General features: G+C 71.7%; 196 protein-coding genes, 5 pseudogenes and 1 riboswitch (1 of these 202 only partly in view). Of the genes and pseudogenes, 111 read left to right on the top strand and 90 right to left on the bottom strand.

Annotated elements, in window-relative coordinates; translation table 11 throughout:
- Together OHT01_RS35645 and OHT01_RS35650 are read left to right on the top strand one after the other, a co-directional pair.
- Positions 1–95: the end of an acyl-CoA synthetase gene (locus OHT01_RS35645; RefSeq protein ID WP_328557235.1), read on the top strand. Its footprint begins 1456 nt before the window's first position; the window shows 95 of its 1551 coding nt (coding positions 1457–1551); its start codon lies beyond the left edge, outside the window; it ends in the stop codon at positions 93–95.
- A gap of 78 nt (positions 96–173) precedes the next feature.
- Positions 174–1673: an acyl-CoA synthetase gene (locus tag OHT01_RS35650; RefSeq protein WP_328557236.1), complete on the top strand. Its 1500-nt coding sequence runs from the start codon at positions 174–176 to the stop codon at positions 1671–1673.
- Between the two features lie 53 nt (positions 1674–1726).
- Here the strand turns inward: OHT01_RS35650 and paaK are convergent, their stop codons facing one another.
- The 5 genes from paaK to OHT01_RS35675 all read right to left on the bottom strand — a co-directional run bounded on the left by paaK (position 1727) and on the right by OHT01_RS35675 (position 9884).
- A complete protein-coding gene (gene paaK, locus OHT01_RS35655) occupies positions 1727–3058 on the bottom strand; it encodes a phenylacetate--CoA ligase PaaK (protein WP_328557237.1) in 1332 nt (443 codons plus the stop codon).
- A 113-nt stretch (positions 3059–3171) separates the two neighbouring features.
- The gene (locus OHT01_RS35660; RefSeq protein WP_328558379.1) at positions 3172–4503 is read right to left on the bottom strand and encodes an enolase C-terminal domain-like protein; all 1332 of its coding nucleotides are present in this window, start codon (positions 4501–4503) and stop codon (positions 3172–3174) included.
- A 115-nt stretch (positions 4504–4618) separates the two neighbouring features.
- Positions 4619–5578 carry a 5-dehydro-4-deoxyglucarate dehydratase gene (locus OHT01_RS35665; protein ID WP_328557238.1) on the bottom strand — a complete coding sequence of 320 codons (960 nt, stop codon included), beginning with the start codon at positions 5576–5578 and terminating at the stop codon, positions 4619–4621.
- Between the two features lie 243 nt (positions 5579–5821).
- Positions 5822–8083: a sulfatase gene (locus OHT01_RS35670; RefSeq protein WP_443043488.1), complete on the bottom strand. Its 2262-nt coding sequence runs from the start codon at positions 8081–8083 to the stop codon at positions 5822–5824.
- A 151-nt stretch (positions 8084–8234) separates the two neighbouring features.
- Positions 8235–9884, bottom strand: coding sequence for an acyl-CoA synthetase (locus OHT01_RS35675; RefSeq protein ID WP_328557239.1), 1650 nt, complete (start codon positions 9882–9884; stop codon positions 8235–8237).
- Between the two features lie 203 nt (positions 9885–10087).
- Here OHT01_RS35675 and OHT01_RS35680 point away from each other — a divergent pair, with 203 nt between their 5' ends.
- The 7 genes from OHT01_RS35680 to OHT01_RS35710 all read left to right on the top strand — a co-directional run bounded on the left by OHT01_RS35680 (position 10088) and on the right by OHT01_RS35710 (position 18166).
- Positions 10088–10888, top strand: coding sequence for a crotonase/enoyl-CoA hydratase family protein (locus OHT01_RS35680; protein WP_328557240.1), 801 nt, complete (start codon positions 10088–10090; stop codon positions 10886–10888).
- 78 nt (positions 10889–10966) lie between these two features.
- The gene (locus tag OHT01_RS35685) at positions 10967–11911 is read left to right on the top strand and encodes a Zn-ribbon domain-containing OB-fold protein (RefSeq protein ID WP_328557241.1); all 945 of its coding nucleotides are present in this window, start codon (positions 10967–10969) and stop codon (positions 11909–11911) included.
- On the top strand, positions 11912–12967 hold the full coding sequence (locus OHT01_RS35690) for a thiolase domain-containing protein (protein ID WP_328557242.1): 1056 nt from the start codon (positions 11912–11914) through the stop codon (positions 12965–12967).
- Positions 12964–14130 (top strand): thiolase domain-containing protein, encoded by a 1167-nt coding sequence (locus tag OHT01_RS35695; protein WP_328557243.1) that lies wholly within the window; start codon positions 12964–12966, stop codon positions 14128–14130. The genes OHT01_RS35690 and OHT01_RS35695 overlap by 4 nt, the downstream gene beginning before the upstream one ends.
- An 83-nt stretch (positions 14131–14213) precedes the next feature.
- A complete protein-coding gene (locus tag OHT01_RS35700; protein ID WP_328557244.1) occupies positions 14214–14456 on the top strand; it encodes a DUF397 domain-containing protein in 243 nt (80 codons plus the stop codon).
- 240 nt (positions 14457–14696) lie between these two features.
- Positions 14697–17588 (top strand): helix-turn-helix transcriptional regulator, encoded by a 2892-nt coding sequence (locus OHT01_RS35705; RefSeq protein WP_328557245.1) that lies wholly within the window; start codon positions 14697–14699, stop codon positions 17586–17588.
- 80 nt (positions 17589–17668) lie between these two features.
- Positions 17669–18166, top strand: coding sequence for a hypothetical protein (locus OHT01_RS35710; protein ID WP_261706991.1), 498 nt, complete (start codon positions 17669–17671; stop codon positions 18164–18166).
- A 21-nt stretch (positions 18167–18187) separates the two neighbouring features.
- Here the strand turns inward: OHT01_RS35710 and OHT01_RS35715 are convergent, their stop codons facing one another.
- The 3 genes from OHT01_RS35715 to OHT01_RS35725 form a co-directional block, all read right to left on the bottom strand.
- Positions 18188–20452 carry a SpoIIE family protein phosphatase gene (locus OHT01_RS35715; protein WP_328558381.1) on the bottom strand — a complete coding sequence of 755 codons (2265 nt, stop codon included), beginning with the start codon at positions 20450–20452 and terminating at the stop codon, positions 18188–18190.
- 263 nt (positions 20453–20715) lie between these two features.
- Positions 20716–22683: an N-acetylmuramoyl-L-alanine amidase gene (locus tag OHT01_RS35720; protein WP_328557246.1), complete on the bottom strand. Its 1968-nt coding sequence runs from the start codon at positions 22681–22683 to the stop codon at positions 20716–20718.
- Between the two features lie 264 nt (positions 22684–22947).
- Entirely contained in the window at positions 22948–24087 is a 1140-nt protein-coding gene (locus tag OHT01_RS35725; RefSeq protein WP_328557247.1) for an aminoglycoside phosphotransferase family protein, read from the bottom strand.
- A gap of 230 nt (positions 24088–24317) precedes the next feature.
- On the opposite strand from OHT01_RS35725, the gene OHT01_RS35730 reads away from it, so the two are divergent.
- Positions 24318–25820: a DNA-binding protein NsdB gene (locus OHT01_RS35730; RefSeq protein WP_328557248.1), complete on the top strand. Its 1503-nt coding sequence runs from the start codon at positions 24318–24320 to the stop codon at positions 25818–25820.
- A gap of 238 nt (positions 25821–26058) precedes the next feature.
- Here OHT01_RS35730 and OHT01_RS35735 read toward each other — a convergent pair whose 3' ends face one another.
- Both OHT01_RS35735 and OHT01_RS35740 read right to left on the bottom strand, forming a co-directional pair.
- Positions 26059–27525 carry a PP2C family protein-serine/threonine phosphatase gene (locus tag OHT01_RS35735; RefSeq protein WP_328557249.1) on the bottom strand — a complete coding sequence of 489 codons (1467 nt, stop codon included), beginning with the start codon at positions 27523–27525 and terminating at the stop codon, positions 26059–26061.
- A 333-nt stretch (positions 27526–27858) separates the two neighbouring features.
- A complete protein-coding gene (locus tag OHT01_RS35740; protein WP_328557250.1) occupies positions 27859–28539 on the bottom strand; it encodes a TetR/AcrR family transcriptional regulator in 681 nt (226 codons plus the stop codon).
- Positions 28540–28879: 340 nt separating this feature from the next.
- Here OHT01_RS35740 and OHT01_RS35745 point away from each other — a divergent pair, with 340 nt between their 5' ends.
- Positions 28880–29686 carry a hypothetical protein gene (locus OHT01_RS35745; RefSeq protein WP_328557251.1) on the top strand — a complete coding sequence of 269 codons (807 nt, stop codon included), beginning with the start codon at positions 28880–28882 and terminating at the stop codon, positions 29684–29686.
- A 72-nt stretch (positions 29687–29758) separates the two neighbouring features.
- Here OHT01_RS35745 and OHT01_RS35750 read toward each other — a convergent pair whose 3' ends face one another.
- The 3 genes from OHT01_RS35750 to OHT01_RS35760 form a co-directional block, all read right to left on the bottom strand.
- The gene (locus tag OHT01_RS35750) at positions 29759–30772 is read right to left on the bottom strand and encodes a Gfo/Idh/MocA family protein (RefSeq protein ID WP_328557252.1); all 1014 of its coding nucleotides are present in this window, start codon (positions 30770–30772) and stop codon (positions 29759–29761) included.
- 227 nt (positions 30773–30999) lie between these two features.
- A complete protein-coding gene (locus OHT01_RS35755; RefSeq protein ID WP_328557253.1) occupies positions 31000–32568 on the bottom strand; it encodes an FMN-binding glutamate synthase family protein in 1569 nt (522 codons plus the stop codon).
- A 222-nt stretch (positions 32569–32790) separates the two neighbouring features.
- A complete protein-coding gene (locus tag OHT01_RS35760) occupies positions 32791–34395 on the bottom strand; it encodes an alpha/beta hydrolase (protein ID WP_328557254.1) in 1605 nt (534 codons plus the stop codon).
- A 268-nt stretch (positions 34396–34663) separates the two neighbouring features.
- Here OHT01_RS35760 and OHT01_RS35765 point away from each other — a divergent pair, with 268 nt between their 5' ends.
- Positions 34664–35401 carry a chaplin gene (locus OHT01_RS35765; RefSeq protein WP_328557255.1) on the top strand — a complete coding sequence of 246 codons (738 nt, stop codon included), beginning with the start codon at positions 34664–34666 and terminating at the stop codon, positions 35399–35401.
- A 134-nt stretch (positions 35402–35535) separates the two neighbouring features.
- Here OHT01_RS35765 and OHT01_RS35770 read toward each other — a convergent pair whose 3' ends face one another.
- Positions 35536–37095: a glycoside hydrolase family 76 protein gene (locus OHT01_RS35770; RefSeq protein ID WP_443043489.1), complete on the bottom strand. Its 1560-nt coding sequence runs from the start codon at positions 37093–37095 to the stop codon at positions 35536–35538.
- 478 nt (positions 37096–37573) lie between these two features.
- Here OHT01_RS35770 and OHT01_RS35775 point away from each other — a divergent pair, with 478 nt between their 5' ends.
- Positions 37574–38431 carry a GNAT family N-acetyltransferase gene (locus OHT01_RS35775; RefSeq protein WP_328557256.1) on the top strand — a complete coding sequence of 286 codons (858 nt, stop codon included), beginning with the start codon at positions 37574–37576 and terminating at the stop codon, positions 38429–38431.
- 58 nt (positions 38432–38489) lie between these two features.
- Here OHT01_RS35775 and OHT01_RS35780 read toward each other — a convergent pair whose 3' ends face one another.
- Positions 38490–39242, bottom strand: coding sequence for an MBL fold metallo-hydrolase (locus OHT01_RS35780; RefSeq protein ID WP_328557257.1), 753 nt, complete (start codon positions 39240–39242; stop codon positions 38490–38492).
- A 335-nt stretch (positions 39243–39577) separates the two neighbouring features.
- Here OHT01_RS35780 and OHT01_RS35785 point away from each other — a divergent pair, with 335 nt between their 5' ends.
- Positions 39578–41584 carry an RICIN domain-containing protein gene (locus OHT01_RS35785; protein WP_328557258.1) on the top strand — a complete coding sequence of 669 codons (2007 nt, stop codon included), beginning with the start codon at positions 39578–39580 and terminating at the stop codon, positions 41582–41584.
- A 394-nt stretch (positions 41585–41978) separates the two neighbouring features.
- Entirely contained in the window at positions 41979–44081 is a 2103-nt protein-coding gene (gene fusA, locus OHT01_RS35790; RefSeq protein WP_328557259.1) for an elongation factor G, read from the top strand.
- Between the two features lie 56 nt (positions 44082–44137).
- Here the strand turns inward: fusA and OHT01_RS35795 are convergent, their stop codons facing one another.
- Complete coding sequence (locus OHT01_RS35795; protein WP_328557260.1) at positions 44138–44563, bottom strand: cupin domain-containing protein; 426 nt, start codon at positions 44561–44563, stop codon at positions 44138–44140.
- 339 nt (positions 44564–44902) lie between these two features.
- Here OHT01_RS35795 and OHT01_RS35800 point away from each other — a divergent pair, with 339 nt between their 5' ends.
- From OHT01_RS35800 to OHT01_RS35835, 8 genes are all read left to right on the top strand, one after another.
- On the top strand, positions 44903–45553 hold the full coding sequence (locus OHT01_RS35800; protein ID WP_328557261.1) for a GntR family transcriptional regulator: 651 nt from the start codon (positions 44903–44905) through the stop codon (positions 45551–45553).
- A gap of 75 nt (positions 45554–45628) precedes the next feature.
- Positions 45629–46417, top strand: a complete 789-nt coding sequence (locus OHT01_RS35805) for a PIG-L deacetylase family protein (RefSeq protein WP_328557262.1) — start codon at positions 45629–45631, stop codon at positions 46415–46417.
- A complete protein-coding gene (locus OHT01_RS35810) occupies positions 46414–47124 on the top strand; it encodes a 4-carboxy-4-hydroxy-2-oxoadipate aldolase/oxaloacetate decarboxylase (RefSeq protein WP_328557263.1) in 711 nt (236 codons plus the stop codon). Before OHT01_RS35805 ends, OHT01_RS35810 begins: the two co-directional genes overlap by 4 nt.
- 23 nt (positions 47125–47147) lie before the next feature.
- Positions 47148–48206: a 4-oxalomesaconate tautomerase gene (locus OHT01_RS35815; protein ID WP_443043563.1), complete on the top strand. Its 1059-nt coding sequence runs from the start codon at positions 47148–47150 to the stop codon at positions 48204–48206.
- A gap of 9 nt (positions 48207–48215) precedes the next feature.
- Positions 48216–49166 carry a catechol 2,3-dioxygenase gene (locus tag OHT01_RS35820; RefSeq protein WP_328557265.1) on the top strand — a complete coding sequence of 317 codons (951 nt, stop codon included), beginning with the start codon at positions 48216–48218 and terminating at the stop codon, positions 49164–49166.
- Between the two features lie 300 nt (positions 49167–49466).
- Positions 49467–50795, top strand: coding sequence for an MFS transporter (locus tag OHT01_RS35825; RefSeq protein ID WP_328557266.1), 1329 nt, complete (start codon positions 49467–49469; stop codon positions 50793–50795).
- Between the two features lie 223 nt (positions 50796–51018).
- On the top strand, positions 51019–51795 hold the full coding sequence (locus OHT01_RS35830; RefSeq protein WP_328557267.1) for a GNAT family N-acetyltransferase: 777 nt from the start codon (positions 51019–51021) through the stop codon (positions 51793–51795).
- A gap of 70 nt (positions 51796–51865) precedes the next feature.
- Positions 51866–52777, top strand: a complete 912-nt coding sequence (locus OHT01_RS35835) for an NAD-dependent epimerase/dehydratase family protein (RefSeq protein WP_328557268.1) — start codon at positions 51866–51868, stop codon at positions 52775–52777.
- Here OHT01_RS35835 and OHT01_RS35840 read toward each other — a convergent pair.
- Both OHT01_RS35840 and OHT01_RS35845 read right to left on the bottom strand, forming a co-directional pair.
- A complete protein-coding gene (locus OHT01_RS35840) occupies positions 52761–53681 on the bottom strand; it encodes a GNAT family N-acetyltransferase (RefSeq protein WP_328557269.1) in 921 nt (306 codons plus the stop codon). The genes OHT01_RS35835 and OHT01_RS35840 overlap by 17 nt on opposite strands.
- Positions 53682–54155: 474 nt before the next feature.
- A complete protein-coding gene (locus tag OHT01_RS35845) occupies positions 54156–54419 on the bottom strand; it encodes a GlsB/YeaQ/YmgE family stress response membrane protein (protein ID WP_328557270.1) in 264 nt (87 codons plus the stop codon).
- A 229-nt stretch (positions 54420–54648) separates the two neighbouring features.
- Between OHT01_RS35845 and OHT01_RS35850 the strand changes: the two genes are divergently transcribed.
- The gene (locus tag OHT01_RS35850) at positions 54649–56097 is read left to right on the top strand and encodes a hydrolase (protein WP_328557271.1); all 1449 of its coding nucleotides are present in this window, start codon (positions 54649–54651) and stop codon (positions 56095–56097) included.
- A 70-nt stretch (positions 56098–56167) separates the two neighbouring features.
- On the opposite strand, the gene OHT01_RS35855 is transcribed toward OHT01_RS35850, so the two are convergent.
- Complete coding sequence (locus OHT01_RS35855) at positions 56168–58894, bottom strand: glycoside hydrolase family 2 protein (protein WP_328557272.1); 2727 nt, start codon at positions 58892–58894, stop codon at positions 56168–56170.
- 197 nt (positions 58895–59091) lie between these two features.
- Positions 59092–60273, bottom strand: a complete 1182-nt coding sequence (locus tag OHT01_RS35860; RefSeq protein WP_328557273.1) for an ROK family transcriptional regulator — start codon at positions 60271–60273, stop codon at positions 59092–59094.
- Between the two features lie 201 nt (positions 60274–60474).
- On the opposite strand from OHT01_RS35860, the gene OHT01_RS35865 reads away from it, so the two are divergent.
- A complete protein-coding gene (locus OHT01_RS35865) occupies positions 60475–61929 on the top strand; it encodes an APC family permease (RefSeq protein ID WP_328557274.1) in 1455 nt (484 codons plus the stop codon).
- 130 nt (positions 61930–62059) lie between these two features.
- On the opposite strand, the gene OHT01_RS35870 is transcribed toward OHT01_RS35865, so the two are convergent.
- Entirely contained in the window at positions 62060–62626 is a 567-nt protein-coding gene (locus OHT01_RS35870; RefSeq protein ID WP_328557275.1) for a GNAT family N-acetyltransferase, read from the bottom strand.
- Positions 62627–62784: 158 nt separating this feature from the next.
- Between OHT01_RS35870 and OHT01_RS35875 the strand changes: the two genes are divergently transcribed.
- The gene (locus OHT01_RS35875; protein ID WP_328557276.1) at positions 62785–64320 is read left to right on the top strand and encodes an AMP-binding protein; all 1536 of its coding nucleotides are present in this window, start codon (positions 62785–62787) and stop codon (positions 64318–64320) included.
- 171 nt (positions 64321–64491) lie between these two features.
- Here OHT01_RS35875 and OHT01_RS35880 read toward each other — a convergent pair whose 3' ends face one another.
- Positions 64492–64932: an SPW repeat protein gene (locus tag OHT01_RS35880; protein WP_328557277.1), complete on the bottom strand. Its 441-nt coding sequence runs from the start codon at positions 64930–64932 to the stop codon at positions 64492–64494.
- Between the two features lie 184 nt (positions 64933–65116).
- Positions 65117–65719, bottom strand: a complete 603-nt coding sequence (locus OHT01_RS35885) for a TetR/AcrR family transcriptional regulator (RefSeq protein ID WP_328557278.1) — start codon at positions 65717–65719, stop codon at positions 65117–65119.
- A 120-nt stretch (positions 65720–65839) separates the two neighbouring features.
- On the opposite strand from OHT01_RS35885, the gene OHT01_RS35890 reads away from it, so the two are divergent.
- The 5 genes from OHT01_RS35890 to OHT01_RS35910 all read left to right on the top strand — a co-directional run bounded on the left by OHT01_RS35890 (position 65840) and on the right by OHT01_RS35910 (position 70965).
- Positions 65840–66676: an MBL fold metallo-hydrolase gene (locus tag OHT01_RS35890; protein WP_328557279.1), complete on the top strand. Its 837-nt coding sequence runs from the start codon at positions 65840–65842 to the stop codon at positions 66674–66676.
- A 167-nt stretch (positions 66677–66843) separates the two neighbouring features.
- Complete coding sequence (locus tag OHT01_RS35895; protein ID WP_328557280.1) at positions 66844–68169, top strand: NAD(P)/FAD-dependent oxidoreductase; 1326 nt, start codon at positions 66844–66846, stop codon at positions 68167–68169.
- On the top strand, positions 68166–68897 hold the full coding sequence (locus OHT01_RS35900; RefSeq protein ID WP_328557281.1) for a DUF1365 domain-containing protein: 732 nt from the start codon (positions 68166–68168) through the stop codon (positions 68895–68897). Before OHT01_RS35895 ends, OHT01_RS35900 begins: the two co-directional genes overlap by 4 nt.
- Complete coding sequence (locus tag OHT01_RS35905; protein ID WP_328557282.1) at positions 68894–70162, top strand: cyclopropane-fatty-acyl-phospholipid synthase family protein; 1269 nt, start codon at positions 68894–68896, stop codon at positions 70160–70162. Before OHT01_RS35900 ends, OHT01_RS35905 begins: the two co-directional genes overlap by 4 nt.
- Positions 70159–70965, top strand: coding sequence for a DUF1295 domain-containing protein (locus tag OHT01_RS35910; RefSeq protein ID WP_328557283.1), 807 nt, complete (start codon positions 70159–70161; stop codon positions 70963–70965). Before OHT01_RS35905 ends, OHT01_RS35910 begins: the two co-directional genes overlap by 4 nt.
- A gap of 128 nt (positions 70966–71093) precedes the next feature.
- On the opposite strand, the gene OHT01_RS35915 is transcribed toward OHT01_RS35910, so the two are convergent.
- The 3 genes from OHT01_RS35915 to OHT01_RS35925 form a co-directional block, all read right to left on the bottom strand.
- A complete protein-coding gene (locus tag OHT01_RS35915; RefSeq protein ID WP_328557284.1) occupies positions 71094–71846 on the bottom strand; it encodes an anti-sigma factor in 753 nt (250 codons plus the stop codon).
- A complete protein-coding gene (locus OHT01_RS35920) occupies positions 71843–72427 on the bottom strand; it encodes a sigma-70 family RNA polymerase sigma factor (protein ID WP_328557285.1) in 585 nt (194 codons plus the stop codon). The genes OHT01_RS35915 and OHT01_RS35920 overlap by 4 nt, the downstream gene beginning before the upstream one ends.
- A gap of 156 nt (positions 72428–72583) precedes the next feature.
- The gene (locus OHT01_RS35925) at positions 72584–73279 is read right to left on the bottom strand and encodes a sigma-70 family RNA polymerase sigma factor (protein ID WP_328557286.1); all 696 of its coding nucleotides are present in this window, start codon (positions 73277–73279) and stop codon (positions 72584–72586) included.
- A 112-nt stretch (positions 73280–73391) separates the two neighbouring features.
- On the opposite strand from OHT01_RS35925, the gene OHT01_RS35930 reads away from it, so the two are divergent.
- Positions 73392–74390 (top strand): MerR family transcriptional regulator, encoded by a 999-nt coding sequence (locus OHT01_RS35930; protein WP_328557287.1) that lies wholly within the window; start codon positions 73392–73394, stop codon positions 74388–74390.
- Between the two features lie 19 nt (positions 74391–74409).
- Here the strand turns inward: OHT01_RS35930 and OHT01_RS35935 are convergent, their stop codons facing one another.
- The 3 genes from OHT01_RS35935 to OHT01_RS35945 form a co-directional block, all read right to left on the bottom strand.
- Positions 74410–75168 (bottom strand): DUF4142 domain-containing protein, encoded by a 759-nt coding sequence (locus OHT01_RS35935; RefSeq protein ID WP_328557288.1) that lies wholly within the window; start codon positions 75166–75168, stop codon positions 74410–74412.
- A 268-nt stretch (positions 75169–75436) separates the two neighbouring features.
- Complete coding sequence (locus tag OHT01_RS35940; RefSeq protein WP_328557289.1) at positions 75437–76810, bottom strand: cryptochrome/photolyase family protein; 1374 nt, start codon at positions 76808–76810, stop codon at positions 75437–75439.
- A 90-nt stretch (positions 76811–76900) separates the two neighbouring features.
- Positions 76901–78427, bottom strand: a complete 1527-nt coding sequence (locus tag OHT01_RS35945) for an SDR family oxidoreductase (RefSeq protein ID WP_328557290.1) — start codon at positions 78425–78427, stop codon at positions 76901–76903.
- A gap of 209 nt (positions 78428–78636) precedes the next feature.
- Between OHT01_RS35945 and OHT01_RS35950 the strand changes: the two genes are divergently transcribed.
- The 6 genes from OHT01_RS35950 to OHT01_RS35970 all read left to right on the top strand — a co-directional run bounded on the left by OHT01_RS35950 (position 78637) and on the right by OHT01_RS35970 (position 84505).
- Positions 78637–79158 carry a MarR family winged helix-turn-helix transcriptional regulator gene (locus OHT01_RS35950; RefSeq protein WP_328557291.1) on the top strand — a complete coding sequence of 174 codons (522 nt, stop codon included), beginning with the start codon at positions 78637–78639 and terminating at the stop codon, positions 79156–79158.
- Positions 79159–79359: 201 nt separating this feature from the next.
- On the top strand, positions 79360–81627 hold the full coding sequence (locus tag OHT01_RS35955; RefSeq protein WP_328557292.1) for an MMPL family transporter: 2268 nt from the start codon (positions 79360–79362) through the stop codon (positions 81625–81627).
- 162 nt (positions 81628–81789) lie between these two features.
- Entirely contained in the window at positions 81790–81963 is a 174-nt protein-coding gene (locus tag OHT01_RS35960; protein ID WP_328557293.1) for a hypothetical protein, read from the top strand.
- Positions 81964–82202: 239 nt separating this feature from the next.
- Positions 82203–82280 carry a putative leader peptide gene (locus OHT01_RS40265; RefSeq protein ID WP_365876167.1) on the top strand — a complete coding sequence of 26 codons (78 nt, stop codon included), beginning with the start codon at positions 82203–82205 and terminating at the stop codon, positions 82278–82280.
- A 420-nt stretch (positions 82281–82700) separates the two neighbouring features.
- On the top strand, positions 82701–83255 hold the full coding sequence (gene ssuE / locus OHT01_RS35965) for an NADPH-dependent FMN reductase (RefSeq protein ID WP_328557294.1): 555 nt from the start codon (positions 82701–82703) through the stop codon (positions 83253–83255).
- A 107-nt stretch (positions 83256–83362) separates the two neighbouring features.
- Positions 83363–84505, top strand: a complete 1143-nt coding sequence (locus OHT01_RS35970; protein WP_328557295.1) for an LLM class flavin-dependent oxidoreductase — start codon at positions 83363–83365, stop codon at positions 84503–84505.
- A gap of 177 nt (positions 84506–84682) precedes the next feature.
- Here OHT01_RS35970 and OHT01_RS35975 read toward each other — a convergent pair whose 3' ends face one another.
- Positions 84683–85741 (bottom strand): acyl-CoA dehydrogenase family protein, encoded by a 1059-nt coding sequence (locus tag OHT01_RS35975; protein WP_328557296.1) that lies wholly within the window; start codon positions 85739–85741, stop codon positions 84683–84685.
- A gap of 102 nt (positions 85742–85843) precedes the next feature.
- On the opposite strand from OHT01_RS35975, the gene OHT01_RS35980 reads away from it, so the two are divergent.
- Together OHT01_RS35980 and OHT01_RS35985 are read left to right on the top strand one after the other, a co-directional pair.
- A complete protein-coding gene (locus OHT01_RS35980) occupies positions 85844–86197 on the top strand; it encodes a YciI family protein (RefSeq protein ID WP_328557297.1) in 354 nt (117 codons plus the stop codon).
- A complete protein-coding gene (locus OHT01_RS35985; protein WP_328557298.1) occupies positions 86197–87396 on the top strand; it encodes an RNA polymerase sigma factor in 1200 nt (399 codons plus the stop codon). The genes OHT01_RS35980 and OHT01_RS35985 overlap by 1 nt, the downstream gene beginning before the upstream one ends.
- A 13-nt stretch (positions 87397–87409) precedes the next feature.
- Here the strand turns inward: OHT01_RS35985 and urtE are convergent, their stop codons facing one another.
- The 5 genes from urtE to urtA form a co-directional block, all read right to left on the bottom strand.
- Positions 87410–88102, bottom strand: coding sequence for an urea ABC transporter ATP-binding subunit UrtE (urtE, locus tag OHT01_RS35990; RefSeq protein WP_328557299.1), 693 nt, complete (start codon positions 88100–88102; stop codon positions 87410–87412).
- Entirely contained in the window at positions 88102–88905 is an 804-nt protein-coding gene (gene urtD, locus OHT01_RS35995) for an urea ABC transporter ATP-binding protein UrtD (protein ID WP_328557300.1), read from the bottom strand. The genes urtE and urtD overlap by 1 nt, the downstream gene beginning before the upstream one ends.
- Positions 88902–90017, bottom strand: a complete 1116-nt coding sequence (urtC, locus tag OHT01_RS36000) for an urea ABC transporter permease subunit UrtC (RefSeq protein ID WP_328557301.1) — start codon at positions 90015–90017, stop codon at positions 88902–88904. Before urtC ends, urtD begins: the two co-directional genes overlap by 4 nt.
- Positions 90014–90910, bottom strand: a complete 897-nt coding sequence (urtB, locus tag OHT01_RS36005; RefSeq protein ID WP_328557302.1) for an urea ABC transporter permease subunit UrtB — start codon at positions 90908–90910, stop codon at positions 90014–90016. The genes urtC and urtB overlap by 4 nt, the downstream gene beginning before the upstream one ends.
- 61 nt (positions 90911–90971) lie before the next feature.
- Positions 90972–92177: an urea ABC transporter substrate-binding protein gene (gene urtA / locus OHT01_RS36010; protein ID WP_328557303.1), complete on the bottom strand. Its 1206-nt coding sequence runs from the start codon at positions 92175–92177 to the stop codon at positions 90972–90974.
- Positions 92178–93319: 1142 nt separating this feature from the next.
- Here urtA and OHT01_RS36015 point away from each other — a divergent pair.
- The 3 genes and pseudogenes from OHT01_RS36015 to OHT01_RS36025 all read left to right on the top strand — a co-directional run bounded on the left by OHT01_RS36015 (position 93320) and on the right by OHT01_RS36025 (position 96203).
- On the top strand, positions 93320–94225 hold the full coding sequence (locus tag OHT01_RS36015) for a universal stress protein (RefSeq protein WP_328557304.1): 906 nt from the start codon (positions 93320–93322) through the stop codon (positions 94223–94225).
- A 63-nt stretch (positions 94226–94288) separates the two neighbouring features.
- The gene (locus OHT01_RS36020; RefSeq protein ID WP_328557305.1) at positions 94289–95311 is read left to right on the top strand and encodes a zinc-dependent alcohol dehydrogenase; all 1023 of its coding nucleotides are present in this window, start codon (positions 94289–94291) and stop codon (positions 95309–95311) included.
- 50 nt (positions 95312–95361) lie between these two features.
- Positions 95362–96203: pseudogene (locus tag OHT01_RS36025) on the top strand (universal stress protein).
- A gap of 5 nt (positions 96204–96208) precedes the next feature.
- Here the strand turns inward: OHT01_RS36025 and ppk2 are convergent.
- Positions 96209–97015, bottom strand: coding sequence for a polyphosphate kinase 2 (gene ppk2 / locus OHT01_RS36030; RefSeq protein WP_328557306.1), 807 nt, complete (start codon positions 97013–97015; stop codon positions 96209–96211).
- An 85-nt stretch (positions 97016–97100) separates the two neighbouring features.
- On the opposite strand from ppk2, the gene OHT01_RS36035 reads away from it, so the two are divergent.
- On the top strand, positions 97101–99485 hold the full coding sequence (locus OHT01_RS36035) for a phosphoketolase family protein (RefSeq protein ID WP_328557307.1): 2385 nt from the start codon (positions 97101–97103) through the stop codon (positions 99483–99485).
- Between the two features lie 128 nt (positions 99486–99613).
- Complete coding sequence (locus OHT01_RS36040) at positions 99614–101992, top strand: glycoside hydrolase family 65 protein (RefSeq protein WP_328557308.1); 2379 nt, start codon at positions 99614–99616, stop codon at positions 101990–101992.
- Between the two features lie 108 nt (positions 101993–102100).
- Here OHT01_RS36040 and OHT01_RS36045 read toward each other — a convergent pair whose 3' ends face one another.
- The 5 genes from OHT01_RS36045 to OHT01_RS36065 all read right to left on the bottom strand — a co-directional run bounded on the left by OHT01_RS36045 (position 102101) and on the right by OHT01_RS36065 (position 104913).
- Positions 102101–102556 (bottom strand): universal stress protein, encoded by a 456-nt coding sequence (locus OHT01_RS36045; RefSeq protein ID WP_328557309.1) that lies wholly within the window; start codon positions 102554–102556, stop codon positions 102101–102103.
- Positions 102557–102591: 35 nt separating this feature from the next.
- Positions 102592–103338: a dienelactone hydrolase family protein gene (locus OHT01_RS36050; protein WP_328558383.1), complete on the bottom strand. Its 747-nt coding sequence runs from the start codon at positions 103336–103338 to the stop codon at positions 102592–102594.
- A gap of 59 nt (positions 103339–103397) precedes the next feature.
- Positions 103398–103805 carry a hypothetical protein gene (locus OHT01_RS36055; RefSeq protein WP_328557310.1) on the bottom strand — a complete coding sequence of 136 codons (408 nt, stop codon included), beginning with the start codon at positions 103803–103805 and terminating at the stop codon, positions 103398–103400.
- Between the two features lie 160 nt (positions 103806–103965).
- Positions 103966–104268, bottom strand: coding sequence for a response regulator transcription factor (locus OHT01_RS36060; protein WP_328557311.1), 303 nt, complete (start codon positions 104266–104268; stop codon positions 103966–103968).
- Between the two features lie 180 nt (positions 104269–104448).
- Positions 104449–104913: a Crp/Fnr family transcriptional regulator gene (locus OHT01_RS36065; RefSeq protein ID WP_328557312.1), complete on the bottom strand. Its 465-nt coding sequence runs from the start codon at positions 104911–104913 to the stop codon at positions 104449–104451.
- Between the two features lie 293 nt (positions 104914–105206).
- Here OHT01_RS36065 and OHT01_RS36070 point away from each other — a divergent pair, with 293 nt between their 5' ends.
- Together OHT01_RS36070 and OHT01_RS36075 are read left to right on the top strand one after the other, a co-directional pair.
- On the top strand, positions 105207–105830 hold the full coding sequence (locus OHT01_RS36070; RefSeq protein ID WP_328557313.1) for a hypothetical protein: 624 nt from the start codon (positions 105207–105209) through the stop codon (positions 105828–105830).
- A gap of 254 nt (positions 105831–106084) precedes the next feature.
- Complete coding sequence (locus tag OHT01_RS36075; protein ID WP_328557314.1) at positions 106085–106969, top strand: universal stress protein; 885 nt, start codon at positions 106085–106087, stop codon at positions 106967–106969.
- Positions 106970–107077: 108 nt separating this feature from the next.
- Here the strand turns inward: OHT01_RS36075 and OHT01_RS36080 are convergent, their stop codons facing one another.
- Positions 107078–107662: an Rv1733c family protein gene (locus OHT01_RS36080; protein WP_328557315.1), complete on the bottom strand. Its 585-nt coding sequence runs from the start codon at positions 107660–107662 to the stop codon at positions 107078–107080.
- Between the two features lie 450 nt (positions 107663–108112).
- Between OHT01_RS36080 and OHT01_RS36085 the strand changes: the two genes are divergently transcribed.
- Both OHT01_RS36085 and OHT01_RS36090 read left to right on the top strand, forming a co-directional pair.
- Entirely contained in the window at positions 108113–108550 is a 438-nt protein-coding gene (locus tag OHT01_RS36085; protein ID WP_328557316.1) for a pyridoxamine 5'-phosphate oxidase family protein, read from the top strand.
- 135 nt (positions 108551–108685) lie between these two features.
- Entirely contained in the window at positions 108686–110206 is a 1521-nt protein-coding gene (locus OHT01_RS36090) for a hypothetical protein (protein WP_328557317.1), read from the top strand.
- Between the two features lie 105 nt (positions 110207–110311).
- Here the strand turns inward: OHT01_RS36090 and gndA are convergent, their stop codons facing one another.
- The 3 genes from gndA to OHT01_RS36105 form a co-directional block, all read right to left on the bottom strand.
- Entirely contained in the window at positions 110312–111754 is a 1443-nt protein-coding gene (gene gndA / locus OHT01_RS36095; protein ID WP_328557318.1) for an NADP-dependent phosphogluconate dehydrogenase, read from the bottom strand.
- A 365-nt stretch (positions 111755–112119) separates the two neighbouring features.
- Positions 112120–112917 (bottom strand): bifunctional hydroxymethylpyrimidine kinase/phosphomethylpyrimidine kinase, encoded by a 798-nt coding sequence (gene thiD / locus OHT01_RS36100; RefSeq protein WP_328557319.1) that lies wholly within the window; start codon positions 112915–112917, stop codon positions 112120–112122.
- Positions 112918–112984: 67 nt separating this feature from the next.
- On the bottom strand, positions 112985–114385 hold the full coding sequence (locus OHT01_RS36105) for a purine-cytosine permease family protein (protein WP_328557320.1): 1401 nt from the start codon (positions 114383–114385) through the stop codon (positions 112985–112987).
- A riboswitch (TPP riboswitch) is annotated at positions 114377–114471 on the bottom strand. It overlaps the preceding gene by 9 nt.
- Positions 114472–114712: 241 nt before the next feature.
- On the opposite strand from OHT01_RS36105, the gene OHT01_RS36110 reads away from it, so the two are divergent.
- The 5 genes from OHT01_RS36110 to OHT01_RS36130 all read left to right on the top strand — a co-directional run bounded on the left by OHT01_RS36110 (position 114713) and on the right by OHT01_RS36130 (position 120062).
- Positions 114713–115546 carry an alpha/beta fold hydrolase gene (locus OHT01_RS36110; RefSeq protein WP_328557321.1) on the top strand — a complete coding sequence of 278 codons (834 nt, stop codon included), beginning with the start codon at positions 114713–114715 and terminating at the stop codon, positions 115544–115546.
- Between the two features lie 227 nt (positions 115547–115773).
- Positions 115774–117141, top strand: coding sequence for a phospholipase (locus tag OHT01_RS36115; RefSeq protein WP_328557322.1), 1368 nt, complete (start codon positions 115774–115776; stop codon positions 117139–117141).
- Between the two features lie 419 nt (positions 117142–117560).
- Positions 117561–119090 carry a hypothetical protein gene (locus OHT01_RS36120; RefSeq protein WP_328557323.1) on the top strand — a complete coding sequence of 510 codons (1530 nt, stop codon included), beginning with the start codon at positions 117561–117563 and terminating at the stop codon, positions 119088–119090.
- Complete coding sequence (locus OHT01_RS36125) at positions 119087–119650, top strand: NUDIX hydrolase (protein WP_328557324.1); 564 nt, start codon at positions 119087–119089, stop codon at positions 119648–119650. Before OHT01_RS36120 ends, OHT01_RS36125 begins: the two co-directional genes overlap by 4 nt.
- A gap of 241 nt (positions 119651–119891) precedes the next feature.
- Entirely contained in the window at positions 119892–120062 is a 171-nt protein-coding gene (locus OHT01_RS36130) for a hypothetical protein (protein ID WP_328557325.1), read from the top strand.
- A 209-nt stretch (positions 120063–120271) separates the two neighbouring features.
- On the opposite strand, the gene OHT01_RS36135 is transcribed toward OHT01_RS36130, so the two are convergent.
- Entirely contained in the window at positions 120272–120700 is a 429-nt protein-coding gene (locus OHT01_RS36135) for a hypothetical protein (protein ID WP_328557326.1), read from the bottom strand.
- A gap of 43 nt (positions 120701–120743) precedes the next feature.
- The gene (locus OHT01_RS36140; RefSeq protein ID WP_328557327.1) at positions 120744–121436 is read right to left on the bottom strand and encodes a DUF3592 domain-containing protein; all 693 of its coding nucleotides are present in this window, start codon (positions 121434–121436) and stop codon (positions 120744–120746) included.
- A gap of 168 nt (positions 121437–121604) precedes the next feature.
- Between OHT01_RS36140 and OHT01_RS36145 the strand changes: the two genes are divergently transcribed.
- On the top strand, positions 121605–122525 hold the full coding sequence (locus tag OHT01_RS36145) for an aldo/keto reductase (RefSeq protein WP_328557328.1): 921 nt from the start codon (positions 121605–121607) through the stop codon (positions 122523–122525).
- A 138-nt stretch (positions 122526–122663) separates the two neighbouring features.
- Here the strand turns inward: OHT01_RS36145 and OHT01_RS36150 are convergent, their stop codons facing one another.
- Complete coding sequence (locus OHT01_RS36150) at positions 122664–123716, bottom strand: sodium-dependent transporter (RefSeq protein ID WP_328557329.1); 1053 nt, start codon at positions 123714–123716, stop codon at positions 122664–122666.
- Complete coding sequence (locus tag OHT01_RS36155) at positions 123670–124413, bottom strand: phosphatase PAP2 family protein (protein ID WP_328557330.1); 744 nt, start codon at positions 124411–124413, stop codon at positions 123670–123672. The genes OHT01_RS36150 and OHT01_RS36155 overlap by 47 nt, the downstream gene beginning before the upstream one ends.
- 398 nt (positions 124414–124811) lie before the next feature.
- On the opposite strand from OHT01_RS36155, the gene OHT01_RS36160 reads away from it, so the two are divergent.
- Complete coding sequence (locus OHT01_RS36160; protein WP_328557331.1) at positions 124812–125204, top strand: VOC family protein; 393 nt, start codon at positions 124812–124814, stop codon at positions 125202–125204.
- A gap of 98 nt (positions 125205–125302) precedes the next feature.
- Complete coding sequence (locus OHT01_RS36165; protein ID WP_328557332.1) at positions 125303–126367, top strand: adenosine deaminase; 1065 nt, start codon at positions 125303–125305, stop codon at positions 126365–126367.
- On the opposite strand, the gene OHT01_RS36170 is transcribed toward OHT01_RS36165, so the two are convergent.
- Positions 126355–126864, bottom strand: a complete 510-nt coding sequence (locus tag OHT01_RS36170; RefSeq protein WP_328557333.1) for a mycothiol transferase — start codon at positions 126862–126864, stop codon at positions 126355–126357. The two genes, OHT01_RS36165 and OHT01_RS36170, sit on opposite strands and share 13 nt — an antisense overlap.
- Before the next feature lie 181 nt (positions 126865–127045).
- Complete coding sequence (locus tag OHT01_RS36175; protein ID WP_328557334.1) at positions 127046–127939, bottom strand: LysR family transcriptional regulator; 894 nt, start codon at positions 127937–127939, stop codon at positions 127046–127048.
- Between the two features lie 146 nt (positions 127940–128085).
- On the opposite strand from OHT01_RS36175, the gene mgrA reads away from it, so the two are divergent.
- Positions 128086–129078 carry an L-glyceraldehyde 3-phosphate reductase gene (gene mgrA, locus OHT01_RS36180; protein WP_328557335.1) on the top strand — a complete coding sequence of 331 codons (993 nt, stop codon included), beginning with the start codon at positions 128086–128088 and terminating at the stop codon, positions 129076–129078.
- 200 nt (positions 129079–129278) lie between these two features.
- Here the strand turns inward: mgrA and OHT01_RS36185 are convergent, their stop codons facing one another.
- Both OHT01_RS36185 and OHT01_RS36190 read right to left on the bottom strand, forming a co-directional pair.
- The gene (locus OHT01_RS36185; RefSeq protein ID WP_328557336.1) at positions 129279–129566 is read right to left on the bottom strand and encodes a DUF1905 domain-containing protein; all 288 of its coding nucleotides are present in this window, start codon (positions 129564–129566) and stop codon (positions 129279–129281) included.
- A gap of 107 nt (positions 129567–129673) precedes the next feature.
- The gene (locus OHT01_RS36190) at positions 129674–130051 is read right to left on the bottom strand and encodes a nuclear transport factor 2 family protein (protein ID WP_328557337.1); all 378 of its coding nucleotides are present in this window, start codon (positions 130049–130051) and stop codon (positions 129674–129676) included.
- Positions 130052–130406: 355 nt separating this feature from the next.
- Between OHT01_RS36190 and OHT01_RS36195 the strand changes: the two genes are divergently transcribed.
- The 4 genes from OHT01_RS36195 to OHT01_RS36210 all read left to right on the top strand — a co-directional run bounded on the left by OHT01_RS36195 (position 130407) and on the right by OHT01_RS36210 (position 135116).
- A complete protein-coding gene (locus OHT01_RS36195; protein WP_328557338.1) occupies positions 130407–130817 on the top strand; it encodes a hypothetical protein in 411 nt (136 codons plus the stop codon).
- Between the two features lie 68 nt (positions 130818–130885).
- Entirely contained in the window at positions 130886–133228 is a 2343-nt protein-coding gene (locus tag OHT01_RS36200; protein WP_328557339.1) for an ABC transporter ATP-binding protein/permease, read from the top strand.
- A gap of 6 nt (positions 133229–133234) precedes the next feature.
- Complete coding sequence (locus OHT01_RS40270; protein WP_443043490.1) at positions 133235–134083, top strand: hypothetical protein; 849 nt, start codon at positions 133235–133237, stop codon at positions 134081–134083.
- Between the two features lie 34 nt (positions 134084–134117).
- Entirely contained in the window at positions 134118–135116 is a 999-nt protein-coding gene (locus OHT01_RS36210) for a serine/threonine-protein kinase (protein ID WP_328557340.1), read from the top strand.
- A gap of 74 nt (positions 135117–135190) precedes the next feature.
- Here the strand turns inward: OHT01_RS36210 and OHT01_RS36215 are convergent, their stop codons facing one another.
- Entirely contained in the window at positions 135191–136486 is a 1296-nt protein-coding gene (locus OHT01_RS36215) for a streptophobe family protein (protein WP_328557341.1), read from the bottom strand.
- Positions 136487–136648: 162 nt separating this feature from the next.
- Between OHT01_RS36215 and OHT01_RS36220 the strand changes: the two genes are divergently transcribed.
- Together OHT01_RS36220 and OHT01_RS36225 are read left to right on the top strand one after the other, a co-directional pair.
- Complete coding sequence (locus OHT01_RS36220) at positions 136649–137956, top strand: DUF6777 domain-containing protein (protein WP_328557342.1); 1308 nt, start codon at positions 136649–136651, stop codon at positions 137954–137956.
- A 118-nt stretch (positions 137957–138074) separates the two neighbouring features.
- Positions 138075–138605 carry a helix-turn-helix domain-containing protein gene (locus OHT01_RS36225; protein ID WP_328557343.1) on the top strand — a complete coding sequence of 177 codons (531 nt, stop codon included), beginning with the start codon at positions 138075–138077 and terminating at the stop codon, positions 138603–138605.
- A gap of 26 nt (positions 138606–138631) precedes the next feature.
- Here the strand turns inward: OHT01_RS36225 and OHT01_RS36230 are convergent, their stop codons facing one another.
- The 3 genes from OHT01_RS36230 to OHT01_RS36240 form a co-directional block, all read right to left on the bottom strand.
- On the bottom strand, positions 138632–139234 hold the full coding sequence (locus OHT01_RS36230) for a ClpP family protease (protein WP_328557344.1): 603 nt from the start codon (positions 139232–139234) through the stop codon (positions 138632–138634).
- A gap of 1 nt (position 139235) precedes the next feature.
- The gene (locus tag OHT01_RS36235; RefSeq protein ID WP_328557345.1) at positions 139236–139889 is read right to left on the bottom strand and encodes an ATP-dependent Clp protease proteolytic subunit; all 654 of its coding nucleotides are present in this window, start codon (positions 139887–139889) and stop codon (positions 139236–139238) included.
- Between the two features lie 272 nt (positions 139890–140161).
- Positions 140162–141361: an epoxide hydrolase family protein gene (locus OHT01_RS36240; protein WP_328557346.1), complete on the bottom strand. Its 1200-nt coding sequence runs from the start codon at positions 141359–141361 to the stop codon at positions 140162–140164.
- 224 nt (positions 141362–141585) lie between these two features.
- On the opposite strand from OHT01_RS36240, the gene OHT01_RS36245 reads away from it, so the two are divergent.
- A complete protein-coding gene (locus tag OHT01_RS36245) occupies positions 141586–142068 on the top strand; it encodes a VOC family protein (protein ID WP_328557347.1) in 483 nt (160 codons plus the stop codon).
- A gap of 97 nt (positions 142069–142165) precedes the next feature.
- Positions 142166–142309: a hypothetical protein gene (locus OHT01_RS36250; RefSeq protein WP_328557348.1), complete on the top strand. Its 144-nt coding sequence runs from the start codon at positions 142166–142168 to the stop codon at positions 142307–142309.
- A gap of 7 nt (positions 142310–142316) precedes the next feature.
- Here OHT01_RS36250 and OHT01_RS40275 read toward each other — a convergent pair.
- Positions 142317–142409 (bottom strand): annotated as a pseudogene (locus OHT01_RS40275) (hypothetical protein); the annotation flags it as partial.
- On the bottom strand, positions 142388–143083 hold the full coding sequence (locus OHT01_RS36255) for a PP2C family protein-serine/threonine phosphatase (protein ID WP_328557349.1): 696 nt from the start codon (positions 143081–143083) through the stop codon (positions 142388–142390). The gene OHT01_RS36255 and the pseudogene OHT01_RS40275, both read right to left, overlap by 22 nt.
- A 127-nt stretch (positions 143084–143210) precedes the next feature.
- On the opposite strand from OHT01_RS36255, the gene OHT01_RS36260 reads away from it, so the two are divergent.
- Together OHT01_RS36260 and OHT01_RS36265 are read left to right on the top strand one after the other, a co-directional pair.
- A complete protein-coding gene (locus OHT01_RS36260; protein ID WP_328557350.1) occupies positions 143211–144008 on the top strand; it encodes a VOC family protein in 798 nt (265 codons plus the stop codon).
- Positions 144009–144202: 194 nt separating this feature from the next.
- Complete coding sequence (locus tag OHT01_RS36265) at positions 144203–144928, top strand: ribonuclease H family protein (protein ID WP_328557351.1); 726 nt, start codon at positions 144203–144205, stop codon at positions 144926–144928.
- A 227-nt stretch (positions 144929–145155) separates the two neighbouring features.
- On the opposite strand, the gene melC2 is transcribed toward OHT01_RS36265, so the two are convergent.
- Entirely contained in the window at positions 145156–145980 is an 825-nt protein-coding gene (gene melC2, locus OHT01_RS36270; protein ID WP_328557352.1) for a tyrosinase MelC2, read from the bottom strand.
- 33 nt (positions 145981–146013) lie between these two features.
- Positions 146014–146418, bottom strand: a complete 405-nt coding sequence (gene melC1, locus OHT01_RS36275) for an apotyrosinase chaperone MelC1 (protein ID WP_328557353.1) — start codon at positions 146416–146418, stop codon at positions 146014–146016.
- Positions 146419–146756: 338 nt separating this feature from the next.
- Here melC1 and OHT01_RS36280 point away from each other — a divergent pair, with 338 nt between their 5' ends.
- From OHT01_RS36280 to OHT01_RS36290, 3 genes are all read left to right on the top strand, one after another.
- Positions 146757–147959, top strand: coding sequence for an FAD-dependent monooxygenase (locus OHT01_RS36280; protein ID WP_328557354.1), 1203 nt, complete (start codon positions 146757–146759; stop codon positions 147957–147959).
- Between the two features lie 249 nt (positions 147960–148208).
- Positions 148209–149654 (top strand): MFS transporter, encoded by a 1446-nt coding sequence (locus tag OHT01_RS36285; RefSeq protein WP_328557355.1) that lies wholly within the window; start codon positions 148209–148211, stop codon positions 149652–149654.
- 140 nt (positions 149655–149794) lie between these two features.
- On the top strand, positions 149795–150307 hold the full coding sequence (locus OHT01_RS36290; protein WP_328558384.1) for a TetR/AcrR family transcriptional regulator: 513 nt from the start codon (positions 149795–149797) through the stop codon (positions 150305–150307).
- A gap of 51 nt (positions 150308–150358) precedes the next feature.
- Here OHT01_RS36290 and OHT01_RS36295 read toward each other — a convergent pair whose 3' ends face one another.
- Positions 150359–150985 carry an alpha-ketoglutarate-dependent dioxygenase AlkB gene (locus tag OHT01_RS36295; protein WP_328557356.1) on the bottom strand — a complete coding sequence of 209 codons (627 nt, stop codon included), beginning with the start codon at positions 150983–150985 and terminating at the stop codon, positions 150359–150361.
- A gap of 58 nt (positions 150986–151043) precedes the next feature.
- Positions 151044–151751 (bottom strand): SDR family NAD(P)-dependent oxidoreductase, encoded by a 708-nt coding sequence (locus tag OHT01_RS36300; protein WP_328557357.1) that lies wholly within the window; start codon positions 151749–151751, stop codon positions 151044–151046.
- Positions 151752–151853: 102 nt separating this feature from the next.
- Here OHT01_RS36300 and OHT01_RS36305 point away from each other — a divergent pair, with 102 nt between their 5' ends.
- A complete protein-coding gene (locus OHT01_RS36305; RefSeq protein WP_328557358.1) occupies positions 151854–152693 on the top strand; it encodes a helix-turn-helix transcriptional regulator in 840 nt (279 codons plus the stop codon).
- Between the two features lie 6 nt (positions 152694–152699).
- Here OHT01_RS36305 and OHT01_RS36310 read toward each other — a convergent pair.
- Together OHT01_RS36310 and OHT01_RS36315 are read right to left on the bottom strand one after the other, a co-directional pair.
- Positions 152700–153464, bottom strand: a pseudogene (locus OHT01_RS36310) (aminoglycoside phosphotransferase family protein); the annotation flags it as partial.
- Positions 153465–153644: 180 nt separating this feature from the next.
- Positions 153645–153767, bottom strand: a pseudogene (locus OHT01_RS36315) (phosphotransferase); the annotation flags it as partial.
- A 342-nt stretch (positions 153768–154109) separates the two neighbouring features.
- Here OHT01_RS36315 and OHT01_RS36320 point away from each other — a divergent pair.
- The 3 genes from OHT01_RS36320 (at position 154110) to OHT01_RS36330 (ending at position 158495) form a co-directional block, all read left to right on the top strand.
- Entirely contained in the window at positions 154110–155162 is a 1053-nt protein-coding gene (locus OHT01_RS36320; protein WP_328558385.1) for a tetratricopeptide repeat protein, read from the top strand.
- Positions 155163–155260: 98 nt separating this feature from the next.
- Positions 155261–156340: a polyprenyl synthetase family protein gene (locus OHT01_RS36325; RefSeq protein WP_443043491.1), complete on the top strand. Its 1080-nt coding sequence runs from the start codon at positions 155261–155263 to the stop codon at positions 156338–156340.
- A 379-nt stretch (positions 156341–156719) separates the two neighbouring features.
- Positions 156720–158495 (top strand): M4 family metallopeptidase, encoded by a 1776-nt coding sequence (locus OHT01_RS36330; RefSeq protein ID WP_328557359.1) that lies wholly within the window; start codon positions 156720–156722, stop codon positions 158493–158495.
- A 66-nt stretch (positions 158496–158561) separates the two neighbouring features.
- Here the strand turns inward: OHT01_RS36330 and OHT01_RS36335 are convergent, their stop codons facing one another.
- Complete coding sequence (locus OHT01_RS36335; RefSeq protein ID WP_328557360.1) at positions 158562–159239, bottom strand: AIM24 family protein; 678 nt, start codon at positions 159237–159239, stop codon at positions 158562–158564.
- A 126-nt stretch (positions 159240–159365) separates the two neighbouring features.
- Positions 159366–159929, bottom strand: a complete 564-nt coding sequence (locus OHT01_RS36340; RefSeq protein ID WP_328557361.1) for an NAD(P)H-dependent oxidoreductase — start codon at positions 159927–159929, stop codon at positions 159366–159368.
- Between the two features lie 124 nt (positions 159930–160053).
- On the opposite strand from OHT01_RS36340, the gene OHT01_RS36345 reads away from it, so the two are divergent.
- Both OHT01_RS36345 and OHT01_RS36350 read left to right on the top strand, forming a co-directional pair.
- Positions 160054–160722 carry a TetR/AcrR family transcriptional regulator gene (locus OHT01_RS36345; protein WP_328557362.1) on the top strand — a complete coding sequence of 223 codons (669 nt, stop codon included), beginning with the start codon at positions 160054–160056 and terminating at the stop codon, positions 160720–160722.
- A gap of 33 nt (positions 160723–160755) precedes the next feature.
- Positions 160756–161913: a sulfite oxidase gene (locus OHT01_RS36350; protein WP_328557363.1), complete on the top strand. Its 1158-nt coding sequence runs from the start codon at positions 160756–160758 to the stop codon at positions 161911–161913.
- Between the two features lie 152 nt (positions 161914–162065).
- Here the strand turns inward: OHT01_RS36350 and OHT01_RS36355 are convergent, their stop codons facing one another.
- Positions 162066–163229: a glycoside hydrolase family 64 protein gene (locus tag OHT01_RS36355; protein WP_328558387.1), complete on the bottom strand. Its 1164-nt coding sequence runs from the start codon at positions 163227–163229 to the stop codon at positions 162066–162068.
- Positions 163230–163515: 286 nt separating this feature from the next.
- On the opposite strand from OHT01_RS36355, the gene OHT01_RS36360 reads away from it, so the two are divergent.
- The 4 genes from OHT01_RS36360 (at position 163516) to OHT01_RS36375 (ending at position 168181) form a co-directional block, all read left to right on the top strand.
- Positions 163516–164202 carry a FadR/GntR family transcriptional regulator gene (locus OHT01_RS36360; protein ID WP_328557364.1) on the top strand — a complete coding sequence of 229 codons (687 nt, stop codon included), beginning with the start codon at positions 163516–163518 and terminating at the stop codon, positions 164200–164202.
- Entirely contained in the window at positions 164199–165581 is a 1383-nt protein-coding gene (locus OHT01_RS36365; RefSeq protein ID WP_328557365.1) for a hypothetical protein, read from the top strand. Before OHT01_RS36360 ends, OHT01_RS36365 begins: the two co-directional genes overlap by 4 nt.
- A complete protein-coding gene (locus OHT01_RS36370; protein ID WP_328557366.1) occupies positions 165578–167422 on the top strand; it encodes a GMC family oxidoreductase in 1845 nt (614 codons plus the stop codon). The genes OHT01_RS36365 and OHT01_RS36370 overlap by 4 nt, the downstream gene beginning before the upstream one ends.
- Positions 167423–167551: 129 nt before the next feature.
- The gene (locus OHT01_RS36375; protein ID WP_328557367.1) at positions 167552–168181 is read left to right on the top strand and encodes a hypothetical protein; all 630 of its coding nucleotides are present in this window, start codon (positions 167552–167554) and stop codon (positions 168179–168181) included.
- Positions 168182–168238: 57 nt separating this feature from the next.
- Here OHT01_RS36375 and OHT01_RS36380 read toward each other — a convergent pair whose 3' ends face one another.
- Positions 168239–170347, bottom strand: coding sequence for an alpha-galactosidase (locus OHT01_RS36380; protein WP_328557368.1), 2109 nt, complete (start codon positions 170345–170347; stop codon positions 168239–168241).
- A gap of 182 nt (positions 170348–170529) precedes the next feature.
- Here OHT01_RS36380 and OHT01_RS36385 point away from each other — a divergent pair, with 182 nt between their 5' ends.
- The 4 genes from OHT01_RS36385 (at position 170530) to OHT01_RS36400 (ending at position 177535) form a co-directional block, all read left to right on the top strand.
- Positions 170530–171708 (top strand): ROK family transcriptional regulator, encoded by a 1179-nt coding sequence (locus tag OHT01_RS36385; protein WP_328557369.1) that lies wholly within the window; start codon positions 170530–170532, stop codon positions 171706–171708.
- Positions 171709–171883: 175 nt separating this feature from the next.
- Entirely contained in the window at positions 171884–173695 is a 1812-nt protein-coding gene (locus OHT01_RS36390) for an alpha-galactosidase D (RefSeq protein WP_328557370.1), read from the top strand.
- Between the two features lie 160 nt (positions 173696–173855).
- Positions 173856–176288 carry a glycosyl hydrolase family 95 catalytic domain-containing protein gene (locus tag OHT01_RS36395; protein ID WP_328557371.1) on the top strand — a complete coding sequence of 811 codons (2433 nt, stop codon included), beginning with the start codon at positions 173856–173858 and terminating at the stop codon, positions 176286–176288.
- On the top strand, positions 176285–177535 hold the full coding sequence (locus tag OHT01_RS36400) for an SGNH/GDSL hydrolase family protein (RefSeq protein WP_328557372.1): 1251 nt from the start codon (positions 176285–176287) through the stop codon (positions 177533–177535). The genes OHT01_RS36395 and OHT01_RS36400 overlap by 4 nt, the downstream gene beginning before the upstream one ends.
- Positions 177536–177557: 22 nt before the next feature.
- Here the strand turns inward: OHT01_RS36400 and OHT01_RS36405 are convergent, their stop codons facing one another.
- Positions 177558–179366, bottom strand: a complete 1809-nt coding sequence (locus OHT01_RS36405) for a coagulation factor 5/8 type domain-containing protein (RefSeq protein ID WP_328557373.1) — start codon at positions 179364–179366, stop codon at positions 177558–177560.
- Positions 179367–179796: 430 nt separating this feature from the next.
- On the opposite strand from OHT01_RS36405, the gene OHT01_RS36410 reads away from it, so the two are divergent.
- The 5 genes from OHT01_RS36410 (at position 179797) to OHT01_RS36430 (ending at position 187770) form a co-directional block, all read left to right on the top strand.
- Entirely contained in the window at positions 179797–180891 is a 1095-nt protein-coding gene (locus OHT01_RS36410) for a DUF1996 domain-containing protein (RefSeq protein ID WP_328557374.1), read from the top strand.
- 97 nt (positions 180892–180988) lie between these two features.
- Positions 180989–182737 carry a discoidin domain-containing protein gene (locus tag OHT01_RS36415; protein WP_328557375.1) on the top strand — a complete coding sequence of 583 codons (1749 nt, stop codon included), beginning with the start codon at positions 180989–180991 and terminating at the stop codon, positions 182735–182737.
- A gap of 47 nt (positions 182738–182784) precedes the next feature.
- The gene (locus tag OHT01_RS36420; RefSeq protein WP_328557376.1) at positions 182785–185499 is read left to right on the top strand and encodes a glycoside hydrolase family 3 C-terminal domain-containing protein; all 2715 of its coding nucleotides are present in this window, start codon (positions 182785–182787) and stop codon (positions 185497–185499) included.
- 62 nt (positions 185500–185561) lie between these two features.
- Positions 185562–186602, top strand: a complete 1041-nt coding sequence (locus OHT01_RS36425) for a LacI family DNA-binding transcriptional regulator (protein WP_328557377.1) — start codon at positions 185562–185564, stop codon at positions 186600–186602.
- A gap of 286 nt (positions 186603–186888) precedes the next feature.
- Entirely contained in the window at positions 186889–187770 is an 882-nt protein-coding gene (locus OHT01_RS36430; protein WP_328557378.1) for a universal stress protein, read from the top strand.
- Between the two features lie 255 nt (positions 187771–188025).
- Here the strand turns inward: OHT01_RS36430 and OHT01_RS36435 are convergent, their stop codons facing one another.
- A complete protein-coding gene (locus OHT01_RS36435) occupies positions 188026–188379 on the bottom strand; it encodes a hypothetical protein (protein WP_328557379.1) in 354 nt (117 codons plus the stop codon).
- A gap of 106 nt (positions 188380–188485) precedes the next feature.
- Between OHT01_RS36435 and OHT01_RS36440 the strand changes: the two genes are divergently transcribed.
- Together OHT01_RS36440 and OHT01_RS36445 are read left to right on the top strand one after the other, a co-directional pair.
- Positions 188486–189151: an NUDIX domain-containing protein gene (locus OHT01_RS36440; protein WP_328557380.1), complete on the top strand. Its 666-nt coding sequence runs from the start codon at positions 188486–188488 to the stop codon at positions 189149–189151.
- A gap of 71 nt (positions 189152–189222) precedes the next feature.
- Complete coding sequence (locus OHT01_RS36445; RefSeq protein WP_328557381.1) at positions 189223–190209, top strand: aldo/keto reductase; 987 nt, start codon at positions 189223–189225, stop codon at positions 190207–190209.
- Positions 190210–190308: 99 nt separating this feature from the next.
- Here the strand turns inward: OHT01_RS36445 and OHT01_RS36450 are convergent, their stop codons facing one another.
- Complete coding sequence (locus OHT01_RS36450; RefSeq protein ID WP_328557382.1) at positions 190309–192858, bottom strand: SpoIIE family protein phosphatase; 2550 nt, start codon at positions 192856–192858, stop codon at positions 190309–190311.
- 190 nt (positions 192859–193048) lie between these two features.
- Entirely contained in the window at positions 193049–193969 is a 921-nt protein-coding gene (locus OHT01_RS36455; RefSeq protein WP_328557383.1) for a LysR family transcriptional regulator ArgP, read from the bottom strand.
- A 66-nt stretch (positions 193970–194035) separates the two neighbouring features.
- On the opposite strand from OHT01_RS36455, the gene OHT01_RS36460 reads away from it, so the two are divergent.
- The 4 genes from OHT01_RS36460 (at position 194036) to OHT01_RS36475 (ending at position 197508) form a co-directional block, all read left to right on the top strand.
- Entirely contained in the window at positions 194036–194647 is a 612-nt protein-coding gene (locus OHT01_RS36460; protein WP_328557384.1) for a LysE/ArgO family amino acid transporter, read from the top strand.
- Between the two features lie 189 nt (positions 194648–194836).
- Entirely contained in the window at positions 194837–196159 is a 1323-nt protein-coding gene (locus tag OHT01_RS36465; RefSeq protein ID WP_443043564.1) for an MFS transporter, read from the top strand.
- A 49-nt stretch (positions 196160–196208) separates the two neighbouring features.
- Complete coding sequence (locus OHT01_RS36470) at positions 196209–197027, top strand: methyltransferase domain-containing protein (RefSeq protein WP_328557386.1); 819 nt, start codon at positions 196209–196211, stop codon at positions 197025–197027.
- Positions 197028–197139: 112 nt separating this feature from the next.
- Positions 197140–197508 carry a DUF6479 family protein gene (locus tag OHT01_RS36475; RefSeq protein WP_328557387.1) on the top strand — a complete coding sequence of 123 codons (369 nt, stop codon included), beginning with the start codon at positions 197140–197142 and terminating at the stop codon, positions 197506–197508.
- Between the two features lie 66 nt (positions 197509–197574).
- Here OHT01_RS36475 and OHT01_RS36480 read toward each other — a convergent pair whose 3' ends face one another.
- Both OHT01_RS36480 and OHT01_RS36485 read right to left on the bottom strand, forming a co-directional pair.
- A complete protein-coding gene (locus OHT01_RS36480) occupies positions 197575–198522 on the bottom strand; it encodes an ATP-dependent DNA ligase (protein WP_328558388.1) in 948 nt (315 codons plus the stop codon).
- A gap of 358 nt (positions 198523–198880) precedes the next feature.
- On the bottom strand, positions 198881–199774 hold the full coding sequence (locus OHT01_RS36485; protein ID WP_328557388.1) for a Gfo/Idh/MocA family protein: 894 nt from the start codon (positions 199772–199774) through the stop codon (positions 198881–198883).
- 285 nt (positions 199775–200059) lie between these two features.
- Between OHT01_RS36485 and OHT01_RS36490 the strand changes: the two genes are divergently transcribed.
- Both OHT01_RS36490 and OHT01_RS36495 read left to right on the top strand, forming a co-directional pair.
- Positions 200060–200848, top strand: a complete 789-nt coding sequence (locus OHT01_RS36490) for a PIG-L deacetylase family protein (protein WP_328557389.1) — start codon at positions 200060–200062, stop codon at positions 200846–200848.
- 206 nt (positions 200849–201054) lie between these two features.
- Positions 201055–202482 carry a M1 family metallopeptidase gene (locus OHT01_RS36495; protein ID WP_328557390.1) on the top strand — a complete coding sequence of 476 codons (1428 nt, stop codon included), beginning with the start codon at positions 201055–201057 and terminating at the stop codon, positions 202480–202482.
- 32 nt (positions 202483–202514) lie between these two features.
- Here OHT01_RS36495 and glgB read toward each other — a convergent pair whose 3' ends face one another.
- The 5 genes and pseudogenes from glgB to OHT01_RS36520 all read right to left on the bottom strand — a co-directional run.
- Positions 202515–204746: a 1,4-alpha-glucan branching enzyme gene (gene glgB, locus OHT01_RS36500; RefSeq protein ID WP_328557391.1), complete on the bottom strand. Its 2232-nt coding sequence runs from the start codon at positions 204744–204746 to the stop codon at positions 202515–202517.
- A gap of 87 nt (positions 204747–204833) precedes the next feature.
- Positions 204834–206207, bottom strand: a complete 1374-nt coding sequence (locus OHT01_RS36505; RefSeq protein WP_328557392.1) for a maltokinase N-terminal cap-like domain-containing protein — start codon at positions 206205–206207, stop codon at positions 204834–204836.
- 47 nt (positions 206208–206254) lie between these two features.
- Positions 206255–207994, bottom strand: a complete 1740-nt coding sequence (treS, locus tag OHT01_RS36510) for a maltose alpha-D-glucosyltransferase (protein ID WP_328557393.1) — start codon at positions 207992–207994, stop codon at positions 206255–206257.
- Complete coding sequence (locus OHT01_RS36515) at positions 207991–209976, bottom strand: alpha-1,4-glucan--maltose-1-phosphate maltosyltransferase (protein ID WP_328557394.1); 1986 nt, start codon at positions 209974–209976, stop codon at positions 207991–207993. The genes treS and OHT01_RS36515 overlap by 4 nt, the downstream gene beginning before the upstream one ends.
- Before the next feature lie 100 nt (positions 209977–210076).
- Positions 210077–210268: pseudogene (locus OHT01_RS36520) on the bottom strand (DUF5133 domain-containing protein); the annotation flags it as partial.
- A gap of 303 nt (positions 210269–210571) precedes the next feature.
- Here OHT01_RS36520 and OHT01_RS36525 point away from each other — a divergent pair.
- Positions 210572–211087: a pep a2 gene (locus tag OHT01_RS36525; protein ID WP_328557395.1), complete on the top strand. Its 516-nt coding sequence runs from the start codon at positions 210572–210574 to the stop codon at positions 211085–211087.
- Between the two features lie 316 nt (positions 211088–211403).
- Entirely contained in the window at positions 211404–212801 is a 1398-nt protein-coding gene (locus tag OHT01_RS36530) for an FAD-binding oxidoreductase (protein ID WP_328557396.1), read from the top strand.
- A 27-nt stretch (positions 212802–212828) separates the two neighbouring features.
- Here OHT01_RS36530 and OHT01_RS36535 read toward each other — a convergent pair whose 3' ends face one another.
- The 4 genes from OHT01_RS36535 to OHT01_RS36550 form a co-directional block, all read right to left on the bottom strand.
- Positions 212829–213638, bottom strand: a complete 810-nt coding sequence (locus OHT01_RS36535; RefSeq protein ID WP_328557397.1) for an SAM-dependent methyltransferase — start codon at positions 213636–213638, stop codon at positions 212829–212831.
- A gap of 37 nt (positions 213639–213675) precedes the next feature.
- On the bottom strand, positions 213676–214173 hold the full coding sequence (locus OHT01_RS36540) for a hypothetical protein (RefSeq protein ID WP_328557398.1): 498 nt from the start codon (positions 214171–214173) through the stop codon (positions 213676–213678).
- 137 nt (positions 214174–214310) lie between these two features.
- Positions 214311–214547: a DUF397 domain-containing protein gene (locus OHT01_RS36545; protein WP_328557399.1), complete on the bottom strand. Its 237-nt coding sequence runs from the start codon at positions 214545–214547 to the stop codon at positions 214311–214313.
- Between the two features lie 3 nt (positions 214548–214550).
- Positions 214551–215417, bottom strand: a complete 867-nt coding sequence (locus OHT01_RS36550; RefSeq protein ID WP_328557400.1) for a helix-turn-helix domain-containing protein — start codon at positions 215415–215417, stop codon at positions 214551–214553.
- 255 nt (positions 215418–215672) lie between these two features.
- On the opposite strand from OHT01_RS36550, the gene OHT01_RS36555 reads away from it, so the two are divergent.
- Entirely contained in the window at positions 215673–217085 is a 1413-nt protein-coding gene (locus OHT01_RS36555) for a hypothetical protein (RefSeq protein WP_328557401.1), read from the top strand.
- Between the two features lie 73 nt (positions 217086–217158).
- Here OHT01_RS36555 and OHT01_RS36560 read toward each other — a convergent pair whose 3' ends face one another.
- Positions 217159–217980 carry an SDR family NAD(P)-dependent oxidoreductase gene (locus OHT01_RS36560; protein WP_328557402.1) on the bottom strand — a complete coding sequence of 274 codons (822 nt, stop codon included), beginning with the start codon at positions 217978–217980 and terminating at the stop codon, positions 217159–217161.
- 309 nt (positions 217981–218289) lie between these two features.
- On the opposite strand from OHT01_RS36560, the gene OHT01_RS36565 reads away from it, so the two are divergent.
- The 4 genes from OHT01_RS36565 to OHT01_RS36580 all read left to right on the top strand — a co-directional run bounded on the left by OHT01_RS36565 (position 218290) and on the right by OHT01_RS36580 (position 221384).
- On the top strand, positions 218290–219120 hold the full coding sequence (locus tag OHT01_RS36565) for an ATP-binding protein (protein WP_328557403.1): 831 nt from the start codon (positions 218290–218292) through the stop codon (positions 219118–219120).
- A complete protein-coding gene (locus OHT01_RS36570; RefSeq protein WP_405917979.1) occupies positions 219117–219707 on the top strand; it encodes a DUF6624 domain-containing protein in 591 nt (196 codons plus the stop codon). The genes OHT01_RS36565 and OHT01_RS36570 overlap by 4 nt, the downstream gene beginning before the upstream one ends.
- A gap of 172 nt (positions 219708–219879) precedes the next feature.
- Positions 219880–220401, top strand: a complete 522-nt coding sequence (locus OHT01_RS36575; RefSeq protein ID WP_328557404.1) for a hypothetical protein — start codon at positions 219880–219882, stop codon at positions 220399–220401.
- A gap of 146 nt (positions 220402–220547) precedes the next feature.
- Positions 220548–221384: a hypothetical protein gene (locus OHT01_RS36580; protein WP_328557405.1), complete on the top strand. Its 837-nt coding sequence runs from the start codon at positions 220548–220550 to the stop codon at positions 221382–221384.
- A gap of 29 nt (positions 221385–221413) precedes the next feature.
- Here OHT01_RS36580 and OHT01_RS36585 read toward each other — a convergent pair whose 3' ends face one another.
- On the bottom strand, positions 221414–221956 hold the full coding sequence (locus OHT01_RS36585) for a hypothetical protein (protein WP_328557406.1): 543 nt from the start codon (positions 221954–221956) through the stop codon (positions 221414–221416).
- A 682-nt stretch (positions 221957–222638) separates the two neighbouring features.
- Between OHT01_RS36585 and OHT01_RS36590 the strand changes: the two genes are divergently transcribed.
- Positions 222639–223289 (top strand): DUF4360 domain-containing protein, encoded by a 651-nt coding sequence (locus OHT01_RS36590; RefSeq protein WP_328557407.1) that lies wholly within the window; start codon positions 222639–222641, stop codon positions 223287–223289.
- Positions 223290–223377: 88 nt separating this feature from the next.
- Here the strand turns inward: OHT01_RS36590 and OHT01_RS36595 are convergent, their stop codons facing one another.
- Complete coding sequence (locus OHT01_RS36595; protein WP_328557408.1) at positions 223378–223584, bottom strand: hypothetical protein; 207 nt, start codon at positions 223582–223584, stop codon at positions 223378–223380.
- A 198-nt stretch (positions 223585–223782) separates the two neighbouring features.
- On the opposite strand from OHT01_RS36595, the gene OHT01_RS36600 reads away from it, so the two are divergent.
- From OHT01_RS36600 to OHT01_RS36620, 5 genes are all read left to right on the top strand, one after another.
- Positions 223783–224019 (top strand): chaplin, encoded by a 237-nt coding sequence (locus tag OHT01_RS36600; RefSeq protein ID WP_328557409.1) that lies wholly within the window; start codon positions 223783–223785, stop codon positions 224017–224019.
- Between the two features lie 229 nt (positions 224020–224248).
- Positions 224249–225130, top strand: a complete 882-nt coding sequence (locus OHT01_RS36605; RefSeq protein ID WP_328557410.1) for a hypothetical protein — start codon at positions 224249–224251, stop codon at positions 225128–225130.
- Positions 225131–225258: 128 nt separating this feature from the next.
- A complete protein-coding gene (locus tag OHT01_RS36610) occupies positions 225259–225510 on the top strand; it encodes a hypothetical protein (protein ID WP_328557411.1) in 252 nt (83 codons plus the stop codon).
- A gap of 11 nt (positions 225511–225521) precedes the next feature.
- The gene (locus tag OHT01_RS36615) at positions 225522–226709 is read left to right on the top strand and encodes an SPFH domain-containing protein (RefSeq protein ID WP_328557412.1); all 1188 of its coding nucleotides are present in this window, start codon (positions 225522–225524) and stop codon (positions 226707–226709) included.
- Positions 226710–226883: 174 nt separating this feature from the next.
- Positions 226884–228353: an FAD-binding protein gene (locus OHT01_RS36620; protein ID WP_328557413.1), complete on the top strand. Its 1470-nt coding sequence runs from the start codon at positions 226884–226886 to the stop codon at positions 228351–228353.
- Between the two features lie 34 nt (positions 228354–228387).
- On the opposite strand, the gene OHT01_RS36625 is transcribed toward OHT01_RS36620, so the two are convergent.
- The 3 genes from OHT01_RS36625 to OHT01_RS36635 form a co-directional block, all read right to left on the bottom strand.
- A complete protein-coding gene (locus OHT01_RS36625) occupies positions 228388–229335 on the bottom strand; it encodes a TauD/TfdA dioxygenase family protein (protein WP_328557414.1) in 948 nt (315 codons plus the stop codon).
- Positions 229336–229640: 305 nt separating this feature from the next.
- Positions 229641–230108, bottom strand: a complete 468-nt coding sequence (locus OHT01_RS36630; protein WP_328557415.1) for a peroxiredoxin — start codon at positions 230106–230108, stop codon at positions 229641–229643.
- Positions 230105–230485 carry a DoxX family protein gene (locus OHT01_RS36635; RefSeq protein WP_328557416.1) on the bottom strand — a complete coding sequence of 127 codons (381 nt, stop codon included), beginning with the start codon at positions 230483–230485 and terminating at the stop codon, positions 230105–230107. Before OHT01_RS36635 ends, OHT01_RS36630 begins: the two co-directional genes overlap by 4 nt.
- Positions 230486–230686 lie beyond the last annotated feature (201 nt).

The following is a 230686-nucleotide window of genomic DNA, read 5'->3' on the forward strand; positions in this document are numbered from 1 at the left end:
ACTTCATCGCGGCCATGCCCCGCGATCCCAACGGGAAGCTGTACAAGCGACGGCTGCGCGACCCGTACTGGGAGGGCCGCGACCGGGCGATGTGACGCGCTTCGCCTTCCGGGGCTCTCGTGCCGCGCCACCTCACTTGACCTCGGCCTTCCGTGGATCGAGGATCACATGTCATGAAGCCTGGACACGGCAGTACCGTCGACGGGGTGCTGCGCCGCAGTGCCCGGCGCACACCGGCGCGGCGCGCCGTCGACTACCGGGATCGCTCCTGGACGTACGCGGAACTCGACGAGGCAGTCTCCCGCGCGGCCACCGTCCTCCTCGGCGAGGGGCTCGTCCCCGGGGACCGCGTGGGCGCCTACGGCCACAACTCGGACGCCTACCTGATCGGCTTCCTCGCCTGCGCCCGCGCGGGACTCGTCCATGTGCCGGTGAACCAGAACCTGACGGGCGACGACCTCGCCTACATCGTCGGCCAGTCGGGAAGCACCCTGGTCCTGGCCGACCCCGACCTCGCCGGCCGGCTCCCGGACGGGGTACGGACCCTGCCGCTGCGCGACACCGACGACTCGTTCCTCGCGCGGCTGGAGACGGCACTCCCGTACGACGGTGACGAGCCGCGCGCCGACACACTCGTGCAGTTGCTCTACACCTCGGGCACCACCGCGCTTCCCAAGGGCGCGATGATGACGCACCGCGCCCTGGTGCACGAGTACCTGAGCGCGATCACCGCTCTCGATCTGAGCGCCGGGGACCTGCCGGTGCATTCGCTGCCGCTCTACCACTCGGCGCAGATGCACGTGTTCCTGCTGCCCTATCTCGCGGTCGGCGCCTCGAACACCATCCTCGACGCGCCGGACGGCGGACAGATCTTCGACCTGATCGAGGCCGGTCGCGCGGACAGCCTGTTCGCCCCGCCCACGGTGTGGATCGGCCTGTCCAACCGTCCCGACTTCGCCGACCGGGACCTGAGCGGGCTGCGCAAGGCGTACTACGGGGCGTCGATCATGCCGGTCCCCGTGCTGGAGCGGCTGCGCGAACGGCTGCCGAAGCTGGCCTTCTACAACTGCTTCGGCCAGAGCGAGATCGGCCCGCTGGCGACCGTACTCGGTCCCGACGAGCACAAGGGCCGGATGGACTCGTGCGGACGCCCGGTGCTGTTCGTGGACGCACGCGTGGTGGACGAGGACGGCAAGGACGTGCCGGACGGGACCGCGGGCGAAGTCGTCTACCGCTCACCGCAGTTGTGCGAGGGCTACTGGGACAAGCCCGAGGAGACGGCCGAGGCCTTCCGTGACGGCTGGTTCCACTCGGGAGACCTCGCGGTGCGCGACGCGCACGGGTACTTCACGGTCGTGGACCGTGTGAAGGACGTCATCAACTCCGGTGGTGTACTGGTCGCTTCACGGCAGGTCGAGGACGCGTTGTACACCCACGAACAGGTCGCCGAGGTGGCCGTCGTCGGGCTCCCCGACGAGCGCTGGATCGAGGCCGTCACCGCGGTCGTCGTCACCCGGGGCGAGGTCACCGAGGACGAACTGATCGCGCACGCACGGGAGAAGCTCGCCCACTTCAAGGCGCCCAAGCGCGTCCTGTTCGTGGACGAACTGCCCCGCAACGCCAGTGGAAAGATCCTCAAGCGGGAACTGCGGGACCGGTTCGGCCAGGCGTAGCGGACAGGGCCGCGGGGGGTGTCAGGAGCCCCCGCGGCCCTGTCCGCGGCCGGTCAGGCGCGCGGACGCAGGTCCACGATCCGCTTCAGCTTGCCCACCGACCGTTCCAGGGACTCCGGTTCGACGATCTCGACGGTGACCGAGACGCCGATCCCGTCCTTGATACCCGCGGTGATCGCCCGAGCCGCCGCCTCGCGTGTCCCGGGTGTCGCGCCGGACCGGGCCTCGGCCCGTACGGTGAGGGCGTCGAGGCGGCCCTCGCGGGTCAGCCGGAGCTGGAAGTGCGGGGCTACTCCCGGGGTCCGCAGCACGATCTCCTCGATCTGCGTCGGGAAGAGGTTGACCCCCCGCAGGATCACCATGTCGTCACTGCGCCCGGTGATCTTCTCCATCCGGCGGAAGACCCGCGCCGTGCCGGGCAGCAGACGCGTCAGGTCCCGTGTCCGGTAACGGATCACGGGCATGGCCTCCTTGGTGAGGGAGGTGAACACCAGCTCACCCTCCTCGCCGTCCGGCAGCACCTCGCCGGTGATCGGGTCGACGACCTCGGGGTAGAAGTGGTCCTCCCAGATGTGCAGACCGTCCTTGGTCTCCACGCACTCCTGGGCGACCCCCGGGCCGATGACCTCCGAGAGGCCGTAGATGTCCACCGCGTCGATCGCGAACCGCTCCTCGATCTCGCGGCGCATCTCCTCGGTCCACGGCTCGGCCCCGAACACCCCGACCCGCAGCGAGGTGCCGCGCGGGTCCACGCCCTGCCGCTCGAACTCGTCGAGCAGGGTCAGCATGTACGACGGTGTCACCATGATGATCTCGGGCTTCAGGTCCTGGATCAGCTGCACTTGACGGGCCGTCATGCCGCCGGACGCGGGGATCACCGTACAGCCGAGCCGTTCCGCGCCGTAGTGGGCGCCGAGCCCGCCCGTGAACAGCCCGTAGCCGTAGGCGATATGGACCTTGTCGCCGGGACGGCCGCCCGCCGCGCGGATCGAACGGGCCACCATGTCGGCCCACATGGACAGATCGTTCTCCGTGTAGCCGACGACCGTGGGCCGCCCGGTCGTCCCGCTCGACGCGTGGATGCGCCTGATCCGCTCCTGCGGCACGGCGAACATCCCGTACGGGTAGTTCTCGCGCAGATCGGCCTTCACCGTGAAGGGGAACCGTGCCAGGTCGGCGAGTGAGCGGCAGTCGTCCGGGCGGAGCCCCGCCTTGTCGAAGGACTCCCGGTAGAAGGGGACGTTCTCGTACGCGTGCCGCAGCGAGGCGCGCAGCCGCTCCAGCTGGAGCGCCCGCAGCCCTTCCGCGTCGAGCCGCTCACCCGCGTCGAGCAGGTCCATCGCGTCCGCCGAGCCCGCCATCGCGCCCACTCCCTCGCCAACCATGCCATTCCGGACGACCGATCATTCGGTCGTGCTGTTCCGGATCAGTAATTCAGGTGTCCCGCGTCCGTGCAAGGGGTCCGGGCGCGCTTTTTTGTGTGCGTGTGATGCGGTGGTCAGCGCACCAGGGCGGGCCGCTTGGCGTCGAACTCCCACCCGGGGACGAGGAAGCGCATCCCGACGGCGTCGTCGCGGGCGCCGAGCGCCTCCTTCAGGTACAGCTCGTGGGCCGCCAGCAGCCGGTCCATGTCGAGCTGGACGCCCAGACCGGGGGCGTCCGGCAGCGCGATCTCGCCGTCGACGATGCGCGGCGGGGCGACCGTGAGCCGCTCCAGCCCCTCCTGCCAGATCCAGTGGGTGTCGAGGGCGTTGTACGCGCCCGGCGCCGCGGCCCCGCAGTGCGTGACCATGGCGAGCGAGATGTCGAAGTGGTTGTTCGAGTGGCAGCCCCAGGTCAGGCCCATGGCGTTGCAGAGCTGGGCCACCCGGACCGAGCCCCGCATGGTCCAGAAGTGCGGGTCGGCCAGCGGGATGGAGACCGACTGGAGCGCCAGGGCGTGGGTGAGCTGCCGCCAGTCCGTGGCGATCATGTTGGTGGCCGTCGGCAGCCCCGTCGCCCGGCGGAACTCGGCCAGGATCTCCCGCCCCGAGTAGCCGTCCTCGGCGCCGCAGGGGTCCTCGGCGTAGGCGAGCGTGCCCACCAGGGGCTCGCACAGTCCGATCGCCTCGCGCAGCGACCAGGCGCCATTGGGGTCGAGGGTGATCCGGGCCTCGGGGAAGCGGTCCTTCAGCGCCCGGACGGCCCGGACCTCCTCGGCGCCCTCCAGGACACCGCCCTTGAGCTTGAAGTCCCGGAAGCCGTACAGCGCGTGGGCGGCCTCGGCCTGCCGGACGATCGCGTCCGGCGTGAGGGCCTCCTCGTGCCGCAGGCGGTACCAGTCCACGTCCGAGTCGCTCTCGCGGACGTACGCCAGATCCGTGCGGTCCGGGTCGCCGACGTAGAAGAGATAGCCGAGCACCCGCACGCGGTCGCGTTGCTGCCCGTCGCCGAGGAGGGCGGCGACCGGCACGTCGAGGTGCTGGCCGAGCAGGTCGAGCAGGGCCGACTCGACGGCGGTGACGGCGTGGACGGCCGTGCGCAGATCGAAGGTCTGGGCGCCGCGGCCGCCGGCGTCGCGGTCACGGAAGCGGTCCCCGATCTCGCGCAGGACGCGCTGGTGGTCGCCCAGCTTCGTGCCGAGGACCAGGGACTGCGCGTCGCGCAGCGTCCGGGTGATCTTCTCCCCGCCGGGCACCTCGCCGAGTCCGGTCCGCCCCTCGGAGTCCTTCAGGACGACGACGTTGCGGGTGAAGTAGGGGCCGTGGGCGCCCGACAGGTTCAGCTCCATGCAGTCCCGTCCCGCGACGGGGTAGACGGAGAACTCGGTGATCGTCGGTTGCTGACTCATCATCAAAATCCTTGTGTACGAGGGTGACCGGGACCGGTGATCACAGGATGGCGGCGACGGGCCGGGGGAGGGGGATGGCCCGCCCCGGGCCGCGTCGGTCCGTCCCCCGCGCGCCTCAGGCGGGCCGGCGCGTGCCTCCGGCCAGAGCCAGCCCGGTGTCGAGGACCCGCTCCAGCGCGGCGAGATCGGCCGGACCGGGGTCGGTGAGCGGCGCGCGCACCGGGCCGACGGGAAGGCCCCGCAGCCGGGCCGCGGCCTTGACCAGCGAGACGCCGTACCCGGGCACCTTGTCGCGGAGTTCCACGAACGGGACGTAGAAGTCGCGCAGCAGCTTGGTCATGGTCGCCTCGTCGCCCGTGCGCAGGGCGGTGAAGAACGCGCCGGCGATCTCGGGAGCGAAGGCGTGGACGGCCGACGAGTAGGCGGGGACGCCCACGGTGGCGTACGCGCGGGCCTGGATCTCGGCGGTGGCGGCTCCGTTGAAGAAGAGGAAGCCGTCGGGTGCGGCGAGCGTGAGGCGCTGGAGCCGGTCGAGGTCGCTGTGTCCGTCCTTCAGCCCGATGACCGTGGGGATCGCCGCGATGGCGCGCAGCCCCTCGGGAGTGAACGTGACCGGGCCGCGCTGGTAGGCGATGAGCGGCAGCCGCGTACCGGCGGCGATCCGGCGCACCTGCTCGACCAGGCCGGCCTCGGGGGCCTCGACGAGATAGTGGGGCAGCGCGAGGAGGGCGTCCGCGCCGGCCTCCTCCGCGATCCGGGCGAACCGCAGCGCCTGCGCCCATCCGTAGCCGACGCCCGCGATCACCGGCAGCCGGCCGTCGGCGATCTCGACCGTCGCGGTGACGACCGCGCGGTACTCGTCCTCGTCCAGCGCGCTGAACTCCCCGGTTCCGCAGGCGGGGAACACCGCGCCCGGCGCCGTGGCCAACTGGGCGGCCAGGTAAGTCCGGTAGGACTCCACATCGAGGTCGCCGGCCTCCGTGAAGCTCGTGAGCGGGAAGGACAGGACCCCGCTCGTCATGCCGTCGCGCAGCCGTTGGGCCACGCCCTCCGGATCCCCGCTGAACCCTGCCATGAGTCTCATCCCTATATGCAGACGTCGTCTATGTATGAGAACTCAGATTAGATTCGTGAACCTCGCGGGTCAATGGGCTCGGTCCTGCGGATCCGCGGCCCTCGGACTGATCCGCGCCCGACACAGCACGGCGGGCCCGCAGCCGGGGAGGCTGCGGGCCCGCCGAATCCGGACCAGGATGTTCGCCGCTCGGGCGGGGCTCCCCGCGTGCGCGGGGAGGGCGCCCGTTCGGCCGGGGGACCGTCAGTGCGAGGCGGTCGCGGCCGCCTCGCCCGGCTGCGGGCCGTACGCCGTCATGAAGCGGTCGCGGAACTTGTCCATCCCCCACACCGGCGCGTTGTCCGCGGGCTTGAGCCCGTCGGACCAGCCCCAGTCGGAGACGCGGTCCAGCACCTTGGGGTCACGGGCGACGATGGTGACCGGCACGTCCTTGTCGGAGGTTCCACCGGTGACCGTCGGGACGGGCTGGTGGTCGCCGAGGAAGACGAGGACGGTGTTGTCGTCGCCGTAGCGCTGGACCCACTGGGTCAGGCTGTCCAGGGAGTACTGGATGGCCTTGCGGTACTCGGTCCGCACACGCTTCGAGCTCTTCCAGACCTCCGTGGGGTTCGTGCCCTCTTTCTTGATCTTGTAGAAGACCTTGCCGTCCCCGAGGTCCTTCCAGTCGATCGTGTGGGCGATCGGGGACCAGGGGTTGTGGCTGGAGGCGAGGATGATCTCCGCCATGATCGGGCCGCGGTTCTTCTTGCCGTGCTCCAGCTTCTGGAAGGACTCCAGGCTGAACTGGTCCGGCACCGGCGTCCAGCTGAAGTACGGGCCCTGATAACCGAGGTGTGTCGAGTCGTAGATGTGGTCGAGGCCGAAGTACTTGCCCTCGGGCCAGGCCAGGCGCACGCCCGGGACGATGCCGACCGTGCGCCAGGCGCCGGTCTTCTGGAAGTAGCTGGTGAGGGTCGCGCGCTTGCTGGTGGTCAGGGACCGGTACCGCTGCTGGTTCTTGACCCACGTGCCGGACAGGAACGTCGAATGGGCGAGCCAGCTCCCGGCGCCAGTCACGGGCGACCTGAGCCAGCCGCTGCGCGCCGAGAAACCGGCCGCCTTGAGCCTGGCGTCGCCCGCCTTGAGCGTCGCGTCGACCTCCGGTCCCATCACCGGATCGTCGATGGCCACCCGGCCGTAGCTCTCGATGAACGTGAGCATCACGTCCTTGCCGCGCAGCCCGGTCAGCAGCTGGTCGGACGGGGTGTGGGCGAAGGCGTCGACGGCCATCTGCTTCTTGTAGACGTCGGCGTCACCGAGGCCGTCGCGAACGTACTGCACCCGGTTGGAGAGGTACTGGGCGTAGCCCTTGCTGGCGATCGTGACTCCGCCGGTCTGCACGCCCAGGGTGAAGCAGATGATCCAGGCGACGCCGAGGACGAGGGTGGAGCGAACGGCCCCGGTCCGGTGCCGGGCCAGCACATTCGCCAGCCGCATCATCGCGAGCACGCTCAACGCGAGTACGGCGATGACCAGGACGATGATCCCGACCACCGCGAACACCTCGCCCGAGCGCCCGAACGAGTCCTTGACCCAGTCCGCCCCGTCGCTCAGCAGGACCCAGTCGAAGACCAGGTCGAACGGCCGGGCCAGGGTCTCGCGGAAGCCCATGTCGAGGCACTTCAGGATGCCGGACAGTCCGAGGACCACCCCCAGGACTCCGGCGGTGATCCGCCGCGCCTTCGTCGGCAGGACGAGCAGGACGGCCGTGACGAAGACCGCCTCGACCGGGAGGCGAAGGAACGCCCGGACGCTCATCCAGTCGAGGCGGTTGGGCACGAGGAGGACGGTCAGCACCAGCGCACCGGCCAGGACGCTCGTGGCCACCCCCACGACACGTGCGGCCCGGGGGAACCGGCGGCGCCAGCCGAACCAACCGGGGCGGGCGGTGACGGCGTTCGCGGCGCGCTCGGCCTCGTCCGGGCTCACGGCCTCGTCCGGGCTCACGGTCTCGTCCGGGGTCGCGGGCTCCGACGGAAGCCGGTCGTCGGCCTCGGGGGCGGACTCGTCGTCGGTGGAGTGCGGGACGGTGGCCTCGTCGTGCGTGGTGGGTTGCGGGACGGAGGAGCCGTCCCCGGCAGTGGGGTGCGGGACGGTGCTGTCGTCGTCGGTGGTGGCCTGCGAGCCGGTGGGCTCGTCATGGACGGCGGCGTGCGGGACGGTGGTTCCGTCGCGGGGGGACGGCACGGTGGCTTCGTCGTCGGCCGGGTGGGAGGTGGTGACCTCGTCGTCGGCCGGGTGCGTGGTGGGTTCGGCGGCGGCGGCTTGCGGGACGGCGGTCCCGCGGCGTTCCTCGTCGCCGGCCGGCTCCTCCGCCCGGTCTTCCGGCGCGGGGCTCGCGGTCGCCCCGGTCGGTTCGGCCGTCCCGGAGTCCCCCCGACTGTCCTCGGCCACCGTCGCGTCCGGGTCCGGACCCGCCTCGGCTTCTGTCTCCGGCAGTTGGCGAGGAGGCGTGTGGTGCGACACCCGAAGGTCCTTCCGTGCGAAACCCGGTACTGGCGCGACGGAGGCATTTCCGTCACCCCCCATACGGTCGGCCGTCACCTCCGGTTCAACGGCGGAGAACGACCGCGCACAGAGTACGTCGCCAGGATCACCCGGATGACACCGCCGGGGCCTACCGCTCCGCCGCCACCTCCCGAGCCCACCGGTAGTCGGCCTTGCCGCTCGGGGAACGCCGGATGGCTTCGGTTATCACCAGCCGGCGCGGGATCTTGTAGCCCGCCAGGCGGGCGCGGCAGTGCGTCTGGATGTCGGCGAGGGACGGCATCGGCGCGCCCTCCCGGAGTTGGACGACCGCCGCCACCTGATTGCCCCACTTCGGGTCGGGCACTCCGGCGACCAGGGCGTCGTACACGTCCGGATGCGCCTTGAGGGCCTGTTCGACCTCCTCGGGATAGACCTTCTCGCCACCGGTGTTGATGCACTGCGAGCCCCGGCCGAGGACGATGACGATGCCCTCCTCGTCGACCGTGGCCATGTCGCCGAGGAGCACCCAGCGCTCGTCGCCCTTGCGGAAGAACGTCTCGGCGGTCTTCTTGGGGTCGTTGTAGTAGCCGAGGGGTACATGGCCGCGCTGCGCGACCCGTCCGGGCTCGCCGACCGCGACCGGCTCGTACGTCACCGGATCCACCACCTGCGTACGGGCGTTGACACGGATGCGGAAGCCGCGCTCGGGGCCGGAGTCGGCCGTCGCGGTCCCGTTGAAGCCGGACTCCGAGGAGCCGAAGTTGTTGAGCAGCATCACGTTCGGGACGAGCGCCTGGAACTGTTCGCGCACGGTGTCCGACATGATCGCGCCGGACGAGGACACGCTGAACAGGGCGGAGCAGTCCGTGCCCTTCAAAGGGCCGTTCAGTGCGTCGACGAGGGGCCGCAGCATCGCGTCGCCGACCAGCGACACGCTGGTCACCCTCTCCGTCTCGATCGTCCGCAGGACCTCCTCGGGCACGAACTTGCGGTGGAGCACGACGCGTTGGCCGAAGTTGAAGGCGATGAAGGCGGTGAGCGTCGAGGTGCCGTGCATCAGCGGGGGAGTGGGGAAGAAGGTGATCCCGGCGCCGCCCGCCGCGACGCGCTCGGCGAGCTCCTCGGGCTTCGCGACCGGATCGCCGGTCGGGGCGCCCCCGCCGAGACCGGCGAAGAAGAGGTCCTCCTGCCGCCACATCACGCCCTTGGGCATCCCCGTCGTGCCACCGGTGTAGATGATGAACTGGTCGTCCGCGGAACGCGGGGGGAAGCCGCGCCCGGGTGACCCGGCGGCCTCGGCGTCGGAGAAGTCGACCGCGTCCACGACGCTCGCCGCATCCGCCGCATCCGCCGCATCCGCCGTGCCCGCTCGGGGCGCCGGCCCGCCCACCCGGACGAGATGCCGCAGCCGCGGGGCGCGTGGCCGTGCCGCCGCCACCCGTTCGTCGAACTCCGCGTCGAAGACCAGCGCGGCCAGGTCGGCGTCCTGATAGAGGTAGGCCAACTCATCTTCTACGTATCGGTAGTTGACGTTGACCGGGACGATGCGCGCCTTCAGGCAGGCCAGCACCGTCTGGAGGTACTCGACGCCGTTGTAGAGGTGGAGGCCGAGGTGCTCACCGGGGCGGATCCCGCTGTCGACCAGATGGTGTGCGACGCGGTTCGCGGCCGCGTCGAGCTGCGCGTACGTCAGGCGGCGCTCCGCGCCCGTACCCGGTTGATCGATGTACACGAGCGCCTCGCGGTCCGGGACCACGTCGACGACCGACTCGAACAGGTCGGCAAGGTTGTACTCCACCGTTCCTCCTGACCGTGACCGTGTACGTCCGTGGCCGGGCGCCCCCGGGGCGTGTCCACCCCGGGCCCGACGGTCATCAGAGCAAAGCCCGACCCAACTGGGAAGGGCTCCGGCAGAAGAAATCTGACTGTCTGTCAGAAAACCCTTGTACTGGCTCGACGCCTCCTGCAACCTGTTCTGGCATCCGAGACGGGAGGACCGCAATGGGTGGGACGGAACACCTCACCGTGCGGCGCGAAGGCGCCACACTGGTGCTCACGCTCAACAGGCCCGAGGCCAGGAACGCGCTCTCGCTGCCGATGCTGGTCGGTCTGTACGACGGCTGGGTCGAGGCCGACGCGGACGACGCGATCCGCTCGATCGTGCTCACCGGCGCCGGTGGCGCCTTCTGCGCCGGGATGGACCTCAAGGCGCTGGCCGGCAAGGGGATGGAGGGCGAGCAGTACCGGGACCGGCTCAAGGCCGACCCCGATCTGCACTGGAAGGCCATGCTGCGCCACCACCGCCCGCGCAAACCGGTGATCGCCGCCGTCGAGGGGTACTGCGTCGCGGGCGGCACCGAGATCCTCCAGGGCACCGACATCCGGGTCGCGGGCGCCTCCGCGACCTTCGGGCTGTTCGAGGTCAGGCGCGGACTCTTCCCGATCGGCGGCTCGACGGTCCGGCTGCAACGCCAGATCCCGCGCACCCACGCCCTCGAAATGCTCCTCACGGGACGCCCGTACACCGCCGAGGAGGCCGCGGGCATCGGACTGATCGGCCACGTCGTGCCCGACGGCGCCGCGCTCGACAAGGCCCTCGCCCTCGCCGAACAGGTCAATGCCTGCGGCCCGCTCGCGGTCGAGGCGGTCAAGGCGTCCGTGTACGAGACCGCCGAGCTGACCGAGACCGACGGACTCGCCGCCGAACTGCGGCGCGGCTGGCCCGTCTTCGACACCGACGACGCCAAGGAGGGCTCCCGGGCGTTCGCCGAGAAGCGCCCGCCCGTCTACCGGCGCGCCTGACCCGCAAGCCCGGCCCCGCACGCGTTCGACCCGTCCCGCGGACGGGGCGCGTCCGGCCGTTGGAAGGAGAGATCCGGGATGCCCGAAGTCCTCAAAGCCCCCCTCGTCGTCGAGTTCCCCTTCACCCGCTCGCTCGGGCCCGTGCAGAGCGCCTTCCTCACGGGCCTGCGCGAAGGGGTCGTCCTCGGTGTGCGCGCCGCCGACGGCCGCACCCTCGTCCCGCCCGTCGAGTACGACCCCGTCACCGCCGAGGAGATCCGCGACCTCGTCGAGGTGGCCCCCACCGGCACCGTCACCACCTGGGCCTGGAACCACGAGCCCCGCCGCGGCCAGCCCCTGGACACGCCCTTCGCCTGGGTCCTGGTGCGACTCGACGGCGCCGACACCGCCCTGCTGCACGCCCTCGACGCCCCGGGCCCCGACGCCGTACGCACCGGGATGCGCGTCCGGATCCGCTGGGCACCCGAACGCTCCGGCGCGATCACGGACATCGCCTGCTTCGAGCCGTTCGACGGCGCGGCGGGCGGCCGGCCGACGGGACACGACGGCCGGTTCGACGACATGGTGACCGGCATCGTCGCCCCCGCCCGGCTCGACTACGTCTACTCGCCGGGGCGCGCCCAGTCCGCCTACATCGCGAGCCTCTCCGAGCGGCGGACCGTCGGCGAACGCTGTCCCTCCTGCCGCAAGGTGTACGTCCCGTCCAGGGGCGCGTGCCCCACCTGCGGGGTGGCCACCTCCGAACCGGTCGAGGTCGGCCCGCGCGGCACCGTCACCACGTACTGCATCGTCAACATCAAGGCGAAGAACCTCGACATCGAAGTCCCGTACGTCTACGCCCACATCGCCCTCGACGGCGCGGGCCTCGCGCTGCACGGCCGGATCGGCGGCATCCCCTACGACGAGGTCCGGATGGGCCTGCGGGTTGAGCCGGTGTGGTCCGAGGGCGGCCGCTACCCCGACCACTACCGGCCCACCGGGGAACCGGACGCGGACTACGAGACGTACAAGGAGATGCTGTAGATGCGGCCCCTCAGGGACATCGCCGTCGTCGCCTTCGGGCAGACCGACCACCGGCGCACCTCCGACGAGCTCTCCGAGGTCGAGATGCTCCTCCCGGTCCTGCACGAGGTCCTCGACCGGACGGGCCTGCAGACCGGAGACATCGGCTTCACCTGCTCCGGCTCCTCGGACTATCTCGCCGGCCGCGCCTTCTCCTTCACCATGGCGCTCGACGGTGTGGGCGCCTGGCCGCCGATCTCCGAGTCGCACGTCGAGATGGACGGCGCGTGGGCGCTGTACGAGGCGTGGACCAAACTGCTGACCGGCGACGCCGACACCGCGCTCGTGTACGCGTACGGCAAATCGTCGCCCGGATCCGTACGCGACGTCCTGACCCGGCAGTTGGACCCCTACTACATGGCCCCGCTGTGGCCCGACTCGGTCGCCCTGGCCGCGCTGCAGGCGCGGGCGCTCATCGACGCGGGCGAGACCGACGAACTCGCGCTCGCCTCGGTCGCCGCCCGGAGCCGGGCCTCCGCCACCGCCAACTCCCATGCCCAGCTTCGGGGTCCGGTGCCGCAGGGCGACTACCTCGTGCGGCCGCTGCGCACCGGCGACTGCCCGCCCATCGGCGACGGCGCCGCCGCCGTGATCCTCGCCGCCGGCGACCGGGCCCGCGAGCTGTGCGAGCGGCCCGCCTGGATCCGGGGCATCGACCACCGCATCGAGGCGCACTCCCTCGGTGTACGCGACCTGACCGACTCGCCGTCCACGAGACTGGCCGCCGAAAGGGCCGGAGCGTTCGAACGCCCCGTCGACACCGCCGAGTTGCACGCCCCCTTCACCTCCCAGGAAGTGGTCCTGCGCAAGGCGCTGCGGCTCGACGACAGCGTGCGGGTCAATCCGTCGGGCGGCGCGCTCGCCGCCAACCCGGTCATGGCGGCCGGGCTCATCCGCATCGGCGAGGCCGCCGCGCGCGTCCATCGCGGGGAGTCCGACCGGGCGCTCGCCCACGCCACCTCGGGTCCCTGCCTCCAACAGAACCTGGTCGCCGTACTCGAAGGGGATGCCCGATGAGCAAGGAGCCCGTGGCCGTCGTAGGCATCGGCCAGACCAAGCACGTGGCGGCCCGGCGGGACGTGTCCATCGCCGGACTCGTCCGCGAGGCAGCACAACGGGCTCTGCGGGACGCCGAGTTGACGTGGGCCGACATCGACGCCGTCGTCATCGGCAAGGCCCCCGACTTCTTCGAGGGCGTCATGATGCCCGAGCTGTACCTCGCCGACGCGCTCGGCGCGGTCGGCAAACCGATGCTCCGGGTGCACACGGCGGGCTCCGTCGGCGGGTCGACGGCCCTCGTCGCCGCCAACCTCGTCGCCGCCCGCGTCCACGGAACGGTCCTCACCCTGGCCTTCGAAAAACAGTCCGAGTCCAACGCCATGTGGGGCCTGTCCCTGCCCGTCCCCTTCCAGCAGCCGCTCCTCGCCGGCGCCGGCGGCTTCTTCGCGCCGCACGTGCGCGCCTACATGCGGCGCACCGGAGCCCCCGACACCGTCGGCTCCCTCGTCGCCTACAAGGACCGGCGCAACGCGCTGAAGAACCCGTACGCGCACCTGCACGAGCACGACATCACCCTGGAGAAGGTCCAGGCCTCACCCATGCTGTGGGACCCGATCCGCTACTCGGAGACCTGCCCCTCCTCCGACGGAGCCTGCGCGATGGTCCTCACCGACCGTGCGGGCGCGGCCCGTTCACCCCGCCCGCCCGCCTGGATGCACGGCGGCGCGATGCGCAGCGAACCGACGCTCTTCGCGGGCAAGGACTGCGTGTCCCCGCAGGCCGGCAAGGACTGCGCGGCGGACGTGTACCGGCAGGCGGGCGTCGCGGACCCCCGCCGCGACATCGACGCCGTCGAGATGTACGTGCCGTTCTCCTGGTACGAGCCCATGTGGCTGGAGAACCTCGGTTTCGCCGACGAGGGCGAGGGGTGGAAGCTCACCGAGGCGGGGGTGACCGAACTGGAGGGCGACCTGCCCGTCAACATGTCGGGCGGGGTCCTCTCCACCAACCCGATCGGCGCCTCCGGCATGATCCGCTTCGCCGAAGCGGCCCTCCAGGTACGCGGGCAGGCCGGAGAACACCAGGTGGACGGGGCTCGCCGGGTGCTCGGCCACGCCTACGGCGGTGGATCCCAGTTCTTCTCGATGTGGCTGGTCGGGGCCGCGCCGCCCGCCTCCTGAAACCGTCCCCCTCACGTGGCCTGTGCGCGGCAGGGGCCGATCGCTAGGCTGGCCGCGGACGACGAACCGGGAGGAGCACGGACGTGGCCGAAAGCACCATCGAGCAACACCCGCTCGCGGGCTGGGACAAGCCGGAGCTGGACCTCAGCAGAGCCGAATGGCAGTCCAGCAGCCGAGGGCGGGGAGATGTCCAGATCGCCTTCGTCGAGGGCTTCATCGCGATGCGCAACAGTGGCCGCCCGCAGAGCCCTTCCTTGATCTTCACACCCGCGGAGTGGGGCGCCTTCGTATCGGGCGCCCGCGAGGGCGAGTTCGACCTGACCTGAACCGAGGACGCCGGGCCCCCGCCCCGCCCCTCCCGCACGGGGAAGGGGGCGGCGGCCCGAGCCCCCGTGCCCGGGGCCGCGCACCGCCGGTCCTCCCCGGCCCGCCGCCGTGCGGAGGTTCCGACCAGGAGCGCCCGAACGGGCTGCCCCGTGGATGATCGGGGCGTACGCTGAGGTGCCTGAAGGTCACGGTGCGCATCCGCTCCCCGCGCGGACGCGCGATCGTGACAGGGGGTGATCATGGGGCAACGCAGCCTTCGCAGCCGTCGGACGCTCTTCGAGCGCGAGAGTGAACTCTCCACGGCGGACGAGGCGTTGAGCGACCTCGTCGGCCTGCGCCGGGACGTCGGCGAGCCACCGGGCCGCCCCCGCGGCGCCCTCCTCGCCTTCGCGGGACGCGCCGGGATCGGCAAGACGACCCTCCTCGCCGAGGTCCGCAGGCGCTCCGCGGCCAAGGGCTGCACCGTGCTGAGCGCACGCGGCGGCGAACAGGAACAACGCGTCGCCTTCCACGTCGCCCGCCAGCTCCTTCAGCCACAGCTCGCCGGATTCTCCGAGGCCGAACTCCGCGCGTCCCTGGGGAGTTGGTACGCGATCGTCGGCCCCGCGCTCGGCCTCTGCGCACCCTCCGAGGGTGCCCCGCCCGACCAGCAGGGCCTGCGCGCCGGACTCGACTGGGTGCTCACCCACCTCGCCGTGCAGCGTGCCCCGATGGTGCTCGTGCTGGACGACGCGCACTGGGCCGACGCCGAATCGCTCAGCTGGCTGGCCGCGTTCGCGCCCCGCGCCGAGCAACTCCCTCTGCTGCTCGTCGTCGCCTACCGGCCCGACGAACTCCCCGAGCACGCCGAGGCGTTCCGGGGGCTGCCCGGCCGAGCCGGACAACGTCCGATCGGCCTCGAACCGCTCAGCGCGGTGGCAGTCGCCCGGCTCGTCCGGGAGGATCTCGGCACCCAGGCCGACGACGCGTTCTGCCGCGAGTGCTGGGCGGTCACCGCGGGCAACCCGTTCGAGGCCGTCGAGCTGACCGCGAAGGTCCTCGACCGCGGCCTGACCCCGACCGAGGACGGGGCGCACCTCCTGCGCGACCTCGCCGCCGCCGTCAAGGGCAGCGGCATCGTCGCCCGCCTCGAACGCCTCGGCACCGCGACCGTCCGCTTCGCCTGGGCCTGCGCCGTGCTCGGCACCGAGATCCGTCCCGGTCTCGCCGCGGCCGTAGCGGGCCTCGGCTCCGAGGAGGCCGCCGACGCGGCGGACGCCCTGCGCACCGCCCGCATCCTCACCGGCGCCGACCCCCTCGAATTCGTCCACCCGCTGATCGCCACCGCCGTCTACCGGGACATCCCCGGCAGTGTCCGCGTCGCCCTGCACGGACAGGCCGCCTGGTGCGTGATCGACGAGGGACTCGGCCCGGCCGCGGCCGCCCGCCACCTCATGGAGACCCACCCGGACGGCGACACCTGGATCGTCCAGCAGCTGCGCGCCGCGGCCCGCGAGACCCAGCGCGCCGGAGCACCCGACGCCGCCCGCCGCTACCTCGCCCGCGCCCTGCGCGAACCGCCGCCCTTCGAGGACCGCGCCGCCGTCCTGTACGAACTGGGCTGCGCGTCCCTGCTCACCGAGCCGACGACCACGGTCAACCATCTGCGCGCCGCCCTGGAAGAGCCCATCACCGACCCCGAGCTGCGCCACAACATCGTCTACCGCCTCTCCCAGGTGCTCGCGCACAGCGACCGCCTCGCCGAGGCCTCCGAGACCCTCGCCCGCGAGATCCCGGTCACCGGCGACGCCCGGGTACGGCTGCGCATGCAGTCCGAGCAGTTCATGTGGGACGCCTTCCGAGCCGACGAACCCGACTCGCCCGCCCGCTCCCGCCGGCTGGCCCGCCTCGCCGACCGGCTCACCGGCCACGACCTCACCGAGCGCTATGTCATCGGGCTGCGCGCCTGGGACGCCACCCTGCGCGGCGAACCCGCCCACATCGCCCTCCACCACGCCGAGCGCGCCCTGGCCGGCGGCCTCGGCTGGGCCGAGGCCGACCGCGGCTTCGAGGTCCCGGTCCTGGTCGCGATGACCTTCATGTACGCCGACCGGCCGGGCCGCACCGAGGAACTCTTCGCCACCGGGATCGCCGACTTCGAATCCCAGGGCTGGCACGGCGCCCACCTCTCCTTCGGCTACACGATCCTCGGATACGTCCGCTTCCGCCGCGGCCGTCTCGCCGAAGCCGAGGACTTCGTCCGCGCGGGACTCAGGCTGGCCGAACGCGTCGGGCCGGGCACGCCCGTCCACTGGTACGCCGTGGGCACCCTCATCCAGGTCCTGCTCGCCCGGGGCCAGGTCGAGGAGGCCGCGCGGACCGGCGAGGCCTACGCCTTCTGCGCGCCCTTCCCGGCCGCCGTGACCTTCCCCGACGCCCAGACCGTGTACGGCGAACTCCTGCTCGCGCGCGGCCTCACCAAGGACGCCGCCGTCGAGCTCGCCTCCGCCGGCCGCCGTCTCGACCCGCGCGGCATGCGCAACCCCGCCTGGGGTCCCTGGCAGCTCCACCTCGCCCGCGCCGAGAGCCACGACGCCCCCGAGCGCGCTGTCGCCACGGCACTCGAAGCGGTGAACCGCGCCCGCCAGTACGGCGCCCCCTCCGCGATCGGACAGGCCCTGCGCGTCGCCGCCGAGGTCTCCCCGGGCCCGGCCCGCGTCCAGCTCCTCGAAGAGGCCGTCGGTCACCTGGAGCGCTCCCCGGCCGCCTACGAACTGGCCTGCGCCCTGGTCGTCCTGGGCACCGAACTGCGCCGCGCCGGACGCCCCAAGGAAGCCGCAGAGCACCTCTACCGCGGCCTCGACGCGGCCGTCCAGTGCGGCGCCGACGGACTCATCGAGGACACCCGTGACGAGCTGGCGGCGGCGGGACTGCGACCGCGCCGCCTGCACAGCACCGAGACGGACACCCTCACGTCCCGCGAGCGCACCGCCGCCGCACTCACCGCCCGGGACCGCACCGCGGCCCAGGTCGCCCAGGAACTGAACATCGACGAGCACGCCGTCACCCGGCTCCTGTCGGCGGTCTACCGCAAGGTCGGCACGGACCGCAGGGGGCTGGCGGCGGCACTGGGGGAACAGGCCACGTCCTGACGCCGGCGGGCGGTCTTCCGGCCCCCGCGGGGACGGCGCCCGTGGGGCCCGCAACACGCCCGTGCACGTACCATTGCGGCATGTCCTTCCTCCGCCGCCGCAGCGCCACGCCCGCCGGGCCCGACTTCGACGTTCTGGCCATGGATCCGGGCGACTGGCCCGGCAATCTCGGTGCGGGCCTGCTGCCCGCCCCCGACGGAAGCTGCCAGGGCGTCTTCCTGCGCTACGACCTGTTCGGCGGCCGCGGTCCCGCGATGATCATCGGTAATCTGCCCGAGGGTTCGCAGGCCCGCGACGTGGCCGAGGGCGAGGTCCCCTTCGAGGTGGCCCAGCTCCTGATCGCGCTGGAGAACGACGAGGAGGTCACCGTCACCGGGACCGAGGACATGCCGGTGATGCAGGGGGACAACCTGCTGATCGTGCGCAGGCTCAAGCTCTCCGAGACCCGTATCGCCTGCGTGCAGTTCGACCGCAGCGACAACGTCCTGGTGACCATCGCCGCCTGGGACCGTCCGATCACGGACGACCTGTACGCGCTGCTGAAGCCGCTCCCCGCGGAACTCTTCCAGCAGGGCTGAGGCCGAACACCCTTCCAGGCGTCACAGTTTGAGGGTGAACCACGTGGTCTTGCCCGCGTCGGTGGGACGTACGCCCCAGTCGTCGGCGAGCGTGCGCACCAGGATCAGCCCCCGTCCCGACTCCTCGTCCTCCGTGGCCGTACGGGGTTGCGGCAGATGCGAGCTGTGATCGCTGATCTCCACGGTCAGCTCGGTCGCGGTGCGGCACAGATGCAGGCCGATGGGGCCCTGGGCGTGCTGCACGGCGTTCGTGAGGACCTCGGAGAGCAGGAGCCGGGCGTCGTCCGCGGAGTGCGCGCAGTCCCACGCGGTCAGCGCCTTGCTGAGGAAGGCACGGCCCTCCGGCACTGATTCTGGCGTCGCGGGCAGGTCGGTGCCGACCGAGGCCAGGGGTCCGTCGGGGAGCCGGGTGAGCAGCAGCGTGACGTCGTCGTTGTGCCCGTCGGCGTCCGGCAGCAGGGCGGCCAGCACATGGTCGGCGGCCTGCTCCAGATCGGGCGCGGTGGTGAACAGCTCCGTGAGGGTGGCCGTGAGCTCCGAGAGCTGGTCCTCGATGTCGCTGCCGGGCGTCTCGATGAGACCGTCGGTGTACAGGACGAGCGTCGCCCCCGGCGGTATCACCGAGGTCGCCTGCTCGTAGAGGATGTCGCCGACCCCCAGGGGCGCGTTCACCGGTGCGGGAAGCGGCCGGGCATCAGCGCCGGGCGTGGCCACCAACGTCGGCAGATGTCCCGCCGAGCAGACCGTCACCTCGCCCGCGTCGGCGGAGATGACCAGATAGCAGCAGGTCACGAGCTGGTCCGGCACGTCCAGATCCCCGACGACGGCCTCCAGTGCCTGCATCAACTGGCGGGGCTGCATTCCGGTCTTGGCCAGGGCGTGCGCGGCCGACCGCAGCTGGCCCATCACGGCGGCGGCGTCCAGACCGCGGCCCATCACATCGCCGATCAGCACCCCGACCCGGCCGGCCCCCAGCGGGATCAGGTCGAACCAGTCGCCGCCCACCCCGGCTCCCTGCGTGGCGGGCCGGTAGCGGCTCGCGGTGGTCATACCGGGGATGGCGGGCGGTGTACCCATGAGGCTGCGCTGGAGCGTGAGGGCGATGTGCCGCTGCTGCTCGTAGAGGAAGGTCAGCTCCGCCTCGGCCTTCTTGCGGTCGCTGATGTCACGGACGATCGCGCACGCGCCGATGACCGAACCGTCCGTGGCGCGCGTGGGCCACAGCGTGATGTCCACGTCCAGCAGATCACCCGACCGCGTCAGCCGCAGGGTCTCGAAGTGCTCGACCTTCTCACCGCTGCGCAGCCGGTCCAGGAGCTGGTCGATCTCGCCGCGTCGCTCGGTGGTGGCGAGCAGCGACACGTGCCTGCCCATGACCTCGGCCCGGGTGTAGCCGTACAGCCGCTGGGCCGCCGCGTTCCAGTACGTGATGTGGCCGTCCAGGGTCTTGGCGAGGATCGCGTCCTGCGAGGACTCCACCAGACCGGCCAGTTCGTTGATCCGGGCCTCGGCGCGCTTGCGGTCGCTGACGTCGCGGACGGCGGCGGAGACGAGGAGTCCGTCGGTGGTCTCCAGTGGACTGAGACTGATCTCGACGGGGAACTCGGTGCCGTCCTTGCGCAGGCCGTGGAGTTCGAGTTCGGCTCCCATGGGGCGGACCTGGCGGTTGTCGGCGTAGCCGTCGCGGTGCCGGTGGTGGTGGGCGCGGAAGCGGCCCGGTACGAGGAGTTCCACGGAGTGGCCGAGGAGTTCCTCGCGCTGGTATCCGAAGAGGGCCTCTGTCTGCGCGTTGACGAGTCTGATGGTGCCGGTGTCGTCGACGATGACCATGGCGTCCGGCGCCGCCTCCAGCAGACCCCGAAACCTTTCCTCAGCGGCCTTGCGGTCGCTGACGTCGCGGACGGCGGCGGAGACGAGGAGTCCGTCGGCGGTCTCCAGTGGACTGAGACTGATCTCGACGGGGAACTCGGTGCCGTCCTTGCGCAGGCCGTGGAGTTCGAGTTCGGCTCCCATGGGGCGGACCTGGCGGTTGTCGGCGTAGCCGTCGCGGTGCCGGTGGTGGTGGGCGCGGAAGCGGCCCGGTACGAGGAGTTCCACGGAGTGGCCGAGGAGTTCCTCGCGCTGGTATCCGAAGAGGGCCTCTGTCTGCGCGTTGACGAGTCTGATGGTGCCGGTGTCGTCGACGATGACCATGGCGTCCGGCGCCGCCTCCAGCAGACCCCGAAACCTTTCCTCGGCCCCCGCCGGTGCGCTCGCGCGCGATGGGCCGCCGCACTGGCAGCGCAGTGGGTCCGCCGCATCGGCGGGTCGCGTTGAAGTCTCTTTGACGAAGTCGCCCATACCCGCCCCAGATGTGCCGCTTACTGTGAGCGACCCATCCCAGCGCACATCGATCGGGCGCGCGGTTACATGTCGTTAACTGGCCCTACCGGGGCCGAACCTGTCCTAGGCGGCACATCCCCTGGTCGGTTGCCCGTGTCATTGTCGCCACCGGTGGCCGGAAACCGGGCCCGCCGCACGCGGACCCGGCCCCCGGCCATCGAATCGGGTTACCGGACCAGGTCCACGTCCGCGGCCCGCACGAACTCCACCCGGTGCCCGAACTGGATCTCGTAGTACATGTCCGTGCCGATCACGACCCGGTGCGGCGTCGTGTCGAAGGTCGGCGCGTAGAAGTACTCGCCGGGCACCTTGTCACCGACCGCGTAGCGCTGGCCCGCGAGGAGCTTGTACGGCAGCGGCGAGACGGCCTGGACGGGCACGCCCGCCGGGTAGGCCTCCTTCTCCGGGTACGCGCGACCGTATACGGGGATCTGCGCCAGCCCCTCCTTGGGTGTCACGGACAGCCCGGCCGCGCGCACCGCCGTCGGCTGCTTCCGCGGGTTCTTGAACCAGGCCTTCTGGCCCAGGTACCAGATCGCCGTCCAGTCGCCGTCCTGTCCGGCGAGCGCGTACCGCTGTCCGGTGGACACCCGTGAGGCCACGTCGTTCACGCCGGTCGTCGAGGCGTCGCCCTTCGGGTACAGGCCGATGTCCTGGATGAGCGGCGAGGTCTCGTCCGGCTGGGAGTAGAGCCGCACCTCGCTGGAGCCGTGCGCGGCGCAGGGCTGCCCCGCGGTGACGCAGCCCGTGTACACCGGCTGGTTCGCGTCGAAGTCGGGCAGCACGGTCACCAGGTCGCCCTTGCGGAACGAGCGGTGGAAGGGGTGTCCGAGCAGGGTGAAGTAGTGCTGCCAGTCCCAGTACGGGCCCGGGTCCGTGTGCATGCCCGGGATGGTGGAGGTCGTCGGGCCCGGTACGTTCTCGTGCCCGAGGATGTGCTGCCGGTCCAGCGGGATGTCGTACTTCCGGGCGAGATACCGCACCAGGCGGGCGGAGGCCCGGTACATCTCCTCGGTGTACCAGGTGTCGGGCGCGGTCAGGAAGCCCTCGTGCTCCAGGCCGATCGACTTGGCGTTGATGTACCAGTTGCCCGCGTGCCAGGCCACGTCCTTGGCCTTCACATGCTGGGCGATGTGCCCGTCGGTCGAGCGCAGGGTGTAGTTCCACGACACATAGGTCGGGTCCTGGACGAGGTTCAGGACACCTTCCCAGGTGCCTTCCGTGTCGTGGATGACGATGTACTTGATGCTCTGCGACGCGGGCCGGTCGCCCAGGTCGTGGTTGCCGTAGTCACCCTGGCCGAACTCCTCGTACGGGGCCGGGATCCACTCGCAGGACACCGTCCTCGGGCATTCGGTGCCGTCCGCGGAGGCCGTTCGCAGTCCCGCCCGGTGGAGCTGAGCGGTGTCGGGGCTCAGGGCGGGCTGAGCGGCGAGCGCGACCTGCTGGCCGGCGTCCGTGGTGCGCTTCTCCCCGGAGCGCATCACCTCGTACGCGTCGTCGGCGTAGGTCGCCGCCGTGGCGCTGTCGTCCGCTCCGGAGAAACGCGCCACCGCTCCGTACCAGTCGGCGGCGTCGTCGCTCAGGGGCTCGCCGAGGTCCCGCTGCGCGGCGGCGAGGAGCGCGGCGCCGCCCGCGACGTTCGCCGCCGCGTCGGTGCGCAACCGCCCCGCCGGCAGCCCGGTCAGATCGGCCGCCTTCGTCAACGTCTTGAGCCGGGCCGGGAGTTCGGAGTCGGTGGGTGCCTTCGCTGTGGGCAGCAGGGCGGGGCGTGAACTGTCACCGCGGGCGTCCTCGGTGCCGTCGCCGTGGTGCGCCGCGTCGGCGATCGCCGTCCGGGCGTCGGTCAGGTGCATGGGGCCGTAACCGCCGGTGACGCTCGGAGCGCCGGCGTGCGCGTCCCAGCGGGACTGGAGATAGGAGACGGCGAGCAGCACGCTCTGCGGAACGTGGTACTCGGTGGCCGCGGCGGCGAAGGCCTGCTGCAGCCCGGCCGCGGGCACCTCCTCGGCGGAGCTCGAAGGGGCCGCGCCGAGCAGTGGCAGCAGCAGCGCCGCCGAGGCGACGGCTCCTGCGGACCTGCGCGCGCGTCTGTGCCCGGTGGTGCCCTTGGGTTCGGTGGCGGACCAGTGCAATGCAGCCTCCTGGGACGGTCGTGCGCGGTGGGGCGTGCGAGAGCCGAACGCGTCAGTGCTACCGGCTCTCCGACGATCCGTCAATCATGCCCAGGGGCAGGCGATTTCCCATGTCAGCACGGGGCGGAGACGGTTTCGTGGCGGTGGCCTCCCGGCCTGCGGGGCGTCAATGGCGTGGACCAATGCCCCGAATGGCGGGCCCGCACAAGAGGGAGGCCCGCGGTGCGCCGTTGTCACGACGTCACCGCGGACCTCCGTCCCCCTTCAGCGAGTGCCGACCGCCGCGCGCACGGCCCGCCGGGCCATCTGGCAGTCGTCGTGCAGCCGCCGCAGCAGCAGCCGCTGCTCCTCGCCGGACGGCACGGCAGCGGGGTGTGCCGGGCCCGCTGCCGCCGGGGCCGCGTCGTGCAGGGAACGCTGCACGGCCGTCTCGTACGTCCGGATCTCGCGGGTCAGCACGATCATCAGGTTCACCAGGAAGGCGTCCCGCGCCGCCGGGCCGGCCGACTGCGCGAGCTGGCTGATCTGACGGCGCGCCACCGGGGCGTCGCCGAGGACCGCCCACAGGGTCGCCAGGTCGTAGCCCGGCAGATACCAGCCCGCGTGCTCCCAGTCCACCAGCACTGGACCGGCCGGTGAGAGGAGCATGTTCGACAGGAGGGCGTCGCCGTGGCAGAACTGACCCATGCCCTGGCGGCCGGAAGAGGACGCGATGCCGTGCACCAGCTTCTGCAGATCGCCCATGTCCCGGTCCGTGAGCAGCCCGAGCTCATGGAAGCGGGAGATCCGTTCCGCGTAGTCCAGCGGGGCGTTGAACGTCCCCGCCGGCGGCCGCCAGGTGTTCAGCCGGCAGATGGCACTCAGCGCGGCACGGATGTCCGCGCGGGGCGGGGCCTCGACCGGATGGCGCTGGAGCGCGGCCACCCGGCCCGGCATACGCTCGATCACCAGCGTGCAGTTGTCCGGATCCGCCGCGATCAGCCGGGGCACCCGCACGGGCGGGCGGTGCCGGACGAACAGACGGTATGCAGCTATTTCGTGCCTGATCCGCTCGGCCCAGACGGGGGAGTGGTCCAGTAAGCACTTGGCGACGGCCGTACTGCGCCCCGTCGTTCCGACGAGGAGCACGGAGCGTCCGCTGCGGCGCAGCACCTGGACCGGAGCGAACTCCGGACAGATCCGGTGCACCGACGCGATCGCCGTGCGCAGCTGGGCCCCCTGAGGGCCGGACAAGTCGAGTCTCCCGCTGAGGGGTTGGGTGCCGAGCCCCGGCACGCGGCGCGTCCGGCCGGCACCGAGCACGGGAGCCGCCTGACGCGCGGGGTCGAGGTAAGGGCCGCTGCCCACCGGGCGGGGGTGCAACGACCGGGGCGGAGCGGACACGGAGGACGATGCTGTGTACATGGGCGAAACAGATCCCTTCGTGTGCCTGCAAGTTGCCGCGCCTCCCGCCCCGGCCGCCTGGCTCATCCTGGGGAATGTCCCTGGCGACCGGGTCGGGGTGGCGCGTTCCTACCTGACACCCGACGTCCACTGGCACACCATCTGGCGCACCCTGGCGAACCCTGGCGAATAGTCGCTCAGCAACTGACAGGCGGTTACTGTCGAATCAGCCGAGAACCTGGGGGCTTGACGTGAACGGACAACCCAACACCCGTCTGTCGGACCTGTTCGGCCTGGCCGGCTGGTCCAAGGGCGAGCTCGCGAGAATGGTCAATCGGCAGGCGGCGGCCATGGGTCACCCCCAGCTGGCGACCGACACCTCGCGGGTGCGGCGGTGGATCGACATGGGAGAGATCCCGCGCGATCCGGTGCCACGCGTGTTGGCGGCTCTGTTCACCGAGCGTCTCGGCCGTGTCGTGACCATCGAGGACCTCGGTCTGGTCAGGCACGGGCGTGCGGGGAAACGGCAAGGCGCCGCCGGGAGTGTGGAACATCCCGACGGAATGCCGTGGGCGCCCGAGCGGACTGCCTTGGTCCTCACCGAATTCACGGGAATGGACCTCATGCTCAACCGACGCGGCTTGGTGGGCGCGGGTGCCGCGCTCGCCGCGGGATCCGCACTCAGCACTGCCATGCACGACTGGCTGCACACCGATCCGGCCCTGACGGCCGACGCTCCACAGTTCGAAGACCCCCTGCATGCCGACCCCGCCGGGTTCGACCGCTACGAGGCCGCCCCCATCGGGTCGCAGGAGATCGAGGAACTGGAGCGCTCCGTCGAGGTGTTCCGGGCCTGGGACGCGGCCCGCGGCGGCGGGCTGCAACGCAAGGCCGTGGTGGGCCAGCTCAACGAAGTGGGAGGCATGCTCTCCTACCGGCACCCCGACCATCTCCAGCGGCGCCTGTGGGGCGTCGCCGCCAACCTCGCCGTCCTCGCGGGCTGGATGTCGCACGACGTCGGCCTGGAGCCCACGGCCCAGAAGTACTTCGTCATCGCCGCCCACGCGGCCCGGGAGGGCGGCGACCGGCCCCGTGCGGGAGAGGCGCTCTCCCGGGCGGCTCGCCAGATGGTGCACCTGGGCCGGCCCGACGACGCACTCGACCTCATGAAGCTCGCCAAGTCCGGTTCGGGCGACGAGGTGCTGCCCCGTACCCAGGCCATGCTCCACACCATCGAGGCCTGGGCTCAGGCCTCCATGGGCAAGGGGCAGGCCATGCGGCGCACCCTCGGTGTCGCGGAGGACCTGTTCGTGTCCGACCGCGGTGACGTACCGCCGCCGAGCTGGATGCAGTTGTTCGACGAGGCCGACATGCACGGTATGCAGGCTCTCGCCTACCGCACCCTCGCCGAGCACGAGCCGGCCGCGGCGGCGACCGCTCAGCGTCACGCCAAGGAGGCGCTGAAGCTGCGGGAGTCGGGCCGGGACCGGTCGAAGATCTTCGACCACATCTCCCTCGCTTCGGCCTGCTTCATCGCCGACGACCCCGAACAGGCCGACCGCTACGCGCGACTGGCCCTCACGTCGATGGGATCCAACTCCTCCCATCGCACCTGGGACCGGCTGCGCGAGATGTACCGGCTCACCGGGCAGTACTCCAGCTATCCGAAGATCAGCGATCTGCGTGAGGAGATCAAACTCGCGCTGCCGAAGGGTTCGTTGAAGCCTCGGCGCGGCGACAGCGCGCGGGTGTAGAGGGCTTGCGTCCGTCTTCTCCGCACGGCGCGGGGATCGCGGTACGGGTCCGGATCGGAGTTCGGGTCCGGGGAGGGCGATCCGTGAGGTGCCGGGCGGCTCGTCCGGCAACGGCGTCAGCCGTCAAGGGCCGTGCGGATCCTGGCCGTTCGTCTCGTCGGCGTCCGTCGTCCGACCGTGAATGCGATGGTGACCAGGCGTGCGACCCCGGCGTCATCGGCTCCCGGAGTCATCCGCGTCAGGACCCGATCCGGGCGATGAGCACGCAGGCGTCGTCCTCGCGCTCGGTCTCACCGAATTCCTCGACAACCATCCGTACACAGTCCTGGGCCGTGCGGGCCTCGCCGAAGCGCGGGGCCAGGCCGAGCAGCCTCTGGACGGCCGTTGTTCCTCCCGTACTCCCGGCTTCGTCAGGGTGCGGGGAACCGTATCGCCGGGGCACCAGTCCCTCGGTGTGCAGGAGCAGCAGGTCGCCCACGCGGAGGCTCTCCTCGGCCTGCCCGTAGACGGCACCGGAGGTGGCCCCGAGCAGTACGCCGTCCGGTGCGTCCAGCGCACGCCCCGTCCCGTCGCGGAACAGCAGCGGGGCGGGGTGTCCTGCCTGTGCCCAGTTGAGGGTGCGGGTCGCGGGCAGGTAGCGGCAGCACACCGCACTGCCCAGGGCGGGTTGGACGGTGGTGTCGAGCAACTGGTTGAGCCAGGAGAGGAGTTGACCCGGCTGGGTGCCCGCGACAGCCATGCCGCGCAGGGCGCCGAGCAGCATCGCCATGCCCGAGGTCACGGTGACCCCGTGTCCGGTGAGGTCGCCCACGCTCAACAGGGTTTCCCCGTCGGGGAGTTCCAGCGCGTCGTACCAGTTGCCGCCGATCAGTGCGCTGGACGAGGACGGCAGATAGTGGGCGGCCACGTCCAGTGCCCGAGGGCCCTGACGAGGGAACCGCAGAGATCCGCGCCAGGGTGGCAGCACGGCCTCCTGGAGCTCGACCGCGAGCCGGTGCTCGGTCTGTGCGACGTGCCGCTGACGCTGGAGCGATTCCCGGGTCTCGCCCACTGTCCGCTGGCTGAGGCGCAGTTCGCTGACATCGCGCAGCACGGCCCACATCGAGGCGGTACTGCCGTCGGCGTCGAGCACCGGTTCACCCATCATGTGGACCGTGCGCACTCCGCCGTCGGGGCGCACGATGCGGAACTCCCCGTCGATGGGCTTGGCGTCGATGAGGCAGTCGGTGACCATCGTCGTCAGCATCGGGCGGTCCTCGTCGAGGATCAGCGAGGGCAGTTCGTCGAGGGTGAGCGGGGGAGCGGCGGCGTCGCGGCCCAGGATCTGGTAGAGCTCACCGGACCAGCTGGCCTCGTCCGTCCGCAGGTTCCACTCCGCGCTGCCGACCCGGCTCAGCAGTGAGCCGTGCCGGGGTGCGGCCGGCGCGCTCCGGACGGCCGGAGCCGCGGCGGGCGGATCGGTCACGGCCGGCGGTCCGTCCCGAAGCTGCGCCAAGTGCTCGTCGAGATCGCTCAGTTGGTGCAGTGCCAGATTGCACAGCGCGCGCTGCCAGCGTCCCTGGGCGTCCTCGCCGTCGGCCGGCGCCTCACGCCGTACGGCGTCCACCTCACCGAGCAGGCGTCGCGTCTGCGAGATGAGCGCGTCGACCGTGCCGCGCGCGGGCGGCTGAGCGGCGGGGCGGTCCGCAGAGAGATGGGGTGGCATGACGTACTCCGATGCGGGGACGGTACGACCTAGCTGACGGAAGGACCGTTACGACTGTCGCACAGCCCGCGACGCGCTGTAAGGGATTTGGCAACACCCGATACGGTCATGCTTCCGGTATATGCCGCAGTCCTCCCGGACCGGGTGAGTGGTCCCGATGCGGTAGGTGTCGCTCGGAGGCAATTCGTGGACACCGTACGCGAATTGAGGGTCTCCTGCGGACCTCCGACGGACTTTCACTCTGTTGTTCGAGGAGCGCGCGTGTGAGCGCCCGGCCCGCTTGCGTGCGGCATGCCAGCGGCCGGGCCTCTGGCCCGCGGGGTCGCCTCCGTCTCAGAGCGACCGCAGGAAGTCCGTCACCTCGGCCTCGTAGAGAAAGGACGGATCGAGGCCCATCGAGGTGAAGTTGCCCTCGATCTCCAGGCCGACCGTGCCGTGCAGATGCGCCCAGAGCATCGTGGAGCGCGCGGCGACCGCCTCCGGCACGCCCTCGAAGCCGTGCCGCTCCCGCCACTTCCGGAACTGCGCCGCCGCGCCGTCAGGGACCCGCGCGTCGGGCTCGGCGAGGGCGCTCACCGCCTCCAGGAGCACGGTCATGGCGGCCTGCGAGGCCTCGACCAGGCTCGTGGACTGTGCGTCATAGCCCTGGAGCGGCGCCCGGAAGAGCAGACGGTAGCGGTGCGGTTCGGCCAGCGCCCAGCCCCGGTAGGCCCGGACCAGCTCGGTCAGCCGGGCGACGGCGTCCCCCGTGCAGGCGTCGGCGGTGCGGGACAGGGCCGACGCGAGGTCCCCGTAGGCGTCGACGACGAGTTCGGTCAGCAGGCTGTCGCGGTTCGCGAAGTAGCGGTAGAGCGCCGGTCCCGTCATGCCCAACTGCTTGGCGATCGCGTTGAGCGACAGTGCTTCCGGGCCGCCCTCGGCCAGCTGGCGCAGGGCCGCGGTCTTCACTTCCTGGCGCACCTGCGCGCGGAACCGGTCGCGCGGCCCCGTCCCGGTCCGGGTGTCTGCGGCCACGTCATCGCCTCTTCGTGTCGGGTGCGGAGGAGTACGGCAGTTATATGCTATCACTGTCGCGATAAGTAGTAACGAAATGGCCCGATGGGCGCGGAACCCTGCGGTGCCAACGGTTGTCCTGGCCGGGCTACGGACGGACCCGTCCCGGATGCGGCGGTGATCACCGCGTGCCACGGTGATCACGAGAATCCCGGGCTCGGCCGGGACCCCCGTGTACCGCGGGACGTTCACGGCCTTCGACGAGGGCCGGGTCCGGACGGCAGCGCCGAGGGCCATCACGTGATCGCCGCCGACCGGCGATCACGCATGCCCGGCCCCCGGCCTCGTGAAAGGAACAGGTGTGAAGGTTCGTCTCGGCGCAAGCCGCTGGAAGGTACTCGCCGCCACGGCGCTCGCCACGATGGCCGCCACGACCGTCCCGGGAACGGTGTCCGCCGTCGCGGAGACCGTCCCCGGAAAGGCGTCCGCCGTCGCGGACGGCACCCGGGTGGCACAGTCGCAGCACTGGGGTGTCATCACCCGCAACACCATCGGCTCGCCCGTCGCCGCCCTGCGGGACGGCCCGTTCGTGACGGGGACCAACGGCAGTCCGCCGTACGGCAACGGCAGCCTCGGCATCGAGGTGGCGAACCACGCCACCTCGGAGAGCAATCCGGCCGAGAAGGTCGACTTCGGCAACGAGGTCGACTTCCGCGGCGAGAACTTCCTGCAACTGGACAGGGTCGGGTTCCAGGTCTTCCAGACCAGCGAGAACGTCGGTTACGGCGGCGGAACCAACCTGCCGGGCCTCCGGTTCGAGATCGATCCGAATCTGAGCTCGGTGTCCGACAACTACACCGTCGCCGTGTGGCAGCCGGACCCGGTCCCGATCACGTCGCTGAACCGCTGGAGCCCGTACCTCGACGCCACCACGACCGGCAACTGGTACCTGACGGGCGGCGAGACGCACTGCACCCAGGCGACGCCGTGCAGTTTCGCGGACCTGCAGACCTCGCTCGACGACGGCGGCAGCACGCCGAGCATCCTCACCGTCGCGGTGAGCAAGGGCCGTGACAACCTGTGGGCCGGTGCCGTCGACGGCCTCCGGCTCAACCAGTACGTCTACGACTTCGAGGCCAACGGAGTCAACGCCCGACGCGTGCGGTAGCGCGGCCGACCGCCCGGGTCCGCGAGTCGGCCCGGCAGGAAGCGCCACGACCGCCGCGGTCGAGCCGGTCGATCAGGCGTAGAGGTCCGGGCGCGCGGCGAGATCGACGGCCACCCGGCCGCCGCTCTCCAGCGCCCGGACTCCCGCCTCCGCGACGGCGGAGGCCGCGTACCCGTCCCAGACGCCGGGCCCGGTGACCCGGCCGGCCCGGGTCGCGTCCACCCAGGCCTGCACCTCACGGTCGTAGGCACCGGCGAAGCGTACGAGATAGTCCCGCGCCACCTCCTCGTGCCGCCCGCCCGCCGTCGTCACGGCCATCGCGTGCTCGTCCCCGATCCGCGCGCTTCCCGACTCGCACACCGCCTCGCACGCCACCTGGTACCCGAACCCGGAGTTCACGAAGACCTCGACGTCGACCAGAGCGCCGCCCGCCGTCTCGAACACGACGAACTGGGGGTCGATCAGGTCCTCCGGGGCGGTCGAGGACGGCCGGGGCCGCATGACGGTCACCGCCGTGAGCTCCTGGCCGAGCAGCCAGCGCGCCGCGTCGATCTCGTGCGAGACGGAACTGTTGACCAGCATCGCCGAGGTGAAGCCGGGCGGCGAGGCCACGTTGCGGTGCGTGCAGTGGAGCATCAGCGGGCGGCCCAGCCGACCGCTGTCCAGCAGGGACTTGAGGCGCAGGTACTCGGCGTCGTACCGGCGCATGAACCCGACCTGCGCCAGCCGCCGTCCGAGCCGCAGCTCCGCCTCCACCACCCGCAGCGCCCCGGCCGACTCCGGTACCAGCGGCTTCTCGCACAGCACCGGCAGACCCCGGGCGAAGGCGGCGAGCAGGGCCTCCTCGTGAGCGGGGCCCGGCGAGGCGATCAGCACGGCCTCCACGCCCGGCGCGTCGAGCGCGGCCGCCACCTCGGCGTGGACCGACACGCCGTCGATGCCCGCCACCGCCTTCTCGGCGCGATCGGTGTCGGGATCCGCCACAGCGGCGACCCTGGCCCCGCTCACCACCCGGTCCACGCGGCGTACATGGTCGGCTCCCATGTGTCCGGCACCCAGTACCGCCACACCCAACAACTCGCTCACGCGGTGCGCACCTCTCCGACGACAGTTCGGACGCTTCCGTCCCCGTCATCCGATTGTCGGCCGGAAAGATCGATGACGCAGCACCCTGGCGGCTTCCCTTACCGGGCGTTCAGGGCAATTGGTCGTCAATGACGCTCAAGTCTCCGGACGACCTCGCCCGCATCGCTGTCGCGCACGACGACGCCCGGTGTGGTGTCCACCTCCGGCCGCGACACCCGTTCCGACGCTCAGAAGGAGTCCGGATCGGCGGCGGCCCAGTCCGCCGCCCAGGACGGGGGCGGCTCGGCGAGAAGCACCCCGGGCGCCAGCCACTCGTAGAGCTCCGCGTACGACCGTACGGCCGTGGGGCCGACCCGCCGCAGCAGCCGGTGCGGCGTGAGGTCACCCGGATCCCGTACGCCCATCGCGGCCATGATCCGGCTCGCGCTGCGCACCGTCGCCCGCTGGTAGCGGTGCACACGCTCGGACTTGTCGGCCACGTCCAGCCCGCGGACCAGACGGGGATCCTGCGTCGCCACACCCACCGGACAGGTGTTGGTGTGGCAGAGCTGGGCCTGGAGGCAGCCGACGGCGAACATCATCGCGCGGGCCGCGTTGGTGTAGTCGGCGCCCTGGAGAAGGCGGGTCACGATGTCCGAGCCGGTGGCGACCCTGCCGCTCGCCCCGATCCTGACGCGGTCGCGCAGCCCGGCGCCGACCAGCGCGTTGTGCACCGTGATCAGGCCCTCGGCCAGCGGTGTGCCGAGGGTGCCGGCGAACTCCCGGGGCGCCGCCCCCGTGCCGCCCTCCGACCCGTCGACCACGATGAAGTCGGGCGTCACGCCCTCGGCGAGCATCGCCTTGCAGACGGCCAGGAACTGACGGCGCGAGCCCACACAGAGCTTGAAGCCGGCCGGTTTGCCGCCCGCCAGCTCCCGCATCCGGGCGATGAACCGGACCAGCTCCCGCGGGGTCGAGAAGACCCGGTGGTACGACGGCGACACCACGGGCTCACCCACCGGGACACCCCGCGCCCGCGCGATCTCGACGCTCACCTTCGCGCCCGGCAGGACCCCGCCGATCCCCGGCCCCGCCCCCTGGGAGAGCTTCAGCGACACGCACTTCACCTCGGGCAGCGCGGCCTTGTCCGCGAACTCCCGCGCCTCGAAGTCCCCTTCGGAGGTGCGGCAGCCGAAGTACCCCGTGCCGAGCTCCCAGACGAGGTCGCCACCACCCCGCAGGTGGTAGTCCGACAGCCCGCCCTCGCCGGTGTCGTGTGCGAACTTCCCCAGTGCCGCGCCCCGGTTGAGCGCCATGATCGCGTTCGGGGACAGGGCCCCGAAGCTCATCCCGGAGACATTCAGCAGAGCCATGTCGTACGGCTGGGTGCAGTCGGGTCCGCCCACGCGGACGACGGGCGGATCGTCCGGGGCCTCGACCGGACGCATCGACGGCTCCAGGAACACGTGGCCTTCCGCGTACACGTCCTGCGCGGTACCGAACGGCTCCTCGGCCTCGACGCCCCCGGCGCGCTCGTACACCAGGGTCCGCACCCTGGCGTCGTAGGGCCGCCCTTCCTGGTGCCGCTCGGCGAGGTACCGCTGGAGCTTCGGGCGCAGCCGTTCCAGGAGGTGGTGCAGATGGCCGGAGAGGGGACGGTTCCGCAGCAGGGAGTGCCGTCGCTGCCCCAGGTCCCAGCCGCCGAGCACGGTCAGCGCCAGCAGCGGGGCCGCCGCGCACCACCACCACGCCGAGACACCGCGGACGAGGACCAGCGCCCCGGCCGCGCCGAGGGCGGCGAGCAGCAGTGGAAGCATCCGGCGCACACCACGAGTCAAACCCATGGGGACGAAAGCCGCCGACCGGGACCTCCGTCGAACACCCGGGCCGCGACGCGCTCCGCCCGGCGGACTCCGGCGGGAGCGCGCCGTCGAGGCCGCCGAAACTGACGCCGGGGCGCCGTCGCCGACGGGGAGCGCCTCGGCCGTTCGGGGCACCCCGGACCCCGCCGGTCGCACGGCCCGTCCGGTGGCCGCCGGTCAGGGAGTGTCCGTCTCCTCCGGACCGCAGGAACTGCCGCTGGCGGGCAGCGACCCGTACAGCAGGAAGTCGTCGACCTTCTGGTGCACGCACTTCGAGGACGCGTACCCGGTGTGCCCGTCGCCCTTGTTGTCGAGCACCACCGCGGAGGAGCCGAGGCGCTTGGCGGTCTCCAGCGTCCAGCGGTACGGGGTCGCCGGGTCCCCGCGGGTGCCGACGAGCAGCATCTTCGAGGCGTGGACGTCGCGGACCTCGTCGCGTATGTAGTCGGTGCCCTTCGGGCGGCCGTAGCACAGCAGCACCTGGGCGAGCCGGAACCGGCCGAAGACGGGCGAGGCCTCCTGGTACTCGGCGCGGAGCCGGCCGATCTGCCCGGCGACCTGGTCGGCACTGGGCCGGTCGGGGTCGTCCGCGCAGTTGATGGCCATCAGGGCGGCGGGGAGGTTGTCCAGGGGGATGTCCTCGTCGTCGACGAGCCCGCCGTGCCGCTCCGGCTTCGGCTCCTGACGCTCCTGCTTCCGCGTGTGCCGGGCGGGCGGGGAGGTACCGGGCAGCGAGGCGCCGCCGGACAACTGCGTGAGTCCGTGGGTGTCGCCGTCCTGGACCAGCAGGCTGAGGGCCTGTTCGAGGACGGGCCACATCGCCTTGCTGTAGAGCGCCTGGCTGATCGCCCCCACCAGGTCCTGTCCGGAGAACTCCTGGCCGAAGTCGGACGGCACCGGTTCCTCGTCGAGCGATTCGACGAGCTGGACCACCTGCTCGCCGGCGCTGCGCTCGTCCTGTCCGAACGGGCAGGCCATGTTCTTCGCGCACCAGCCGATGAAGTCGTCGAGCGCGGTCTGCTGCCCCTCGGCGCCTATGAGGCCCTGCTGGGCCAACGGCTCGGTGAGTGTGTCGACCCCGTCGAGCACCATCCGCCCCGTCCTCTTGGGGAACTGGGCCGCGTACACCGCGCCGAGCCGGGTCCCGTACGAGAAGCCGAGATAGTTGAGCTTCTTGTCGCCGAGGGCCTGGCGCATCACGTCCAGGTCGCGGGAGGCGTTGACCGTGCCGATGTGGGGGAGGACGGCGCCGGAGTGCCGGGCGCAGATGTCCGCGGACTTCTTCACCGCCTTGAGCGCCGCCCGCACATCGGTGTCGGCGGCGCTCGACCCGAAGATCGCGTCCACCCCGTCGCCGCAGCTGACGGGCGAGGACCGGCCGACGCCCCGGGGGTCGAAGGTCACCACGTCGTAGCCGTTCGTCAGGCCCATGAAGTCCTTGCCGCCCCCGGCGAGCACGGGTATTCCCGCGCCGCCGGGACCGCCGAAGTTCAACAGCACCGAACCCCGTGAATGACCCGTCGCCCGGTAGCGGGCCAGCGCCAGGTCGAGCGTGCCGCGGTCGGGTCGCGCGTAGTCCAGCGGGACGGTGACCTTGCCGCACTGCAGGTCCTTGGGCATGCCGTCGCCCCTGCAGGCCGCCCACGCGACCTTCTGGCCGTAGAAGCGGGACAGGTCGGGCGTGTCGTCGGCGCTCGCCGCCATCGGCAGCCCCGCCGCCAGCAGGGTCAGCGTCGCGGTGGCGGCTCCCACGACCGCGAAGCGTTGGTGCACGGACAGCATGCCTGCCTCCAGGGTCGCCCGGCGGTGGACCGGCGTTACCCCCCGGATCACGATAGACGCGGCCCTGGGGGCACGCCTCTGGGCGAGCGGAACCGGCCGCCGTGCCCTACTCTGCCCGCCGTCGTCCTTCGTACGGGGCGGGCGGCCGTTCGACGGACGTGACGCTCGATGGGGTGAAAGCCCGATAAGCCATAACTCGGATGGTTCACAGGCGTTCTAGCCACTGTGGGCGAGTGCCCGCGACGTTGTCTGGAAGGCAGTGAAGCTTATGAAACGGGTGACCCGAAATGGCTTGATCGCCGCGGCCGCCGCCTCGGGCGCGCTCGCCGCGACCATGCCGGCCCACGCCGACGCGGGGGCGGACGGCGCGACGGCAGGCTCGCCCGGCCTGGTCTCCGGCAACACCGTCCAGCTCCCGGTCCACGTGCCGGTGAACCTGTGCGGCAACACGCTGAACGTGGCCGGGCTGCTCAACCCCGCCGCGGGCAACCGCTGCGCCAACGTGGGCGCCCCGGGCGGCGCCGGCACGTCCGGTGCCGGGAGGCACGGGGGTGCGGCCGGACACGGCGCCGGGCGGCACGGGCAAGCAGGCGTGCACGGCGGCGGTGCGGGCGCGGTGGCGCGCGGTGGAGGAAAGGATTCACCGGGTGTGCTCTCGGGCAACGGTCTGCAGCTCCCGGTGGATCTCCCGGCCAACGTCAGCGGCAACTCCGTGACGGTGGTCGGCCTCGGTAACGCGTCCGTCGGGAACGAGTCCGCCAACACCCCGGGCGCCAAGCCCCGACAGCCGCACCACCCGGGGAACCCCGCCCCGAGGCCGTCCGCCCCGCCGGTGGCGGTCCCGCGTCCCGGAGTGCCGGCACATGCCCGGCCGCAGAGCGGGACCAGGGCCTCCCTCGCCCACACCGGCGAGGACCAGACGATGCCGGCCGTCGCGGCGAGCGCGGCGCTGCTGCTGGGCGGCGCCGTTCTGTACCGCCGGTTCAGGCCCGCCGCGGTGCGCTGACCGGCACCCGGTGCGCTGACCCGTCGCGGTCAAGGACCGGAGGCTCCATCGGACGGGTGACCGGTGGAGCCTCCTCCATGACGTCCCGCCGTCTCCGCCTTCCCCGGTTCCCCGCGGTACTGGCGCGGGGAGCCTCAGGGCGCGGCGTCGAGCAGGTCGAGCGCGCTCTGCTGCCGGGCCGCGTCCGCGCGGTCCAGGGGCCCAGGCCAGCGCAGACCGTACTGGTCGAGCGCGTTGCGGTCCCCGCTGTGGGCGGCGTCGGCCTGCCGTCCCAGATAGGCCGAGTAGGGATGGTCGGGCAGCGCGGCGTTCAGCCGGCCGAGACCGCGCACATGGGCCCCCTTGAACGACGGGCCGTCGGCCCCGCAGTCGCCGCTCTCGCACGGGTCCCGCAGAATCCCGGCGGCCGTGTTGAGCGCAGCGGACGTGGTCGCCGCGTCGGCGATCTGCCGCGCCGAGTCGAGCTGTCCGCTGTCGCCGGTCGCCCGGTCGAGTTCGGTGAGCGCGCCGAGGAGCACGCCCTGGTTGTACGACCACACCGTGCCGCCGTTGTTCCGGCACGTCGACAGGTCGATGCCGTCGTTCACCAGGTGCGAGGAGTTCACCATGCCCGTCGAGCGGAACCAGGACCAGCCGGCCAGGGCCCGCGAGAGGTAGGCGCTGTCACCGGGAACCCGGTTGTGCAGAGCCGCGTTGAGCTGGATGTACAGCGAGTTGGCGATCGCGTTCTTGTAGGTCTTCGCGGTGCTCCACCACACCCCGCCACCGCAGGTCGTGTCCCAGTACGCCGCCATGTGATCGGCGTCGGCGCGCGCGGTGCTCAGATAGCGGCTGTCGCCGGTCAGGTCGTACGCGGCCACCCAGGCGAGTCCCCACCAGCCGGTGTCGTCGAGGTAGTCGTTACGGAACTGCCCTCCCTGCGCGGTGAGTTGACGGTTGTAGGTGTTGGCTATCGCGTACTTGTAACTGCCCATGCCGGTCACCCGGATGTTGTCGATCAGCGCTGTGAGCGCGTTCGCGGAGTTCCACCAGCCGGTCGTGGCGAAGAGCCCCGTGGAGTTGTCGTAGAACATCATCTGGGCCGTCGCGGCGGCCGTGCGCCGCTCACCCGCGTTCCACGTCGTCCGGGCCCAGGCGGTGCACGCGATGTCGGTGCGGTCCCCGGCCTTGCCGCAGGCGCGCAGCGCGCCGACACCGAGGTTTCCCCAGTCGTCCACGTTGTACATGAGGGTGCGCCGGCCGCGCTGACCCGAGGGTACGGAGGTGTCCCCGAGCCGGCTGCCCGAGCTCCAGGTGCGTCCGCCGTCGAAGGACCGGTCCAGCCACACCTCGTCGCCGGGGCTGCCGTTGTCGAGCGAGGCCCAGCCCATCGCGTCCGCGTCGTCGAAGTGCAGGGTGATGGCGCGGGAGAAGACCGTGGAGGAGACCGGGGTGCGGTCCTGCGGAGCGAGGGCGGGGTCACGGGCGTCGCAGTACTTGTTGCAGACGGACGCGGCGGCGGACGCGGAGGCGGCGGGGGCGCCGGACGGCATGGCGCCGGACGGCATGGCGCCGGACAGGGCGGGGCCCGGCGGGACCGCGGCCGGGGCGAGGGGCCGGGCCCCGGCGACGGGTGCGGGGAGCGCGAGTGCGGCGGTGAGCGCCAGGAGGACCGGAACAGCCCTGCGCAGACCGTGGGACAACGTTGTCTTCATGGTCGACCTCTGTTCGGGGAGAGGGTCGGTGGGGGACCGGGAAAGGGGGCGGCGTGCCTCGGTGAGGGGACCGGAGCGGGTCGGTGGGGGGACTGAGAGCGCTCCCGGAAGTTAGTCGCGTGATGGGTTCGCGTCAATGAAGGCGGGGCGCCGCGGGCGCGCGCCCGGAGGTGAGGCCCGGATGCGGCGCGGAGGTGAGGCCCGGATGCGCGGCGCGGAGCGCGGCGTCGCGTCGGGTGCGTGTCCCGGAGTGGCCGAATCCCTTCCCGTGCGCGGTGCTTGTCGCTGCCGTCGGCGCGGGGATCGGGAAGGATGTGGTGCGTACGGCCGGTCGGCGCACCCCGCGATCCCTCATCGACCGGCACGCCCCGCGACCGGTCCGCGAGCGGCACGCCCCGCGACCGGTCCGCGAGCGGCGCACCCCGCGACCGGTCCGCGGCCGGCGCACCCCCTGACCCGCAAGCATTGGAGCGCCCCCATGACCTCTCCGGGACCCGACGGCCTCGTCGTCGGCCACGCCACGCTCGACGACTGGAAGGTGGTCGGCGGCTGGGCGGCCGGCGAGGGATGGAATCCCGGGCTCGCCGACGCCGAGAGCTTCTTCGCTCAGGATCCCGGGGGCTTCTTCCTGGGTCGCGTCGGCGGGGAGCCGGTCTCGGCCATCTCGGTGGTCAACTACGGCGCCGACTACGCCTTCCTGGGCTTCTACCTCGTACGCCCGGATCTGCGCGGCAACGGCTACGGCGTCGCCACCTGGGAGACGGCCCTCGCCCACGCGGGTGACCGGACCGTCGGCCTCGACGGAGTGGTCGCCCAGCAGGACAACTACCGCAAGTCGGGCTTCGAACTCGCCTACCGGACCGTCCGGTTCACCGGGGTGGCCCCCGTCGGGGAGGAACCCTCGGGAGTGCGGGCGGCCGAGGCCGCGGACCGCGCGGCGATCGCGGCGTACGACAGCGCCTGCCACCCCGCCGACCGGCCGGCGTTCCTGGAGTCCTGGCTGGCCTCGCCCGGACACCGCACCTTCGTCCGGCGCGCCGACGACGGGCACTTGAGCGGGTACGCCGTGCTGCGTCCGGCGCGTGACTCCCTGCGCGTCGGGCCCCTGTTCGCCGACACCGCCGACGACGCCCGCGCGCTGTTCGCCGCGCTCGCCGCGGACGCGGGCGGCAGGGCGCTCGCCATCGATGTTCCCGAGACGAACGCGGCGGCCGTCTCCCTCGTCGAGAAGCTCGGCCTGACGCCCTCCTTCGAGACGGCCCGGATGTACACCGGGCCGGTCAGGGCGTTCGCGGGGGAGCGGGTCCACGGGGTCACCACGCTCGAACTCGGGTAGTTCGGGTAGCTCGGGAGGTTCGGGTGGTCCGGTCGGCGGTCTCGGCGGCCGGACCCCGTCAGCCGGCGGCCAGTTCCCGGGCGCGCTGAGCCGCCTCGCGCACCGAGGCCCGGTGCACGGGTCCGTGTCCGGGCAGCAGTGTGTCGGCGGCGAGCGCCTCGATGCGTTCGAGTGAGGCGAGTGCCCCGGCGCGCTCGGTGTCGAACATCTCGGGCAGCAGTTGCGGACCTCGTATGCGCGAGGTGGGGTGGCCGCTCACCAGGGCGTCACCGGAGATGAGCACACCGGCGTCCGGCAGGTGGTAGACGCAGTGACCGGGTGTGTGGCCGGGGGTGTGGACCGGGACCGGCCGGCCGGGCAGATCGAGCGGACCCTCGTGCGGGAAGGCCTCGGGCTTCGTCATGGCCACGTCCGCCGTGCCGCCGGAGCGGATGGCGTGCACGGCCCAGGGCAGCACTCCGGGACGCCATGCCTGCCGCATCACCTGGCCGATGCTCACCTGGTGGAGGAACTCACGGCGCGCGTGCGGCACTTCGGTCTCGTGCAGTTGGACCGGGGTGCCGTAGGTGCCGTTCAGGAACTCGGCGGATCCGAGGTGGTCGCTGTGCGCGTGGGTGATGAGCACGGCGGTCACAGCCTCGGGCGCGTGGCCGAGGGTCCTCAGTGACGCCAGGAGTTGCTCGCGGTCGCCGGGATACCCCGTGTCGATCAGGGTGACCGAGTCGCCCTCGGACAGCACCACCCAGTTCGTGTTGCTGCCGTGCACCAGATGAACTCCGGCGGCTGCCTCGACGATCGCTTCCTCGCGCATGACCATCCCGACCTTGGACAACTGCTGGCCCCCTGGACCCTGACAGGGCGAAAGATATCGCGAGCGCCCGCCCGGCCGCGTACCGCCGTCGCGGCCCGGACCGTTCGCGCACCCCCGGTCCGGTCGCGCGACGGCCCCGGCGCGGTTGCTTCCGCGACGCCGCGAACGGGCCCGTCCTCGGCCCCGCGCGCCCGCGCCGCCGGCGGAGGACGGCCCGGCGGTGAACGGCCTTTTGCCTCAAGGGACTTGACGCGGTCCGGCCAAGGCGCTGCCATATGGCGAGTCGCGTTGACTTTTGTTCGACTCTGCGAACAAACCCCTCAAGGGAGAGCCGCATGTCCCCTCTTTCGAACATGATGAGTCTGTTACGTCTCCTCAGACGCGCGGGCGTCCATGGCGCCGTCCTGCTCCTCGCCGCCGCCGCGCTGACCGGACTCGGCCAGTCGGCCGCGCCGCTCGCGGCCGAACCCGCCGCGGTCGCCACCAGCCAGGCCGCGGTCGCTCCGGCCCCGATGGGCTGGGCTTCGTGGAACAGCTTCGCCAGTGCCATCGACTACGCCACCATCAAGGCCCAGGCGGACGCCCTCGTCTCCTCCGGCATGGCGGCCGCCGGATACAAGTACGTCAACATCGACGAGGGCTGGTGGCAGGGCGCCCGTGACAGCAGTGGCAACATCAGCGTCGACACCGCGCAGTGGCCGGGCGGCATGAAGGCCATCGCCGACTACATCCACGGCAAGGGTCTCAAGGCCGGGATCTACACCGACGCGGGGAAGAACGGCTGCGGCTACTACTATCCGACCCCCTCCACGACACCCGCCACCCCCGGCACCGGTCTTGAGGGCCACAACCAGCAGGATCTCCAGACCTTCCAGAACTGGGGCTTCGACTTCGTCAAGGTCGACTGGTGCGGCGGGGACGCCGAGGGCCTCGACCAGGAGACGACGTACAAGGCGATCCGGGACGCGAACAGCGCCGCCGCCGCGGTCACCGGACACCCGCTCGTCCTGTCGCTGTGCGAGTGGGGCACCGGCAATCCGTGGAACTGGGCCGCCGGCACGGGTGACCTGTGGCGCACCAGCACGGACATCGTCTACTGGCCCGACAACCCCTCGATGTCGAGCGTCCTCGCGAACTTCGACAAGTCGCTGCACCCCGCCGCCCAGCACACCGGCTTCTACAACGACCCCGACATGATGACCGTCGGCATGGCGGGCCTGAGCGCCGCCCAGAACCGAACCCACATGGGGCTGTGGGCCATCTCCGGCGCACCGCTGCTCGCGGGCGACAACCTCGCCACCATGAGCGCGTCGACCGCCTCGATCCTCACCAACTCCGAGGCCATCGCCGTCGACCAGGATCCGCGCGGGCTCCAGGGCGTGAAGGTCGCCGAGGACACGACGGGACTTCAGGTCTACAGCAAGGTCCTCGCCGGTACCGGCAAGCGCGCGGTCCTGCTACTCAACCGCACGACCGCGGCGGCCGACATCACCGCCCGCTGGGCGGACATGGGCCTGACCACGGCCTCCGCCACGGTCCGCAACGTATGGACCGCCACCAACGCCGGTTCCTACACGACGAGTTACACCACGAGCGTGCCCGCGGGCGAGGCCGTGCTGCTCACCGTCGGCGGCACCGAGGGCTCCGGGACGACGTACGAGGACACCACCTCGGCCACGACACCGACCTTCACCGGTGTCGTCGCGACGGCCGCCGGCACGAAGCTCGTCGACATCAGCTACGCCAACGCCGGCTCCACGGCCCGCCGGGCGACCCTCCAGGTCGACGGTCAGTACGCGCAGACCCTGGCCTTCCCGCCCACCGGGTCGGCGAGCACGTACCGCACCGTCTCCGTCCTCGCCTCGCTGGCCAAGGGCTCCAACACGCTCGCCTTCGCGGCCTCGGGCACCGCGCCCGACATCGACGCGGTCGCGGTCCGCGCCGTACCGGGAACCAACGGCACCGCGATCGTCGGCACCGGGTCCGGGCGCTGCCTCGACTTCTTCAGGAGCGCCATCGCCAACAACACCCAGGCCGAACTCTGGGACTGCGGCGGAGGCCAGAACCAGACGTTCACCGCCACCTCGCGCGGCGAACTCGTCGTCTACGGCAACAAGTGCCTGGACGCCTACAACAGCGGGACCGCGAACGGCACTCGGGTCGTCCTGTGGGACTGCAACGGCGGCACCAACCAGAAGTGGACCGTCAACTCCGACGGAACCGTCACCAACAACGTCTCCGGCCTGTGCCTGGACGCCTCGGGCAACGGCACGGCGAACGGGACGTCGATCGTCCTGTGGTCGTGCAACGGGGGAACCAACCAGCGGTGGAGCCGCAACTGAGCCGGCACACCGCACCCGCGCACCGGACCGCTCACGGAAAACCCGGTGCCGAGCCCCGGCCCGGTTCCCTAGACTCGCCACGGAATCACACGCCGCCACTTCAGGCGCCGCGTGTGCCGTGACCAACGAGGGGAGCCGGGCCGTGCGTTACCGCACCGCTGTCGTCGTTCCCCGGTCGCAGTACGAGGTGATCCTCGTGTCTCCGCGGGCCCGGTACCGGCTGCGCGGCCGGAACCGGACACCCGCGACGACTCTCTGACCTCCGCCCGCGCCGTGGCGACCGCATGCCGGCCGCCGCGCCCTGCCCGCCGGAGGTCCGCCACCGCCCGAACTCGGGTGTGTCGTCCGGGAATCGCGCCGACCCGAATCCGGATCGTCCGAAAGGCCCTGGGCCGTGCGTACCGACCTGCACCGTCACCTCACCGACCCCGTCACCGACCCCCTCGCCGTCGTCCGCAACCTGGGCATCCTCGCCCATGTCGACGCGGGGAAGACCACCGTCACCGAACGGATCCTCTATGCCACCGGCACCACCCATAAACGGGGCGAGGTCCACGACGGCACCACCGTCACCGACTTCGACCCCCAGGAACGCGCCCGCGGCATCACCATCTTCGCCGCGGCCGTCAGCTGCGCCTGGGACGGCCACCGGATCAACCTGATCGACACCCCGGGCCACGTCGACTTCTCCGACGAGGTGGAGCGCTCGCTCCGTGTCCTCGACGGCGCCGTCGCCGTGTTCGACGCCGTGGCGGGCGTGGAACCGCAGAGCGAGTCGGTGTGGCGGCGCGCCGACCGGCACGGTGTCCCGCGCATCGCCTTCGTGAACAAGCTCGACCGGGCCGGCGCCGACCTCGACACCGCGGTCGACTCGATCCGGGAACGGCTCCATCCGGCCCCGCTGGTCGTCCAGTTGCCGATCGGCACGGAGGACGCCTTCACGGGTGTCGTCGACCTGCTCCGGATGCGCGCGCTGGTGTGGGCCGACGGAGCCGCGTCGGCCGAGGACGTCCCGGTGCCTCCGGACCTGCTGGAAGAGGCCCGACGGCGGCGCAGGCTGCTGGAGGAGGCGGTGGCGGAGCTGCACCCGACGGCCCTGGAGGAGTTCTGCGCCCGGTCCACCCTCTCGGCGCGGACCCTTTCGGCCGCACTCCGCGACCTGACCCGTACCGGCGAGGGCGTGGTGGTGCTGTGCGGCTCGGCCTACCGCAACCGCGGTATCGAACCGCTGCTGGAGGCCGTGGTGGCCTACCTGCCCTCGCCGCTCGACGTGCCCGCCGTGCGCGGCACGCACGGCGGCGCGGAGCAGGTACGGCCGACGGATCCCCAAGCCCCGTTCGCGGGGCTGGTGTTCAAGGTGAACGCCACCGCCACCGGACGGCTGACGTATCTGCGGGTCTACGCGGGCACGGTGGAGAAGGGACAGGCGGTGCTGGACGTGGGCACGGGACGCACCGAGCGGATCGGCCGGATCCTCCGCGTCCGGGCCGACCGCCACGCGGAGCTGGAGCGCGCGGTGGCCGGTGACATCGTCGCCGTGATCGGGCCGAAGTCCGCCCGGGCCGGCGCGACCCTGGCCGCGCCCGCGGCGCCGTTGCTCCTCGAACCGCCGGTCGTCGCCGATCCGGTGGTGTCCGTGGCGGTCGAGGCGCGCACCGGCACCGAGACCGAGCGCCTGGTGTCCGCGCTGGCGCGGCTGGCCGAGGAGGACCCCTCGCTGGTCGTCCGTACCGATCCCGAGACCGGGCAGACGGTCCTGTCGGGCATGGGAGAACTGCATCTGGAGGTGGCGGTGGAGAAGATCCGGCGCGTCCACGGGCTCGACGTCGGTGTCGGGCGGCCGAGGGTCGCCCATCGCGAGACGGTGGCCCGCGGTGTGTCCGGTCTGGTGTACCGGCATGTCAAACAGGACGGGGGGGCTGGGCAGTTCGCCCATGTCGTCCTCGACGTGGAGCCGCTGGGGGCCGACCCGGGCGGCGTCGAGGGAAGCCCGGTGGGCTTCGAGTTCCGTTCGACGGTCGTCGGCGGCCGGGTCCCGCAGGAGTACGTCCGTGCTGTGGAGGCGGGCTGCCGGGACGCGCTCGCCGAGGGTCCCCTCGGCGGCCACCCGGTGACCGGGCTCCGCGTCACCCTCACGGACGGTGCGACCCATGCGAAGGACTCCTCGGAGATGGCGTTCCGCGCGGCCGGCCGGTTCGGGCTGCGTGAGGCGCTGCGCGCCAGTGCGATGCTCCTGCTGGAACCGGTGGCCGAGGTCACCGTCACGGTGCCGCAGGACGCGGTGGGCGGGGTGCTCGGCGACCTCGCGGCCCGGCGCGGCCGGGTCTCCGGTTCGCTCACCCGGGTGGGCGCGTCGGTGATCACCGCAACCGTGCCGCTGGCCGAACTCTTCGGCTACGCGACCCGGTTGAGGAGCCGGACCCAGGGCCGGGGCGTCTTCACGACGCGTCCCACCGGCCTGGCCCCGGCGCCCTCGCAAGGGACACCGGCCCGGTAACCGCGCGCGGTCCCACGTCTGACGACGGCCCCGCCCCGACAAGGGCGGGGCCGTCCTCACGGCGGGTGGGCCTGCGCTGCTTCCCCCGCACAAGGGCCGTGCGGCAGTACGTAGAGGACGTCCAGGACCAGCGGCTTCTTGCCGAGATTGCGTCCGATGTGGACGTTGGCGGGGCCGGGCGGCTCGGTGAGGGAGTCGCCCGCCCGGTAGAGGCCGTCCTCGGCGCACGACGAGGCGAAGTGGCTGAGGGTGCCCTGCTCGACGTATCCGTAGAGCGGGCCGTCGTGATAGTGCCAGCCGGTCGCCTGGCCGGGCGGGATGGTGATCTCCCGGAGTATGTAGTCCGTGCCGCCGACGGTGGTCTGCGAGACGACCGTGCCGCTGACCCCGGGGCCGGGAGGTGTGGCGTGAGCGGGAACGGCGACGAGGGCCAGGCACAGGGCGGCGATTCCTGCCGCCCCGGTACGGAGCGAAGCGCGCATGCGGGAAGTCCCTTCGGTCGACGGTGAGTCGACGGTGAGTCGGCGGTCGCGCTGGGAGCGTGACGACCTCGCGCCCCGGGAGCCCCGGAGTCCGGGTGGAAGGCGGGCGGGGCGGGGGGCCGACCCCGGCCCGTCGGGCGGTGGCGGTCGAGGTTCATGGTGGGGCCGCCACCCGCGCACCACAAGCGCTGACGGCGGACGACCGGTACGTCTGCCGGGCCGGCATCGGGGTGCGGGAGGGCAGGGCCGGACGCATGTCGGCAACATGCCGAACAAAATTGTTGACAATCTTGTTGGTCTAGATTTACGTTCGACAGGCACTCACTCAGGGAGGGCGCAATGCAGACGGAAGCCCGTCCAGGCACCGGAGAGCAGGCCAAGCAGCACGCGTTGGTGCAGCTGCGGCAGGCGATTCTGCGCGGAGAGATGGCACCGGCCCAGCGGCTGGTGGAGAACGAACTCGCCGAGCAGTTCGGTGTCACCCGGGCCAGCGCCCGCGCGGCGCTGATCGAGCTGGAATCGGAGGGTCTGGTCGAGCGGATCCGCAACCGCGGATCACGGGTGCGGGTGGTGACCGTGGAGGAAGCGGTGGCCATCACCGAGTGCCGTATGGCGCTCGAAGGTCTCTGCGCCGCGAAGGCGGCCACCCTGGCATCCGACGACCAGCTCGCCGAACTGACCCGTCTGGGCGCCGCCATGGTCAAGGCGGTCGCCGACGGCGAACCGGTGACGTACTCCGAGCTCAACCATGAAGTGCACGCCCGGATCAGGGAGTTCTCCGGCCAGCAGACGGCCGTGGGACTCCTGGAGCGGCTCAACGCCCAACTGGTGCGCCACCGGTTCCAGTTGGCGCTGCGACCCGGCCGTGCGCAGCAGTCCCTGAGTGAACACCTGGCCATGATCGAGGCGATCGAGGCCAGGGACCCGCAGGCGGCCGAAGCGGCCGTCCGCGCTCACCTCGGCAGTGTGATCGAAGCGCTGCGCGACTGACGTGCCGCGTGGCGACGCGCGGCACGGCGGACATCCGAGGCGGGCGCCCACCTGTCCACCAAGGAGATTGCTGCAATGACGCACGGCAACGCGCCCGCCGCCCCCGACCCCTCGGCCCCACCGGAGAAGGGGGGACGCCCGGCACGGTCGACACTGGTCGTCACCGCGCACGCCGGGGACTTCGTGTGGCGGGCCGGGGGAGCCATCGCCCTGGCCGCCTCCCGGGGGGAGAAGGTCACCGTCGCGTGCCTGACCTTCGGCGAGCGCGGCGAGTCCGCCAAGGCCTGGCGCGAGGGCAGGACGCTCGAAGAGATCAAGGCGATACGCCGGGAGGAGGCCGAGAAGGCCGCCGCCACCCTCGGCGCCGAGGTCCGCTTCTTCGACGCCGGCGACTACCCGCTGACGGCCACCGCCGAGCTCACCGACCGGCTGGTGGCGGTCTACCGCGAGACCCAGCCGGACGTCGTGCTCACCCACCCGGCCGAGGACCCGTACAACGGCGACCACCCGGCCGCCCACCGTATGGCGCTGGAGGCCCGGATCCTCGCCCAGGCCATCGGCTACCCCGGCGAGGGCGAGATCATCGGCGCCCCGCCCGTCTTCTACTTCGAGCCCCACCAGCCCGAGATGAGCGGCTTCAAGCCCCAGGTGCTCCTCGACATCAGCGAGGTGTGGGAGACCAAGCGCAAGGCGATGGAATGCCTCGGCGCCCAGCAGCACCTGTGGGACTACTACACCGACCTCGCCGTACGCCGCGGGGTCCAGCTCAAGCGCAACGCCGGCCCCAACCTGGGCCTGGCGCACAAGACCATGGCCGAGGCGTACATGCGTCCCTACCCGCAGATCGCCAAGGAGCTGGCATGAGCGGCGTGATCGTCACCGGCCCGCCGAAGGCGGACGCGAAGGACGTCGAGGCGATCGCCGGACACGGCACCGCGACCGTGCACGAGGCCATGGGCCGTACCGGCCTGCTCGGGACCCGTCTGCGCCCCATCCAGCAGGGCGTCCGCGTCGCGGGCACCGCCGTCACCGTGCTGTCCTGGCCGGGAGACAACCTCATGATTCACGCCGCCGTCGAGCAGTGCGGCGAGGGCGACCTCCTGGTCGTCACCACCACCTCGCCCTCCACGGACGGCATGTTCGGCGAACTGTTCGCCACCGCGCTCCAGCGGCGGGGCGTGCGCGGACTGGTCATCAACGCCGGCATCCGGGACACCGCGGAACTGCGCGGGATGGGCTTTCCCGCCTGGTCCGCCGCCGTCAGCCCGCAGGGCACCGTGAAGGCGACCGGCGGCTCCGTGAACGTCCCGGTGGTCCTCGGCGGCCAGATCGTCCGGCCCGGCGACGTGATCCTCGCCGACGACGACGGCGTGGTGTGCGTGCCCCGCGAGGACGCCCGCGAGGTCGCCGAGGCCTCCGAGGCCCGTGAGCGGAAGGAGGCGCTGGCCCGTGCCGCCTTCCTCGAAGGCGAACTCGGCCTGGACCGCTACGGGTTGCGCGAGACCCTGGTGCGACTGGGCGTGACGTACACGACGTACGACGAGTACGCCGGGGGCGGAGCCGCGCCGTGAGCGGGCCCGGGGAGGTGCGCTGCATGCTGCTGCGCGGCGGCACCTCCAAGGGCGCCTACTTCCTGGCCGGGGACCTGCCCGCCGACCCGGCCGAACGCGACGACCTGCTGCTGCGCGTGATGGGCAGCCCCGACCCGCGCCAGATCGACGGACTGGGCGGCGCGCACCCGCTGACCAGCAAGGTGGCCGTGGTCTCGGCCTCCGCCGACCCCGCCGCGGACGTCGACTACCTGTTCCTCCAGGTCGCCGTCGACCGGGCGGAGGTGTCGGACCGTCAGAACTGCGGCAACATCCTCGCCGGAGTCGGCCCGTTCGCCGTCGAACGCGGACTCGTCGAACCGGGGGAGGGCCGTACGTCGGTACGCATCCGCATGGTCAACTCGGGGGACCTCGCCCACGCGAGCTTCCCCACCGAGGGCGGGCGCGTGGTCTACGAGGGCTCCGCCGAGATCTCCGGAGTGCCGGGGACCGCGGCGCCCGTGGTGATCGAATTCCCGCGGGGGAGCGCCCCGTTGCTGCCCACCGGCCACGCCCGCGACCTCGTCGCCGGCACTCCGGTGACCTGCGTGGACAACGGCATGCCGACGGTGCTCATCGCCGCTTCCTCGCTGGGTGTCACCGGATACGAGGACCCCAAGGACCTGGAGGCGGATCAGGTACTGGTCGGCCGGCTCCGCGAGATCCGCCTGGAGGCAGGCAAGTTGATGGGTCTCGGGGACGTCGGGAGCGCCACCGTTCCCAAGCTGACCCTGCTCGCCCCACCCCGCGCCGGCGGAGCCGTCATGACCCGCACCTTCATCCCGGTTCGCTGCCACACCTCCATCGGGGTCCTCGGCGCCGCGAGCGTCGCCGCCGGGCTTCGGGTGGAGGGCGGCGTCGGGCACGCCGTGGCACGTCCGCCGGAACGGGGCGACCGACTGCGTATCGAACACCCCACCGGATTCCTCGACATCGAAGCCGGTGTCGAGTACGGCCCGGGAGACACCGCACCCGTGGCCCGGCGCACCGCCGTGGTCCGCACCGCACGCAAGCTCTTCGACGGCACGGTCTTCCCCCGGCCGGCCGGAGCCGCACAAAACTGAGGAGGCCCCATGGCCCCGCCGCTCGGCGACATCGCCCACCTCGGGCACGTCGAACTGCTCACCCCCGACCTGGACGCCAGCGTCCGGTTCTTCACGGACTACCTCGGCCTGACCGAGAACGGCCGCTCCGGAGACTCCGTCTACCTGCGGACCTGGGACGACTACGAGCACCACAGCCTGACCCTGACCGCCCACACGACCTCGGGCATCCGCCGCACCGCTCTGCGCGCCTCCAGCGAGGAGGCCCTCCAGCGCCGGGTGAAGGAGATCGGGAGCGCCGGCCGCGAGGGCCGCTGGGTGAACGACGAGCCCGGCCTCGGCCCGCTCTACGTCACCACCGACCCCGACGGCCACGAACTCGCCCTGTACTGGGAGAGCGAGTGGTACCGGGCGCCCGACCACCTGAAGCCCGGCCTGAAGAACCAGCCGCAGGCCAAGCCCGGCCACGGGGTCGGCGTACGACGCCTCGACCACGTGAACTACCTGGCCTCCGACGTCGCCGCCAACGGAGACTTCGTCCGCGACGCGCTCGGGGCCCGCCCGACCGAGCAGATCCAGCTCGACAGCGGCCGGATCGCCGCCCAGTGGCTGACCTTCAGCAACAAGTCGTACGACGTCGTCTACACGGAGGACTGGACGGGTTCGAGCGGACGCCTGCACCACATCGCCTTCGCCACGGACACCCGCGAGGACATCCTGCGCGCCGCCGATCTCGCCATCGACACGGGTGTGTTCATCGAGACGGGCCCGCACAAGCACGCCATCCAGCAGACGTTCTTCCTCTACGTCTACGAACCGGGCGGTAACCGCATCGAGTTGTGCAACCCGCTCACCCGCCTCGTCCTGGCCCCCGACTGGCCGCTCGTCACCTGGACCGAGAACGAGCGGAAGAAGGGCCAGGCCTGGGGTCTGAAGACCATCGAGTCCTTCCACACGCACGGCACACCGCCCATCGGCTGACCGGCCTCCGGCGGCTTCCTGTCGGACGGTCAACTGAGCGACCGGATCAAGCCAGTACATACGCGCGGGCGGCATGGGGCGTGTGCCGCCCGCGTGCGCTTTCACCTGGCTTTCAGCTGCCTGTGCGACGGTCTCGGACGGTGGCCTGATTGATTCCAGGATTGTTGACAAAAGCGTTGACACTCTGGGAGCTCACTCCTTAGCGTCTGTCGCACAATCGGGTCAGCCGCACGAGCCGCGTCGACCCGCACCCCCGATCCCCTTCCAGGGCCCACGCCTCCTGGACGAGAGGAAACAACGATGTCCTCCTCCCTCGCCCTGCCCGCTCGCGGCGGCAGCAGACTGGCCGCGCTGGTCGTCGGCCTCTGCTGGCTGGTCGTCCTCTTCGACGGCCTCGACATGTTCATCTACGGCTCCGTGCTGCCGCACATGCTGGAGACGAAGGCCCTCGGTATCGACCCCGGCAAGGCCGGCGACGTCGGCTCCTACGCCACCTTCGGCATGCTGATCGGCGCCCTGTCCTCGGGCACCGTCAGCGACTGGGTCGGCCGCAAGAAGACGATCATCGCCTCGACCGCCGTGTTCTCGCTGGCCTCCGCGGTCTGCGCCTCGGCCTCCACCCTGGACGTCTTCAGCCTCGGCCGCTTCCTGGCGGGCCTCGGCCTCGGCGGCCTGCTGCCGAGCGCGATCACCATGGCCACCGAGTACGCCCCGAAGGGCCGCCGAGCCCTGATCGTGGGCTCCCTGATGACCGCTCACCAGGCCGGTGGCATCGTCGCCGGATTCGTGGCGCTCGGGACGGGCGACTGGCGGGTCTCGTTCTGGATCTGCGTGATACCGCTGTTCATCGGGGTGCCGCTGGCGGCCGTGTACCTGCCCGAGTCGATGTCCTTCCTCCAGGCCAAGGGCCGCACCGACGAGGCCCGCGCGCTCGCCGACCGCCACGGAGTCGACCTGGCCGCCCGTGCCGGGGAGCGGCAGGCCGCGGCGGACCGCTTCGCAGCCGTCGCCGCCCTGTTCCGCGGCGGCCGCTGGGCCCAGACCCTGCTCTTCTGGATCGCCTCCTTCGGCGGTCTCCTGCTCGTCTACGGCGTCTCGCAGTGGCTGCCCTCGCTGATGAAGGCCAACGGCTACAACCTCGGGTCCTCGATCGGCTTCGTGATCGTCATCAACCTCGGCGGCATCGTCGGCATGCTGATCGGCGGCCGCCTCACCGACAAGTTCGGGGGCTCGCTGATCTCCGCGATCTGGTTCGGCGCCACCGCCGTCGGGATCTACTCCCTCAGCTTCAGGATGGCGCTGCCCCTCACCTACACCGTCGTCTTCCTGACCGGACTCTTCCTCTTCTCGGCCCAGGCCATGATCTACGCGACGGTGGCGCACCGCTCCGAGGACGACAACCGCGCCACCGCGGTCGGCTGGACCTCCGGCATGGGACGCTTCGGCGCCGTCTTCGGCCCCTGGCTCGGCGGCCGGCTGCTCGCCACCGGCTCGACCACCGCGGGCTTCACCGCCTTCGCCCTGGCGGGCGTCTTCTCCCTGGTGTTCGTCAGCCTGACCGGCCTGCGCCGGGTCCGGTCGACGCCCCCGAGCTCCGTGCGGCAGCAGGAGCTGGCCGCCACCGGCTGATCCGGCCGACGTGGAACCGGCGTCCGGGCGGGGCCTGACGAAGGGCCCGCCCGGACGCCCTCGTGCCGGGGCGCGACTGCGGGGAACGGCCACCTGCGGCCCGGCCCTCCGCGGCGGCCGAGCCGAACCTCCTTCCCCCACACGCCTCACCAGGTCCTTCCCGACCACCCGTGGGCCACATATTCCCGTTGCCCCGTTCGTCCCGGGATGCTGGAGTGAGCCCATGGACCACGTTGCGGTACTCGCCCTGTTCGACCGGGACATGCGGGAAGGCGCCCGGCCCGACGCACCCGGCGCCCGGGTCGAGCGCGACGGCGGGGTGGTGCGCCAGGTCGGCGCGGACAAGGGCTGGAACGGGGTGATCTGGTCCGACCTGGACGAGACGAACGCCGACGCGGCCATCGCCCGGCAGGTGCGCTTCTTCTCCGGGCTCGGGGGCGGGTTCGAGTGGAAGCTGTACGGGCACGACCGGCCGGAGGACCTGGGACAGCGGCTTCGGGCGGCCGGCTTCGTCGCCGAGCCCGAGGAGACACTGATGATCGCCGAGCTCGGCGATCTGGCCCTCGACGTCGAACCGCCCGAGGGCGTACGGCTGCTGCCGGTCACCGACCGTGCGGGCGTCGACCTCGTGGCCGCCGTCCACGAGCAGGCCTTCGGCGGGGACAGCACCCTCCTGCGCCACCAACTGCTCGCCCAGCTCACGGGCGCCACGGACACGGTCGTGGCCGTCGTGGCACTCGCCGGCGACGTCCCCGTCAGCGCGGCCCGTATGGAACTCCTGCCAGGGGCACGGTTCGCCGGACTGTGGGGCGGCGGCACCGTGCAGGCCTGGCGGGGCCGCGGCATCTACCGCGCCCTCGTCGCGCACCGCGCCCGGGTCGCGGCGGCCCGCGGGTACCGCTACGTCCAGGTCGACGCCTCCAGCCAGAGCCGCCCCGTCCTCGCCCGGCTGGGCTTCCAGCCGCTCACCACGACCACGCCGTACGTGTACGAAGCATGACGCCGGCCGCCGCCCGGGGGAGCGGCCGGGCCGATGTCACATCCGCGCCTCCGCGATCCGTCGCATCGGTATGACCACGAACCAGAGCATTCTCCTGGCCGGTGCGAGCGGGGTCCTCGGCCGGCACATCACCCGGGCCCTCACCGAGGCGGGCCACCGAGTCGCCGGCCTCGGCCGCGGCCCCGCCAACGACGTCCGGGCCGACCTCATGGACCGCGACGCGCTGCTACGGGCCGTCGACGGCCGGCACTACGACACCGTCGTGCTGGCCGCGACCGCCCTGCGCAAGGCGCCCCTGCGGCACCGCGACATGCACGCGACCGACGACTTGCGCGTCGACGGCACCGCCCACCTGATCGAGGCCGCGCGAGCAACCGGCGCACGCCGGCTCGTCGCCGAGTCGATGGTCTTCGGATACGGATACGGCGACCACGGCGACCGGGCCGTCACCGAGTCCGACACGTTCGGTCCGCAAGGGACCACGCTCCAACTGGAACGGCACATCGCGGCCATGCGCGTCAAGGAGCGACTGGTCTTCGAGGCCGCCGGTCTGGAGGGCATCGCGCTGCGCTTCGGCCTCTTCTACGGCGCGGGTGGCACCGACGCCCTGCTGCCCCTGCTGCGCGGGAGGAGGCTCCCCGTGGCCGAGGACCACGGCCGGGTCCTGCCCTGGGTCGACCTCGCGGACGCGGCAAGCGCGGTGGCCGCCGCCGTGGAACACGGGCGCCCGGGGGAGGCGTACAACGTCGCCGACCGTACGCCGCTGGGGTTCGCCGCCCATGTCCGGGCCGTGGCCGAGGAGTTCGGCCTCCCGAGGCCGATGACCGTGCCGCTGTGGATGATGGGGCCCATGACGTACGCGCACGCCGTGATGCGGACGACCCTGCGGGTGTCCTCGGCCAAGGCGGAGCGGGAACTGGGCTGGACGCCCGCGCACGCGTCCGCCTACGACGGTCTGGCCGCGCTCAAGGCCTCTGCCTGACGCCGAAGGCGACTCCCGTCGGTCGGAGGTCCAGCCGGTACTCCAGCTCCCGGTGGGTGGGCCGGTAGCCCAGTGCGTCGTTGATGCCGATCATGGGCGCGTTGCTGTCGGCCGTGTCGGTCAGCAGGCCGGTCAGGTCCGGGTGGCGCAGGCGGGCCAGGCGGATCGACTCCGCCTTCATCCAGAGCCCGAGGCCGTGGCCCCGGTGCTCGGGCAGGACGCCGGTTCCGTAGTGCTGGGCGTCGCCCCGGCCGTCGCCCGGGACGACGAGTTCCGAGAAGCCGACGATGGATCCGTCCGAGCGGTCCACCACCGCCACCGTCTGGAGCGCGTCGCCCCGTTCGAGCACGACCTCGGCCACCGCCACGACCCGCTCGACGTCCCAGACGTCGATCCCGTGGTCGCTGCCCTCCATCGGCATGTCGTCCATGGCCCGCCGGGAGTCGGCGTAGGAGTGCGCCGGCCCGGGCGGCACGACGCCGTCCCAGTGTGTCAACTCGTAGCCCGGGTGCGGGCGTTCGACGATTTCGGTGATGGGCCGGAGGTCCAGTTCCGGCAGCGCGAGGCGTGCGAACGTCAGGGCCAGCGCCTGGTGGAACCCGCGCGCCGCGAGGAACCCGTCGCCGGGAGAGCCCGCCGTGACCGGGCAGACCAGTGACCGCCGTTCGTCGCGCCGCGCGGCGGCCACCGCGGCGTCCAGGAGAGCGCCGCCCACCCCCGCGCGCCGTTCGGCGGGGTGCACGGCGATCTCCAGCCCGGCGCGGTGATCCCTGCCCTCCTCGGTGGACAGCCGGAGGAACGCCGAGCCCACCGGGACCCCTTCGGCATCCGAGGCCAGCCAGGCCAGACGCCGGCTCGACGAGGTGGACTCGGGGTCGGTCAACGGCGTGATGCGTGGCGGCAAGGTCTCTCCGTGGCGTCGGGCGGGCGGGTGCGAAGCCCGCAGACCGTAGCCGCGCGGACACGCGCCCCGCAACGCAATTCGGCGGCGCCACCACGGGCCCTCCGGTACTCCGCACCAGGTCGCCCCGGACCGGCCTGCTGAGCCCCGACCCCTGAGCCCAGCCTGCTCAGCCCGAACCGACGAGCCCCGAGCCGACGAGCCCGAGCCGATGAGCCCCGAGCCGACGAGCCTGGGGAGATGAGCCCAGGCTGCTCAGCCCGAGCCGATGAGCCCGAGCTGATCAGCGTCGGCGATCAGTCCCCGTGCGTTCAGCACCGGGTTGCTGAGGGCCCGTTCAGCGGCGGCCGTTCAGCGTCCGCCGCTCGGCCTCGGCTGTGCAGCGCGGGCCGCTCAGCGTCCGCCGCTCGGCGCAGGCCGACTGAAGCCCCGCCGCTCGGCGTCGACCGCTCCGCGTCGGTCGCCGGCGCCCACCGCTCAGTGCCGCCCCCTCGCCCGGTCCAGTGCCGCGACGCCCAGTGCGGCCAGGCCGATCTGGATGAGCCATTCGATCCAGTCGACGCCCTTGGTGTCGGCGACGCCGAACGCGGCGGCGACCCCCGACCCGATGAACGCGGCCACGATGCCGACCGCGATCGTCCACAGGATGCCGATGCGCTGGCGTCCGGGTACGGCGAGCCGGCCCAGTACACCGATGATGATGCCGATGAGGATGGCACTGATGATGCCCGAGATCTCCATCTCCGCCCCTCTTGGTCGGTCCCCCGATGGTATGTATCTGCCCGCAACGGGCCGAGCCAGTCCGCCCCCGGACCCGCACCCGTGACGAACACCTCCGGGCCCTGTGCAGCCGCCAGTTGGTCATGTACCGTTCAATGATCTGTCGCGTGGAGGACGGCCAACTTCCGTTCTACGCGCGCAGACTCAGCGCCCGTACTGCCTCTCCCCACCCCTGACGGAGGTTCGCCGGATGCTCGGATTCAGGAAGTCGCGCCACAGACTCACCACGGCGCTGGCCGTGTTCGGTCTGCTCATCACGGGAGCCGCCGTTCAGGCGGCCACCGTCGTCCCCGCCCACGCGGCCACCCCCCACCGCGTCCTGTTCGACAACGGCCACGCCGAGACCGCGGGCAACGCCGACTGGATCATCTCCACCAGCCAGCCCGACCCGCTCGGCCAGAACTCCAGCCCGACCTCGGAGACTTCCTGGACGGGCGCACTGTCCTCGTGGGGCGTTGCCCTGCAGAAGACCGGCAACTACAGCCTCAAGACGCTGCCTTCGGGCTCCAGCCTCACCTACGGCGGCAGCGCCGCGACCGATCTCGCGAACTTCGACGAGCTGGTGCTGCCCGAGCCCAACACGCTGTTCACCACCGCCGAGAAGACCGCCATCATGACGTTCGTCAAGAACGGCGGCGGCCTCTTCATGATCTCCGACCACACCGGCGCCGACCGCAACAGCGACGGCTACGACGCGGTCGAGATCTTCAACGACCTGATGGCCAACAACAGCGTCGACAGCACCGACCCGTTCGGCTTCTCCATCGACACGCTGGACGTCGGCTCCGACTACCCGAGCGCCATCAGTGACAGCACCAACGCGGTCCTGCACGGCTCGTTCGGCACCGTCACCAAGAGCCTGATCGCGGACGGGACCACGGCCACGCTCAAGCCGGCGGACAACTCGGCCGTCAAGGGCCTGCTCTACCGGACCGGTTACTCCGGGAACACCGGCGCCTTCTTCGCGACCAGCACCTTCGGCAGCGGCAAGGTCGCCTTCTGGGGCGACAGTTCACCGATGGACGACGGGACCGGCCAGTCCGGCAACACCCTGTACGACGGCTGGAACGACACCGGCGCGACCAACGCGGCGCTCGCCCTCAACGCCACCGACTGGCTCGCGGGCACGACCAGCAGCGGTGGTGGTGGCGGTGGCACCGGAACCTGCACGGCAGCCCAGTTGCTCGCCAACCCCGGCTTCGAGTCCGGCAGCACGTCCTGGACCGGCACGAGCGGTGTGATCACCACCAGCTCCAGCGAGGCGGCGCGCACCGGTTCCTACAAGGCGTGGCTCAACGGCTACGGCTCGGCCAACACGGACACGCTCTCCCAGGCCGTGACCATCCCCTCGGGATGCTCGGCCACCCTGAGCTTCTATCTGCACGTGGACACGGCCGAGACGTCCACGAGCACCGCGTACGACACCCTCAAGGCGCAGGTCGTCAACAGCAGCGGCACCGTGCTGTCCACCCTGGCGACGTACTCGAACCTGAACGCGGCCTCCGGGTACACGCAGCGCACCTTCAGCCTCGGCACCACCTATGCCGGGCAGACCGTCACGATCAAGTTCACCGGCGTCGAGGGCTCCACGCTCCAGACGTCGTTCGTCCTCGACGACACCGCGCTCAACGTGAGCTGAGCACGGGCCGGACGAGGGGCGGGCCCGAACCGGGTCCGCCCCTCGCGCCGTTCCACCGGGCCGGACGGGCCTACCGGGCCCGGACCGTCCGCTCCGGCGTGTTCCACCCGGAGATCCGTACCGCGGGCCGGGCCCCGTGCAGATCGGCCGTCCGGCAGGTCGCCGTCAGCGTCACCGACTCGCCCGGCCACAGGCTCACCTGGTTGTCGGACCACCGCACCGGCAGCACCGGCCTGCCCTCGGTGTCCACGAGATGCGCGTCGGTGAGGAGCGAGGGCGTCCTCCCGTGCCCCTCGTTCCGCAGGGTGACCTTCGTCGTGGAGGTCCCGCCGGGACCGGACGAGGTCGACACCGAGGCCGAAACCGGCACCCTCGCCATGGAGTTGAGCCCCTTGAGGTCCGCGTAACCCGTCGTCGGCGTGTAGTACCAGTCGGTGTTCGCCCAGTCGATGGTGTCCGGCCGCGTCGACAGCCAGTACACGTTGCGGCTGACCTCCCTGCCCCCGGCGTCGCGCAGGACCAGCCGCGCGAGATACGTCGTCGAGAGCCCGCTCACCGAGGACGGCACCGTGAACACCCTGCCGCGCGCCCCGTCGCCGCGCACGGTGACACCGGTCGCCGTCCGGTCGTACCGCTGTGTGCCGTCGGTGTCGAACAGCGTGACACGCGCGGTGAGGCCGGACGCGGACGCGTGCCGGCTGTTCACGACGACGACGGAGCGGTCGTCGTACGAATACTGGATGTGCAGGGGCTCGTTGGCCTTCTTCGCCCCGAAGTAGGCCCCGCCCTGGTCGAGGTAACGGTCCATCAACTGCCAGTGCAGCGAGGTCCATCCGCTGTTGAGCATCCAGTGGACGACCCCGGTCGAAGGCTTCGAGGCGTCGGTGGCGTTGCGCCCGTACGCCTCGAACTGCGCCCGCACGTTCTCGTACTGGGCGAGCTGCGCCTTGCGTACGTAGTCGGTGAGACCGGTCGGCGCACCGTAGCGGCCGGCCAGGGCGGCGTCGTAGATCTTGAGAGTGCCGAAGACCGGGGACGGCGAGCGGTGGTACTGCTTGGCGCCCGGGTTCTTCCAGAGGGTGTCCAGTTCGGCGGGTGACATCATGCGGCGCAGGGTGTCCAGGGTGGGGATGTCGGGGCCCGCGCCGGTCTCGGAGTTGAAGCCGGTGGCGCCGCCCTCACGCTTGGCGTACCAGTAGCCCGGCGGGATCCAGTCGTAGGGGCCGGTCATCTTCATGCCCGAACGGCCGGAGACGGGCGAGGAATTGTCGGACGCGGCGGCCACCACCGGGTCCGGCCAGTCGGCCGCCTTCAGGGCGTCGAGGTACGTCTTCTCGATCCTGGCGTCCGGCGCGAAGTCGCTGCCGATGAGGAAGGAGACGACGCTCGGGTGGTCGCGCAGCCGGGCGGCCTCGGCGGCCATCGAGGCCCGGGCGACCGGATAGTCGGCGGCGGTCCACTTGTCGCCGGTCTCCGTGCCGTTGACCTGTCCTTCCCACTTGTCGCAGCATTCCCAGCCGGGGAGGGTGAGGATGCCGTAGCGGTCGGCGAGGTCGAAGAACTCGTCCGGTTCGATGTGCCCTTCGAGACGGATGGTGTTGAGGCCCAGGTCGAGGGCGTACCTGAGCCGGTCCTCGACGTACCCGCGGTCCCAGCGCAGGAACTCGTCCGGGGACCAGCCGCCGCCCTTGATGAGCAGCCTGCGGCCGTTGACGCTGTACTGCCGGGCGCCGTCATGGTTCAGGGGCGCCTTCACCTCACGGACGCCGAAGTCCTCGTGCGCGGTGTCGGAGACGGCGCCGGCGACGGAGGCGGTCAGCCGGAGGCCGTACAGCGGCTGCCCGCCCATGCCCGCGGGCCACCACACCCGCGGAGACCTCAGGTGGAGCCCGGGGACGTCGGCCCGCGAGAAGACGACCGTCCTCGTCTCGTGAGCCGCGAGCGGGACGGTCTTCGAGAACGGCACCGAGCCGATGCGGCCCGAGACCGTGGCGGTGACGGCCGAGCCGGTCTCGTTGCGCGCCCGTGCCTTGACCGTGAGGTCGGCGGACCGGAGCGAGGGGACGTCCAGGCGGGTCAGCACATGCGCGTCGCGCAGCGCGACCGGGCCGCCGCGGCGGACGAGGACGTCGCGGACGATTCCCATGTTCTGGTCGGGCGGCGGCTGGAGCCAGTCGATCCAGCCCATGGTCAGGTTCTTGTTCGGGTCGTTGGGCCGGATACGGAAGGCGACGGTGTTGGTGCCCGCGCGCACCAGCGAGGTGATGTCCAGCTCGTGGTGCGTGTAGGCGCCGGCCACCTCGGCGGCGTCGGCGACCCGGCGGCCGTTGACGTAGACGTCGGCGGCCGAGATCACCCCGCTGAAGTCGAGGTGGCTGCGCTCGGAGGTGTCGGCGACCGTGAAGTCCGAGCGGTACCACCAGGGCACGGTGAAGTCGGCCTTCGGGATCTTCCGCAGGTTGTCCGAGTAGAACGGATCCGCGTACCGGCCGTTCGCGAGCAGTGCCGCGAGGACCGTGGAACGGGAGCCGGCCGGGTACCAGCCGTTCGCCCGGTAGCCGGGGCTGGAGACGGCGGACGCCGGGTCGGTCACCTTGGCGCTGGACTGGATCGCGTACCCCGACAGTGCCGTGGCGCTGCCGGCGGCGGAGGCCACCGGTGTGACGCGGACATGGGGCGCGACGGCCGTCCGGGGACCGGGCCCCTCGGCCCAGGCGCTCGCCGAGAGGGTGCACAGCAGGCCCAGGGCGACGGCGGCCGTGGCGAGGCGCCGTCTGGACACAGGGCGGTGGAACACGGTGATCTCTCCTTTGGGGGTGGGGGAGCATCCGCGCTACGGCACTGCAAGTTAGGAAACTTTACTAACTGGTCGCCCAAGCTAGGCCGCTGAGTAAGCCATGTCAATCACCGGCGGGCCGCACCGTTCCGTCACAGCGCCCCGGTCGGTACCGCGAGGCACGTCGCCGACGGATGCCGACGGCCGCGGTCCCGCTTTCAGGGAGCCGATCTGCGCTCGAACACCACATCGCGTGCGGTCCCCAGAGCCGTGGCCACCGCGCCGAGCAGCACCGCGTCCTCGCCCAGTCGGCCGGGTGCGATCCGCGGGCGCAGGGGCGTGAGGGTCCGCAGGGTCTCGCGGACGGGCCGCAGCAGCAGATCGACGCTGTGGCCGACCCCGCCGCCCAGGACGACCAGATCGGGATCGAGCACCGCCGCCGCGGCTGCCACCGTGTGCGCGATCCGCTCGCCCTCCAGCCGGACCGCCTCGACCGCGGGGCCGTGCCCCTCGCGCGCCGCGTCGAAGACCGCCTTCGCGGTCAGCGGCCCGGTCATGCCGAAGTGCCGGGCGGCCTCGACGACCGCCTCACCGGACACCGCGTCCTCCAGGGTCTCGGGCTTGTGCAGGCCCGGCCACGGCAGGAAGCCGATCTCGCCGGCCCCGCCGTGCGCCCCCCTGAACAGCCGTCCCTCGCAGACGACCCCCATGCCCAGACCGGTGCCGATCATGATGTACGCGAACAGCCGGCTGCCCGCCCCGACCCCGTACGTGTACTCGCCGAGCGCCGCGAGGTTCGCGTCGTTGTGCACCTCCAGCGGGATGCCCAGTTCCTCCCGCATCCGGTCGAACAGGCCCGCCCTGCCCCACCCGGGCAGATGCATCGCGTACCGGACCCGGCGCTGCTTCTCGTCGTACACGCCCGGCGTGCCCACCACCGCGTGGGCCACCTCGTGGGCCCCCGCACCGGAGTTGGCGACGACCTGGTGGGCGGTGGAGACCACGAGGTCGGCCATGGCCCCGGAGGTACGGGCGCGGTTGCGCACGTCGGCGCGCGCGACCACCGCGCCGTCGAGATCGGCGACCGCCACGCGCAGCCAACTACGGCCGATGTCGATGCCGAGCGCGTACCCGGCCGCCGGGTCGGGGGCGTACAGGACGGCGACCCGGCCGCGCTCGGGAGCCCGCGTTCCGACCTCGTGGACCAGGCCCGCCTCCTCCAGCGCGGCGAGCGCGCTGGAGACCGTCGGCTTGGACAGCCCCGTCTCGCGGGCGAGTTGTGCGCGCGAGGCGGCACCGCCGGTGCGCATCCGGTCGAGGAGCAGCCGCTCGTTGGTGCTGCGCAGCCGCCGGCGGCTCCATGGCTGTTCGGGCTGCTCTGCGGCGTCGCTGGCGGGCATCGCACCATTCTCACTCATTCATGACGCCCCCTTGACGCGCTTAGTAAGGCTCCTTAACTTTATCGCCCAGTCAGCCTCACCGGGCGAGCCGAGGGGAGGCCCGCGCCGACCGGTCCGCCGCCGTCCTCGATCCGTCGGCCTGTCGTCGAGGCCGGCCGTCACCCCCGTACCTCTCCCCGCGTCGTGTCCCGAGGAGGACCCGTGTCCGGTACCCCGCCATCCACCGGCGGTTTCGTCCGCAGTGTCGGCCTGTTCCAGGCCACCGCCATCAACATGAGCCAGATGTGCGGCATCGGGCCGTTCGTCACGATCCCGCTCATGGTCGCCGCGTTCGGCGGTCCGCAAGCGGTCATCGGCTTCGTCGCGGGCGCCCTGCTGGCGCTCGCCGACGGGCTCGTCTGGGCCGAGCTGGGCGCCGCCATGCCCGGCTCGGGCGGCAGCTACGTCTATCTCCGCCAGGCCTTCCAGTACCGCACCGGACGCCTGATGCCGTTCCTGTTCGTGTGGACGGCGATGCTCTTCATCCCGCTGATCATGTCCACCGGGGTGGTCGGCTTCGTCCAGTACCTGGGCTATCTGGCCCCGGACATGGGCAGGACCACCGGCGACCTCGTCGGACTCGGCATGGTCGCCCTCGTCGTCCTCCTGCTGTGGCGGGGGATCGAGCACATCGCGCGGATCACCGCCGTCATGTGGGCCGTGATGATCGTCTCGGTCCTGCTGGTGATCGTCGCCGCGGCCACCGACTTCAGCGCCCATCTCGCCTTCACCTACCCGGCGCACGCCTTCGAGCTGTCCGGCAGCCACTTCTGGATCGGCTTCGCGGCCGGCCTGACCATCGGCATCTACGACTACCTCGGCTACAACACCACCGCCTACATGGGCGCCGAGATCAAGGACCCCGGCCGCACCCTGCCCCGCTCCATCGTCTTCTCGATCCTCGGCATCATGGCCATCTACCTGCTGCTCCAGATCGGCACGCTCGGTGTCATCGACTGGCACCGGATGACGGACCCCGGCGACATCGCCTCCACCTCGGTGGCCTCGGCGGTCATGCAGGAGACCTGGGGCAAGGGTGCCGCCGACACGGTCACCGTCCTCATCCTGATCACGGCGTTCGCCTCGGTCTTCACCGGACTGCTCGGCGGCTCGCGGGTGCCCTACGACGCCGCCCGCGAACACGTCTTCTTCCGCCCGTACGCCAAGCTGCACCCCAGGCACCGCTTCCCGACGCTGGGTCTGGCCACCATGGGCGTCATCACGGCCATCGGCTTCCTGATCGGCCGCCACACCGACCTCGCCACCCTCATCCAGTTGCTGACCACGGTCATGGTCATCGTCCAGGCGCTGGCCCAGGTCGTCGCCCTGTCGGTGCTGCGCAAACGGCAGCCGGGCCTGCGTCGCCCGTACCGGATGTGGCTCTACCCCGTGCCGAGCTTCCTGGCCCTCGCCGGCTGGCTCACCATCTACGGCTACGCGGACAAGAACTCCCCGGGCCGCCACCCGATCGAGTGGTCGCTGGCCTGGGTCGCCCTCGGCCTCGTCGCCTTCGCCGTCTGGGCACGCCTGGAGAAGGTGTGGCCGTTCGGCCCCAGGGAGATCACCGAGGAGTACCTGACGGCACCGGCCCCCGAGACGGAGCCCGCCGGGGCCTGACGGTCCCGGGCGCCCCCGGACGTGCGGGGCGGGGGCGCCCACGGGCTTCGACGGCCTGGGAGGGACCGCGCCCCGGACCACCGGGTGGGCCCCGGACCACCTGGCGGCCCGTCGCGGACGGCCACGGAGTTCAGCCGTGGCCGTCTCCTTCACGATGGCTCCAGGTCCGAAGGACGACGTCCCGGCCCTTCGCCGTACGGACGACGGGCTCGTCACCCGCGAGGACGAAGCCCGTCGCCCTGGCGACCCCCTCGCTCGCCGCGTTCCCGTCCTCGATGCACAGCACGATGCGGCGTCCGCCGACGCTGCGGTGCGCGAAGTCGACGGCCAGCCGGACCGCGCGGCTGGCGAGCCCCCGGCCCCGGTACGCGGCCCCAACGCCGTAGGCCAGCTCCACGTCGCGCTGATCGGCCGTGCCGGGAAACAGCAGGATCTCGCCCCGGGGCCGCTCACCGTCCGTGGTGATGGCGAGCTGTACGCCCCGCCGCTCGGCGCTCTTCTGCTCCGCCGCCGCGAGATAGGCGAGCGCCGCCGCGGTGTCGAAGGGCGAGGCGACCGGCGTCCACCGGTCGATCTCGGGATCGTCGTAGAGCGCGACGAGGTCCGCGACGTCGTCGTCGGACCACTCGCGCAGATGCAGCCCCAGCCCGTCGATACGCAGCGGCCCGGGGAAGTCGAAGGTCGGTCGGCTGTCCATCGGACGATCGTGACGCGTCGGGCGGGCAGGGACCAAGGACGTCGGGCCACGCACATGAATACGGACACGACGGGCGGGGACCACTTGGACGTTGTCCGGATGCACGGGGGCGGGGCCAGGATAGAACTGGGACATCGTCCGATCGTCGGGAGGCCGTGATGTTCGTCCCCTTCGGGGTCCGTGATTTCCTGGACCGCGCCGTCACCGTGTACGGCGACCGTGTCGGTGTCGTCGACGAACCGGAGCAGCCGGCCGAGCCCTGGGAGGGGCTGACGTACCGGCGCGTCGGAGAACTGGCCAGAGCCCAGGCCGCCGGGCTCGACGCGCTGGACGTCCCGCACGGCGCGCGCGTGGCCGTCGTCTCGCCCAACAGCGCCCGCCTGCTCACCTCGTTCTTCGGCGTCAGCGGCCACGGCCGGGTTCTCGTGCCGGTGAACTTCCGTCTGACGGCGGACGAGGTGAGCTACATCGTCGAGCACTCGGGCGCGAGCGTCCTGCTCGTCGACCCCGAACTGACCGACCGCCTCGCCGGGGTCAGCTGCAAGCACCGCTTCACGCTCGGCGCGGCGGCGGACGCCGAGCTGTACCGCTTCGGCACCGAACCCCGCCCCTGGGAGGCCGACGAGAACGCCACCGCGACGATCAACTACACCAGCGGAACGACGGCCCGGCCCAAGGGCGTGCAGATCACCCACCGCAACATCTGGGTCAACGCCACGACCTTCGCCCTGCACGCCGGTGTCACCGACCGCGACGTCTATCTGCACACCCTGCCGATGTTCCACGCGAACGGGTGGGGCATGCCCATGGCCGTGGCGGGTCTGGGCGTCCCGCAGATCGTGCTGCGCAAGGTCGACGGGGCGGAGATCCTGCGCCGGGTGGCCGAGCACGGGGTGACGGTGATGTGCGCGGCCCCGGCCGTCGTCAACGCGGTACTGGCCGCCGCCGAGTCCTGGGAGGGCGAGATCCCGGGCCGTGACCGGGTCCGCATCATCGTCGCCGGAGCGCCGCCGCCCACGAAGACCGTCGCCCGTGTCGAGTCCCTGCTGGGCTGGGAGTTCATCCAGATCTACGGCCTGACCGAGACCTCACCCCTGCTCACCGTCAACCGCACCCGATCCGAATGGGACGGCCTCGACCCGCAGGCCCGCGCCGAGAAACTGGTGCGCGCCGGCGCCCCCGCGCTGGGCGTGACCCTGCGCACCGCCGGCGACGGTGAGATCCTCGCGCGCTCCAACGTCGTCCTGGAGGGGTACTGGGAACAGCCGGCGGAGACCGAGCGGGCCCTGGCCGACGGCTGGTTCCACACCGGTGACGGTGGATCGATCGGCGAGGACGGCTATCTGACGATCAGCGACCGCAAGAAGGACGTGATCATCACGGGCGGTGAGAACGTGTCCTCGATCGAGGTGGAGGACACGCTCTTCAGCCATCCCGCGGTGGCCGAGGTCGCGGTGATCGGCGTGCCGCACGAGAAGTGGGGCGAGACCGTCAAGGCCCTGGTGGTCCTCGCCCCCGGCGCGGAGGCGACCGAGAGCGAGCTGATCCAGTACTGCAAGGAGCGCCTCGCCGGGTACAAGGCGCCGACCTCGGTGGAGTTCCGGAGCGGGCTGGCCCGGACGGCCACCGGCAAGCTCCAGAAGTACAAGCTGCGCGAGCCGTACTGGGAGGGGCGCGACCGGGACGTGAACTGACCGTTCCGCTCGGTCGCCGGTCGCCGGTCGCCGGTCGCCTGTCGTCCCGACGGCGCACGATCGGCGACCTCTCCGGCTGGGCCGCGGACGCAGGCCGCGTGCGCGGGCGCGAGACGTGGGAGAGGTGCGGGCGCCCGGCCCCCTAGGCCGGGCGCCCGTACCTCCCCGGGCCTACATCCGCCTGCCGCTTCTGTCCGCCGTGAGCGCGCACACCGCGCCGAGCAGCACGGCCAGGGCGCCGATGATGATGCTGTTGAGCGCGACTCCGGTGTCCGGGCGGCTGCCGACGATCCACGGCGAGATGATCATCCAGGTGCCCATCGCGCAGATCGCCCAGCTGAGGCCGTACATCCTTCCGGGTGTGGCGGTGAATCCAAGAGCCAGCACCCCGATCGCGATCCCCATGATCAGGTTGTGTGTCGCCATGTCGGGCTGGCTCGTCGTGTAGTGGAGTATCCACGGGGACGCGGCGCAGTACAGGCCGAGCAGGAACACCGGCCCGTCCACGAGCGGTACGTCGCGACCACCGATCACACGCTCGTACCGAGCGCGCATTTCGGATGCGTCCGGGTGGCTGGTGATGTCGCCACTGTGATGCGAGACGTCGGCCATGACTCGTCTCCTTCGATCTGTTCCGATCTCCACGGCCTGACCGCGCCCGAAGCGGTGCGCGATCGACACCGGGTACTCCCATTCTGCGCTTATTTCTTCCTTATGTGTAGAGATGTCGCATACGAGCTGATATGGGTCACCGGCTCGGCGAACCCGCGGGTTGCGCCGGTCTCGCGGGGCCGCGTCAGGGGGCGATGAGCAGGCGGGCGATGGCTCGGCGCGCCCGGGTCGGCGCCTGTGGGTCGCGGTGCAGCTTGATCGACTGGCCGGCCGCGAGGATCACTCCGCCCAGCTCGAAGGCGAGCTGGTCCACATCGGTGCGTTCGGGGAGCTGGCGGGTCTCGACCGCCGTGCCCAGTTCCGCCAGGACGTACGCCGTCCAGGCCCCCAGCGCGGCCAGGACCGCGTCGCGGACCGGGCCGGGGCGGCCGTCGAACTCGCTGGCCACCGAGGTGAGGAAGCAGCCTCCGTGCCCCTCGCCCTCGGCCATGTAGGCGATCCATTCGTCGTAGGTGCGCGTCAGCCGCTCCGTGCCGGGCCTGGCCCCGACGGCCCGCGCCGGCACACGCAGGGTGAACCGCTCGACCGCCGCTTCCAGGACGGCGAGCTGGAGCGCTTCCTTGCTGCCGAAGTGGCCGATCACGCCGGCCTTGCTCATCGCAAGGCCGGTGGCGAGGCGTCCGATCGTGAGGCCTTCGAGGCCTTCGGCGGAGGCCAGTGCGAGGGCGCTGTCGATGATCCGGTCGCGGGTGGCGGCGGTCTCGGCGACGGACTTGCGCGGGCTCATGCGATCAGCTTAACCTGACGACCGTTCGCTAATAGCTTACGAACGTTCGTTATCTATTGAGGGACGGACGGCTCTGCGCCGGTGCCCAGGGGCATCCACAGGCGCCTGAAGGGACTCATCGTGAAGATCCACCACCTGAACTGCGGCTCCCTGCGGACGATCGACAGCGAGGAGGGGAGCCTGCCCGCCGTCTGCCACTGCCTGCTCGTCGAAACCGACCGCGACGGCCTCGTCCTGGTCGAGAGCGGCATCGGCACGGCGGATATAGCGCGCCCCGAGGAGAACCTCGGTGCGGACTTCCTCGGCCGCGCCCAGCCGGTCCTGGACCTCGCCGAAACCGCGCTGCACCAGGTCACCGCCCTCGGCTTCCGGCCCGAGGACGTACGGCACATCGTGCTCAGCCATCTCGACCTCGACCACGCCGGCGGTCTTCCCGACTTCCCCTGGGCGAAGGTCCATTTGACCGAGGCCGAGCACCGCGCGGCCATGGCGGCACCGGGCGCCCACCCCGAGGACCGCGTCCGCTACCGCCCGGCCCAGTGGGCGCACCGCCCGCACTGGGTCACGTACGCGGAGCCCGCGGGAGACCCCTGGTTCGGCTTCGACGCGGTCCGCCCGCTGGAGGGCCTGGACGCGGAGATCCTGCTCGTCCCGCTCGGCGGGCACACCAGGGGCCACAGCGCGATGGCCGTCGAGGACTCCGGACGGTGGCTACTGCACTGCGGTGACGCCTACTACTTCCACCGCGAGATCGACCCCGACGTCCCCACCGGACACCCCGGCATGGATCTCCTCCAGCAGCTCACCGAGGTGGACCGGCCCCTGCGGCTCGGGAACCACGCACGGCTGCGGGAACTCGTCCGCCTGCACGGCGACGAGGTCGACGTCTTCAGCGCCCACGACCCCTGGGAACTGGCCCGGCACACGGGCGTAGCCGGGGGCGAGGGCGTGCGATAGCCCACTGGCCCGGCAGGACGGCCCGGCGCCTTCGGCGTTCGCCCGTGGCGCTGTCCGGCCACCTCCCCACCCGATCGGCAAAGATCGCGCTCCGGCCAATCCGAATGGCCCTCGGCTTCGGAATACCTCCGAGAGCTCCGATCGGGAGCCGGGTCGGAAGGAAACCGATGAGGCACAGGTCCGCAGACGCTCCGGACGGCGACGCGGGGCGCACCGGGCGGGAGCGGCGGAGCACCCGCCGGCGTACGGCCGTGATCGGCGGGGGAGTGGCCGGGCTCACCGCAGCCTACGTGCTGAGCCGTGAACGGCCCGTCGTCCTCTACGAGGCGGACGGCCGGCTCGGCGGCCACGCGCACACCCACGACCTCACCTCGTCCGACGGGCGCCTGCACCGCGTCGACTCGGGTTTCATCGTGCACAACCACCGCACCTACCCGAACCTGCTGCGGCTCTTCGCCGAACTCGGCGTCGCCACGCAGGAGTCCGAGATGAGCATGTCGGTGCGCTGCGAGGGATGCGGACTCGAGTACGCGGGCGCGCGCGGCCCCGCCGGACTGTTCGCCCGGCCGCGCAACGCGTTGCGCGTCCCCTATCTGCGGATGCTCGGCGAAGTCCCGGCCTTCCACCGCGCCGCCCGCCGGCTGCTCGACCAGGACGGCGATGACACCCTCACCCTGGGCGAGTTCCTCGCCTCGCAGCGCTTCTCGCCCTATTTCACCCGGCACTTCATGACCCCGCTCGTCTCGGCGGTCTGGTCCTGCGACGCGGCGACCGCCCGCCGCTACCCGGCCGCCTACCTGTTCCGCTTCATGGACCACCACGGCATGCTCTCGGTGGGCGACTCGCCCGCCTGGCGCACGGTGACCGGCGGCTCCCGCTCCTACGTCGAAAAGCTGGCCAAGGAGCTCGACGCGGCGCACACCTCCACCCCGGTCCGGTCCGTACGCCGGCACGCCGACGGCGTGGACATCACCACCGAGGACGGCGCCACCGCCTCGTACAGCTCCGTGGTCATCGCGGTCCACCCCGACCAGGCGCTGCGACTGCTGGCGGACCCCACCCACCGCGAGCGCGAGGTGCTCGGAGCGTTCCGCTACTCACGCAACAGCACCCTGCTGCACACCGACACGGCGCTGCTGCCGCGCGCCCGCGGGGCGCGCGCTTCCTGGAACTACCTCATGCCGGACTGCGAGACCGACGCGGACCGGGTCCGGGTCAGCTACGACATGAACCGCCTCCAGAGGCTGGACGCCCCCGAGACCTATGTCGTCACGCTCGGCGGCGAGGACCGGGTCGACCCGGCCCGAGTGCTGGCCCGCATGGAGTACGAACACCCCGTCTACACACCCGAGTCCGTCGCCGCCCAACGGCAACTCCCCGCCCTGAACAGCCCGGTGACCGCCTACGCGGGCGCCTACCACGGCTGGGGGTTCCACGAGGACGGCTGCCGGTCCGGCGCCGAGGCGGCAGAGGCGCTGGGGGTGACGTGGTGACCGGCACCCCCGCCCTCTATCCCTGCACGGTCGCGCACATACGCACGAAGCCCACCCGCTACGCGCTCCGCCACCGGACCTACCTGTGGCTGACCGACCCCGACCACCTACCCGAACTTCCTTACCTGCTGCGCCCGTTGGCCCGTTTCGATCCGCGCGACCACTTCGACGGCGACCAGCCCAGCATCCGGGCGGGCCTGGACCGCTTCCTCGCCTCGCACGGAGTCGACCTGCGCGGCGGAACCGTGCTCATGCTCGCCAACGCCCGGGTCCTCGGCCATGTGTTCAACCCGCTGACCCTGTACTGGTGCCACGACCCCGACGGCACCGCGCGCTGCGTCGTCGCGGAGGTGCACAACACCTACGGCGAACGGCACTCCTACCTGCTGTACCCCGACGAGAGCGGGACGGCGCGGATCCGCAAGGAGTTCTACGTCTCGCCGTTCTTCCCCGTCGACGGCGCCTACCGCATGCGGCTGCCCGAACCCGGCAGCCGACTGGATCTGACGGTGCATCTGGAACGCGAGGGCGCCCGGCCCTTCACCGCCACCGTACGCGGAACACGCCGGGCCGCGACCGTCGGCGCGCTGCTGCGTCAGACACTGCGCCACCCGTGGTCCACCGCCGCCGTGTCCGCCGCCATCCGGCTGCACGGTGTCCGCCTGTACCTGCGCGGGCTGCCCGTCCAGCCCCGCACCCCGCAACGAGCCCAGGAGAACGCGAAATGAGGACAGCCGAGTCCTGCCCTGTCGAGGCACCCCGACAGGACACCGACCCGCTCCGCTGGCCGGACGTGGTGACCGCGCCGGAATCCTCCCGGGCCCGGACCGCCGTCACCCGCGCGGTGCTGCGCCGGGCGCTGGAACGCCTGCCCCTGCAGGCGCGGTTCGCCGACGGAACGCGTGTCGGCCTCGGCGGCCCGGTCATCGAGATCCACGACCCCGCGGCCTTCCACGGACGCATCGGCGCCCAGGGACTCGTCGGCTTCGGCGAGTCCTACATGGCCGGGGAGTGGGACGCGCCGGACCTGGTCGCCGCGCTCACCGTCCTCGCCGGCAACGCCGCCGAGCTGATCCCGGCCCCGCTCCAGAGGCTGCGGGGACTCTGGGCGATGCGCCGGCCCCACCTCCAGCGCAACACCCCCGCCGGTGCCCGCGACAACATCAGCCGCCACTACGACCTGTCCAACGACCTGTTCGCGCTGTTCCTCGACGACACCCTCAGCTATTCGTCGGCGCTGTTCCGGGGCTTCCCCGCCTCCTGGCCCCTGCTGGCCGCCGCCCAACACCGCAAGATCGACCGGCTGCTGGACCTCGCCGAGGTCGGCCCCGGCACCCGGCTCCTCGAAATCGGCACCGGCTGGGGCGAGTTGGCGATCCGTGCCGCCGGACGCGGTGCCCGTGTCACCTCGCTCACCCTCTCCGGCGAACAACGGGCCCTGGCCCGCGAACGGGTGCGCGAGGCGGGACTCGACGACCGGGTGAGCATCGAGCTGTGCGACTACCGCGAGGCCACCGGGACGTACGACGCCGTGGTCAGCGTCGAGATGATCGAGGCGGTCGGCGAGGAGTTCTGGCCCGTCTACTTCGCCACCCTCGACGCCCGGCTCGCCCCCGGCGGCCGCGTCGCGCTCCAGGCGATCACCATGCCGCACGACCGTCTGCTCGCCTCCCGCGACACCTTCACCTGGATCCAGAAGTACGTCTTCCCCGGCGGGCTGCTGCCCTCCGTGGAGGCGGTGGAAGAGGTGGCGGGCTCGCACACGTCCCTGCGCACCACCCGCAGGGACGCCTTCGGGGCGCACTACGCGGAGACCCTGCGGCTGTGGCGCGAACGGTTCACCGAGCGGGCCGACGAGGTCGCGGCGCTCGGCTTCGACGAGACCTTCCGCCGGATGTGGACCTTCTATCTCGCCTACTCCGAGGCCGGGTTCCGCTCCGGCTATCTGGACGTCCAGCAGTACCTGTTCACGAAGGAGGACCCCGCGCGATGAGTGGTTTCCCCTGGGGAGCGTTCGCGCAGAACCTCGCGCTCGCGGCCGGAGCGGCGTTCGCCGTCATGCTCGGCACCTTCGCCGTCGCCGTACGCAAGGGCCTGCACCGGATCGTCGACGTCGCCTGGGGGATCGCGTTCACCGCGGTGGCCCTCGTCACCTTCCTGGCGTCCGCCGGGGAGGGCGACGAGGGCCGGCGCGTGCTCGTCACCGTCCTCACCTCGGTGTGGGGACTGCGGCTGGCCGCGCACATCGCGCGGCGCGGCCGGGGACACGGCGAGGACCCGCGCTACGACGCCATGCTGGGCAAGGCGCCCGGCAGCCGTGACCTCTACGCCCTGCGCATGGTGTACCTCCTGCAGGGGGCGCTGGTGTGGCTGGTCTCGCTGCCCGTCCAGGCCGCGCAGTACATTCCGGGGCCGCTGACCGGCTTCGCGTGGGCGGGCACCGCGCTGTGGGCGGTCGGCCTGTTCTTCGAGGCGGTGGGTGACGCCCAACTGGCCCGTTTCAAGGCCGATCCGGCCCACCGTGGCCGCGTCATGGACCGCGGCCTGTGGAGCTGGACCCGCCACCCGAACTACTTCGGGGACTTCTGCGTGTGGTGGGGCCTGTTCCTGCTCGCCTGCGACAGCCCGCAGTCGGCCGCCGTGGCGGCGGTTTCGCCGCTGGTGATGAGCTACCTCCTGATCAACGGGAGCGGGAAGCCGATGCTGGAGCGCCACATGGCACAGCGCCCGGGTTTCACCGAGTACGCGGCGCGCACCAGCGGTTTCTTCCCGCTGCCGCCGAAGCGTCGCGGCTGACCGGTCCGCAGTTCCCTCATCGGCACCGCGGCGTCGCCTGTGGGTCCCCTCCCGCCGGAGGGGACCCACAGACGGTACGGCGAGCACCTCGTGACCTCACCCGGTGCAGTGGGTGAGGTCACGAACGCTCAGGCGGGGAAACCCAGCAGAGCCAGCGGATCGGAGGTGGGTTCGGCCGAGCCGCCGGCCGGCTCCACCGTGATCCCCATGCCGGACGCGCCGTCGACGGAACCCTTCATCAGCACCGCCTCGGTGGTGCGTCCCGGGTCCATCAGTCCGGCCGACCGCATGGTGCCCGCGTCGTCGAACCACAACTGGTAGACCTTGCCGCTCGGCGGCTTCGCCATCCGTGCCGCGATGAACACGGCCTGGTCCCGGCTCCTGGACACGACGACCGTGCCGCTCGCCCCGCCCGCCAGCGTCGCGGTACGCGACTTGGCGTCGGGCGCGGCGAGGACCGCGGCCACCTCGTCCGTACGGCGCTCGGTCTGCCGGGCCTGCTCCTGCGCGTCCTGGGCGCGCTGGTGCTGCCACACCGCCGTACCGCCCAGCGAGGCCGCGGCGGCGAGCGCGGCGGCGAGCGCCCATCGCGCGGGACGGCGCAGGCGGACGCCGACGGCCCGGGGCGCGGGGAGGGCGATCGTGCGCGGCGACTCCTGCCGGACCACGGTGATCCGCCGCATGACCTGGTCCTTGAGCGCCGGGCCGGGTTCGGCGGTGAGGGCGAGGCCCAGCCGCGCGGCCGCGGCCGTCAGCTCACGGACCTCCTGCGCGCAGTCCGCGCAGTCGGCGGCGTGCCGCTCGAATCGCTCGCGTTCGTCGTCGGCGAGCGCGTGCAGCGCGTACGCGCCGGTCAGCGTGTGCAGGTCCACTGTGGTCACGCCGTCACCCCCAGGCAGTCACGAAGTCGGATCAGACCGTCGCGCAGGCGGGTCTTGACCGTGCCGAGGGGGAGCGCCAGCAGCTCCGCCACCTCGCGATAGGTCAGCCCGCGGTAGTAGGCCAGCGTCACCGACTGGCGCTGGAGGTCCGTCAGCGTGCGCAGACAGCGACGTACCTGTTCACGCTCGAGCCGCGCCTCGACCTGCTCGGTCACCTCGTCGAACTCGGGCGTCCGGTCCAGCAGGGCGGCCTTGTGCTCCCGGGCCGCCGAGGCCTCGACCGAGCGCACCCGGTCCACGGCCCGCTGATGGGTGAGGGTGAGGACCCAGTTCATCACCGATCCGCGCTCCGGCCGGTAGCGGGCGGCGGTCCGCCACACCTCGACCAGTACCTCCTGGGCGACCTCCTCGGACTGTGCCCGGTCGCGCAGCACCCTGCGTACGATGCCGAGGACGGGGCCCGCGACGACGTCGTAGAGTGAGGCGAACGCCTCCTGGTCGCCCCGGGCGACCCGGGCCATGAGATCCGGCAGGTCCGGCTCCGCAGACGGGTTCCGCCCGATCTCCACGGCTTCCTTCACAGTGTGGTCCTCCAGGACGCTTTGACGGTTCGGAGGTGATCCGAAGCCGGAGGGGCGGCGGATTGGCCCGCGGCCCGGAAAAGTCCCCGGACGTGCCCGAAGACATCGGCGTGACGCGGTACGGGTGCCCCGAGGACCGCGGTCGGCCGACGGCGCTCAGACCTCCACCGACGGCCGCAGACCGTCGCGCAACTGGTGCAGACCGCGTCGCGAGTGGCTCTTGACCGTGCCCAGCGGCAACCCGGTGCGCTGGGCGATCTGCGTCTGGGTGAGGTCCTCGTAGAACGCGAGATGCAGGACCCGGCGCTGCGGTGTGGGCAGCTTGGCCAGCTCGTGCCGGACGAGGACCCGGTCGAGCGCCGCCTCGGGGCGGGTCCGGGTGTCGTCGGCGAGGACCAGCAGGGCGCCGGCCGCGCCGACCAGCTCGGTGCGACGGGTCCGCGCGGACAGTGCGTCGGCGATCTTGCGCCGGGTGATGCCGACGAGCCAGCCCGCGATCGTGCCGCGCTCCGGGCGGTATCCCCGCCCACCCCTCCATACGGCGAGGAACACCTGCTGGGTGACGTCCTCGGCCTCGCGCGGGTCGCCCAGCGAACGCCGGGCGAGGGCGTGGACGAGGGGCGCCCAGCGCCGGTAGGCGGCGGCCAGTGAGTCCTCGTCCCCGTCGACGATGCCCCGGGCCAGGTCCGCGTCGGGGACCGGGTCCGCGGCGGACACGGTGTCCGAGTTCGACACGGCGTCCGTGTCCGGGACGGCGTCCGAGGCGGAGTCCGGGTCCGACACCGGGACGGCGTCCAAGACCGTGGCCGCGGATCCGGCGGTCTTCTGTCCGGCGGTCGGATCTGCGCTCATGGCCACGGCTCCTTGCTCCGGGCCCCTCCTGCGACGGACCCCGTGCATCCATGGTGTGAACGAGGGGACAGAGGCGACAACTCGCATCGTTTCTGCGTCGTATAGTCGCCGTATGGGTGAGAGCCGGTCGGATCAGGGGCGGGAACCGGGCGCGGGATCCACCGAAACCGGTGTCACCACCGGTGCGCTGGCCCGCCGCCTCGGAGTGTCACCGACCACGCTGCGCTCCTGGGACCGCCGGTACGGCGTGGGTCCCGCGGTCCGTTCCGACGGGCGGCACCGCCGCTGGGCCCCGCAGGACGTGGCGATGCTTGAGGAGATGTGCCGGCTGACCGCGGCCGGTGTGCCGCCCGCCGAGGCGGCCAGGGCGGCGAAGGGCGGGTCCGACGCGGTCGTACCCGAGGTCAGGACACCCGCCGACGAGCTCGGACCCCCGTCACCCGCGGCCGGTTCTGACCCCCTCGGTGACCCCCGGCAGGAGTGCAAAGGACTCGCGCGCGCCGTCGTACGCCTCGACGCGCCGTCCGTGGAGGAGCAGTTGACCTCGCTCGTCATGCGCCACGGTGTGGTCGTCGGCTGGGAGGAGGTGATGATGCCGACCCTGCACGCGGTGGGCCGCAAGTGGGAGTCCGCCGGGGACCGTTACGTGGAGGTGGAGCACTTGCTCTCCTGGCACATCTCCCGGGCCCTGCACCGCGCCTCCGGACCGGCGGAGCCCGGAGCGCCGGCCACCGGACCGGGTCCTGTGTTGCTGGCCTGCGTCCCGGGAGAGCAGCACAGCCTGCCGCTGGAGGCGTTGCACGCGGGGCTCGTCGAACAGGGCCTGCCCACCCGGATGTTCGGCGCCGCGGTGCCTCCGGAGGCGCTGACCGCGGCGGTACGGCGGCTGGGGCCGGTCGCCGTCGTGCTGTGGTCCCAGACCCGCTCCACCGCCGACCGTCCGCTGGCCCGGCACATCGCCGCCACCACCTGGGGAGTCAAGGGAGCCCGCAGGCATCCCGTGGTGCTTCTCGGCGGTCCCGGCTGGGCCGGACGGCCCGAACCGGGCATGCTCCGGCCGCCGGGACTGCGGGACGCGCTCACCACGTTGGCCGGCCTGGCCGGCGGCTGACCGGCCGGGGCTCGGACGGTCAGCCCACCGTCGGCGTCGGCGAGGGCTGCACGGGGAGCGAGGCACCGCCCGCGGGGAGCGAGGCACCGTTCGCGGGCGGCGTCAGAACGACCTCCGGCTCTCCGGGCTGCGGCGGCGGGGGCGTCAGATTGACCGCGGGCACCTTCGGGAGGGTCGTCTCCTGGATCACGATCTGGTTGAAGTTGACCAGTCCGGTCTTCTCCATCACGGTGATGTGGTCCAGCACGGTGTCGTTCGCCTGGTCGGCGAGCTGACGCACGAGGGTGTTCTCGGTGGTGGCGCGGATCTTCGCGACGGTCGAGAAGATCTGTCCGTGCGTCAGGCGCAGGATGTTGGCGAAGTCGGTGTCGAACTTCTTGCCGGTGTCCGCGGTCAACGTCGCCACGAAGCCCTGCTGCTGCGGAGACGGCTTGTTGGGCAGCGTCACTCCGAGCTGCTGGGAGATCTTGCGGTCCGTGGCGTCGAGCGCGGCATGGCCAGAGATCAGGTGCTGCCCCGCCGTACGGACCGCCGGTATCGTCCCCTTCTGCAAGGCCAGCTGCCCCACCGGGTACTCCCACAGCCCCGCCGCGCGCACCTTGACGAGGAAGTCGCGGTCGGCCTCCGTCAGCGGCCCCGACGACGGATTGGCGATGATGCGGACCGGCGCCGTGGACGTGGTCTGAATCCCCAGCATGGCCGGATAGGCGAGCGCGGCCAGAGTCAACGTCAACGCGCCGGCCACGAAGAGTGTTCCCGCGTTCCGTGCAATGCGCATTGAGCAGCCTCCTGGGGGGCGGGGCGGCTGTACCGGAGACAGGGGGCTCAGGTCGGCCGCGCGGTGGATCCGGTAGGGATGGATCCGGTACGAGTGGTTCGGACGACCACCTATACGGCGGCACACCGGTGAGAAATCTCTACAACGGGTAAAATCCCTGGCAGTTTATATACCGCCTGGGACTCCCGAACACCGGGTCGCGGTCCCAGCGCTACCAGCGTCCAACAGTCCAGCAGTCCAGCGCTCCCATGCTCCAGCGGTTCTCCGGTCAGTCTCGGCCCCGGGCCTTCTTGAACCGGGCCAGTCCCTCGGACAGATCGACGATCGGGTCCGGGTAGTCGCAGGCCGCGCGGTCCGGACCCCGGAGCTTCCACGGCTCATGCACGGCCCGTCCCGCGATTCCGGCCAACTCGGGCACCCAGCGCCGGACATATGCCCCGTCCGGGTCGTACCGCTTGGCCTGGACCACCGGATTCAGGACACGGTTGGGCCGGCTGTCCGTGCCCGTTCCCGCCATCCACTGCCAGTTGAGCTGGTTGTTGGCCACATCGCCGTCCACCAGCAGATCCAGGAAGTGCCGGGCCCCGATCCGCCAGTCCACGTACAGCGTCTTGACCAGGAAGCTCGCGGTGAGCAGGCGCCCCCGGTTGTGCATCCAGCCCTCGTGGCGCAACTGCCGCATCGCCGCGTCCACCACCGGATAACCGGTCCGCCCCTCCCGCCATGCCTCGATGTCCTCCCGTGCCTCGGCGGACGAGCGCCAACGGTCGTGCTTGGTCCGGTAGTCGGAGGCCGACGCGTCCGGCCGGGCGGCCAGCACCTGGTGATGGAAGTCCCGCCACGCCAGTTGCCGTACGAACGCCTCGGCGCCCGGACCGTCCACGCCCCGTGCCCGGTGGACCAGCTCGACCGGCGACAGCGTGCCGAAGTGCAGATGGGGCGAGAGCCGGGAGGTCGCGTCGCCGGGCAGGTCGTCGTGGCGGTCCTCGTACGCCTCGACCCCGTCGCGCAGCCAGGCCGTGAGCCGCTTCCTGGCCTCCCGCTCGCCGCCCCGGGCCAGCCCCTCGGACACATGGCGACCAGCCGGTCGGGACGGGATCCCCTCCGAACCGACTCCGTCCGGCACCCGGACGATCCGGGGAGCCGCCGACGCCCTCCGCAACGGCTGCCGCGCCCAGTGCCGGTAGTACGGCGTGAAGACGGCGAAGTGGTCGGAGGACGCCGGAGTCACCGCGCCGGGAGCCAGCGCGGTGACCACGGCCTCGTGGACGTGCAGCCTGCGGCCCTCCGCCTCCAGCGCGGTGCGCAGCCGCTCCTCCCGGCGGCGCGCGTAGGCACTGCCCCCCGCCGCCATGTGCACCTCGTCGGCGTCGGCCTCGGTGACCGTCCTGACCACCTCGGTCACCACGTCGCCCGAGCGCACCACCAGACGACCGCCGCGCTCCCGGAGCCCCGCGTCCAGGTCCGCCAGGCAGTCGGCGAGGAACGCCATCCGGTTCGGAGCGGTGAACCCGGCCTCGGCGACGGCCTCGTCGCGGACGAAGAGCGGCACCACCGATTCCGAACCGTCGAGGGCGGCCCGCAGCGGCGGGTGGTCGTGGACACGCAGGTCGGAGGTGAACAGGACGATCGAGACGGTCATGGGGGGCTCCGGGGCAGGGCTGCGAGGGGATACGGCGTCGGACTGCTTCGGCTCGGCCGGCTCGTGCGGATGCCTGGTCAGCGGGTGGGTTCAGTGGGTGAGTGCGGGTTCCTTCCGGCCGGTGGGAGCGTTCCTGGCGGCCCGCGCGATGTTGCGGGCCATGCCGCCGAACACGACGGAGTGGAACGGCGAGACGCTCCACCAGTAGAGCTGGCCGAGCAGCCCGTGGGGATGGAACAGGGCCCGCTGTCGGTAGCGGGTACTCCCGTCGTCCGTGACCTCGGCGTACATCTCCAGCCAGGCCAGGCCGGGCAGCCGCATCTCGGCGCGCAGCCGCAGCAGATGCCCCGGCTCGATCTCCTCCACGCGCCAGAAGTCGAGCGAGTCGCCCACCCGCAGCCGGGCGGCGTCCCGGCGCCCGCGCCGCAGCCCCACCCCGCCCACGGCACGGTCCAGCCATCCGCGCACCACCCAGGCCGACGGGAAGGAGTACCAGCCGTTCTCGCCGCCGATGCCCTCGATCACCCGCCACAGCGCCTCGGGCGGGGCGTCCACGGTCAGCTCGCGGAGGTCGGTGTAGAGACTGCCGCCGGCCCAGTCGGGGTCGGTGGGCAGCGGATCGCTGGACGTGCCGGGATACGAGGCCGACGACCACCGGGTGGTCACCTGGGCGTCGCGCACGCGCTGGAGCGCCAGGGCCACCGCGGCGTCGAATCCCATCGGGGCGCCCGGGGGATCGGGGACGTGGCGGACGATGTCGTGTTCGCGGCAGACGACCTCATGGCGCAGCGACTCGGTGAGCGGACGGGCGATGGACGCGGGCACCGGGGTGACCAGTCCGACCCAGTGACTGGACAGCCGGGGGGTCAGCACCGGGACGGGGAAGATGAGCCTGCGGGGCAGCCCCGCGATGACCGCGTACCGCCGCATCATCTCCAGGTACGTGAGAACCTCGGGGCCGCCGATGTCGAACGTGCGATTGACCTCCGCGGGCATCCCGGCGCTGCCGACGAGGGTGCGCAGCACATCGCGTACGCCCATCGGCTGGATCCGGGTGTGCACCCAGCTGGGCGTCACCATCACCGGCAGCCGCTCGGTGAGATAGCGCAGCATCTCGAAGGAGGCCGAGCCGGAGCCGATGATCACCGCGGCGCGCAGCACGGTGGTCGGTACGCCGGACTCCATGAGGATGCGCCCCACCTCGGCCCGGGACCTGAGGTGCGGTGACAGCTCACGCTCGGGTACGCCCTCAGGGGTGAGCCCGCCGAGATAGACGATCCGGCGCACGCCCGCCGCGCGTGCCTGCTCGCCGAAGATCCGGGCGGCCGCGCGGTCCGTCTCCTCGAAGTCGTGGCCCGTGCCCAGGGCGTGCACGAGGTAGTACGCGACCTCGCACCCGCGCAGCGCGTCGGCGACGGAGGCGGCGTCCGTGACATCTCCGCGCACGACCTGCGCCTCGCCCGCCCAGGGGTAGTCGCGCAGCTTGGCGGGGGAGCGGGCCAGACAGCGCACCCGGAACCCCGCGGCCAGCAGCTCGGGGACCAGCCGCCCGCCGATGTAGCCGGTCGCACCGGTCACCAGGCACCTCGGGGCGGTACGGGCGTCGTCGTCGCTCATGGGTCCTCCGTCGGTCGTCGTCACCCCCCGCGGTCCGCCCCCCTCCCGGCACTCCCCTCCCTGAGCCCTCCTGGGCCCTCCTGGTCCGTCCCCCTCCGCCCTACTTGACTCCTTCCACGCCCGCGCCGCCCGCGGATGCGCCGGACGGTACGGGCCGCGCGCAGGACGTCCGAACGGGGGATGCGGCGGGACTTCTATAGGCTGATCACGTGGCCAGACGAGACGACCGTGACGACCGGACGGGTGACCCGGACCCCGACGCGGGGCCGGAGCGGGAGCGGCCCGCGACGACGGATCTCCAGGCCTTCGCGGTCCAGCTGCGCCGTATGAACGGCGAGATCAACCGGCTGGTCCATGGATTCGCGGGGGAGCACGGTCTGCACGCGACGGATGTCCAGGCGCTCGCCGCGATCCTCGACGCGCCCGAGCCGCTGACTCCCGGCCGGCTGCGCGAGCACCTCGGACTCACCTCGGGTGCCGTCACGGCCTGCGTGGACCGGCTCGAACGCGCGGGGCACATACGGCGCGTCCGGGAGAGTCCCGACCGAAGAGTGGTCCACCTCCACTACGTGCCGGACGCCAGGTCGGCCGCGCGCGCCCACTTCCGCCCGCTCGCCGAGGCCACCGCGAACGTGCGGTCCGGCTTCAGCGAGGACGAGCTGTCGGTGGTCCTCCGCTTCCTGACGACGATGAACGAACAGCTCTCGGGAGTGCGGTCTCCGGGCCGCTGAACCCGCCCGCCGCCCTGATGGTGCGCGCCCACCAGCCCACCAGCCCACCAGCGCATCCGCGCGTCAGGCAGCCGTCCAGGTCGCCGTCCTGGTGGGCGCCGGGGCCCCCGGTCCGGCCGTGGTCTACGATCTGGGCGCGAGATATCTCAATGATTGAGATTGTCATTCGTTGAGGCACCTGCGTACGAACTCTGGAGAGCGATGTCCCTCACCCCGCGACGAGCCGTGTGGCTGATCCCCGTCGTCCTGCTCGTCGCCTGGCTCGGCATCGGGGGAACCCTCGGCCCCTACGCCGGCAGACTCGGCGAGGTCTCCACCAACGACCAGGCCGCGTTCCTGCCGCGCAGCGCCGAATCCACGAAGGTGGTGGCCCAGCAGCGCGCCTTCCAGCGGACCGGGACGCTGCCCGCGATCGTGGTCTGGACCGTGGACGGCGACGGTTCCGCGGCCGGGGCCCGGCAGGCCGCCGCGACCCGCGCGCTCGCCTCGCTCACCGGCGAACCGGGCGTGGTCGGCCAGGCGTCACCCGCGCTGCCGTCGCGGGACGGCAAAGCGCTGGAAGGCGTCGTCCAACTGCGGCCCGACCTCGGCAAGAAGCTCCCCGACGCCGTCGACCGCATTCGTACCGCCGCCGAGCGGGTCCCCGGGACGACCGCGTGGATCGCCGGTCCGGCGGCCTCCCAGGCCGACCTCGCCGACGCCTTCGCGGGAATCGACGGGCTCCTTCTCGGGGTGGCATTGGCGGCCGTCCTGCTGATCCTGCTGCTCGTCTACCGCAGTGTGCTGCTGCCCTTCGTCATCATCCTCGGAGCGGTGTTCGCGCTGGGGCTGGCCTGCGCGATCGTCTACGTCCTCGCCGACCACGACGTCGTCCGCGTGGACGGCCAGGTGCAGGGCATCCTCTCGATCCTCGTGATCGGCGCCGCCACGGACTACGCCCTCCTGCTGACCGCTCGCTTCCGCGAGGAACTCGCCCTGTGCGCCGACCGGTTCACGGCCGTGCGGGCGGCGCTGAGGCAGTCCTGGGGCGCGATCGTCGCGAGCGCCGGAACCGTCGTCCTCGGACTGCTGGCGCTGCTGCTCAGCGACCTGACGAACAACCGGGCGCTCGGCCCCGTGGGCGCCATCGGCGTGGTCTGCGCCGCGCTCAGCTCGCTCACCTTCCTGCCCGCCGTCCTGGTGCTGCTCGGCCGCGCCGCCTACTGGCCGGCCCGACCGCGCCCGGCGGCCGGCGCCCGGACGGCCGGGGCCCAGAAAGCCGACGCCCGGACCTCCGCCGCGCCGACCCCCGGCGCCCCTATCCACGGTGTGCCGACGGGCGCCGCGTCGGCCGCGGGTGACGCTTGGGCGGCCGGTGACGGGCGGACCGGCAGCGGCATCTGGAACCGGGTCGCGGACCTCGTGGACCGCGCGCCCCGCAAGGTCTGGGTGATCGCCCTGGCCGGGCTCCTCGCCTGCGCGGCCTTCGCGCCCACCCTCACCGCGAAGGGCGTTCCGCTCGACGAACTCTTCGTCAACGACGCGCCGTCCGTCGCCGCGCAGGCGACCCTCGGCCGGCACTTCCCCGGCGGCTCCGGGAACCCCGCCGTGATCATCGCGGACGCGGACCGCGTCGCGCCGGTCACGGCCGCGGCGCGCGCGACGGACGGTGTCGCCTCGGCCGCCGCTGTGACGGGGTCCGGGCGGCCCGGCGGGGGAGCGCCCCAGGTCGTCGGCGGCCGGGTGCGCGTCGACGTGACCCTGCGGTCCGCCGCGGACAGCGACGCGGCCAAGGACACCGTCGCGCGGCTGCGCGAGGCGGTGCACGCCGTACCGGGCGCGGACGCGGTGGTCGGGGGCTACACGGCCCAGCAGTACGACACCCGGCGGACCGCCGCGCACGACCGCACGCTCATCGTGCCCGTGGTCCTCGCCATCATCCTGGTGATACTGACCGGCCTGCTCCGCTCGTTGCTGATGCCGGTGCTCCTGGTCGCCACGGTGGGGCTCAACTTCCTCGCCACTCTGGGGATTTCGTCGCTCGTGTTCCGGTACGGGTTCGGCTTCAGCGGCACCGACGCGTCCGTGCCGCTGTACGGCTTCGTGTTCCTGGTGGCCCTCGGCGTCGACTACAACATCTTCCTGATGTCCCGGGTCCGCGAGGAGTCGCTGCGCCACGGGGTGCGCCGGGGTGTGCTGCGCGGACTCGTCGCCACCGGCGGGGTGATCACCTCGGCGGGCGTGGTGCTCGCCGCGACCTTCGCCGCCCTCGGCGTCATCCCGTTGGCCTTCCTGGTGCAGATCGCCTTCATCGTCGCCTTCGGCGTCCTGCTCGACACCCTGGTGGTCCGCTCCTTGCTGGTGCCCGCCCTGGTCCGTGACATCGGCCCCCGCGCCTGGTGGCCGGGGAGGCTGAGCCGCGAGTCCGCAGCGGAGCCCGTGCCCGCACCCGAGCCCGAGGCCCGAGGGGGCGAGCGCGTCGAGGTGTGACGCGGGGTGAGACGGGGTGACGCGTCGAGGTACGCGAGGGCCGTCCGTCCGCTGTCGAAGGACGGCGGACGGACCTGGCATGCGCCGGTGAAACCCGGGCAAACGCGTTCCACGGGACTCGTCGCTCCGGGTCCGACCTCAGAGCTGGAGGTGTCTGCCGTCATGGGCACAAAGGTGCTGGAACGATTTCCCGCAGGCGCTCCGCGCGGATCCTGGACCGCGGAGGAGTACGCGGCGCGACGCCGTACCGAGGGGCTGGCGGCGACGGTCGTGATGGACCTGAAGTCGGACGCGTTCCTCGTGGTCGTTCCGATCGGGGACGAGGACCGAGGCTGATCCCGCGCGGCCCGGCCGCCGCGACGCCGTGCCCCGCCGCCCGGCGCGGCGGGCGGCGCGCCGTTGCGCACCCGCGTCCGGCAGCCGCCGACGACAACGGCTCACCTGCCGCCGGGATTCCTGTTCCGGGTGCCTGAACATCTCACTCGGGTCGCGATGAGACAGCGGTCCGGGATGTGGGATCGGGGCTGCATTCCTTGACGGTCCGGACCGGGGGCTGCGACGATCGCGGCATGAAGATGCGACTGGACCTCACGCGGCGACGCCACGTCGACCTCGCGCGTGTCTCCAGTTCCTTCTGTTGTCGCGCAGCCTGACGATCCCAGCGGCGGAGCCCCCTTCGTTCGGGCCGGCACGCCCACGGTGAGTTCCCCTCCGCTGCGATCCGGCGTACTCGCCTGTCCACCGCCCCTGCCTCGGCGCCCTGGTTCCGGCTGAGGTCCGGTCGAATTCCCGGACCTCGGCACGTCGTCGAGCGGCCTTCCGTCCAGAGCGTCTCGTAGTCGCCCGGGTCACCTGCGCTGTCGTCCGACTTCCCTACGAGGGAATGGAGTTCGGCGCACGCAGGTGCGGCCCGACACGGCGCGGGCGCACAGGTGCGGGGCGACGCGCTCCGCCTCCGTACCGCCCTCTCCGTCCGCCTTTGGCAGCACGCTCGCCCAGAAACCCGCTCGCGGAACTCGTCCGCGATCCCGCTCGCGGAACCGACCCGGAACTCCGCACATGAAAGAGGACTCATGGCCACCGTCCTGTCCGTCTCCGGCAGCCCCTCGGTCTCCTCCCGCACCGCCGGACTCCTGCGGCACCTCGACGCCCGGCTCGCCTCGCAGGGCCACGAGGTGATCCCGCTCGACGTCCGCACGATCCCGGCCGAGGCCCTGCTCGGCGCGGACTTCCGCCACCCCGCCATCGTCGAGGCGACCGAACTGTTCGCCCGCGCCGACGGGGTGGTCATCGGCACCCCCGTCTACAAAGCCGCCTATTCCGGTGTCCTCAAGGCGTTGCTCGACCTGCTCCCGCAATACGCCCTGACGGGGAAGACCGTGCTGCCGCTGGTGACAGGAGGCAGCACCGCCCATGTGCTCGCACTGGACTACGCGCTCCGTCCCGTCCTCAACTCAATGGGAGCGGCTCACATAGTCCAGGGCTGGTTCACGCTCGACAAGGACATCACCAGGGAACCCGACGGGAGCGTCACCGTGGCGCCGGGCACCGCCGAGGCGCTGGCCCAGGTGGTGGACCAGTTCTCCGCCGCCCTGGGCCGTATCCCCCTGCTGGCGGTGGCCGGTTGACGCCAGCCGTTGCCAAGTGACCTTCGCCGGAGCCGAGTTGCCAGCCGCCCCGCCGTAGCCGTAGCCCCAGCCGCCGTCGCCCGGCCCTCCGATCGGAGAACGCAGCAGTGTCCCTCACCTTCCATTGGTTCCTGCCCACCAACGGAGACAGCCGTCATGTCGTGGGCGGCGGTCACGGTACGCCCGCCACCGCCTCCGGACGCGACCGTCCGCCGACCGTCGCGTACCTGAGCCAGATCGCCCGCGCCGCCGAGGATCTGGGGTTCGTCGGTGCCCTCACCCCGACGGGGGCGTGGTGCGAGGACGCGTGGCTGACGACCGCGATGGTCAGCCGGCACACCGAGCGGCTGAAGTTCCTCGTCGCCTTCCGTCCTGGCTTCGTGTCGCCCACGCTCGCCGCCCAGATGGCCTCCACCTTCCAGCGCCAGAGCGGCGGACGGCTGCTGCTGAACGTGGTGACCGGTGGCGAGAGCCATGAGCAGCGTGCCTACGGCGACTTCCTCGACAAGGACTCCCGCTACCGCCGTACGGGCGAATTCCTCCAGATAGTCCGGGAGTTGTGGGACGGCAAGACCGTCGACCTGGCAGGCGAGCACCTCCGGGTCGAGGACGCCCGGCTCACCCGGGTCCCCGACCCGGTCCCGGAGATCTACTTCGGCGGTTCCTCACCCGTCGCCGGTGAGGTCGCCGCCCGTCACGCCGACGTCTACCTCACCTGGGGCGAGCCACCGGCTCAGGTCGCAGAGAAGATCGCCTGGATCCGCGGGCTCGCGGCCGCGGAGGGGCGCACCCTCCGCTTCGGCATCCGGCTGCACGTCATCACCCGCGACACGTCCGAGCAGGCCTGGGCCGAGGCGCACCGGCTCCTCGACGGCTTCGACCCGGAGACGGTGCGGTCGGTGCAGGCCGGACTCGCCCGCAGTGAGTCGCGGGGCCAGCAGCGGATGCTCGCGCTGCACGGCGGCGGCCGGGACGGCCTGGAGATCCACCCCAACCTATGGGCCGGCATCGGTCTGGTGCGCGGCGGAGCGGGCACCGCACTGGTCGGCAGCCACGATGAGGTGGCCGAGCGGATCAGGGAGTACCACGCCCTGGGCATCGACGAGTTCGTGTTCTCCGGCTATCCGCACCTGGAGGAGGCCTACTGGTTCGGCGAGGGCGTTCTGCCCCGCCTCGCCGCGCAGGGCCTGTGGCAGCACCCGTTCGCGACCCCGCCCGTGCCCGCCGCCCAAGTCCCCTTCACCGGCTGAACGGCCCGGCCGAACGGACCGGTCGGATGCCATTGACCGATCGACTGGGACGGGAAGGGCGCTTCGGGGGCCCGGCCGCGCCTCGGGCGGCCCGGTCGGGACAGGGTCACCGGAGCGACCTCCCCGCCCGAGCGAACCGGGTCACCCGCGCGAACCGGGCCCCCGGAACGAACCGGGTCACCCGGGCGATCCCAGCGATCCGAGGTGCGCGGCGCGCACCTCGGCCGTCTGGCCCTGCACCAGCAGGAACATTCCCTCGCGCGCCAGCCGCTGCGCCGGGCTCCGCAGATCCATCGCCCGTCCGCCGCCGGCCACGACCGCCGCGGTGGTCGCCGCCCGCATCACGTCGTACGCCCGCGTCTTGCACGCCAGCCGCTCCTCGATGCGCTCGGTCGGCGCCGGGTGGTCGGCGAGCTCGTACGCCTGCCGCCTGACCACGTCGAGCCGTGCCCGCAGGGTGTCCGCGGTCTCCTTCGCGGAGTCGGCGGGATCGTCCTCCAGCAGACCGATCGCCGTCGCCGTCACCCCGAACACGGCCGGTGAGGCATTGGTGTTCTTCGGCCGGTCGGCGACCGCCCAGGACGCGTACGGGGTGCGCAGCGCGACCGCGTCCTCGGGCAGCCGGAACCCGTCCAGCTCCAGCGAGACCGTCCGGGACGCGGAGAGCGCGGCCAGGCGCATCGGCGGGGACGGACGCAGCCCCGGCTGCTCGCGCGCCTCGGTGAACGCGAACAGCGCCTCGTCCGCGTCCGTCACCCCCGCCAGCAGCATGACGTCGTTCAGCCCCCAGCCCGTGTACCAGGGGACCGTCCCGTCGAAGCGCCAGCCGCCGCGCTCGCGTGTGACCCGTACCGGGACGCGCGGGTGGGCGCGCAACTGCGCGTAGGCGACACCGGACAGCAGCTCCCCGCGGGCGAGCGGCCCCAGCAGGCGCTCCCGCACCGGAAGGTCACTCTTCGCCAGGGTCGTCACCGGCGTGTGGTGCTGGGTCTGCACGAACCACGTCGAGCAGCACGCCCCGGCCAGGATCTCCGCGGTCTCCCGGACTACCGCGGCGGGCGCCGCCGAGCCGCCGTACGCCACCGGGGCGACCGCCCCGAGCAGCCCCGAACGCCTGACCGCCTCGATACTGCTCGCCGGGACGCCTTCCTGGTCCACGCGCTCCGCCGAGGGCGCCAGCACCTCGGCCGCCAGGGTCCGGGCCGCCGTGACGAGCGGATGCGGTGGGACGGTCATCGAGGAATCTCCCGCTGTCGTCGTGGCGTGTGTCGATCCGGCGCCGTCTCGTTCGTGTAGTCAGTGAGACGCCGAGTGAGAGACATCCGAGGAGGACACATCATGAAGTACTACCTGTTGAGCGTGATGCAGCCGCAGGGCGAGCGGCCCGCGCCCGAGGTCCTGGAAGAGATCATGCACAACGTGGAGGTGTTCCACACGGAGCTGCGCGAGGCCGGTGCCTGGGTGTTCGCCGGTGGCCTGCACGGGCTGGACTCGGCCACCGTGCTGCGGGCCCGCGACGGTGACGTCCTGGTCACCGACGGACCGTACACGGAGAGCAAGGAGTATCTGGGCGGGATCTGTCTGCTCAAGGCGCCCGACCTCGACGCGGCGCTGATGTGGGGGCGCAAGGCGGCGCTGGCGACCACGCTTCCCATCGAGGTACGCCCGTTCATGCACGAGACCGAGGACTGATGGCGGTCGGCGCCGCCGGGATCGAGGCCGTCTTCCGCGCCGAGTACGGCCGGGCGGTCGCCGTCCTGATCCGCTTCCTGGGTGACATCGACCTCGCCGAGGAAGCGGTCCAGGACGCGTTCACCACGGCGGTGGTGAAGTGGCCGGAGACCGGCGTGCCGCCGAGCCCGGCCGGCTGGATCATCACCACCGCCCGCAACCGCGCCGTCGACCGGCTGCGCCGCGAGTCCACCCGCGAGGCCCGGCACGCCGAAGCGGCCCGGCTGAACGCCCCGGACGAACCCGTCGAGGAGGGCCCCGTGCGCGACGACCGGCTCCGTCTGATCTTCACCTGCTGCCATCCCGCGCTGGCACCCCGGGCCCAGGTCGCCCTCACCCTGCGGCTCCTCGGCGGACTGACCACCCCGCAGATCGCGCGCGCCTTCCTCGTCCCCGAATCCACCATGGCCCAGCGGATCGTCCGCGCCAAGGCCAAGATCCGCGACGCGGGCATCCCCTACCGCATCCCGCGCGACGCGGACCTGCCGGACCGCGTCAAGGGCGTGCTGGCCGTCGTCTACCTCGTCTTCAACGAGGGGTACGGCGGCCGCGAGGACCTCTGCGCCGAGGCCCTGCGCCTCGGACGCCTCCTCGTCGAGCTCATGCCGGACGAGCCCGAGGCCCTCGGCCTGCTCGCGCTGATGCTGCTCATCGAGGCCCGCCGCCCGGCCCGCTCGACGGCGGACGGCGACCTGGTGCTCCTCGCCGACCAGGACCGTACGCGCTGGGACCGGGACCGGATCGCCGAGGGCCGGGCCCTCGTACGCCGCTGCCTGCGCCGCAACCGGCCGGGCCCCTATCAGATCCAGGCCGCGGTCAACGCCGTCCACAGTGACGCGCCGACCGCGGACGCCACGGACTGGGGACAGATCCTCCGCCTGTACGACCAGCTCATGGAGCTCGCCCCCAGCCCCGTCGTGGCCCTCAACCGCGCCGTCGCCGTGGCCGAGGCCGAAGGACCGGAGTCCGCTCTGGCCCTCGTCGACAAGCTCGACCTGGACGGCTACCACGCCTTCCACGCCGTACGCGCGGATCTGCTGCGCCGGCTGGGACGGCAGACCGAGGCCCTGCGGGCGTACGACGCGGCCATCACGCTGACCGGGAGCGCGCCGGAGCGCGCCCACCTCGAACGGGCCAGAGCGGCCCTCGCCGCGAAGTGACCGCCCGGAGGGGTCACACGCTGAGCGCCTCCCGCACCGCCGGTTCGGCGTCCCGGCCGCCGGCTCCGGACGACGTGACCCGGCCCGCCTCCAGGACGTAGTAGCGCTGCGCGGCCCGCATCGCGAAGCCGACATGCTGCTCGACCAGAAGGACCGACAGGCCTCCCCGGGCGGCCAGCGAGAGAATCGTCTCCTCGATCCCGGCGACCACCGAGGGCTGGATGCCCTCGGTCGGCTCGTCGAGGAGCAGCACCCGAGGCTCCGTCACCAGGGCCCGGGCAATGGCCAGTTGCTGACGCTGGCCGCCCGAGAGCAGGCCCGCACGACGGCCCGACAGGGCGCGCAGCGCCGGGAACAGGTCCAGCGCCTCGGCGGTCGCCTCCTTGCCGCGCCGCCGTCCGTCCGCGACCAGTCGGAGGTTCTCGGCGGTCGTCAGGTGCGGGAAGACCTGCTGGCCCTGCGGGACGTACGCCATACCGCGGGCCACCCGTTCGTGGGGCTTGCGGCGGGTGATGTCCTCGCCGTCGAGGCGCACCGAGCCGCTCCGCGGACCGAGCAGCCCGACGGCCGCCCGAAGGAGGGTGCTCTTGCCCGCGCCGTTGTGGCCGAGCACCGCCGCCACCCCGTTCCTCGGCACCTCGACGGAGACGCCGTGCAGCACGACACTTCGGTGGTACCCGACGTGGACGGTGTCGATCTCCAGCATCACGCCTCCTGTGCGGCGGTCGGTCCGGGCACGGTCGCGGCGGGGTCCTCGGTGGAGGTGTGCCCGAGATACACCTCCTGGACCCTCGGGTCGGCCTGCACCTCGGCCACCGTCCCCTCGCTCAGCACCCGGCCCGCGTGCAGCACGCTGACGCTGCGCGCGAAGGACCGCATGAAATCCATGTCGTGCTCGATGACGACGACGGTCCGCTCCCCGCTGATGCGTTCCAACAGCTCGCCGGTGGCCTGCCGTTCGTCGTGGCTCATGCCCGCGACCGGCTCGTCGAGGAGCAGCAGCCGGACGTCCCGCACCAGCAGCATGCCGATCTCCAGCCACTGCTTCTGACCGTGCGCGAGCGTCCCGGCCGGACTGTCGGCCAGACCGGTCAGGCCCACCGTCTCCAGGGCGCGCGCCACGGACTCGGGCACGCCCTTGCGGCGGCGCAGCATCGTCAGCGCGCCCCGCCCGGCGCCCGCCGCGATGTCCAGGTTCTGAAGAACCGTCAACTCCTCGAAGACCGCGGCCGTCTGGAAGGTCCGGCCGATTCCGGAGCGGGCGATCCGGTGCACACTGCGGCCGAGGACCTCGGCACCGCCGAAGCGCACCGATCCCGTGGCCCGCACCAGTCCGGTGACCGCGTCGACCAGGGTCGTCTTGCCCGCGCCGTTCGGGCCGATCAGGAAGCGGACATCCCCCGGCCGCACGTCCAGGTCCACCCCGTCGACGGCGGTGAACCCGTCGAAGGCCACCCGCAGCCCGCGGATCTCCAGCGCCTCGGGCGCGTTGTCCGTCCGCTCCGTCATACCGTGTCTCCCGCGAGTCCTCGGCCCGCCCGGCGCCGCTTCACGATCACGGCGAGCGAGGCGAGTCCGCCCGGCAGGAACGCCAGGGCGACGACGAACAGCAGCCCCTGGAAGTAGGTCCAGGCCGCCGGGAACTCCTCCGAGAGGGCCGTCTTCGCCCAGGCGACGCCGATCGCGCCGAGCACCGCGCCCGTGAGGCTGGCCCGGCCGCCGACCGCGGCGCCGATGACGAGTTCGATGGACGGCACGATGCCGACCAGCGCGGGGGAGATGATGCCGACGGCCGGCACGAACAGCGCACCCGCGAGTCCCGCCATGCCCGCCGCGACGACGTACGCCACGAGCTTGACATGGGCGGGGTCGTAGCCGAGGAACCGCACCCGTTCCTCCGAGTCCCGCACGGCGACGAGGAGTTCGCCGTAGCGGCTGTGCATCAGCTGACGGGCGAGCGCGATCAGCAGGAGCAGCACTGCGGCGATGACGAAGTACACCATCCGCTGGTTGACCGGGTCGTTCAGGTCGTAGCCGAAGAAGCCCTGGATGTCGGTCAGTCCGTTGGTGCCACCGGTCGTCGCCTGCTGGCCGACCAGCCAGATCGCGAAGGCGGCGGCGAGCGCCTGGCTCAGGATCGCGAAGTAGGCGCCCTTGACCCGGCGCCGGAAGATGAACGAGCCCAGGACCGCGGCGACGGCCATCGGCAGCAGGACGGTCGCGGCGACAGCGAACACGGGATTGGCGAACGGCCGCCACCACCAGGGGAGTTCGGTAGCGGTCCCGTACAACTGCATGAAATCTGGGAGGTGGCCGGGTCCGGCGTCCGCGATCTTCAGATGCATGGCCATGGCGTAGCCGCCCAGCCCGAAGAACACCCCTTGGCCGAGGGTCAGCAGGCCGCCGCGCCCCCAGGCCAGACAGATACCGACCGCGACCATGGCCGTGCACAGGTACTTGGCGAGCAGCCCGAGGCGGAAGTCGGAGAGCGCGAGCGGGGCGACGGCGAAGAGCACGAGCGCGGCCGCGACGAAGCCGGCGGCGGGCCGGGCCGCCGCGAACCGGCCCCGTGCGCGCGGAAGTTGCCCCGCCTTCGGGGCGAGGGGAGTGGTGGTGGTCATACGAGACTCCTCGCGCGCAGTGTGTACAGGCCCTGCGGCCGCCACTGGAGGAACACGACGATGGCCACGAGGACGAGCACCTTCGCGACACTGACGGTGGTCGAGTACTCCAGGACCGACTGAAGCGCGCCCAGCACGAAGGCGACGATCACGCTGCCCTTGAGCTGTCCGATGCCGCCGACCACGATCACCAGGAAGGCGTCGATGATGACGTTGGTGCCCATCGTCGGCCCGATCGGGCCGACCAGCGTCAGCGCGACCCCGGCGATCCCGGCGAGCCCGGAGCCGATGAAGAAGGCGGTGCGGTCCACCCGGCCGGTGGAGATGCCGGACACCTCCGCCAGGTCCCGGTTCTGCACCACCGCGCGGATCCGCCGCCCGAGCGGGGTCAGCCGCAGGGTCAGGGACAGTGCCACGACCGCGGCGACCGCCAGTCCCAGGATGAACAGCCGGCTGTTGGCGAAGGTGAGCGGGTCGTCGCCGCCGATGACCGTGATGTGCCCGGTGAGGACATCGGGCGCGCGGGTCTGCACATTCGGCGCACCGAAAATGTCACGGGCGAGTTGCTGAAGCATCAGCGAGACACCCCAAGTGACGAGAAGGGTGTCGAGGGGACGGAGGTAAAGGCGGCGAATCAACAGCCATTCCAGCAGCGCCCCGAGCGCCCCCGACACAAGGAATGCGACGGGCAGAGCGACGATGAGTGACATTCCCGCGCCGGAAATGGACTTCTGCAGTACGTACGTGGTGTAGGCGCCGGCCATGATGAACTCGCCGTGGGCCATGTTGATGACATTCATCTGGCCGAAGGTGAGCGAGAGGCCGAGCGCGATGAGGAGCAGGACGGCACCGATACTGACGCCGGTGAACAACTGCCCGAGGATCACGGTCATACGGCGGCTCCGGGGAGTCGGGACACGGGGCCTGTGCGCACAGGCCCCGCGCGACGGGTGGTCAGGAGAGGCCGGAGGCCCAGGCGTAACCCTTCAGGTAGGGGTCCGGCTTGATCGGCTTGCCGGAGTCCCAGACCTGCTTGATCAGCCCGTCGGAGCCGATCCTGCCGATACGGGCGGTCTTGTAGATGTGCTGGGTCGCGCCGTCCACGGTGACCTTGCCCTCGGGCGCGTCGAAGGTGATGCCGTCGGAGGCAGCCTTGACCTTCTCGGGGTCGAAGGACTTCGCCTTCTCGACCATCGCCTTCCAGAGGTAGACCGAGGTGTACGCGGCCTCCATCGGGTCACTGGTCGGCTTGTCCTGGCCGTACTTGGCCTTGTACGCCTTCACGAACTTGGTGTTCGCGGCGCCCGGGGTGGTCTGGTAGTAGTTCCAGGCCGTCAACTGGCCGGCCAGGTACTGCGCCCCGATCGACTTGACCTCCTCCTCGGCGATCGACACCGAGACCACCGGCATGCTCTTGGCGGTGAGTCCGGCGGACTTGTACTCCTTGAAGAACGCCACGTTCGAGTCGCCGTTGAGGGTGTTGAAGACCGCGTCCGCCTTCGAGGCCTTCACCTTGTTGGCGATCGTGCCGAACTCCGTGGAGCCGAGGGGCGCGTAGTCCTCGCCGAGCACCGTCATGCCGTTGGCCTTCGCGTACGCCTTGATCTCCTTGTTGGCGGTGCGCGGGAAGACGTAGTCGCTGCCGACCAGGTAGATCCGCTTCTTGCCCTGGGACTTGAGGTAGTCCAGACCGGGGACGATCTGCTGGTTGGTGGTGGCGCCGGTGTAGAAGATGTACGGCGACTCCTCAAGCCCCTCGTACTGCACGGGATAGAAGAGCAGCGACTTGTTCTTCTCGAAGACCGGCTTGACGGCCTTTCGGCTGGCGGAGGTCCAGCAGCCGAAGGTGGCCGCGACCCGGTCCTCCCGGATCAGCTTGCTCGCCTTCTCGGCGAACGTGGGCCAGTCGGAGGCACCGTCCTCGCTGATCGGCTCGATCCGCTTGCCGAGCACTCCGCCCGAGGCGTTGATCTCGCCGATGGCCAGTTTCAGGGAGTCGCGTACGGTCACCTCGCTGATGGCCATCGTGCCCGACAGCGAGTTGAGCAGGCCCACCTTGACGGTGTCGCCGCTCACGTCCGCCTTCGCGGCCTTGTCGGACGTGCCGCCCGCGTCGGTCTTGGCGCCGCACGCGGAGAGCGCGACGACGGTCGCGAGCACGGCGGCACCGGCTGCGATCCGGCGTCGGAGAATTCGGGAACCGCTGGACAATAGAACCCCCTCGGGCTGTGGAGGAGACAACCTCCTGAAGTGCGGTCCACAGCCTCAAGTCGACCTGTTTCCATGGTGTTTCACCGTACTTTCCCGGCCGTATCTTCCCGCTCTCACGAAGCGTTCGGGGGCGCTCGACAGGGCGGCGGAAAATGCCCGGAGCGGAATTCGGCATCCGAATTCCTGATACGTCCGAGACATTTCGATTTCTCGGACCGTCCGGCGTTCGGACGTGGAAATCGAGGGTGTCCTGGTCGGCCGGGATCGCGCCGGGCGGGGTCTTGGCATCCTCGGTATCCTCGAAGGGATCACCGTCATGGCCGTGCGCGAGCACCCCCGTCGGCGGACCGGGTTCCGTCCTCCGCCGCGGGGCGTAACGAGAACTCCACCGGCGCCGGAGGCCGTGACCGCCTCGGTCACGGCGGCCGGTCCGTGCGTGCACGGGCCGCGTACCCCCACGGGTTCGTGCTCGTGCTCGGGAGGGCCCCTTTCCACCAGAGGTTCGGGTTCGGTCATGCCACATCTTCGGTGCGGTCGCCCGAGGTCGGTCGGCCTCCGAGGTCGGCCTGCCCCCGATCCGCCTGCCCGCGATCGGACTCTCCGCGATCGTGCTGTCCGCCGTCGGGCTGTCCGGTCTCGGGCCGGACCTGATCGGCGGTATCACGCTGCGAAAGTCCACGGTTGCGGGCACCGTGATGACAGGGCCGATGGGGGCGTCGAATGGCCGCCCGCCCGGCGGCTGTCCACCGGCTCGCCGGGCGTGCCGGGCGTGCCGGTCGACCCGTTCGTCGACCACGACCGCGTCCACGCCGCCGTCCTGACCGTCCTCGTACCGGAGTCCGCCGGGGACGCCCGGGTGTCGGCGGGCTCCGGGCCGAGCTTCCGGTCGTGCGCACCGGCCACCGGCCGCGCCGACCGAAGACGGAGGCGGAGACGGGACCCGTGCCGCGGGGCCCCGCGGCACGCCCGCGCGGCCGGCGTTGGGCCGAACGGCCCCCACCGGGGACCTGCGGCCCCTGCCGCACCCGACCGCTTCGGCACGACGCTGGAACCTGATCCCGCTCGGACCCCCGATCCAGGAGGTGGGCACCATGTCCCGCACTGTCACCGTAGGCCTCGACGGTTCTCCCGAGAGTCTCGCCGCCGCCGAGTGGGCCACTCGCGAGGCGCGACTGCGCGCCCTGCCGGTCACGCTGGTCAACGTATGGGAACCGGCCCCGGACCCCATGGCGCAGGCGCCGCTGTTCGGCGCCGAGACCCAGCAGCACTGGAGCGAGCGGATCCCGCGCGAAGCGGCCGAAGGCCTGCGGGCGCGCCACCCGGGAGTCGAGATCACCACCGAACAGCGGACCGGCCGGCCCGCGGAGGTGCTGCTCAAGGCCGCGGACGACGCCGAACTCCTGGTCCTCGGCACCCGTGGGCTCAGCGGCGTGGGCGGTTTCATGATCGGCTCCGCGGGCCTGGCCGTGGCGGCCCACGCGGGTCGTCCCGTCGTGTTCGTACGCGCCGGGGAACAGGCGTCGGACGAGCACCTGGAGGATCCGTCGGGCATCCCGTCCGCCGCGGCACCCTTCCGTCCCGTCGTGCTCGGACTCGACACCGGCGGACCGGACGACACGCTGATCGGCTTCGCCTTCGAGGCCGCGCTCCTGCGCGCCACGGCGCTGCGGGTCGTGCACGCCTGGAACGAGCCGCCCTACATCGCGTACGGGCTGCCCCCCGACATCAAGATGGACGTCCGGCTGGCCGCCCAGGACGCCGCGTCCATGACGGAGGCACTGCGGCCCTGGCGCGAGAAGTTCCCGGACGTGGAGATCGTCGAGGACTCCCTGTCAGGAAAGGCGGCCAATCACCTGGTGGACGCCTCCCGCGAGGCCTCGCTCGTCGTCGTGGGCCGCCGCGTCCGCCGTGCCGCGCTCGGCGCCCACATCGGCCCCGTCACGCACGCCGTACTGCACCACTCCACCGCCCCCGTCGCCGTCGTACCGCACCCCTGATCACCACGGGCCACCCCTCGGTCTCCGGCTGTTCGCGGCCGTTCGCGCAAGGAGAGTCATCCCATGAAAGCAGCAGTCGTCCGAGCGTTCGGTGAGCCGCTGGTCATCGAGGAGCGTCCGGACCCCGAGCCCGGCCCCGGCCAGGTCCGTATCCGGGTGGAGGCCTCGGGGCTGTGCCACACCGACATCCACGCCGCCAACGGCGACTGGCCGGTCAAGCCGAGCCCGCCGTTCGTTCCCGGACACGAGGGCGTCGGCCTGGTCGAGGCGCTGGGAGAGGGCGTCACCCATCTCGTGCTGGGGCAGCGGGTCGCCGTGCCCTGGCTGGGCAGCGCCTGCGGCCGGTGCGAGCACTGCCTCTCCGGCTGGGAGACGCTCTGCGAGCAGCAGATCAACACCGGATACGGGTGCGACGGCGGCTACGCCGAGAAGATGCTGGCCCGGGCCGACTTCGCCCAGCCGGTGCCCGACGGGATCTCCCCGCTGGACGCGGCCCCGCTCACCTGCGCCGGGGTGACCACGTACAAGGCACTGAAGGTCGCCGACGTCCGGCCGAGCCAGCTCGTCGCGATCTCCGGGGTGGGTGGACTCGGGCACCTGGGCCTGCAGTACGCGAAGATCGCCGGGGCTACCGTGGCGGCCATCGACGTCACCGACGACAAACTCGAACTCGCCGCGGAACTCGGCGCCGACATCGTCATCGACGCCCGCAAGGAGGACCCGGGCGAGGTGCTCAAGAGCCACGGCGGCGCGCATGTCGCGCTGGCTCTGGCGGTGAACGAGGACGCCTTCTCCGCGGTGTACAGGGGACTTCGGCGCGGCGGGAAACTCGTCATGGTCGCCATGCCGGCGCACGGCACGATCCAGGTCCCCATCTTCGAGACCGTCCTGAACGGCACCTCCGTGATCGGTTCCATCGTCGGTACCCGGCAGGACCTCGCGGAGGTGTTCGACCTGCACGCCGCCGGCCGGACGCGGGTGATCCGCGAGTCCCGGCCGCTCGCCTCCGTCAACGAGTCCATCGACGAGGTGCTGCACGGCCGGATCCAGGCCCGGATCGTCTTCGACTTCGGCGAAGCGGGCTGACCGCCGTGCATCTGCCGCTCGTCGTGGGCGTCGACGGGTCCGAGCCCGGCATGCGCGCCGTGGACTGGGCCACGGACGAGGCCGCCCTGCGCGGTCTGCCGCTGCGCCTGGTGTACGCCTCGCTCTGGGAGCGCTACGAGGGCGCGTCCCTCGCCGAGGGGCTGGACAGGTCCACCGAGCAGGTCATGGCCGACACCGTCGTGGAGGCCGCCGCCGAGCGGGCCCGCCGTCGCGACGCCGGGGTACGGGTGACCACCGAGGTGATGCCCGACGACGCGGTGAGCGCGCTGCTCAGGGAGGGCCTGAACGCCACCGCGCTGGTGCTCGGGTCGCGGGGCCGGAGCGGCATCGCCGAAATGCTCCTCGGGTCGGTGAGCCTCACGGTCGCCGCCCGCGCCCACTGTCCGGTGATCGTGCTGCGCGGCAGCCACGACAACCAGGGCGGGACCGGCCGCCGCGGGCCCGTCGTCCTCGGCGTCGGCGATCCCTCGCACGGATCGGCGGCCGCCGTCTCGCCTTCCGCGAGGCCGCCGAACGCGGGGTCCCGCTGGAAGCCGTACGGGCCTGGCGGTGGCCTTCCCGTGAGACGGCCGGTCACCCGCCCGCGGCGGGCGAGCCCGCCCGGCCGCACGAGCGGGAGGCAGTGGAGATTCTGGACAAGGCGCTGCACGGCGCGGCGGCGGAGTTCCCGGCCGTGGTCGTGCACCGGAGCACGACCGAGGGGACCGCCCGCACGGCACTGCTGGACGCCTCCGCCGACGCCGGTCTGCTCGTCGTCGGGGTCCGCCAGCACGACAGCCACGGGCACATCGGGATGCAGCTCGGCCGGGTCGCCCACGCCGTCCTGCACCACGCGTCCTGTCCCGTCGCCGTCGTACCCCTACGGGTATGAGCGCCTCACAGGCTCGCCGCGTGATCGGGGACGTAGGTCTGCAGATCGCGCGGCGGGCGGAGGTAACCGGTCGACGGCGGCCGGTCGGGCAGCTCCAGAACCGGCGGCGGCACCTCGTGGTAGGGCATGGAGGAGAGCAGATGGGCGATCATGTTCAGCCGGGCGCGCCGCTTGTCATCGCTCTCGACCACGAACCACGGCGCCTCCGAGATGTCCGTGTGCACCAGCATCTCGTCCTTCGCCCGGGAGTACGCCTCCCAACGGGTGATCGACTCCAGGTCCATGGGAGAGAGCTTCCAGCGCCGCGTCGGGTCCTTCAGCCGGCGCCGGAACCGCTTCTGCTGCTCGGCGTCGCTCACCGAGAACCAGTACTTGCGCAGCAGGACACCCTCCTCCACGAGCATCCGCTCGAAGATCGGGCACTGCCGCAGGAACAGCTGGTGCTCCTCCTGCGTGCAGAAGCCCATGACGCGCTCGACCCCGGCGCGGTTGTACCAGCTCCGGTCGAACAGCACGATCTCCCCGGCGGCCGGCAGATGCTCCACGTACCGCTGGAAGTACCACTGGGTGCGCTCGCGCTCGGTCGGCTTCGGCAGCGCCACGATCCGCGCGACACGCGGGTTCAGATGCTCCGCGACCCGCTTGATCGTGCCGCCCTTGCCCGCGGCGTCCCGGCCCTCGAAGACCACCACCACACGGGCGCCCTCGGTCCGTACCCACTCCTGGAGCTTCACCAGTTCCGTCTGCAGCCTGAGCAGCTCCCGCTCGTACGCCGCGGACGGCACCTTCGCCGTGCTCTTCTCGCCGGCCATGCCGCCTCCTCCGCCCGATGACGCCTCCGCGAAACGTTTCACCGACCCGCCTCGCCGACGTATTCCGATGACTTACGGAGTCACCATGCCCAAGGTCGAACACCAGGACAGCACCGTACTGACCGACGACGAACTGCGCATCCTGGACGCTCACTGGCGGGCCGCCAACTACCTTGCCGTGGGCCAGATCTATCTGCTCGCCAACCCACTGCTGACCGAGCCCCTGACCCCCGCGCACATCAAACCGCGGCTGCTCGGCCACTGGGGTACCTCGCCCGGCCTCAACCTGGTCCACACCCACCTCAACCGCGTCATCAAGGCGCGCGGCCTGGACGCGCTGTGCGTCTGGGGTCCCGGGCACGGCGGCCCGGCCGTGCTGGCGAACTCCTGGCTGGAGGGGACCTACAGCCAGACGTACCCCTCCGTGCCCCGGGACCGGGAGGGCATGGGCAAGCTGTTCCGGCAGTTCTCCTTCCCCGGCGGGGTGCCCAGCCACGTCGCCCCCGAGACGCCCGGCTCCATCCACGAGGGCGGCGAGCTCGGCTACTCCCTCGCCCACGCCTACGGAGCCGCCTTCGACAATCCGGAGCTGCTGGTCGCCTGTGTGATCGGCGACGGCGAGGCGGAGACCGGACCGCTCGCCGCGTCCTGGCACTCCAACAAGTTCCTCGACCCGGTCCACGACGGCGCCGTCCTGCCGATCCTGCACCTCAACGGCTACAAGATCGCCAACCCGACGGTGCTCTCCCGGATCCCGGAACCCGAACTCGACGAACTGCTGCGGGGATACGGCCACGACCCGATCCACGTGACCGGCGACGACCCGCTCCAGGTGCACCGCGCCATGGCCGCCGCGTTCGACCAGGCGCTGGACCGCATCGCACTGGTCCAGCGCACGGCCCGCGAGGAGGGCGTGACCGAACGGGCCCGCTGGCCCGTGATCGTGCTGCGCACCCCGAAGGGCTGGACCGGCCCCGCGGAAGTCGACGGCCTGCCCGTCGAAGGCACCTGGCGCGCCCACCAGGTTCCCCTCGCCGGTGTCCGCGAAAACCCGGAACACCTGCGGCAGTTGGAGACCTGGCTGCGCTCGTACCGCCCCGAGGAACTCTTCGACGCCGACGGGCGGCCGGTGGCCGACGTGCTCGCGTGCGTACCCGACGGCGCCCGGCGCCTCGGCGCCACCCCGCACGCCAACGGCGGCCTTCTCGTCCGCGAACTGCCGCTCCCGCCCCTGGAGCGCTTCGCCGTCCCCGTCGACAAGCCGGGCGCCACCCTGCACGAGCCGACCCGGGTCCTCGGCGACCTCCTGGAATTCGTCATGCGGGAGACCTCGAATCGCCGCGACTTCCGGCTGGTCGGCCCCGACGAGACAGCCTCCAACCGGCTGGACGCCGTCTTCGACGCCAGTGGCAAGGCCTGGCAGGCGGGGACCCTGCCGGTGGACGAGCACCTCGACCGGCACGGCCGCGTCATGGAGATCCTCTCCGAACACCTCTGCCAGGGCTGGCTGGAGGGCTACCTCCTGACCGGCCGGCACGGACTGTTCTCCTGCTACGAGGCGTTCGTCCACATCGTCGACTCCATGGTCAACCAGCACATCAAGTGGCTGCGGACCTCACGCGAACTGCCCTGGCGCGCCCCGATCGCCTCCCTCAACTACCTGCTCACCTCCCATGTCTGGCGCCAGGACCACAACGGCTTCTCGCACCAGGACCCCGGCTTCGTCGACCACGTCCTCAGCAAGAGCCCCGAGGTCGTGCGCGTCTACCTCCCGCCGGACGCCAACACCCTGCTGTCCGTGGCGGATCACGTCCTGCGCAGCCGCGACTACGTGAACGTCGTCGTCGCCGGAAAGCAGCCCTGCTTCGACTGGCTGTCCATGGACCAGGCCCGCGCCCACTGCGCCCGCGGCGCCGGCATCTGGGACTGGGCGGGATCGACCGGCGGGGACCGGGAGCCCGACGTCGTCCTCGCCTGCGCGGGCGACGTCCCCACCCAGGAGATCCTGGCCGCCTCCGACCTGCTGCGCCGCCACCTGCCCGAGCTCGCCGTCCGGGTCGTCAACGTCGTCGACATGACCCGGCTGCTGCCGCGCGCGGAACACCCGCACGGGATGAACGACTTCGAGTACGACGGGCTCTTCACCACCGACAAACCGGTGATCTTCGCCTACCACGGCTACCCCTGGCTCATCCACCGCCTCGCCTACCGCCGCACCGGCCACCAGAACCTCCATGTGCGCGGCTACAAGGAGATGGGCACCACCACGACCCCGTTCGACATGGTCGTGCGCAACGACATGGACCGCTACCGCCTCGTCATGGACGTCATCGACCGCGTCCCCGGCCTCGGCGTCCGCGCCGCCGCCGTACGCCAGAGGATGGCCGACGCCCGCTCCCGCCACCACGACTGGATCCGCGAGCACGGCACCGATCTCCCCGAGGTCGTGGACTGGACCTGGACCGGCTGAGGACCCCCGCCCCGCGAACGAGCGCGGGTGACCGCCGGAAGCGTCGACGGCCGACGGGCACCGGAGCGGCCCGCCGTCCCGGCGCGTCCCGCGAGGACGGCGGGCCGCCCGTGCCGCAGGATGGAGGCATGCGCGACGGCACCTGGGACTACGAGGGGTACGACCCGGCACAGGAACGCCTGCGCGAGTCGCTGTGCACCCTGGGCAACGGGTACTTCGCGACCCGCGGCGCCGCCCCGGAGTGCGCCGCGGACGCCGTCCACTACCCGGGCACGTACGTGGCGGGCTGCTACAGCCGTCTCACCTCGCAGGTCTCCGGACGCGAGGTCGAGAACGAGGACATGGTCAACCTCCCCAACTGGCTCCCGCTCCGGCTGCGCACCGCCACCGGGACCTGGCTCACCCCCGACACCCACCGGCTCCTCGACCACCGCCTGCGCCTCGACCTGTGCGCGGGCACCCTGGAGCGCACCGCGCGCTACGAGGACGAGGAGGGCCGGCGTATCGCCGTACGGCAGCTCCGCCTGGTCCACATGGCCGATCCCCACCTCGCCCTGCTGCGCACCGAGGTGACGGCCGAGGGCTGGTCGGGCTCCGTCGAGATCGAGTCGGCACTCGACGGCACGGTCGCCAACAGCGGTGTCGAGCGCTACCGCTCCCTCGCCTCCCGCCACCTCAAGCAGGTCCGGACCGGCACCGACGCCCCCGACACGATCTGGCTGCACTGCCGGACCGCCGGCTCGGAGACCGGCATCGGGCTGGCCGCCCGGACCGTCACCGACGCCCCCGCCGTGACCACGGAGGCGCACACCCCGGGACGCGCCGCCCAGGTGCTGCGGATCACGCTGACCGAGGGCCGGACCGTGACCGTGGACAAGACGGTCGCCCTGCACACCTCCCACGACCCGGCGATCAAGGACCCGATGGACGCGGCCGTCGACCGGGTCGGCCGGGCCGCGGACTTCGAGACACTGCTGGACACCCACCGCACGGCGTGGCAGCAGTTGTGGCGGAACACCGAACTGGACGTGCCGAACAGCGCGGGGCCGATCCTGCGCCTGCACCTGTTCCATCTGCTGCAGACGCTCTCCCCGCACACCGCGGAACTGGACGTCGGTGTCCCGGCCCGCGGGCTGCACGGCGAGGCCTACCGGGGGCACGTCTTCTGGGACGAACTGTTCGTGCTGCCGTACCTGAACCTCCATTTCCCGGAGGTCTCGCGGGCCCTGCTCACCTACCGCCACCGCCGTCTGGAGCGGGCCCGCCGATCGGCCCAGGACGCCGGGCACACCGGTGCGATGTATCCGTGGCAGAGCGGCAGCGACGGACGTGAGGAGACCCAGCAGCTCCACCTCAACCCGCGCTCGGGGCGCTGGCTTCCGGACCACTCACGGCTCCAGCACCACGTCGGATCGGCGATCGCGTACAACGTGTGGCAGTACTGCGAGGCGAGCGGCGACACCGAGTTCCTGCATACCAAGGGCCTGGAGATGCTCGTGCAGATCGCCCGGTTCTGGGGCGGGTTCGCCGAGTACGACGGCACACTCGGCCGCTACCGGATCCGGGGGGTCGTCGGACCCGACGAGTACCACGACGCCTACCCGGGCGCGGACCGACCCGGGCTCGACGACAACGCGTACACGAACGTCACGGCCGCCTGGGTGCTCGCCCGCACGCTCGACGTGCTGCACGAGCTGCCCGAACTCGTCCGGCGGGACCTCGTCGAGCGGGTCGGCCTGGACTCCGCGGAGCTCGACCTCTGGGACGACGTGTCGCGCCGGCTGCACGTGCCCTTCCACTCCGGCGTCATCAGCCAGTTCGAGGGCTACGGCGATCTCGCGGAACTCGACTGGGCGGGCTACCGCGAACGGTACGGCGACATCCGGCGGCTCGACCGGATCCTGGAGGCCGAGGGCGACAGCGTCAACGGCTACCGGGCCTCGAAGCAGGCGGACGTGCTGATGCTGGGCTACCTCTTCTCACCCGCCGAACTCGGCGGCCTGTTCCGCCGGCTCGGGTACGAGGTCGACGAAGCGCTCTGGCGGGAAACCGTCGACCACTATCTGAGCCGTACGAGCCACGGGTCGACGCTGAGCAGCCTGGTGCACGGCTGGGTGCTGGGCCGGGCACGGCGCGTCGAGGCCTGGACGTACATCCACGAAGCCCTGCACGGCGACGTCGCCGATCTCCAGGGCGGCACCACGGGGGAGGGCGTCCACCTGGGAGCCATGGCGGGCACCCTCGATCTCGTGCAGCGCGGGCTGACCGGCCTGGAGACCCGGGGCGGAGCGCTGAGGTTCGACCCGGTCCCCCTGCCGGAGCTGTCCGAGTACGGTTTCGCGATCCGCTACCGGGGTCATCGGGGCGTCCAACTCCGCCTGAGCGCGGGGAGGTTGCACCTGAGCGTGCCGGCCTCGGACGAGGACCCGATCGATGTCACCCTGGCGGATCGCACGGTCTCGGTGGCCCCGGGCGAGTCCTGCACACTCACGCTGCCGGAGCGCTGACGGGTGACCGTGACCATCGCCGGTCGCCGGTCGCCGGTCGCCGGTGACGGGTGACGGGTGACGGGTGACGGGTGACCGGTGATCGTGGCGGGCGTGGTCGGTCGGTCGTCAGTGCGGGACAACCGTCACCGGGCATCTGGCGCGGCCCAGTACGTCCCGAAGCGTGGACCCGAGCGTCGTCCCACTCCGCCCGACGACCAGCAGCCCTGCCGTTTCCGAGGCATGGACGAGCGCGGTCGCCGGGCTCTGGAGCCGGACGTCGTCGTAGACACGCACGAGCGGGTACTTCCGCCGCCACGGCCGCAGGACGTCCGCCAGCAACTGGACCTCCTGGTCCTCCCAGGCCCCCCGGTCCTCCTCGGGCGGAGCGAACGGCGCCGACGGTCCGACCGGCACGGGAGGACTCCAGGCGTGGACGGCGTGCAACAGCGCGCCACGCCGCGACGCGGCCTCGAAGGCGAAGCCGGTCACGACATCGCGGGGACGGCGCGCGTCGATGCCCAGCACCACCGGCCGGGGTCCGTCGGGCCCGGGGGTTTCCCCGGCAACGATCGGCTGATCCACGGGAGTTCACCCTTCGTCGTTCGTGCGGGTGTCGGCTATCGGCTCAGGGTGCGGTCGAGAAGGGGAAGCAGTTCGTCCCAGTGGCGCCGCAGCGCGGAGAGGTCGAAGGCGTCCGTGTCGGCCATCGTGAAGCCGTGGACGGTTCCCGGGTAGATCTCGCACGCATAGCGCACACCCGCGGCGTCCAGGGCCTGACCGAGCTCGCTGACGGCCTCGGGCGTCATGTCGTTCTCGGCCAGGCCGAGGTGGACCTCGGCGGTCAGCTTGGAGACGAGCCGGTGCGGGCTGTCGGGAGCGTCGGTGACCAGGCGGCTGGGGTGGAATCCGGCGACGGCGGCCACCTGATCGGGGTGGTCCGCCGCGGTACGCATCGCCGCGTTGGCGCCCATGCAGTAGCCGATCACGGCGACCGGTCCGGTGCTGACCTCGGGCTGCGCCGTGAGGAAGCCGAGGTAGGCGTCGGCGTCGCCCAGGACACGTTCGACGGTGTGCGTCTCGATCAGCGGCATCACCTGGGCGAACACCGTGGACCGGACCTCCTTGCCGATGTGCTCGGGCAGGTCGATCACCGGTGCCTGGCCGTGCCGGTAGAAGAGGTTGGGGACGAGCACGTAGTACCCGTGCTCGGCCAGTTCGCGGGCCATGTCCCGCAACACGGGCCGCAGGCCGAAGGCGTCCATGTACAGCAGTACTCCGGGGTGCCGCCCGCCACCGTCGGGGAAGGCGGCGAACGCGTCGGCCTGGCCGTCCGCGGTGGGAATCTGCAACGACTTGACAGGAATGGCGGATCTTCCTTTCTCGGGCTGATGAACAGCGCAGCCGCTACGAGGGCCGAGGACCATCAGACATCGGCGGGCCATCGGTGATCAAGCGCGGCCTTCGACGCCGCGTACGCGCGCTCCAGCTCGCCCAGGTACTGGTCCAGGCGGAAGCGGACCTCCTCGACGACCCGGCCGTCGAGGTCCGGGTACATCAGGTCGGACCAGACGACCGTCCCGCCCCGGAGCCGGACCCGTACGGTCAGCCTGGCCGGCCCCGGCTCGGGGTGTACCTGGGCCGCCACATCCACCATGCGCGGCCTGTCCGTCGGACAGAGCGGCCCGCCGGGGCGGAGCGACACCCTGGGACCGAGGCCGGCCAGCCTGCTGTCGCTGCGCGCCACCACGTCGAGGCCGTCGACGAAGAGGTACGTGTGCACGTCGGCACACACAGGTGGTCCGGGGCACGTGCCGACGAGCAGGCTGCTCACCGGACCGTCGCTCCGTCTCCCGGGCGCAATGGCCCTCGACGCGCGCGGGGATCTACGCGGCATCCGTTTGATGTGGCGTCATGGGCCGATCGTAGCGGCCGCGTCCCGTACCGGTGAGGGCGCGAGGGCGGAGGACCGACACGGTCCGGTGGCCCGTGGTTCAGCGCGGGGAGCGGTGGTGGTCGGCCGGTTCGGGGTGTTCGAGGTGGTTGGCCAGTACCGCGGCCTGGACGCGGCGCTGGACGCCGAGCTTGGCGAGCAGGCGGGAGATGTGGTTCTTGACCGTCTTCTCGGAGAGGTACAGCTCCTTGCCGATCTCGCGGTTGGTGAGGCCGTCGCCGACCACCGAGATGTCCGGTTCGCTGTCCAGCAGGTCGGTGAGACCGCGGCGTACGACCTCGTGGTCGTCCAGCAGGAAGACCCGGATCGGGTTCTGCTCGGAGAACGTACGCGCCTCGGCCATGACGACCCCCTGTTCAGTGATGGACCACGGACCGTGAGCCCGCTCAGGACGATCATCACGCGTCCGGCCCCGATGCACCAGGGCCGACCGGCCCCGTCCGAGGTCGGCGGCCGGTTCACCGCCGGCGGTGGCGCGGGGTCTCCGGACCGCCTCGAAACCGGCCGTGGCGCGGGCTCGCGGTCACCACGCGTCGCCGCTGCCGTAGGGGGCGTACAGGTCGAGCAGCCGGGTCCGGGCCGACTGGAGCCGGTGGGCGACGATCTCGCCGGTCCACCGGGTCACGGCCATCCCCAGCTCGGCATCGGCCCGGCACAGCGCCCTGACCGCCTCGGCCTCGAACTCGTAGGCGCGCACCGGGCTCGTCGCCTCCGCGCCCAGATGCCAGGTGTGCGGGGCGAACAGCCAGGACCAGCCGACGAGTTCGTTGTGTCCGAGGATCTCGATGACGGCCGCGCGGCGGCCCGGCACCCGCAGGTCCAGGGCCACCGTGCCGGTCCGGACGATCCAGAACCGGTCGGCGCGGCGGCCTTCCTCGAACAGCCGGGTGCCCTCGGGGAAGGACACCTCGCGGGCCATCCGCATCAGCCGTTCCCGGTGCTCGGCGGGCAGCGCCCGCACCATGGTGGTTGTCGTGGAAGTGTTCATGATCCTGCCTCTTCCTGGCGCGCGATCCTTCCACCTCCAAGCTCTTCCAGGGCCCGGCCTCCCGCCAGGGGCCGTCCGGCCCCGATCGCGGGCCGCATGGCACAGGCCCGGGAAGCCAGGCCGGGGGAAAGCCGGCCGGTGCTCGCGCACCGGCCCGGTCCGCCCCCGGAGAGGGACCTTCGGCCCTCCCACCCGGGACCCGTGACCCCTGCGAACTCCCTTGCCGTCGAGGGACATTGAAGCAACGGAAGCAGCCGGGAGCACGTCGAACACCCCTGGGAGGGATCAGCGTCATGGCAGTCCAGGAGCAACCCCACCGGCACACAGGGTTCCACTTCCCGTCCTTGCGCAGGACCGGTCAGGCCCGGGCGCGGAGTGAGGACGCGACCGTCCCGGCCACGGGCGTCCGCACGTACGCCCTCGCGGGTCTGCGTCTGCTGACGGGCTTCGTCTTCCTGTGGGCCTTCCTCGACAAGACCTTCGGGCTCGGCTACGCCACCCCGTCCGGCAAGGGCTGGCTCGACGGCGGTTCGCCCGCCAAGGGTTTCCTCGGCGGGGTCGCCGCCGGACCGATGGAGTCGACGTTCCACTCCTGGGCCGGCGCCGGCTGGGTCGACTGGCTGTTCATGGCCGGCCTGCTCGGCGTCGGCGCCGCCCTCGTCGCCGGTGTCGCCCTGCGGCCCGCGGCGGTCGCGGGCACGGTGCTGCTGGCGTTCATGTGGCTCGCCGAATGGCCGCCCGCCCGGCACCTGTCCGACGGCTCGCCGAGCATGTCGACGAACCCCTTCGCCGACTACCACGTGATCTACGCGGTCGTCCTCATCACCCTGGCCGCCGCGGGCGCCGGTGCCACCTGGGGTCTGGGCCGGTTCTGGGAGCGGCTTCCCTTCGTGCGCCGCAACCCCTGGCTGAGGTGAGGGCACGGCGGCCACCGGGGCGCCCCCACGCGAGTGCGGGGCGCCCCGCCGCGTGCCGCCGTGCCGGACGGGCGTCCTGCCGGCCCGGCCGTGTATCCGGCCGCGCGGTCGGGCGACGGACGCCTGTCCTCAGCGGCGCCCTGAAGTCCCGTACCGCATGGGCCTGTCGGCCCCCGTCGAGGACCAACGGCCCCTCGTCGCCCGCGCGTGCGAACAAACAAGACTGATCACGCATCCGTCAAGGAGGTCACCAGATGTCCCGCACCATCGTCGTCGGTCTGGACGGCTCGCCCGAGAGCCGTGCCGCAGCCGAGTGGGCAGCCCGTGAAGCACGCCGCACGGACGCGCAACTGCACCTCGTACACGCCTGGTTGTGGCATCCCTACGTGTACGGCCCACTGGCCGGCGTCTCGGTCCCCGCGCCGTCGGAGGACCCGGAGCGAGCCTGGGCCGAACGCCTCCCGCGCGAGACCGCGGCCGAGCTCGCCGCGGAACACCCCGGTCTGACCGTCACCGCCGAGCGCGTCGCGGAGCAGCCGGTCACCGCGCTGTCGGCCGCCGCCAAGGACGCGGAGCTGCTGGTGCTCGGGTCCAAGGGCCTGAGCGGAGTCGCCGGGTTCCTCACGGGTTCCGTCGCGCAGGCCGTGGTGGCCCGGAGCCGGGTGCCGGTCGTCCTCGTACGAGCCGGTGCGCGAGCCCCGGAAGCGTCCGGGCACCGGGATGTCGTCCTCGGGCTCGACCTGGAGCACCCCGACGCCTCCGTACTCGGCTTCGCCTTCCGGGCGGCCGCCGCCAGGGCCGCGGACCTGCACGTCGTCCACGGCTGGAGCCTGCCGCCCTACTACGGCTGGACCGGAGCCACCGATGCCGGGGTGAACACCGAACTGCTCGCCGAGGCGCAGCAGCGGCTGACCGACGTGCTGAACCCCTGGCGGGAGAAGTTCCCCGGAGTCGAGGCGCGCGGGCAGGCCGTGATCGGCGGCGCGGGCCCCCACCTCGTGGAGGCCTCGCGGAACGCCTCGCTGGTCGTGGTCGGTCGCCGCAACCGCCAGACCCTGGTCGGCACCCACATCGGACCGGTGACACAAGCGGTACTGCACCACTCCGCCGCACCGGTCGCGGTGGTCCCGCACGACTGATCCCCCCGTCCTGCCGGAGACCGCCCGGTCATGGGCTCCTCGTGAGCAGCCCATGACCGGGCGGACCGGCGGCGGGGGACGCGCCCGCCGGGGACGGATCGATCCGGGTCAGGGCGTCTTGTGCCCCCACTGCGGTCCGAGCCGCTCCCACTCGCGTTCCCATCGGGCGTAGCGCCGCTGGTCGAGCCGCCACCGCGCGAATCCGCCGGCGCCGAAGACCAGGCCGCCGAGAGCCACGGCGGCGCCGATGCCCAGCAGACTCGCCTCGGTGGCCGCCGCGCTCGCGGTCGGCGGCGCCGTGGTGGGCCGGCCCTGCGGGTCCATCCAGATCACCACGTGCGATCCGGCCCTGTGCCCGGATTCCACCAGGGCGCTGCCGGTATGGCGGGACCCGTCCGCCGCGGTCCACCGGACGATCGCCCGGACATGGTCGTACACTCCGCTCTCCCCGGCGGGTACCGCCGAACCCGTACCGCCGACCAGTACGGCCGGGACGGCGTGCCGGTCGTGGCGCAGCCGCGTGAAGGACGTGTCGGCGGCATGGGCCGTCACCAGGCCGGCGAGGGTGCCGCCCAGCACCATCACCGTCCAGACGATCAGCACGATCCACGCCTCGAAGACGTCGTCACGGCGACGCAGCGGATTTCTCCGCCAGCGCCAGCACCACTGCCTCGCACCCTGTGCTCCGCGCATGGCACCGCACCTCCTCGTTACACCCCAACAGTGCAAGCGGATCGCGGCGCGCGCGAGCGGTGGCAGGGGCCGCCCGGTCCCGGACAGGGGGCCGATGGGCCTTCGTGTGCGGCATATACCCTGGTCAGGGCGTATATGGACGTCCATTGACGCGAGCCGAAACGGCCGCCGTTCCTCCCTGGCTGATCGAACGCGGCCAGGGGGGAGACTCGCTCACCGCCTCCGTTGCCGCCGTCGCTGCCGTGCGTGGATCGGCGGGGAGGAACGCCGACCTCGACTCCGACCTCGACCCCGACGCCGGGCCCGGCGGGTCGGTGAGCGCCGGGATGCGGCCACTCTCCGTTCGCCGGGGACCAATGGGCCCTGGCTCCCCTCGCCGGCCGGGCGGAGTCTGAACCATATGTCGCTGTATTGCTCTGTCGCCTCGATGCATGGAAGTGGGTTCCGGCGATGAATCCCAACGACGGCTTTCGTGAACTCGGCCGGCAGGAGTGCCTGGACCGGCTCGGCGGAGCGCCCATCGGCAGGGTCGTCCACACGCGGGACGCCCTGCCCGCGGTCCTGCCGGTCATTTTCTGTCTCGACGCGGAATCCGCCGTGGTGCTGCGTACGTCGGCGGACTCGGAACTGGCCCGTTGCATCGACGGGGCGGTGGTGGCGTTCGAGGCCGACGCGGTGGACGCGGCCGGGCACGCCGGCTGGAGCGTCGTCGTGACGGGCCTCGCGCTGGTGGTGAGCGATCCCGCCGAGCACGATCGCCTGAGCCGCACCGGACCCCGTTCCTGGGTGACCTCACCCCACGACGTCTTCATCCGGATCGACGCAGAACTGGTCACCGGCCGGGAACTCGTCGGCGGCCGCACGCTGTACGGGGTGGACCTGAGCTGACCTGATCCGCCCCGACCTGACCCGGCGCTCGTGCCCATTCGACACGGCACGGGGGAGACCGGGCGACGACCGCCACCGCTCGGCGGCACGAAAATCCTGAGCCGATCGGTCGCGGTCCCGTGCAGGATGCCCTCTGTGAACCATGTCCTGTGCGGTCTCGCCGCCAATCCGGCCCTGCCGTCCGATCTGGTCGACCGCCTGATCGCGATCGCGGACACCGACCTCGCCGGCGCCCTCGCCGGTCGGGCGGACCTCAGCCGGGAGCAGGCCGTCGCCCTGTTCTCGCGTGTCGGGGAGAGCGGTGTGCAACTCGCCTACGAAGGCGTGCTCGCCGCCGCGACGGTCGACCCCGCGGCGCACCCGTACACCGCCCTCGCGCTGCTCGACCAGGGATGCGGCCGCCCCGAGTGGGCACACCTCTTCGTGGCCGATCCGGTGCCCGAGCACCGGGAGAAACTGGCCGCCTGCCCCGGCCTCCCGGCCGACGTGGTGGAGACGCTGGCCGCCGATACGGACGTACGTGTTGTCACGGAACTCGCCCTGTGGACCACACCGGAGGTGGCGGCGGGGCTCGGGGAGCATCCGCATGCCGAGGTCCGCCGCGCGGTGGCGCTGAACGAGGCGACGCCCCCGGACGTACTGGCCGCGCTCATCACCGGAGAGGGGCTTCCTCCAGCGCGCCGCTGCCTGGTCTGCGACCGCGAGACGACCCCTTTCACGCACGATCCCCACTGCCCCCGGCCCGACTGCGATCTGCCGCCGGGCGCCTCCTGCGACGGGTCCCACGAGTCCACCGTCCATGCGATACAAGCGGCGGCACTCAGTAACCCTGGCACGCCCACGGCAGCCGTCGTCGGCTTCGCGGACCATCCTTCGATGACGCTGCGCTGGGCGCTCGCCGGGCGCTCGGACCTGCCCCCACGGGTGGGCGCACGGCTCGCCTCGGACGCCGTGCCCGGCATACGCGCCGACCTCGCCGGGAACCCCGCGATCGACGAGGCCCTGATCCGTGTGCTGGCGGGGGACCACGACCCCCGCGTACGCGGCAGGCTCGCCCTTCATCCCCGCGTACCGCTCGACGTGCTCACCCTGCTGGCTCGAACGTCGAGGGCCGGGGCCACCCTGCTGCCCCGGATCGCCGCCGCGACCCCCGCCGAGATCATGGAGCTGGTCCGGTCGCCGGACCCGGCCGCTCGGATGCTCCTGGCCCACCGCCGTGATCTGCCGCCCGAGATCCGCGACGCGCTGGCCCGCGATCCGGACGCCAAGGTGGTCAAGTCCATCGCTTCGCATCCGGGCCTCGCCGAAGGGCAGTTGCGCGCCATGGCGGACCGGCACGGAGTCCAGGTCCTCGCCAAGGTGGCGGCCAACCCGGACGCGACTCCGGCACTGCTGGAGCACCTGACCCGACACGAACCACCCGTGCCGAAGGCGTTCCTGGAGATCGCCCGGCACCGGAACGCGACGGCCCGAGCCCTCCTCGCCTGCCTGGAGCACCAGCGGGCGAGGCCGAGGGCGGCCGGCCACCCGGCACTCCCGCCGTCCGTCATCGAGGAGTTGCTGAACGACGCGGACGGGCGCGTGGCGGATGCGGCGGCGGCCAACCCGTCCCTGCCCCCCGCCGCGATGGCGGATCTCGTCCGCCGGGCCGCGTAGCCACGTCCCTCGGACCACGCCGCGGTCCGCACACGTGCGGCAGGCCGCGCATCCGTCGCCACGGACGCACGGCCTGCGCCGCTCCGGCTCATGGCCGGGCCGGGGTCACAGCATCTCGGTCTCACCGCGGGCGGTCTCGCCCCACAGCGTGTGGAAGCTGCCCTCGCGGTCGGTGCGCCGGTAGGTGTGGGCACCGAAGAAGTCGCGCTGGCCCTGGGTGAGGGCGGCGGGCAGCCGGTCGGCGCGCAGCGTGTCGTAGTAGGACAGGGCGGCGGAGAAGGCGGGCACCGGGACGCCTCGCCGGGTCGCCGTGGAGATGACCTCGCGCCACGGGACCTGGGCGTCCTTGATCTCGGTGGCGAACCCCGCGTCGGAGAGCAGACTGACCAGGCCCGGATCGACGGCGTACGCGGCGCGGATACGGTCGAGGAACGCGGCGCGGACGATGCAGCCGCCGCGCCAGATCTTCGCCACCTCACCGAGGTCGATGTCCCAGCCGTACTCCGCGGCGGCGTCCAGGATCATCTTCCAGCCCTGGTCGTAGGCGATCAACTTCGATGCGTACAGGGCGTGTTCGACCTGGCTGGTGAACCGCTCGGCCTCGGTTCCCGACAGGTCCCAGTGGGTGCCGCCGGGCAGACCGCGGTACGCGGCGCGCAGTTCGCCCTGACTGGAGGCGGCGCGGGCGAAGGTCGCCTGCGCGATGGCGGTGACGGGGGAGCCGAGGTCGAGGGCGGTCTGCACCGTCCAGCGACCGGTGCCCTTCTGCCCCGCGGCGTCCACCACGACATCGACGAACGGCTCCCCGGTGGAGGCGTCGGTGTGCGCGAGGACCTCGGCGGTGATCTCGATCAGGTACGAGTCGAGGCGGCCCTTGTTCCAGCGGCGGAAGATCTCCGCGATCTGCGCAGGGGTGTAGCCGCCGACGCGGCGGAGCAGGTCGTAGGCCTCGCCGATGAGCTGCATGTCGGCGTACTCGATGCCGTTGTGCACCATCTTGACGAAGTGTCCGGCGCCGTCCGTGCCGATGTGCGTGGCACAGGGCTCGCCGTCCACCTTCGCGCTGATCGTCTCGAACATCGGGCCGAGCGAGGCGTACGACTCCGGGGAGCCGCCGGGCATGATGCTCGGCCCGTGCAGAGCGCCCTCCTCGCCCCCGGACACACCCGCGCCGACGAAGTGGAGGCCGCGTTCGCGCAGCGACTGCTCACGACGCCGGGTGTCGGTGAAGTGGGCGTTGCCGCCGTCGATGATCATGTCGCCCGTTTCGAGCAGCGGGGCGAACTCCTCGATGACGGCGTCGGTGGCCGCACCGGCCTGCACCATGATCATCAGGCGGCGCGGGCGCTCCAGCGCCGCCACGAAATCCTCGGCGGACTCGGCCGCCACGAAGGCGCCCTCGTGCCCGAACTCCTCGACCAGTGCCTTGGTGCGTGCGGGGGTGCGGTTGTGGACGGCGACGGTGTAGCCGTTCCGGGCGAAGTTGCGGGCCAGATTGCGGCCCATCACCGCGAGCCCTGTGACGCCGATCTGCGCGGTCGCCTTCATGGTGTGCTCCTTGGATCCGGATCTGCCTCCCCGCGTACCTGACGGGCGGGCAGACGACTGTCGCTGTGCCGATCAGTACGCATGGCAGGGGGCGAGGCGTTCACCTTCCGGGGCAGGTGGTGCGCCGGATCGCGGACCAGGTCTCCGGGCGACGGGCGGAGGCGGGTCCTCCGGAACGCCGGGCCTCGGGCGGACGCGGCGGTCGCGGGAGTTCGGGCCCTGGGCGGGCGTCGGTGCCGCGGTACTCCGGGCGGGGGCGGACTCGGCCGCTCCTGCGCCTCAGCCCCTGCCGGACCCGGCTGCCCCAGCCCCCCGGCTCTGGGCAGCCCCTTCTGTTGCGGAACTCCGGCCGAAGGCCAGGGGCGTCAGCCGTTCCGGCGCAGGTGCCAGCCGTGGTCGACCGGTCCGATGCCGGCGCCGAGAGCGAATCCGGCCTCGATCGCGGCGGTCACGTATTCCTTGGCACGTCGCACGGCCTCCGGCACGGAACGGCCCTCTGCCAGGCCCACCGCGATGGCCGAGGCGAGCGTGCACCCGGTGCCGTGCGTGTGCCGGTTGTCGTGGCGCGGCGCGCGCAGCCAGTGCTCGGCCGTCCCGTCGGTGAGCAGGTCGACTGCCTGACCGGGCAGGTGGCCCCCCTTCACCAGCACCCATCGTGGACCGTACGAGAGCAGCCGTTCGGCGGCCCCGCGCATGCCCTCCTCGTCCTTCACCTTCACCCCGGTGAGCTGCGCGACCTCGTCGAGATTCGGGGTGGCCACCGTCGCCCGCGGCAGCAGCCGGGTCCGTACGGCGTCCAGCGCGTCGTCGGCCAACAGCCGGTCCCCGTGCTTGGAGACGCTCACGGGGTCCACGACGACCGGGGCGCCCACGTCGGACAGCAACTCGGCGACCGTCGTCACCAGACCCGGCGACGAGAGCATCCCGGTCTTCACGGCCTGGACACCGATGTCGTCGACCACACTGCGGTACTGGGCGCGTACCGCCTTCTCGGACAGCTCCCAAGCTCCTTGCACACCAACGGAGTTCTGCGCTGTCACGGCGGTGAGCACAGTCATCCCGTGGGCGCCCAGCGCGAGCATGGTCTTCAGGTCGGCCTGGATTCCGGCGCCACCGCCGGAGTCGGATCCGGCGATCGTCAGGACGCGGGGCGGCGTGGTCATACGAAGGGTTCCTCTCGGGTACGGCTTCGGGCGCGGGGCCCCCGACCGGCGGAGCGACGGACGGCCCTCAGGCGCGGCGGCGCAGCCGCAGTGGGGCGTAGAGGGCGAGGGCGACGAGGAACGCCACGTAGTAGGAGAGGTCGGCGCCGTGCAGCGCGTCGGCCACCGGACCCACGTACAGGCCGGTGTCCATGAACGGCACGGCCGCGCCGAACGCCGCGACGAAGGCCACCAGCGAGGGCCATCCGGAGCTCGGACGGGAGCTCTCGACGGCGACGTCGACCGGGGCGCCCCCGCGTTCCCGTCCGCGGGCGATCCAGTCGACGACGACGATCGCGACGAACCCGGGGATCCAGTAGCCCACGAACAGGAGCACGTTCTGGAAGCGGGCCGTGGTGTCGGCGGCGTGCATCCAGAGCACCAGCGGGAAGCCGAGGGCGGCGGCCAGGGCGGCGGCCGCCGGGCGCGGTATCCGCACGCCCAGGGTCTGCAGGGCCAGCGAACCGCTGTAGTCGTTCATCGCGTTGCTGCACACCGCCGCCAGTGCCACGGCGAGCAGCCCGAACGCGCCCGCCGCCCCGCCTCCCAGCAGCGCGTCCACGCCCGCCGCCGTCTGGTCGGTCAGCACGGAGGCGCCCCACAACCCGAGGACCTGCACGGCGACGAAGGACACGACCAGGCCGAGCAGGGTGTACCAGAACATCCGCGGACGGGAGGTCGTGCGCGGCAGATAGCGGCTGAAGTCACCGGCGTACGGGGCCCAGGACAGCGAGAGGCTCAGCGCGATGGTGCTGGTGAGCACGAACGCGCCCGCACGGTCGGCACCCGTCGCCGCCCCCGTCGCGGCCGGGTGGACGCCGTCGAGCATCCGCCAGGCGATCACCGCGAAGGCGACGGCGAGCACGAAGGTCATGACGATCTGCAGGCGGTGGATGGCCTCGTAGCCGAGGACGCCGAGAGCCCCCTGGGCAAGCATCATGACCAGCACACCGAGCCAGAACGGCCAGCCGCACAACCGCGCCAGCGCGTCCCCGCCGAACAGCCCGATCAGCGCGTCCCAGGCGACCGAGGACAGCCACTGGAGCATCCCGGGCAGCACCACGGCCCGGCCGAACGCCAGCCGGGCGAGCGGGAGTTGACCGGTTCCGGTGAGGCCGCCCCAGGTGCTGAGATAGGCCGTGGGCAGGGCGCCGAGCACGGTCCCGAGGACCACCGCGGCGAGCGCCGTACGGAAGTCCAGGCCCAGCGCGATGCCGATCGTGCCGGTGAACACGCCCGTCATCGTCAGATTCGGGGCGAACCACACGGTGAACAGGCGCCCGGCGCCGCCGTACCGGTTGTTCTCGGGGACCGGCTCGATGCCGTGTCCCTCCACCCGCAGGTCGCCGGGTGCGGCGGGCATCCGACCGTCGAAGACGGCGGGCCCGCCGTCGGCGGGCAGCCCGCCGGAAACATGCGCCAATGGCATGGAAGACATCCCTCCGCCAGTATGAACTGGTTCAGGTTCGACGGGTGTGATCTCAGCCCTCGGACGGGGCACCCCGTGTCCGGTACGACGGACACCCTAACCGTTCCCGTGGACCGAGCGGGAGTGGGTCCGGTGGCCCCGGCCTTCCTGGGGTCGCCCGTCCGGACCACGGCTCCTGTCGCGGCCTCCGTTTCGTCCGAGGGGCCCGAACGGTCCTTTCGCAGCGCGGCGCGTGCCGCCCCTCGGTACTGTCGGAAGTGATCGCCGCTCGCTCTCCGCTCCCGGGTTCCCGGACCCCGGTGGCCGGGCGGAAGGAGGCAGAGTGCCGTGACCGTGATCTCCCTGAAGTCAGCGCAACTGCGGGAGGGGCCCACCCTCCCGTACGCCGAAGCCGGTTACCCCAGTGGTACACCGGTCGTCTTCGTGCACGGGCTGGCCGACTCCTGGTGGTCGTTCGAGCCCCTGCTGAGGCGCCTTCCGGCGTCCCTGCACGGTTACGCGCCCACGCAGCGCGGTCACGGTGACGCCGACCGGCCCCCGGAGGGCTACGCCCCCGACGACTTCGCCGCCGACCTGGTGGCCTTCCTCGACGCCGTGGACGTCTCCCGCGCCATCCTGGTGGGGGCGTCCAGCGGCGGGGTACCGGCCCGGATCGTCGCCGGCGGCTATCCCGACCGCATCGCGGGACTGGTACTGCTCGGTGTCCCCGGCACCCTCGCCGACAAGCCGGTGGTGGCCGCCATGGGAAAGAGCCTCGAGAACCTCTCCGATCCGGTGCCCCGCGCGTTCGTCGAGGACTTCATGGCCGGGACGGCGGCCCGCCCGATCGCCCGCGGCTTCATCGAGACCATGATCGAGGAGAACCTCAAACTCCCCGCGCACGTCTGGCAGGAGACCGGGCGCGGCCTCCTCGACGCCGATCTCGGCGCGACCCTCGGGGGCATCCTGGTGCCCACCCTCGTCATCTGGGGTGAGCAGGACGAGTTCCTGCCCCGGGACGACCAGCAGACCATCCTGGACGCCGTCCACGGCGCCGAATTCCTCGCCTACGAGGACACCGGCCATGTCGTCCACTGGGAGCAGCCCGAACGCGTGGTCGCCGACATCGCCGCGTTCGCCGCCCGGATCGAGCACCCGGGTACCTCTCACGACACCGCCTGACTCGCCGCCCGCGGGGTGAACGGCCGGTCGGCGAAGCCGCGTCGGACGCGAGCGCCGGGTTCTCCCTGCGTATCCGCACCCGCACCTGCGCCCGTATCCGCACCCGTATCCGTATCCGGGCGAAGCGAGACCGCCCGAGCCTGTTGACGGGGTTGACGCGATCCGTAGCCCCGGCGCTCGGAGCCGCATGGCATGCTCATGCTCCCCACAGGAAGGGATCACGTGCCATGAGACCGAGCCGCCGCTCCCTGCTCGCCGCCACCGCCGTACTGGGCACCGTCTTCGCCGTCCCCGCGCCCGCCGACGCCACCGAAGTGCCCGCCGCCGGCGCCTATTTCGTCCAGAGCGCCACCACGGGACTGAACGCCGCCGACAGCTCGGGGGCGGTCGTCCAGCACAACCCCAAGGGCAACGAGGACCACCAGCGGTGGACCCTCCGCCCGAACGGCTCCTCCTCCGTCCTCGAAAGCGCCGACACCGGGGGCAGTTGTCTGGGCCGCGCGGGTGACCAGGCCCGGACCGTGCCCTGTACGAGCGCCGACGCCGCGTGGGAGGTGACACCGACCGGAGCCGATCAGTTCACGCTCAAGGCCCCCGGAACGGACCGGTACCTGACGGTCGCGGCCAAGCCCTCCGGCTCCAACTACCCGGCCCAGTTGGCGATCGGCTCGCCGGGCGGTCTCGCCTCCTGGTACCTGACACCGGTCGAGGCCGCGACCCGCCCCATGCCGCCCCAGGACCAGCGCACCCTGGACCAGGTCACATTCCTCACCGCCCACAACGCCTACGCCAACGGCGTCGACGGCGGATTCGCCCCGCCGTTCGTCAATCTGGTGCCGAACCAGACCCGGGGCATCAACCAGCAACTGTCCGACGGTGTCCGCGGGTTCATGCTCGACCTGCACCAGACCCCGGACGGCGCGATCCTCTGTCACGACAGCTGCACGCTCGTCAGCAGGCCGGTCGCGCTCTGGGTCGACCTCCAGCGCATGGTCGACTTCCTCAAGCAGCACCCGGACCAGTTCGTCACCGTGTTCCTGGAGGACTACGTCGACCCGGGGGTCCTGCGCGCCGAACTCGCCCGTGTGAACGGCCTGTCCGACGTCCTCTACCGCCCCGACCTGACCGGCGTGCGCGAGAAAGGCTGGCCGAAGCTCGCCGACCTGACCGCCGCGGGTCACCGGCTGCTCGTCTTCACCGACCACAGCCGAGCCTCCGACGAGTCCGCCGGACTCACCCGGGACAGCTTCGGCGTCATGTACCAGCGCGAATGGACCGTCGAGAACTACTGGTCCATGGGCTCGGGGATCGGCTCCTCCGACTGGTCCTGCTACAGCCGCTGGTACGACGCGGGCACGAACGTACCGCTCACCCGCACCGAGCCCGGTTTCCGCCCTCTCTTCGTCATGAACCACTTCCGTGACGCCACCATCTCCGGGACCGCAGGCACGGACAACACCAAACTCGCCGACCGTGCCCGCCGCTTCTGCCAGCCGGCCGCCCGCAAGAAGCCCAACTTCCTGGCAGTCGACCGCTACGACCTGGGCGATCCCGCCTCCGCGGTGAACACGCTGAACACGTACGTCTATCCGTAGTCCGACCGGACCCGCGAGCCTCGCCGGAGCCCTCACCAGAGAGGAGCGCCCGAAGCGAGGCTCGCGGAGCAGGCTCGGTGCGCCCCTGTTCAACACCGGATACAGCGGCCGACCGGCCGGTCAGCCGGCAGGCACCGGAGCGGTCACGCGGCGGACGACTGTCAACCGGTCTCAAAGGACCTCTGCCCCGTGAGGTCGACTCGCTTCGGCCCGGTGTGTTCGCGGTGTGTCACGGGGATGGGCGCCGGTGCCGGACAGATGGGACTTCACGCACACCTGGTCCTCGACCACTCGTCGAGCCCGCCGTGGCGGCGTCGGCGGATGCGATGCGGTGGGACGGCAGACAAAGTGCCGACCGGTGCCCAGACTTGCTCCATGGCAATCGGCCGTGGGGCCGGCTCGGCATCTCGGGAGCGGACATGACTTTCTCAGGCGGTCAAGGTCTCCAGTACCTGGAGTCGCTCGACTCCGTCCGGATGCCCTGGGCGGCTCCTACGGGTATCTCGGAAACCGAGCGGCAACGACGGGACGACCACGAGCTTCAGGTTTTCATCGAAGTGCTCATGACGCTTGCGCTGGGGCGCGATGTCGTCGTCCCCCAGTCGTACGCGTTCGATTCCGCTGGATTTCTCAGTGTCGCGCACACGGTCCTCCAGGCCCGCGACAGGGCGGCCATCAATGAACACCCGTTCCGGCTGCACCTCTTCAAGGCAGATTCCTTCGAAGGGGCAGTAGCCGGCATGCTCGGTCGCGCCTTCGACAAGGATCATCCCTTTTTGAGTTTTCTGCTGCCAGAACTCCATGGGCCGGAACGGTACGGTCTTGATCCTGATGATGTTCGCTGGCAGTCCGAGAACCTCGATCGGATCCTCAACAGTGACTGGATAGGAGTCGATCGGGCGCAGGCTCTGAGCGCGATCCGTGCGGAATTCCGAGCTCTTCCCCGAGTGAAGGCAGATCCCCCGGCGACGATACTGGGGCTGGGAGACTTACTCGCTTCCGCCATCGAGGAGACGTCCCCGATGGGAAGAGCGGCGCAATCTCTTTCCGATCCGTTCCGCGAGGTGCACGCGGAGCTCGTGACCGCGATCCGGCGCCTGGACCCGGTGCGCTCTCAGGCGTTCAGCCAACGCAGTCGTCTGCGCATGTCGGACCCGTGGCCCAACGATCCGGATCGTCGAACACCGGAGCAAATCGTCGGAAGCAGGGGAACCCTCGATCTGGTAATAGAGTTCGTTGACACTTTGTACAACGCGATCGTGGTCGATTCCATCGGGATTGCGTCCGCGACCTTCAGCACTGAGGTGGCCGACGGGGATCGGATCCTCATCTCCCGTGCGATCGCGCAAGAGCTCGCCATCGCCCAATATCGCTCCGGGGCGCACCAGGCCGCCTGGTTGCCCCAACAGGGCGAATCGGCGGATGAATCAGAGGAACACCCACTGTTCGAAGTGCGACTCAACTCGCAGGTGGTCGCCACTGAACGTCGGACCGCCGACCAGTTGTCGAATCTCCGGGACAACGCGGTGGACGCGATCGCCGCCCTCCTCGACGCACGGGCGCAGCGGGGAGGTTCGGGCCGGGCGCGGTCGCCCTTCTGGAAGGGAATGGACAAGGTGGCTGAAGCGGAGAACGCGACGGCCGCCCGAAAGGCGCTCGACGCTCATCTCGTGCGCGTCGCCTCAATTCTCGGCGGTCAGGGTGAGGCCGGGCTCGTCGGGAAATCCGGAGTTCAGGTCCTCCTCACCGGGAGTGGCGCCGCCGGTCCTGCGATGGCCGCCGCGCTGTGGCGATTTCCGGGCATCCTGGAATACCCTGCGATAGCCGTCGGAGCGGTCGCCCCTATTGTTGCCCAACAAGGAGTTCAGTCCGCTCGCCGCTGGAAGGACACGCGGCGCCGGGCTCATGCGCTCGGAAGGGTCGTCGACATGAGGGGCTATCAGCCTTGAGAGACCAGGGTCACCCCGAGCCGATCCGTCAAAAACGCGAGATCCTCGCCTACGGGAATCGTTTCGCCGAGGTCTTCGACGACGAGGTGGAATTCCCGGACGGGACCCCTGGCCGTTACCTGAGGATCGCACCTCGCGGTGGAGGACCAGGCGCCGTCGTACTGCCCATCCATGGAATGACGATCGGGCTGGTCCAGACGTACCGCTATCCGGTGGGATCGTGGCAGTGGGGGTTGCCTCGTGGTTTCTCCCACGATGGAGACCCCCTTGTCACGGCCCGGGTGGAACTCCGTGAGGAACTAGGCGTACAGGACGCCGAGTTCGAACTCCTGGGCGCCATGACACCGGATTCAGGAATGCTGGCGACCCGGGTTGCCCTGGTGCTCGCCCGGGTCAACGACCCCACAGGCCGGGCAGTTGACGTGCGAGAGGTCGCCGCCACGCGCTGGCTCCACATCCGAGAGCTCTGGAAGTGGGTCGCGGAAGGGCGTATCGAGGACGGAATGTCATTGGCCGCACTGACACTGGCCCACGCACTCGACCGTCTCCCCGCCCACTGAGGACACAAGCGAGCCTCCACGCCGAGGAGGAGCCGCATCGGCCTCGATGCGCCCAGATCCTCACAGCGACCACAGCGACCACAGCGACCACAGCGACCACAGAAGGGCCAGCCCGGCCCCGCAGGGCGGTTTCGCTCCTCACTGTCCCCGGCACGTGGCAAGATCTCACCACCGCAGAGGTGGGAGGAATTCTGTGCCAAGGCAGGTCATACGTCCGAGCGATGAGAACCCCTCGGCAGAGATGGCTGAGTTCCAGTTCTGGAAGTGCCGTCAATGCGGAACCGAGCCCTTGGCCCTGTTCGTGGACGAACGGGGCCGGTACCACTACCGGCACGACGACCCGGAGGGGCTGGATCCGCACACCGATGTCGTTGCCCTCGGGTACGTGGACGGGGTATTGACCCGCTTCTGAGGCGGCGGGCCCGCAATGGTCCCGGACTGCGAATGCAGCCAGGCCGCGCCCTCGTGCTGGTGCGGTGACCGGCAAGGTTCACTGGGGCGCGTCGCTGGTCGGGCCCCAGGCTCGTAGCCCGGTCGGATATTGGCTCGCCCAGGAGGGTGTTGACGTGGCGGCGGCCACGAAGGCACCGAGCGTCACCTCGTGGCACCGTCGACAAGGAATCAGGCAACCTTCGCCCTGTTCAGGCACCACGCGAACACAGCCGCTCCGACGGGTATCGCGACAAGGCAGCCGATGAAGACACCGGCCTCCGAGTCGGCCAACGCCGGAAGGGCCCAGTTCGCTGCTGCGGCCACGAGCAGTGTCACCGCTGCCAGCGCAAGGACAGCGGCGACAACGGCAAGCCGCCGGCGCGGCCCCGCACGGTACAACTGAACCGCAGGCAAGACCGCAGGCCAGATCACAAGCATGCCCGTAGCCAACGTGAAGGAGCCGGGCAGGCCCCCGAACGGCCACGCCAGCAGGGTGACAACCCCGAAGATGGCGAGGCCGCCGAGTTCCAGCAAGAAGGTCTCCACCACCAGGTCCCCCACCAGGTCCCATGGACGTCGCCGAATCGAGCCGTTACCGCTGTTCTGGTCATCAGCCACGTCGGCACAGTACCCACCGAACGGGCGAATGCCGCCTGATGTGTCACTGGTGATGTGCCCCGTCGGCTTCGGATCCGTCCAGACGGTCGGCCTGGCGGACCTCCGTGGGGTCCGTCGGGTTGTAGACGATGGCTACGTGACCTCCGGGCTTCGCGTCGTTTCCCGAGCCGTCTCCGACGTCGATAGTCTTTTGCACCGTCCTGGGCGGTGTGCTGAAGCGCACGGTCAAGGAGTTCGTCCAGCCTTCCTCCGTCCGGCCGGCAATGGCGACTACGCTCGCTTCGGTCCTTTGCCCGTGCTCCCGGAGGTTCTGCAGCAACTGGTCCTCCTGGCCGGCTTTCCACCCCATGAATCCGGCCACGGTGCCGAACATCAGGAAACCCACAGCAGTCGTTCGGGCTCTGGCCCAGCGGGGGTCCCGCAGCGGCGATGGCACACCAACTCTGGAGACCAGCCCCGTACCGACTGTGGAGACCAGCCCCGTCGTGAGGCGGCCCGGCGGAGGAATTTGATCGGCCCAACGACGAGCCCGGCCCCACCGGCCCAAGAGCAGGCTCGGGACAGCGCCCGCAGCGGACAGCGCCACCGCGCCGCCGAGAACCTGGTTCCAGGTCAGCTCGAAGGGATCGAACGCGAGCCACACCACGAAGGCCGCGACGCCTGCCAGCGAGCCCCACCCCTTGAGAAAGAAGTACTTCCCCCGGCTGTCGCTCTGTACGGACCTGCGCTCACTCATCTGCGCCTCCTCGCCCCGTAAGAGTTATGACACCCCGGTCGCCGCCGAGGTTGTAGTGGTGGCCGGCTCCGTGTCCGAGGCTTCGGGTGGGTACCTCACAAGGCGTGCCCCCGACAGAATTCGAACCTCCGCACACGGCCCCCGAGGACCACATGCGACACTGCCGCGATGACTGGAGAAACGATCACCGCGGCAGCCGCGGGCACCTGGAAGCTGGGCGAACTCACCGTCAACCGCGTCGGGTTCGGTGCGATGCGCTTGACCGGCAGCGCGGCCTTTCATCAAGGAACGCCGAGCGACCGTGCCCGCTCGATCGCCGTGCTGCGGCGCGCTGTCGAGCTGGGCGTGGACCACATCGACACAGCGGCCTTCTACTTCTCCTCCCTGCGTTCCTCGAACGAACTGATCAACAGCGCGCTCGCGCCGTACGCGGACGAACTGCTCATCGCCACCAAGGTCGGGCCTTTCCGTGACTACGCGGGGGAGTGGGGTGACAGCGCCCGGCCGGACCAGTTGCGTTCCCATGTCGAGGAGAACCTGCGGCAGCTCGGCCGCGATCACCTGGACCTGGTGTACCTCCGCCGTATGCGGCAGGACTCGATCGCCGAACACTTCGGAGCACTCGCCGAGTTGCGCGACGCGGGCCTGATCCGGCATCTCGGCGTCTCCGATGTCGAGATCCGGCACCTCGACGAGGCCCGGGCCATCGCGCCGGTGGTCGCGGTGCAGAACCGGTACGGCCTCGGCCTTCCGTCCCCCGAGGGCGATGCCGTACCGCGTGCCTGCGGTGAACTCGGCATCGCCTTCGTGCCGTTCTTCGCCATCGCGCGCAACGGCGGTTCACTGGGCCCTGGGGACCGGGACGGCGACGAGGCCGAGGTGATCGCCGTCGCCGAGGCGCACGACGCGACGCCCGCCCAGATCCGGCTCGCCTGGACCCTCCACCAGGGCCCGCACGTGCTGGCCATCCCCGGGACCGGCAACCCCGACCACCTGGCGGAGAACATCGCCGCCGGAGCCCTGCGCCTGACGGACGCGCAGCTCGCCCGCCTCGACGCGCTGCACTCCCGGGGAGCCGGGGACGTATAGGACCGAAGGCGAAGGTCCTTGCCGGGCAGGGACCAGGGCAAGGGCAGGGGCAGGGGCAGGGCGGGCCGCGTACATCGGTTCGCGTTCGGCGGGATGCCCCCGGCCCGTCGCGCCGGGAGGGCGTCGTCGGCCGGCCCGTCAGGCCCGTGCGCGTGATCGTCCTCCGGCCCGTACGACCCGCCCGGCGGCCACCTTCTGGAGCAGGCTGTAGGCCAGCACCGGCAGCAGGACGTGCGGGCGGTCGGGCAGGGTCGTGGTGATGAGCACCGCACTGGCACTGCTGTTGTTCATTCCGCAGGCCAGGGTGACCGAGGCGCCCGCGGGTGCGTCGAGCCGCAGGGCGCGGGCGGTGACCAGGCCCAGTGCGAACGACAGCCCGCAGACGGTGGCGGCGACGCCCACCGCGGCCGTGAACAGGACCGGTTCGGGGTGGGCGAGGAAGGGGCCGAGGGCTCCGCTCGCGTTGACGTAGGTCAGTAACAGGGAGGCGAGTATCGCCGACGGAACCGCCGCTCCCACCAGGAGAGCCGTGGGGCGGCGTGGCAGCACCAGTCGGCACAAGATGCCCGCACCGCAGGGCAGCAGGACCCCCGTGAGCGCGAAGCCGCTGCCCGCGGTCCGGGCCGCGTCCGCCAGCGAGCCGGCGTACGCGCCGTGCAGCAGCGGGCCCAGGACCGTCAGGGTCACCGGGACGGTGAGCGGACTGACGATCGTGGACGCCAGGACGAGGCCCACGGCTGTCGGCTGGCAGCCGTCCCCCTTCCCGGTCCACACCGTCGCTCCCGCCGCCACAGGCATCGCGACGATCAGGATCATCGCCGTGATCAGCCCACTGCCCCCGTCGCTGTCGGGGGACTGCCGCAGCGCGAACGCGACGCCCGGGATGATCAGCAGCGGTGCGGCCAGATGCAGGGCGAGGCCCGTCAGCAGCGCGGTGGGACGGCCGAGAAGCACGCGCAGTTCGTGCAACGGCACTTGCAGACCGGCTGTGAACAGGACCAGGGAGAGCAGGAACGGCGCTGTTCTGAAAGGGAGTTCGAGAGTATGGGCGGGGCCGAGCCAGTGGGTCCGGCGCAGCCACAGACCCGGGGCGGGGACCGTCGCGGCGGCGAGGTAGGCGATGGCCACCGCCCAGCCGAGGTGGCTACGGAGCAGAGTGAGGGGGGACGTCGCGGTGGTCGTCGGGTGCATCGGGGCGCTCTTCCGTCGTGGGACCTGGCCGGAGACGGGGCGCCGATATCGCGGAGTGGGCGCGGGGGAGGAACCGCGCGAGGACGTACAGGAGCAGGCTCAGCCAGCAGGTGGCGAACAGCCAGCCGCCCACGACGTCGGAGAACCAGTGAACGCCCAGGTAGACACGGGAGAGGCCGACCAGCACGGCCCAGCCGCCGATGAGCAGGACGAGGGTCTTTCTGCAGCGCGGGACGCGGGCGAGCACCGCGACGACGAGCAGTCCGGCGGCGACGGCGGAGGTGGTGGTGTGACCCGAGGGGAAGGACCAGCCCGAGGCGTGAGTGGCCCAGTCCGCCACGGGCGGCCGGGGGCGCGCGACCAGTGACATCACGGTGAACCGCACCGCCTGCGCGGCGGCCAGGCAGCAGACGCAGGCGACGACGGCGCGGAGGCGTTCCCGAGCGGTTCGCCCGAGGAGGAGGCCGGCGACGACCACCAAGGCGTACGGGACGACTCCTGTCCCGGTGTACGTCACCCCGCGTGCCAGGGCCAGTGCCACGTCCGGGCGATGTGCGACGGACCAGGAGGTGAGCTCCGTGTCGCCGAACAAGGGGGCACCGTCGTGCCCGGTCACGATCAGTGTCAGCAGCACGAACGCGGCCAGGCCTCCCACCGCCGTGGAGCCGGCGATGTCTCCGGTGTCCGCGTGCTTCATGGCCGGGCCCGGTGGGCATCGGCCCAGCGCGCGGGTGCGACGCCCGGGGCGGCGGACATGGGTGTGACCCCTTTCGATGGCAGGCGCGCACGCGACAGGGGACCTCGCCCGTGACGCCTGCGCGACTGGATTCGTCTACACAACTGTAGACGATCGGGAGCCGGAATCGTTCCCGGCCGCCCGATGTAGATCGTTCCCCTTTCCAGGCTCCTGGGCATCGCGACTGCGCCGCACGCCGGAGGCCGTGGCCGTCCCGCGTGGTGGAGACGGCGGCTGTCCCGCGTGGTGGAGACGGTGGCCGCGCCGCACGGTGAAGGCCGCCGCCCCGCGGGGCTCGCCCCAAGCCGCCCGGCGCGATGGCGTACCCTGCGTGTTACGTATAACCCTGGAGAGGTCCGATGAGACGCATCGCCCTGGTCACCCTCGTCGTCGACGACTACGACGAGGCCATCCGCCACTACACCGAAGCCCTCGGCTTCCGCCTCGTCGAGGACACCCCGAGGTCCGACGGTTCCCGCTGGGTCGTCGTCGAGCCGGGCTCGGACGGTGGCGGGAGCGGGCTGCTGCTGGCCCGGGCCAAGAACGAGGCGCAGCGCGGCCGGGTCGGCGACCAGACCGGCGGGCGCGTCGGCTTCTTCCTGCACACCGACGACTTCGCCCGCGACCACGCCCGGATGCGCGCGGCGGGCGTGACCTTCCTGGAGGAGCCGCGCCACGAGCCGTACGGCTCCGTCGCCGTCTTCCAGGATCTGTACGGCAACCGCTGGGACCTGCTCCAGCCCGCCGGCTGACCGGACCTCCCGCACATCGTCGTGCCCTTCCGCGCCTCATCGCGCCGCACCGCATCGCACCGTCCTGACCCGAACCGACCTGCCGAGGAACACCGCACATGACCGCGCCCCGCATCGACATCGACACGATCCGCCGCCTGCCCAAGGCGGTCCTGCACGACCACCTCGACGGCGGTCTGCGCCCGGCCACCCTGGTCGAGCTCGCGGAGAAGGTCGGCCACACCCTGCCCACCACGGACCCGCAGGCGCTGGCCGACTGGTACTACGAGGCCGCCAACTCCGGTGACCTGGTGCGCTACATAGCCACCTTCGAGCACACCCTCGCCGTGATGCAGTCCCGCGAGGGCCTGCTCCGCACGGCCGAGGAGTACGTCCTCGACCTCGCCGAGGACGGTGTCGTCTACGGCGAGGTGCGGTACGCGCCCGAGCTCATGGTGAACGGCGGACTCACCCTGCCCGAGGTCGTCGGGGCCGTGCAGGAGGGTCTCGCCGCGGGCATGGCCAAGGCGGCCGCCGCGGGCACCCCGGTGCGGGTCGGCACGCTGCTGTGCGGCATGCGGATGTTCGACCGGACCCGGGAGATCGCCGACCTCGCGGTGGCGTTCCGGGACGCCGGTGTCCTCGGCTTCGACATCGCGGGCGCCGAGGACGGCTTCCCGCCCGCCGACCACCTCGCGGCCTTCGAGCACCTGCGGCGCGAGAGCGTCCCGTTCACCATCCACGCCGGCGAGGCCCACGGGCTGCCCAGCATCCACCAGGCCCTCCAGGTCTGCGGCGCCCAGCGCATCGGCCACGGCGTCCGCATCACCGAGGACATCGTGGACGGCAAGCTCGGCCGTCTCGCCGGCTGGGTCCGCGACCGCCGGATCGCCCTGGAGATGTGCCCGACCTCCAACCTCCAGACCGGCGCGGCCGACTCCATCGCCGAGCACCCCATCACCGCCCTGCGCGACCTGGGCTTCCGCGTCACCCTCAACACCGACAACCGCCTGGTGTCGGGGACGACGATGACCCGCGAGATGTCGCTGCTCGTCGAGGAGGCGGGCTGGGGGATCGAGGACCTGCGCACCGTCACGGTGAACGCGGTGAAGAGCGCGTTCATCCCCTACGACGAGCGCAAGGCCCTCATCGAGGACGTCGTGCTCCCCGGTTACGCCTGCTGAACCAGTCCGCGTACGTAGGCGGCCTGTCCGACGTGCTGGAGATCGTCGGACAGGACGCTGACCAGGCGTACGCCCAGGGTGACCGGCGGGTCCCAGCGTTCGTCCACGACGCGCTCGAAGTCCTGGGCGGCCAGTCCGCCGAGGTACGCGAGGGTCCGTTCGTGCACGGCGTCGTAGTAGCCGAGCAGCAGGTCGCCCGACTCCACCCGGACCCGGGCGACCTTCGCGGACGTGTGTCCGTACCCGGTGTCGCGGCGCGGCAGGTCGAGCCCGAAGCGCTTGCCCCAGTCCTCGGTGAGCCAGACCTGCTCGGTTCCGGCGGCGTCCGCGACATGGTCGTCCTGGACGCGGGTGAGGTGCCAGACCAGCCAGGTGATCGAGTTGGCGGTCTCGTCGGGGCGGGCGTTGAGGTCGTCCGGCGGGAGGCCGTCGACGGTGGCGTGGACTTCTTCCCGGATGCGGCTGAATCCGTCGATGAGGATGTCCTTTGCAAGCATGGATCCACCATCGCGCATCGCGCCCGTCCCTGCGTGCGGAACTCCGCGCGTTGGGCCCCCTGACACGTCCGCGACATCTGTCACGGCGACGCGCACTCGCCCGGACCGCCGCGTTCGGCGGTCGCTCGGCAGGGCTGCGTCCACCGTCGGCCCGGCCGTCGGTCTCCGGGTCCGGGCGGACTCAGACGCCTTCCCGGGAGGTGTCCAGGAGCATCATCAGCGCCTGGGCGGCCGGGCTCGTGGCCTCCGGTGGCGGGAGCATGGCGACGGTCTCGTACGACCCTTCGACGGGGCCCTTGAAGGGGAGCGCGGTGAGCGCGCGGGCCTCGCGCTTGAGACCGAAGTGGCGTGGCACGACCGCGATTCCGAGGCCCTCGTGGACGAGCTCCAGAAGGCTGTGGACGTCGTTGACCTCCAGGGTCACCGTCCGCTGCACGCCCGCCGCCGCGAACGCCGCGTCGGTGGTGCGCCGCGGACCCCAGTCGGGATGGAAGTCGACGAAGGCCTCCGCGCCCAGTTCCCCGGGCGTCACCACGGCGGCGGTCGCGAGACGGTGATCGGGGTGGCAGAGCACGGTCATCGGTTCGCTGGTCAGCGGGACCGACCGCAGATGCTCGGAGTCGGCCCGTGTCCGTACCGCGAAGGCCAGGTCGAGACGGCCCGCCGCGACCTCCTCCGCCAGCGCTTCGGAACCCGCCTGCCGCAGCCGGATCTCCACGTCCGGGTGGCGCCGCCGGAACGCGGCGAGCAGTTTGGCGCAGTGGACGCCCGCGATGCACTGTTCGGTGCCGAGGGAGAGAGTGCCGCGCAGTACGCCCTGCACCGCGGCCACCGCGTCGTGCGCCGAACGGACCTGGGCGAGGATCCGTTCCGCCTCGACGAACAGGGCGCGACCGGCCTCCGTGAGGGTGACCCGGCGGGTCGTACGGACGAACAGCGGCGCCCGGAGCTCCCGCTCCAGCGCGCGGATCGACGAGGACAGGCCCGACTGCGACACCATCAGCCGTTCGGCCGCCCGGGTGAAGTGCCGGTCCTCGGCGACGGCGACGAAGTGCTGAAGATGGCGCAGTTCCATGGGGCACAAGCCTAAGGGCCGAGGTGAGGGCGTCGGCACCGATTGAGAAGCGGGATCGCTCAATGCCATCCGATCCTCCCGTTGGACCGCTGCCCCTGGATCGAGCGACAGTGGAGATCTGATTCCCCTGCCCCCAGGAGTACGCGTTGTACACCCCGCATCCCGACCGCTACGCGGACATGCCCTACCGGCGCACCGGACGCAGCGGCCTGAAGCTCCCCGCGCTGTCGCTCGGTCTGTGGCACAACTTCGGCCCCGACCGGCCCGTGGACGTCCAGCGCGCGATCCTGCGCCGCGCCTTCGACCTCGGCGTCACGCACTTCGACCTGGCGAACAACTACGGCCCGCCGCCCGGCGCCGCCGAGTCCGCCCTCGGCGACGCCCTCAAGGCCGACTTCGCGCACCACCGCGACGAGCTGATCGTCTCGACCAAGGCCGGATACCTGATGTGGCCGGGCCCGTACGGCGAGTGGGGCTCGCGCAAGTACCTGCTGTCCTCGCTCGACCAGAGCCTCGGCCGGACGGGCCTCGACTACGTCGACATCTTCTACTCGCACCGCCCCGACCCGGAGACTCCGCTGGAGGAGACGATGGGTGCCCTGCACTCCGCCGTCCAGCAGGGCAAGGCGCTGTACGTCGGCGTCTCGAACTACTCGGCGGAGCAGACCCGCGAGGCCGCCCGGATCCTGGCCGAGCTGGGAACCCCGTTGCTGATCCACCAGCCGCGCTACTCGATGCTCGACCGCCGCCCGGAGGAGGAGGGACTGCTGGACGCGCTCGACGAGCTCCAGGTGGGTTCCATCGCGTACTCGCCGCTGGAGCAGGGCCTGCTCACCGGCCGCTACCTCGACGGCATCCCGGAGGACTCGCGGGCCGCGAGCGACAGCCCGTTCCTGAGCGCGGACAAGGTCACCGAGGACCTCGTGGCCCGGCTGCGGACCCTCGACGACATCGCCAAGTCCCGCGGCCAGTCGCTGGCCCAGCTCGCCCTCGCCTGGGTCCTGCGCGGCGGCAGGGTGACCTCCGCCCTGATCGGCGCGAGCAGCCCGCGGCAGCTGGAGGACAGCGTGGCGGCCATCGGGAACCTGGAGTTCACCGAGGACGAGCTCGCCGGGATCGACGCCGTGGTCAGCGTGTAGGACCGCAAGGTCGAGGAGCGGGACCTACCGCGGCCGGGTGGGCCGTCGGGCGCTCACCGGGTCCCTGAGGCGGCCGCCCGCCTCGGGGACCCCGCGGGCGGCGGCCCTCCGACCGCCCGTGCCGCGGGCGTGCCGACCGCGCGGGCCTTGTCCCGGTGCGGACGTCCACCCCGATGAGGTCTCCGCCGCCCCGTCGGCCGTCACCCGGTGATCCGCTCCTCCAGGCGTACGGTCACCGTGTCGCCCTCCTCCTTCCCGATCGCCTTGCGCACGTCGGCCTTGACCGGCAGCTTGTGGGTGCCGTCGCCGAGTGCCATGAAGGAGCTGCGGAAGGCGTGGCCGTCGATCGTGCCGCTGACCTTGACCAGTCCCCGGGTTCCGAAGAACGCGACGGACTCGGGCCAGACCACGTACGTCCAGCCGCCCGTCTCGGGGCTCTTGCGCAGCACCGCGGTGAATTCCGTGTCGAGCCTGCTCGCCGTGCTCATGTGGTCCTCCCGGCCCGGTGTCGTCCTGCGATGGTCTTCCTCTTCAAGAGACCACCGGGAGCGGAAAAACTCATCGCGGGAGGCCGGGAGGCCTGCCGCGGCCCGGCTCAGGCCGGGACGCGGTCCAGGAAACCGTGCACGCTCCGGATCCGGCCCTCGCCGTCCAGGACGATCACGTCGAATCCGGCGACGGGCGCCGAGCCGTCCGACTCGTCGACGAGCTCCCAGCCGAAGCGGGCCGTGTCGTGATGGCCGTCGACCTCACCCAGCGGACGGAAGGTGAAACCCGGGAACCGCTCGTGTGCCGCGGTGATCACGGCCGCGATCTGCTCGTGCCCGCGGACGTCGGCGAGCGGGTCGGTGTACCTTCCGTCCGCGGTCCAGGCGGCGGCCACCGCTTTCGCCAGCGTGTCGCCTCCGCCCGCGTTCCAGGCCTCGAAGTACCGGGTGACCGCGGTCTCGTGACGTTCGGTGTTCGCGGACATGATGAACCAGCCTCCATCGGGGGACGTATCCATGGTCGGGATCCGCGTCCGGGGCCGTCGTGCCGCTCCGGGACGCGGTACGACCACAGTGGCGGGCGGCGCTCGTGGCGTCGATTACCTCGCGGGTCATGCCGTGGGCTCGGGCCGGAATGCCGTCGATGCCGTTTCGGCCAAACCCGGCGGTGAATATGCCAAGAGACTGGCTGGAATCACATGGTGACAGTGTGTCAGTAGTGACGATACTCAATCAGTAGGGCAATTCAGCCACGCCCGCGCACCAGCACGGTGCACCGCACACGAGCCGCAGGGAAAGTGAGGCCGGACCGGCGACGAGCGACGCCAATGGGGGAAGATCGTGCACGACGAATTCCTGTGCCATGTCACCGCGTACGGAATATGTGGCGGTCAGCGCGTCGGCGTACCCCTGGGCACCTATCGCGCGCCGACCCTCGCACTGGCCCTGTGGTGGATGCGGGACCGGGCGGCCTGGATGGCCGAACGGCTCGATCCGCAGCCGGAGGACCCGACTTTTCCGCCCAACTCCATCGCCCCGGTGGGGGAGAGCGTCCCCGACGTCCCGACGATGCTGCGCGCCTGGTGCGGTGACTCCGAGCAACAGGAGCTGGTCGCCGAGGAGTTGGCCGCCGGCAAGCTCGTCCGCGTATCGACCAACGACGACACCACGGAATACGAACTGCTCGCGGAATCGGTGGACGCGCTGCGTATGCACCGCACCGCCGCGGTGCTCGGCATCTCCGCCGCCTGACCGTTCGCGAGGCCGGGCCGCACCGCGCAGATCAGGCGCACATGTGGGCGAATCGTTAGAATTCTGACATGGCAGACAGGCCCGTCGCGGCGACTGCACCCGAGCTCGTCCTCGAAACCGAGGCGGGCTCGACGGTGATGAGTCCGGATCACGATTACCACGTCGGGCGTGATCCGCTGTGCGACGTCGTCATCGACGACGTCCGGGTCTCCTGGCACCACGCCGTGCTGCGGCCCCAGGCCGATCACTGGACGCTGGAGGACGAGAACAGCACGAACGGCACGTACGCCGACGGCCGGCGCGTCCACGAGTGGGGCGTGGGACCCGGCAGCGTGATCCGCTTCGGAAGTCCCGCCGACGGCCCGCGCGCGGTCCTCGTCCGACGCCCGCCACCCGCCGCGGAGCGCCCCTCGTCCGTCTCCATGCCCGCCGCCACCGGCACCTTCCGGCAGCCCACCACCGTACGTCCGCTGCCCTCCCGCACCGTGCGCATCGGCCGCGGCGCCGACAACGATCTCGTCATCGACGACCTGATCGTCTCCCGCAACCACGCCGAACTGCTGGCCCGTCCCGACGGCACGTACGAGATCGTCGACATCGGCAGCCACAACGGCACGTTCCTCAACGGCCAGCCGGTCGAGCGCGCCCCGGTCACGCCGGGTGACATCGTCGGTATCGGACACTCGGCGTTCTGCCTCGTCGGCGACCAGTTGCAGGAGTACGTCGACAGCGGCGAGGTCTCCCTCGACGTGCAGGACCTCGTCGTCGAGGTGGACAAGGGCCGCAAGACACTCCTCGACCAGGTGTCCTTTCCCGTCGGCGAGAAATGTCTGCTCGCCGTCGTCGGCCCGAGCGGCGCCGGGAAGTCGACGCTCCTGAACGCGCTCACCGGACAGCGGCCCGCCGACCACGGCACCGTGCTCTACGACGGCCGTGACCTCTACCGCGACTACGCCGAACTGCGCCAGCGCATCGGACTCGTCCCGCAGGACGACATCCTGCACGCCCAGCTGACCGTCCGCCGCGCGCTCACGTACGCCGCCGAACTGCGCTTCCCGCAGGACACGGCCAAGGAGGAGCGCCGGGCGCGGGTCGACGAGGTGATCGGCGAACTCGGCCTGGTACAGCGCGCCGACCAGCCCATCCACAGTCTGTCGGGCGGCCAGCGCAAGCGGGTGAGCGTCGCCCTGGAGCTGCTGACCAAGCCGTCCCTGCTCTTCCTCGACGAACCGACCTCCGGACTCGACCCGGGCATGGACCGCTCGGTGATGCACATGCTGCGCGGCCTCGCCGACGACGGCCGTACCGTCATCGTGGTCACCCACAGCGTGCTCAGCCTGGACGTCTGCGACCGGCTCCTGGTCCTCGCCCCCGGCGGCAAGGTCGCCTACTACGGGCCGCCCGACGACACCCTGGCCTTCTTCGGCTACCGGCAGTGGCCGGAGGCGTTCGAAGCCTTCGAGCGCGACACGGACCGGGACTGGGCGGGGGAGTACAGGGACTCGCCGTTCCACGGCCAGTACATCGACAGGTCGACCTCGCAGCCGAGACTGCCCGACGCGGCCACCGGAGCGCTCGTCGGCCCGCCGCCCAAGGCCCAGAGCTGGGGCTCCCAGCTCCGCACCCTGGTCCGCCGCTACGCGGCCGCGCTCGGCGCCGACCGGACCTTCCTCGCCATCATGATCGCCCTGCCGTTCGTGATGGGCGCGATGGCGCGGGCGCTGGCCGGCGGCAAGCTGACCCGGGACACCGCGATGAACGCGCTGCTCATCCTGTGCGTCGGCGGCGTGCTGACCGGCGCGGCCAACGCGGTGCGCGAACTGGTCAAGGAACGGACCATCTACCAGCGAGAACGGGCCGTCGGTCTGTCCAGATCGGCCTACCTGATGTCCAAGGTCGTCGTCCTCGGCGCCATCACCGTCCTCCAGGCCGTCGTGCTCACCCTGGTCGCCCTGTTCGGCGTCGACCTCAACGCCCCCGGCGGCGAAGGCGTTCTCATGCCACCGCTCGTCGAGATCACCCTGGCGGTGGCGCTGCTCGCCTTCACCGCGATGATGCTCGGCCTCCTGGTCTCCGCCGTGGTGCGCAAGGAGGAGGTGACGATGCCGCTGCTGGTGCTGCTGGCCATCGTCCAGGTGGTGTTCTGTGGCGCTCTGCTGAAGCTGAACGGAGTGCCCGGCATCGAGCAGTTGTCCTGGCTGGTGCCCTCCCGCTGGGCCCTGGGCGCGATGGCCGGGACCATCGGCCTCGCCAGGATCGTCCCGGGGGACCTGACCGGAGACCCGCTGTTCCGGCACTCGACCGGCGTCTGGCTGCTCAACATGGGCATGTTGATCGTGCTCTCCGTCGTCTTCGGCTGGCTGGTCGCCCGGCTGCTGCGGCGGCACGAGCCCGCGGTCATGCGGAAGTAGGCGCCGATGACGAGCCCCGACTTCCGTCCCACGCATGTCGTGCCGCAGGACGGGCTGCCCGCCTGGGAGTCGCCTGACCCGTCCCGGCCCACCGCACCCCTCGACGCGCTGCTGCCGGTCGAGCTCGTCGACCGGCTCGGGGACTGGGGGCGGGTGGTCTGCGCGAACGGCTGGTCGGCCTGGGTCGACGGCCGCCTGCTGGTCGCCGTACCGCAGGTACCGCCCGCGGCGACCCGGCCGCTCGCCCGCACGGCCGATCCGCGCCCGCTGCTGGCCCGGGTCGAGGAGGCGCTCACGGACTACCGGAAGGCGGCCGAGGGACTGGCCTCCGGGGAACTGGAGGCGGAGACCTTCCGGGCCCGGACGCAGGGCAGCCGGATCGGCGTGGTCGTCGACGGCGAGTCGCTGTGGCTGTACGACGGGGAGCACGAGCGGTGGGTGTACTGCGACGGGACACGGCTGAGCACCTTCGCGGCCGACCGCGCCCCCGCGACCGCGCGACCGGTGACGGCTCGGCAGCCCCGGGAGCCCGGCCGGGCGCGGGACCAGGACAGTGCCCGGGACCAGGACAGCGCCCGGGACCCCGAGCCGGGCCGTGGCCAGGACCGCGATCAAGACCGGGACCGGGAGCGACAGGGGCAGGACCAGGAGCGGGATCAGGGACGGGGCCGGGAGCAGGACCCGGACCGGGGCCAAGGGCCGAAGCGGGGCCCGGACGAGGAGCGGGAGCCTGCGCCGCGCAAGGCGCACGAGCACGAGGCGGAACCGACGCGGATCGTGCGGGAACCCGCTCCCGGCGGGCACGAACCCACCCGCCTGGTCACCTTCGAGGGCGACGACCGGGGCGAGGACTGATGGGCGGCGCCGGGCGCGGCCGGGGTGACGGCTGATGGACGAAGGCTCCGGGCGTGACATGAGCGTGTTCTCGGGGCGGCCCTCCGATCTGATCGGACGGCAGATCGCGGGCTACCGGATCGAGCGGGAGATCGGCCGCGGCGGGATGGCCGTCGTCTACCAGGCCAAGGACCTGCGCCTGGACCGCACGGTCGCCCTCAAGCTGCTCGCCCCGGAACTCGCCCGCAACGACACGTTCCGCGGCCGCTTCACCCACGAGTCACGGGTGGCCGCCGCGATCGACCACCCGCACATCGTGCCCGTCTTCGAGGCGGGCGAGACGGACGGAGTCCTCTACATCGCCATGCGCTACGTCGCCGGACGCGACCTGCGTCATCTCCTCGACCGCGAGGGGCCGTTGCCGGTCACGGTGGCCGCCAGGATCGGCCTGCAGGTCGCCTCCGCGCTCGACGCGGCCCACGATCACGGCCTGGTGCACCGGGACGTGAAACCCGGCAACATCCTGGTCGCCCAGGGCACCGACAGCGACCACCCCGAGCACGTCTATCTGACCGACTTCGGGCTGACCAAGAAGTCCCTGTCGCTGACCGGGTTCACCAGCGTCGGACAGTTCGTCGGCACCCTCGACTACGTGGCACCCGAGCAGATCTCGGGAAAGCCGGTCGACGGACGCTGCGACGTCTACAGCCTCGGCTGTGTCGTCTACGAGACGATGGCGGGCAAGCCGCCCTTCCAGCGCGACGACGACATGGCCCTGCTGTGGGCCCACCAGTACGACCAGCCACCTGCCCTGACCACCAAGCGCCCCGACATCCCGGACGCGGTCGACGCCGTCCTCGCGAAGGCGCTGGCCAAGAGTCCCGACGACCGGTACGACTCGTGCCTGGCGTTCGTCAGCGCTCTGCGGATCGCCGCACGCGGTCCGGTGACCGGAGGGGGCGCGGGGTCGCGGGCGGACGCCGAGGCCGCACCGGGTCACCCCGGTCCGCCGCCGAAGCCGCCGGAATGGGCCGGGCCGGTGTTCCGGAGCTGACGCGGCCGCCGGCAGGTCCGTCCGCCCCGGTGTCCACGGGGGAGCCCTCCGCGGGGACCGGCACCCGGCCGGTGTCAGCCGGCCGACCCGACCTCGCCCCGGCGTCGGACGCCCTTCGCGAGCAGCGCGCCGAGGAGACCGGTGACCAGTCCCCACAGCACGGCGAAGCCGAGGGCACCCCACACCTGGGGCTTCAGGAAGATCTCCCCCTTCAGGCCGCCGTCGATGTCACCGAGACCGAGGATCGACAGGCCGTAGTGCGCCGAGATCCGGCCGAGCAGACAGATCATGAGGACCGTGAGTGCCAGCGCGAGCGCCATGCGCAGGGCGTGCTGCCAGGCGCGAACCCGGGCCGGTGAGCGGGCCGCCATCAGGAACGCGGCCCCGAGCAGCAGGACGGCGTCGATGACCACCAGCCACCAGATCCTGCCGTCGTAGTCGGAGAGCGTGCGGAGATTGACCGCGGAGATGTCCGGAGTGCGCAGCACCTCGTCCAGCAGGTGCGGCATCGGCAGCCCGAACGGCCCGTCGACCCGGCCGTTCCAGGTGGCGCCGAGCCCGATCGTGAAGGCGAGCCAGACGACATTGGGCAGACCGAGGAGCATCACGGCGAACGTCTCGGCCGCGTGGCCGCGGGTCGCCGCCACCACCAGTCCGATCACCGCGCCGATGCCGACGCAGGTGAGCAGCAGGAGCACCATGGCGTACGCGGCCGGTCGTACCGACTCCTGGAAGCGCAGCAGCCGGGCCGGGAGCGGCGCGCCCCGGGCGACCAGCAGCGCGATCACGAGAACCCCCACGAGCCACAGCACTCCGAAGACCAGGGTCTGCGCCATGTCGGCCTTGAATCCCACCTCGGGCGTTGCGCCGAACAGGTCTCCGATGGCGCCGATGGTGCCGTTCCCGAGATCGACCTGGAAGGTCTGGCGGGCCGCGAGCGCCAGCCCGATCAGGACGAGCACCCACAGGACGGCGATCCGTCCGGCCCAGCCGGCCAGTTCCCTCGCCCCGGCGACCGCGCGATGCCGCAGCGGCCGGAGGAATCCCGCTCCGAGGACGAGTGCCCCGGCCAGGGTCACGGACAGCGGGATCACGGTCAGCCCGGCCTTGGTCTCGGCGATCGCGCCCGCGTCGCCCGTGAACTCGACGGTGCCGCCGACGGCCGTCACGAGGGTGGCCGCGACCACCCGCGGGTAGGCGTTGTCGGGGAGGTCGGTGGCGCCGGACGCCCAGAGTCCGAGAGCCGCGACCACCCCCATGACGACCAGCCCGGCCAGGACCGCCACCAGGGCCTGGACCCAGCCGTGACGGGCGGCCGCACGGGCACCGCTGTGGTCGGCCGGAGCGGCGGACGGTGTCTGTGGACTCACGCTGCCACGCTAAGCAGCACCGACACCGTCCGCCCCTCGGGAGGGCCGACCGCGTCGGCTTGCGGGCATTGCCGGACCGGAGCACACAATGGGGTCGTTGTGTAAGAAAACGGCGCAAAGAACCCTCGCGCCACGACATCCCTCCATCGGGAAGAAGAGCTCGTGAGCGCCGAACCGCCGTCCTCCGGCCGACCCACCGGACCGCCCTCGGGCCCCCTGTCGGGCCCGACGCAGCCGAGCCCGACCCAGCCCGTCGACCGTCCGCCGGCCGGACCGCCCAGCGGCGCGTCCGGCGCGGGAAGCGGAGCCGGTGGCACGGGCGGCGGATCGGGGGACGGCGGTGGCACGGGCGGCGGTGGCGCGGGCGGTCCCTCCGGGCCCGGCGGTGGAGCCACCGGGCCGGGAGCGCCGGGCGGCGGACCCGATCGGCCCTGGTGGCGGTCGGCGCCGCGGGTCGCGCTGATCACCGGTGTGGTCGCGGCGGCGGTGATCCTGGGTCTGGTCTTCACCAACAGCGGCGGCGGGACCAAGAACGCCGGCAGTGAGGTCTTCCTGCAGTCCGCGGACAAGACGGGGCCCGACCCGTTCACCGAGTCGACCGCCAACGACAGCTCCACCGCGCCCCAGACCCCCGCGACCCCGGCCCAGTCGGCGCCGGCCAACGCGACACGCGCCGTGAGCGGCAACGCGCCCGGCCTCTACGGCGGTACCCGCAACGTCTCCAGCTGCGATGTGGAGAAGCAGATCACCGCGCTCCAGGCGGACCCGGCGAAGAACAAGGCGTTCGCCTCGGTGCAAGGCATCCAGCCGACCGCGGTGCCCGCGTATCTGCGCTCGCTGACCCCCGTACAACTGCGCATGGACACCCGTGTCACCAACCACGGATACCGCAACGGCGCCCCCACCAGCTACCAGGCCGTCCTGCAGACCGGCACCGCCGTCCTGGTGGACGCCCGCGGTGTGCCCCGGGTTCGCTGCGCGTGCGGCAACCCGCTGCTCGCGCCCGTCCCGCAGACGGGCACACCCAAGCCGACGGGCGACTCGTGGCCGTCGTACCGCTCGCAGAACGTCGTGGTCGTCGCACCCTCGACGACGATCATCAATGTGTTCGTCATCTTCGACCCGGACAACAACGAGTGGATCGCCCGGCACCGGGGCGACAACGTGCACCACGACAAGAAGACCCACCCCCCGGTGAACCCCTCGCCGTCGGTCAGCGTCTCGGGCTCCGCCTCGCCGTGCTCCTCGCCCGGCACTCCGTGCCCGTCGACCTCGTCGTCCGGGAGTTCCTCGCCCTCGTCGTCGTCCTCCTCCGAACCGTCCTCCTCGTCGCCGTCCTCGGCGGAGCCGCAGACCCCGTCGAGTGAGCCCCCGTCGACCGCGACGGAGTCGGCCCCGGAGTCAGGTTCGGCTCCCGCGTCCGGTTCGGCTCCGGAGTCAGGTTCGGCTCCCGCCGATCTGACGACGTAGCCGGCGGCCCTGTCCCCGCGCCGTCACCTCCTCCGCGTGAGCAACGGCGTTCCGCCGATTCACCGAGAGCGGAACGCCGGTCCCTTCCCGTACGGCCCGGCGCTCCTAGGCTGAAGAGGTGAGCAACCACACGCCGAACGAAGCCCGCGTCATTGCCCTGCGCCCGGTGACGGCACCGGAGGGTTCCCGGACCCGCCCGGTGGCACCGGAGCGCTCCCGGACTCCGGCGGACGCCGACACCCCGGCTCGGTCAGCACGGCCGCCGGTCCTCGCGCCGCGCCCGGGGACGGCGACTCCCGCCGCCCCCGTCGGCAAGGAGCCGTTGTGGCGTGACCTCGTCGGCGATGTCCTGCGCCGCGAGCGGCTGGCCCAGGAGCGCACGCTCAAGGACGTGGCCGACGCGGCCCGCATCTCCATGCCCTACCTCTCCGAGGTGGAGCGCGGCCGCAAGGAGGCCTCCTCCGAAGTCCTCGCGGCCGCCGCGCGCGCCCTGGGCCTCGGCCTCACCGAACTCCTGTCGCTGGCCCAGCGGGAGCTGACCCGGCACTCCCGGACCGTGTCCGGCCGGCGCCGCTCCGGCTCGACCTCGACCCAGACCCCGGCCTCGACCACTGTCTCGCGGTACGACGGCATGTGCCTGGCCGCCTGACGCCCGCGCGCCAGGGGTGGTTCGGGTCAGGGCACGGCCAGCCGTCGGCTCAGGATCTCGTCCGCGAGCCCGTACGACACCGCCTCCCGCGCCGTGAAGATCTTGTCGCGGTCCATGTCCGCGCGCAGGGTGGCGATGTCGTGGCCGGTGTGCCGGGAGAGGACCTCCTCGACCTGCGAGCGGATACGCAGCATCTCCTTGGCCTGGAGGCTGAGGTCGGACACCGTGCCCTGATGTCCGCCGCTGGCGGGCTGGCCGAGCAGCACGCGCGCGTGCTCCAGGACGAACCGCCGTCCGGGATCGCCCCCGGCAAGCAGCACCGCGGCCGTGGAGGCGGCCTGCCCGACGCAGAACGTGGAGATCGGCGCCTGCACGAAGGTCATCGTGTCGTAGATCGCCATCAGCGAAGTGAACGAGCCCCCGGGCGAGTTGATGTAGATCGCGATCTCGCTCTCCGGGCTCGACGACTCCAGGTGGAGGAGTTGCGCGATGACGACGTTGGCGACGCCGTCGTCGATCTCCGTGCCGAGAAAGATGATCCGCTCGGAGAGGAGCCGGCTGAAGACGTCGTACGACCGCTCGCCCTGCGGGGTCCGCTCGACGACGTTCGGAATCGTGTACGTACCCATGTCAGAGCCCCATCCGTCGCCGTGACGCGGCCGGGCGGACATCGTCGAGCGACTCCACGACCCGGTCCACCATGCCGTATTCCTTGGCCTGTTCGGCCGTGAACCAGCGGTCGCGGTCGCCGTCCCTGGAGACCGTCTCCTCGGTCTGGCCGGTGTGCTCCGCGGTGATCCGTTCGATGGCCCGCTTGGTGAACTCGTGGTTCTGGGCCTGGATCTCGATGTCGGCGGTGGTGCCGCCGATGCCCGCGGAGGGCTGGTGCATCATGATCCGCGCGTTCGGCAGCGCGAACCGCTTGCCGCGCGTCCCCACGCTGAGCAGGAACTGCCCCATGCTCGCCGCGAATCCCATCGCGAGTGTGGACACGTCGTTGGGGATCAGCCGCATGGTGTCGTAGATGGCGAGTCCCGCGGTCACCGATCCGCCCGGACTGTTGATGTACAGGCTGATGTCGGTGCGCGCGTCCTCGGCGGACAGCAGGAGCAGTTGGGCGCAGACCCGGTTCGCGGAGACCTCGTCGACCTGGGTGCCGAGGAAGACGATCCGCTGGGCGAGCAACTGCGCGGCCAGATGGTCGTCGAAGCGGGTCGCGGGGGTGTCGCCCTCCTCGGCCCGCGCCGCGCGGGCCGGATACCGGCCGGTGATGAGGGGAGTCATGGTTCCTCCTGGTCGTGACGCGGCGGGTTTCGCCGCTGACTCCACTCTCGGTCCGCCGACGGCGCCGCTCCGGCTTTCTCTGCCCGGGGCAGATTCGCTGTCGGCAGAGCGGAACGGCTCGCCGTCCGACGCCGTCCCCGGGGCGGTCCCGCGGATGCTCGCCACGCCTGTGACGCGCGCCCGTGACGCGCGCCCCGGACGAGCTGCGCTCCGGCGGGGACCGCCCCCTCCGCCCGCTTCGAGACGGCCGGGTGCGGAGTGGGGTCCGCCGCTCACCCGGCCGGGCCGACGAGTTGGCGGAAGAACGCCCGGATGTCCGCGACCAGCAGATCCGGTTCCTCCATCGCGGCGAAGTGCCCGCCCCGGTCGAACTCGGTCCAGCGGACGATGGTGTCGGTGCGCTGCGCGACATGGCGCAGCGCGACGAAGTTCTCCCGCGGAAACACGGCGAGCGCGGTCGGCACGGTCGACGGTCCGGGCGGTGTGCCCCAATAGGCCGCGTGGGCACGCTCGTAGTAGATCCGCGCGGACGAACCGGCCGTGCCGGTCAGCCAGTACAGCATGACGTTCGTGAGCAGCAGATCCCTGTCGACGGCTTCCTCGGGACGGTCTTCCGAGTCCGTCCACTGCCGGAACTTCTCGGCGATCCAGGCGAGTTGACCCACCGGCGAGTCGGTGAGGGCGTAGGCGAGCGTCTGCGGCCGGGTGGCCTGGAGCGCGGCGTATCCGGCTTCCTCGCGGTTCCATTCCTGGCCGCGCCGCCAGGAGACGAGGGTGCGCTCGCGCTCGTCCGGGGTCAGCGCGGCGAGTTCCTCGGCGGTCGGTTCGGTGACGGCGGACGAACCCGGCAGGAGGTTGAGGTGGACGCCGGTCACCCGGTCGGGGTAGGCGCGGCCCAGTTCGCGGGAGACGGCCCCGCCCCAGTCGCCGCCCTGTGCGCCGTAGCGCCGGTATCCGAGGCGTTCCATCAGCTCGGCGAAGGCTGCGGCCACACGGGTGAACTCCCATCCGGTGTCCCGCGTCGGCCCCGAGAGCCCGAATCCGGGAATGCTCGGCACGACCAGGTGAAAGGCGTCGGCGGGATCGCCGCCGTGCGCGCGTGGATCGGTCAACGGCCCGACGACATCGGTGAACTCGACGATCGACCCGGGCCAGCCGTGCGTGATGATCAGCGGGGTCGCTCCGGGTTCGGGTGAGCGGATGTGCGCGAAGTGCAGTCGCGCGCCGTCGATCTCGGTGGTGAACTGCGGCCACGCGTTCAGGCGTTCCTCGGCCGCGCGCCAGTCGTAGACATGCCGCCAGTACCGTACGAGCTCCTTGAGGTAGTCCTTCGGGACTCCGTAGGCCCAGCCCACTCCGGGCAGTTCGTCCGGCCAGCGGGTGTGGTCGAGACGTCGGCGCAGGTCGTCGAGGTCGCTCTGCGGGAAGCCGATACGGAAGGGGTGGATGCCCCGGGGGCCGGTGGAGGTCATTCCGCGGATGCTAGGTCCGCGCGAGGCGGGACCGACAGGGATTTTCCCGGCGCCGGAGACGCTCCCCAGGTGCCCCAGGTGCCCCAGGTGCCCCAGGTGCCCCAGGTGCCCCAGGTGCCCCAGGTGCCCCAGGTGCCCCAGGTGCGTGCGCGCGCGACAGATGAGTTTTCGGACCAGGATCAGTCGACAGATGTGACGACGTTTCCCTCTCCGAGGAGGTACGCATGCCCGCCGACGGTTTCACCACCTGTCTGTGGTTCGACGGCCAGGCCGAGGAGGCCGCCAACTACTACGTCTCGGTCTTCAAGAACTCCAGGCTCGGCAGGGTCGGCCACTACACGGAGGCCGGGCCCGGTCCCGCCGGTTCCGTGCTGGCCGCCGAGTTCGTGGCCAACGGCCAGAAGTTCGTCGCGCTCAACGGAGGCCCCCAGTTCACCTTCGACGAGGCGATCTCCTTCCAGATCGACTGCGCCGACCAGGAGGAGGTGGACCACTACTGGAACAGGCTCATCGACGACGGGGGCTCGGCGGGCCCCTGCGGCTGGCTCAAGGACAAGTACGGACTCTCCTGGCAGGTCGTCCCCGTCCGGCTCATCGACTTGATCAGCGACCCGGTCCAGGAGAAGGCGGGCCGCACGTTCCACGCGATGCTCCAGATGTCCAAGCTGGACATCGCGGCTCTGGAGAAGGTGTTCGCGGGGGAGTAGCGCACGGGGGCGCGGCCGGTCGGCGGACGCCTCGGCACCCGGGAGCGGGAGCCGGGAGCGCGTTCTGGTAGCGGGTCCCGGGCGCGCCTCAGGACGGGTGGTTCCGGGTGCGGATCCGGGCCGCCAGTACCGTCACGTCGTCCTCCGCGTGCCGGGCGTCGGGCTGGACGAGCACCTGGTCCAGCAGCTCGTCGACCCCCGCACCTGGCGGCGGACGCAGCGCGGTCAGCCGTGCCAGTGATGCGCTGATGTCCTCGTCGCGGCGTTACGAGCCCGTCGGTGAACATCACCAGGGTGTCGTCGGGGGAGAGCCGGCGGGTCACCTGCCGATGGTCGCCCACCCCCGTGCCCAGGGGCGGACCGACCGGCAGGGCAGCAGTTCACCGGAGCCGTCCCCGGCGAACAGCACCGGAGGCAGATGCCCGGCACCCGCGATCGCCGCCGTGCCGCGGGCGGGATCGACGCGGACGAGCAGGCAGGTGGCCGGACACCGGGTGCCGTCCTCGGCTACCGCCGCGTCCGGCCGCCGCAGCACCCGGTGCGGCGGCAGGCCCGTGGAGGCCACAGAGCGCGGCATCGAGCGGTACGCGTTCAGGCCGACCGCCGCGTCCGGCCCGTGGCCCATCACGTCGCCCCCGACCAGCAGGGTCCGGCCGAAGTGCACCCGCACGGTCCCGAACCAGTCCCCGCCCACCAGAGCGCCGCCCCCGGCCGGCAGATGGCGGGTGGCGAGGACGGGATTCGGATGCGGACGGCCCGGTTCGGCGAGCAGCGCCCGCTGGAGGTCCAGGACCGTGCCGCGGACGCTGTCGTGCCGTCGGGAGTGGCCGAGGTGCACGGCCGCGAGACGCGCCGCGCAGTGCGTGCCCGACGTGCCGATCGCCTCGATGGCGTCCCCCAGGGCGTCGGACGGCACCGCCTCGCCCGCCGTGTCCTCACCGCCCCGGCCCGCCGTCGCACCTCCAGCGCAGCAACCGCCCGGCTCCATCCCCGTACGGGGGCGGTGCGCCCGCATGCGCGGCCCTCCGGCGGGCGGTCGTTCACCAGCGCCGCCGCGCCGTCGGTTCCTCGGCGCGCGGCCCCCGCGAAGGCTGGCTAGCGTGAACAGCGCAACCGTTCACCGAACAGGAGAAGGTCGGGTCATGGCCGTACAGCCTGAAGGAACGCCCTGCTGGGCGGACGCGATGTTCAGCGATGTCGAAGGGGCCAAGAGTTTCTACGGGGACGTCCTCGGCTGGACGTTCGGCGAGGCGTCCTCGGAGTACGGGAACTACACACAGGCCTACTCCAACGGCAAGGCGGTGGCCGCCGTCGTACCGCCGATGCCGGGGCAGGAGGGCCAGTCCGCCTGGTGTCTGTACTTCGCCTCGCCCGACGCCGCCGCGACCGCGGCGAAGATCAAGGACCAGGGCGGCGAGGTGCTGATGGAGCCGATGCAGGTCGGCGAGTTCGGCACGATGACGCTGGCCCGGGACCCGAGCGGGGCCGTCTTCGGCGTCTGGCAGGCGGGTGTCCACGAGGGCTTCGAGTCGATCGGCGAGCCCGGCTCGTACGCCTGGGCCGAGGTCTTCACCCGCGAGACGGACAAGTCCGACGCGTTCTTCCCGGCCGTGTTCCCCTTCACCGCACAGCAGGTGCGCGACGACGCCGTCGACTTCCGCATCTTCAACCTCGACGGGAAGCCGGTCCTCGGCCGGATGAAGATGACCGACGAATTCCCGCCCGAGGTGCCGCCCTACGTCAACGTCTACTTCACCGTCGAGAACTGTGACGAGGCGGTGGCGAAGGCGACCGCGCGCGGCGCGGTCCTGCGCTTCGGGCCGATGGACAGCCCCTTCGGCCGGTTCGCCGCGCTCAGCGACCCGCAGGGCGCGTCGTTCTCGGTCATCGACATGAAGACGACCCAGGGTGATATGCCCGAGATGGCGGACGTCTCCTGACGGACGTCTCCTGACGTCCGCACGCGCACGGGTGACACCCGTCGGCGGGCTTCGGACGCCTGGGGCCCGCGGCCCGCGACCGTCCCGCCGAGGACACGGTCGCGGGCCGCGTCGCCGTGCGCCGGGCCCCCGCGGGTTCCTTCCGGGTGCGCCGGTCCCGTGCCCCGTGCGTGGCCCGCACCCCGGCTCGTGGCATGATCGGGGTCATGCCTGAACGTGTTGTGGCCGCCTGTGACGGGGCTTCGAAGGGAAACCCGGGACCCGCCGGATGGGCCTGGGTCGTCGCCGACGGGGACGAGACCCCGACCCGCTGGGAGGCGGGAGCGCTGGGTACGGCCACCAACAACGTCGCCGAACTGACCGCGCTGGAGCGCCTGTTGACGGCGATCGCGCCGGACGTCCCGCTGGAGGTCCGGATGGACTCCCAGTACGCGATGAAGGCTGTCACGACCTGGCTGCCGGGCTGGAAGCGCAAGGGCTGGAAGACGGCCGCGGGCAAGCCCGTCGCCAACCAGGAACTGGTCGCCCGTATCGACGAACTCCTCACCGGCCGCACGGTCGAGTTCCGCTACGTCCCCGCACACCAGGTCGACGGCGACCGGCTGAACGACTTCGCCGACCGGGCCGCCAGCCAGGCCGCGATCGTGCAGCAGCCCGCGGGCAGCGACCTCGGGTCGCCGGAGCCGCCGGCCTCACCCGACACCCCCGCCTCCTCCGGGGCCTCCCGCCGCCGACCCGCGGCCAAGACGTCCGGGCAGGGCGGGTCGAGCCGACCGGGCACGTCCAGCCGCACCATCAAGGCCAAGTTCAACGGTCGCTGCGTGTGCGGCCGTTCCTACGCCGCGGGCGAGCAGATCGCCAAGAACGCCCAGGGCTGGGGCCACCCGGAATGCCGGACGGCGGAACCGGGCAGCGCCTGACGCTCCCGGGCGCCCGCCCGCTCCCGACCGTCCTCCAGCTCCCGTCCCTCCCGGTCCGGCGCGTCCTGCCGCTTCCGCGGGCCCTCCCGCACCCGCTCCGCCGGCACCGGGGGTGCTCCGTCCCGAAATGCCGTACGCGAAGCGGCTGTTGAGTCCTCCCGCCGCTGTCCGCTCGGGCTCGACCCGGGTGCCCGCCGGTGCGCGACCGGTGGGCACCCGGGCCGGGATCAGGCGGCGTCGAAGGTGTAGAACGCCGTGTGGTCGAGCAGATCGGCCGGCCGGGTGTCGTTCCACGGCTTCATCGTCTCGTTCAGGTCGACGACGTCCGGGGTGCCCGCGAGGGGGAGGTAGCCCGATCCGGGGTGACGGCGCTGCCACTCGGCCCACAGCTTGTCTATGAAGGCGTGGTGGAGCCAGAAGACCGGGTCGTTGGGGGAGACGCCGGTGCCCATCTGGCCGCCCACCCAGACATGCACCCGGTTGTGCAGATTGACGCCCCGCCAGCCCTCCAGGTGATTGCGGAAGCCGTCCGAGGCGCTGTTCCAGGGGGCCATGTCGTACGTCGCCATGGCGAGCACGGACTCCACCTCGGCGCGGGTCGGAAGTTCCCGGACCCCGGTGCCCAGGGATCTGCGCAGATAAGTCCGGCTGTCCACACGGACGTTGACCGGCCAGTTGCCCGACGCGGCGGCGAACGGACCGTCCATCACCCGGCCGTCCAGGCTGCGTCCGGTGCCGCCGAGGAAGTCGGGCGCCCACAGGGACGAGCGCGTCGTGCGGTCGCTGCTCCAGTCCCAGTAGGGCAGCGCCACCGAGGGGTCCACGGACTGCAGGGCGCGCTCGAACTCCAGAAGGAATCTGCGGTGCCAGGGCAGGAACGACGGTGAACGGTGGCCCGTCCGCTCGCCGTCGTCGGTGTCGCCCATGATGAAGGCGTTGTGCGTCGTGACGAACGCGTCGTACTTTCCACTGCGCTTGAGCTGCAGCAGGGCGTCGACGAAGCGCCGCTTCTCGTCGGCGGTCAGGTTCGCCTGGTTCTTGCGTACGGTCATGTGCGGGACTCCACGATCTGCTTGCTGGGTGGTTCAGTTGGGGGCGAAGGGCACGAGCGGCGCGCCCTGCAGCTCCACGACCGCGGCGCGGGCGGCGGCCCGCGGGGTCGGCACGGGGGCGTAGTGGCTGACGACGCTGATCCAACTGCCGTCGGCGTTGCTCATCACGTGCAGTTCCACGCCGTCGACGAACACGGCGTACGCGCCGCCGTGGTGGTGACCGCCCCCGGTGACCGGGCGGCCCTCGATGTGACGCCCCTGGTAGACCTCGTCGAAGGCTTCCGGCCCGCCGTGGTGGTGCTCGGCGGCGTTCGGCCGGTGTGCGGCGGGCCCGTTCGGTGAGGCCGTCGCGGAGTGCGCGGCGAGGATCTGGACACCTGCGCCCGCGGTGAACGCGCCGACGGCCCCGAGGGCACGGCGCCTAGTGAGCTCCGGCATGCGGAGACCTCCTGTGATCAGCTGTGTTGATGACCCGATATGCCTATCGGATCGTCAAACAGCGGGAGAAATCCCCGAATGTCGGTTGGTCGTGATCCGGACAATCACGCATATGCCGTGCAAGGTTGAACGAAGATGATCTTGTTGTCGTGGGCGCCTCCGGTACCCCGACGGGCGGAAATCCTCCGGCGGGAAGGCCCGGTGGCGATGATCTTGCGGCCCGGCCCCTTGGGCGGTGGCGCCGCTCACTCCCGTGATCTGGCGTGATCCGCGGGTGCGGCACCCCCTGCTACCCTTCGTGATCAATTGACCGCATTGTGCAACATAGGGGAGTGCGCGTGAAGATCGCGTGCGTCGGCGGCGGACCCGCAAGCCTGTATTTCTCGATCCTGATGAAGCTCCAGGACGCGTCCCATGACGTCACCGTCCACGAGCGGAACCCGGCCGGATCGACGTACGGCTGGGGAGTGACCTACTGGGCGGGCCTGCTCGACAAGCTGCGGGAGGGCGACCCGGCGTCCGCGCTCGCCGTCAGCGAGAACTCGGTGAGCTGGAGCGACGGGGTCGCCCATGTCGGCGACCGCACGACCGTGCACCCCGGCGACGAGGGATTCGGCATCGGCCGCCGCAGGATGCTCGACCTGCTCGCCGAGCGGGCCCGGTCCCTGGGGGTCCACGTCGTGTACGAGAGCGAGGTCGAGGCCGACCGGCTGCCCGACGCCGACCTCGTGGTCGCCGGGGACGGGATCAACAGCGCCCTGCGCGAGCGTCACGCCGACCACTTCGGCAGCGAGGTCACCCACGGGCGGAACTACTACGTCTGGCTCGGCACCACCAAGGTCTTCGACTCCTTCACCTTCTCCTTCGTGGAGACGGACCACGGCTGGATCTGGTGCTACGCCTACCGGTTCGGCGATGACCGGAGCACCCTCGTCATCGAGTGCTCCCCGCGCACCTGGACCGGCCTCGGGCTCGACGGGGCGAGCGAGGCCGACGGTCTGGCGCTGCTGGAGAAGCTCTTCGCCGAACTGCTGAACGGGCACGGACTGATCGGCCGGGCGCAGGCCGACGGAACCGCCCAGTGGCTCACCTTCCGCACCCTGACCAACCGGACGTGGCACCGCGGCAACCTCGTCCTGCTCGGCGACGCCGCCCACACCACCCACTACTCGATCGGCGCCGGCACCACCCTCGCCCTGGAGGACGCCATCGCCCTGGCCGGAGCGCTGCGGGAGCACCCCGACCTCGAAACCGCCCTCACCCGCTACGAGCGGCAGCGCATGGCGGAGCTCCTGCCGGTGCAGAGCGCGGCCCGCCACAGCGCGCAGTGGTACGAGAATCTGCCGCGCTACATCCGCCTTCCGCCGGCTCAGATGTTCGCCCTGCTCGGGCAGCGCCACTCGCCGCTGCTGCCGTACGTCCCGCCGCAGCTCTACTACCGCATCGACCGCGCGGCCGGACGGCTGGAGGCACTCCGCCGCCTCAAGCGCTGGCTCGGCCCGAGGGTCGCCCGCGGCGTACAGGCCCGCACCCGAAGCTAGGCACCCGCCCCCGGCACGCCCCGGCACCCGCCCCGGCGTGCCCCGGGCCTCCAGAGCTCCGGCTGATACCGAGCTCCCCCCGTACCGCCAGGCCCCTGGGCAGCGCCCCCAGGGGCCTGGCGCACTCCCGGCCTCCAGGAGTGCGCCCGTGCGCCGCCCGAGAAGCGGACCGAGCTTGGGGTGAATGCCTATTCACCGCTATGGTGAATAGGCATTCACCTGTTTGTCGTATCTACTTCTGGAGTGCCGATGGCGGCTCTGCGCGAGCGGCTCGCGATCCCCGTTCTGGCGTTCGGCGGGATCCTCATGGCCGTCATGCAGACGGTGGTCGTCCCCCTGCTGCCCGATCTGCCCCGGCTGACCGGTGCCTCGCCGGGCGCGGTCTCCTGGATGGTGACGGCGACCCTCCTCGCCGGAGCCGTGCTGACCCCGGTCCTGGGCCGAGCGGGAGACATGTACGGCAAGCGTCGGGTGCTGCTCATGGCCCTCGGGATGATGACGGTCGGCTCGCTGATGTGCGCGCTCACCTCGGACATCGGCGTCCTGATCGTGGCGCGGGCGATGCAGGGCGCGGCGGCGGCCGTGGTCCCCCTGTCGATCAGCATCCTGCGCGACGAACTGCCGCCGGAGCGCACGGGTTCGGCGGTCGCGCTGATGAGCTCCACCGTGGGCATCGGTGCCGCCCTCGGCCTGCCGCTCGCCGCCCTCGTGGTGCAGTACGCCAACTGGCACGTCATGTTCTGGGCGACGACCGCGCTCGGAGTCGTCGGACTGGCGCTGGCCTGGTGGGCGGTGCGCGAGTCGCCCGTCCGGGAGCCGGGCCGCTTCGACACGCTGGGCGCGCTGGGACTGGCCGCCGGGCTGGTGTGTCTGCTGCTCGCCGTGTCCGAGGGCGGCACCTGGGGCTGGACCAGCCCCAGGATCATCGGCCTGTTCGCCGCCTGCGTCGCCGTCCTGACGCTGTGGTGGCGACAGCAACTGCGTACCGAACGCCCTCTCGTCGACATGAAGCTGGCCGCCCGTCCGCGCGTCGCCCTGCCGCACATCGCCGCGCTCCTGACGGGTTTCGCCTTCTACGGCAACTCGCTCGTCACCGCGCAGCTCGTGCAGGCACCCACCGCCACCGGCTACGGGCTGGGCCTGTCCATCGTGGCGACCGGTCTGTGCCTGCTGCCCGGCGGGGTGACCATGCTGCTGCTGTCTCCCGTCTCGGCGCGCATCTCGGCGGTGCGTGGGCCCCGGGTGACGCTGGCCCTCGGAACGGCGATCATCGCCTCGGGCTACGTCCTGCGGATCGCCGACAGCCGCGACCTCTGGATGATCATCCTCGGGGCCACGGTCTGCGCGATCGGCACCACCTTCGCCTACTCCGCGCTGCCCACCCTGATCCTGCGCGCCGTGCCCGCAGGGCAGACCGCGTCCGCCAACGGCGTCAACGTCCTGATGCGCACCATCGGGCAGGCCGTGTGCAGCGCCGCGGTGGCCGCGATCCTGGTGCACCACACGAGCCTGCTGGCAGGCGCCCCGGTGCCGACCCTGCACGGCTATCTGCTGGCCTTCGCCATGGCGGGTACCGTCGCACTGGTGGCCTGTGCCGCCGCACTGTCGATACCCACCGACCGCGCCTCCCGCGAGACCCCGCGCACCGGCCGCCCCACCGGCGCCGCCCGCGACGAGGCTCTCGAAGGAGCTTGAGTACCGTGACCACCCCCCACTCCGGTCTCACGGCGTCCCCGGCCGTCCCGGGGCCCGGTGAGCAGCCGGCCGCCGCTCCGCCGCAACCGGAGCGCGAGCCCGCCGCGCCCCGCCGCGACGCGGAGGCGAGCAAGGCGGCCATCCTGCGCGCGGCCCGGTATCTGCTGGCCCGGCACGCCCACGCGGACATCACCCTCAAGGCGGTGGCCGACCGGGCGGGGGTGAGCGCGCCACTGGTCCTCAAGTACTTCGGCAACAAGGACGCGCTGTTCGCCCGCGTCATGTCCTTCGAGTCCGACGCCGACGCGCTGCTGGACGCGCCGCTGGAGGAGCTCGGCCGGCACATGGTCCGCCACCTCCTCGAAGGCCAGACCCAGCGCGGCGCCGACCCCGTCCTGCGGATCGTCTTCGCCCCTCTCCAGGGGGAGCAGGGCGAGATACTGCGGGCCAACTTCCGTGCGCAGGTCAGCGACCGGCTGGCCGGGCGCCTCGGCGGAGCGGACGCGGGCCTGCGCGCCGAACTCGCGGTGAGCACGCTGCTGGGCCTCGGCGTGATGTACGGCATCGCCCGGGGCTCGCACCTGCGCGCCACGGCCGTCGACGACATCGTCGACCGGTACGCGCCCGCGGTGCAGGCCCAGCTCGCGCCGTGACCCCCGAGACCTCCGCGGGTCCTGCGGCCCCCTGCCGCACGGCCGCGCGGGTCAGTTCACGCCGTCGGGGCGGAACTGCACGCTGATCCGGGGTCCCGAGGCCCGCGCGGTCTTGGGGATCGCGTGCTCCCAGGTGCGCTGGCAGGAGCCGCCCATCACGATGAGGTCGCCGTGCCCCAGCGGGCGCCGGACGGTTTCGCCGCCGGCGCGAGGCCGCAGCAGGAGATCGCGCGGAGCGCCCACGGACACGATGGCGACCATCGTGTCCTCCCGGGCGCCCCGGCCGATCCGGTCCCCGTGCCAGGCCACGCTGTCGCGGCCGTCCCGGTAGTAGCAGAGCCCGGCCGTGCTGAACGGCTCGCCCAGTTCCTCGGCGTAGTGCGCGGACAGTGCGTCCCGGGCCTCGTCCAGGATCGGATGCGGCAGCGGGTCGTCGGCGCGGTAGTGGGCGAGCAGCCGGGGTACGTCCACCACCTGCTCGTACATCTGGCGCCGCTCGGCCCGCCACGGCACCTCGGCTGCGAGGCAGCCGAAGAGCTCGTCGGCGCCGCCGAGCCAGCCGGGCGACAGGTCGATCCAGGCCCCGTCGCCCAGGGCGGTGCGGCGCAGCCCGTTCAGCGGGCCGAGACGGAGCTGATCGGTCTGGTCGAAGAGCGAGCCCTGGAGGTGCGTGGCCATACGGCCAGCGTAGCCTCATAATCGAATATGTGTTCCATTGGGTGAGTGGGTGCCCGGGTCACCAGGGGAGGGGGCCCGACGCGTCGAAGTAGCCGCCGGTCGGTCCGTCCGGGCCGATCCGTGCCATGCGCACGATGATCTCGGCGCCCTCCTCGACGGTCTGCGTCCCGGTGTTGCCGTTCAGGTCGGTGGCGGTGTAGCCCGGTTCCACGGCGTTGACGCGGATGCCGGGGAACGCCTTCGCGTACTGCACGGTGATCATGTTGACGGTGGTCTTGGACGCCGGGTACGCGACGCCCGGGTAGAAGTGGGTCGGGCCGGCGGGGTCGGTGATCCGGGTCAGCGAGGCCAGGCCGCTGCTGAGGTTCACCACGACCGGGGCGGCGGACCGCTGGAGCAGCGGCAGGAAGGCATGGGTGACGCGGACGAGACCGAAGACGTTCGTCTCGAACACCTCGCGCATCGTCCCGGCGGTGACGTCCGCCGCGCCGATCACGCGGTTCCCCTCGGCGCGCCCCTCGATCCCGGCGTTGTTGACCAGGACGTCCAGGCCGCCCTCGGCCTCGATGGTCTTCGCCGCGGCGGCGACCGACGCGTCGTCGGTGACGTCGATGACGACCGCGCGCGCCCCGAGTTCCCCGGCGGCGCGCCGCCCGCGTTCCGGGTCCCGGCTGCCCACGTAGACGGTGTGGCCCGCGGCGACGAGCTGACGCGCGGTCTCGAATCCGAGGCCCTTGTTGGCTCCGGTGATGAGTGTTGTGGTCATGCGTCCAGAATCCGGCAGTGCCGGGCGGACAGCCAGGAGACCGGTCTTCCTGGGACTGCCGGTACCAGGCAGGTACGCGCGCGGAGGTGCACAGTGGGTGGCATGGCGAACACGGAGTTCGGGCGGACGGTGCGGCGCTGGCGCGACCGGGTCACACCGGAGGCGGCCGGGCTGCCCGGCGGCGGGAACCGGCGCGCGGCCGGTCTGCGCCGCGAGGAGCTGGCGCTGCTCGCCGGCATATCGGTCGACTACATCACCCGCCTCGAACAGGGCCGGGCGGCGCACCCCTCGGAGCAGGTCGTCGAGGCACTGGGCCGGGCGCTGCGGCTGTCGGGGGCGGAACGCGAGCACCTCTTCCAGGTGGCCGGGCTGGTGCCGCCGGGCCGGGGGATGGTGCCCGCCCACATCACCCCGGGCGTCCACCGGCTGCTCGACCGGCTGAACGGGACGCCCGTGGCGGTGTACGACGCGGCGTGGACCCTGCTGCTGGCCAACCCGCTGTACGGGGCCCTGCTGGGGGACCCCTCCGGGTGGCGCGGAAACGAACGCAACGGGGTCTGGCGCAACTTCGTCGGCCCCGCCGGCCGGGTCCGGCACACACCGCGGGAGCGGCGCGCCTTCGAGGCGACGCTCGCCGCCGACCTGCGCGCGACCGCGAGCCGGTACCCGACGGACCGGCGCCTGACGCAGCTGATCGACGACCTGTGCGCGAACAGCGTGCGGTTCGCGGAGCTGTGGGAGTCCGGGGCCGTCGCCCGCCACGACATGTCCCGCAAGACCATCGACCATCCCCAGGTGGGCACGGTGACGATGGACTGCGATGTGCTCAGCGTCGCGGGCAGCGACCTGCGGATCATGGTCTACACGGTCGAGCCCGGCACGGAGGACGCCGAACGCGTCGCCCTGCTCGGCGTCCTCGGCACACAGGCCCTCGTGGAGTGACGCCGTCTACGGGGCCGGCCCCTCGGCCAGCACCTCGCGGATCACGTGCTCGGCGTTGCCCGCGATCACCGGGTTCGTGAAGCGGTAGTACGGGAGTTGGTTGAGGGCCATGGACAGGGCCCAGCCCCGGCCACGCGCCCAGTCGGCATCGTCGGCATCGTCGGCACCGGAGGCGTCCCGGAACAGGGACCTCGCCCCGGCGGGCAGGAGGTTCCAGGCCGGGATGAGGTCGCAGGCCGGATCGCCGGTGCCGAGGGTGCCGAAGTCGAGGACGGCCGCGAGGCGGCCCCCGCGGACGAGGAGGTTCATCGGCATCAGGTCCGAGTGGAGCCACCGCGCCGGGCCCGTCCACGGCGGCGCCGCGAGAGCCTCTTCCCAGGCCGCCGCCGCGGCGCGGGTGTCGATCAGGCCTCTCAGGTCGTCGATCGCCGAGCGCGTCCCGGCGTCCACCGCGGCGAGCGGTACACCGCGGTAGGCGACCGGTCCGCCGGGCAGGTCGACGCCCCGCAGAGCGGCGACGAAGGAGCCCAGGTCGGTGGCGAGCGCCTGCGCGTCGGCGAGGGCGCCGGCCACCGGAAGATCACCGTCGATCCAGCGCAGTACGGTCCAGTGCCACGGATAGCCGGCCGCGGGGGTGCCGAGGCCGAGGATCCCGGGGACCGGGAACGGGAGCATCGGCGCGAGTCGCGGCAGCCACGTGTGCTCCTTGGTCACGTCGTCGGCGCCGTCCGCGATCCGCGGGAGGCGGACCAGCAGGTCGTCGCCGAGACGCTAGGGCGTGTTTCGAAAGTAGCGTCGTCCGCCCGGAGGGCGGGGCTCGCGGCGTCTGGTGCGGTGCATCGCAAGGCGGAGGGTCGTCCGCGTACTGGGCGTACTCGGGCGATCCCGACAACGCGGCGAGGTGCCGTGCCAGGCGTCGCGAGCCAGACGGGACTTTCGAAACACGCACTAGAGGGCGTTGACGGTTCCCGCCGACTCCACGCGTTTCAAAGGCAGTTCGGCCCACTGCGGGAACTGGCCGGCGAGCAGGCGCCGTACCAGCGCGGCATCGATCCGCGCCTCGTCGGCGTGCATCGGCGCTGGGGGCACGTCGGCCTGCTTCCGGTGGAGGGACGGTCGAGTTCCCCCATGCTGGGGCCCGGTCGGGCGGCCGCGCAATGTGTTTCGGGCGGCCAGGCAACCTCGCGGCCGGGATCGTCGTCTTGATCGGCAACGGGCGGTCGGCGCACCGGACTTCATGAAGAAGCAATTCACTGATGGAAGCCGGACCCACTATGCCCTTTGCGTATACATGCCGTGTATACGTCGAGTGTATAGCTGGACAGTCGCACGTCACCGCCTCGGAGAGGCCAACTACAGCATCACCTCCGGTCCCTGACCGTGTCGGGACGGACGGTGGCAGACGGAAAGGCATTCATGTACGGCAAGGCCTTCGCCCCGGAGTACCAGGGCGCATTGACCACCCTGTCGGTGAACTCCTCGCTGACCGAAGTCCTCGCGGCGGGCACCGAGGGACTGCGCGCCGCCGAGCGCACCGGCGCGCACGCCGAGGCCGCCCGGTCGGGCCTCGCGGTCGCTGAGGCGCACCGCAGGCTCGGGCAGGTGGCGGACGCCGACCGGGCCTGGAAGGCGAGCTACCGCACCGCCCGGGAGGCCGGTGACGGCTCCGCGATGGCGTGGGCGCTGTGGAGCGGCGGCACGCTGGCCCGGCAGCGCGGCGCGTTCCCGCTGGCCTGGCGACTGCTGCGGCTGGCATCCGAACTCGGCGGACAGGCGGGGGATGTCGTGGTGCGCGGCTACTCGCTGGCCGGAATGGCGGAGACCGGCCGCATCCAGGGCGACTACGCGGCCGTGACCGCCCTGCACGAGCAGTTGCTGGCCGAGGCCCGCAAGCGCGGCGAGGCCCGGCACACCGTGTGGGCGCTGGAGGGCATCGCGCAGATCCACCGCAACACCGGCCGGTTCGACAGCGCTTACGCCATGTTCGAGGAGGCGGCCGGGATAGCCGCCCGCGCCGAGGACCGGCGCGGCCACGCCTGGGCGCTGCGGGGCCTCGCGGACATCGTCTCCGTGCGGGACGGGGACGCGGACCGCGCGCTGGAGCTGCTGAGCGAGGCGGAGGTGTCCTGCCGCGCGATGAAGCTGTCCGGCGCGCTCGCCTACAACCACAAGATGTGCGGCAACGTCCTTTACCGCGCCGGTCGTTATGAGCGGGCCCGCGATGCCTACGCCGGAGCTCTGGCCGAGTTCGAAGCGATGGGTGAGCCGCGTGGCCGGGCCCTGTCCCGGCTCGGACTGGTCAAGTCCCTCGCCCGTCTCGGCCGCGACCGCGCCGAAACCGCCGCCGAACTGGACGAGTTGTTGGTGGCATTGGAGGGCATCGGACTGCGGCACGCGCGGCGGCTGGTCGAACAGGCGCGGACGGAGCTGGGGTTGACGTCCGGGACCGGCGGGGCGGAGGCCGCGTGATGACCTCCACCGCCCTGCACCGCGAGACGGCTCCGACGCCTCCGAGGACTTCGACAGTTCCGACGGCTTCGTCGGCTTCGCAGGCTTCGTCGGGTTCGTTGGCCTCATCAGGTTCGTCGGGTTCGGCGGTTCCGGCCACGTCGGCCCCGGCCCCCCTGTCACCGGCCGCCGCCCCGCAGGTTCTGCGCCGCTGCCGCGAACTCGTCGCCCCCGCACTGGGGGAGGCGATCGACACGCTGCACCCCTGGATCGCCGAGATGGCCCGGTACGCGCTCGGCCGGTGCGAGGTCGGTGGAGCGCCCGCCGACCACAGCCAGGGCAAAGGCGTACGGCAGGCGCTGGCCGTCCTCGGGGCGCAAGTGGTCGCCGGCCCCGCCGAAGCGGGTGTTCCGGGCGCCGTCGCGGTGGAGCTCGTCCATGTCTTCTCCCTGCTCCACGACGACATCATGGACGGTGACACGCTGCGCCGAGGGCGCCCGGCCGTCTGGAAGGCGTACGGCACCGGTCCCGCCGTCCTCGCGGGCGACGCGCTGTTCGCGCTGGCCGTGGAGGCGGTGGCCCGCACTCCCCATGCCGGCCCCGCCGTACGGCAGTTGACCAGGGCCCTCGGCGACCTGGTCCGCGGCCAGGCCGACGACCTGCTGTTCGCCGACCGGCCCTGGACCGGGCCCGGGGCGGTGGGCGCGGGGGAGTACGAGACGATGGCCGAGCACAAGACCGGTGCGCTGCTCGGCTGCGCGCTGGCGCTCGGGAGCCGGCTGGCCGGAGCGCCGGACCGGACGGTGACCGTGCTGGACCGCGCGGGACGGCACCTCGGCGTCGCCTTCCAGATCGCCGACGACGTGCTGGGCATCTGGGGCGATCCGGCGGCCACCGGAAAGCCGGTCCACGGCGACCTGCGGCAGGGGAAGAAGACGCTGCCGGTCCTCGCGGCGCTCAACGGGCCGGGGGGCGCGGAACTGGCCGAACTCCTCGCGGTCTCCCACTCCTTGGACGACGCCGCTGTCCGTCGTGCGGCGGCCCTCGTCGAGTGGGCCGGGGGTCGCACGGCGGCCGTGCGGGAGGCTCGCCGCCACCTGGCCACGGCGGACGGGCTGCTCGCGGACCTGCCCTTCGTCCCGGGGCCCGCGGCGGAACTGCGCGCCGTGCTGTCCGCCCTCGCCGACCGCACGCTCTGACACCTCCGCGTGATGCGCGTGATGCGCGTGAGGCACGGACACATGAGGCGCGTGAGGCGCGGACACATGAGGCGCGTAAGGCGCGGACGCGTGGTGCGACATGAGTCACATACGCACGCCGATCGGCCTCGCCAGGCAACCGCCTCATTCCCCCTCACATCTGTCCGGTCGACACACCGTTGGTCACTCATCGATCACCAAGAAGCCAACTTTTGTAAAGAGATGTCCTCAAAAGCAAGAAAAGGGATCTTTCTCCTTTACATGTACATGAGGAATCGGTGAGGGTGGCGATCCGGGGCCCGACAGCCCCCGCAGCGCCCAACAGCGCTGCGCCGTAGGGCGGTTGGCGATCCCGGCCGCCCCTGTGCAAAGGAACTCAGTGCGTAGACCCCACATACGCCGCGTGGCGATCGCTGTCGCCGTGACGACGGCCGCCACGCTCCCCGGTCCCGCCTTCGCCGCCGTCCCCGACGGGCCCGCCCGCGTGGCGACTTCGGCCTCGTCCCCGGTGGCCGCCGCCAGGGCGGCGGCGTTCGCGCACGCCGCCGCCACCGGTGTCACCCAGGGCGACACCCTTCAGGCCAAGGACGTGATGACGGACCCGGACGGAAAGCAGCACGTCCGCTTCGTCCGTACCCACCGGGGCCTTCCGGTCCTCGGCGGCGACCTGGTCGTCCACCTCGGCAGGCGCGGCGAGTACCTGGGTGTGACCCGGGCCGCGGACCACGTGGTCAAGCCGTCCACCGTCGAGGCGAAGCTGACGCCCCAGCAGGCGGAGCAGAAGGCCGCGGCCGCCGCCAAGGGCGACGCGGGCGCCGCCGAGCTCGTCGTGGACGCCCGTGACGGCGCCGCCGCCCTGGCCTACCAGGTGCTCGTCTCGGACAGCGACACCACGGAGGCGGGCGGTTCCCGCACGGTCGTCGTGGACGCCCGCGACGGCCGGATCCGCAGCAACACCCCGGACAGCGACGAGTTCATATCGCCGTCCCTCGCGGACACGCTGCGCGAGCACGGCGAGAGCGCGACCCCGCGGACCGGTACGGCCCCCGCCCTCGCCGGTCTCACGAGCGCGGCCGCCGCCGGCCACTACCCGGTCAAGGCCACCGGGAGCGGCGCCTCCCTCTTCGCAGGGAAGGTGGCGCTGACCACCACCCGCACCGCGCGGACCAGCTACCTCCTCAAGGACCCGACCCGGTGGAACACCGAGACCCGGGACGCCAAGGGGCAGGAGCTGGAGTCCTTCGCGGGCGGCAAGAAGTTCACCGACGGCGACAACAAGTGGGGCACCGGCACCACGGCCGCCCGGACCACGGCCGCGGTCGACGCCCAGTACGGCATCACCCAGACCCTGGACTTCTACAGGAAGACCTTCGGCCGCAAGGGCATCAAGAACAACAGCGCCGGTGCCCGGGGAATGGTCCACTTCGGCAAGAAGGTCGGCAACGCCTTCTGGGACTCGACGTGCGGCTGCATGCTCTACGGCGACGGCGACGGCGATCTGTTCAAGAAGCCGCTGGTCGTCCTCGACGTCACCGGCCACGAGCTGACCCACGGCGTCGTCGACGCGACGGCCGCCCTCGAACCCACTCGGGTCGACGCGGACGGAAACCAGTACGGCGAGCCCGGCGCGCTGAACGAGTCGCTCGCCGACATCTTCGGCTCCAACGTCGAGTTCTCGGCGAACAACCCGAAGAACCCGCCGAACTACCTGGTGGGCGAGAAGCTGGGCCTCGCCCAGAAGTTCCTGCGCCGCCTCGACCACCCGTCCCTCGACCGGCTGGAGGGGACGATCGACTACTGGTCGCCCGCCGCCTACGACACCGAGGTGCACGCCGGTTCCGGGGTCTCCTCGCACGCGTACTACCTGCTGGCCGAGGGCAGCGGGCGGAAGACGATCGGCGGCGTGCAGTACGACTCGGCGACCTACGACGGTTCGCCGGTGACCGGCATCGGCCGCGCCAAGGCCACGGCCGTCTTCTACCGGGCGCTCACCCGCTACATGGTCTCCACGACCGACTTCCATGACGCGCGGGGGGCCACCCTCAAGGCCGCCGCCGACATGTACGGGGCGACGAGCGCCGAGTACAAGGCGGTGGACGCGGCCTGGGCCGCCGTCAACGTCACGGTCGCCAACACCCCCGCCGCGGATCACTGACGGCATCCGAAGGTGACATGAGGGTGCCCCGCCGTGCGGCGGGGCACCCTTCGCCGGTCGTGCGGATCAGTGCTGCTGCGTCTTCTGCGGTGTCGCCTCACTGGGACGTACGACCACATAGCCCTCGCCCTCCAGCTTGAGCTGCACGGCCTCGCCCGAACCCCCTCGGATCATCGAGCCGATCGACTGGGAGCGGTGCAGCGAGGTGCGCAGGCGCGCCGTCCAGCCGACGACCGCGTCGGTGTCGACGAAGACCGGCTGCTGCTGCGTGACGGGGATGACCAGCGGGTTGCCCTCACAGATCAGCCCCAGGCTGCCTTGACCGGTGAAGACGCTGTTGAACAGACCGCCACCGGTGATGCCCGCGCCCTTCACGGTCTTTATCTCGTACGACAACGAGGCGTCGAAGCACAGCACGTTACGGCCGTTGACCGTGAACACGTCGCCGGGTTCGATGCCCACGATGAAGCAGTTCTGCGCCTCGTGCGCGAACCAGGCCTCACCCTGGCCGCGGACGGTCATCAGCGGCAGTCCCTCACCGGTGACCGCCCGCTTGAGCATGCCTCCCACGCCCTGGCCCTTGCGCTCGAACTGGAGACTGCCCCGGTAGGCGACCATCGCGCCCTGGCGCGCGAACATCTCGCCCTGAACGGCGTACTTGATGGACTTGGCGTTCTGGACGGTCATGCCCGCGGCGACGGCGGGCTGCACCATGTGGTCACTGGAGAAGAGATCGCTCTGCATGCGGGCATCCTGTCGCGGAGGCCGATGCTCCGCCAGAGGCGTGGCGATCTTGGGACGCAGGGCGGAAGGAGTCGCGACATGCCGAAGGCCGGCCCGGGTCAACCGGACCGGCCCACAAGGGAGTTGTCAGGCGGCTTCGGAAGCGCCGACGTGGCTGTGAAGCTGGTTGAGGACCTCGGCGAGCTGGGCCGCGACCTCGGCGTCGTCGACCGGGTGCGTCTCCGCGAAGCGGACCACGGAGCCGGGGACGGAGAGCTTGACGTCCTCCAGCACGGTGCCGCCGGCGATACCCACGGCCTTGCGGGCCTCGTCCTGCGCCCAGACGCCGCCGAACTGGCCGTACGCGGTGCCGACCACGACGACCGGCTTGCTGGTGAACGCGCCGGCGCCGTACGGGCGGGACAGCCAGTCGATGGCGTTCTTGAGCACGGCCGGAATCGTGCCGTTGTACTCGGGGGAGAAGAGCAGGAACGCGTCGGAGGCGGCGGCAGCGGCACGCAGCCGGGCGGCCGGGGCGGGCACGGCGCCCTCGACGTCGATGTCCTCGTTGTAGAAGGGGATCTCGGCGAGGCCCTCGAAGAGCTCGACCTCGGCACCCTCCGGGGCGAGCTTGACGGCCGCCTCGGCGAGCTGACGGTTGTGGGAACCGGCGCGCAGGCTGCCGACGAGCGCGAGGATGCGTACGGACATGGAAGACTCCCGAAACTGGAAACGCTGAAACACTGCCGCAACAAAACGGACCGAAGTCCGGTTACAGGTTTACCATCGAAGCGGACCGCAGTCCAGTTGACCGTTCTGCCGTTACGCTGACTTCATGTCCCATCCACTCCCGCCGTTTCCGAAGCGGACGGAACCGTCCGGCGAACCCGTCCTCATGGAGCTCACCGCCCCTGAGGACGCCCCGTTGCGTGCCGACGCCGCCCGCAACCGCGCGCGCCTGCTGGAGGCGGCGGCCCGGCTCGTCGAGGAGCAGGGAGTGGCCAAGCTCACGATGGAAGCCGTCGCCGTCGCGGCGGCCGTGGGCAAGGGGACCGTCTTCCGCCGTTTCGGGGACCGCACCGGCCTGCTGATGGCGCTGCTCGACCACACCGAGCAGCGCTTCCAGACCGCCTTCATCACCGGTCCGGCTCCGCTCGGCCCCGGCGCGTCACCGGTGGAGCGGCTGCACGCCTTCGGGTGTCACGCCCTGCGCCAGACCTCCGAACAGCTCGATCTCTATCTCGCCGCCGAGCCCGAGGCCACCCGCCGCTTCACCTCCGCGCCGTACCGGGTCCGCTTCATGCATGTGTGCATGCTGCTGCGGCAGACGGGCGCGGACACGGACACGGAGCTCGTCGCCCAGACCCTGATGGGATACCTCGATCCCGCCCTGATCGGCCACCTGACCCGCCAGCGCGCCATGCCGCAGGAGCGGCTGGAGTCCGGCTGGCGCGATCTGGTGGACCGCAGCGTCTGCCCGCGCACTGCCCCGCCCGCCGCCTAGCGCCGACGCCTGGGGCGGGCGGACAATGGATCCATGGGTCATCGCCTCGAGGACATGAGCGCACCCGCTCGGCTGGCCGGCCCGGACGAGGGCATCAGCGCCGAGGAACTGGCTCTGGCCGCCCGGAACCACGGACTGCCGCTGGAGGCCCTGCGGTACGAGGTCACTCCGCCGGGGCTGCACTACGTACTGACGCACTACGACATCCCGTACGCGGACGAGGCCTCATGGCGGCTCGTTCTCGGCGGGCGGGTGCGGCGCCCGCTGCTGCTCGGTGTCGACGAGCTGAAGACGTATCCCGCGGTCAGGCAGCGGGTGACCATGGAGTGCGCGGGCAACGGGCGCGCCCTGCTCATACCGCGGCCGGTGAGTCAGCCGTGGCTGGTGGAGGCGGTAGGGACGGCCGAGTGGACAGGCGTGCCGCTGCGGGTGCTGCTCGCCGAGGCCGGGGTCGAACAGGACGCGGTGGACGTGGTGTTCACCGGCGCGGACCACGGCGTCGAGCGCGGGGTCGAGCAGGACTACCAGCGTGCCCTTCCGCTGGAAGTGGCGCGGTGCGACGAGCCCGAGGTCCTGGTGGCCTACGCGATGAACGGCGCCCCGCTGCCGCCGCAGCACGGACATCCCCTGCGGCTGGTGGTGCCGGGCTGGTACGGCATGGCGCAGGTGAAGTGGCTCCGTCGGATCACGGTGACGAGGACACGGTTCGAGGGGTTCCAGCAGGCCGTGGCGTACCGGCTCCGGCAGAACGCCGGTGACGAGGGCGAACCGGTCACCCGGATCGTCCCGCGCGCCCTGCTGGTCCCGCCGGGCTTCCCCGACTTCATGTCGCGGGCGCGGGTGGTCGCGCCGGGCGCCGTCGCCCTGACGGGACGGGCCTGGTCCGGGCGCGCGCCGGTGACCCGGGTCGAGGTCAGCACGGACGAGGGGCGCTCCTGGCGCCCGGCCGAGCTGGACCGGGCGGGCGCCCACCCCTGGGCCTGGCGGGGCTGGCGATACACCTGGACGGCGACCCCCGGCCGCCATGTCCTCAGCGCGCGCGCCACCGACGCCGAAGGGCACACCCAGCCGCTCGACCAGCCCTGGAACCGGGGCGGCTTCGCGAACAACCTGGTCCAGCGGGTTCCCGTGCTCTGCCTGGATTCCAGCGACGACAGTTACAGCGACGACGGGTACACCGGCGACGGGTGACACCGACGGCAGGTGACACCGACGGCAGGTGGCGCCGGCGACGTGCGACGCCCGCGATGTGCTTCTCCCCCCCCCCCGTACCTGCGAGGCGCGGGTACGGGGGCAGGTCCCGCGGAGGACCCGCCCCCGCACCGGCTTCGGCGCGACTCGCGTCAGTTGAACGGGTCCAGCGTGACGAAGGCGCCCTGAGGATTGCCGTCGTTGACGAGGGACTCGTGGTTGCCGACGTCGTCGAACGCGAACGCGTAGGCCTTGCCGTCGGCCATCTGCGCGTGGAGGTTGCGGGCGTACTGGTTGGTCACCGCGTCCGCGTAGAAGTTGGCGGAGGAGGTGTCCGGCTGGTTCGGGTTGGTCAGGAGCGTGGTGCGGTTGAAGCCCGCGCACAGGGTACGTGAAATGGGGCCGCGCACCAGGTCGTTGGGCGCGTCGAGCAGCTTGTAGCAGCCGAAGATGCTGTCCGCGTCGGGCTTCTGGAAGCTGGTGACGACCGCACCGGAACTGTTGGTGAAGTTCATGACGTTGCCCGAGACCCGGCCGAAGTACTTGGTGTTCGGCTGGTCGCCGAACGGTGTCACCGTCAGGGTCGACGAACTGTACTTCGTCCACACGCGGTTGATGTAGTCGTTCATGACGGTGGCCGGCAGCGCGCCCGCCTCGATGCCGTGCCCCGGGGCGAGCGCCCGCAGAACCGTGCCGTCGGACCGCGTCTGGATGAGGTTCGCCCAGCCGCCCGGCTGGCTCCGCAGGGCGTTGAGGAAGCCGTTGTAGCCGCCCGCCTTGAGGTGGCCGGTGCTCTTCGTGGTGCCGTCGGCGAGCTTGACCCCGACGGCGTACGGGGCCGAGAACATGTCGACCTGGGTGCTGTTGAGCCACAGACCGGAGTCGTTGAGCGTGTACTCGGACCAGTTGAAGAGGATGTTGTGGTTCGGGTCGCTCGGATTCTGCACGGCCGGCTGCACGAGTCCGCCGGTCGTGACCCGGAAGTCGAGCTTCTGCCCGAACGAGAAGTAGATCCGTCCGGAGAACTTGGGGAGCTGGATCGTCTTCGACTGGCCGTTGGCCGGACCCGCGATCGACGCGTCGGGCGCGGGAGTCGGCGGATTCCCGCCCACGGGCCACGCGTGGAACGCGCCGCTCGCGTCGGCCCAGCCCTGCTTCCCCGTCGAGAGCTGCGTGCCGAGGTCGTATACGTAGACCTGCTCGCTGCGGCCCGAGTTGTTCGTGAACGTGAGGGGGATGGTCGCCGGGACCGCGGCTTCGGCGCGGGAGGGTGCCCCGAAGGTGAGCAACGCCGCGGAGAGCGTGGCCGAGGCCACCGCCCAAGCCGGCCATCTGGTGTGTACGCGCACTCTCTGCCTCCTAGATGTGGGGGTTCAGCGAGGTGGGAATCCCGCGGACGAAGACCGTCCGCTTCCTCTTGAGAGCGCTCTCAGGATTGCGCCGAGGCAACGTGCGTGTCAACGATTCATACAAAGTTGGTCCGGTCCAACTTGCTTTCACTCCAGGCGAGTTCGGGCGGAACGCTGTCGAGGGGATTGACCCCGGCAGACCCCACTGGTTCAGTGGCTCATCCACTCAGCCAGTTGCCCGGAAGGGGAAACCGTGGAGGCTCTGCCGCGCGAGACCATCGTGGACGTCCTGGAGGACCGGCTGCGCACGGACATACTCGACGGCCGCCATCCGGCGGGGAGTTACCTTCCTCCGGAGCGGCGGCTGGCCGACGGGTACGGGGTCACGCGCACCACGCTCAAGCACGCCTTCGGGCGGCTCGTACAGGCCGGGCTGCTGGAGACCCGGCACGGGGTCGGGACCCGGGTGCGGGACTACGCCCGGCTCGGCGGAGCGGATCTGCTGCCCATGCTCGTGCGGCACGACGCGACCTGGGTGCGCGAGGTGTTCGAAGTGCGGCGCGGGGTGGGCGCGTTGATCGCCGAGCGGGCCGCGAAGCGCGGCACCCGCGCACAGCGGGCCGAGCTGAGCGCGCTGCTCGCGGCCGTACGACGGGCCGAGGGCGCCGACGCGGTGCAACTGGCCGATGTGGAGGTGCACCGCGCGCTGGCCCGCGCCACCGGCAACCGCGTCTACGTCCTGTTGACGAACACCCTCTTCAACGCCTACCTGCCCGTCCGCTCCCTGCTGAAGGGCCCCTTCACCGACCCGGAGGCCGCCCACCAGAGGCTGGCGCCCGTCGTGGAAGCCGTGACCGACCAGGACGCCCGGCGCGCGCACACCGCGGCCGACACCTATCTGCGGGTCACCGAGCGCATCATGCTGGAGGGCCTCGCGTGAGGGGCACCGTGTTCACCGAGACCATGCTCGGGACCGTCCGCCTCGACGGCGAACCGGGGGAGCGGCGCATCCGGCTGGACCTGCGCGCCGCCGCCGACCGGGTCCTGCTCCCGCACCGGACGACACAGGCCCGCCTGACCGGCCGGGCGCGGATCACCGGCCGCGCCGACGACCCCCACGCCGAGGGCGAGCTGGAGGTGTCGCCGATCGCCCGGCGGCGCATCCGCTACCGGCTCACCTTCACCGCGGGCGGGCGGCGCCTCACCCTGGACGGCTGGAAGTCGGTGACCCCGCGCCGCCCCCTCGCCTCGATGACCGTCCTGCCGTTCACCCTGTACGAGGGCGACGCACGGGTGGGCGAGGGCGTCCTGCGCTTCCCGGTGACCACCGGACTCGTCCCCTTCCTGCTCGGTTTCCGCTTTCCGCGCCGCCAGGACCCCGCCGAACACTCGGCGCCGCGCTGGAACGGCACCCCCGGCCGCACCGAGGTCTGGTACACCACCGTCACCGACCCGGCGAGCGGCACCGGAGTCTGGCTCCACCACGAACTCGTCGCGCCTACCGACGGATCCGAGCCGTTCGCCCACGGGTGGGCCGCGGTCTTCCCCCGCGACGACGAGGTGCGGCACGCCCGCTTCGGGCCCGTCCCCTGGACCCGGCCCACGGACGGCTTCGCGACCGGGACGGTGAGCTGTACGCCCGGACAACTGACCGGCAGTGCCGGCGACTTCCGCTGGAAGCTCACCGAACAGCCGCAAGCGCCGGCGCTGTTCACCTTCCCCCGCTGGTCATGGCGGCGCCCCGTGCTGCCCGCCGCCCAGATGCTCCCGGCCGCCCGATCCACGTACGACGGCGAATTCACGTACGAGGGAACGACCTTGAACCTGCGCGGCGCTCCCGGCGCCTCGGCCCGGATCTACGGGCACGGCAACGCGCACCGGTGGACCTGGCTGCACGCGGACCTCGGCGACGGCGACGTCCTGGAGATCGTCGCCGCCGTGTCCGGCCGGCCCGCGCTGCGACGCCTGCCCCCGCTCGTCTTCCTGCGCCTGCGCCGGAGCGGCCGCACCTGGCCGCGGCGGCCGGAGCGCTCGGCGATCGGCCGGCTGGGAGCCGGACGCTTCAAGGCCGTGTTCGGCCTGCCCGAGTGGACGGTCACCGGCCGAACGGCGCTGCGCCGCATCCGCGTCGAGGTGAACCAGCCCGCCGAGCGGACCCTCACCCTCGAATACCGCGACCCCGACGGGGCCCGCGCCCTGTGCCGCAACAGCGAGGCCGCCGACGCCCGGATCGTCCTGGAGCGCTGGTGGGGCCACTGGCGCCCGGAGTCCTCCTGGGTGCTGGACGGCACCGCGCACGCCGAGGCGGGCGAACGGTGACCGCCGACGGGCTCGTCGCCGCGCTGCTCGCCGACGACGGCGGCGCCGAGTGGGCCGCCCGGGTGCCGCACCGCCTCGACGCGGTGCTCGCCTCCCTGCCCCTGGCCGCCCGCGCCGGGGTGCGCACCGCCGTCGCGGCCCTGGACACGTACGCCGTGGCGCGCACCGGAAGACGACTGGCGGCCCTCGGCCCCGGCGAACGGGAGGACGTACTCCGCTCGCTGGCCGCACGGCCTCGGCTCGCCCCGCTGCTGGATCTCCTCAAGGTGCCCGTACTGCTGGCCGCGGGCACCGAACGGACACCGGCCGCGGCCTCGCCCGTGACCGCGCCGCCGGACCCGCCCCTCGACTGCACTCCGGCGGAGGACTGGCCCGCCCGCAGCAGCGCCGACGTGATCGTCGTCGGATCGGGCGCGGGCGGCGCGACGGCCGCGCGGACCTTCGCGCGCGCCGGACTGAGCGTGGTCGTCCTGGAGGAGGGCCGGCACCACTCGACGGCGTCCTTCGGCCGCCGGGCACCACTCGACCGGTTCGCCGAGCTGTACCGCGACGGCGGCGCCACGGTGGCCGTCGGCAGCCCGCCGATCCTGCTGCCCGTCGGCCGTGCCGTCGGCGGCACCACCGTGGTCAACTCCGGTACCTGCTACCGGACTCCGGACCACGTTCTGGCGCGCTGGAGCAGCACCTTCGGGTTCGGACTCGCCGACGGCTTCGGCCGCTTCCTCGACGAGGCCGAGCGCACCCTGCGCGTCGCGCCCCAACCCCTCGACGTCCTCGGCAACAACGGCCTGCTCGCCCTCGCCGGCGCCGAGCGGCTCGGCTGGCGGGCCGCCCCGCTGCGCCGCAACGCCCCCGGCTGCAAGGGCTCGTGCCAGTGCGTGGTGGGCTGTCCCACCGGCGCCAAACAGAGTGTGCAGCTCTCCGTCCTGCCCGACGCCTGCGCCGCCGGCGCCCGGATCGTCACTGGCGCCCGGGTCCGCCGCATCCTCGTGGACCACGACGTTCCCGGCCCGCCCCGCGCGGCCGGGGTCCGGGTGCGCCGCCCCGACGGCAGCGAACTGGAGATCCTCAGCCCCCTCGTCGTAGCGGCGGCCGGGACCCTGTCCACCCCGCCGCTGCTGCGCCGCTCGGGCCTGGGCGGACACCCCCGCCTGGGCCGCAATCTCAGCGTCCACCCGGCCACCAGCGTCGCCGGACGCTTCGCCGAGCCGGTGACGGCCTGGCGGGGGGTACTGCAGAGCGTCGGGGTCGAGGAACTGCACGCGGGCGGGATCCTCGTCGAGGCGACCGCGAGCCCACCCGGCATGAGCAGTTTCGTCCTGCCCGGACTCGGCCGGGAACTGCGCCGCGAACTGGAAGGCGCGGACCGGCTGGCGACCCTCGGCGCGATGATCGCCGACCACCCCTCCGGCCAGGTCAGGGGCCGGGAACGGACGCTCGTACGCTACGACCTCGACCCGCGCGACGGCGACCGGCTGATGACCGCCGTACGCGCCATGGGTCGTCTGCTCTTCGCCGCCGGGGCGACGGAGGTCCTCACCGGAGTCCCCGGCGCGCCTCGGGCCGGCTCATTGGACGCGCTCGACGAACTGCTCGCCTCGGTCGGCGCCCGCGATCTGCGCGTGTCGGCGTTCCACCCGACCGGCACGGTCGCGGCGGGCTCCGATCCGCGGCGGGCACCCGCCGACCCCGAGGGCAGGCTCCGCGGTGTCCACGGGGTCCTCGTCACGGACGGCTCGGTCCTGCCGGGCTGCCCCGAGGTCAACCCGCAGGTGAGCATCATGGCGGCGGCCCTGGCGATCTCGCAGGCGTGGCTCGACGGAGCACGGAACGAGCACTGACACGGTCCACGCCACCCCAATGGGCCCCCGTGGTTCGCCGTCACCGGGCGCGGCACGGAGCATGAGGGAGTCCGTACGGAAGGAAGAGACGAGTCCCCGTGCCCCGTACGGCAGGAAGAGGCGAGCCCCATGAGCAGACGCGTCCCCCACGGCCGGAGCGGACCACGGCGTATCGCTGCCCTGCTGTCCGTGATCGCGTGCGGATCCGTTCTCGTCTCGTGCAGCTCGGACAACGGTGGTGGCGGCAGTACGGCCTCGGTCACCCCCAGGCCCACCCCGCCGAACGCGTCGAACTTCACGGGCACGCCGCCGTCCGCCATCGCCTCGGCGGCCTCCTCGATCATCGAGTCGGCGACCGGGCGGGCGTCGTCGGCGGCGGCCTCGGTGTCGGCCAGGGCCTCGGAGTTCGCGGCGTCGGTCTCCGCCGACACGGCCCGCGCCGCCGCCACCGCGCAGAAGGAACTGAAGAACGTCAAGGGCGGCGGCAACGCGACCTCCGAGGTCAGCATGACCGGCCTGCCCACCTCGGAGACCGGCGGGCTGCGCGCCGTGGTCGTGACCATCACCAACAAGTCGGGCAAGACGGCGTCGTACGCCGTGCAGGTCGACTTCAAGAACCCCGACGGGAAGGTCGTGGAGACGGCGTACGTCGGCAAGGAGAACCTCGAACCGGGGAAGAAGGCGCAGCCGGTCGTGATCAGCAGGCAGCCGGCCGAGCCCCAGCTCACCCCGGTCCTGGCGAAGGCCCAGCGGTACTGACGGGCGCCCCGGAGGGCGAGAGCGACATCCGGCGACCGTCGGCACATCGACGGAGTGTCAGTCCTCCCGGACGAGGTGCACCGCCGTGCTCGACCAGTCGCCCGCCGGCAGGTCGAGGTCCAGCCCGTACTCGAGGAGCACCGTGGAGTGGTGCACGACGCCGGTGCGGGCGTCGCGGTAGCGGCCCCCGGGGGTCAGGCCGCGCGGCCTGACCGGCAGCCTCGGCGCGCCGTGACGGGAGACGCGCCGGTAGGCGAGCAGCAGGGTCTCCGAGGCGTCCGAGGCGGTGTACTGCACCACGCAGACCGAGTCCTCGGCGGGCGGCGACAGCCGGTCCAGCCTGCCGTGCTGGACGAGATGGCGGACCTCCTTGTACAGCGCGACCAGCGCGGCCCCCTCGCGTCGTTCCTCCTCGGACCAGCGGGTGAGATCGCCCCCGATGCCGAGCGCCCCGGCCATCGCGACATGGAAGCGGAAGCGCAGCGGGACCGTACGGCCGGTGAGCTGGTTGGGTACGTCGGTCACCCAGGCGCCCATCGTGCGGGCGGGGTAGATCTGGCCGTAGCCCTGCTGGATCCCCATGCGGTCGGCGGCGTCGGTGTTGTCGGACGCCCAAGCCTGGTCCGTGCGGGCCAGAATGCCCAGGTCGACCCGGCCGCCGCCACCGCTGCACGTCTCGATCCGCAGCGCCGGGTGGTCCGCCCGAAGACGGTCGAGGACGCCGTAGAGATTGCGCACGTAAGCGGGCCCGAGGCGGTCGGTGCCGTCCTGCCGGTCGGGCCAGCCGGCCTCGCTGAACGCGCGGTTCATGTCCCACTTGAGGAAGTCGACGCCGTGGTCGCCGACCAGCCGGGTCAGCCAGCCGTGGGCCCAGTCGGCGACCTCGCGGCGGGCGAAGTTGAGGACGAGCTGGTTGCGCAGCTCGGAGCGGGGGCGGCCGGGGAAGTGCATTACCCAGTCGGGGTGTTCGCGGTACAGGTCGCTGTCCGGGTTCACCATCTCGGGCTCCACCCAGAGGCCGAAGCGCATCCCGAGCCCGTGCACCGCGCGGACCAGCGGGGCCAGCCCGTCCGGGAACCGGTCGGACGCCGGTGTCCAGTCGCCGAGGCCCGCCCGGTCGCTGCGGCGCGCCCCGAACCAGCCGTCGTCGACGACGTAGAGCTCCACGCCGAGCGCCGCCGCCCGCTCGGCGAGCGCCATCTGCCCGGCCTCGTCGACATCGAAGCCGGTGGCCTCCCAGGAGTTGTAGAGCACCGGGGCGAACTCGTCGGCATGAGGCAGGACATGGGCCAGGACGTACGCGTGCCAGGCGTGGCCGGCCGCGCCGAATCCGCCGTCGGTGCACAGTCCCGCGAACGGGGGAGTGGTGAACTCCTCGCCCGGCGCCAGTGGCACGGTCGTGCCGTCCTGGCCGGGGCCACCGGTGAATCCGGCCCGCCCGTCGGGGGTGCGCTGCACGGTGACGCGCCAACTCCCGCTCCACGCGAGGGCGGCGCTCCACACCCGTCCGTGGTCCTCCGTCGCCTCACCCGCGTCGAGCATCAGCCACGGGTTCGCGTGGTGGCTGGTGATCCCGCGACGGCTGGTCAACACGGTCTCGCCGTACGGCAGTCGGTCGCGGCGCAACTGGCTCTCGGCGGACCACTGGCCCGTGACACGACTCAGCCGGTAGTCCCGCAGCGGCGGCAGGGTCCAGGCGGCGGAGTCGGCGCGGAACAGGGTGACGGGCTCGTCTCCGTCGTTGCGGACGACGGTCCAGCGCTCGATGACGTCGGTGTCCTCGTACACCCGGTAGTGGAGCGCCACCCGCAACGGGTAGCGGCGGTCACGGAACGACAGGGTCAGCTCGCCCCGGTCGGCCTCATGGCCGGTCGGCTGCCACTCGAAGGCACGGGAGCCGTCCGCGAACCGCACCTGCAGTGACGGCGGTCCGTAGCGCGTGCCGCCGTCGACGGGCAGCTCCTCCCCGACGGGCGGCCCGCCCTCGAAGCTGCTGGCCTCGGGCGCGGGTGGCCCGGCGAGCTCCCCGGCCTCCGTCGGCGTCAGTCGCGGGCCCCAGGCGACATGGCAGGGCGCCCCGGTCCCGTCGATCCTCAGCGCGTACGAGGTGCGCGGTGTGGACAGCAGCCAGACCCCGGTGTCCGGGGCGAAGGAGATCGGCGACATGGGTCCTCGCGTTCGGTGATGCTCACGTACGAGACAAGGGAAAGCCAACCTCGGCCTTGGATCGTGTGTCAATGGGTGCTCACATTCCTGAATTCGCAGATCACAGAGGCCTTCTGAAGCATCATCAGGAGAGTCCTGCTTCTTTCATTGACAGCAGAAAATAAAGGCCCTAGGTTCCGGCCATGCGCTCGACCTCTCTCACCGAGGCGTTCCCGGCCCACACACCGGCCGCTTCCCAGATCTTCACCACCGTGCTGTCCCACGGCCCGCTCACACGGTCGGAGATGGCGGGGCGGACCCGGTTGTCGGCGGCGGCGGTCACCAAGGCTGTCCGGCCGCTGATCGAGGCCGGCTACCTCGTGGAGGACATCGCCGAGGACGCACGGCAGCCCGTCCTCGGGCGGCCCGCCAACCCGGTGCGGGTCGACGGCGGGAGGGCCCTGTTCCTGGGGATCAAGGTGACGGGCGACGAGCTCATCGCCGTACTCACCGATCTGTGCTGCCGCATCCGGGTCGCCCGGCGCGTTCCGCTCACCTCCCGCGAACCCAGGGCGGTACTGACCTCCGTGACGGGGCTCGTACAGGAACTGCTGACTGAGGCGGACGGCTTCGGGGTGCAGGTCCGAGGGCTCGGCCTCGCCGTCTCGGGTGACGTGGACCGGGCGGCCGGGGTGGTGCGCTACTCGCCGTTCCTGGAGTGGCGAGACATTCCCCTCGCCGAACTGGTCGCGGCCACGACCGGACTGCCGGTCACGCTCGACAACGACGTCCGGGCGCTGACGGTTGCCGAGCAGTGGTTCGGGGCCGGGGTGGGGCTGTCCGACTTCGCGCTGGTGACCGTCGGCGCGGGCATCGGCTGCGGTCTGGTGGTGCACGGACAGGTGGTGGCGGGTGCGCACGGCGTCGCCGGCGAGATCGGGCATGTGGCGATCGACCCGGCCGGTCCCCGCTGCCACTGCGGCAACCGGGGCTGCGTCGAGGCGATCGCCTCGGACCCCGCGATCGTCGGCCGGATCCGGGAGGTCACCGGCGTGAGCGTCGCCGACGCCACCGAGGCACTGGCCCTCGCCCACGACGGTGACCCCGGCGCCCGGGAGGTGTACGCCCGGGCGGGAGCGGCCATCGGCCGGGGCATAGCGACCGTGGCCAACCTACTGGGCCCCGAGCGCGTGATCATCTCCGGTGAGGGTCTGGCCGCCTACGACCTGTTCGCCGAGCAGATCCGTGACGCGTTCGCCGCGGCCGCCTTCGGCTCGGCCGCGGACTGCGACGTACAGACCCGGCCGCTGCCCTTCGAGGAGTGGGCGCGCGGAGCGGCGGCCACCGCGATCCAGTCCTTCATCACCACGGACCCGCGCTGAAGAGCGCCACGCCCTCAGGGGCGGGCGCGCGCCCAACGGCACACGCACCGACCAGCACGTACTGAAGAACAGCCAGAACAGCCAGAACAGCCAGAACAGCCAGAACAGCCATGCACCTCGGCTCGGGCAAGGGCTGAGCCGCCCCAACCCTGACCCCCCACAGGAGGCGCGACCCATGTGGTTGTCCCCGTATTCCGTCCTGCCTGTACGCACCCTGAGAGCCGTGGCGGTGTTCGCCCTCACGGCGAGCCTCGCGGCGACCGTCCCGGCTGCACAGGCCAAGACCCCGGTACCGCGCGAGACCCCCGTCACCACCCCCGTCGCCGCCAAGCCGTACATGGGCTGGTCGAGTTGGAGCATGCAGTCGTCGAAGTATCCGGGCCTCAACCCGGACGGCGACTACAGCTACCTCACCGAGGCGAACGTCCTGAAGCAGACGGACGCCCTCGCCGCCAAGCTGAAGAACTACGGCTACGACCACGTCGACATCGACGCCGGATGGTGGATGGACAAGACCTGGAAGCCGGGCTTCGACCGGTACGGACTCCAGAGACCCGACCCGGTCCGCTTCCCGCACGGCATGAAGTCGGTCGCCGACCACATCCACTCCAAGGGCCTCAAGGCCGGCATCTACCTGCCCGTCGGCCTGGAGAAGGGGGCGTACGGCGACGGCAGGACGCCGGTCCGGAACGCCCCCGACTGCACCACCGCCGACGTCGCCTACCCGGACCTGCGCACCACCAACGGCTGGGACAACGCCTACAAGTTGAACTTCGACAACCCCTGCGCGCAGAAGTACATCGACTCGCAGGCGCGGCAGTTCGCCGACTGGGGCTACGACTTCCTCAAGCTGGACGGCGTGGGGCCGGGCTCCTCCAAGTCCGGTGACAACTACGACAACGTCCCCGACGTCGCCGCCTGGCAGAAGGCCATATCCGCCACCGGGCGCCCGATCCACCTCGAACTCTCCTGGTCGCTCGACATCGGCCACGCCGCCGACTGGAAGAAGTACTCCGACGGCTGGCGCATCGACACCGATGTCGAGTGCTACTGCAACACCCTCGTCACCTGGGAGAACTCGGTCGACGACCGGTGGGAGGACGCCCCCGCGTGGAGCCGCAAGGCAGGGCCGGGCGGCTGGAACGACCTGGACAGCCTCGACGTCGGCAACGGCGAGATGGACGGCCTCACCAAGGCCGAGCGGCAGAGCTACATGACCCTGTGGGCCATCAACAAGTCGCCGCTGTTCACCGGTGACGACCTCACCAAACTGGACAGCTACGGCGTCTCCCTGCTGACCGACAAGGAAGTCATCGCCGTCGACCAGAACGACTCGCCCGTCGCGCGTCCGGTCACCACCGTCGGTGACCAGCAGGTCTGGGGCACCGAGAACGCCGACGGCAGCCACACCGTCGCCCTGTTCAACCTCGCCGACTCCCCGGCGTCCGTCACCGCCCAGTGGGCCTCCCTCGGATTCACCGGCAACGCCTCCGTGCGCGACCTGTGGAACAAGGCGGACCTCGGCACCTACAAGAACAAGATCACCGAGGCGCTGCCCGCACACGGCTCGCGGCTGTTCACCGTCGAGCCCGGCGGCGGCACACCGACCACCACGAGCTACGAGGCCGAGTCCGCCGCCAACACCCTGTCGGGCAACGCCTCGGTCGCCGGCTGCGACGCCTGCTCCGGCGGCAAGAAGGTCGGCGGCCTCTACACCGGCGGCACGTTGCGGTTCAACGACGTCACGGTGAGGAAGGACGGCATCTACACCGTCCGGGTCGCCTACGTCAGCGGCGACCCCCGCTCGGTGACCGTCTCCTCCGACAGCGGCAACGGCACCAGCGAGAAGTTCCCCTCCACGGGAGACTGGAGCACGGCCGAGACGGTCAGCGTCCAACTGGCGCTGAAGGCGGGCCCCAACACGATCACCTTCGACAGCGGCGGCGGATACGCCCCCGACATCGACAGGATCGTCGTTCCACAGTAGGTCGGAGTCCCGCGGTCGGTCCGGGACCGGCGGCTCGACCGAGTTCCGCCGTCCGCCCGACCCGCTTCCGGCGGGGCCCGGTGACACCACCCGGGCCCCGCGGGGACCCGCACCAGCCGACGGTCCGCAGCCGTCGTTCCCGCATGAGCCGCTCCCGGATATGGAGTGCACGACCGTGGACGTTCAGTACATCGCAGCACGCGACAACACCCCCAGCCGCAGAGGCTTCCTCGCCCTCGCCGCCGCAGCCGGCGCGGCCGCCGCACTGGGCGGTCCGGCCGCCTTCACCGCCTCGGCGGCCCCTCCGCGCCCCACCGCATCGCCCATGCTGTCCGCCGCCGACGCCGCGAAGAACCGGCTGTGGTGGCAGGCTCCCGGCTCCGCCGGGTCGATGATCGAGCAGGGGCTGCCGCTCGGGAACGGGCGTCTCGGCGCGCTCGCGAGCAACGACCCCGCCGACGAACTCCTGATGATCACCGACGCCACCCTGTGGACCGGCGGTCTCAACGACAAGCTGCAAAGTGACGGCCAATTCCCCTACGGACGCGACGACTTCGGCTCCCTGACGATGCTGGCCGAGCTCACCGTCGCCCTCCCCGACCACGACCTGGGCAACGTCAACAACTACCGTCGCTCCCTCGACCTGGCCCAGGGACTCATCAGCACCTCGTACGACATCTCCGGTGTCACCTACCGGCGGCAGATCTTCGCCAGCCGCCCCGACGACGCCATCGTCCTGTACTTCTCCCAGCAGGGCGGCGGCTCCTACACCGGTACCGTCTCCCTCGCGGGCACCCACGGCGAGTCCACCACCACCAGCAACGCGGGCCGTTGCACGTCGTTCGGCGCCTCCTTGGCCAACGGCCTGAAGTACGGCGCCGCCGTCACCGCGTACAGCGGCACGGGCAGGGTCCGGGCCGACGGTACGTCGATCGTTTTCAATGGCTGCAAGGACCTCACCGTCGTCGTCAGCGGCGGCACCAACTACGTGCCCGACGGGGCGACGAAGTTCCGCGACCCCTCGCTGGCACCGGAGCGCCTCGCCAGGGCCAAGGTCCTGAACGCGGCGGACCACTCGGCGAACACCCTGCTGCACACGCATGTCGCCGATTTTCGGGCCGTGTTCGGACAACTGGACATCGACCTCGGTGCGTCCTCCGCCGCGCAGCGCGAACTGGACACCGCGGAGCGGCTGCTGGCACGCCACCGGGACGACATCCCCGACCCGGAACTCGAAGCCGCCTACCTGCAGTTCGGCCGCTACCTCATGATCTCCGGATCGCGGGGGAGCCTCCCGATGGGTCTTCAGGGCCCCTGGCTGGACGGCAACGACCCGGACTGGATGGCCGACTACCACACCGACATCAACCTCCAGATGAACTACTGGATGGCCGACCGGGCGGGCCTGTCCGCCTGCTTCGACGCCTTCACCGACTACTGCCTCGTACAGCTTCCCGACTGGACGGAGGTCACCCAGCGGCTGTTCAACGACTCCAGCAACCGGTACCGCAACTCCAGCGGAAGGATCGCCGGCTGGACCGTGGCGATCTCCACCAACCCCTATGGCGGGGGCGGCTGGTGGTGGCACCCGGCCGGCAACGCCTGGATCTGCCAGAGCCTGTTCGAGCATTATGAGTACACGCAGGACCGCGCCTACCTCAAGAAGATCTACCCCCTCCTCAAGGGCGCCGTACAGTTCTGGGAGGCCCGACTCATCACCACGACCGTCACCGACGCGTCCGGGACCGAGCGCGAGGTACTGATCGCCGACAGCGACTGGTCGCCCGAGCAGGGCCCTCTCGACGCCAAGGGCATCACGTACGCCCAGGAACTGGTGTGGAACCTCTTCGGCAACTACCGCACCGCTACCGAGGCGCTCGGGAAGGACGCCGCCTACCGCAGGACCGTCGACGGTCTGCGGGGGCGCCTGTACCTGCCCGTGGTCAGCCCCAGGACCGGCTGGCTGGAGGAGTGGATGTCACCCGACAACCTCGGCGAGACCACCCACCGGCACCTCTCCCCGCTCATCGGCCTCTTCCCCGGCGACCGGATCCGGCCGGACGGCTCCACGCCGAAGGACATCCTCGACGGTGCGACCGCCCTGCTCACGGCGCGCGGGATGAACAGCTTCGGCTGGGCCAACGCCTGGCGCAGCCTGTGCTGGGCGCGGCTGAAGAACGCGGAGAACGCCTACCGGCTGGTCGTCGACAACCTGAAGCCGTCGGTCGACGGCAGCAACGGCAGTGCGATGAACCTCTTCGACATGTACGAGGTGGAGACGGGCCGCGGCATCTTCCAGATCGAGGCGAACTTCGGCACCCCAGCGGCGATCGTCGAGATGCTGGTCTACTCACGGCCCGGACACATCGAGCTGCTGCCCGCCCTGCCCGCCGCCTGGGCGGCATCCGGCTCGGTGTCCGGCGTGGGCGTCCGCGGCGGCTTCGTCGTCGACCTCGGCTGGAAGGACGGCAAGGTGACCCGGGCCACGCTGAAGAGCGTCGGCGGCCGCGAGACGACCGTCGTCATGGGCGGTGCCTCACACAGGATCAGCCTCGATCCCGGTGGATCCGTCACCCTGCGGGGCCTCGGATGAGCGGCGCCCGGGTGCGCCGCCGCGCCGTGGGCGTCGTATCGGCGCTGCTCCTCGCGGTCTACGGACCCCTGACCGCCTCGGCGGCGGCGCGTCCGGGTGTCGCGTCGGACACGCCGGTGACGCACGTCGCCGTGTCGCGGGCGAAGCACTCCGTGGTCACGTGGGGTGCCAGTGCCGACCGGCAGGGCGCGGGCCCCGCCGACCGCAGCTACCGGCTGGTCGTGCGTACCAGCGTCGGCGGCACGAACATGCGGATCCGGCTGTCCAACGCCTTCGGCGAGCACCCGGTGACCTTCGCGAGCGCGTACGCCGGGCTGCGGAAGCAGGGTGCGGAACTGGTGCACGGCTCCAACCGGCGGCTGTCGTTCGGCGGGGCCGCGTCCGTCACCGTCCCGGCCGGCGAGACCGTGTTCAGCGATCCGCTGCCCGGAGAACTGGCCGCCCAGAGCGACTTGGTCGTCAGCCTGTACGTGACCGGTGTCCAGGGACCGACGACCGGCCACGGCATGGCCATGCGGACCAACTACGCGACCGCGGGCGACCACGCGGCCGAGGAGGGAGCGGCCAACTGGACCGATCCGATGGGCTCCTGGTACTGGCTGGACGCGGTCGACGTGGAGACGCCGGCGGCCGTCGGCTCGGTGGTGACCCTCGGCGACTCCATCACCGACGGATGGGCCTCGACCACGGACGAGAACCGCCGCTGGCCCGACTATCTGTCCCGGCGGCTCCAGGCCGCGTCCGGGCTCACCGTGAAGGGGGTGGCGAACGAGGGGATCTCGGGCAACAAGGTGCTCGCGGACGGCGCCGGGCAGGCCGCTCCGAACAGACTCCGGCGTGACGTCCTTTCCCAGCCGGGGGTTCGCACGGTCTTCCTCTTCGAAGGCATCAACGACATCAAGGCCCATTCCGGTGTCACGGTGGACGACATGATCGCCGGCTATCGACAGATCATCGACCGGGCCCACGCGGCGGGCGAATGCGTCGTCGGCGCGACCGTCATGCCGTTCAAGGGCTGGTCCGAGTACGACGCCGCCTCCGAGGCCGTGCGCCAGGGCGTCAACGACTGGATCAGGCACAGCGGCGCGCTCGACGCCGTGACGGATTTCGACAGGATCACGCGCAATCCGTACGACCCGCGGCTGATCCTGCCGTTCTTCGACGGCGGCGATCACCTGCACCCCAACGACAAGGGGATGCAGGCGATGGCCGACGCGGTGGACCTGAAGAGCCTGACGTCCTGCTGACGTCAGGCCCCGCGCGGGGCGGTCAGGGGTACGAGACCACGGTGGACGGCACGGTCGACGTGCCCGACGTGGGCGCGCCGGTCTCGTTGACGACGTGCTCGTACTGACCCTGGCCGCCCAGTGAGACGACGAGCAGATCGTGGAACTTCACGCCCGGCTTGTTCGGCGCCTCGAAGCCGTGGTGCTGGACGATCGTCGGGTCCACGTTGTAGTAGCAGTAGCTCCCCAGGCCCCAGCCCTCATGGGTGGTCACGGAGTCGGCGACCTTGTAGGCCGCGTATCCCTTGACGCTCCCGTTCTGGACGGCGGCCTGGTTCGGCGCGTCGTACGCCTTCTCGTTCTGGAAGAAGATCGTGCGGCCCCGCTGCCCGTACCACTGCACGTCGTACTTGTTGAAGTGCTCGACGAAGAGCCCGGTGGCCAGGACGTCGTCGCCGTTGACGCGGATGCCGTAGTCGGCCCGGTTGGTGTCCCAGCCCACGCCGGTGCCGTGGTCGGCCCGCCAGACCCAGGTGTGGTCGACGATCGTGTGGCGGCTGTTGACGACCATGCTGGTCGTCGCCTTGCCGGCGCCGGCTCCGCCGATACGCACGAAGACGTCCTGCACGGTGGTCGGGTTGGCGGAGTGGTCCGTCGAGGCCCCGGCCGGACCGACCTCCAGGAGGGTCGCGGAGTTGACCGGCCCGGCGTCGATCAGGAATCCGGCGAGCCGGATCCCGTCGACGTCGGCGGTCCTGAGCACGGTGACGCCGTTGTCCGGGATCAGCGTGGCGTACCCGAGACCGAGGACCACGGTGCCCGCGCGGTTCACCTGGATCGGCTGGTCCAGGTGGTAGATCCCCGGTGTCAGCAGCAGGTGGAGGCCCTGGGTGAGCGCGGCGTTCAAAGTGGCGGCGGTGACACCGGGCTTGGCGACGTAGAACTGGCTGAGCGGCAGCGACGAGCCGCGCGGGGTGCCGTTGCCCCAGGTGACGCCGCGCGCGTTGGTGCGCTTCTCGGGCAGGAACACCCGGTACTCACTGCCGTTGAGGTACAGGAACGGCTTCTCCCGTGAGACCGGCGTGGTGTCGAGCGTGGTGTACGGCGGGTTCGGGAAGGACTGCGCGGGCGCGCCCTGGACACCCGAGAACACCATGTTCCAGACGGCGTTGACCCAGCCGCCCACCGAGCTGTCGCGGGTGTACCACTGCTGCTGCGAGTAGGGCCCGACCGAGCCGTCGATCCGGCTGTCGGCGATGTAGCCGCCGCTGGCCCAGCCGTAGCCGTTCGGGGCGAGGTTGAGGCCGCCCTTCACGTGCATACGACGGAACGGGGCGGCCTGGGCGACGGCCCACCGGTTGGTACCGCTGACCGGAGTGAGGGCCAGGTTCTCCGCCGAACGCCAGAAGTTCTGGGTGGCGTTGCCGTTGAACCACCCGGCGTCGACGGTCACGTCGCCGTTGATCGCCGTGTCGTCCGGCGACAGGCCGAGGCCCGCGATCGAGGTGTAGAAGCCGAGTTGGGCGTTGAGCCCGTTGTACGTCCCCGGCTTGAACAGGAACGCGTAGCGGCCCGTGCCGAACTGGGCGGACTCCTGCTGGTGGAAGACCTGGTCGAGCTTGGCCTGGATGCCCGGTGTCGAAGGGTCGAAGACGATGACGTTCGGGCCGAGATCGCCGCCGCCGGGAAGGGCCGACGGCTGCTGGGCGGACGCGGCGGGAGCGGCGGACGCCGGCGAGGACAGCGCGAGCAGTCCGGGCGCCGCCGCGCCGGCCGCCATGGCTCCGAGGACGGTGCGCCGCGCGACGGTGGAACGGCCGGGCTCCGGGACGTCTGTGGGGGTTCGAGACATGGGGGGCGACTCTCCTGGTTCAGGAAGTGAACGATGGGAGGTACGGGGGAGCGCTCTCTTGCCGATGCATGCTTCATCCAGGTGAACGGAGCGTCAAGAGTTGTGACCGGAGTCCCCGAGGTTGTTGCGGTCCGAGCCAGAACTCGCCCTGCATTTGGGATAGTTCATGCCTCTATGGCGGCAGGCGGAGATCGATCCGGGCCGGGGGATTGTGTTCAAGAGGTGCGCGCACCACGGGCCACCGTGATTCTTTGTCGACTCCCTTGACACTCCCGCGCAACCGCCACAACACTCCTCGGCGGGAGAGCGCTCTCCCGTTCCCTCGGCACATGTGATGGCCCGTCACGCGGGCGGCCCGGCGGCACCGTGCTCATCGCCGCTCCCGGTCGCCCGACCCCCACCGTTCCCATCGACGTGGCAGGAGGTCTCCATGGCACGGAGATCGAAGATCGTCTCAGGAATCCTGATGTCCAGCGCGCTGGTGCTGACCTCGCTCGGCCTGGCCGGAGTGGCGATGAGCGCCGACCCCGTGTCCGGTCCGGCGTCTTCCCCGGCCGGACCGGCGCCCGTCCCCGCGGCCCACGCGATGGCCGCCTCGACACTCTCCTCGCCCGAGGACCCGGACGGCGACGGCTACATCCTGGCGAACCCGCAGGTGACCGGGGTCGTCCCGTCCAAGGCGGATCCGACGCACCGCTACTTCCACGAGTTCCAGGCGAACTGTTCGGTCACCCGCACCAGGCCGGACGATCCGATCGTCTATCCGGGGCAGCCGGGCAAGTCCCACGATCACACCTTCATGGGCAACACCACGACCGAAGCGGCCAGCACCACCGCCTCGCTCGACGCCGGTTCGACGAGCTGCAAGGCCCCGGGAGACAAGTCGGCGTACTGGATGCCGACGCTGCTCAAAGGTGACACGCCCGTCCTGCCGGTGGGTCCGCAGGTCATCTACTACAAGGCGGGTGTCACCGACTACACCAGTGTGCGGCCCTTCCCGAAGGGGCTGCGGTTCGTCGTCGGCAGCCCCATGCAGTCCGCCGCCGACTTCCGCAACCACCGGGGATTCGTCGAAGGATGGGAGTGCGGCAACAGCTACTTCAACGTGGACTTCCCGCAGCAGTGCCCGAACACGGCCGACGTCCAGCTCAACATCCGCTTCCAGGCGCCCAGTTGCTGGGACGGCAAGTACCTGGACACACCGGACCACAAGAGTCACATGGCGTATCCGGTGGTCAATCCCGGCACGAACAACAACATCTGCCCGGACGACCACCCGGTCGCCCTGCCGATGATCGAGTTCAAGATGGCCTTCCCGGTCAACGGTGACATGTCTCAGGTCAGGCTCTCCAGCGGCGCCGGCTACTCGTTCCACTACGACTTCTTCAACGTGTGGGACCCGCCGACGCTCAAGGCGCTCGTCGACCACTGCGTCGTCGGCGGACTCCAGTGCGACGCCCGCGGCTACGACCAGACGCACCCCGAGGCGGGCGCGGCACTCGACGCGAACTACCGGCTTCCCTGACCGGGACGCCTCCCGCCGGCCCGGCGCACATCCCGGCCGGCGGGACCCCGCGCCCCCTCCCACCCGCACCCCTCACCCGTACACCGGACGGACACTCATGACCGGATCCCGTACCACCCGGCGCCGTATCGCGGCGCCCCTCACCGCGGGCCTGCTCGCCGCGGGAGCACTCGTCCTGCCGGCCCAGCAGGCCCAGGCGGCCGGCGGCGTCGTCAAGGTCACCGGCTCGCAGGGCAACTGGCAACTGACCGTCGACGGAAGCCCGTACCAGATCAAGGGACTCACCTGGGGGCCCGCCGTCGCCGACGCCGGGCGCTATATGCCCGACCTGAAGTCGATGGGCGTCAACACGGTCCGCACCTGGGGCACCGACGCCTCCAGCAAACCCCTCTTCGACGCGGCGGCCGCCCAGGGCATCAGAGTCATCGCCGGCTTCTGGCTGCAGCCCGGCGGCGGTCCGGGCAGTGGCGGCTGTGTGAACTACCTGACGGACACCGCCTACAAGAACCAGGTGCTCACGGAATTCCCCCAATGGGCCGCCACCTACAAGGACAACCCCGGTGTCCTGATGTGGAATGTCGGGAACGAGTCCGTGCTCGGACTCCAGAACTGCTACAGCGGGGACGAGTTGGAGCGCCAGCGCGACGCCTACACCACACTCGTGAACGACATCACCAAGAAGATCCACGCGGTCGACCCCAACCACCCGGTCACCTCCACCGACGCGTGGACCGGCGCCTGGCCCTACTACAAACGGAACGCGCCCGACCTGGACCTGTACGCGGTGAACGCCTACAACGCGATCTGCGATGTCAGGTCGGCCTGGGAGCAAGGCGGTTACACCAAGCCCTACATCGTCACCGAAACCGGCCCCGCGGGCGAGTGGGAGGTCCCGGACGACGCCAACGGCGTCCCCGCCGAACCCACCGACCGCGCGAAGGCCGACGGTTACACCCGGGCCTGGAACTGCGTCACCGGACACAAGGGCGTCGCGCTGGGCGCCACGATGTTCCACTACGGCACCGAGTACGACTTCGGGGGCATCTGGTTCAACCTGCTGCCCGCGGGCGAGAAGCGGCTGTCGTACTACGCGGTGAAGAAGGCGTACGGCGCCGACACCTCACGGGACAACACCCCGCCGGTCATCACCGACCTGGCCGTCGAGGGGGACGCGGGCAAGGTGCCCGCCGGACGCGACCTCACCCTCGCCGTCAAGGCCACGGACCCCGACGGTGATCCGATCACCTACGAGGTGCTGGACAACAGCATGTACATCGACCAGGGCAAACAGCTGAACTCGCTGCCCTTCACCGACCTCGGCGGCGGCCGGCTCAAGGTGACCGCGCCGGACCGGCCCGGTGTCTGGAAGTTCTACGTCAAGGCCAAGGACGGCAAGGGCAACGTCGGCGTCGAGACCCGCTCCGTGCGGGTGGTGCCGCCCACCCCGAGCGGCACGAACGTCGCCCAGGGCAAACCGGCCACCGCCTCCTCGTACCAGACGGGCGGCGGCGACTGCCCCTGCACCGCGGCGGGCGCGGTCGACGGCAACCTCAACACGCGTTGGGCCAGCGACTGGAGCGATCCCCAGTGGCTGCGTGTCGACCTGGGGACCCGCACCTCGTTCCGGCATGTGCAACTGGTCTGGGAGACCTCGTACGCCAAGGCCTACACCGTGCAGACCTCGGACGACGGGCAGAACTGGACCACCGTCCGCTCGGTCACCGACGGCAACGGGGGCGTCGACGACCTCGACGTGTCCGGCGCCGGCCGCTACGTACGGGTCGACGGCACGGCCCGGGGCACCGGCTGGGGCTACTCGCTGTACGAGTTCGGGGTCTACAACTGAACCACGCAACCAGGGGAGAGCGCTCTCCCGGAAAGAGGGCCGGACAGGTGCGCAGGACGGACGACGAGGCGGAGCGTGAGCGGCTCCTGGGGAAACTCACGCTCCGCGAGAAGGTCCGGCTGCTGACCGGCGCGACCACCTGGCGCACCGGAGCCGAGCCGGCCCTGGGGCTGCGGGAGATGGTCATGTCGGACGGTCCCGCCGGAGTGCGCGGGCAGTCCTGGGACGAGCGCGATCCCGCCCTGCTGCTGCCGTCGGCGTCCGCGCTCGGCGCCCTGTGGGACGAGGAACTGGTCGAGCGTCTCGGCGGACTCCTCGCCGCCGAGGCGCGCCGCAAGGGCGTCGACGTGGTCCTCGCACCGAACCTGAACCTCCACCGGACACCGCTGGGCGGGCGGCACTTCGAGTGCTTCTCCGAGGACCCCGAGCTGACCGGCCGCACCGGCGCCGCCCTCATCCGGGGCATCCAGGCGCACGGGGTGGCCGCCACCGCCAAGCACTATGTCGCGAACGACTCCGAGACCGACCGGCTGACCGTCGACGTACGGGTGTCCGATCGGGTCCTGCGGGAGGTGTACCTGGCGCCGTTCGAGGCGGCGGTCGAGGCCGGCGTCCGGGTCGTCATGGCCGGGTACAACGGCGTCAACGGCACCACGATGACCGCCAGTCCGCTGCTCATGGACCCCCTGAAGGGGGACTGGGGCTTCGACGGCGTGGTGGTCTCCGACTGGGGCGCGGTGCGCGCGGGCGACCCGGCCGCGCGTGCCGCCCTCGATCTCGTGATGCCGGGGCCGGAGGGCGTCTGGGGGAAGGAACTGGTGGCGGCCGTGGAGGCGGGGCGCGTTCCGCGGGCGGCCGTGGACGACAAGGTGCGCCGCCTGCTCGGGCTCGCCGCCGCGTGCGGCGCGCTCGGGGAACCGGCATCCGGGCGGGAAGTGGCGTCCGGGCGGGAAGTGGCGTCCGGGCGGGAAGTGGCGTCCGGGCGGGCACCGGCGTCGTCGCCCGGTCCGGGTCCGGGGCCCCTGCGGGAGGCGGCGTCGGTGCCGGGGCGGCCGGAACCGGCTCTCGCGGCGGGCCGGTCCGAGCGGTCGGAATCGCCGTCCGCGGCGGCATGGACGGAACCCGCGGAGCCGCGGTTCGCCGCAGCGCGGTCCGAACGGCCGGAACCGCCGTCCGTGTCTGTGCCGCCGCAGGGCGTCGGGCCCGTCGTGCGGCCGGGCGACGCCCGAGAACTGCTGCGGGGCGCCGTCGCCGCGAGTGCCGTTCTGCTGCACAACCGCGGTGTCCTCCCGCTCGATCCCGGCCGGCTGCGTACCGTCGCCGTGATCGGCGCGCACGCTGTGCTGCCACGCACGCAGGGAGGCGGCAGCGCGGGGGTCTTCCCCGAGCGGGTCGTCACCCCGCTGGACGGCATCAGAGCCGCGCTCGGCGACCGGGTGCACGTCCGGCACGCGCCGGGCCCCTCGACCGGCGCCCCTCCGTCACCCCTGGCCCCGGACCTGTGCACCGATCCCTTGACGGGCGATCCCGGCGTCCGGCTGCGCCTGCTGGACGCGGCCGGGAGTGAACTGCTCTCCGAACACCGCATCAGCGGGCGCCAGTTGGAGCCGCCGCTGGTACCGGGCGCGCACACCGTCGAGATCAGCGCCCTGCTGCTTCCCGGAGCGTCGGGGCCGTGGACGCTCGGAGTCGGCGGCTTCGGGCGGCTGAGCGTCGAGGTCGACGAACACGTCTTCCTGGAAGGGGAGTTCGCCAAGGAGACCGACGATCCGGCGGTCGTCCACGTGAACCCGCCCGTCCACTGTGCGCGGGTACCTCTCACGGCCGGGCGCGCGGCTCGCGTGGTGACACGCCGCGAACTCGCCCCGGGGACCGGCCGGGCCACCGTGGCGACCGCGGCCCAGCCGCGCCCCGACGACACGGTGGCCCTGGCCGACGCGGTGCGGGCGGCCCGCGACGCGGACGCGGTGGTCGTGGTCGTCGGCACCACCGAGCACGGTGAGTCGGAGGGATACGACCGGACGGATCTGGGCCTCGGCGGCGGCCAGGACGAACTGGTCCGGGCGGTGACCGCGGCCCATCCGCGCACGGTCGTCGTCGTCAACAGCGGCGGACCGGTGGAACTGCCCTGGCGCGCGGCGGCCGGAGCCGTTCTGCTGACCTGGTTCCCCGGGCAGGAGGGCGGCGCGGGCCTCGCCGATGTGCTCTTCGGGCGCGCCGAACCCGGTGGCCGGCTGCCCACGACCTGGGCCGCCGCTCTCGCCGACGCGCCCGTCACCCGGACCCGGCCCACGGGCGGACGTCTCGGCTACACCGAGGGCCTGCACCTCGGCTACCGGGCCTGGGCGCGCCACGACCGCGAACCGGCCTACTGGTTCGGACACGGACTCGGCTTCACCACCTGGGCGTACGAGGGGCTGGGCGTCCCCGACGACATCGTGGCCGGCGAGCCGTTCACCGTACGGGTCGAGCTGCGCAACACGGGCCCGCGCCCCGGACGCGAGGTCGTCCAGGTCTATCTCGCCGGGCCTCCCGGCCCCCTGGAGCGTCCCGAACGATGGCTCGCCGGATACACCGCGGTGAACGCCGACCCGGGCGAACGCGTCACGGTGCCGGTGCGCGTACCGGCCCGCGCGCTGCGGTACTGGGCCGAGGAGGAGCACGTGTGGCGCGTACAGCCGGGGCGCTACCGGGTGCTCGCCGGCTGCTCCGCGGGTGCTCTGCCGCTGACGGCCACCGCGCTGGTCCGGGCCCCCGGCTGAGCGCCCGGCGGCCGGGGAGAGCGCTCTATCCCGAGGCGGTGCCGTGCGGTTAGGGTGCCGCCATGAGCAGACAGGCTCCCACGCTGGAGGATGTCGCGCGGGAGGCCGGAGTCTCCCGCGCGACCGTGTCCCGGGTCATCAACGGTGTCCGCAACGTCGATCCCGGGATCCAGGAAGTGGTCCGCGAGGCCATCGAGCGGACCGGGTACGCGCCCAACCGGGCCGCCAGATCACTCGTCACCCGGCGCAGCCAGACGGTGGCCCTGATCGTCTCCGGCGCGGGCGACACCCCGGGGGAGGAGCAGAACGCCTTCGCCGCACGGGTGTTCGCGGACCCCTTCTTCGGACGGGTCGTCAGCGGCGTGGTGGGGTTCCTGCGCCCCCGTTCGATGCACCCGCTGCTGATGTTCGCCGAATCCGCGGAGACCAGGAGTCAGGTACTGACGGACCTGAGGCAGGGCAGTGCGGACGGCGCCCTCGTCGTCTCCACGCACGCCGACGATCCGCTGCCCGCGCTGCTCGCCGACGCCGGTCTGCCCGCCGTCCTCTTCGCCCGGCCCTCCCGCCCGGTGCGGCTCAGCTATGTCGATCTCGCCCACCGCGAGGGGGCGCGGCTGGCGGCCGAGCATCTGCTGAAGCGGGGGTGCCGGCGGATCGTCACCGTCACCGGGCCGCTCGGCGTGGCCGCGAGCCAGGACCGCCTCGCCGGGTTCCGCGACACGATGGCCCGCAGGGGACATCCGTACGTCCCTGTCGCCGAGGGCGGGTTCACCCTGGACAGCGGGATGGCGGCCATGTCCGGGCTGCTGGCCGAACACCCGGACGTGGACGGGGTGTTCGCCGCCAACGACCTGATGGCCCAGGGTGTGTGCCAGGTGCTGAGGGAGCGGGGCCGACAGGTGCCGGACGATGTCGCGGTGGTCGGCTTCGACGACTCCAGCGTGGCGGTGACGTGCAGGCCTCCGCTGACCACGGTGCGGCAGCCGGTGGAGGAGATGGCCGCGGCGATGGCCGCTCTCCTCGACGAGCACATCCGGGGCGTACGCACCGAACCCACGTCGTTGATCTTCGACCCGGAACTCGTGATCCGCGCGTCCGCGTAGCCGCGTACGGCACCCCGCGGTGCCGCCCGTCACCGCGGGGTGCGGTGACGGGCGGTGCGTGCGCCCTGGCTCGGCGGCGCCTACGCGCCTCGGCACGGTGTACCGGACAGAGGTCGGGGCGTCCTGGGCGGTGGCGGCCGCGGTTTCTCGGGCGGAGGGTGGGGCGCGCGTGCCGGACGGACGGCCCCGCGTCTTCGAGTCTGCCCGTGCCGGTGGCGGACACTGGAGCGGTCAGGATCGACGAGCACCCGGCCGGGCACGCGGGCCGGCGAAGGAAGGCAGGCGCATGACCCACCCGATCACCGCGGGCGTGGACGGATCGCCCGAGAGCAGGGCGGCCCTGGCCTGGTCGGGCCGCGAAGCCGTCCGCCGGGGTGTGCCCCTGCGGGTGGTGTACGCCTGGCACTGGCCGCCGCACGACATGGTCGGCGGTGGTGACCGGGAGGACCAGGTGCGCTGGGCCCACGGCATGATCGAGGACGCGGCCCGCACGGTCGCCGGCCGGCACGGCGACCTGCCGGTCACGGTCGATGTGATCGACTCCGCCGGAGGCGACGTGGTCGAGGCGCTGCTTCGCGTCGCGGCCGAGACCGGGACACTGGTCCTCGGTTCGCGCGGATACGGCGCGTTCGTCGGCTTCCTGCTCGGTTCCGTCGGGCAGCGGGTGATCTCCGAGGCGCCCTGCCCGGTCGTGCTGGTGCGTTCGGAGGACCGGCCCGAAGGGGAGGCGGGCGGCCGGGAGATCGTCGTGGGCCAGCAGGGCGGTCCGGAGGACGGCGCGCCCGCTCTCCGTTTCGCGTTCGAGACCGCGGCGGCCCGGGGCGCGGCGGTGCGGGTCGTACGGGCCTGGAGTCTGCCGCCGGTGTTCGCGTACAGCCCGGGTTCGCTGAAGATGCTGGACGAGGTCGGTGGCCTGGAACCGTACGAGAGGAAGGCGCTGGCGGAGGCGGTTCAGCCGTGGCGGGAGCGCTTTCCCGAGGTGCCCGTCACCCAGCATGTCGAGATGGGCAGCGCGGGCCAGGTGCTGCTGGCCCTCTCCGACCGGGCGCAGCTGATGGTCGTCGGGCGCCGGACCGAGCGCTCCGCGGTCGGTGGGCGGATCGGTTCGGTGGCGCACGCGGTGATGCACCACGCGCCCTGCCCGGTGGCGGTGGTCCCGCACTCCTGAAGGCCCGCCGGAACGCGGCCCAGGTGCCGCAGGTCCCTTTCAAGTCCCCCGAAAGCACCCGGTGTCGAGGTCAGGTGCGGCCAGTTCCCGGCAGAGCCGGATATCCGGGAAACGGGTCGGCACAGGTTCACGGGGATGGCGAGGGGGACGCCCCGACCGGTCGCGGAACGAGCGGCGGCCCGGATTCCGGGCGGAGTTCGCCCGCCAAGGCCTCGGGTGGGAACGGTCATGAGGGACCGGGACCGGCCGCGGCGTCTACGTGTTGTCGGCCCGGGACATCCGCAGGGCGAGATCCTGGAGCAGATCGGCCGTACTGACGTCGGTCCGGCCGGAGTCGTGGAGGTCGGCGAGTTCGGAGAAGAGGAACGCGAAGGCGCCCACCAAGGAGATGGCGGCGGGCAGATACGCGTCCGCGACCGCCTGCCCGGCCTCGGCGGGCCCGGCGTCGCCGGGCACCTCGACGCGCGGGAACACCTCGGTGACAAGGGAGCCCAGATTGTTCTCGGCCGACTCGACGCCGGCCTCCTCGTCCTGGGCGATCCTGCGCACCATGGCGTTGGTCTCGGTGAGCACGCCGATGGCGCGCAGGATGATCTCCGTCTGTTCCATGTCGTGAGCCTAAACGGGCGAAGCCCCGCTGTGGCCTGGATCTTGGTGTCGGATGGTAGACAGGGACCATGAACGACTTCTCCCGCTCCCGCCGGGCCGGCGCGCGATGACCGCAGGCATCGACACTCCCGACCGCCGGGGCCGCACCGGACTCGATCAGGTGGGCCGCGATCTGACCGGCAACCCACGGGTCAGGATCCGCGACGTACAACTCCTGTCCTGCCACTGGTACGTGGAGCGCACCACCACCTTCGACCTCAGGCTCGCCGACGGAACCTGGAGCACCCAGGAGCGCGAGACCCACGACCGCGGCAACGGCGCCACCCTCCTGCTGTACGACGCCGATCGCGAAACCGTGCTGCTGACCAGGCAGTTCCGCTATCCCGTGTACGTCAACGGACACCCCGACGGCATGCTGATCGAGACACCGGGCGGCCTCCTCGACGAGGCGGACGAGCATCCCGAGGTCGCCGTACGGCGCGAGGTCATCGAGGAGACCGGGCACACCGTCGGCGCGGTCGAGCACGTATTCGACGTCTATATGAGTCCGGGTTCGGTCACCGAGCGGGTGAGCTTCTACGCCGCCACCTACGGCGAGTCCACCCGCACCCATGAGGGCGGCGGACTCGACGAGGAGGGCGAGGACATCGAGATGGTCGAACTGCCCTTCCGTGACGCCCTGGCGATGGTCCGCACCGGGGAGATCGCCGACGCCAAGACCATCATGCTGTTGCAGTGGGCCGCGCTGGAGGGCCCGTTCAAGGGGGCTTGACCTGAAGAGCACTCCAGGGCCCAGACTCCCGTTCAGGCCCGGCGACTTCGGGCCCGAACGGGAGGAGCACCATGCGGTACCGCACGATCGGCACGGACCCGAGGACCCGCCGTGAGGTGAGCGTGCTCGCGCTCGGCGCGATGCTGTTCGGCTCACTGACCGACGAGAAGACCTCCTTCGCCGTACTCGACCGCTATGCCGAGGCCGGGGGCAACTTCATCGACACGTCCGACAACTACGCCTTCTGGACCGACGGCGGCCAGGGCGGCCAGAGCGAGGAACTGCTCGGCCGCTGGCGGCGCAGCCGGGGCATCGGCGACGAGATCGTCCTCGCCACCAAACTCGGCGCACGGCCACTGGCCCCCGGCACCGACTACGTCGACAACCCCGAGGGCCTGTCCGCCGCGGTGATCCGCGAGGCGTCCGAGCGGAGCCGGGAACGTCTCGGCGTGGAGCGGATCGATCTTCTCTACGCGCACATCGAGGACCGCGCCGTCGCGCCGGGCGAGACCGTCGGGGCGTTCGCCGAACTCGTCGCCGAAGGCGCCGTGGGACTCCTCGGCGTGAGCAACCACGCCGTCTGGCGCGTAGAGCGGGCCCGCGCACTGGCAGCCGCGGCCGGGCTGCCCGGCTACGAGGTCCTCCAGTACCACCACAGCCTGCTGCGCCCCCGCTCCGACATACCGAGCGGGCTCTTCCCGGAAGGCGGTCTCGGCGCGGCGACCGGCGAACTCGTCAGCTACCTGGGAGCCGAACCGGGTCTGACCCTGGTCGCCTACTCGCCCCTGCTGGGCGGCGCATACGGGCGACGTGACAAACCGCTGCCCTCCGACTACGACCACCCGGGGAACACCGCCCGGCTCACCGTGCTGCGGGAGGTGGCCGACGAGACGGGGGCGACCCTCAACCAGGTCGTGCTCGCCTGGCAGATCGGCGGCGACCTGCCGGTGATCCCGCTGGCCGGTGCCTCCTCGGTGGCGCAACTGGAGGAGAATCTGGCAGCGCTGGACCTGGAACTGACGGCGGACCAGCGGGCCCGCCTGGACGCGGCCCACTGACACCTTCGAGCCCGGCGGGCCGGAAGGCGCTCCAGGACCCGGGCACGACCGGCCGGCGATCCGGCCGGTCACCGCTGCCGCGTGATCCGGACGCCTCCGCTACGGGCGTCCACCGACGCGGGGTGTCCGGCGGGTGGTGAGCAGCAGGGCGATGTCGTCGGGGCGCTCGTTGGCGCGCCGGGCCTCCGCGGTGAGCAGATCGGCGGCGCGGGAGAGGGAGGGGCCGCCCGACCTGAGGTACTGCGGCGGGCCCGCCTCGGCCAGCGTCGCGCGCAGGGCCTCGACCCCCTCGTCGATGTCCGTGCCGGGCCGCTCGACCAGGCCGTCCGTGTACAGGGCCAGCACCGCCCCGGGCTCCAGCACCAGATCCGTCACGGGGTAGTCGGCCTGCGGATCCACGCCGAGCACCACACCGCCGGGCAGGTCCAGCACCTCGGTGCGGCCGTCGGGATGGCGCAGCAGCGGCTGCGGATGCCCGGCCCGCGCGGCCTGCGCGACACCGGTCAGCGGGTCGACCCGGATGTAGCAGCAACTCGCGAACTGGCCCGGGTCGAGGTCGATGAGCAGCCGGTTGGTGCCGCTCATCACCTCGTCCGGAGGATGGTCGCCGAGGGCGAACGCCCGGACCGCGCTGCGCAGTTGACCCATGGTGGCGGCGGCCTGCACACCGTGTCCCTGTACGTCTCCGATGACCAGGGCGAGCCCGTCGCCGGCCTCGACGACGTCGTACCAGTCGCCGCCCACGTCCATGCCGACGGTGCCGGGCAGATAGCGGCCCGCCGTCTGCACCAGGGGATGCGCCGACAGCCGGTGCGGCAGCAGGGCCTCCTGAAGGCCGCGGGCGAGCGCGGACTCGTTGTCGTAGCGCCGCGCCCGCTCCAGGGACTGCGCGATCAGGCCGGCGAGCGCGGTGAGGACCGTACGCTCCTCGGTGCTGAAGTCGCGGGGCCGGTCGAACCCGAGGATGCACGAGCCGACCGGGCGCCCGGAGGCGATGAGCGGAAGGAAGGCACGGGCCCCGACCGTGGCGTCCAGGGCGATGCCCGGATAGGCGGCGGCCAGTTGCTGCATCGACTCGAAGAAGAGCGGCCGGCCGCTGGTGAGGGCCTCGACCCCGGGCAGTTTGGCGTCCAGGCCCACGCCGTCGAAGGGGGCGAGGAAGCCCTGCGGGAAGCCGGTCTCCCAGGCCAGGTAGAGCCGGCGGTCCTGGAGCAGATAGATGGCCAGGCGGCGGCTGCCGAACGCGGGCAGCAGCTCGCGCATCACCACCTCGGACACCTGCCGCGCGGTCACGGCCTCGGTCAGCGCGATGGCGAGGACGATGGGCCGGTACTGCGGTGCCGTGCTGGTGACCTCGCTGTCGGGTTCCTCCAGTTCGGCCCGTACGGCCTGCGTCGCCTCCGCTTCGAAGGGAGCGTTCCCGGTGGCCTCCGCGGCCCGCCCCAGCGGCATGATCTTGCAGGTGACCCCCCTGGGGCCGGGATAGACGGAGACGCTCAGCCAGGTTCCCGTGCCGTCTCCCGGAGACGCCCCGGTGCCGCTCCCCAGCGGACTGCGGGCCCGGAAGTGCACCGGGTCCGGCGAGAGCAGCGCGCTGCGCAGATGATCCTCGTACGCGGGGTGGTCCATCCAGGGCACCACGTCCCACAGCAGCCGCCCCAGCAGCTCGCCGCGCGGGCGGCCGAGCAGCCTGGCGGCGCGGGGATTGGCGTAGGTGATCAGCCCGAGCCGGTCGATCGCGAAGACGCCCTCGGGGAGCTGGTCGGCCGCTCCGTCCGCCGCGGGTCCCGGTCCCGGGTCGACGAGCGCGCCGCTGACCCGGTACGGCGTGCTGCCCGCCTCCCCCGAGGTCCACAGCTCAAGGAGCCGCAGCCCGCCGCCGCCGGTGCGGACCGGCAGCGGATGGGGCGGGGGGCGGCCGGCGGCGGTCTCGCGCAGGGCGGCCAGCAACAGCCGGGGGTCGTCGTGGGCCAGTGCCTCCGCGAAGGCCTCGGGCGTCCCCGCGAAGGCGTCCTGGGGGATACCGAGCAGTGCCCACAGGGCGTCGTCCGCGATCAGCGTGCCGTCGTCGGGATCCCAGGTGAAGCCCCCGACGCAGCGGGTGGACGGGCCGTCCGCGGGAGGCCGTGTGCCCAGCGGCTCGTCGTCCCACAGGACGCTGGACCCGTCCTTGTCGAGCAGTGCCAGGGCGGTTCCGAGCGCCTCCGCCACCGCGGTCATCCGGTCGCGGTCCGGCAGCACCTCGGTGGCGTCCGAGGCCGGCGGGCGCAGCACGGTGAGGACGCCGTACGAGGTGGAGTCGCCGACGACCGGGACGTAGAGCGATCCGAACTGGAACGGCAGCCCCGCCGCGAGCTGCGGATAGCGGCGCATCGTCTCCGCCGGATCGGCGAGCAGCACCTCCACCCCGAGCCGATGGGCGTCCGCGACCGGAAACGGCCGGTCCATGTGCATGCGCCACCAGGGGCGGAAGAGGGGGCCCGGGAGCCCCGCGAGCACCGCGAGACGCAGCAGGCCGGGTGTTCGGGAGCGCAGATAGACGCCGCCCGCGAAGCCGCGGGCGGCCCGGATCGCGTCCGTCACGGCGTCACTGAGCAGGGAGGCCAGGCTGTCCGGCGCCCGGTCCTCACGCTCGGCGCTCCCTGTCATCGATCTGCCCTCGTCCGCCCGCCGCCAGGGGGGTAACACAGCAAGAATGCGCCTCTCAGGTCCCTGACCGCACCTCGACGTCCTCCGCGGCACCAGGACGTGAGGCCATTCTTCCCGGCCGTGCCCGGATGTGCCCGGCGTGAGGACACCGGGCCGGACGTCGTGCGGGAGCCGTCCGGAAGCGCTTGGCTCAGGACGCCGGCCCGCGCCTCAGCGTCTCGGCGGCGACGGCCGTCACGGCGTCGGCCATCGCGCCGAGCGCGGGGAAATCGAGTTTCCACTGCTGCCAGAACAACGGAACGTCCACCCACCGGCCCGGTACGAGATGGACCAACCTCCCGGTGCGCAGCAGTGGTTCGGCCTGGACCTCGGGCACCATGCCCCAGCCCATTCCGGCCACCACGGCATCGACGAACCCTTCCGACGTGGGGACGAAGTGGCGGAGCGCGCTCGCCCCGGGACCGCCGGTGAGGGCGCGGGCGAAGTCGTCCTGGAAGTCGTCGTTGCGGTCGAAGGCCACCACCGGGGCGGAACCGATCACCTCGCGCGGGGATGTGCCGAACGTGTGGCCGAGCCACTGCTCGGCGCGGCCGGGGCTCGCCACCGGCAGATAGCGCATCCGTCCCAGGGCGCGGACGGAACAGCCGGCCACCGGGTCGGGCGACGACGTCACCGCCGCCATCACCGTTCCCTCGCGCAGCAGGGCGGCGGTGTGGTCCTCGTCCTCGCGGCGCAGTTCGAAACAGAGCCGCAGCTCCGGCGGTACGCGGGTGAGCGCGGGGAGGAACCAGGTCGCCAGCGAATCGGCGTTCACCGCGATCGACAGCCGGGTCGGCTCCCCGGATCCGGACATACCCAGCTCGGCGTGCGTGTCGCGCTCCAGCCGGGCGAGGCGGCGGGCGAAGCGCACCACGATCTCGCCGGATTCGGTGGCCCGCACCGGCTTCGTCCGGATCAGCAGAACCCGGCCGGTGCGCTGTTCGAGCGCCTTCACCCGCTGGCTCACCGCGGAGGGCGTCACATGGAGCGCCGCGGCCGCCGCGTCGAAGGTGCCCTCGTCGACCACAGCGAGCAGGGTGCGGACCTGGTCGAGGGGAAGCTCCGTCATCACGAGCGCTAATGGTACGTAAGAATCTTTAGCTGTACTTCTGAAGACCGGTTTTCTAGCGTCGACGCCATGACAGACGCCTTCACCACCGCGGTCGCCGGATTCGGCACCGGGCTTTCCCTCATCGTGGCCATCGGCGCGCAGAACGCCTTCGTCCTGCGGCAGGGCATCCGACGGGACGCGGTCCTCGCGGTGGTGGGCATCTGCGCCCTGTCCGACGCGCTGCTCATCGCGCTCGGGGTCGGCGGCGTCGGCGCGGTGGTGGTGGCCTGGCCCGCCGCGCTCACCGCGGTCGGGCTGATCGGCGGCGGTTTCCTCGTCGTCTACGGAGTGCTCGCCGCCCGGCGGGTGCTGAGGCCGTCGGCCCTGCGGGCGGCCGAGGTGTCCCCGGGTTCCTGGCGCCGTGCCGTCCTCACCTGCCTCGCCCTGACCTGGCTCAACCCGCACGTCTACCTCGACACCGTGTTCCTGCTCGGCTCGCTCGCCGCCGACCGCGGTTCCCTGCGCTGGACGTTCGGGCTGGGCGCGGCGCTCGCCAGCCTGTGCTGGTTCGCGGCCCTCGGTTTCGGCGCCCGGCTCCTCGGCCGCCTTCTGGCCCGGCCATCGTCGTGGCGTGTGCTGGACGGGCTGGTCGCCACGACGATGATCGTGATGGGCGCCACGCTGATCGCCGGCGCCTGAGCCGTCGTACGCCGCCCCGCGGCACCGTACGCCACCGTGCGCCCGCCCCGCGGCGCCGTATGTCCGCCCCCCGGGACGCCCGGCCAGGGGCGCGCTGCGTACCGATCCGGCCCCCGGGGGACACAAGCCGCTCACGCTCGGCCATAGTGATCCTCGAATCGAAAGATGTATCGAGCAACCAGGGTGAGCGTGGACACGAGCGAGAGCAGTAGCGAGAGCAGCACGGACAGCGGCGCCGCGGCGCCCGAGGGGAGCGTGGAAGCCGAGCGGCCCGGACGCTCCGGATGGCGCCGCTGGGCCATGGACACCCGGCCGCTGCGCCGTCCCGCCTACCGCCGGCTGTGGACCTCGACCGCCGTGACCTCCGTCGGCAGCCAGCTCACCGCCGTCGCCGTGCCCAAGCAGATCTACGACATCACCGGCTCCTCGGCCTGGGTCGGCTACGCGAGCCTCGCCGGCCTGGTACCCCTGGTGGTCTTCGCCCTGTGGGGCGGCGCGATCGCCGACAGCATGGACCGCCGCAGACTGCTCCTCATCACCAACACCGGCATAGCCGTCACCTCGCTGCTCTTCTGGGTCCAGGCCGCCACCGGACTGGAGTCGGTGCCCGTCCTGATGGTCCTGCTCGCCGTCCAGCAGGCGTTCTTCGGCCTCAACTCCCCGGCCCGCAGCGCGTCCATCGCCCGACTCGTCCCGGCGGACGAACTGCCCGCCGCCAACGCACTCGGCGCGACCGTCATGCAGACCGGCTCGGTGGCCGGACCGATGCTCGCCGGGGCGCTCATTCCCCTCATCGGGCTGCCCGAGCTCTATCTGATCGACGCCCTCGCCCTGTGCGTCACCGTATGGGCCGTCCTGCGCCTCCCCGCGCTGCCGCCCCTCGCGGCAGCGGCCGCCCAGCGCGCCGGTCTGCGCGAAGTGGTGGCGGGTTTCCGCTACATCGCCCTGCACAAGGTGCTGCTGCTGTCCTTCCTCGCCGACATCATCGCGATGGTCTTCGGTATGCCGCGCGCCCTGTTCCCGCAGCTCGCCGCCGAGACGTACGCCCCGTACGGAGAGGGTCTCGCGCTCGGGCTGCTGTTCGCGGCGATCCCCATCGGCGCGGTCCTCGGCGGACTGCTGTCCGGAACCTTCTCCCGTGCCCGCCGGCACGGTCTGATGGTCATCGTCTCCGTCGCGGCCTGGGGCGCGGCCATCACCGGGTTCGGGTTCAGCGGCAGCCTCTGGGTCGCCGTGGCCTTCCTGGCCGTGGCCGGGGTCGCCGACATGGTCTCCATGGTGTTCCGCGGCGCGATCCTGCTGTCCGCCGCCACGGACGAGATGCGCGGGCGCCTCCAGGGCGTGTTCACGGTGGTCGTCGTGGGTGGTCCGCGCGTCGCCGACGTCCTGCACGGCACGGCCGGTTCGGCCTTCGGAGCACCGGCCGCGATCGCCGCCGGCGGCCTGCTGGTGATCATTGCGGTGCTTGCGCTCGCATTTGTCTCACCGGCTCTGAGGCGTTACACAATCTGAATAAGAAAACGACCATGGTGCTTCTCAAGGTGGTCCTAGAGTGACCGCCATGGGGGACACGCGACCTACCTCGGAATTCCACGCGCAGAACATCAGCGCGGACAGCACCACGCGGCTGGTGGGCGCCCTGGACGCCCAGGACGTCAACGACGGCGTACAGCGCCTGCGTTCCTGGGCACACGCGGCACTGGCCGTACGACCCGGAGAGCGGGCGCTGGACATCGGCGCGGGAACCGGATCGCAGACCCGGCGTCTCGCGGCGGCCGTCGGCCCCCGCGGCCGGGTGCTCGGCATCGAGCCGAACCCCGGACTGCGCGCCGTGGCCGAGCAGCGCGGCACCGAGGAGCGCAGCGCCGCCCGCTTCGCCGACGGTGACGCCCTCGCCCTGCCGCTGCCCGACGCCACCGTCGACGTGGTGTGGTGCGAGCGGGTTCTCCAGCACCTCGTCGAGCCGGAGAAGGCAGTCTTCGAGATAGCCCGCGTGCTGCGCCCCGGCGGACGGGTGGCCCTGCTGGACACCGACTGGGCGACCACGATCCTGCACCCCGGCGACCCCGAGACGATCGCCGCGCTCACCACCGGCGCGCTGTCCGCGGCCGCCGACCCGTACTCCGGACGCAAGCTGGTGGGACGCCTGTCGGCCGCCGGAATGGTGATCGACGACCGCGGATCGCAGGCCCTGCTCCAGGACCACACCACGGTCGCCTGGCCGCTCATCCGGATGCTCGGCGATTCGGCGTTGCGCCGCGGTCTCATCGGCGAGACGCAGCGCGACCGCCTGTACGAGGACCTCACGGAGGCGGCGCGACAAGGCGGTCTGCACATGTCCGTGACGATGTTCGGGGCCGTGGCGCACCGCCCGGAATGATCCGGTCCGAGGCCGCGGCGTACCGTCCGGAATGATCCGGAATACAATGGAATGGCCGTCGCTGACGGACTAGTACGCAGATTTCCCCTGGTATTGGGGGTACGCGAACACCATGTACATCGCGAGCCACGATCTGATCGCAGCAAGTTCGACGCTGAACGCGGGTGCCGCCTTCATCGGCGGCCTCATCATCGCCGGCGCGCTCGTCTGGGCCGTCCGGATGGGCATCAGGGTGCGGAACCTGGAATCGCGCCCGCCCACACCCGAGGAGCAGCCCAGGCTGCCCGACGGCGGGGCGGTGCACGAGGAACGGGAGATGCGAGAACCCGACGAGGTGCCGCACGCAGCGGACGAGAGTGAGCGGCTGATGCCGTACAACATGCACTCCGCGAGTACCAAACATGCCGATGACCAGCATCGCAAGCGCTGGCAACCAGGATCCAGCGGGTCCTTCGGCAGCGGCGGACCCGGCAGAACCTGACCGGGACACGAGGGAGCCGACCGCCATGCGCGGTCGGCTCCCTCGACTTCGGGGGCCGGGCCTTGTTCATGGTTCCGGGAGGTCGGCTGCCGCGTCTTCCGGTGCGAGGTCGGGACGCAGGCGCAGCCAGGACGGCTGGCGCAGCAGGCCGGCGCGGGTCCGTGTGCTGTAGCGGACCTCGCCCACCAGCAGTGGCAGCACCCAGCGCGCCTCGGCCGCGCGCGGGAGACTGTCGAAGGGGCAGCGGCCGGTCTCGGCGGCCCGCAGGAGCCGGGCGAGATCGGCGCGCTCGGCCTCGCTCCAGCCGGTGCCCACACTCCCGACATAGCGCAGCCCGCCGGCACCGCGCTGACCCACGAGCACGGCGCCGGGCTGCCCCGACAGGCGCCCCTTCCCCGGGACCCAGCCTCCGACGAGTACGTCCGCGGTCCTCATATTGCGGATCTTGACCCAGGACCGTGAGCGCACGCCCGGCTCGTACAGCGAATCCAGCCGTTTGCAGACCAGCCCCTCAAGACCGCTCTCCCGTGTCGCCCGCAGGGCCTGCTCGCCGTGGCCCACGAGTGCCGCCGGCGTCGACCAGTACGGGCCGTCGAGCGCGAGGCTCTCCAGTGTCCGCCGCCGGCGCGCGTACCGCAGACCCGTGAGGTCGTCCCCGAGGCGCATCACGTCGAACAGCACGAGATGTGCGGGTGCCTGATCCGCGCGCCGCGCGGCCTTCCCCGGTGACCGGGCGAGGCCCATCCGGGACTGCAGCAACTGGAAGTCGCCCCGGCCCTGCGCGTCCAGGACCAGCACCTCGCCGTCCAGGACCGCCGCGGTCGTGCCGAGAACGCCGCCGAGGGCCCGCAGTTCCGGATAGGCGGCGGTGATGTCCTCGCCGGAGCGGGCCCGCAGCAGCACGCTGCCGTCCCCGGGCAGATACACCACGGCACGCTGGCCGTCGTGCTTCGTCTCGTACGCCCAGCGCGGGTCCTGCCCGGCGGCCGGCAGGGTTCCGGGGGTCGCGAGCATGGGCGCGATCAGCGGCAGGCTGGGCAGGTTCGGCGAGGTCACAGCTCTTCTGTCGACACGCGGCCGGCCGTACACGCGTCACCGTCGCCCGTTTCGCCTGAACGGCCGTGCCGGGTGCCGAGGGGGCGCCGGGTGTTCCGGACGCGGCGCCTAGGGCGTGTTTCGAAAGTAGCGTCGTCCGCCCGGAGGGCGGGGCTCGCGGCGTCTGGTGCGGTGCATCGCAAGGCGGAGGGTCGTCCGCGTACTGGGCGTACTCGGGCGATCCCGACAACGCGGCGTGGGGGTCCCCCCTGCTCGAAGAGCTTGGGGGAGTGCCGTGCCAGGCGTCGCGAGCCAGACGGGACTTTCGAAACACGCCCTAGCCCTCCAGCACCTGGGCGATGAGCGTCTGGAGACGCAGTCCGCGACGGGCGTCGAGCTCCCCGGGCCGGCCCGACCGGACGGCCGCGGCGAACTCGCGGCGCAGCACGGGCCAGGACTCCTCGTGATCGAGGGCCCCGCAGTCGAGGACCAGTTCGGGGTGCCGGCCGAACAGCTCGACGCGGGTGATCCCGCGTTCGACGTCGACGGAGCCCGACAGGGAGGCCTGGCTCACGGCGCCGCTCTCGTGCTCGCAGGTCAGTTCCAGCCAGCGGCGCGGGTCCCCGGCGCCGCGCACCCGGACGATGGGCCCGAGAGCCGCGTCCAGCAGATCGAGGAGGTGCGGCCCGAGGTCCAGCAGCGCCCCGTGCTCCAGGCGCCACGGCGTCGCGAAGTCACCGCCCAGGAAGGCGCCGCTGAGGGCGCAGGAGCGCGCGCCCGAGACATCCAGGGCCCGCGCCTCGGCGAGGAACTGCCGGGTGGCGGGGTGATAGCGGTTCGTCAGCACGAGCTGGGAGACCACACCGGAGGCGTCGACGGCGTCCACCAGCCGCCGCGCCGGGGCCAGTTCGAGGGCGAGCGGCTTCTCCAGGAGCAGCGCCCTGCCCGCCTCCGCGGCCCGTACGGCGAGTTCGGCCTGCACCGACGGCGGGACCGAGAAGGCGACCGCCTCGCAGTCGTCGAGCAACTCCTCGAACGTCGCGGCGACGGTGGCACCGTGCGGCGCCGCCACTTCACGGGCGGCCTCCGGACGGCGTGCCCACACCGACGTCAGCCGGGTCTCGGGTCCGGCGGCGAGCACCCGGGCGTGCACGGCGCGTGCCCAGGGACCGGCGCCGACGAGCCCCACCCTCACGGGGGCATCGGTCCAGGTGGGCGAGCTGCTGGTCACGGGCGTCTCCTCGGTGCGGTGCGGGACCTGACACGCCGTCGACCGGCCGCGGCGCCGACGGGGGAGCGGCTTCGGCGGCCGGGCGCCGGATCTTCGGACGTGCGTACAGACTTCACCACGCTGTCCTGGCATTCGGCCAGAGGTCGGATTCCCGGAGTGTGCCACCGGCCCGCCGTGCACACCTGGCGCGGCGGGCGGGCGTACGGGGAGCGCGGGTACCCGGCGTACGAACGCGGAGAGCGCGCCTCTGTCGGTCCCGTCCCGCCGCGGGCCATCATGCGGGGCATGGATCCCACACAGGACAAAGCGGGCCTCGCGGGCGGTCCGGGGCTGCCCGCGCTGGCGGAAGACTGGGAACGATGTCTCGCCGTGGCCGCTCACCCCGACGACATCGAGTACGGCACCGCCTGTGCCGTCGCGCGCTGGACGGCACAGGGCAAGCAGGTCGGCTATCTGCTGGCCACCAGGGGAGAGGCCGGTATCGATGGTCTGCACCCGGACCGGGCGGCGCCGCTGCGCGAGGCCGAGGAGCGGGCCGGCGCCCGGGAGGTCGGCGTCGGGACCGTCGAGTTCCTGGATCACCGCGACGGCGTCGTCGAGTACGGGCTCGGGCTGCGCCGGGAGATCGTGCGCGCGATGCGCCGCCACCGGCCCGAGGTCGTGGTGACCGGGGCGTTCACCGTGCGGATGGTCGGCGGCATCACCAACCAGGCGGACCACCGGGCGGTCGGCCTCGCCGCCCTCGACGCGGCCCGCGACGCGGGGAACCGCTGGATCTTCCCCGAACTGGCCGAGGAGGGCCTGGACCCCTGGAACGGCATCCGGATGGTGTGCGTCGCCGGAGCGGAACAGCCCACCCACGGCGTCGACGTCACCGGCGACCCCCTCGAACGCGGCATCGCCTCGCTGGAGGCGCACGCCGAGTACACCAAGGCCCTGGGCGCGGGCGCCTTCGAACCGCGGCCGTTCCTCACCTGGGCCGCCGGCATGGGCGGAGCGGCGCTCGGCGTCGAATCCGCCGTGCTCTTCGACGTCCACCAGCTCATCCCCGACGGACCGCCGCCCTGGGTGTGAGCGCGACCGGTCGGCCCGCCGGGGACGGGCCCGGTGCAGCGACCGGTGCGAAGCCGGTCCGTCCCCGGAGCGGCCCCGGCCGACGGACGGCCCGCGGGGCGGCGCGGTACGGAAGGGGCACGACTTGACCTGATCCTGGGGGTTGGTACGGGGAGGGACTCATAGGCTGTGCCCGAGTGATCACCGTCGAGACCGGAGGAGCGAACGTGACACCACGCCCGCAAGAGGCCGTACGACGCACAACTGTCCTTCGCCGCGAAGCAGTTGTCGCGGCCGTCCCTGTCGCCCTCGCCGCGCTGCTCACCGCCGCCGGACCGGCCACGGCGGCCGGGACCGTGGGCTCCGCGGGCGCGGGAGACCCGTACTTCCCCCTCTCCGGCAACGGCGGCTACGACGTCCACCACTACGACCTGACACTCGGCTACGACCCGCACAGCCGCCACCTCGACGGCAAGGCGGTGATCACCGCCCGGGCCACCCAGCGGCTGACCCGCTTCGACCTCGACCTCAGCGGGCTGAAGGTCACCGGCGTCACCGTCGACCACGCCAAGGCGGCCTTCAGACGCGACGGCCAGGAACTCGTCGTGACCCCGCACAAGGCTCTGCGCGCGGGCCAGGAGTTCCGGGTCACCGTCACCTACTCCGGCACCCCGAAGCCGGTCACCGACCCCGACGGTTCCCTCGACGGGTGGATTCCCACCGACGACGGGGCGTTCGTGGCCGGTGAACCGCAGGGCGCGATGACGTGGTTCCCCGCGAACAGCCACCCCACGGACAAGGCGTCGTACGACTTCACGCTGACCGTTCCCAAGGGGCGCACCGCCGTCGCGAACGGTGTCCTGCTCGGGCAGCGGACCGCGCAAGGCCGCACCACCTTCCGCTGGCGGCAGTCCGAGCCGATGGCGGCCTACCTCGCCACGGCCACCGTCGGCACGTTCAAGGTCGAGCAGTTCACCACCCGCGACGGACTCAAGATCTACAACGCGATCGACCCGCGCGAGGCGACCGCCGCGGCTCCGGTGGTGAAGAAGCTGCCGTCCGTACTGGCTTGGGAGAGCAAGGTCTTCGGCCCCTACCCCTTCCGGGCGGCCGGAGCCATCGTCGACCGGGCGCCGCAGGTCGGCTACGCCCTGGAGACCCAGACACGGCCCGTGTACGACTCCGCGCCCGACCTGGAGACGCTGGTCCACGAGAGCGCCCACCAGTGGTTCGGTGACTCCGTCACCCTGACCAAGTGGAAGGACATCTGGCTCAACGAGGGCTTCGCGACCTACGCCGAGTGGCTCTACACCGAGCAGCACGGTGGCAAGAGCGCGCAGAAGACCTTCGACTCGCTGTACGCCACCCCGGCGGGCAAGGACCTGTGGGCGTTCCCGCCCGGTGATCCCGGCAGCGGCGAGCACATCTTCGACACGCCGGTCTACGCCCGCGGAGCCATGGTCCTGCACAAGCTGCGCACGGCCGTCGGCGATCCCGCGTTCTTCCGCGTCCTGCGCTCCTGGGCCGCCGGCCACCGGGACAGGCACGGCACGACGGCCCAGTTCATCAAGCTCTCCGAGCGGGAGTCCGGCAAGGATCTCTCCGGTCTCTTCCACACCTGGCTCTTCACGTCGGGCAAGCCCGCCTCTCCCTGAGGCGGGCCTGCCCGGGGTGGCTGCGGGTCGGCTCAGGCCGGCCGCAGCCACACCGTGGCGAGCGGCGGCAGCGTCAGCTCGATGCTCGTCGGACGGCCGTGCAGGGCGATCGCCTCGGCCTTCACCGGCTCGGGGTTGATGACATCGCTGCCGCCGTAGCGAAGGGCGTCGGTGTTGAGGACTTCCCGCCAGGCGGGGATGTCCTCGGGGACGCCGAGGCGGTAGCCGTGGCGGACGGCGGGGGAGAAGTGGGAGACGGCGAGCAGCGGAGTACCGTCGGCGGCGTGGCGCAGGAACGCGAACACGTTGTCGTCGGCCGCGTCGCCCACGACCCAGGTGAAGCCGGAGGGGTCGGTGTCGCGCTCCCACAGGGCGGGTTCGGCACGGTAGTTCGTGTTGAGGTCGCGGACGAGATCCTGGACGCCGCGGTGGTCGGGTTCGGCGCCGTAGGCGGGGTCGAGGAGCCACCAGTCGGGACCGTGGGCCTCCTTCCATTCACCGCCCTGGGCGAACTCCTGCCCCATGAAGAGGAGTTGCTTGCCCGGGTGGGCCCACATGAAGGCGAGATAGGCGCGCAGGTTGGCGCGCTGCTGCCACCAGTCGCCGGGCATCTTGGAGACGAGTGACTGCTTGCCGTGCACGACCTCGTCGTGGGAGATCGGCAGGACGTAGTTCTCGCTGTACGCGTACACCATCGAGAAGGTCATCTCGTCGTGGTGGTACTTGCGGTGGATCGGCTCGTGCTGGATGTACTCCAGCGAGTCGTGCATCCAGCCCATGTTCCACTTCAGCCCGAAGCCCAGCCCGCCTTCGGAGGTCGGGCGCGTGACGCCGTCCCAGGCGGTGGACTCCTCGGCGATGGTGACGACGCCGGGGTTGCGGCGGTAGACGGTGGCGTTCATCTCCTGCAGGAACGCCACCGCGTCGGGATTGTCCCGGCCGCCGTGTTCGTTGGGGGCCCACTGGCCCTCTTCGCGGGAGTAGTCGAGGTAGAGCATGGAGGCGACGGCGTCGACGCGCAGGCCGTCGACGTGGAACTCCTCGCACCAGTAGCTGGCGTTGGCGACGAGGAAGTTGCGGACCTCGCGGCGGCCGTAGTCGAACTCCAGGGTGCCCCAGTCGGGGTGGTCGGCGCGGAGCGGGTCGGCGTGTTCGTAGAGCGGGCGTCCGTCGAATTCGGCCAGTGCCCAGTCGTCGCGGGGGAAGTGGGCGGGGACCCAGTCCATGAGGACGCCGATGCCGGCCCGGTGCAGGGCGTCGACGAGGTGCTTGAAGTCGTCGGGGGTGCCCAGGCGGGCGGTGGGGGCGTAGAACCCGGTGATCTGGTAGCCCCAGGAGCCGCCGAAGGGGTGCTCGGCGACGGGCATCAGCTGGACGTGGGTGAAGCCGAGGCCGGTGACGTAGGCGGGGAGCTGGTCGGCCAGTTGACGGTAGGTCAGGCCGGGCCGCCAGGACGGGAGATGCACCTCGTACACCGAGAACGGCGCCTCGTGCAGCGGGCGGCGCTTCGCCCGCTCCTTCATCCACTTCGAGTCCCGCCACGTGTACGACGACCGTGTCACGACGGACGAGGTCGCCGGAGGCACCTCGGTTCGGCGGGCCATCGGGTCCGCGCGCAGGGTGCGGGAACCGTCGGGGCGCGTGATGTCGAACTTGTAGAGCGTCCCCTCACCCATGCCGGGCAGGAAGACCTCCCACACACCGGACGATCCGAGCGAGCGCATCGGGAACCCGGCCGCGCCGTCCCAGTGGCAGAAGTCCCCGCAGACCCTGACCCCTTGAGCGTTCGGGGCCCAGACGGTGAAGCGCGTTCCCTCGACACCCTCGTGGGTCATCGGTTCGGCGCCGAGTGCCCGCCACAGTTCCTCGTGCCGGCCCTCGCCGATCAGATGCAGGTCCAGCTCGCCGAGCGAGGGAAGGAAGCGGTAGGGGTCCTGCGTCTCGAACTCGGTCCCGTCGTACGTCACCACCAGCGTGTACGAGGGAATCGCGTCGAGCGGCAGCACCGCCCCGAAGAGCCCGTCGCCCAGGTCGTCCAGCGCGGTCCGGGACCCGTCCACCATCACCGCCACGCCCTGGGCGTACGGCCGCAGCGCCCGGAACACGACGCCGCCCGGCACCGGATGAGCACCCAGCAGCGCATGCGGATCGTGATGGGCGCCGGACAGCAGGCGCCCCCGGTCCGTGGGGTCGAGCGCGGCGTTCTGCGCCGACGGGGCGGCGGGCTTGGCCCGTCGTACGCGGGTCGATGCGGTGCGGGTCACGGCTTGGGCCTCTCGAAGTGGGGGTGTTGAGGGTGGTCGGGGGAGTGGTGGGGACGGCCGGTCGGAGCGTTGAGGCGGGGGCGGTGGTCACGGGTGGCGGGCGAGCCGTCCGACCGCCGCCATGGGCACGGGCAGCCAGTCGGGCCGGTGCCGTGCCTCGTAGAGCACCTCGTACACGGCGCGGTCCGTCTCGTACGCGCGCAGCAGCTCGGGTTCCTCACGCGGGTCCCAGGCCGCCGCGACGGCGTAACCCGCGCAGAAGGCCTCGCGGCAGCGCTCCGCCCACTCGGGACGCCAGGGCTGCCGTGAGCGGGCCGCGTAGTCGAAGGACCGCAGCATGCCCGCTACGTCGCGCACGGGCGACTGGACACGCCGACGTTCGCTGATCGGGCGGGCCGGTTCACCCTCGAAGTCGATCACCGACCATCGCTGCCCGGCCCGCAGGACCTGGCCGAGGTGGAGATCGCCGTGGATGCGCTGGGCGGGGCGGACCGCCGAGTCCAGGGCGGCCAGCGCGTCGAAGGCCGACCGCAACCCGGCCGCGTGCGGGCGGAGTTCGGGCACCGAGCGGACCGCGGCGTCGAGACGCTCGTGCATCGCGTCCGCGAGCCGCTTGTTCCGGTACGGACTCGGAGCGTCCACGGGGAACGCCGTGGCCAATGCCAGATGCACCTCGGCGGTGGCCCGGCCCAGTTCGTACGCCTCGCCGGTGAAGTCCTTGAGCGAGTCCAGCGATTCGAGCGCCAGGGTCCAGCCGTCGGCGGCGTCCCGCAGGTACGGCTGGAGGACGCCGAGCGTCGCTTCCTGCGGCTCCGAGGTGTGGAACCAAGCGGCAGGCGCGGGGACACGGGTGCAGCCCTGCCGGGCCAGCGCGCGCGGCACCTCCAGGTCCGGGTTGATGCCGGGCTGGACGCGCCGGAAGACCTTCAGTATGAACGCGTCGCCGTACACCAGCGAGGAGTTGGACTGCTCGGCGTCGAGGAGACGCGGCGCGAGCCCGGACGGCACCGTCACGCGCGGATCGCTCTCGAAACGCAGCGGTCCGGCCGTGCCCGAACGGCGCAGCCGCTCAAGGAGCAGCCCCGCCGCCTTCGGATCGTGGAAGGCGTCGTACACGGTCAGGTCGGCCAGCGGGCCGGCGCTCGCCCGGCCGATGACGGCGTGGGCCAGGCGCGGCGGAAGCACCTCCCGTACGCCGAGCAGCAGTTGGTAGCAGTCCTCGGCCGCGGGAGCGCCGGTCGCGCCGTGGGCGGGCGGGCCGAGGTGCTCGGTGCGGACCAGCAGATGCAGACAGCCCGGGTACAGCTCGGTCGTCGAGAGCAGCGTCAGATCCGTCACGGGCCTGCCCTTGCCCGCGAACCAGCGCTGCCGCGGCAGCCAGGCGCGCAGCAGCTCGGCCAGCGAGGTCAGCAGCGGAGCGGTGTCGAGGCCGCTCGGACGCTGCAGAGCGGTGTTCGCCATGACGGCACGTCCTTTCAGAGGCGGGCGGGCTGTCGAGGGGCACGGAGTCACGATCGCCTCGTGGTGCCGGGCCCGACCGCGGGGCGCAACCTGAACCAGTAGAAGCCGTGACCGGCGAGGGTCAGCAGATACGGCAGTTCGCCGATGGCCGGGAATCGCACGCCGCCGATCAGCTCGACGGGGTGTCTGCCGTTGAACTCGCGCAGGTCGAGTTCGGTGGGCTGGGCGAAGCGGGAGAAGTTGTGCACGCACAGCACCAGGTCGTCCCCTCCGTCCTCGTTCGAGGGGGCCTCCCGCAGGAAGGCGAGGACGGCGGGGTTGGAGGAGGGGAGTTCGGTGTAGGAGCCGAGTCCGAAGGCCTTGTTCTGTTTGCGGATCTCGATCATGCGGCGGGTCCAGTGGAGCAGCGAGGACGGTGACGACATCGATGCTTCGACGTTGGTGACCTGGTAGCCGTAGACGGGGTCCATGATCGTGGGGAGGAAGAGGCGGCCGGGGTCGCTGGAGGAGAATCCGGCGTTGCGGTCGGGCGTCCACTGCATGGGGGTGCGGACGGCGTCGCGGTCGCCGAGCCAGATGTTGTCGCCCATGCCGATCTCGTCGCCGTAGTAGAGGATCGGGCTGCCGGGGAGGGAGAGCAGCAGGGCGGTGAAGAGTTCGATCTGGTTGCGGTCGTTGTCGAGGAGGGGGGCGAGGCGGCGGCGGATGCCGATGTTGGCGCGCATGCGGGGGTCTTTGGCGTATTCCGCGTACATGTAGTCGCGTTCTTCGTCGGTGACCATTTCGAGGGTGAGCTCGTCGTGGTTGCGCAGGAAGATGCCCCACTGGCAGCTGGACGGGATCGCGGGGGTCTTGGCGAGGATCTCCGAGACGGGGTAGCGGGACTCGCGGCGGACGGCCATGAAGATGCGGGGCATGACGGGGAAGTGGAACGCCATGTGGCATTCGTCGCCGCCGGAGGGGAAGTCGCCGAAGTAGTCGACGACGTCCTCGGGCCACTGGTTCGCCTCGGCCAGCAGCACCGTGTCCGGATAGTGCGTGTCGATGTCGACCCGGAGCCGCTTGAGGAACTGGTGGGTGGCGGGGAGGTTCTCGCAGTTCGTCCCCTCCTCCTGGTAGAGGTAGGGGACCGCGTCGAGGCGGAACCCGTCGATGCCCAGGTCCAGCCAGAACCGGAGGGCCGCCAGGATGTCCTCCTGCACGGCCGGGTTCTCGTAGTTGAGGTCGGGCTGGTGGGAGAAGAAGCGGTGCCAGTAGTACTGCTTGCGGACGGGGTCGAAGGTCCAGTTGGAGGCTTCGGTGTCGACGAAGATGATGCGGGCGTCCTGGTACTGCTTGTCGTCGTCGGCCCAGACGTAGTAGTCGCCGTAGGGGCCGTCGGGGTTGGCGCGGGACTCCTGGAACCACGGGTGCTGGTCGCTGGTGTGGTTCATGACGAAGTCGATGATGACGCGCATGCCGCGCTGGTGGGCGGCGTCGACGAACTCGACGAAGTCGGCGAGGTCGCCGAACTCGGGGAGGACGGCGGTGTAGTCGGAGACGTCGTAGCCGCCGTCGCGGAGCGGGGACTTGAAGAACGGGGGCAGCCACAGGCAGTCGACGCCCAGCCATTGCAGGTAGTCGAGTTTCGCGGTCAGGCCCTTGAGGTCGCCGACGCCGTCGCCGTTGCTGTCCTGGAAGGAGCGGACCAGGACCTCGTAGAAGACGGCGCGTTTGAACCACTCGGGATCGCGGTCCTTGGCCGGGGTGTCCTCGAACGTATCCGGGACGGGCTCATTGACCATCATGCGGGGGACCCTCCGATCCGCGGTGCCGGGCCGACACTGAGCACATGTGCACCGCCCGGACCCAGGCGCACAAAGTTGGACCTGCCCCAGTTGTAGGTGTCGCCGGTGAGCTCGTCGCGCACCGGCACGCGCGCGTCCTCGCTCAGAGCGAGTCGCGGCATGTCCAAGGACACTGTCGCTTGCCGGGTGTGGTGGGGGTCCAGGTTCGCCACGACCACCACCGTGTCGTCACCCGAACGCTTGCTGTACGCGATCACGGCATCGTGGTCGGCCCGGTGGAATCGGAGATTCCGCAGTTCGCGCAGGGCTCTGTGGTCCCGCCTGATCCGGTTCAGCCGGGTGATCAGCGGGGCGATCGTCCGGCCCTCGCGCTCGGCGGCCTCCCAGTCGCGCGGCCGCAGCCGGTACTTCTCGGAGTGCAGGTACTCCTCGCCGCCCCGCCGTGCGGGAGTGTTCTCGCACAGCTCGTACCCGGCGTACATCCCCCATGCCGGAGACAGGGTGGCGGCGAGGACGGCGCGCAGTTCGAAGGCGGGCCGGCCGCCCTGCTGGAGGAACTCGTGCAGGATGTCGGGGGTGTTGACGAAGAAGTTGGGCCGCAGGCAGGCGGCCGTCTCGCCGGACAGCTCGGTGAGGTACTCCGTCAGCTCCTGCTTGGTGTTGCGCCAGGTGAAGTAGGTGTACGACTGCTGGAAACCGACCTCGGCGAGCCGCCGTACGATCGCGGGGCGGGTGAAGGCCTCGGCGAGGAAGATGACGTCGGGGTCGGCGCCGTTGATCTCCGCGATCACCTGCTCCCAGAACACGACGGGTTTGGTGTGCGGGTTGTCGACGCGGAAGATCCGTACGCCGTGGTCCATCCAGAAGCGCAGCACCCGTACGGTCTCGCGGACCAGGCCCGGCATGTCCTGGTCGAAGGCGATCGGGTAGATGTCCTGGTACTTCTTCGGCGGGTTCTCCGCGTAGGCGATCGTGCCGTCCGGGCGGTGGTGGAACCACTCGGGGTGCTTCTCCACCCAGGGGTGGTCCGGGGAGCACTGGAGCGCGAAGTCGAGGGCGATCTCCAGGCCGAGGGAGGCGGCCCGGCGGACGAAGGCGTCGAAGTCCTCCAGGGTGCCCAGATCGGGGTGGACCGCGTCGTGGCCGCCCTCGGGGGAGCCGATGGCCCAGGGCACGCCGACGTCCTGGGGGCCGGCGGACAGGGTGTTGTCGGGGCCCTTGCGGAAGGTGGTGCCGATGGGGTGGATCGGCGGGAGGTAGACGACGTCGAAGCCCATCTCCGCGATGGCGGGCAGGCGTTCGGCGGCCGTCCGGAACGTGCCGTGCGCCGACGGACCGAGCCCGCCGTTCTCCGAGCGGGGGAAGAACTCGTACCAGGAACCGAACAACGCCCGCTCCCGCTCCACCAGCAGCGGCAACGGGAGGGACCGGGTGAGCCGTTCACGCAGCGGATGCTCCGCGAGAGCGGCCTTCACCGCCGGAGCCAGGGCCGCTGCGAGCCGGTCGCCGGGGGGCCGGGAGTCGTCGCGCAGGGCGTCGGCCGCGGCGAGCACGGTGTCCCGGCCGGCCCCTTCGGGCACTCCGGCGGCGGCTCGCTCGTGGAGCGCGGCGCCCTCCTCCAGGACGAGGCCGACATCGATCCCGGCCGGGATCTTGACCTCGGCGGCGCGCCGCCACCAGGTCACCGGGTCGCTCCACGCCTCCACCAGGTAGGTCCAGCGGCCCACGTCCGACGGAGTGACGTGCGCGCCCCAGCGGTCGCTTCCGGGAGCCAGTTCACGCATCGGCGTCCACGGGCCGGGGGTGCCGCTCGGGTCGCACAGGACGACATTGGCGCCGACCACGTCATGGCCCTCGCCGAACACGGTGGCGGTGATCTCGAAGGTCTCGCCGACCACCGCTTTGGCGGGCCGTCTGCCGCATTCGACGACCGGCCGCACATCCATGACGGGTATGCGACCGGTGTCCGTGTTCGCGTCCATGCGTCTCGCCTCCGCGGTTCTGGGCCCGAATCGTCGTTGCCGCGAAAGGCCCTTTCGGTGCGGTCCTCGGGACCGTCGTTCAGATCCGTGCCGGAACGTCCTGCAGATAGACCTCGGCGGCGTTCGCCGCCTCCCGAGCGCAGCGCTTCCCCATCAGGACGCACAGGGTGTAACCGGTGTTCTCGAAGTTCCCCCGCACCTCACGGTCGGCGGGAGTCGCGAGAAGCAGGCGTTCCCATGCCCGGTAGCGCTCCAGATGCCTGGCGACCTCGGCTTTGGCAGGCAGCAGCATCACGCTGGTCACCTTCCCGATCTCTCGACCGCGCACGGCTCGCCTGGCCGGCGAGTGAGGGCCGTACGCGAAGGGGAGCCGCTCCGTCACGGAGCGACACCCTCACTCATGGTGCCTGTACTGCGACCGAGCGTCTTGTTGGCTCTTCAACAACACGGCCGCGCGCTCGTGTTGCACGAATGGAGTAGCCCTCTCATCCTGTAGGTGACTCAGGAGCGATCAGCGCTCACGCTTCGTACTCGGGGCTCGGTCCCGCAGGGGGCGAGGAGGAGCGAGAGCTTCGCCGGTGAGGAGCCAACGACGATGAAAGCCGCAGTTCCCTGCTACTACCACCTCGATGTGGAGCTCAGTCAGGAAAAGGTCGGACAGGTCAGGCGCATCCTGGCCGCGCACCTCCGGTACTGGAACCTGGAGAATCTCGTCGAGTCCGTCTGCCACTGCGCGGAAGCACTGCTCCGCACGATCGAGCAGCACGCCGCGGACAAGAACACGACGATCGAGATGTGGTGGAACGGCCAGCACCTCATCGCCGCCGTCTCGGACAACAGCCAGGACATCCGCCCGCACAAGGCGCCGCAGGGATGTCTCGCCCAGATCGCCGCCCTGAGCGACGGCTGGGGCTGCTGTGCCACGGACGTCGGCGGGAAGATCATCTGGTTCTCGTGGCGGGCCCGCGCCGCCGAACACGCCCCGCTGGACCCGCCCGTGCCCGCGCCCAGCCTGCGCGAGGCGCGCCCGACACCTCGGTACGCGGTGCTGCCGGAACCCGTACTGGCCGCCGCCCGCGAGGAGTTCGAGTCGGTCGCCGCCCGCGGGTGATCCGGCGGGACGTCCGGGCCGTGAACCTCGTACGGTGATCATGCGGGCGGCCGGAACGGCGCCCCTGCCGCCGGTCGCGGCCCGCGAAGGCGAAGGAACCATCTTCGCCCGCTTCACCCAAGTCGCCGAGCGCGTCGATCCCCTGCCGATCGACGCGCTCGGCGACGTCCGGCCCCGGGTCGCCGGGCTGGGTCGGTGCCACGGGGGTAGGCTGGTGACGAATCGGGATTTGAACGGGCACATCGGACCCATCGGCGGGGGCCGGTCCAGGCCCGTGCGGCGGGATCTGGGGCGGTCCCCAGATACGGGGATGCACATGTCCATCACACCGGTACAAGCGGCGCGCCAGGAACTCTCCGGATTCAAAGGGCAGTTGATCGGCCCGGAGGACTCCGGATACGACGAGGCCCGCGCCGTCTACAACGCGATGATCGACCGGCGGCCCGCCTTGGTGGCGCGGTGCACCGACCCGGACGACGTCGCCCTGGTCATCGGCTTCGCCCGCGACCACGCCCTCCCGCTCGCGGTGCGCGGCGGCGGCCACCACGGAGCGGGCCTGAGCACCTGCGACGACGGGGTGGTCCTCGACCTCTCCCCGCTCAAGGACGTCGAGGTCGATCCGGCCGCCCGCACGGTACGTGTCGGCGGCGGCTGCGTCTGGGGCGAGGTCGACCGCGCCACCAACGAGCACGGTCTGGCCACACCGAGCGGCATCATCTCCACCACGGGCGTCGGCGGCATCACGCTCGGCGGCGGCCTCGGACACCTCACCCGCAGGTTCGGGCTGACCATCGACAACCTGCTGGAGGCCGATCTGGTCCTGGCGAACGGCGAGCGCGTGCGGGCGAGCGCCGACGAGAACCCCGGCCTCTACTGGGCCATCCGTGGAGGCGGCGGCAACTTCGGCGTCGTCACCTCCTTCCTGTTCCGGCTGCACGAGGTGAACACGGTCGTCGCGGGCCCCACCTTCTGGCCCGTCGAACTCGGCGCCGAAGTCCTCGCCGCCTACCGCGACTTCATTCCGAACGCGCCCCGCGAACTGGGTGGCTTCTTCCTGTTCGGCTCGGTCCCGCCCGGTCCGCCGTTCCCGGAGGACCTGCACCTGAAGAAGGTCTGCGGTGTGGTGTGGTGCCGCGTCGGCGACGACACCGACGCGGCGGCCCGGGACATGGCACCGCTGCTCGACGCCCTGCCCGCGCCCCTGCTGCACGGCCCCGCGCCGATGCCGCACCCCGCGATCCAGTCCGCCTTCGACGGCGTCTACCCGCCCGGCGACCAGTGGTACTGGCGCGCCGACTTCGTCGACGAGATCCCCGCCGAGGCCGTCGAGCTGCACGCCAGGTTCGGTGCCGAGGCGCCGACCTGGAAGTCGACGATGCACCTCTACCCCATCGACGGCGCCGTCCACGACCACGCCCCGACGGACACCGCCTGGAGCTACCGCGACGCCGGCTGGGCCTCCGTCTTCGTCGGAGTGGACCCCGACCCGGCCAAGGCCGACGCCGTCCGGCAGTGGAGCGTCGACTACTCCGAGGCGCTCCACCCGTACTCGGCGGGCGGCGCGTACGTCAACATGATGATGGACGAGGGCCAGGAGCGCGTACGGGCCAGCTATCGCGACAACTACGGGCGGCTGGCCCGCGTGAAGGCCGAGTTCGACCCGGGCAACCTGTTCCGCCTCAACCAGAACATCGAGCCGGCGACGTCCGACTGACGACATGTACGGGTCGGCCGGGTCCGCTCACGGCTTGCGGGCCACGCCTCCGTGGACGTCCGTGGGCTCGGGCGAAGTCCCGGGCTCCGGGCGCCACAGGGGGCAGGACACGATGCCGGGCTCGACCGGTTCCAGGCCCTCGTAGTACGCGCCGATCTGCTCGGGGCTGCGCAGCACGTACGGGATCGCGCCCGTGTCGTCGTACCCCTGCTGGGCCTCCTTGAGCGCCGCGTCGGTGTCCGTGCTGTCGTAGTGCACGAAGCAGCTGCCGGAGGGCAGCGCCGCCTGCAATCGGCGGACGATCGACCTGGCCTCCTCGTAGTCCTGGACGTGGCCGAGGATGCCCATCAGCAGCAGGGCGACGGGCCGTGAGAAGTCGAGGACCGAGGACGCCGCCTCGATGATCTTCTCGGGCTCGTGCAGATCCGCGTCGATGTAGTCGGTGACACCCTCGGTCGTGCTCGTCAGCAACGCCTGGGCGTGGCGCAGCACCAGCGGGTCGTTGTCCACGTAGACGATGCGGGACTCCGGTGCCACGCGCTGGGCGACCTGGTGGGTGTTGTCGTACGTCGGCAGACCGGTGCCGATGTCGAGGAACTGGCGGATGCCGAGCTCACCGGCCACGAAGGTGACGGTGCGGATCAGGAAGCCTCGGGAGGCACGGGCCATGGTCTCGATGTTCGGGGCGACTTCGCGGTACGCGTCGCCGGCCACCCGGTCCACCTCGTAGTTGTCCTTCCCGCCCATCCAGTAGTTCCAGATGCGAGCCGAGTGCGGCACCGTGGTGTCGATCCTGGACAGCGCGTCCTGGTCGGGGGCGGGCCGGCTGTCTGCCATGGGAGGATCTCCTGCCGTGCGTCACTCGGTCGGTTCTCTAACCTATCGTCAACATACGTACACAAAAGCCGAGTTGATGCATTCCGTGGATGGGGACGGGAGCCGTCCGGGCCACTTGTCCGGTGTCGAGGGTGATCACGGGGACATGCTGGGCCAGCGTGCGCAGCACCCGCTCGTAGGCGCCGGCCGCCTCGGTGTCGCCCGTCTCGCCCGTCAAGTGGACCAGCGCGCCGTCGCGTTCGGCCACCGCCTCGGCGAAGTCGAGGGCCTGGATCCAGGTCACCCGGGAGCGCCCGCGGCGCAGCGGTCCGTAGACGAGCTCGTGGACGAGACCGCCGTCGACCGCCAACCGGCCCGGCGCGGACAGGAGTTCGCGGTACGGCTGGGTGGGGTCCACATGATGGAGGTGCCCGTGCAACGGGCGGATCATGAATTGGTGGCGGGCCAGCTCGGCGAGCAGGGCGCGGCGGTCCAGGCCGTCGGGTCCCTCGACGACCAGGGTCCGGCACCGCGTGAGGGACTGGTGGAGGATCATGCCCGTACCCACTCCCTCCGGGACGACCGGATGCACCAGTGTGGGGGGACAACCCGCACGGCGGGAGTGCGCGTGCGGGTTGTCCGGTTGCGGGGGCGTAGTGGCGGCCTCGCGGGAGCCGCGGGCGCGGGATCCGGTCAGGCCACCAGGAAGTCGGCCTGTCCGGACTTGGCGCCCTCGATGAACGCGAGCATCTCGTCGCGGGAGCAGATCAGTGCGGGCCCCTCGGGATCCCGCGACTGGCGCAGGGCGACGCTCCCGTCGGGAAGCCGCTTGGCCTCGACGCAACTTCCGCCGTTGGTACCGCTCCAGGGCTTGTGCCAGCCCTCGGTTCCCAGCTCGGCCGCGGACATGCCGTTGTGCACGGATCCCATGGATCACAACTCCTTACGCAGTTCGCCCAGGATGGCCCTGGTCCGAGCGACCGGCTCCGCCTGTACGGACATCCGGTCCAGTACTTCGAGGTAGCTGACGACGTCGTCGGGCCGGTCGACGTAGACCGCCCCGACCAGGCTCTCCGTGTAGACGATGTCGGGGAGTTCGGAGAAGCCGAAGCGGAAGTGGTGGAACGGGCCGAACGCGCCCGGATGCGCGCCCACGCCGAAGCGCATGATCTGGATCCGGACCTTCGGCATCTCCAGGACCTCGGCCAGCCGGTCGAACTGGGCCCGCATCACCTCGGGGCCGCCCACCGGGCGGCGCAGCACCGTCTCGTCCAGGATCGCCCAGACGGCCGGGGCCTCCGGCTTGGCGATGAGATCCTGGCGCTTCATCCGCAGGGCGACGCGACGGGCGATGTCCTGCTTCGACTCGTTCGGGAAGCCGACACGCATCAGCGCGGTGGCATAGTCGCGGGTCTGCAACAGGCCCGGAACGTAGTGGGGTTCGTAGAGGCGGATGACGCTGGCTTCGCTCTCCAGACTCACGTACGCGCTGAACCAGTCCGGCAGGACATCGCGGTACTTGTACCACCAGCCCGGCTGGTTGGCCTCCCGGGCCAGGGCGACGAAGTCGTCGACCTCCGCCGCCGGAACCCCGTAGGTGCGGAGCAACTCCCGCACATACGGGATGCGGAGCCCGACCTCGGCCTTCTCGATCCTGCGGACCGTGAGGGCCGTCACCTCAAGAGCGCGTGCCGCCTCCTCGAAGGAGACCCCCGCCTGTTCGCGCAGTTGCCTCAGCCGCTTGCCGAGAACCATGCGCAGGACGGTCGGCGCGCTGCCGCCGGAGCGGTTCTCGCTCACGTCCTACCTCCCGGGAACGGCCGTCTCAGCGTGCAGTGTGCCACGCGCCCGATGACAGTGACAGAGCGGTGCGGATCGTTCTGAAATTATCAGAACGCCGGTTGCACAGGCAGTGCGCGGGCCACCATAGTGATCGAGTGACCTGTCGCACATTCGGCGACGATCACGCTCAACTGCGCTCGTTCGCACGGGAATTGAAGTCTCGGCAGATAGAGGTCAGGGCGCAGCCGCACGTGGATGTGAGGCGATTCGGGGATGGCCACCGTGACCGACGGACAGGCGAGGAACGCCGGCAGGAGCACCACCGGGGGCAATCGGGTGCTGGGCGCCGCACTCAAGGAGGCCGGCTGCTCCTATGCCTCGCTGGCCCTGCGGGTCAATGAACTCGGACGCCGCCAGGGCGCGGACTCCCACTACGACAAGGCGTCGGTCACCCGCTGGCTCCAGGGCCAGCAACCGCGGGGCACCACACCGGAGTTGATCGCCACCGTCCTGTCCGAGCGGCTCGGCCGCGCGCTGTCTCCCGCGGAACTCGGATTTCACTCCGATCCCCAGCGCCCGGTCGCGAGCAGAGCGCTCGTCTACGGCGAGGACGTGGCGGAGACCCTGCACACGCTGGCGGAACTGGGCTCCACCGACATCTCCCGGCGCAGCCTTCTCGGCGCGGTCCCGTTCGTGGCCGCCGCTCTGACGAACCCTCAACGCGAGTGGCTGCTCTGGCTGTTGGAGCACCAGGACACGGTGGCCCCGACGCTGTCCGTGAGCGGCGGACCGGTCGAGCAGGTGCACGCGATGATCGCCGTGTTCGACCAGATGGACAACCACTACGGTGGCGGCGGGGTCCGCACCAGCATCGTGCACTATCTGTCCACCGAGGTCGTCCCCATGCTGCAGCAGCGCGGCACACCGCTCCGGCAGCGCGGCCAGTTGTACGCGGGCGCCGCCCGCCTCGCCGCGATGGCCGGCTGGAGCTCGTACGACGCGGGGGAGTACGGCCTCGCCCAGCGCTATATGACCCAGGGGCTGCGCCTGTGTGCCGAGGGCCGTGACCGGGTGCTGGGCGGCCAGATCCTGGCGGGGCTCTCCCACCTCGCCACCAGCCTCGGCCGCCCGGACGAGGGCGTGGCGCTCGCCCGCGCCGGAATCGTCACGGCCCAGGGGGCGGGCAGCCCGCTCGGGCTCATGCGGCTGTACGCCATGTCGGCGCGCGGACAAGCCGCGCAGGGCCGGACCGCCGACGCCTCCGAGGCGCTGCGGCTGGCGGAGCGGCAACTGGAGGCGAGCAAGGGGGCCGAGCAGGAGTCCGTGTGGGTCCGCTACCTGGACCATCACTACCTCCAGGCCGAGTCCGCCCTGTGCTTCCGCGACCTCGGGCTCGCCCGGCAGGCCGAGCGCACGGCGAGCGAGTCGCTCGGCTCGGGCGCCGACCGGCGCAGGCGCCAGGCCATCAGCCGCTCCGTCCTGGCGACCGCGCACCTCCAGCAGGACCGCCTGGACGAGGCGGTCGGCACCGCGACGCTGGCACTGGAGACCCTCGGCGCGGTCCACAGCGAACGCTCCGTCCAGGCCCTGCGCGACTTCCGCAGACGCCTCGAACCCCGCCGCGGCGAGCCCGTGGTGCAGGAGTTCGACCGCCGCTCCCGCGGTGTCCTCGGGGCCGCGGCGTGAGCGGCGCGCCTCCCGGCCGCGGGCCGGGCACGGTGTCATGACCACCAGCGGCGCCGCCGAACCACCGCGGGGCTCAGTACCCCTCGGGGGAGGGGGCGTTCTGGGCGCGGTCGACCGGGAGGTGGGCGCCGGATATCCCGCTCGACCAGTCCGACAGCAGGAACGCCACGACCCGGGCCACCTCCTGCGGCGCGACCGGCGCACCGCCCGGCAGCTCCGCCGCCACGAAACGGGCGAACGCCTCCGGATCCTCCCGGCGCATCCGGTCCCAGCGTCTGCCGGGGATCAGCATCGAACCCGGGGAGACCGCGTTCACCCGGATTCCGTCCGGGCCGAGTTCCCGGGCAAGCGAGGCGGCGAGGTGGATCTGCGCGGACTTGGCGACCGCGTACTGCGCGGGCGGGCCCGGCTTCCAGCCGGAGATCGAGGAGATCACCACGACGGAGCCGCCGCCCGCGGCCCGCAGATGCGGCACGGAGGCCCGCACCAGCCGGGTCGCGTGACCGACGTTCACCGCCCAGGTCGCCGCCCAGTCCTCCGCGTCCGCCTGCTCGAAGCGGCCCCCGCGCGAACCGCCCGTGCAGGCCACCACACCGTCCAGACCGCCGAAGCGTTCCGCCGTGTCCTCGACGAACCCCTCCAGCTCACCGGGCGCGGTGACGTCGAGCGGCCGGGTGAACAGGCCGGGGTCCATCGAAGCGGCCAGCGCCTCCAGATCCCGCGCGGTGCGCGCGCAGGTGGCCACCCGAACGCCCTCGGCGGACAGCAGCCGCACGATCTGCTCGCCGAGTCCCCGCGTGCCGCCGGTGACCAGTACCCGTTTGTCACGCAGGCCGGCCCCGCCGGTGTCACCGTCAAGGGACACCGTCGCGCGGCCCCCGCTCCCGTTCCTCACAAGATCGAACATACATCCCACGCCACTACGTCCTTGCAACCGGACAACCCGAATACCCCCTGGTCGCCGAGGCAGTCCGACGTGTTGGCTGCACGGGCAGCCGCCGAGACGGCCTCCCCCCGCGCTGCATCCGAAGGAGGACCGATGACGGGACCCAGGGCACCGCGCCGCGGGCCGTCGCCCTCACCGGCCCCCGGCATACCGGCTCCGGAGCACGGGACGCGGGCAGCGGAACAGCACGGGACGCGGGCATCGGAACAAGGGCCCCGCGCGACGGAAGCCGTCCCGGACCGGGGCCACCCCACCGACGTGACGGAAGCCGTCCCGGACCGGGTCCACCCCACCGACGTGACGGAAGCCGTCCCGGACCGGGTCCACCCCACCGACGTGACGGAAGCCGTCCCGGACCGGGTCCACCCCACCGACGTGACGGAAGCCGTCCCCGATCGGGTCCACCCCACCGACGCGACGGAAACCCTCCCCGGCCGGGCCCACCCCGTGGACGAGACGCGAGCCCTGGCGGACCGTGCCCACCCCGCCCACTTGAGCGACCCCCCGCTGCCGACGGCCGCCACACCGCCCCGGGCGCACCCCCTCCCCGGCGATTCCGCGCACTCCGAGCCCCCCTTGTCCCGCTCCGGTATCGGGCCGGACCCGTCCCCCGAGCTCCCCCCGGTCACCGTGGGCCCCGGGGCCGGTGTTTCCGGTGGTGTCCCTTCGCGCCCGGTGCGTGGGGCGCACCTGCTGCGGATCACCGTCCCGGCTCACCCGTCGCGGGTGCCCGGCGTGCGGGCGATGGTCGCCGAGCACCTCACCCGGCTGCGGCTGCCGCCCGAGCGCGTCGACGACGCGGTGCTCGCGGCCGGTGAACTCTTCACCAACGCCCTCAGGCACGGCAGCCTCGACCGCGGTGACACCGTCACCGTCGTCGTCGAGTGCGGCCCGCGCGAGCTGTGGGTGTCCGTGGCCGATCGCTCGTCCGCCCTGCCCGCGGCACGCACGGCGGCCGGGGCCGAGGAGTCGGGACGCGGACTGACGATCGTCGCCGCGCTGACCGACGAGTGGGGCGTCGCACGGGCCGACCCGGGCACCACGGGAAAGAAGGTGTGGTTCTCGATGACGCTTCAGGGGGAGCCGTGAAGGCCGTCCCCGGTCACCCGGCCCCGGACGCCGGGGCACGCCCCGAGGGCCCGGGGGCCGCGCCGATGGTCCCCGGGCTCGCCAGGGCGCTCGGGGAGGAGCTGGTACGGCGGGCCGACAAGGAGCGGAGCCTGATGCGCCAGGCGCGTGACCGTCCGGCCGGGCCGTGGCGGGACGCCCTCGTCGCGTGCCGCGCGGGCAACGCCGAAGCGCTCGGGACGATCGTCCGGCGGCACGGCTGGCCGAGCACCGACCGGGTCGGCGCGCCCGCCTCGACAGCGGCCCTGATGATCCTGCTGCACGCCCCTGATCCAGGCCTCCAGCTCCACTGCCGGGACCTGATAGCGCAGGCCGCGGCCGACGGACGCTGCCCCGCCCTGCACCACGCCTACATCGCCGACCACTGCGCCGTGGAGCAGGGCCTTCCGCAGTTCTACGGCACCCGCGTCCATCCCGGGACCCTGCGCCCGTACCCCGTCCGCCGTCCGGGGACCGTCGACGAACGGCGCCGCGACGTCGGTCTGGGGCCGCTCGACGAACAGCTCAGGCGTCTGCGCGAGGGCGCGTGGGGCGTCCGGGAAACGTGATGTGTAGCACGCACGTAAATGCCCCTTCCCGGCCCTGTCGAGAGGTTCTGGCTGGGCACGGCTTGATCGCCGATCAAGAAGGGCGAAATCGCTGGCCACGGCACGTTCGGTGCATTTGACACTTCGTTGAGGGCACAGATAGGAACGACTCTCTGAAGTGGAGAGGTGAACTGTGCGCGAGCCGAACGTGGTCGGGGACTGGCAGGAGTACGACGAGCAGGCCGGCCTGCGTGTTCGCGTCCATGGCGTGGAGAAGGCGGAGCCCCCGAAGGGGCGCGACGACGCCGCCGACGAGCTCACCTACTTCAGATTCCGGGTGACCGTCGAGAACCGCGCCACCGAACATTTCGGCATCCACCTCGAAGACGGCCAGATCGACATCCGCGTCGGCGCCGACGGTGAGAGCGCCTTCCTCGACTGGCGGAACTCGCAGTTCATCGAGGGCTTCGACATCTATCCACTGCGCCGGGCCACCGCGGTCCTCTTCGCCGCCGGGCCGGACGCCGTCCTGCACCGGATGGACATCCAGATCCAGCTGAAGGTCGACGACGAGTGGACCGAGCGCTACCTCTGGGCGGGCGGGATCGCCAACGAGGCCGCCGTCGAGGCGGGCACGCGCCCGGACGCCGACACCGGCCGGGACAGCCTCGCCGGTCAGGTGAGCAACTTCCTGAGGCGCGAGGCGGAGTCCTGAGCGTCCCCGACGCGCGGATCTGAGCACCGCCGGGCCCGGGCCCGTTCCGCTCGCGGAATCCGCCCGGAGCGTGCTCGCGGAATCCGCCCGGAGTGTGGCGGGGCGGGCGATCGGTGCTTCCGGCCTCGGCGGGCTAAGGTCGCCAGGTGAGTCGAACCGAAGCGCGCTCCGAGGGAGCGGGTCCGTTCACGACCCGGCTGACCTGGCGTCTCATGGACGGGCGCACCGCTGTCTGGGAATCACGTCTGGCCCGTAAACGCGGCCTGCTCACCGTGCGCGCCCCGGGGGAGGCGCAGCCCCGTTCCCGGCGGGCGGACACCGTGTCGATCGGGCGGCTGCGCCGGCTGAACGCCGTCGCCGCGGCCGCGTTCACGGTCGGCGGGCTCCTGTTCGCCCTCGGGGCCGGAGTCGCCCAGTTCGGCTCGGGCGGCGCGACGGGCGCCTGGATCTACTTCGCGGGCGGCCTGTTCTTCAACACCGGCGGCTACGCCTCGCTGCTGCAGGCGGTGAACGCACCCCGCCAGGACCACGAGTCCGGCTCGCTGGCCGGGCGGCGCTGGAGGTGGTGGAGCTACGAGCCCGGCCGGATCGACTGGCTCAGTACCTTCCTGCTGTTCTTGGGAACGCTCGTGTTCGGCGTCAACCTGCTCGACTCGCTGCTGCGGGGGCTCACGGTCCAGCAGGTGGACCGGCTGATCTGGGCCCCCGACATGGTCGGGTGCGTTCTGTTCCTGGTCTCGGGCCATCTCACGCTGGTCGAGGTCTGCCACGGCCGTCCGCGCGTCCTGGCGCGCGATCTCGGCTGGTGGATCGTCGCGGTCAACCAGCTCGGATCCGTGCTCTTCTTCGTCTCGGCCCTGGCCGCCTTCACACGCCCCGAGACCGGAAGTCTCGTGAACGTGGACATCGCCAACTGGGGGACCCTCGCGGGAGCGCTGTGCTTCTCGGCCGGCGGCGTGACCCAGTTCTTCGAACGGCCCTGAGCGGTAACGGCGCGGCGCGGAGACCGGTTCTAGCGCTCGCTCGCCGGATTGCCCTCGACCCACTGGATGAGCAACTGCCGTACGTAGGGATTGCCCTCCTGGGCGGCGTGCGCCAGTCGCTCCGCGCTCGCCCGCGCGGCCCGCCAGCCGGCCGGAGTGTCCTCGGCGTGGGCGTGGTCCGCGGCGGCCAGCGCCTCGGCCGCGAGGAGGCGCAGTTTCTCGGAGAGATCGTCGTGCGCGGCGGCCCGGTACGCCTCCAGGCGCAGGGCGGCCAGGTCCGTCGGTGAGGGGGCGGGCTGTGCGGGCGGCTGGGCGTAGCCGCTCACCGCTATCACCACGCAGAAGGTGGCGACGTCCCGGCGGCTCTCCGACTGGCCCTTGGCGATGGCGGGCGCGAGCCAGGTGGGGGCCCGCCAGTGTGAGACCGCCGTGGCGAGAACCAGGGTGACGGCCAGGATCGCGAGGGGAATCCAGCCACCGAAGAACCAGCCGATCGGCCCGAGCACCAGGAAGCAGACGGCACTGCTCATCCATATCCGACGGCGGCCGAGTCTCAGGTGTCGTGGATCCATGTGCCTCAGTGTCGCAGGGGCGTCCGGGACGCGCGGCGGCGGCGGGCGATTCGCGGGCCCTCGTCGCCTCCCGGTCCGCCGCGGGACACCGGGACGCCGGCCTCGGGACGTACGGGAGAGCGGCCTGGCCCGCGGAATCGGGCGGATGCGGTCCGACGCCGTCCTCCTGCGTGTCTTTTGGCCATGCCCCGGGCGGCGGCGGACGGCAGATGCGTGGGTATGCCATGGGCCGGCCGGGCGGGGGTGCGCGGCACGGTCCGTCACGCGGAGCGGGTCCGGGGGCGGGCGTCCGCCCGGCCCGCGTCGCTGCGCCGGGCACGCTGCGTGACCGGGACGGGGGGCCGGGGTGTCCGCGGCCGGGGCCGCGGGTGGCGGGAACCGTGGTGAACGGGCCTCGTGGCCGTGGTGGCAGGTGTGAACGGCGCGTAGCGAATGGCCGGAGATGGCCCTGTCCACCCCGACCCCCCGTACGTACGCTTTCGTCACTCCCGGTCTTCACAGCTCCTTCACAGCCGGGGGCGGGTCGCGCATGCTCGTTTGTCATGCGCATGGCCAAATAGCACACGCTTGATCCAACGCAATGGTCTGCGACGGTCCCCGTTCCCTCGGGGACCGCACCCCCCTTTCACGGCGGCGCACCCGCGTGCGCCGCCGGAACACCGACGCAACGGATTGGAGCCCCATGGCTGGTGGAATGCTTCTGGGCGGCGCGATAGCCGCCCTGTTCGCCACGGCACTTCCCCTGTCGAGCCCGTCCTCCGGGATCGCCGACCCGCCCCCGGACAAGATCGTCATCAGTGTCGCCACGGTCAACGGCTCGGGCTGTCCGCAGGGAACCGCGGCCGTCGCCGTCTCCCCGGACAACACCGCCTTCACGGTGACCTACAGCGACTACCTGGCCCAGGTCGGGGGCAACGCCGACCCCACCTCGTTCCGCAAGAACTGCCAGCTCAACCTGATCGTCCACGTCCCGCAGGGCTTCACCTATGCCATTGCCCAGGCGGACTACCGCGGCTTCGCCTCGCTCCAGTCGGGCGCCAGCAGCACGGAGAAGGCCTCGTACTACTTCCAGGGATCCTCGAACACGGCGTCCATCACCCACCCGTTCCGCGGCCCGTACGGCGACGACTGGCAGGCCACGGACACCACGGACTGGGCCCAACTGGTCTGGGCGCCCTGCGGTGTTCAGCGCAACTTCAACATCAACACCGAGCTGCGTGTCAACGCGGGCACCTCGACGCCCGGCAGCAGCAGCTTCATGACCATGGACTCGACGGACGGTGACATCAGCACCGTCTACCACCTGGCCTGGAAGGAGTGCCCCGCCGCCTGACCAGCCCCTCCTCGCGCAGGTCCTCGGCCGGCTCCGCCGCATCGGAGCCGGCCGAGCTGGCCCGCGCTTTCGTCCTGTGTGCAGGGTTCTAGGGCAGCAGCTTGTCGACCGCCGCGGACCCTTCCTCCTGGAGCTTGCGTTCGGCCCAGGCGAGGCTCTGCGGAGTGATGTCGCGGCCCGCGGCGAGCACCAGGTCCTCGGCCGTCACCGGGCCCTCGGTCCCGGTGTGCAGCAGCGTGTCGGGGGTGGCCCTGTCGTCGGAGGGCGTGGACGCGTCGGGCTGGCTGGTCGGCATGGTCTCTCCCTGTTCCACCGGATCTGTTCTCACGCTACGGGCATTCCGTACGCCCCGCGCGACACGCCCCGTGTCCCGCCCGGCCGACGGACGGCCGCGGCAGACGAACCCCCGTTCGGCTGCGCTGGAATGTCGTCAACCATTTGCGGAGGTGATGGTGGAGGAGCTCGCACCCCTGCGAATGAACGGAGCTTTGGAATGCGCATTCGTCTGATGGCCGCTGCCGGACTCGCCGGTGTGGCCCTGCTGGCCACTGCCGGGACCGCCGCCGCCGACGGCCCCGGCCCGGTGGGCTTCGCGGCGAACAGTCCCGGACTCCTGTCCGGCAATGTCGTCCAGATCCCCATCGACGTCGACGCGAACGTCTGCGGCAACACGGTCGACGTGTTGGGCCTGCTGAACCCGGCGATCGGAAACGTCTGCAAGAACTACTGACGATCAGGTCCGCCGGCCGGGCAGGCGCTGTCCGGCCGGCGGGACCCGCCCGAGCCCGGCGGCTCACTCACCTCCCTGGTGGGCCGCCGGGCTCCGGCGCGTTCGGGGCCGGTCGACGATTCCTCGACGGTGCGGCGATGTCTGACGGCATCTCATTGGCTTGTACATGACGAACATGGCGGGCCAGACTGTGCGCCGAACAGACACCCCCCATCGAGGAGCAGAATCCATGCGCATGCCCGCCCGGCAACGTTGTCACGCGGTCCTGGCCGGTCTCGTCACCCTCACCACCGCCGCCGTCCTCTCCGTGGCCACCGGAGCGCCCGCCTCGGCCGCCGACACCTGGAACGAGGTGGGCTCGGACCGCGCCGACCCGCTGACCGAGAGCCAGGGTCTGACCTCCGTCGAGGTCCCGGCCGGCAGCCCCAACCACTACACGGGCCTCGGCACGATCCCCACCGGTGTGAGCAGCCGCGGCTGGAACCACGTCGGCGACCCGGACGCCTCCTACAACGGCTACTACGTCGAGCCCTATCAGAGCGACTCCGGCAGTTCGAAGATGTTCCGCGTGCAGGCGCCGGGCGGAGCCTGGTCGGAGTACGTCCACGCGCTGAGCCCCGGAGAGGCGCTGAACAACTCCTTCGTCACCATCGCGCCGAGCGGCACCTGGATGGTGTCCGGCGAGTACGGCACGATGAACCGGCTCCTGGTGTTCCCGACCCCCGGCGTCAACCCGGCCACCTCGCCCTCCGCCAACCTTCCGCAGGCGTCCACCATCAACCTCGACCACGCCGTACGCGACGTACAGGGCTGCGACTTCGTCACGGCGACCCAGCTCCTGTGCTCGTCCGACGACCCCGCGGGCACGCTCTTCGGCATGACCAAGCCGCTGCTCCAGATCGACCTGTCCGGCGAACCGAACGGCACGGCCGACGTCTCCGGACACGTCACCGCGCTGCGCCAGCTCCCGCTGCGCAGCTCCTGCTCGGGGACCTTCGAGGCGGAGGGCATCGACTACGACCGCCGCACCGCGACCCTGCGCGTGATCGTGGTGTCACCTGGCTTCTGCGTGCTGACCGACAGCAAGACCTATCGCTTTGCCAAGAGTTGAGTTCACACTGCCTGTAGGGCCTGGGCGCGTACCCCGACGAGGGGCTTTCGACCGACGGCGGCGTACGCGCCCGAAAGGGCTGGGGCTAAGGTCAGAGGCAGATTCAGAGTGATGGGGGGTGGCCGGCTGTGGTGGAGGACGAAGCCGTGATCGGCTGCACGGGGGAACTGCTCATCGGCACCCGGGGATCCGCCGGACCCGGCGAGATCCTGGTGCGAGTGAGAGGCGGATCCGAGACCTTCCACGCCTGGTCTCGGGAGCCCCTGCCCAAGGGGGCTACCGTGCTCGTGATCGAGTCCAGGGGATGCCGTGAGGTCGACGTCATCGCGTGGGCCGATCCGCTGGACGCGCTGGACGGCGACGCCGTCGGCGCCGGTTGAGAAGGAGAAACATGTTCGGTTATCGCGTTCCCGCTCCCGATGAGGCGATGTTGATCTCGGGTGGCAGGCGGGGACTGGGGGGCGCGCCGTTCCGAGTGGTGACGGGGCACGGCAAGTTCGTGCTGCCCGTCTTCCGTAAGACCCGCTTTCTGACCCTGTCCATGTGCGAGGCGGAGGTCACCGAGACCTGCGTCACCAAGCAGGGCATCTCGCTGCACGTCCGCGCCGTGATCGCGTTCAAGGTCGGCAACGACACCGAGAGCATCATCAACGCGGGGCAGCGGTTCCTGTCCGACCAGGACCAGATGTCGGTCCTGACGGGCCGGATCTTCGCGGGCCATCTGCGCTCCATCATCGGTTCGATGACGGTCGAGGAGATCGTCACCGAGCGGCAGAAGCTCGCCGCCGAGGTCCTCGACACCTCGAAGCTGGAGATGGCGAAGATCGGCCTGATCGTCGACTCGCTCCAGATCCAGTCGATCGACGACGGCGACACCGGCTACATCGACGCGATGTCCGCGCCCCACAAGGCGGCCATCCAGCGTCAGGCCCAGATCGCCCAGGCGCAGGCCACGCAGGCCTCCGTCGAGGCGCAGCAGGTGGCGGCGCGCAACCAGGCCGAGTACGCCCGGCAGACGGCCATCGTGCAGGCGGAGTACTCGGCCGAGGTGGACCGGGCGCAGGCCCAGGCCGCCCAGGCGGGCCCGCTCGCCCAGGCCCACGCCCAGCAGGAGGTCCTCGCGGCGCAGACCGAACTCGCGCAGCGCGCGGCCCAGTTGCGCCAGCAGCAGCTGGTCGCCGAGATCGTCAGGCCCGCCGAGGCGGAGGCCGAGCGGATCAAGGTGCTCGCCATCGCCGATGCCGAGCGTATGAAGATCCAGGCCGAGGCTGCCGCGTCGCACGACCGGGTCGCGCTCGACCGGATGCTGATCGACCAGCTCCCGCTCATCGTCAAGGAAGCGGCCGGCGGTCTCGCCGGCGCGAACGTCAACGTCCTCAACGGCGCCGACGGCCTCGGCGAGATAGCGGCCGGTCTGGTCGCCCAGGGTCTGACCATCCTCGACTCGGTCCGCCAGAACCTGGGCGGGCAGAACTCCGAGAACCGTCCCGCGAAGGCGGTCGCCCCGCTCGAACTCCAGGGGTACAGCCGTACGCCCGTCGACGGGGACGAGCCGGAGAGCGCTTCGTTGGCCAACTGACCCGAAGTCCCGGGTCCCCGCGTCCGCCGTCCCTTCCGGGGCGGCGGACGCCGCTGTTTCCGACGGCACTGGAGCACCAGGGACCGCGTTCGCATCAACAGGCCCGGATGTCCCTCAAGTCCCTTACACTCTGCCCCAGTTGATCGTTTGACGCGGCCGCCCCAGGAGGAGCGCATGCCCCGGACACCCTCGCGACGTACCGCACTGCAGGGCCTCGCCGCCGCCGGCGCCGCGGTCGTCGGGTTCGATCCCTTCACCAGGAGCTGGGCGGCCACGACCACCACCGGCCGGCCCCTCGCCGGCCTCCCGGCGCTGGACGGCAGCGTGCACACCGACGACGCCTCGCTCACGGCGGACGCCGACGACTTCGGCCACATCGTCCACCGGCGCCCCGTCGCGGTGCTGCGGCCCGGCTCGGTCCGCGACATCGTCGCGATGGTCCGCTTCTGCAACAAGCACGGGGTGTCCGTCGCCCCGCGCGGCCAGGGCCACGCCACACAGGGGCAGGCGCAGGTCGACGGCGGCCTGGTCATCGAGACCACACCGCTCGCCTCCATCGGCCCGGTCGGGCCCGGGAGCACGACGGTCACCGTCGGCGCGGGCGCCAGGTGGAGCGAGGTCGCCAAGGCCACCCTGGCCCACGGACTCACCCCGCCCACCTTCACCGACTACCTCGAACTCTCCGTCGGCGGCACCCTGTCGGTCGGCGGCATCGGCGGCCAGACCCACCAGCAGGGCGCCCAGGCCGACAACGTGCGGGAACTCCAGGTCGTCACCGGCGCGGGCGACCTCGTCCGCTGCTCCCCGACCCGCCATCGCGACCTGTTCCTCGCGGTGCTCGCCGGACTCGGCCAGTGCGCGATCATCGTCGGCGCCACCCTGCGCCTGGTCCCCGCGCCCGAGACCGTACGCCACTACCTGCTTCCGTACGACGACCTGCGCACCTTCCTCGACGACCAGCGGCTGCTCGTCCAGGAGGGCCGTTTCGACTATGTCGAGGGCCAGGTGACCGCCGACGCCGGCGGGGCGTTCAACGGCTATGTCCTCGAAGCCGTCGCCTACGGGCCGCCGGCCGGTCCCGCCCCGGACGACACCACGCTGCTGCGCGGACTGCGGCACGACCCCGCCGGCGTCCAGACGAGCGACCTCGGCTACTACGACTTCCTCGACCGGCTCGCGGCAGGAGTCGCCGCCCTCAAGGAAGCGGGCCTGTGGGCCTTCGCCCACCCCTGGCTCAACCTGCTGCTGCCGGGCCGTTCGGCGGAGACCCTGGCCGCGTCCCTGCTGGAGGACCTCACCCCCGACGACCTCGGCCCCGGTGTCGTCCTGCTGTACCCGGTGCTGCGCGAGAGCCTGCACACCCCGCTGCTGCGCACTCCCGACGACGAGGTCTCCTACCTGCTGGCCGTCCTGCGTACGACCCCGCCCGACGACACCGCGACCGTCGACCGTCTCCTGGCCGCCAACCGCGCCGCCTACGACACCGTGCACGCGGCGGGCGGCACCCACTACCCGGTCGGCTCGGTCCCCTTCGACGCGGCGGACTGGCGCGAGCACTTCGGCCCCGTCTACCGACGGCTGGCCACCGCCCGGCACACCTACGACCCGCGAGGAATCCTGGTCCCGGGGCAGGGCATCTTCTGACGCCCGCCGCTCCCGCCGTAGGGCCCGCCCGTGCTCACCAGCGGCCGGGCTCGCTGCCCACGATCGCCGCCGACGGCTTCCCGTCCACCCCCTCCGGGACATCACCGGCCAGCATCACCCGGTGCATGACCCGGGGGTGGTCGAGGTGGGAGGTGTCGCTCGGTGCCAGATGGATGGTGGCCCGGTTGTCCCAGAAGGCCACGCTGCCCGGCTCCCACCGGAACCGGACCGTGTACTCGGGGCGGGTCGCCTGTTCCAGCAGCATCTCCAGCAGCGCCCGGCTCTCCGGCCGGGAAACTCCGATGATCTGCTCGACGTAGTAGCCGTTGACGAACAGCACCCGCTCGCCCGTCTCCGGGTGCACCCGCACCAGTGGGTGGTCGGTGGCGATCTGACGGTCCAGCAGACGACGGACGTACGCGTCGTCGCCCGGCCGGGTCTGGTACCCGACTCCCAGCCGGTGCTCGGCGCGCAGACCGTCGGCGAAGGCGCGCACGGGAGCCGAGAGACCCGCGTACGCGGCGGCCAGGTTCGACCAGGTCGTGTCACCCCCGTACGGCGGCACGGTCTCGGCGCGCAGAATCGTCGCGGCCGGGGGATCGACCCGGGCGCCGTGGTCGCAGTGCCACCCGCGCAGCAGCGAGTGGCGCCGCCGGCGCAGCCACTCCTCGTGGTCCATGCCGTACCGCCCGCCCAGTTCGAGACGGTCGGCCGTCGTCTCGACCTCGGGGAAGTCCTCGGGTGACGCGCTGCCCCTGGACGGGAGGCGGACCGGTGTCCCGAACCGGCGCGCGAAGGCGACATGCGAGGCGTGGTCGAGCCGCTGGCCGCGGAAGAACACCACCTTCCAGCGCAGTACCGCCGCCCGGACCGCGGCGACGGTCTCGTCCGTCAGCGGCTCCGCCAGGTCCACTCCCGTGATCTCGGCGCCGATGTGTCCGGCCGCCGGTTTCACTTCGAGCGGTGTGACCTGGTCCGTCATGGGGCCTCCGTGGATCGCGCTGTCGGTTGCTCGGGTCCAGCATGACCGCCGGACCGGGCACCCGACAGGCCGCCTCACGGCCGCGCGGGGCCGCGCGCCGCGCGAGGACGGCGGACGCCGCGCACGGGAGGCGTGCCGCGCGCACGGGGTGTGTCCGGAGTCGCCCACTTTGCCGTGCCGCACTCCCTGTCGACGGGCGCGGACGGTGCCGAGAATGTTGAGAGGTGAACGGGGCCCGTCCTCCATCCGCATAGGGGCGGGGCCCGTTCACCTCGGCGCGGCCCGGACGACCGGGCCTGGACGCCTCAGTCCTTGTGTTCGCGCAGCGCGGCGAGAGCCCGGTCGGCGTGGGCGCTCATGCGCAGTTCGCTGCGGACCACCTCCAGGACGGTGCGGTCCCGCGCGATGACGAAGGTGACCCGCTTCGTCGGTGCCAGGCTGAAGCCGCGCTTCACCCCGAACCGCTCCCGTACGGTGCCGTCGACGTCGGAGAGCAGCGGGAAGCCGAGCGTATGGCGGTCGGCGAACTCCTGCTGCCGGTCGACCGCGTCACCGCTGATCCCGACCGGCCGCGCACCGGCGGACGTGAACTCGGTGGCCAGATCGCGGAAGTGGCAGGCCTCCGCCGTGCAGCCGGCGGTGAGGGCGGCGGGATAGAAGAACAGCACCACCGGACCGTCCGTCAGCAGCTCGGACAGGCTCCGCTGCGCACCGGTCTCGTCCGGCAGCGTGAAGTCCTCGACCTGGTCGCCCACGTTCACCTGAGATGTCATGACTGTCCCTTTCCGGAACGAGCGATTCCACGGGCCCACAGGACGAGCGGCACCTGGAGCGGGAGCCGCGCCAGCGCCGCCGCCCTGAGCGGCGCCGGGCGGTGACGCCAGTCCACGGCCATCTGGACATTGGCGGGGAAGACCCCGACGAAGAACGCGGCGGTGGCCAGCGCGGCCGTCCGGCGCGTGCGAGGCAGTGCCACTCCGGCCGCCAGGGCGAGTTCGGCGACCCCGCTCGCGTACGTCCAGGTACGCGGCGATCCCGGGAGCGCGCGCGGGATGGTGGCGTCGAACTGTCGTGGTACCGCGAAGTGGGCGACGCCCGCGGTGGCCAGCAGGCCTGCGAGCAGCAAGGGCGAACGTTCGGACCGTGGCACGGTTCCTCCTCCGGGGGCCTGCCGCGGATATTACTGGAGGGTAAGTGCCTGTGGTACGGGTGGGGCACGCCGATCGCGTGGTGTCCGGGGGCCCGGACGGTGGCTGCCGGGGAACCGGATGCCCGCACCGGGAGAAGACGCCCCGGATCCGCCCGGCGCCCGCGCCCGGATCGGGCTCGGTCCGTGCCGGCACGGCAGACC

The sequence above is a fragment of the Streptomyces sp. NBC_00358 genome (assembly GCF_036099295.1).
GTDB lineage: Bacteria > Actinomycetota > Actinomycetes > Streptomycetales > Streptomycetaceae > Streptomyces.

Coding starts and splice junctions, on each gene's coding strand:
- OHT01_RS35650 (WP_328557236.1), top strand. CDS start 174: ATGAAGCCTGGACACGGCAGTACCGTCGACGGGGTGCTGCGCCGCAGT.
- paaK (WP_328557237.1), bottom strand. CDS start 3,058: ATGGTTGGCGAGGGAGTGGGCGCGATGGCGGGCTCGGCGGACGCGATG.
- OHT01_RS35660 (WP_328558379.1), bottom strand. CDS start 4,503: ATGAGTCAGCAACCGACGATCACCGAGTTCTCCGTCTACCCCGTCGCG.
- OHT01_RS35665 (WP_328557238.1), bottom strand. CDS start 5,578: ATGGCAGGGTTCAGCGGGGATCCGGAGGGCGTGGCCCAACGGCTGCGC.
- OHT01_RS35680 (WP_328557240.1), top strand. CDS start 10,088: ATGGGTGGGACGGAACACCTCACCGTGCGGCGCGAAGGCGCCACACTG.
- OHT01_RS35685 (WP_328557241.1), top strand. CDS start 10,967: ATGCCCGAAGTCCTCAAAGCCCCCCTCGTCGTCGAGTTCCCCTTCACC.
- OHT01_RS35690 (WP_328557242.1), top strand. CDS start 11,912: ATGCGGCCCCTCAGGGACATCGCCGTCGTCGCCTTCGGGCAGACCGAC.
- OHT01_RS35695 (WP_328557243.1), top strand. CDS start 12,964: ATGAGCAAGGAGCCCGTGGCCGTCGTAGGCATCGGCCAGACCAAGCAC.
- OHT01_RS35705 (WP_328557245.1), top strand. CDS start 14,697: ATGGGGCAACGCAGCCTTCGCAGCCGTCGGACGCTCTTCGAGCGCGAG.
- OHT01_RS35710 (WP_261706991.1), top strand. CDS start 17,669: ATGTCCTTCCTCCGCCGCCGCAGCGCCACGCCCGCCGGGCCCGACTTC.
- OHT01_RS35725 (WP_328557247.1), bottom strand. CDS start 24,087: ATGTACACAGCATCGTCCTCCGTGTCCGCTCCGCCCCGGTCGTTGCAC.
- OHT01_RS35735 (WP_328557249.1), bottom strand. CDS start 27,525: ATGCCACCCCATCTCTCTGCGGACCGCCCCGCCGCTCAGCCGCCCGCG.
- OHT01_RS35755 (WP_328557253.1), bottom strand. CDS start 32,568: ATGCTTCCACTGCTGCTCGCCGCCCTCGGCGCGGCCGGGGCGCTGGTC.
- OHT01_RS35760 (WP_328557254.1), bottom strand. CDS start 34,395: ATGCTGTCCGTGCACCAACGCTTCGCGGTCGTGGGAGCCGCCACCGCG.
- OHT01_RS35765 (WP_328557255.1), top strand. CDS start 34,664: ATGAAACGGGTGACCCGAAATGGCTTGATCGCCGCGGCCGCCGCCTCG.
- OHT01_RS35770 (WP_443043489.1), bottom strand. CDS start 37,095: ATGAAGACAACGTTGTCCCACGGTCTGCGCAGGGCTGTTCCGGTCCTC.
- OHT01_RS35775 (WP_328557256.1), top strand. CDS start 37,574: ATGACCTCTCCGGGACCCGACGGCCTCGTCGTCGGCCACGCCACGCTC.
- OHT01_RS35780 (WP_328557257.1), bottom strand. CDS start 39,242: ATGCGCGAGGAAGCGATCGTCGAGGCAGCCGCCGGAGTTCATCTGGTG.
- OHT01_RS35785 (WP_328557258.1), top strand. CDS start 39,578: ATGTCCCCTCTTTCGAACATGATGAGTCTGTTACGTCTCCTCAGACGC.
- OHT01_RS35795 (WP_328557260.1), bottom strand. CDS start 44,563: ATGCGCGCTTCGCTCCGTACCGGGGCGGCAGGAATCGCCGCCCTGTGC.
- OHT01_RS35800 (WP_328557261.1), top strand. CDS start 44,903: ATGCAGACGGAAGCCCGTCCAGGCACCGGAGAGCAGGCCAAGCAGCAC.
- OHT01_RS35805 (WP_328557262.1), top strand. CDS start 45,629: ATGACGCACGGCAACGCGCCCGCCGCCCCCGACCCCTCGGCCCCACCG.
- OHT01_RS35810 (WP_328557263.1), top strand. CDS start 46,414: ATGAGCGGCGTGATCGTCACCGGCCCGCCGAAGGCGGACGCGAAGGAC.
- OHT01_RS35815 (WP_443043563.1), top strand. CDS start 47,148: ATGCTGCTGCGCGGCGGCACCTCCAAGGGCGCCTACTTCCTGGCCGGG.
- OHT01_RS35820 (WP_328557265.1), top strand. CDS start 48,216: ATGGCCCCGCCGCTCGGCGACATCGCCCACCTCGGGCACGTCGAACTG.
- OHT01_RS35825 (WP_328557266.1), top strand. CDS start 49,467: ATGTCCTCCTCCCTCGCCCTGCCCGCTCGCGGCGGCAGCAGACTGGCC.
- OHT01_RS35830 (WP_328557267.1), top strand. CDS start 51,019: ATGGACCACGTTGCGGTACTCGCCCTGTTCGACCGGGACATGCGGGAA.
- OHT01_RS35835 (WP_328557268.1), top strand. CDS start 51,866: ATGACCACGAACCAGAGCATTCTCCTGGCCGGTGCGAGCGGGGTCCTC.
- OHT01_RS35845 (WP_328557270.1), bottom strand. CDS start 54,419: ATGGAGATCTCGGGCATCATCAGTGCCATCCTCATCGGCATCATCATC.
- OHT01_RS35850 (WP_328557271.1), top strand. CDS start 54,649: ATGCTCGGATTCAGGAAGTCGCGCCACAGACTCACCACGGCGCTGGCC.
- OHT01_RS35860 (WP_328557273.1), bottom strand. CDS start 60,273: ATGCCCGCCAGCGACGCCGCAGAGCAGCCCGAACAGCCATGGAGCCGC.
- OHT01_RS35870 (WP_328557275.1), bottom strand. CDS start 62,626: ATGGACAGCCGACCGACCTTCGACTTCCCCGGGCCGCTGCGTATCGAC.
- OHT01_RS35875 (WP_328557276.1), top strand. CDS start 62,785: ATGTTCGTCCCCTTCGGGGTCCGTGATTTCCTGGACCGCGCCGTCACC.
- OHT01_RS35880 (WP_328557277.1), bottom strand. CDS start 64,932: ATGGCCGACGTCTCGCATCACAGTGGCGACATCACCAGCCACCCGGAC.
- OHT01_RS35885 (WP_328557278.1), bottom strand. CDS start 65,719: ATGAGCCCGCGCAAGTCCGTCGCCGAGACCGCCGCCACCCGCGACCGG.
- OHT01_RS35895 (WP_328557280.1), top strand. CDS start 66,844: ATGAGGCACAGGTCCGCAGACGCTCCGGACGGCGACGCGGGGCGCACC.
- OHT01_RS35905 (WP_328557282.1), top strand. CDS start 68,894: ATGAGGACAGCCGAGTCCTGCCCTGTCGAGGCACCCCGACAGGACACC.
- OHT01_RS35910 (WP_328557283.1), top strand. CDS start 70,159: ATGAGTGGTTTCCCCTGGGGAGCGTTCGCGCAGAACCTCGCGCTCGCG.
- OHT01_RS35925 (WP_328557286.1), bottom strand. CDS start 73,279: ATGAGCGCAGATCCGACCGCCGGACAGAAGACCGCCGGATCCGCGGCC.
- OHT01_RS35930 (WP_328557287.1), top strand. CDS start 73,392: ATGGGTGAGAGCCGGTCGGATCAGGGGCGGGAACCGGGCGCGGGATCC.
- OHT01_RS35935 (WP_328557288.1), bottom strand. CDS start 75,168: ATGCGCATTGCACGGAACGCGGGAACACTCTTCGTGGCCGGCGCGTTG.
- OHT01_RS35940 (WP_328557289.1), bottom strand. CDS start 76,810: ATGACCGTCTCGATCGTCCTGTTCACCTCCGACCTGCGTGTCCACGAC.
- OHT01_RS35945 (WP_328557290.1), bottom strand. CDS start 78,427: ATGAGCGACGACGACGCCCGTACCGCCCCGAGGTGCCTGGTGACCGGT.
- OHT01_RS35955 (WP_328557292.1), top strand. CDS start 79,360: ATGTCCCTCACCCCGCGACGAGCCGTGTGGCTGATCCCCGTCGTCCTG.
- OHT01_RS35960 (WP_328557293.1), top strand. CDS start 81,790: ATGGGCACAAAGGTGCTGGAACGATTTCCCGCAGGCGCTCCGCGCGGA.
- OHT01_RS40265 (WP_365876167.1), top strand. CDS start 82,203: ATGCGACTGGACCTCACGCGGCGACGCCACGTCGACCTCGCGCGTGTC.
- ssuE (WP_328557294.1), top strand. CDS start 82,701: ATGGCCACCGTCCTGTCCGTCTCCGGCAGCCCCTCGGTCTCCTCCCGC.
- OHT01_RS35975 (WP_328557296.1), bottom strand. CDS start 85,741: ATGACCGTCCCACCGCATCCGCTCGTCACGGCGGCCCGGACCCTGGCG.
- OHT01_RS35980 (WP_328557297.1), top strand. CDS start 85,844: ATGAAGTACTACCTGTTGAGCGTGATGCAGCCGCAGGGCGAGCGGCCC.
- OHT01_RS35985 (WP_328557298.1), top strand. CDS start 86,197: ATGGCGGTCGGCGCCGCCGGGATCGAGGCCGTCTTCCGCGCCGAGTAC.
- urtE (WP_328557299.1), bottom strand. CDS start 88,102: ATGCTGGAGATCGACACCGTCCACGTCGGGTACCACCGAAGTGTCGTG.
- urtD (WP_328557300.1), bottom strand. CDS start 88,905: ATGACGGAGCGGACGGACAACGCGCCCGAGGCGCTGGAGATCCGCGGG.
- urtC (WP_328557301.1), bottom strand. CDS start 90,017: ATGACCACCACCACTCCCCTCGCCCCGAAGGCGGGGCAACTTCCGCGC.
- urtB (WP_328557302.1), bottom strand. CDS start 90,910: ATGACCGTGATCCTCGGGCAGTTGTTCACCGGCGTCAGTATCGGTGCC.
- OHT01_RS36015 (WP_328557304.1), top strand. CDS start 93,320: ATGTCCCGCACTGTCACCGTAGGCCTCGACGGTTCTCCCGAGAGTCTC.
- OHT01_RS36020 (WP_328557305.1), top strand. CDS start 94,289: ATGAAAGCAGCAGTCGTCCGAGCGTTCGGTGAGCCGCTGGTCATCGAG.
- ppk2 (WP_328557306.1), bottom strand. CDS start 97,015: ATGGCCGGCGAGAAGAGCACGGCGAAGGTGCCGTCCGCGGCGTACGAG.
- OHT01_RS36035 (WP_328557307.1), top strand. CDS start 97,101: ATGCCCAAGGTCGAACACCAGGACAGCACCGTACTGACCGACGACGAA.
- OHT01_RS36040 (WP_328557308.1), top strand. CDS start 99,614: ATGCGCGACGGCACCTGGGACTACGAGGGGTACGACCCGGCACAGGAA.
- OHT01_RS36060 (WP_328557311.1), bottom strand. CDS start 104,268: ATGGCCGAGGCGCGTACGTTCTCCGAGCAGAACCCGATCCGGGTCTTC.
- OHT01_RS36065 (WP_328557312.1), bottom strand. CDS start 104,913: ATGAACACTTCCACGACAACCACCATGGTGCGGGCGCTGCCCGCCGAG.
- OHT01_RS36070 (WP_328557313.1), top strand. CDS start 105,207: ATGGCAGTCCAGGAGCAACCCCACCGGCACACAGGGTTCCACTTCCCG.
- OHT01_RS36075 (WP_328557314.1), top strand. CDS start 106,085: ATGTCCCGCACCATCGTCGTCGGTCTGGACGGCTCGCCCGAGAGCCGT.
- OHT01_RS36080 (WP_328557315.1), bottom strand. CDS start 107,662: ATGCGCGGAGCACAGGGTGCGAGGCAGTGGTGCTGGCGCTGGCGGAGA.
- OHT01_RS36085 (WP_328557316.1), top strand. CDS start 108,113: ATGAATCCCAACGACGGCTTTCGTGAACTCGGCCGGCAGGAGTGCCTG.
- gndA (WP_328557318.1), bottom strand. CDS start 111,754: ATGAAGGCGACCGCGCAGATCGGCGTCACAGGGCTCGCGGTGATGGGC.
- thiD (WP_328557319.1), bottom strand. CDS start 112,917: ATGACCACGCCGCCCCGCGTCCTGACGATCGCCGGATCCGACTCCGGC.
- OHT01_RS36105 (WP_328557320.1), bottom strand. CDS start 114,385: ATGCCATTGGCGCATGTTTCCGGCGGGCTGCCCGCCGACGGCGGGCCC.
- OHT01_RS36115 (WP_328557322.1), top strand. CDS start 115,774: ATGAGACCGAGCCGCCGCTCCCTGCTCGCCGCCACCGCCGTACTGGGC.
- OHT01_RS36120 (WP_328557323.1), top strand. CDS start 117,561: ATGACTTTCTCAGGCGGTCAAGGTCTCCAGTACCTGGAGTCGCTCGAC.
- OHT01_RS36130 (WP_328557325.1), top strand. CDS start 119,892: ATGGCTGAGTTCCAGTTCTGGAAGTGCCGTCAATGCGGAACCGAGCCC.
- OHT01_RS36140 (WP_328557327.1), bottom strand. CDS start 121,436: ATGAGTGAGCGCAGGTCCGTACAGAGCGACAGCCGGGGGAAGTACTTC.
- OHT01_RS36145 (WP_328557328.1), top strand. CDS start 121,605: ATGACTGGAGAAACGATCACCGCGGCAGCCGCGGGCACCTGGAAGCTG.
- OHT01_RS36150 (WP_328557329.1), bottom strand. CDS start 123,716: ATGCACCCGACGACCACCGCGACGTCCCCCCTCACTCTGCTCCGTAGC.
- OHT01_RS36155 (WP_328557330.1), bottom strand. CDS start 124,413: ATGAAGCACGCGGACACCGGAGACATCGCCGGCTCCACGGCGGTGGGA.
- OHT01_RS36160 (WP_328557331.1), top strand. CDS start 124,812: ATGAGACGCATCGCCCTGGTCACCCTCGTCGTCGACGACTACGACGAG.
- OHT01_RS36165 (WP_328557332.1), top strand. CDS start 125,303: ATGACCGCGCCCCGCATCGACATCGACACGATCCGCCGCCTGCCCAAG.
- OHT01_RS36170 (WP_328557333.1), bottom strand. CDS start 126,864: ATGCTTGCAAAGGACATCCTCATCGACGGATTCAGCCGCATCCGGGAA.
- OHT01_RS36175 (WP_328557334.1), bottom strand. CDS start 127,939: ATGGAACTGCGCCATCTTCAGCACTTCGTCGCCGTCGCCGAGGACCGG.
- OHT01_RS36185 (WP_328557336.1), bottom strand. CDS start 129,566: ATGAGCACGGCGAGCAGGCTCGACACGGAATTCACCGCGGTGCTGCGC.
- OHT01_RS36190 (WP_328557337.1), bottom strand. CDS start 130,051: ATGTCCGCGAACACCGAACGTCACGAGACCGCGGTCACCCGGTACTTC.
- OHT01_RS36200 (WP_328557339.1), top strand. CDS start 130,886: ATGGCAGACAGGCCCGTCGCGGCGACTGCACCCGAGCTCGTCCTCGAA.
- OHT01_RS40270 (WP_443043490.1), top strand. CDS start 133,235: ATGACGAGCCCCGACTTCCGTCCCACGCATGTCGTGCCGCAGGACGGG.
- OHT01_RS36210 (WP_328557340.1), top strand. CDS start 134,118: ATGGACGAAGGCTCCGGGCGTGACATGAGCGTGTTCTCGGGGCGGCCC.
- OHT01_RS36230 (WP_328557344.1), bottom strand. CDS start 139,234: ATGGGTACGTACACGATTCCGAACGTCGTCGAGCGGACCCCGCAGGGC.
- OHT01_RS36235 (WP_328557345.1), bottom strand. CDS start 139,889: ATGACTCCCCTCATCACCGGCCGGTATCCGGCCCGCGCGGCGCGGGCC.
- OHT01_RS36240 (WP_328557346.1), bottom strand. CDS start 141,361: ATGACCTCCACCGGCCCCCGGGGCATCCACCCCTTCCGTATCGGCTTC.
- OHT01_RS36245 (WP_328557347.1), top strand. CDS start 141,586: ATGCCCGCCGACGGTTTCACCACCTGTCTGTGGTTCGACGGCCAGGCC.
- OHT01_RS36255 (WP_328557349.1), bottom strand. CDS start 143,083: ATGCGGGCGCACCGCCCCCGTACGGGGATGGAGCCGGGCGGTTGCTGC.
- OHT01_RS36260 (WP_328557350.1), top strand. CDS start 143,211: ATGGCCGTACAGCCTGAAGGAACGCCCTGCTGGGCGGACGCGATGTTC.
- OHT01_RS36265 (WP_328557351.1), top strand. CDS start 144,203: ATGATCGGGGTCATGCCTGAACGTGTTGTGGCCGCCTGTGACGGGGCT.
- melC2 (WP_328557352.1), bottom strand. CDS start 145,980: ATGACCGTACGCAAGAACCAGGCGAACCTGACCGCCGACGAGAAGCGG.
- melC1 (WP_328557353.1), bottom strand. CDS start 146,418: ATGCCGGAGCTCACTAGGCGCCGTGCCCTCGGGGCCGTCGGCGCGTTC.
- OHT01_RS36285 (WP_328557355.1), top strand. CDS start 148,209: ATGGCGGCTCTGCGCGAGCGGCTCGCGATCCCCGTTCTGGCGTTCGGC.
- OHT01_RS36295 (WP_328557356.1), bottom strand. CDS start 150,985: ATGGCCACGCACCTCCAGGGCTCGCTCTTCGACCAGACCGATCAGCTC.
- OHT01_RS36300 (WP_328557357.1), bottom strand. CDS start 151,751: ATGACCACAACACTCATCACCGGAGCCAACAAGGGCCTCGGATTCGAG.
- OHT01_RS36305 (WP_328557358.1), top strand. CDS start 151,854: ATGGCGAACACGGAGTTCGGGCGGACGGTGCGGCGCTGGCGCGACCGG.
- OHT01_RS36320 (WP_328558385.1), top strand. CDS start 154,110: ATGTACGGCAAGGCCTTCGCCCCGGAGTACCAGGGCGCATTGACCACC.
- OHT01_RS36335 (WP_328557360.1), bottom strand. CDS start 159,239: ATGCAGAGCGATCTCTTCTCCAGTGACCACATGGTGCAGCCCGCCGTC.
- OHT01_RS36340 (WP_328557361.1), bottom strand. CDS start 159,929: ATGTCCGTACGCATCCTCGCGCTCGTCGGCAGCCTGCGCGCCGGTTCC.
- OHT01_RS36345 (WP_328557362.1), top strand. CDS start 160,054: ATGTCCCATCCACTCCCGCCGTTTCCGAAGCGGACGGAACCGTCCGGC.
- OHT01_RS36350 (WP_328557363.1), top strand. CDS start 160,756: ATGGGTCATCGCCTCGAGGACATGAGCGCACCCGCTCGGCTGGCCGGC.
- OHT01_RS36375 (WP_328557367.1), top strand. CDS start 167,552: ATGAGCAGACGCGTCCCCCACGGCCGGAGCGGACCACGGCGTATCGCT.
- OHT01_RS36380 (WP_328557368.1), bottom strand. CDS start 170,347: ATGTCGCCGATCTCCTTCGCCCCGGACACCGGGGTCTGGCTGCTGTCC.
- OHT01_RS36385 (WP_328557369.1), top strand. CDS start 170,530: ATGCGCTCGACCTCTCTCACCGAGGCGTTCCCGGCCCACACACCGGCC.
- OHT01_RS36390 (WP_328557370.1), top strand. CDS start 171,884: ATGTGGTTGTCCCCGTATTCCGTCCTGCCTGTACGCACCCTGAGAGCC.
- OHT01_RS36395 (WP_328557371.1), top strand. CDS start 173,856: ATGGAGTGCACGACCGTGGACGTTCAGTACATCGCAGCACGCGACAAC.
- OHT01_RS36400 (WP_328557372.1), top strand. CDS start 176,285: ATGAGCGGCGCCCGGGTGCGCCGCCGCGCCGTGGGCGTCGTATCGGCG.
- OHT01_RS36405 (WP_328557373.1), bottom strand. CDS start 179,366: ATGTCTCGAACCCCCACAGACGTCCCGGAGCCCGGCCGTTCCACCGTC.
- OHT01_RS36410 (WP_328557374.1), top strand. CDS start 179,797: ATGGCACGGAGATCGAAGATCGTCTCAGGAATCCTGATGTCCAGCGCG.
- OHT01_RS36415 (WP_328557375.1), top strand. CDS start 180,989: ATGACCGGATCCCGTACCACCCGGCGCCGTATCGCGGCGCCCCTCACC.
- OHT01_RS36425 (WP_328557377.1), top strand. CDS start 185,562: ATGAGCAGACAGGCTCCCACGCTGGAGGATGTCGCGCGGGAGGCCGGA.
- OHT01_RS36430 (WP_328557378.1), top strand. CDS start 186,889: ATGACCCACCCGATCACCGCGGGCGTGGACGGATCGCCCGAGAGCAGG.
- OHT01_RS36435 (WP_328557379.1), bottom strand. CDS start 188,379: ATGGAACAGACGGAGATCATCCTGCGCGCCATCGGCGTGCTCACCGAG.
- OHT01_RS36440 (WP_328557380.1), top strand. CDS start 188,486: ATGACCGCAGGCATCGACACTCCCGACCGCCGGGGCCGCACCGGACTC.
- OHT01_RS36445 (WP_328557381.1), top strand. CDS start 189,223: ATGCGGTACCGCACGATCGGCACGGACCCGAGGACCCGCCGTGAGGTG.
- OHT01_RS36450 (WP_328557382.1), bottom strand. CDS start 192,858: ATGACAGGGAGCGCCGAGCGTGAGGACCGGGCGCCGGACAGCCTGGCC.
- OHT01_RS36460 (WP_328557384.1), top strand. CDS start 194,036: ATGACAGACGCCTTCACCACCGCGGTCGCCGGATTCGGCACCGGGCTT.
- OHT01_RS36470 (WP_328557386.1), top strand. CDS start 196,209: ATGGGGGACACGCGACCTACCTCGGAATTCCACGCGCAGAACATCAGC.
- OHT01_RS36475 (WP_328557387.1), top strand. CDS start 197,140: ATGTACATCGCGAGCCACGATCTGATCGCAGCAAGTTCGACGCTGAAC.
- OHT01_RS36480 (WP_328558388.1), bottom strand. CDS start 198,522: ATGCTCGCGACCCCCGGAACCCTGCCGGCCGCCGGGCAGGACCCGCGC.
- OHT01_RS36490 (WP_328557389.1), top strand. CDS start 200,060: ATGGATCCCACACAGGACAAAGCGGGCCTCGCGGGCGGTCCGGGGCTG.
- OHT01_RS36505 (WP_328557392.1), bottom strand. CDS start 206,207: ATGGCGAACACCGCTCTGCAGCGTCCGAGCGGCCTCGACACCGCTCCG.
- treS (WP_328557393.1), bottom strand. CDS start 207,994: ATGATGGTCAATGAGCCCGTCCCGGATACGTTCGAGGACACCCCGGCC.
- OHT01_RS36515 (WP_328557394.1), bottom strand. CDS start 209,976: ATGGACGCGAACACGGACACCGGTCGCATACCCGTCATGGATGTGCGG.
- OHT01_RS36525 (WP_328557395.1), top strand. CDS start 210,572: ATGAAAGCCGCAGTTCCCTGCTACTACCACCTCGATGTGGAGCTCAGT.
- OHT01_RS36530 (WP_328557396.1), top strand. CDS start 211,404: ATGTCCATCACACCGGTACAAGCGGCGCGCCAGGAACTCTCCGGATTC.
- OHT01_RS36535 (WP_328557397.1), bottom strand. CDS start 213,638: ATGGCAGACAGCCGGCCCGCCCCCGACCAGGACGCGCTGTCCAGGATC.
- OHT01_RS36540 (WP_328557398.1), bottom strand. CDS start 214,173: ATGATCCTCCACCAGTCCCTCACGCGGTGCCGGACCCTGGTCGTCGAG.
- OHT01_RS36545 (WP_328557399.1), bottom strand. CDS start 214,547: ATGGGATCCGTGCACAACGGCATGTCCGCGGCCGAGCTGGGAACCGAG.
- OHT01_RS36555 (WP_328557401.1), top strand. CDS start 215,673: ATGGCCACCGTGACCGACGGACAGGCGAGGAACGCCGGCAGGAGCACC.
- OHT01_RS36585 (WP_328557406.1), bottom strand. CDS start 221,956: ATGGATCCACGACACCTGAGACTCGGCCGCCGTCGGATATGGATGAGC.
- OHT01_RS36590 (WP_328557407.1), top strand. CDS start 222,639: ATGGCTGGTGGAATGCTTCTGGGCGGCGCGATAGCCGCCCTGTTCGCC.
- OHT01_RS36595 (WP_328557408.1), bottom strand. CDS start 223,584: ATGCCGACCAGCCAGCCCGACGCGTCCACGCCCTCCGACGACAGGGCC.
- OHT01_RS36600 (WP_328557409.1), top strand. CDS start 223,783: ATGCGCATTCGTCTGATGGCCGCTGCCGGACTCGCCGGTGTGGCCCTG.
- OHT01_RS36605 (WP_328557410.1), top strand. CDS start 224,249: ATGCGCATGCCCGCCCGGCAACGTTGTCACGCGGTCCTGGCCGGTCTC.
- OHT01_RS36615 (WP_328557412.1), top strand. CDS start 225,522: ATGTTCGGTTATCGCGTTCCCGCTCCCGATGAGGCGATGTTGATCTCG.
- OHT01_RS36620 (WP_328557413.1), top strand. CDS start 226,884: ATGCCCCGGACACCCTCGCGACGTACCGCACTGCAGGGCCTCGCCGCC.
- OHT01_RS36625 (WP_328557414.1), bottom strand. CDS start 229,335: ATGACGGACCAGGTCACACCGCTCGAAGTGAAACCGGCGGCCGGACAC.
- OHT01_RS36630 (WP_328557415.1), bottom strand. CDS start 230,108: ATGACATCTCAGGTGAACGTGGGCGACCAGGTCGAGGACTTCACGCTG.